Raw genomic sequence first — 226,184 nt, 5'->3', positions numbered from 1 at the left:
CGGCCACGCCGTCCCGGGCGACCACGCGCAGCGCGGCCTGCACCAGTGCGGTACGACGGTCTGCGACCGGGATGCGCGTCATCCGGACTCCTGACGGATCTGCCGCGCACCATCGCGCGGGAGAAAGTGGGACACCTGACCCAGATCACAGTATGCCGTAAATGCTACGGATGCGTTTGACAGGGACGGCCGCTACCCCCTGGAATGGGGTGGAATGCGGGGATTTACGAGCGATGTGTCACCACCAGTCCGGCCACGGGGGTCGATCGGACTGGTGTCTGTGGCGAGCGTCGCCGCCCTCGCCGCGCTGCTGCTCAGCGCCGTCGGACTGATCGCCACCGCCCCTCCCGCGTCCGCCTCTCCCGGCCCCGCCGTCTCCGCACCGCAGCCCGCGATCACCGCCTCCACAGCCACAGCATCCTCCCCGCCCCGGGAACTCCAGCGCCCGACCGCGCAGTCCACGCCGTCCGCCGTCGCACCGACGAGCACGTCGACCCCGACATCGACGCCGTCCTCTCCGCCGCCCACACCCCGGCCGCCCGTCCTGAACGCTCTGCCGAGCGGTCTGGTCCGCGCCTTCCCGCTCGTCGTCTCCGGCTCGGGGACCAGCGGGGATGTCATCCGCGTCTCGGGCGGCTCGTCGCCCGGCGCCGCGGAGAGCTGCCAGGCGACGGTCGGCAGCGACGGACGATTCAGCTGCGGCCTGCAGTCGCTGCCCGACGGGCCCGGCGTCCCGGTGCGCGCCGAGTCGGCGACGACGGGCGCCTCCGACACCGACCGCGTGGATGTCCTCCGGCCGCCGGTGATCGCCGCCCAGGGGGTCGTGGCGACCGGCGGCGGGGTCCGCGGGACCGCCTACCCGAACGCCCGCGTCACGGTCACCGCCGACACCGGCGCCACCTGCACCTTCCCGGCCGACTCGAGCGGGGCGTGGGGATGCGTCCTCAGCGGTACCCTGCCGGACGGCCCGCACAGCGTGACGGCGACCCAGGTCGCCGGCTTCTCGACGCAGCGTTCCGCGAGCAGCCCCCGCGTCCGGATCGACATCGACCGCACGGCGCCCGCTGCTCCCGTGATCACGACGCCCGCGTCGGACGGCTCCGCGACCGCCGGCCAGCCGGTCGGCTTCGGCGGAACCGGCGAGAGCGGCGCCCACGTGACCCTGTACGCGACCACCCCGCAGGGGGCGACGGTCGTCTGCACCGCGACCGTCGCCGGCGGCGCTTGGTCGTGCCAGGGCACGCTGCCGGACGGTGCGTACACGCTGTCGGCCCTGCAACGGGACGCCGCCGGGAACGTCAGCCCCGGGAGCAACTCCATCGCGCTCGCCGTGACCGGTGCTGGCGCATCCACCGACCCGTCGCCGAGCCGCACGCCGAGCCCCACCGCGGCTCCCGTGGCCCCTGCTCCCGCGGCACCGGTGGTCCCGCCCGCGCGCCTCCCACCTCCGGACACCGATGACTGGATCGCCACCCCGTTCTCCACCACGTCGGCGCCCGTCGTATCGTCGGAGGCGCTGCCGGGGTGGATGCGCTCCGTCGGCCTCGCGGTGGCCGCCATCCTGCTCCTGGTCCTGCCCGCCCGGCTGCTGACGGTCTCGCTCGCGCGCGGCCGCTCGGAGCGCGGGCAGCGTCGCCCGGTGTCCGTCTTCGGCCGCAACCGGCCGCGGTCGGATGTGTCGGACGCGTCGGCGTTGTTCGGCGGGGGGTTGTTCGGCGGAGCGAAGGCGTCCGTGTCGGGTCCGTTGGCGGCCGCGGCCGGTTCGGGTGCGTCCGCGTCGGCTGCCTCACCGGGGTCGCCGGGGTCGCCGGGATCGCCTGCCGGTCGCCCGCAGCCGCTCTGGCTCGCGCCGGCGGTCACGGGTGCGGCCGCGCTGCTGGTCACGCTGTCCACGCCCCTTCCCGATCCTGCCGCGTATCTGCGCGTGCTGCTCGCGGTCGTCGTGGCGGTCGGCGCGGTCAACGCCATCTGGGTGCTCGCGGGTCGCGGCCTTGCTCCGCACCTGGGACTGCCCGTCCCGCGCCTGATCGTGCGGCCGGGCATGCTCGTCGTCGTGGCGGTCGCGGCGATCGGCTCCCGCTTGCTGGGTCTCTCCCCTGCGCTCCTCTTCGCCCTGGTGCTCGGGCTGTCGATGGGACCCCACGCCGGTCGCGTGCGACGGGGCCGGATCGCCGCCGTCCAGGTGTCGGCCGTCGCCGCCCTCGGCGTGCTCGCGTGGCTGGCGGTGGGTCTGGTCGGCACGCCGACGGGCGTGTTCAGCGCCTTCCTGCTCGAACTCGCCAACGCGCTGGCGCTCGTCGGGATCGGCTCGGCGGCCGTGATGCTGCTGCCGCTCGGCGGCCTGGCCGGGCGCGCCATCGCCCGGTGGTCCCGGTGGCTCTGGGCGGGCCTGAGCCTCGTGGTCTACACGGTGCTGTTCGCGCTCCTCCTGCCGGTCGCCTCCCTCATGCAGCGCGGGGTGGGAGCCGTGGTCATCATCGGCGCCGTGCTCTGCTTCGCCGCCGCGAGCGTGGCCGTGTGGCTGTGGGAGCGGTACGTCGCGCCCGCGCTCGACCGCACTGTGCCGTAGCTGCGTCCGCGCCAGCGTCAGCGCCAGCGTCAGCGCCAGCGTCAGCGCCTCAGGACGGGGTCAGCGCCTCCACGTAGAACCAGTCCCGCTCCTCGCGGACGAAGCGCGACACCTCGTGCAGCGCGCCCCGGTCGGAGCCCTTGTAGTACGCGACGAACTCGACCACGCCGTCCCGATCGAACGGGCCACCGCGCTCGGTGCGCTGGATGTCGAGCCGGTACCACCGTAGGTCCGGGTCGAGAGTCAGCTCGGTCGGCCGGGTGGACGGATGCCAGCTGCGCAGCAGGTAGTCGGCGTCCCCGAGCGCGAAGGCGCTGAAGCGCGACCGCATGAGCCGCTCGGCGGTGGGCGCCGGCTCGCCGCGGTGCAGCGGACCGCAGCAGGCGTCGTACGTCTCGCCGCTGAGGCAGGGGCACCGGGTGGTCACCGTCCGAGCCTATCGGCGGCGCCGCGGGGCTTCGGCCCGTGCGAACGAGTGGAGGTCCGGCCAACGCCCGCGTCGGGGGATCCCGGGCGCCGGCCGGACCGGGGACACCTCACCAGAAAGGGTGTCGTGACTAGTCTGCGACGTCAGGATGGAGAGTCCCTTCGGGCGGCCTGAAGGTCTTCGCAGACGCCTACGCAGACGACTCCGCGCCCGCCGCGACGACGCAGAACCGGTTGCCGTCAGGATCGGCGAGGACGACGTAGTCGGCGCCCTCCTCGTAGTCCCACTCGACATGGGCGGCACCCAACGCGACCAGCCGCTCGACCTCGGCCGCCTGGTCGTCCGCGTACAGGTCGAGGTGGTGGCGCGGGCTCGGGTTCGCCTCGCTGCCGACCAGCTTCAGGGCGAGCTGCACACCGTCCCCGTCGACCGGTTCGAGCAGCGCCCAGTCGACGTCGGGCTCGGAACGCGGCCGGTATCCCAGCGCAGCCGTCCAGAAGGTCACCGCACGCGGGAGGCTGCGCACACCCCAGACGATGGATCCGATGGAGATCATGCGACCACCATCCGCCCGGACGCGGGCCGAGGCAAGCACTCCGACGGTGTAGCGTTGGGCCCATGGAAGGTCTGCTCATCGGTTTCATCTGGCTCGTCATCATCGTCGGCGGCGGCATCGCCACCGCGGGCGTCATCCAGTTGATCAAGTCCCCGTACCGCGACCGCTAACCCGCCCGCACCCCCGACCGGCGCCGCCGGACCCGGCCCCCATAGCCCAATCGGTAGAGGCAGGCGACTTAAACTCGCCCGAGTGTGGGTTCGAGTCCCACTGGGGGTACTGCACTCTCGGCCGCGCACGATGCGTGCCACGACGACGAAGGCCCGGTCCCCTTTCGGGGCCGGGCCTTCGTGCGTGCGCTCGTGCGTTACTTCGCGGTGACTTCCGCCGGCTGCTTGGCCGGGTCGACCTTCTTGCGGGCCGGGGCCTTCTTCACCGGCTCGGCCGGAGCGGCCTCCACGGCCGGCTTCGGGCGGGCGGCGAACTCTTCGAAGTTGGCGCGCGGGTGCTGCACGGCCTCGAGCGAGACGATGTCGCGACCGAGCCAGACGTTGTTCCACCAGCCCCAGATGACGCGCCACTTGCGCTCCCACGACGGCATCGCCAGGCCGTGGTAGCCGCGGTGGGCGAGCCAGCCGATCGGGCCCTTGATGGCGATCTTGCCGGACTGCAGCACGCCGATGCCGACGCCCAGGCCGGCGACCGCGCCGAGGCTCTTGTGGTAGTACTGGCGCGGCAGTTCGCCGCGCAGCGACGCCACGATGTTCTTGGCGAGGAGCTTGCCCTGGCGCACCGCGTGCTGAGCGTTCGGCACGCAGTATCCGCCGACGCCCGCGCCGGTGAGGTCGGGAACGGCCGACACGTCGCCCGCGCCCCACGCGTCCTCGATGATCTCCTCATCGGTGCCGACGCGAAGGTCCGCACGGACGCGCAGACGACCGCGCTCCTCGATCGGGAGGTCGGTGTGACGGACGATCGTCGGGTTCGCCATCACGCCGGCGGTCCAGACGATGAGGTCGGTCTCGAAGGTCTCACCCGTCGACAGCTGGATGACGCCGTCCACCGCGCTGCTGAGCTGCGTGTCGAGGTGGATCTGCGCCCCGCGCTCGGCGAGGTTCTTGATCACCCAGTAGCTCGTCTTCAGCGACACCTCCGGCATGATCCGGCCCATAGCCTCGATCAGGTGGAAGTGCGTGTCCTCGAACGCGATCTCCGGGTAGTGCTTCAGGAGATTGCTGGCGAACGAGCGCAGCTCGGCGAAGATCTCGATGCCGGCGAAGCCGCCGCCGACGACCACGACGGTGAGCAGACGGTCGCGCTCCGGGCCGGCAGGAAGCCCGGCGGCCTTGTCGAAGTTGGTGAGGAGCTGGTCGCGGATGTACACGGCCTCCTCGATGTTCTTGAGGCCGACGGCCTGGTCGGCGACGCCCGGGATCGGGAACGTGCGCGACACGGCGCCCGCCGTCACCACGACGATGTCGTACGCGAACTCGTACGCCTCGCCGACGGGCGGCTGGATGGTCGCCACCTTGCGTGCGTGGTCGACGTACGTAACCTTCGCGGTGATGACGTTGGTGGTCTTCAGGTGGCGGCGGTGGGCGACGACCGCGTGGCGCGGCTCGATGGAACCCGCGGCGACCTCCGGGAGGAACGGCTGGTACGTCATATACGGCAGCGGGTCCACCATGGTGACCTCGGCCTCGCCCGGGCGGAGCTGTTTCTCGAGCTTCCACGCGGTGTAGAAGCCGGCGTATCCGCCGCCGACGATCAGGATTTTGGGCACAGTGATGCGTCTCCTCAACACGAAAGTTTGGGCCTACATTACTCCTTGCTGCGCATTCGCCTGAAATGGACCCACGCGCCGACGCCGCCGAGGGCGGCGAGAGCGAGGAAGCCGGCGATCAGACCGAATGGCAGCCAGAATGCTGTGAGGACGCTCCATTGCGGCCAGAAGAACTGCTTCCATGGTACCGCGCGTTCAGGGGTCAGCTTCGCCGGCGCGGGCGCAGCCTGGGGTTCGCCGGGCGAAATGGTCGACGGCGCTTCGGTCGACGGTGTCGCGGCGCGGCGGTGGATGCGGATCCACTCGCCCAGGTCACCCATCGGATTCGCCGTCACATGCGGGACGGGCGCGGTGACGGCCGCCGCCGCATCCAGCAGGCCGAAGCCGTAGATCGGGCTGGGCACGGCGCCGCCTGCGGGCTTCGCTGTGCGAATGATCCGCTCGATGACATCGGAAGCGCTGAGCTCGGGATGCGCGGCGCGAGCGAGCGCGACGGCCCCGGACACCAGCGGCGCGGCGCCGCTCGTGCCCGCCCACTGCACGTACCCGCCGCCCGGGTTCGCCCCGACCAACTGCTCGCTCGGCGCAGACACTCCGATGGTGATGCCCTGGGCGGACGCGTCGAAGCTCGCGGTTCCGCGGCGATCGACGCCCGCGACGGTCAGCACACCGGGGATCGTCGCCGGCGCACCGACCTCGCTCGTTCCGCTGCCGCGGTTGCCCGCGGCTGCAACGATGACGACGTCGTGCGCGAACGCGTACTGGAACGCCTCGTCCCAGCTCGCCGGCCAGTCCAGGGTGTTGCGGGTGAGCGACATGTTGATTACGGAGGCCCCGTTGTCGACGGCCCAGTGGATGCCCTCGGCGATCTGCTCGTCGCTGCCGACCGGTCCCATCGCCTTACCGAGGGCGACGGAGACGGCCAGTATCCCGGCCTCGGGGGCCGCACCGAGGACGCCGTTCGCTCCGCCCGTCCCCCGCCCTGCGAGCAGGGAGGCCACCCACGTCCCGTGGTTCGCGCTCTCGGCGTCGCCGAGCGGCTTCTCGCCGGAGGCCGCACCCACGCCCGACACGTCCGTCCCACCGGTGACCGCCCCCGCCAGGTCCGGAACGGACCCGTCGACGCCGGTGTCGATGATGGCGACCTTCACGCCCGCTCCGCGGGTCGTGTTCCAGGCCTGGGTGAACCCGTAGTCGTTCAGCCAGTACTCGAGGTCGCGCACCTGGTCGGCGTGCGCCGGAGCCGCCGGGAGGATCGTGGAGCCGAGAGTCGAGGCGAGTGCGACCGCCGCGGCGGCGGCGAGGGTGGCGAGACCGCGTCGCGGCGGGCGGGGATTCCGGCCACGTCGCGGACGGACCCGGTGGTTGCCGTCCGTGCGGTCCGGTGAGCGCTCGTGCGTGCGCCCGCGCATCCCCTCCCCCATTCGAGCGTTCCTACCCGGCGACGTCGATGCGGCACTCGCACACCGCGGGCGACCATCCGCCGCGGGCGAGGGCCAGGTCGCCGATCGGGTTGACGCCCGGGCCGGCCGCGAGGGCCTGCGCGGCGACCGCGTGCAGGCACTTCACCCGCGCGGGCATACCGCCGGCCGAGATCCCGGAGAGTTCGTCGACCACGGCGATGGACTCGCGGTCGGCCAGGTACTGCTCGTGCGCGGCGCGGTACTGCGCGGCGAGCTCGTCGTCGGACGTCAGCAGCTCGTTGTACTCGTTCATCACCTGCGTGGCCTCGAGCGCCGACATGGCGGCCGTGGCCGCGGGATGCGTGAGGTAGTAGAAGGTCGGGAACGGCGTCCCGTCGTCGAGGCGCGGCGCCGTGGAGACGACGGTCGGACGGCCGCACACGCAGCGCGCGGCGATGCCGACGACGTTGCGGGCCGGGCGGCCGAGCTGCTCGGAGACGACCGCGATGTCCTCGGCGGTGACGGGGTCGAACGGGGGTCTGGTCATGGAGGTCAGGGTTCTTACTTGTTCGGGGCGGGCGAGGCCGGCGCCGGGGTGGGCGCCGGCGTGCCGCTCAGCTGCTGGGGGGTCGCATCCGTCAGCCCGGCGCCCATGAGGGAGCCGAACAGCGAGCCCACCCAGTCGGTCTGCGTCTTCACCAGCTTGGAGCTGACGGGAGCGGACTCCTGCTTGGCCGCGGCCGGGCGGTCGTCGACGACGAGGTAGCTGACTTCGCCGGGGAGGACGTAGTAGAGCCGGTCGCGGGCCTGGGCGCGCAGGTAGCTCGGGTCGTTCCACCGGGCCCGCTGGTCCTTGAGCGTGTCCACCTGCGTGGCGAGCTGGTCGACCTGGTGCTGCTGGTCGGCGATCTGCTGGCGCTGCGAGAGGAACGCCTGGACGGTGGGAGCGAGGATGAGCACGGCCAGCACCAGCACGCCCATCATCACCAGCGAGAACGCCGAGAAGTGCAGCTGGCGCAGCCAACGGCCGGTCTCGGAGGGGCGGGACATGCGCACCGGGACGCGTCGCGCGCGCGGCTTCGGCATGGCCCCTCCGGGTGGTGCGGTGGCGGTGGAACGGGGCCGGGCGGCCCCCTCTCATCGTAAGCGATGAGGCTGTGCGTCCCGGAGCCGGGGCGGGGTGTCGGGATGCCGTCAGCCGCCGGTCAGGATGGCCGCGAGCCGGATGGACCCCAGCACGATGAACGCCCCCGCGCCGATGGTGAAGACCGCGCCGAGAGCCCGGGCGTCGCGCGCCCGGAACCGCCGCCGCGCATCCGCGTCGGCGAAGAAGGCGGCGGTGCGCCCGGGCCGCAGCAGCAGGAAGACGCCGAGCACGCCGAACAGCGCGGCCAGCGCGAGGAACAGCACGAGCGGGACGGCCTCCGACTCGGTGGTCATGGCAGCCTCCCTCCCCGCTCCCTGCACGATACCGGGGCATCGAGTGGTGAGTCGTTGCTCGAATCCGGGTCGAGTGGTGAGCACATGTCGCAACTCGGCGTGAGGTGCTGGTAGGTGCGGGCGACACGCGGCGCGGCGGCGCAACGTCGAGCACCTCAGCGCAGGCGGAGGGGGCGGCGACGGAGGCGCGGGCGCGGAGACGCGGACGGCCCCCGGGGGTTCCCCGGGGGCCGTCCGTGCGCGGTGCGTTACGCGATGAAGCGCGGGAAGGCGCTGCGGCCGGCGTAGACGGCGGCGTCGCCCAGCTCCTCCTCGATGCGGAGCAGCTGGTTGTACTTCGCGACGCGCTCGGAGCGGGCCGGGGCGCCGGTCTTGATCTGGCCGGCGTTCGTGGCGACGGCGAGGTCGGCGATCGTCGTGTCCTCGGTCTCGCCGGAGCGGTGCGAGAGCACGGCGGTCATGCCGCTGCGCTGCGCGAGCGACACCGCGTCGAGCGTCTCGGTGAGCGTGCCGATCTGGTTGACCTTGACGAGGATGCTGTTGGCGGCGTGCTTCGTGATGCCGTCGGCGAGGCGCTTCGGGTTGGTCACGAACAGGTCGTCCCCGACGAGCTGCAGCTTGCTGCCGAGCTCGGCGGTCAGGTGGGCCCAGCCCTCCCAGTCGTCCTCGGCCAGCGGGTCCTCGATCGAGACCAGCGGGTAGTTGGCCGCGAGCTCGGTGTAGTACGCGCTCATCTCGGCGGCCGTGCGGTCCTGGCCCTCGAAGCGGTACACGCCGTTCTCGAAGAACTCGGTGGAGGCGACGTCGAGCCCGAGCGCGATGTCGCGGCCGACGGTGAAGCCGGCCTTCTCGATCGCCTCGGAGATCAGGTCGAGCGCCGCGCGGTTGTTGTCGAGCTCGGGTGCGAAGCCGCCCTCGTCGCCGAGGCCGGTGTTGAGGCCCTTCGACTTCAGAAGCGCCTTCAGCGAGTGGTAGGTCTCGACGCCCCAGCGGAGGCCTTCGGAGTAGGTCTCGGCGCCGATCGGCAGGACCATGAACTCCTGGATGTCGACGCCGGTGTCGGCGTGCGCGCCACCGTTGATGATGTTCATCATGGGCACGGGCAGCACGTGCGCGTTCGGGCCGCCGACGTAGCGGAAGAGGGGCAGGTCGGCCGAGTCCGCCGCCGCCTTGGCGACGGCGAGGCTCACGCCGAGGATGGCGTTGGCGCCCAGGCGCTTCTTGTTGTCGGTGCCGTCGAGCGCGATCATCGCGTCGTCGACGAGGCGCTGGTCGGCGGCGTCGAAGCCCTCGATCTCGGGGCCGATCTCGTCGAGCACGGCGTCGACGGCCTTGAGCACGCCCTTGCCCTGGTACCGCTCCTTGTCGCCGTCGCGCAGCTCGTAGGCCTCGAAGGCGCCGGTGGAGGCGCCGGACGGGACGGCGGCACGGCTCACGGTGCCGTCTTCGAGGAGCACCTCGACCTCGACGGTCGGATTGCCGCGCGAGTCCAAGATCTCGCGAGCGCCTACAGCTTCGATTGCAGCCACAACTGTCTCCTTGCGTGGTTTTTGTGGGATTCCGCAGTCAGTCTAGTGACGACGGGTGCCGGGCTAACCCAGCGGCTTGAGCTCGAGTGCGGAGGCGTCTTGCGTGTCGGTGTTCACGAACGCGAAGGAGCGGAAGCCCGACGCGGCGGCGCGGTCGAGCACCGCCTTCATGTTCTTCGCCCGGCGGTCGAGCCGGACACGGCTGCCGCGGCCGATGAGCTCCGACTTGATGGCGAGCAGCCGGTCGAGCGGGACGAGGGGGTCGTAGACCAGCACGACGGACTCCTGCGCGGCGTCCTCCGGCAGCTCGATGAGGTCGACCACCCGCTCGAATCCGATGGAGAACCCGGCCGCCGGCACGTCGGATCCGAGGAAGCGCCCGATCATCCCGTCGTAGCGTCCGCCCCCGCCGACCGACGAGCCGGAGCCGGGGTGCGAGATCTCGAAGATCGTTCCGGTGTAGTAGCCCATCCCGCGCACCAGCGTCGGGTCGAAGCGCAGCTTCACTCCCGGCGGCAGCGTGTCGAGTGCGTGCGCGAGCGCCTCCAGATCGGCCACTGCATCGGTATCGATGCCCTCCGGGAGGATGCCGGTGATCGCCTCGACGGTGAGCTCGACTCCCCCCTCGGCGAGGTGGGGCTCGAGGTCGCCGAGGATGCCGCCGAGCACGGACGCGGAGTCGGCTCCGCCCTCGGCCAGTTCGGCCACGACGCCCGTCGCACCGATCTTGTCGAGCTTGTCGATGGAGATGAGCACCTGCGGCCAGCGCACCTCGTCGAAGCCGCAGTACTCCAGGATCCCGTTCAGGATGCGACGGTCGTTGATGCGGATCGTGCAGTCGTCGAGGCCGAGCGCCTCGAGAGCGGCCGCCGTGGCGGTGATCAACTCGACCTCGGCGAGCTGCGACGCCTCGCCGATGATGTCGATGTCGCACTGCACGAACTGCCGATACCGGCCCTTCTGCGGGCGCTCCGCCCGCCAGACGGGCGCGATCTGGATGCTGCGGAACACCGGAGGCAGCTCCGCGCGGTGCGACGCGTAGAAACGCGCGAGCGGAACCGTGAGGTCGAACCGCAGGCCGAGGTCGGCGAGGCCGAGCAGGTCGCCCGAGTCGATCGCCGCGGCGAGGTCGTCGCCGTCGAGTCCGCGCTTCAGGATGCTGAACGAGAGCTTCTCGTTGTCGCCCCCGAGGCCCGAGTGCAGCCGCTCGACGTCTTCGACGACGGGGGTCTCGATCTCATCGAACCCGTGGGCGGAGAAGCTGCGCCGGATCACCCCGAGGGCATGCTCGCGGCGGGCTTTCTCGCCAGGGAGGAAGTCGCGCATGCCGCGGGGCGGAGTGATCGGTGAGGCCATGCGTCGATTCTTCCACGAAGGTCCCCGGCACCTCCCCGGGCGATCGGCGACCTGGGGAAAGCGCACGGTCCCAGCAGCCTGTGGACACCTCCCCGGGGGATGGAGACCGCCACCCCGACGCGCGTACCATCGCACGCGTAGCCACCCTGATGCCGTGCCGACGCGTCCGGCTCGGTGGCGTCCTCCCCGGAGGACCTGGCATGAGTCGCATCCGCCCGACCGCGGCGCTTGCTCGCTGCCAGACACGATCGACAACGCGTCCGCCCAGAGTCCAGGAGCGCGCCGCCGCGAGGCGCCGCCTCACCCGAATGGCGAACGGAATCCAGGCGGACGCGCTGCCGGTCACCCGGCGGCTCCCCCGGGATGCTCGCGCGCGGCGACTGCCGTCGCCGTCGTCGACCGCACTGGCGCCACGGAGAGATTAGGTTAGGCTTGCCTAAGACGGCCACGATCGCCGTCGACGCCCATCGTCCCCCTCCCGAGGAGAACCATGCTGCCTGTCCCCCGCGCCGCCCGCCGGTCGCGTCTCGCCCTGATCGCCTCGACGGTCGCCGCCGCCGCCCTGGTCCTCACCGGCTGCAGCGCCGGCGGATCCGCCGGGCAGAGCACCGCCTCCGGGGAGTCCGGCGCCTTCCCGGTGACCGTGAAGAGCGCGCTCGGGCCGGCCGAGATCGAGCAGAAGCCGACCCGCGTCGCGACCTGGGGATGGGGTGCGCAGGACATCGTGCTGGCGCTCGGCATCGTCCCGGTCGCGATGCCGTCGTTCAGCTACGGCGGAAACGCCGACGGCGTGCTGCCGTGGGATGCGGACAAGATCAAGCAGCTGGGCGGGAAGACGCCGCAGCTGCTCAACGCCGACACGGGCGAGGTCCCGTTCGAGGAGTTCGTCACCGCGAAGCCGGATGTCATCCTCGCGCCATACTCCGGGATGACGCAGGCGGAGTTCGACACCCTCAGCAAGATCGCCCCGGTCGTCGCCTACCCGGAGAAGCCCTGGTCGACGAGCTGGCGCGACCAGACGGCGATCGTCGGCAAGGCGCTCGGCCTGACGAAGGAGGCCGACGCACTGGTGAAGAAGACCGAGGACGCGGTGACCACCCTCGCCGACAAATACCCGGTCATCAAGGACAAGACCTTCTTCTACGCCGCCGCGAACGAGCCCGGCAAGCTGAACGTCTACCGCGCGGACGACCCGCGGGTCCAGCTGCTCAACGATCTCGGGCTGAAGAACTCGCCCAGCATCGACGCGCTCGACCCCTCGAAGGGCGACGGCAGCTTCTACTACCAGCTCAGCAACGAGAACCTCTCCAAGATCGATACCGATCTGCTGGTCATGTACTTCGACAAGCAGTCCTCGGTGGATGCGTTCACCGCCGACCCGCTCGTCGCCGCCATGCCGACCATCAAAGACGGACGCTTCGCCCCGATCGTGGGCGAGTCGTTCGTCGCCGCGACCAGCGCGCCGAGCGTGCTCAGCATCCCGTGGATGCTCGACCGCTACGTGCCCGAGCTGGCCAAGGCCGCCGACAAGGTCGAGTAAGAGCCGATGCCCGCGAGCGTGACCGCCCCGGCGGCTCCGAAACCGGACGCCGGGCGTGTGGGGACCTCCCCCCGCGCGCGGCGCCGGCGCCTGCTCGCGGGCTTCGTCGTCGCCGGCGTGCTCCTGGTGCTCGTGACGGTCCTGAGCCTGCTGGTGGGAGCGCGCGGGATCCCTCCCGCCGATGTGCTGCACGCGCTCCTCCACTACGACCGGACGGATCCCGACGCGCTCGTCGTGGTCGACAGCCGTCTGCCGCGCACGCTTCTCGGCCTCGCCGCCGGGCTCGGGCTGGGACTCGCGGGAACCGTCATGCAGGGCCTGTCGCGCAACCCCCTGGCCGATCCGGGCATCCTCGGCGTCAACTTCGGCGCCTCCCTCGCGGTCGTCGTCGCGATCGCCCTGCTCGGGGTGACCGCCCCATCCGGCTACCTGTGGTTCGCCTTCGCGGGCGCGGCCCTCGCCTCGGCGCTGGTGTACGCCATCTCCTCGCTCGGCCGTGAGGGCGCGACGCCGGTGAAGCTGGCGATCACGGGCGCGGCCGTCTCGGCCGCCCTCGGGTCGCTCATCACCGCGGTGGAGCTGACGAGCCGCGTCTCCCTCGACGCCATGCGGTTCTGGCAGGTCGGCTCGCTCGCGGGACGCGGCTTCGGCATCCTCTGGCAGGTGCTGCCGACCCTGGCTCTCGGCGCTGTCCTGGCCCTCGGGCTCGGGCGACTGCTCAACGGCCTCGCGCTCGGCGACGATGTGGCTCGCGGCCTCGGCCAGCGCGTCGGCGTGACCCGTGCGCTGTGCGGGGTCGCCGTCGTGCTGCTGTGCGGGTCGGCCACCGCGGCGGTCGGTCCCATCGCCTTCGCCGGGCTCATCGTGCCTCACATCGCACGGCGGGTCGTGGGGGCCGACTACCGCTGGGTCCTCGCCTACTCGGCGGTCATCGCACCGACCCTGCTGCTGGGATGCGACATCCTCGGACGCGTCGTCGCGCCTCCCGGGGAGCTGCAGGTCGGGGTGGTGCTGGCGTTCGTCGGCGCGCCGCTGTTCATCGCGCTGGTGCGCCGCCGACGGCTGGCGAGCCTGTGAGCCGGGATGCGACGAGCGGCACGGCCATAGCAGCGCCGACGCCCTCCGCCGCCCTCGCCGCTGTCCGCCGCGACCGCCGGCAGGGACGCACGCGCACCATCCGCGTGTCCGTCCTGCTCGCGCTCGTCGTCCTCCTCGTCGCCGCCGTCTCGCTCACGCTCGGGGCGGCCGCCGTCGCTCCGGCCGACGTCCTCGCGGCGCTGATCGGCCGGGCCGACCGGCTGACGTCGTTCGTCATCCTGGACCTCCGTCTCCCGCGCCTCGTCGCCGGCGCCCTGGTCGGCGCCTGCCTGGGACTCTCGGGCGCGCTCATCCAGTCGGTCGCACGAAATCCGCTGGCCAGCCCCGACATCATCGGCATCACCGCCGCGGCGAGCGCCACCGGCTCGATCGCATTGATCTGGTTCGGGCTGACCGGCCTCGCGCTCTCCGGCATCGTGCTCGGCGGCACGCTCGCCGCCGCCGCGCTCATCTACCTGCTGGCCTGGCGGCGTGGGATCAGCGGGTACCGTTTCGTGCTGGTGGGGGTCGGCATCGCGGCGTTCTGCGGCGGCATCGTCTCGTACGTGCTCACCCGGGCGGACATCACGGATGTGCAGCAGGCGCTGGTCTGGATCACCGGCAGCCTCAACACGGTCGATCCGACAGCCCTCCTGGTCCTTGCGATCGGGACCGCCGTGCTCCTGCCCTGCGCGCTGGTGGTCGGCCGCCCGCTCGGCGCCCTCTCCCTCGGCGACGACCTGGCCTCCGGAATCGGCGTCCGGCCGGAGCGCACACGCCTGCTGGTCGTCGCGGTGGCGGTCGCTCTCGCGGCCATCGCGGTCGCGGTCGCCGGACCGGTGTCGTTCGTCGCGTTCCTCGCCGCGCCGATCGCGCGGGGGCTGATCGGGCGCGGGTCGCTGGCGTTGATCCCGTCCGCTCTGCTCGGGGCGCTCATCCTGATCGTCTCGGACATCGTGGCGCAGTTCGCGATCCCGGGTGTCGTCCTCCCCGTGGGAGTCGTCACCGGGATCGTGGGCGCGCCCTACCTGCTCTGGCTGCTGGCCAGGACCAACCGCGTGGGCCGTGGAGGCTGACATGACATACGAATCGCCGGCCGCCGTGCCGGAGCTCGCCGCCCGCGACCTGTCTCTCGCCTACGAGGGCCGCGTGGTGGTCGACGGGCTCGACCTCGACGTCCCCGCCGGGCGGGTGACCGCCATCGTCGGCCCGAACGCGTGCGGCAAGTCGACCCTGCTGCGCGGGCTGTCGCGGCTGCTCGCCCCCGCAGCGGGCACCGTGCTGCTCGACGGCGCGGACATCCACTCGTTGCCCACCAAGCGGGTGGCCCAGCGGCTCGGACTGCTGCCGCAGAGCCCGACCGCCCCGGACGGCATCACCGTCGCGGACCTGGTGTCGCGCGGCCGCTACCCGCACCAGGGCTGGTTCCGGCGCTGGACCGCGGACGACGACGCAGCGGTCGCGGAGGCGATGGTCGACACGGGGATCGCCGACCTCGCGGACCGCCCGGTCGACGAGCTCTCCGGCGGTCAGCGGCAGCGGGTGTGGATCGCGATGGCGCTCGCCCAGCGGACCGACATCCTGCTGCTGGACGAGCCGACCACCTTCCTCGACATCAGCCACCAGCTGGATGTGCTGGACCTGCTGCTCGACCTCAACGCCGCACGCGGCGCCACGGTCGTCATGGTCCTGCACGACCTGAACCTCGCGGCGCGGTACGCGGACCACCTGGTCGCGATGCGTGCCGGGTCGATCGTCGCGGCGGGCGAGCCGGCCTCGGTCGTCACCGCCGACCTGGTGCGCGAGGTCTTCGGCGTGGAATCGGTGATCGCCGACGACCCGGTGACCGGGACACCGCTCGTCGTGCCGCTCGGACGGCACCACCGCGCGTGATGCGGCGCGGCTAGCCCGCGGCGCCCGCCTCGCGGTCGGCCGCTTCCTGGTCGCGGATCTCGCCCTGCAGGTCGCGCAGCGTCGATCGCAGCGCGCGCTCCGCATCCAGCCCCTGCGCCTTCGCGGAGGCCACGATCGCGAGCAGCAGCGGGCCGAGCTCGTCCTCGCTGCCCACCTGCACGCCGCCCGATTCACGCAGGTCGAGCAGCCCGACCTTCTCGGCGCGACCGAGCAGCTTGTCCGCGAGGGCGAGCGACGGCATGCCTTGCGGGATGCCGTCGAGCACGCTGGTGCGACCCGGCTTCTCCTGCTTCTTGAGCTCGTCCCAGAAGCCGACGACATCGTCCGCCGTCTCGGCCGTGCGGGCATCGGCGGCGGCGCGGTCGCCGAACACGTGCGGGTGCCGGCCGACCATCTTGGCCGTCATGTGCGCGGCCACATCCTGGATGTCGAACTCCTCACCCGGGGTGTGCGCCGCGAGATCGGCGTGGAACAGCACCTGGTAGAGCACGTCGCCGAGCTCCTCCAGCAGCTCGTCCCTGTCGCCCGTCTCGATCGCCTCGATGAGCTCGTAGGTCTCCTCGATCAGGTACTGGACGAGCGACTCGTGCGTCTGGTCCGCATCCCACGGGCAGCCCCCGGGCGCGCGCAGCAGCGCCATCACGGCCACCAGCTGGTCCAGCTTCGTCGCCGCCTCGGGCACCACGGCCGTGCCGACTGTCTCGCCCATCCGGACCTCCTCGCTCTACGATGACCCCATCCTGCCACCGGCTAGACTCGTGGGCGGTGTGCCGGGAAGTCTGGTCGGCGTCGTTTCCGTGACCCCAGATTGGTGACCTGATGAGCCTCATCCGATCCGAGCGCACCGCCGCCGGCCTGCTGCTGGGTGCTGCCGCGCTCGGCCTGATCCTCGCCAACACGCCGGCCGGTCCGGCGCTGCTCGACCTGCAGCATTCCTACATCGGCGCGGGTCTGCTGAAGATCAGCGTCGGACACGTGATCAGCGACGGCCTGCTCGCCGTCTTCTTCTTCATCGTCGCGGTGGAGCTCAAGCACGAGCTCGTGGTCGGCGAGCTGAACAGCGTGCAGAAGGCGATCCATCCGGCCATCGCGGCGGTCGCCGGCGTGATCGTCCCCGCCGGCCTCTATCTCGTGCTGACCGCGGGCACCGGTGTCCAGAACGGCTGGCCGATCCCCACCGCCACCGACATCGCCTTCGCCCTCGGCGTTCTGGCGGTGTTCGGCCGCGGACTCCCCAACCGGCTGCGCGTCTTCCTCCTCGCCCTCGCGGTGCTCGACGACCTGATCGCGATCCTCATCATCGCGGTGTTCTTCACGGAAGACCCCAACCTCCTCGAGCTCCTCCTGGCGGCCGTGACCCTCACTCTCTTCGGACTGCTGAGCCGGATGCTGCGCGGGCGGATGCGCTGGCCGCTCGGTGTCCTCATGGTGCTGCTGGCGCTGCTGACCTGGTGGCTCGTCTACGACTCCGGGGTGCACGCCACGATCGCGGGTGTCGCACTCGGCCTGGTCATGGCGCGTCAGCCGGCAGGACGGGTCACGCACGTGCTGGAGCCCTGGTCGAACGGCCTGATCCTGCCGCTGTTCGCCTTCTCCGCGGCGCTGGTCCCCATCCCGAAGGTGTCGCCGTCGGAGCTCTCGCCGGCGTTCTGGGGCATCCTCATCGCCCTGCCCGTCGGCAAGCTGGTGGGGATCACTCTGGGCGGCTGGCTCGGCTCGTTCACGCGGCGCGGGCCGGATCGCAACCGCATCTCCCTCTTCGGGATCGTGACGGTCTCCGCGCTCGGCGGCATCGGCTTCACGGTGTCGCTGCTCATGAACGAGCTCGCGTTCGCCGGTTCGGAGACCGTGCGCGCGGAGGGCACGCTGGCGGTCCTGCTGGGGTCGGCTGTCGCGATCGTTGTCTCGGCCTTCCTGGTGGCGGCGCTGGCGCGGCGCAACCGACGGCTCCATCCGCACCCGGAACACGGCGGGGAGCCGGCCGCCGCGAAGCACGGCGGAGCACGCACGACCTAGCGTGCCCGCGCGACCCGGGCCGCGCCCCGCCGAGTTGCGACATCATGTCGCAACTCGGTGCGGATTGCCGCATCTACTCACCGCTCGATCGCGGTCGCGCCGGGGCGCGCACTCGCGACGGCCGCGCGCCCGGCTCAGCCGGCGCGCTCGGCGGCGGGCTCCTTCTCCGGGAACAGCGCCCCCAGCAGGTCCGCGACCCAGCCGATCAGCGCCGCATCGTCGACCGTCTCGCCGTTCACCCGCGGGAGCGGCACGGTCGCCACCTTCGGCGCGGCGTGGTACTTCGACCCGGGGTACATGCGCTGCAGGCGCACCTGCAGCGAGTCGGGCAGCAGGGCCGGCGCGAGGCGCAGGTTCGAACCCATGGCGACCACCTCGCCGAGTCCCGCCTTCTGCGCCGCCCGGCGGAGCCGCGACACGGCGATCAGGTTGGTGACCGGCTGCGGCGGCGCGCCGTAGCGGTCGGTCAGCTCCTCCAGCACAAGGTCGATCTGGCCGTCCTTCGCCGCGGGCGAGCTGGCCGTCGACAGCTTCTGGTACGCCTCCAGACGCAGCCGCTCGCTGTCCACGTAGTCCTCCGGGATGTGCGCATCGACGGGCAGTTCGAGTCGCAGCTCGGTCTGCCCCTCCGCCACCTCGCCGCGGAACGTCGAGACGGCCTCGCCGATCATCCGCAGGTAGAGGTCGAAGCCGACGCCCGCGATGTGGCCGGACTGCTCGCCGCCGAGCAGGTTTCCCGCTCCACGGATCTCGAGGTCTTTGAGCGCGACCTGCATGCCGCTTCCGAGGTCGTTGTTCGCCGCGATGGTCGACAGGCGGTCGTGCGCGGTCTCGCTGAGCGGCTTGTTCTCGTCCCAGAGGAAGTACGCGTACGCCCGCTCCCGGCCACGGCCGACGCGACCGCGCAGCTGGTGCAGCTGGCTCAGGCCGTATTTGTCGGCGCGGTCGATGATGATCGTGTTCGCGTTGGCGATGTCGAGGCCGGTCTCGATGATCGTGGTCGAGACGAGGACGTCGAAGCGACGCTCCCAGAAGTCGACGACCACCTGTTCGAGCGCGTGCTCGTTCATCTTGCCGTGGGCGACGCCGATGCGCGCCTCCGGCACCAGCTCGGCCAGCTTGGCGGCCATGCTGGTGATCGAGCCGACCCGGTTGTGCACGAAGAAGACCTGGCCCTCGCGCAGCAGTTCGCGGCGGATGGCGGCGGCGACCTGCTTGTCGGAGTACGGCCCGACGAAGGTGAGGATCGGGTGCCGGTCCTCCGGCGGGGTGGCGAGGGTCGACATCTCGCGGATGCCGGTCACCGCCATCTCCAGCGTGCGCGGGATGGGCGTCGCACTCATCGCGAGGATGTCGACGTTGGTCTTCAGCTTCTTGAGCGAATCCTTGTGCTCGACGCCGAAGCGCTGCTCCTCGTCGATGATGACGAGCCCGAGGTCTTTGAAGCTCACCCCGTCGGCGAGGATGCGGTGCGTGCCGATCACCACATCCACCGTGCCGTCGGCCATGCCGCGCAGCGTCTCGCGCGCCTCCTTGTCGGTCTGGAACCGGCTCAGCTGCCGCAGGTGGATGGGGAAGCCGGCGAAGCGCTCCTGGAACGTCTCCGCGTGCTGCTTCACAAGCAGCGTGGTGGGGACGAGCATCGCCACCTGCTTGCCGTCCTGCACCGCCTTGAACGCGGCGCGGACGGCGATCTCGGTCTTACCGAAGCCGACGTCGCCCGAGATGAGCCGGTCCATCGGGATGGGCCGCTCCATATCGGCCTTCACCTCGTCGATGGTCTGCAGCTGGTCGAGCGTCTCGGCGAACGGGAAGGCCTCTTCGAGCTCGCGCTGCCACGGGGTGTCCGGCGCGAAGGCGTGCCCCTTGCTCGCCATGCGCGCCGAGTACAGCTTCACGAGCTCGACCGCGATGTCGCGGACGGCCCGGCGTGCCCGGCCCTTGGCCGCCGACCAGTCGCTTCCGCCCATCTTGGACAGCTGCGGAGCCTCGCCGCCGACGTACCGCGTGAGCAGATCGAGCTGGTCCGTCGGCACGTAGAGCTTGTCGCCCGGGTACCCGCGCTTCGACGGCGCGTACTCGAGCACGAGGTACTCGCGCTTCGACTTGACCGCTTTGCGACCGCCGCTCGAAACCTCGCGCTGGGTCAGCTCGACGAACTTGCCGATGCCGTGCGTCTCGTGCACGACGTAGTCGCCGGGCTTGAGCGCCAGCGGGTCGACCACGTTCTTGCGGCGGGTCGCGAGCTTCTTGACCTGGCGCGAGTCGTAGCCGACCGAGCGCCCGTAGAACTCGGCCTCGCTGATCAGCGCCAGCTTCGTCTCGGGAACCTCGAACCCGTGCTCGGCGGTCGCCTTGATCAGGTAGGCGATGCCCGGCTCGGGATCGGTCGGGAACTCGTCCACCGGTCGTGCGGGCAGCTCGGACTCGGCGAGGACGTCGGCCGCGCGCTCGACGAGACCGTTGCCGGCGGCAACGATCGCCACGCGCCAGCCGTCGCGCAGGCGCGCGGCGACGTGCTCGACGGCGCCCGAGACGTTGCCCTGGAAGCTCGGCACGGCCTCCGCGTGGATGCGCACCTGCAGGTGCTCCTCGAGCTCGCGCTCCTCGGGCAGCACCTCGTCGGCCTGGAAACCGCTCATGGTCCACCAGGGGTGGTTCGGGGCCGTCGCGCCCGGCCGGCTGAACTTCACCGAGTCCTTGAGCTGCTGCAGGGTCAGGAAGTCGCCCGCGGCGAGGTCGATGGGGGCCGCCGCGCCGACGGTGGCGGCGCTCCAAGCGGCGGAGAGGAACTCGCGGTTGGTCTCGGCGAGGCTCACGGCGCGAGACGCCACGCGTTCCGGCGACAGCACCGCGACGGCTGCGCCGTCCGGCAGGTAATGGGTCAGCGGCACGAGACGGTCGACGAGCGCGGGAGCCAGCGACTCCATCCCCTCGACCGGGATGCCCTCGCCGATCTTCGCGAGCATGGCCGAGAGGCTCGGGAACTCGTGCTCCATCTCGCGTGCACGCTGGCGCACCGATTCGCTCAGCAGCAGCTCGCGGCTCGGCGGAAGGCTCACCTCGGCGATCGGCTCGGGGAGCGACCGCTGGTCGGCCACGGAGAACGCGCGGATCTGATCCACCTCGTCGCCGAAGAAGTCGATGCGGTACGGGTGGTCGGCCGTCGGAGGGAACACGTCGAGGATGCCGCCGCGCACGGCGAACTCGCCGCGCCGCGTCACCATGTCGACACGGCCATACGCCAGGTCGACCAGCTGGCTGGACAGACCGCCGAGGTCGAAGCCGCGCGCCGCGGCCCGCAGCTCGACCGTGGAGTAGTCGGTGAGATTGTCCGCGAGAGGCTGCAGCGCCGCACGCACGGAGGCGACGAGGACGAACGGCGTCGTCTGCTCCCCCGCGGCCCAGTCGGCGAGCCGGCGCAGCGCGAGCAGGCGCTTGCCGACGATCTCCGGGCTCGGGCTCAGCCGCTCGTGCGGCAGCGTCTCCCACGCGGGGAACTCGACGATCTCCGCTTCGGGCAGCAGGCACGGCAGCGCGCCGCGGATGGACTCCGACTCGCGCCCGGTCGCCGTGATCAGCAGGACCGCCCGCGACGCGCCCTGCTCGGCGCGACGGCGGAGGAGCCCAGCGAGGAGCGGGCCCCGCAGGCCGTCGGTCAGCGAGAAATCGGCGTCGCGCGCCGCGTGGGCGAGAGCGTCGCTGAAGGAGGACTCGCGCGCAAGCGCGTCGACAAGGCCCTGGAGTATCACTCGGACGATTCTACGTGGCACCACCGACAGATCGAGGGGTGCGGCGCATCCTGAACGGTCAGATCCAGCCCTCGAGCGCCCGCATGAATCCGTCGTGATCGTCGCGGTTGATGACGTGACCGGATCCGGGGACGATCCGGACCTCGTAGCCGTCCTCGCGCAGCCGCTCGGCCAGCTCCGGCTTCACCAGCTGCGAATTGTCGGCCAGCATCACCATCGACGGCACCGACATCACCTCCGGCGCGCGCATCGCGGACGGAGTGACCACCACCGGCAGCACCGCACGGTCGAACACCCGGAACGTCTCGACCTCGATCGCGACGTCGGCCGGATCCCAGCGCGGGTTGCGCTTGGCGATGGCCGCCGCCGACTGACGCGCGAGCGTCCGCAGGAAGGCCGGCGCCAGCATCCGCTGGAACCAGTTCGCCGCCGGGCACGAGAAGGCGGGGTCGACGTAGATGACGCGCTGCGGGTCGAGCCGCTCGATCGCCAGGCTCACCGTGAGGCCGCCCAGGGAGTGCCCGACCACCAGCTCGGGACGGACAGGCACGGTGTCGACGATGTCCTGCGCCATCAGATCGGCCGAGTACTCCTCGGTGCGCGGGCTGTGCCCGTGGCCCCGCAGGTCGACAGCGATGACGTGGTAGCCGCGCTCGGCGAGGACGGGTCCGACCCGTCGCCAGGTGCGCGAATCCGACATGACCCCGTGGACCAGGACTGCGTAGCGGTCGCCTTCGCCCCACTGACGCGTGTACAACTTCATGCCCGTGACGGTACGCGCGGCGGCTGGCCTGCGGCAGGGCGCGGGCCTGACTTCCGCTGAGCGTTCCCCGTGACTCCTCCGTGCTCGCGATCTGCGCCGACTCGCGGTGCCCATTCGTCACGAATGCTCGCCCTTCGTGACGAATGGCGCGCATTCGTGACGAATCGGCGGGGGAAATGGACGAATCGCGGGCCGGGTCAGCGGGCGTGGAAGCGGTTCTGCGCGGAGGTGAGGCCGCCCGCGGCGATCTCCTCGACCGCGTCCGCCGCATCCGAGACCAGGATGGGCAGGTTCTTGCGCTCGGCGGCGGAGAACGCCTTCAGCACGTGATCCGCCGCCCCGGAGGTGCCAGGCGGCCGGCCGACGCCGACCCGCACGCGGGTGAAGTCGCCGGTGCCGATCGCCGCGATCACGTCGCGGACGCCGTTGTGCCCGCCGTGGCCGCCACCGCTCTTGAGGCGGATGGTGTCGAACGGGATGTCGAGCTCGTCGTGCACCACGATCAAGTGCGACGGGTCGAGCGAGTAGAAGCGCATCAGCTGCGACACGGGCCCGCCGGACACGTTCATGAACGTGTTCGGCTTGGCGAGGACGAGACGCGGGCCGCCGGGGGCCAGCCGACCCTCGGCGACCGTCGCGTTCGTCTTGTGGCTCTTGAAGGTGAGACCCCCGCGCGAAGCGAGTTCGTCGAGCACCATCTGGCCCACGTTGTGGCGTGTGGAGGCGTAGCCGGGCCCGGGATTGCCGAGCCCGACCACGAGCCACGGCCCGTCGGACGGTCCCGTGGACGACGCCTGACGGGTGGGTTCCATCGGAAGGTGTTACTCGGCGCTGCTGTCGGACGCCTCGGCCTCGGCGCCGCCCTCGGCGGTCTCCTCGTCCTCGGCGCGCGCGGCGGCCGGGACGACGACGTTGAGGATGAGGAGGTCCTCGTCCTCGGCCAGCGTCGAGCCGGACGGCAGAGCGAAGTCCTTCGCGAGGTACTGCGTGCCCTCGGGGGCGTCGGTCACGTCGATGACGATGCGCTCCGGGATGTGCGTGGCCTCGGCCTCGAGACGGATCGTGTTGACCTCGAGCACGGCGATGGTACCCGAGTACGGCTCGCCCTCGACGTGCACCGGAACCTCGACGACGACCTTCTCACCGCGGCGGATGAGGATGAGGTCGAGGTGCTCGATGATCTGCGACACCGGGTCCTTCTGGACGTCCTTCACCAGGGCCAGCTCGCTCTTGCCGGCGATGTCGAGGTCGAGGACCGCGTTCGCCTTGCGCAGGAGGAGGGAGACCTGGTGGCCGGGGAGGGTGATGTGGACCGGGTCGCTGCCGTGACCGTAGATGACCGCGGGGATCTTGCCGACGGCGCGGATCTTGCGCGCCGCGCCCTTGCCGAAGCTTTCGCGCAGTTCGGCTGCGACCTTGTTGGACTCGTCTGCCATGGTGTCTCCTCGCCGACCAGAGGCCGGCTGTCGGGCGAGCCGCGAGGCCCGCAGTGTGGTGTTGTTCAACTCGAACGCATCGAAGTGCGCGAGGAAAGACTGCGTAGCCTGCTCCACCGCGTCGATCACGGATGCCGGACGCATCCCTCGCCGAAGTTCAGTTGCCCAGTGTAGCCGATCGATATATACTAAGCGCGCATACTACTTCGACGAGGAGACCATCATGTGGACGACCGAGCACACCGCGCGAACCGTGGCCCCCGCAGCCGCCGTCTGGGCGTCGCTGCGCGACCTGCACAGCGGCATCCCGCTGGGACCGGCGAGCGACCGGTTCGAGCTGCACGGCCCGTTCGCGGTCGGCACGGAGGTGACCGTCACACCCCAGGGCCAGGAACCGATGACGTCCACGATCGTCGAGCTCGAGCCCGAACGCGTCTACGCGGACCGCACGCTCTACGGCGAACTGGCGCTCACCTTCCGGCACACGCTCGCGCCCGACGCCGCCGGCGGAACCGTGGTGACGCACACGCTCGAGGTCGACGGCCCGGGCTCCGACCAGGTCGGCCCCGAGCTCGGACCGCAGATCGCCGCAGACTTCCCGGTGGCGATGAACGAACTGCTCCGGGCGGCCGAGGCCCGGGCCGCCGGCGATGCCTGAGTCCGGACTCGGGAGCCGCTTCCCGGCAGCGGCGCAGAGTCCCGGCCTGCTGCTCTGGCGTGTGACCAACCGGTGGCAGGCGGCGATGCGCGCCGCGCTGGCGCCGCACGACCTCACGCACGTGCAGTACGTCCTGCTCGCCTCCCTCACATGGCTCGGCGCCCGCGAACCCGACCGCCTGGTCACCCAGGCCGACCTCGCCGGCTTCGCCGCGACGGACCCGATGATGACGTCGCAGGTGCTGCGCGCCCTGGAGCGCGCCGGACTGGTGGAGCGGCTGCCGCATCCCACCGACCGGCGGGCCCGGGTCCTGCGGGTGACTCGCGAGGGCGCGGAAGCCGCCCGCCGGGCCACCGTGGACGTCGAGGCGGCGGACGCAGCGTTCTTCGCCGACGTGGATGCGGGCGGGTTCGTCGCCGCGCTCCAGGCGCTGTCCCCGGCGTCGGAGCCGCGATCGTCCTAGCGGGCGTCCTCGCGCAGGTGGGCTTCGATCAGGTCGACCAGCTGCGCGGGCGCGGGGCCGACATCCACCCGGACCCCCGGTTCGTCCTCCTGCAGCGGTTGCAGCGTCGCCAACTGGGAGTCGAGCAGCGTCACGGGCATGAAGTGCCCCGGCCGAGCGGTCATGCGCGCGGCGAGGACCTCGCGGGTGCCGTCCAGCTCCGCGAACACCGCGTCCGGAGCCTCCGACCGGATCAGGTCGCGGTACGCCCGCTTCAGCGCGGAGCAGGCGACGACCATCCCCTCCGCCGAGGCTCCCGCGAGTGTGCGACCGACGGCGTGCAGCCAGGGGATGCGGTCCTCGTCGGTGAGCGGGACGCCCGCGGCCATCTTGGCGACGTTGGCCGCGGGGTGCAGGGCGTCACCGTCCACGAACGGCACCCCGAGGTTCCGGGCGAGCAGCTCCCCCACGGTGCTCTTGCCCGAACCGGACACGCCCATCACCACCACCTGCGGTCGCCGCACGGCGCCTCCTCGTTCCTTCTCACCGGCGCTGATCACCAGTCGTGCATCGAGCCGTCGAGGAGCCGGTTCACCGGCAGGTACGCCGACTGGTACGGGAACGACTCCGCGAGTACCTCGTCGTACGATACGCCGAGCCCCGGCTCCTCGCCGGGCGCGAGCAGGCCGTCCGCGAATGTGTACGTCGGGCGGAACACCTCGTCGGTGGCCGAGCTGTGCCGCATGTACTCCTGGATGCCGAAGTTGGGGATCGCGACCCCCAGGTGCAGGGCCGCGGGCACGGCACGACATGTCGCGGCGCGTGGATGCGTCGTTCCTGGCCGAGCTGGTCGCCGGCCACCGGCTGATGGAGGAGGACGCGGTCGCCGTTGCCCGGCGGCTCGTGGACGACATCCCGCGTCACACCTTCCGGCTCGGCCGATGAGCACCGGCGGACGTCGCGCTACGCTGGGTGGACTGCTCGATTCTTGCCACCAGCGGGAGAGCTGACCCCGGACCACACCCGTCGCGGCGGACGGCCCCGTCCTGCCGCGGCACCACGAAGGAGCATGACGTGTCACAGGAAGCAACGGCCAACATCGGAGTCGTCGGGCTGGCGGTGATGGGATCGAACCTGGCCCGCAACCTCGCCTCGCGTGAGGGCAACACGGTCGCCGTGTTCAACCGCACCTACGCCCGGACCGAGGAGCTGGTGAAGGCGCACCCGGAGGCCGGGTTCGTCGACTCCGAGCAGATCGACGAGTTCGTCGCGTCGCTGTCGAAGCCGCGCACCGCGATCATCATGGTGCAGGCCGGCAAGGGCACCGATGCGGTCATCGACCAGCTCGTGGAGCGGTTCGAGCCGGGCGACATCATCGTCGACGGCGGCAACGCGAACTTCCACGACACGATCGAGCGCGAGAAGCGGATCGCGCCCACGGGCATCCACTTCGTCGGCGCCGGCATCTCCGGCGGCGAGGAGGGCGCGCTGAACGGCCCGTCGATCATGCCCGGAGGTTCCGCCGAATCGTACGAGACGCTGGGCCCGATCCTCGAGTCGATCGCCGCGGTCGCCGAGGGCGAGCCGTGCGTCACCCACATCGGCACCGACGGCGCCGGCCACTTCGTCAAGATGATCCACAACGGCATCGAGTACGCCGACATGCAGCTCATCGCCGAGGCGTACGACCTGCTGCGCACCATCGGCGGCCTCGAGCCCGCCGCGATCGCCGACGTGTTCGCCGAGTGGAACAAGGGCTACCTCGAGTCGTACCTGATCGAGATCACGGCCGAGGTGCTGCGCCAGGTGGATGCGGAGACCGGAAAGCCTTTCATCGACATCGTGCTCGACCAGGCCGGCTCCAAGGGCACCGGCGTCTGGACCGTGCAGAACGCGCTCGACCTGGGCGTTCCGGTCGGCGGCATCGCCGAGGCCGTGTTCGCCCGCGCCGTGTCGTCGAAGCCGAACCAGCGCGCCGCCGTGCAGGCGACCATCCAGTCGCGTCCCGACGTGCAGAAGGCCGACGACGTCGAATCGTTCGCCGATGACGTGTCCAAGGCGCTGTACGCCTCGAAGGTCGTCGCGTACGCGCAGGGCTTCGACGCGATCATCGCCGGCGCCGAGAAGTACGGCTGGGACATCCACAAGGACCGCATCGCGAAGATCTGGCGCGGCGGCTGCATCATCCGCGCGCAGTTCCTGAACCGCATCGCCGACGCCTACGACGAGAACCCGAACATCGCGACGCTGCTCGAGGCGCCGTACTTCGCGGACGCGGTCCGCGAGGGCGAGGCCGCGTGGCGACGGATCGTCGCGACGGCGGCGCTCTCGGGCGTGCCGGTCCCCGGCTTCGGGTCGGCACTGTCGTACTACGACTCGCTCGCGTCCAAGCGCCTCCCGGCCGCGCTCGTGCAGGGCCAGCGCGACTTCTTCGGCGCGCACACCTACAAGCGCGTCGACAAGGAGGGCGTCTTCCACACCCTCTGGTCCGGCGACCGCACCGAGATCCGCACCGAGGGCTCCTCGCACTAGGTCCCTCCCGCCGCCGAGCACAGGGAAAGTGCCGCGAATCCGAGCGATTCGCGGCACTTTTCCTGTACTCGCGGGCCGCGGCGGGGCAGACTCGGAAAGGTGACGTACGAGGACCATCCGGAGCTCGCCGAGTACGAGCCCCTCGGCGACCGCCCCCTGCGCGGCCGCACGATGACCGTCGCCAGCCGGGTCTTCGTCGTCGTCGCGCTCGGGGCGCTACTGTTGCCCGGCATCCTGCTGACGATCAGCATCCAGACGCAGACCGCCGACTACACGTGCTCGGTGTACGCGCAGCAGTACCAGCCAGAGGCTCTCGGGTCGTCCGCCCGCTTCGAGCTGTTCGGCCCGTTGGGGCCCGGCTGGCAGTGCTACGCGCTCAACACCGAGGGCGACGGCACCTGGGTGGCGCCGCTGGGCCTCATCCCGTCGGCGCCGCACCAGCTTCCGTGATGAGCGTGCGCACGGTCGCGTGCAGCCACTCCGCATAGCGCTCGAAACTCCACCCGCTCTCGCCGATGAGCTGCTGGTGACCTTCGGGCGACATGACGAAGGAGAGCGCGTCGGCGAGCTCACGGCGCCCGGCCGGCGACAGGGGCGCGATGGAGGCGATCCCGCGTTCGCCCAGGAGGCTCACCATGCTCAGGTAGTCAGCGTGGCGGCGCCCGAGCAGCTCCGTGTAGGCGATGCGCACCGCGTCGTCGTCCCGGGACGCGGCGGTGAACGTCGACCACAGGCCGCCCGTTCGCGCGTTGGCGGCGGCGATGAAGGCCACCAGCCGGGCGAGCAGCTCGTACGGATCGTCGAGGGCGGCGATCGCCGCGATCTCAGGACGTTCGGTGAGCGACGACTCCCCCGCCTCCCCGCCGAAGCTCAGCTCGAAGGCGGCGAGCAGCAGCGCCCGCTTCGGCCCGTGCACTTTGACGCTCTCCACCGACACCCCGGCCGCCGCCGCGATATCCGCCAGAGAGGCGCTCGCGTAGCCGCGAGCGGAGAACACGCCCGCGGCAGCCTCCAGAATGCGGCGCGTCGTCTGCTGCGCGTGCTCCTGACGGAGGGTCGAACGGTAGGGACGTGTGCCGGCCACTATTGACTACCTTTCACGTGTAGTGAATACTGTTGACGTTTATTCGACTCTACCCGAAACGAGGACCCGGACCATGAACGCCCGCCCGCTCGACATCCTGCTCTGCAGCACCCCCGTGCACGGACACGTCTCACCCCTTCTGGCCGTCAGCCGCGCCCTGGTCGACCGCGGCCACCGCGTCCACTTCCTCACCGGCGAGCGCTACCTCGAGCGCGCCGCCGCGACCGGCGCAGCGGCGCTCCGGCTGCCGGCCGCGGCCGACTACGACGACACCGACATCGACGCCGCCTTCCCCGGCCGTGTCGGGCTCACCGGTCCCGCCGGGATCCGGTGGGACATGACCGAGATCTTCCTCCGGCCCGCGCCCAGTCAACTCGCGGCGATGGATGCGGTGATCCGCGACCTGGGCATCGACGTCGTGCTGGCCGAGAGCCTGTTCCTCGGGGCGGCACTGTTGGCGTCGCGCCCGCGCACATCCCGCCCGCCGCTCCTGAACCTGGGGATCGTGCCGCTCGGCCTGAAGAGCCGGGACACAGCGCCGTTCGGACTCGGCATCCCGCCGCGCCCGGGCGCCCTGGGGCGCGCACGCAACGCCGCTCTGACGGTCGCTGCCGAGAAGGGCGTCTTCGCGCCGGTCCAGCGCGCTGCGCTCCGCACCGCCGCCGCGGCAGGTGTGAGCCTCCGCGGCTTCGTGCTCGACTGGCCCTCGCAGGGCGACGGGGTCGTGCAGTTCACGGTGCCGGAGTTCGAGTACCCGCGCAGCGATCTCCGGGTGCCCGTGCACTTCTTCGGCCCCGTCTCGCGCACGCAGCCCTCCGACAGCGCGCTGCCCGCGTGGTGGAGCGACCTGGACGACGGACGCCCGGTCCTCCACGTCACCCAGGGCACCGTCGCGAACCGCGACCTCGGCGACCTCGTGCTGCCGACCATCCGCGCCCTCGCCCAGGACGACGTGTGGGTGGTGGCCAGCACGGGAGGTCGACCCGTCGCCGATCTCGGGACCGGTCTCCCCGCCAATGCCCGCGTCGCCTCCTACCTGCCGTACGACCGGCTGCTGCCGCGCACGGCGGCCTACGTCACGAACGGCGGCTACGGCGGCATCCACTACGCCATGGAGCACGGGGTGCCGATCGTCGTGGCCGGCACCACCGAGGACAAGGCGGAGGTCTCGGCGCGGGTCGCCTGGTCGGGCGTCGGCATCCGGCTGGGGACCAACCGGCCCGAGCCGGGGGCCGTCGCGCAGGCGGTCCGGACGGTGCTGCGGGACCGGACCTACGCCGAGCGGAGCGCACGCATCGGCGCGGCGATCCGGGCCGCGTCCGGGCTCGACGGCCTCGAGCGGGCGGTCGTCGCCGCCGCCGAGGCGACGGCGGATGCGTCCGCGGGGCGGACGGCGGCCTGAGGCGACTGATCCCTCCGTCACTCCGGGTTCGAAAGGGAGGAGTTCGTGGGCGCCACGCCGCCGAAATGCGGAAAAGGGAGGACATCGGGCCGGGATGCGGCCGGGATGTCCTCCCTTTTCGACGACGGAAGGCGAGGGAGCGGAGCGGGACGGAGGCGGGTGCTACGCGGCCCCGTCGAACATCGACGTCACCGAACCGTCGGTGAAGACCTCGCGGATCGCGTTGGCGAGCAGCGGCGCGATCGGCAGGACCGTGAGGCCCTCCCAGCGCTTGTGCTCCGGCAGCGGCAGGGTGTCGGTCACCACGACCGAGTCGATCGCGTCGCTCTGCAGCAGCTCGACGGCCGGGTCGCTGAACACGGCGTGGGTCGCGGCGACGACGACGCCGGTGGCGCCGGCGGCCTTGAGCGCTTCCGCCGCCTTGACGATGGTGCGGCCGGTATCGATCAGGTCGTCGACGAGCAGGCAGACGCGCCCGCTGACATCGCCGACGATCTCGTGCACCGAGACCTGGTTCGGGACGAGCGGATCGCGGCGCTTGTGGATGATCGCCAGGGGCGCGCCGAGCTTGTCGCTCCAGATGTCGGCGACGCGGACGCGGCCCATGTCCGGCGAGACGACGGTCAGCGTCGCCGGGTCGAGCTCGCGACGCATGTGCTCGAGCAGCACCGGCATGGCGAACAGGTGGTCGACCGGTCCGTCGAAGAAGCCCTGGATCTGCGCGGCGTGCAGGTCGACCGACATGATGCGGTCGGCGCCGGCGGCCTTGAACAGGTCGGCGACGAGGCGGGCCGAGATCGGCTCGCGCCCGCGGCCCTTCTTGTCCTGCCGGGCGTACGGGTAGAACGGGGCGACGACGGTGATGCGCTTCGCCGACGCGCGCTTCAGCGCATCCACCATGATGAGCTGCTCCATGAGCCACTCGTTGATGGGCGACGTGTGCGACTGGATGACGAACGCATCCGACCCGCGGACGCTCTCGTCGAAGCGCGCATAGATCTCGCCGTTGGCGAAGGTGCGTGCATCGGTCGGGACGAGCTCGCTACCGAGGCACTCCGCGATCTCCCGGGCGAGCTGGGGATGCGCGCGACCGGAGATCAAGACGAGACGTTTCTGGCCGGTCGCGGTGATCCCTGACACTTACTCTCCGCTCTCTTCCGCAGCGTTGCTCTCTTGGGCAGCTCTGTCGGCGTCCGTGCCCGGCCGCTTCTGCGCGACCCAGCCTTCGATATTGCGTTGCGGGGCGACCGTGATGGCGAGGGCTCCGGCGGGGACATCCTTGCGGACGACCGTGCCCGCCCCCGTGTACGCTCCGTCACCTATCCTAACGGGCGCGACGAGCACGCTGTTCGTGCTGATGCGCACGTTCGACCCGATGACCGTGCGGTGCTTGTTCACGCCGTCGTAGTTGGCGGTGATGACGCCCGCACCCAGGTTGCCCTTCTCGCCCACCTCCGCGTCGCCGACGTAGTTGAAGTGCGCCAGCTTGGTGCCCTCGCCGATGACCGCGTTCTTCGTCTCGGTGAAGGTGCCGATCTTGCCCTTCGCGCCGAGGACCGTTCCCGGGCGCAGGTAGGCGAACGGCCCGACCGTGGCTCCGGCGCCGATGACGGCGAGGGTCGCGTCGGTGCGGGTGACGGTCGCGCCCTCCCCCACCTCGGTGTCCGTGAGGGTGGTGTCCGGGCCGACGGTCGCGCCGGTCTCGACGACCGTGGCTCCGCGCAGCTGCGTGCCCGGGAGGATGGTGACGTCCGGTGCGAGCTTCGCCTTGACGTCGATCCACGTCGTCGCCGGGTCCTGCACGGTCACGCCCGCGAGCTGCCAGGTGCGCACGAGCAGTGCGTTGAGCTTCGCCGCGGCGTCGCTCAGCTGGGCGCGGTCGTTGATGCCGTCGACCAGCCACGACTCGGCGACCGGGAGCGCATCCACGTCGAAGCCGGCCTCGCGCAGCAGGCCGATCACATCCGTCAGGTACTTCTCGCCCTGGGCGTTGTCGGTCGAGACGAGGGCGAGCCTGTCCCGCAGCGCCGCCAGGCCGAAGAGGTAGATGCCGGCGTTGATCTCGCCGATCTCGCGCTCGGCCGCGGTCGCATCCTTGTGCTCGACGATGCGGTCGAGGTGACCGGCCGGGGTGCGGACGATGCGGCCGTAGCCGGTGGGGTCGGCCGGGAAGGACGACAGGATGGTTGCCGCGGCCTCGCCCGCGCGGTGCGACGCGATCAGTTCGCGCAGCGTCCCGGCGTCGAGCAGGGGGACGTCGCCGTTGACGACGAGCACGTCTCCCGAGAAGTCGGCGGGGAGCGCCTCGATCGCCAGCTCGACGGCGCGGCCGGTGCCGGGCACCTCGTCCTGGTCGACGATGATCGCCTCGGGCATGTCCGCTGCGATCACCTCGGCGAGGCGGTCGCGCTCGTGACGCACCACGGCGATCACGTGCGCGGCATCCAGCTCGTGCGCGGTCGCGAGGACGTGCGAGACGATCGGGATGCCGCCGAGCGGATGCAGCAGCTTCGGGGTGGCGGATTTCATCCGCGTGCCCTGCCCCGCCGCGAGAACGACGATGGCGAGATTCTGGTCGGTCATGGTCCTCCAGGGGTCGGGCTGTCGGTCGCTCCGCCTCCAGGACTCGAACCTGGACCTAACAGCTCCAAAGGCTGTCGTGCTGCCATTACACCAAGGCGGAACGCGCGTTTCGCGCAGGTGACAGTCTGCCAGACCCCGGGAGGCCGGACCCCAATAGCATGGGGTCATGGCCGACGCACGCGATGAGGTGGACCGCATTGTGGACGCCTGGCTGCGCGAGCGTCCGGACCTCGACTTCTCCCCGCTCCAGGTGCTGTCGCGCGTCGACCGGCTGTCCCGTCACCTCGACCGCGCCCGCCGCGGCGCCTTCGAACGCTCCGACCTCGACTCGTGGGAGTTCGACGTGCTGGCGGCGCTCCGCCGCGCGGGTTCGCCGTACCAGTTGAGCCCCAAGTCGCTGCTGCAGCAGACGCTCGTCTCCTCCGGCACCATGACGAACCGCATCGACCGGCTCGTCGCCCGCGGCCTGGTCGAGCGGCGCACCGACCCGAACGACGGCCGGGGCATCCTGGTCCAGATGACCGCGCAGGGCCTGACCCGGGTGGATGCGGCCATCACCCGGCTCGTGGACGCGGAGGCCGACCTCCTCGACGGCCTCTCCACCGCGGACGCGGAGCGGCTCGCGGGCCTGCTGCGGAAGCTGAGCCTGGGGTTCGACGCGGAGGGATGACCCATACCGCGCTCCCAGGAGACCGTTATGCCACTCTCATAAACTCGGGCGCGATGAGACTCTCCCGACTGAAGCGCCTCCCCTCCCGGGTGAAGCGTGCCGCGCGCTACGAGATCCACGCGCACTGGCGCGCCCGACCGATCGTGCAGGGCTCGGTGCTCTACGAGTCCTTCTCGGGAAACGGGATGCTGGACAACCCGGAGGCGGTCTTCCGTGAGCTGCTGGCGAGCCCCGATCTCGGCCACCTCACCCACATCTGGGCGCTGTCCGATCTCACCCAGTACCGGGCCGCCGTGGAGGAGTTCGCCGACGACCCCCGCGTGAGCTTCGTCCGTTACGGCTCATCCGCGTACTACCGTGCCCTCGCCACGAGCCAGTACCTGGTCAACAACGCGACCTTCCCGCCCGACTTCTCGAAGCGCCCCGGACAGGTCTATCTCAACACGTGGCACGGCACGCCGTTGAAGCGGATGGGCTACGACATCGAGGACGGCGCGCTCGGCACCGCGAACATCATCCGCAACTTCGTCCAGGCGGACTACCTGCTCTCGGCGAACCCGTTCATGTCCGAGCAGATGTACGAGACCGGCTACAAGCTGACCGGCATCTACAGCGGCACGCTCGTCGAGGAGGGCTACCCGCGCATCGACCGGCAGTTCCTCGACGAGGCCGCCCGCGAGACCGTCCGCCGGCGCCTCGTCGATGCGGGCATCCCCGTCGGCGACCGGAAGATCATCCTGTACGCGCCGACCTGGAAGGGCCAGACGTTCGGGCGCCCCGAGGACGACCTGGATGCGCTGCTCGCGCACATCGGCCAGATCGAGGAGCGCATCGACACCAGCCGCTACCTCGTGCTGCTCAAGACGCACCAGAGCGTCCACGCGCTGGCGGCCCACCGCCCCGAGCTCAAGCGGATGCTCGTGCCCAACGAGATCCCCACCAACCTCGTGCTGGGCGCGACGGATCTGCTCATCTCCGACTACTCGAGCATCTTCTTCGACTTCCTGCAGACCGGCCGGCCGATCGTGTTCTTCACGCCCGACCTCGCCGACTACGCGGGAACGCGCGGACTCTACTTCGAGCCGGAGGAGTGGCCCGGCCCGGTGCTCATGTCCGCCCGCGAGGTGGGCGACACCCTGCACGCGATCGCCGAGGACGGCGAGGCGGTCCCCGCCGAATGGCAGGAGCGCTATCGCGACATGCAGCAGCGGTTCACTCCGTACGAGGACGGCTCGGCCGCGCGCCGCGTCGTCGACATCGTCTTCCGCGGCGTGCGCGACGGCTACCGCCTGCGCACCGACCTCGCCGACGACGGCCGGCAGAAGATCCTGCTCTACCTCGGCGGGATGCGCCCCAACGGCATCACGACCTCGGCACTCAACCTGCTCAACAACATCGACCACGAGCGTTTCGACGTCTCGGCGTTCTTCGCCCAGAGCCGGTCGCAGGTGATCATCGGGAAGCAGCGGCAGATCCATCCGGCTGTTCGCCAGTTCCCCCGCGTCGGCGGCATGAACGGCGCGAAGCTGCTGCACCTCGCCCGGCACCTCGACTTCCGCCGCGGGCGCATCGCGCAGCACGCCGACATCCCGGCGCAGAACCGGCTGTGGGACGACGAGTGGTACCGCTGCTTCGGGGCCAGCACCTTCGACTACGTGGTGGACTTCTCTGGCTACGGTCCGTTCTGGGCGGCCCTCCTGCTCCACTCGCCGAAGGCGCAGCGGGCGATCTGGCTGCACAACGACCTCGCCTCCGACGCGCACCGCGAGGTCAACGGCGAGAAGCGGATGCTGCACAGCCTCACGCAGATCTTCACGCTCTACGGGCAGTACGACCACCTGGTGTCCGTCTCGCCCACGCTGGCAGAGATCAACCGGGCGTCGCTCGCCGAGTACGCGGCTCCCGAGAAGTTCGTGTCGGCCCTCAATACGGTCGATGCCGAGCACATCCTGGAGAACGCGGCAGGCGACCTGCACGAGCTGACCTTCGACGAGGAGACCGGCAGCATCCCCGACTGGGCCGAGCTGCTGCTCGCCGACGACGACGTCACCACCTTCGTCAACGTCGGGCGACTGTCGCCGGAGAAGAACCAGGGCCGCCTCATCCGGGCGTTCGCGGCGGTGCACGCCGAGAACCCACGGACGAGGCTCGTGATCGTGGGGTCCGGGCCGCTGGCAGGCGAGTTGGAGGCGCTGGTCGCCGAACTCGGACTCCAGGGCTCGGTGTTCCTCACCGGGATGCAGCGCAACCCGCACGCGATCATGGCGAAGGCCGACTGCTTCGTGCTCTCCAGCGACTACGAGGGCCAGCCGATGGTGCTGCTGGAGGCGCTCGTGCTGCAGCTGCCGATCGTCACGGTCGAGTTCGCGTCGGCGAAGAACGCGCTGCCCGCGGGCAGCGGAATGGTCGTGCCGCAGACGGTCGACGGTGTCGCGGACGGGATGCGCGCGTTCCTCCGCGGAGACGTGCCCGACAGCCACTTCGACTACGTCGGCTACAACCGCAAGGCGGTCGCCGAGTTCTACCGCGCGATCGGGGCCTGACCCGTCCCTGCGGCCGCGGAGTCCTGACGTCGCGCGGTCCTCGCCCGCGAGATTTGGCGCAAATCGCGGGTATGGACGGGCGATTCCCGCGAATTGGCGCAAATTGTACGGGGGCGAGGGGGGAGCGCGGTCAGGCCCGGGCGACGAGGGCGGACAGGTCGAGGCCGGAGGGCAGCTCGCCGTAGAGGGAGCCGCGCTCGGGCCCGAGGCGCGCCGCGACGAACGCGTCGGCAACGGCCGCGGGGGCGTCCCGGACGAGCAGTGACGCCTGCAGGGCGATGGCGAGGGAGGCGACCAGCGGCCGGGCGGCCGCCTCCGCATCCCGTGCGTCGTCGGTAGCGCACACGGCAGCCACCCGGGCGCGCAGCCGGTCGTGGTGCGCGTCGAAGGTGCGGTAGACGCCCCGAGCGGCGGCCAGCTCGGCGTCGAACGCCTCCCACGCCGCCGGCTCCCGGCGCAGTGCGCGGAGGACGTCGAGAGCGATCACGTTGCCGGAGCCCTCCCAGATCGCCATCACCGGCTGCTCCCGATACCGCCGGGCCAGCGGGAACGCCTCCGTGTAGCCGTTGCCTCCGAGGCATTCCAGCGCCTCGTAGGCGTGCCCCGGTCCGCGCTTGCACACCCAGTACTTCGCGACGGCCGTGGCCAGGCGGCGGAAGGCGACGTCCGAGTCGGGTGCATCGACGTCGTGCGCCCGCGCCAGCCGCAGAGCGACCGTGGTCGCCGCCTCCGACTCCAGCGCCAGGTCGGCGAGCACGGCGGCCATCGCCGGCTGGTCGATGAGCCGCGCGCCGAACGCGGAGCGGTGGCGGACGTGCCAGGCCGCCTCGGCGACAGCCTGCCGCATCCCCGCCGCGCTCCCGTACACGCAGTCGAGGCGCGTGCGATTGACCATCTCGAGGATCGTGCGGACGCCGCGTCCCTCCTCCCCCAGCAGGTAGCCGACGGTGCCGTCGAATTCGACCTCGCTGGAGGCGTTGCTGCGGTTGCCGAGCTTGTCCTTCAGTCTTTGGATGAGGAACACGTTGCGGTCGCCGTCGTCCAGGACGCGCGGGACGAGGAAGCACGAGAGCCCGGCCGCGGTCTGCGCGAGCACGAGGAACGCGTCCGACATCGGCGCCGAGCAGAACCACTTGTGCCCGGTGATCAGCCAGCGGCCGTCCCCGTCGGCGAGCGCGCGCGTCGTGTTGGCCCGCAGATCCGAGCCGCCCTGCTTCTCGGTCATCGCCATCCCGAACAGCGCCGACGTCTTTCCCGCGGCGAGGCGTCCGTCGTAGTCGCGGCTGAGCAGGCGCGGCATCCACTCGTCGGCGAGCGCCTCGGAGGCGGCGAGCGCGGGAACCGCCGAATGGGTCATGGACACCGGGCAGGCGTGACCGGGCTCCACCTGCGCGAACAGCATGAAGGTCGCGGCCCGCGCGACGTTCGCTCCCGGCCCGGGTTCCGCCCACGCGGACGTGTGCGCACCGGCCGCCACCGCCGCCGCGATGATGCGGTGGTAGCCGTCGTCGTACTCGACCTCGTCGATGCGGTCGCCCCAGCGGTCGAAGGCCCGGAGCACGGGCTCGTGCAGATTGGCCAGCTCCGCATCCCGCTGGAATGCCGCCGACCCGACGAGCCGGCCGATGTCGCCGAGGGATGCGGTCGCCCAGTCGGCGTCGTACCGCTCCACCCCTTCGCGGAGCGGGAGGTTCGCCGCGAACTCGTCGAGGTCGACGCGCGGCGGGGCCTGGTTCACGACGGTGTGGGTGACCATGGCGGGAGTCTAGTGCTGGCCGCCCGGTAGGCTGGAGACCCTCATGGCTCACCTTCTCGGCGCGGAATCGCTTCACCTGGAGTACCCGACGCGTGTCGTCTTCGACTCCGTCACCCTGGGACTCGCCGAGGGCGACCGGATCGGCGTGGTCGGCCGCAACGGCGACGGCAAGTCGACGCTGCTGCAGCTGCTCGACGGCCGCCTGGAGCCGGACTCCGGACGCGTGACGCGCCGCCGCGGCGTGACGGTCGGGATGCTCGACCAGCGCGACGAGCTCCCCGACCAGCTGACCGTCGGGCACGCCATCGTCGGCGATCGCGAGGAGCATCTCTGGGCGGGCGATCCGCGGGTGCGCGACGTCCTCGCCGGACTCGTGTCGGACATCCGCTGGGATGCGACCATCGGCGAGCTCTCGGGCGGCCAGCGCCGCCGCGTCGCCCTGGCCGCCCTCCTCGTGCACGACCACGACATCCTCTTCCTCGACGAGCCCACGAACCACCTCGACCTGGAGGGCGTCTCCTGGCTCGCCCAGCACCTCAAGGGCCGCTGGGCCAGCGGGTCCGGTGCGCTCGTGGTCGTCACCCACGACCGCTGGTTCCTCGACGAGGTCTCCACCGCGACGTGGGAGGTGCACGACGGGATCGTGGAGCCGTTCGAGGGCGGATACGCCGCGTACGTGCTGCAGCGCGTCGAGCGCGACCGCATGTCGTCGGTCGCCGAGACGAAGCGTCAGAACCTCATGCGCAAAGAGCTGGCGTGGCTGCGCCGCGGCGCTCCGGCCCGCACCTCCAAGCCCAAGTTCCGGATGGATGCGGCCGCGGTCCTCATCGCCGACGAGCCGCCGCCGCGCGACACGGTCGAGCTGACGACGCTCGCGACCGCCCGGCTCGGGAAGGACGTCGTCGACCTCATCGACGTGTCCGTGTCCTATCCGCCGAAGACCGTGCTCCGGGACGTGGAGTGGCGCATCGCCCCGGGTGAGCGCACGGGCATCCTCGGCGTCAACGGAGCGGGCAAGTCCACCCTGCTGGGACTGGTCGCAGGCACGGTGAAAGCCGACTCGGGAACGGTCAAGCGCGGCAAGACCGTCCGGATCGCGACGCTCACCCAGCAGCTCTCCGAGCTCGACGACGTGCAGGAGCAGCGCGTGAGCGCCGTCGTCGCCGGCAAGAAGACGACCTACCTCGCGGGCGGCAAGGAGGTCACGCCGGGCCAGCTGCTGGAACGGCTCGGCTTCTCCAACGCGCAGCTCTCCACTCCGGTGAAAGACCTGTCGGGCGGCCAGAAGCGCCGCCTCCAGCTGCTGCTCATCCTCCTCGACGAGCCGAACGTGCTCATCCTCGACGAGCCCACCAACGACCTCGACACGGACATGCTGGCCGCGATGGAGGACCTGCTCGACTCCTGGCCCGGCACGCTGCTGGTCGTCTCGCACGACCGGTACCTGCTGGAGCGCGTCACCGACCAGCAGTACGCGGTGTTGGACGGGCGGCTGCGGCACCTGCCCGGCGGCGTCGAGGAGTACCTCCGGTTGCGCCAGGCCGAGAGCGCGGCGGGGTCGGGGACTGCTGCTGCCTCCGCGGTCGTCGGCGCGAGCGCATCCACTCCCTCTCTCTCCGGCGCCGCACTGCGCTCGGCCGAGAAGGAGCTGACGGCCCTCGACCGGCGACTCGCGAAAGTGAGCGACCAGGTCGCCGCCAAGCACGAGGAGCTGGCCCGGTTCGACCAGAGCGACTACGTCGGCCTCGGGCGGCTGACCGAGGAGTTGCGCACGCTCGAAGGGGAGGTCGCCGACCTGGAGACCCGCTGGCTGGAGCTGTCGGAGCAGCTGGAGGGCTGATCCCGCACCCCCGGACTGGGGAACGAAGCGGGGGCCGCGCTATGCGATGATCCGAAGATCGGTCGCGCAACCCGACCCGATGCGACCGATGGGGACGGAGCGCAGGTGACTGACCAGCCGCCGGCCGGCGAGGCCCGGCCGCTCTTCGGACGCGACCGCGCCCGCGAGACGATGCTGCTGGTGGCCCATCGGGCCCGGGACAACGGCGGAGCCGTGCTGGTCACGGGCGAGGCCGGGCTGGGCAAGACCGCGCTGCTCGCCGACGTCGCGGCCCGGCTCGAGGGATGGACCGTGCTGCGGGTCCACGCCGACTCGTTCGAGTCCGATCTGGCGTACGCGACGGTCGAGACGCTCGTGCGCCGACTGAACAGCACTTCGCGCCGTGGGGCCGACGGCATCCGGCCGCCCTCGCCGGGCGACGATCCGCTCACGGTGGGCCGTTCGCTCCTCGACGCCATCGACGCGGTCGGCGGACCGGTGTGCCTCCTCCTCGACGACGCGCAGTGGGTCGACGAGCCCTCCGCGCGGGCGCTGCGCTTCGTGGTCCGGCGCCTGGCCGAGCAGAGCTTCCTGTTCGCGGCCGCGACCCGTCCGCAGCAGAGCAGCGTCGCCGGACTCTTCGACGACCTTGCCGCGACCACGGTCAACCATGCCCGGATCGAGCTGGCGCCTCTGACCGTCGGCGACACCCAGGAACTCGCGCAGCACCTCCTGGGCCACCCGGTCTCCCGGCGGACCGCGACGCGGCTCACCGAGGCCACGCAGGGGTCGCCGCTGCTCCTCAGCGTGCTTCTGAGTCAGTTGCGCGACACGTTCGCGCAGGCGATCCATCCGGCCGGGTGGGATCTCCCGGCCACCGCGATCACCCCGCTCGCCACCGCGATCTCCGCTGCCCTCGACGGGGCCGACCCGTCGGTGCGCGCCGCGGCCGAGTTGGTCGCGGTGCTGCGCGATCCCCTCCCGCTTCCCGTCGTCGGCACGATCGCCGGGCGGCTGGGCATGGACGTGGATGTGCTGGGCGCGGCCGCGCGCGGGCTGGTGCTCGCCGAGACGCGCGACGGTGTCCTCCGCGTGGAGCCGGCGCACGCCATCCTCGCCGACTCCCTCGCCTCCGAGCTGGACCTCGAGCAGCGGGTCGCGATCCACCGCGTCGCCGCCGACGTGCTCTCCGGCCACCGCGCCCTGCGGCACCGGGTGGAGGCCGCGGACCGCACCGACCCCACGCTGGTCGCCGAACTCCTCGCGGCAGCCCTCGCGGTGTCCGACCTCGGCCAGGCCGAGCAGGCGCTCAGCTACGCCCGCTCGGCGTACGACCTCGCCGCCGGCGCGGATGCCCAGCGCGCGCTCCTCGAGCTCGGGCTGATCGCGATGCGCTTCCGGATGCACGAGCGCATCCTCGAGCTGCGTCCTGCGTTCGAGGCGCTGCCGGCGTCGCCCACCCGCGACGCGGTGCTCGTGGAGGTTCGGACACTCTCCGGGGACCTCCCGGGAGCGCTCGCGCTGGGCCTGTGGTTCGAGCGCCGCCGGGCGACCACGCCGGACGAGCGGGCGCTCCGGGCGCACGTGGCCGAGGCGCTGCCGAAGGTGCTCATGGCGACCGGGGACTTCGCGGGCGTCCTGGAGCACCTGGATCGGGCCCGTCGGCATATCGCCGAGAGCCCGGCTCCCGAGGAGGTCGTCGACCCTGCGCTCCGCTGGATGGCGGCGCCGCAGAACGACCTCACGCGGCTGCTCGGCTGGGCCATCAACTCGGCCGCACACGCGCGGCGTCCCGAACTGTTCGCGCCTCTCACCGGCGAACTGGACCGACTGCTCGACGGGCACGAGTCGCCCGCGGCGGTCGACGCATTGGTCAGTCGTTCCCGGGTGTTCATCCTGAAGGGCGACATCGCTCGGGCGCACGCCGACCTGTCCCGCGCCAGCGAGCTCGCGCGGCGCTTCCCGACGAGCTGGACCGCGGGCTTCGCGCGCACGATGTACGCGCACATGCTGTTCCTGACCGGCGAATGGGAGGAGTCCGTCACGCTGGCGGACACCGCCGTCGCCCTCGCGCTCGACGAGACGGACCTGTCGTGCTGGCCGATCGCGCTGTGGGTGTCTGCGCTCGTCCGGGCCGGCCGCGGCGAAGCGGAGGCGGTCGAGGAGCGACTGCAGGCGGCCGCGCAGGCGGATCCCCGGATCACCGGCTCGTACGACGGCGATCTTCCGCATCTCGCCCGTGCCGAACTCGGCCGCGCCCTGGGCCATCCCGAGGACCAGCTGCTGGCCACTGAACAGGCCGAGGCTGCAGGCGCGCGCGGATCGACCCTCGGCTGGCTGACCTACCGGGTCGATGCACTGGCGGCGCTCGGGCGACCCGACGAGGCGCGGGCGGCCTACGAGCGCTGCGCGCAGGCCGCCCTGTGGCGGCCGTACTACGGTTCCCTGCGCTGGCTGGAGGGACGGGTGCTGGAGGCGGAAGGTCGCCTCCCTGAAGCCCTCGCGGCATACGTCGCCGCGGCGGAGGAGCCGGGTGCGGAGCTGTTCGCCTTCGCGCAGGCCGTCGCGGCGCTCGACGCCGGGCGGGTGGCCGTGGCCCAGGGCGGGATCGAACAGGCCCGCGAACTCCTGGAGTCGGCGGCCTCCACCTTCCGCCGGCTCGGAGCCGCCGGATATCTCGCCCGCTGCGTCCGGCTCGTCGAGGAAACCGCGGTGGCGACATCGGCCGTGGACCCGCTTGCCGCGCTCACCACCCGGGAGCGGCAGGTGGCGCACGCCCTCGCTGCCGGCATGACCAACAAGGAGATCGCCGAGCGTCTCTACGTCTCGGTCACGACCGTGAACTTCCACGTCCGCAACATCCTCTCGAAGCTCGGGCTCCGGTCGCGCCGCGACCTCCGATCGCTCTCCCGGAGGCGACCCGTCAAATCTTGACGGTTTCACCCCCCGAACGGGGAGCCGACGCACGCGCCCGGCTAGTGTGAAGGGACCTGGGATGCCCGGCCCGGTCTGCGGATACGACTCACCATCCCGACGAATCGTCTCAACCCGACGTATGCCGTCGGCCGGGCATCCTCGGGCAGGCGTTTCCTCCGGAACAAGCCCGGAATGCAAACGTTTTTCTCGCGGCTTGCGCATGATATTTCTTATTCATGCACCTGCTCCATCTCGCTCCCGACGCCGTTCAGACCGCCTCCCGCGCCTTCGGCCGGCTGGCCCTCGATGCCCCGGCACAGGCACCGGCACCGGATCGACCGGTTCACCTCGCGGAGGCGATCCACCGGTTCCATCAACGGGCCCGACGGGTCGAGGCCTCCGTGGTCGAGGACGATCGACGGTTCGCCATCGGATTGGCGCGGGCAGTCGAGCGGTTCGAGGGGGTGGACCGGAACCTGGCGGCGGCCGGCAGCGGGGCGGCGGAAGCCGCGGTCGCGATCGCGGTCGGCGCCGAGGTCGGCTTCGGGGCCGGGCGATGAGCCGGGGTGCCGCCCTGTGCGGAGCGGGCTTGAGCGAAACGGACGATCCCCGCCGGCTCGTGCCCGGCGATCTGGAGGACATCGATGACTTGGCGAAGCGCTGGCGGCATCGCTCCACCGAGCTGCGCGACCACGCCTCCGGCTCCCGGAGCCTAGGGCTGGATGACGCGTGGCGCGGACGCACGGCAGACGCCTATCGCGCAGCGCTTGCGGGCCACACGCGGCAGTCCGAGCATCTCGGCGACGCCTATGCGGGCGCCGCCGACGCACTCATCGATGTCGCCGACGCCCTCCGGACGGCTCGGGGCCTCGCCGCGCACGCTGCCGGGCGCTGGCACGACGCCGAGGCGGCAGCTCGCGCCGCACGAGCGCTGGACGCGCGGCTGGACGTCCCCTTCGGCTCGCTCGTGGACGAACCGGGCGGAGAGGACCGGCTGGCTGCTGTGCGAGAACTCGATCGCGCGCGTGAGCACCTGCGGGAGACCGAACAGGCCGCTATTCGCGCTCTCGGCTCGGCTGGCCTGCCCCCTTCGTCCTCGGTGTATGCGAACGATCTTCCGGCGACCGCGGCCTTCGCAGCCCTGCTGCCGAATCCGCCGTTTCCCACAGCATTGCGGCAGCTAGCGGCAGCGGGCCCGGACGAGCTGCGCGGGCGCGCGGATGGCTCCGAGCGCCTGCTCGCGGAGCTCCTCGCCCTCGGACCCGAGACCATCGCAGCATGGTGGGCGACGCTGACGCCCCACCAGCGGGACGCCCTGGCCGCGGCGCTCCCCCGTGTCGTCGGGAACCTCGACGGGTTGCCCGCGGCCGACCGCTCGGCGGCGAACCATCGCGTTCTGCGGGACGACCTCGCGCGACGGGACGGTGACGTGGCGGCTGCGAAGGCCGCGCTGGCGGGGCTGGGCGACGACCGGTCCGCCGCGTTCCTGGCCGCGACGGAGCAGGTCCGACGCTGCGAGCGCGATCGGCGGGAACTGCGGGCCATCATCAGCGCGTACGGCGAGGGGCCGGCCGGAGACCCTCCGCACGAGTTGTACGCCTACCATTCCGGACCGCCCGCGCGGGCCGCCGTCGTGACGGGTCTCCTCGAGCGGGCCGCGAACGTGAGCGTCATCGTCCCGGGCATGGGGACGACGGCCGCGGACATCGTGGCCTACTCGGGTGCGGCCCAGCGCCTGCGTGAAGCGCAGCACCGGGTCGCGGGCGTGTCGCCGGGAGAGGTCGCCGTCATCGCATGGCTGGACTACGACGCGCCCGGACCGTCGGATGTTCAGGGCGTCCTGCAGGACACGCGCGCTGCAGCGGGTGGAGCGCGGCTGGGCGACTGCCTACGCGGGCTCCGCGCCTCGCTGCCCGAGGGCAGCGCCCTCTCGGTGGTCGCCCATTCCTACGGTACCGACGTAGCCGCTCACGCGGTATCGCTGCCACGCGTCGAGGCCGACCACCTCGTGATGCTCGGGTCGGCGGGCATCCCGCGCTCGCTCGGTCGCGCGTCCGACCTCCACGTCGCGCCGGGCGAGGTCTTCGCGTCGCAAGGCGAGCGGGACGGCTGGGCGCCGGTCGGACAGTCCCTGTCCGGGCGGACCGACCCGACCGGCCCCGCGTTCGGTGCCCACGTCTTCACCTCGGAGGACTCCGTACTGAATGGCGAGTCGCTGAAGGGTGTCGACCGCCACGGACCGTTCGGCGACCCCGGAGGCGGCATCACGTCCTACTTCGACGCCGGGAGCTCCGCACTTCACGGCGCCGCTCTGGCGACGATGGGCCTGGGCGAGGAGCTCGCCGTCGGAGGGACGCCCAGCGAACGCGCCGGGGCCGGCCGGTGATGCGCGGCGGAAGGCGAGCGGGGACGGCCGGAATCGTCCTCGTGCCGCTTCTGCTGCTCGGATGCGTCGAGAACCTCGACCGGGCGCCCGTCCCGGGCGCCGCGAACGTGAGACTCCATGAGCAGGTGCGGGCGGAGGTCGACCGGCTGTCCGACGCGGCGCGTCAGGCGATGGGCAGCACCTGGACGGTGGAAGAACGCGAATGGACGCTCTGCCGCGGTCGATTCGGCACGGTCGAGCGGGAGTCGCTCTCGGTCAGCACGCAATCCCGGGGCGTCACCGATCCACCCGCCACCGTCGCCGATCGGGTGGCCGCAGCATGGCTGGCGCTCGGCTACGCGACGAAGGTCGTCGACGAGCTGGGATATTCGCGACCGACCAAGGTCGTCTCGTTCCCCGCGTACCTCACGGGGACGGACCCCGACGGTTTCCTCGTGAGCTTCACGGTGAACGACGCCGTGGCGACGTTCAGCGGTGCCAGCCGCTGCGTGCAGACCGCTGCGGAGCGCCGCATCGGGGACGGGCTCGTCCCGTGAGCCGGTCAGTCGCCCAGGATGCGGGCGCCGTGCACGGGCCCGGTCGCCCGGACAGCGGTGACGCGCGCTGCGCTCAACGCGATCTGGAGGTCGATCGCCGAGTCGAGGTCGGCGGCGAGGAACGCCACGGTCGGGCCGGAGCCGGAGACGATGCCCGCGAGCGCACCGTTCGTCTCGCCCAGCTCGATCACGTCGGCGATCTCGGGGACGAGGTGGATGGCCGGTGCCTGCAGGTCGTTGGTCAGCGCCTCCGCGAGCATCGCGGGATCGCCCGCCCGCAGCGCCTGCAGCACCGCGGAATCGACGGTCGGGGTCAACTGGGCCGGCGCGATGTCGGCCGCGTGACGCTCCCGGTGCCGGTCGAGCTCGCTGTAGACGCGCGGGGTGTTCAGCTCCCCCTCGGGGAGGGCCAGAATCCAATGGAACTGGCCGGTCGCCAGAGCCGGGCTCAGGCGGTCGCCCCTGCCCGTCCCGATGGCGGTGCCGCCGACCAGTGCGAACGGGACGTCCGCGCCCAAACGGGCGGCGAGCGCGAGCAGCTCCTCCCGGCCGATGTCGGTCCCCCAGAGGGCGTCGCACGCCACGAGGGTCGCCGCAGCATCCGCGGATCCCCCGCCCATGCCGCCGGCGACCGGGACATGCTTGTCGATCTCGAGCCGGACGCCACCGGCGAAACCGGTGCGCTTGGCAAGAAGGCGCGCGGCCTTGATGGCGAGGTTGGACTCGTCGAGCGGGAGGCCGCTCGTGTCGATGCTGCCGCCGAAGCTCACCGAGAAGTCGTCGGCACGGTACGCGCGGACATCCTCGTACAGGGAGACCGCTTGATACGCGGTCGCGACATCGTGGTAACCGTCCTCCATGACGGCGCCCACGCGCATGAAGACGTTGATCTTGCCCGGCGCCCGCACATGCACGCCATCGACGTCCCACCCGTCCACCATGAGTCCAACCTACACACCCCGGATGCTCGCTGCTGGGCGACACCTGGGCGTACGCTCCCTGCGCGAACCGCGCCGGGCCGCCGGGCGTGCGTGAAGCCCGGAGTCGTCACACAAACGACGGGCGAGAGCGGCCGACGGCCGGCCACCCCGGGCTCAGGCGGCCGGGACCTCCGCCAGGCGCGCGAAGTCGGCGAGGGACAGCTGCTCGCCGCGGAGCGACGGATCCAGACCCGCAGCGCGCAGCGCGGCCTCGGCGGACGCCGGGTCGCCGAAGACCGGCGCGAGGGCCTGACGCAGGGTCTTCCGGCGCTGCTGGAACGCCGCATCCACCAGGGCGAACGTGCGCAGCCGCAGCTCCTCGCTACCGGTCGGCTCGTCGTGGCGTTCGAACCCGACGAGCACCGAGTCGACGTTCGGGACCGGCCAGAAGACCTGCCGGCTCACCGCGCCCGCCGTGCGCCACGCACCGTACCAGGCCGCCTTGACGCTCGGAGAGCCGTACACCTTCGACCCGGGCCGCGCGGCGATACGGTGGCCGACCTCGGCCTGCACCATGACGACCCCCGAGCGCAGGCTCGGGAAGCGCTCCAGGAAATGCAGCAGCACGGGGACGGAGATGTTGTACGGGAGGTTCGCGACCAGGCGCACCGGGTCCGCGGGCAGCTCGGTGACCGCGAGCGCGTCACGATGAACCACGGTGAGGTGCGCGGCCGCGTCCGGCGCCAGCTGCTCCACGGTCGTCGGCAGCTGCGCGGCGAGCCGCCCGTCGATCTCGACGGCGATGACGTCGGCTCCGGCCTCCAGGAGACCCAGGGTCAGCGATCCGAGGCCCGGGCCGATCTCCACCACCGTGTCGCCCGCCTGAACCTCGGCGACCCGGACGATCCGTCGCACCGTGTTGGCGTCGATCACGAAGTTCTGGCCGAGCTTCTTCGTCGGGGTGACGTCGAGCAGCTCCGCCAGGTCGCGGATCTCGGCAGGCCCGAGCAGGCGGACCTCGCTCACGCGATGATCCCGATGGGTCGGGTGGGCGGCGGCCCGACGGGCTCGCTGTCCCAGCGGCCGTACACGAGCTCGGTGTTGGAGTTGATCTGGGCGGCGAGCGTCGAGGCGTCGGTTCCCATCACCTCGGCCATCGCGCGAAGCGTGTGCGGGATCAGGTACGGCGCATTCGGCCGGCCGCGGAACGGCATCGGCGTGAGGAACGGCGCGTCCGTCTCCACCATGACCAGATGGCGAGGAGCCGCGGCGAGTGCTTCGCGCAGCTTCGGCGCGTTCTTGAACGTCACGTTGCCCGCGAACGACATGTACCAGCCGTTGTCGGCGCAGATCCGTGCGAGCTCGACGTCGCCGGAGAAGCAGTGGAAGACGGTCCGCTCGGGAGCGCCGACCCGCTTCAGCGTCGCCACGACGGCCGCGTGGGCATCCCGGTCGTGGATCTGCAGCGCGATGCCGTTCTGCTTGGCGATCTCGATGTGCGCCTCGAACGAGCGGAACTGCGCATCCCGGCGCGGCCCCTCCTCGGTGCGGAAGAAGTCGAGCCCGGTCTCGCCCACCGCGCGGACGCGCGGGCGCCCGGCCAGTTCGGCGATCACAGCGAGTGCGTCATCCAGCTCGCCGCGCTCGTCGTAGTCGGGAGCGTCGTTCGGGTGGAGCGCGACCGCCGCGAGCATCCGCGGCTCGATCGCCGCCATCTCCGCCGACCAGCGTGACGTCTCGACGTCGTTGCCCACCTGCACGACCCCGCGCACCCCCACGCTGGAGGCGCGGTCGAGCTGCTCGCGGTAGTCGAGCGGTTCCGCACCGTCGGCGATCTCGAGGTGCGTGTGGTTGTCGTACACCGGCACGACGAGCGGTTCGGGCAGCGGAGGGTATGCCAGGTCGCGACCGTCGGTGACGTGCCGCTGCCGGACGAACGACGGGTCCGTCATACCGCGGCGACCGCCTCCGCATCGATTCGCGGGAACAGCGCCTGCAGTCCGTTGACCTCGGTACCGGCGGGGAGCTGGCCCCACTCGCCCGCGGCCCGCAGCGGCTGAGCGGTGAGCGCACCGAGCTCGGCCTCGACGCCCAGGGCCTCCCAGAGCTTGGCCGTCGCCTCCGGGATGACCGGCGACAGCAGCACGGCCAGCGACCGCAGGCCCTCGGCCGCTGTGTACAGCACCGTGCCCAGGCGCTCGCGCTGAGCGTCGTCCTTCGCCAGCGTCCACGGCTCCTGCTCGGTGATGTACCCGTTCAGCTCGTCCACGATCCGCCAGACAGCGCCGATCGCATCGTGGATGGCGAGCCGGGAGATCGCCGCGTCGGCGTCGGCCGCCGCGGTGCACACGACCTCCTGCACGCGGAGGTCGACCTCCTCGTACGGACCGGCCGGCGGGACCACACCGGAGAAGTAGCGCGTGAGCATGGCGATGACCCGAGACGCGAGGTTGCCGAAGCCGTTGGCGAGTTCGGCCTGGTAGCGCGCCGCCAGGTCCTCCCAGCTGAACGAGCCGTCCTGCCCGAAGTTGATGGCGCGCATGAAGTAGTACCGGAACGCGTCCGAGCCGAAGGTGTCGGTGATCTGCGTCGGGGCGATGCCCGTCAGCTTCGACTTGGACATCTTCTCGCCGCCGACGAGCAGCCAGCCGTGGCCGAACACGCGGTGCGGCACCTCGAGGCCCGCGGCCATGAGCATGGCCGGCCAGATGACCGCGTGGAAGCGCAGGATGTCTTTGCCGACGAGATGGTTGGCGGGCCAGCGGCGTGCGAACTCCTCCTCGTCCTGCCCGTAGCCGACCGCGGTGATGTAGTTGAGCAGCGCGTCGAACCACACGTAGACGACGTGGGACTCGTCCCACGGCACCTTGATGCCCCAGTCGAAGCTCGATCGCGAGATGGAGAGGTCGCTCAGGCCCTGGCGGACGAAGCTGACGACCTCGTTGCGCGCCGACTCGGGCTGCACGAAGTCGGGCCGCTCCTCGTAGAGGGCGAGCAGCCGGTCGGCGAACTGGCTCATGCGGAAGAAGTAGTTCTTCTCCTGGAGCAGTTCGAGCGGCTTCGAGTGGATGGCGCAGACCTTCTGGCCCTCGTACTCGCCCGTGCCGTCGACGATCTCGCTCTGCGGCTTGAACTCCTCGCAGCCGACGCAGTAGAGCGCCTCGTACTCGCCGGCGTAGATGTAGCCGTCGTCGTACAGCTTCTGCAGGAACTTCTGGACGTTGCGCTCGTGGCGCTCGTCGGTGGTGCGGATGAAGTCGTCGTTCGAGATGTCGATCGTCTTCAGCAGCGGCAGCCACTCCTCGGTGACGAGCTTGTCGGCCCACGCCTTGGGCGTCGTGCCGTTCGCGGTCGCCGTACGCAGGATCTTCTGACCGTGCTCGTCGGTGCCGGTCAGCAGCCAGGTGTCGTCGCCGGACTGGCGGTGCCAGCGGGCGAGGACGTCGGCCGCGACCTCCGTGTAGGCATGCCCGATGTGCGGGACATCATTCACGTAGAAGATCGGCGTGGTGATGTAGAAGGAAGAGCCATCGGACATGCTGACCATCCTACGGGCGAGCGGCCGCGGGAATCGGTGTGTTACTCCGCCTGTGGAGAACGCTGCCGGAGCGCCGCCCGGGGTCAGCCGCGGCGGCCCAGCGCCGCCTGGTAGAGGTCGCGCTTGCCCAGGCCCGTTGCCTCGGCGACCTCCGCCGCCGCATCCTTGAGCCGCGTGCCTGCGGCGACGAGCGCGAGCACCTGCTCGAGCGCGGTCTCGGGGTCGGCGGCCCGCGCAGGCGCCCCCGCGACGACGATGACGATCTCGCCGCGCACGCCGTCGGCCGCCCAGGCCGCGAGCTCCGCTGCGGTGCCGCGGCGCACCTCCTCGAACAGCTTCGTCAGCTCGCGTGCGACGACCGCACGCCGGTCCTCCCCCAGCACCGTCGCGATGTCGGCGAGGGAGGCGGCGAGCCGGTTCGGCGACTCGAAGAACACCATGGTGCGCGGCTCGGCGGCGAGCGCGCGCAGCGCCGACTGGCGCTCCCCCTGCTTGCGCGGGAGGAAGCCCTCGAATGTGAAGCGGTCGGTCGGGAGCCCGGACACGGCGAGCGCCGTGAGCACCGCCGACGGTCCGGGCAGTGCGGTCACCCCGACACCCGCGGCGGCCGCGGCCTCGACGAGGTGGAAACCGGGGTCGGACACCGTCGGCATCCCGGCGTCGGACAGCACCACCACATCCTGATCGCGTGCCAGCTCCACCAGCTCGCCCGCGCGGTCGCGCTCGTTGTGATCGTGCAGCGCGATCAGCCGCGGCCGGTTCTCCACCCCCAGGCCCGCCAGGAGCCGCTGTGCGACGCGGGTGTCCTCCGCGGCGACCACCGTCGCCGAGCCGAGCACCTCCACCAGCCGCCTGGATGCGTCGCCGAGGTTGCCGATCGGGGTCGCGGCCAGGATGATCATGGTCTCTAGTCTGTCAGCCGGAAGGCGACGCCAAGCCTGCGCCTCTAGCATGGCTGGGTGACTTCCGCTCCCGCGACCGATGCTCCGGCCGCGCACCTCGCCGCAGTACGCACGGGCACCCGCCTGGACGACTGGTGGGCGCGCGTCCTGGGGACGCCCACGCGGATGCGGGTCTGGTTCTGGGGCGCGCCGATCGCGGTGACGCTGATCGCAGCGGTGCTGCGGCTCTGGAACCTCGGCGCTCCGCACTCGCTCGTCTTCGACGAGACCTTCTACGTGAAGGACTCCTGGAGCCTGTGGAACCTCGGTTACGAGGGCAGCTGGCCCGACAAGGCCGACCCGCGCTTCGCCGCCGGCCAGACCGGGATCTTCGAGTCGGATCCGTCGTTCGTCGCGCATCCGCCGCTCGGCAAGTGGCTGATCGGACTCGGGATGGCCGCCACCGGGCCCGGCAACTCGTTCGGGTGGCGCGTGTCCACCGCGATCGCCGGCACGATCGCGGTCCTGCTGGTGTTCCTGATCGCGCGCACCCTGTTCCGCTCCACGATGCTCGCCACGATCGCCGGCTTCCTGTTCGCCATCGACGGTCACGCCATCGTGATGAGCCGAGTCGCGCTGCTGGACAACTTCGTGATGTTCTTCGCGCTGCTGGCGTTCGGCTGCATCCTGCTCGACCGCCGCTGGGCCGCGGACCGGCTTGCGGCGAAGGTGGCCGCCGCGCGGTCCTCCGGCCAGGATCCGGCCTGGGGACCGGCCCTCTGGTGGCGCCCGTGGCTCGTCGCCGCCGGGCTGCTGTGCGGGCTCTGCGCGGGCGTGAAGTGGACGGGCTTCTACTTCCTCGCCTTCTTCGCCGTCTACACGGTGATCGTGGATGCGGTGGCCCGCCGCCGCGAGAAGCTGCCGTTCTATGTCAGCGGCGCCCTGCTTAAGCAGGCGCCGGCGACCTTCGTGCTGATGGTGCCGATCGCCTTCGTCGCGTACGTCGCGACCTGGGCCGGATGGATCTTCAGCAGCAACGGCTACTACCGGCACTGGGCCGAATCCGTGCACACGCAGTGGTCGGGTGCGCTCGGCTGGGTTCCCCTGTGGGTGCAGAACCTCTGGCACTACCAGACGGAGATGTACAACTACAGCATCAACCTGCACACGCCGCATCCCTACCAGTCGAACCCGCTGACATGGACGCTGATGCTGCGTCCGACCAGCATGTACTACGTCGGCACGACGCAGGGGCAGCACGGCTGCACGGCGAACGCGTGCTCCGCGGCGATCACGTCGCTGGGCAACCCGCTGATCTGGTGGGCCGGGACGGCGGCGCTGCTGTTCGTCGTGTACCTGCTGGTCCGCTACCGCGACTGGCGGCTCGGGCTCATCCTCACCGGCCTCGCCGCCGGGTACCTGCCGTGGTGGCTGTACATGGGCCGGACGATCTTCACCTTCTACGCGATCGCGTTCGAGCCGTACCTGATCCTGGCGCTCGTGGCGGTCATCGGGATGGTGCTCGGCCGGCGCACCGACCCAGAACCGCGCCGCCGCAGAGGGATCGTCTGGACGGGCGCGTTCCTGGTCGCCTGCACCCTGGTCAGCATCTTCTTCTGGCCGATCTGGACCGGGCAGCAGGTGCCGTTCTGGTTCTGGCAGATCCACATGTGGCTGCCCAGCTGGGTGTGAGCTCCCTCATGGCGTTCCCGCTGTTCGGTGTCGGAGGGCGGTGGTAGACCGAGGGGTATGACCGATCCGGAACAGCCCCTCGACCTCGTCCCCCTGCCCGGCAGCGAACGCCCCGACCGGCCCGGCTTCCAGTCGCACGGCGGCCTCGCGCGCGACTCTCGGGTGGAGGCCACGCTCGTGCTGCGTCGCCGGGCCGAGCTGCCCGAGAGCGCGTTCACGCAGCCCCTCACCCGCGACGAGCTGGCCGAGCGCTACGGAGCGTCGCCGGACGACCTCGAACTCGTCCGCACCACCCTCGAAAATGCAGGCCTGACCATCGACGAAGTGGATGCGGGCGCCCGCCGGGTGCGCGTCTCCGGCCCGGTCCAGACCGTGGCCCGGGTGTTCGGCACCGACCTGGCGACGTCCACCCCGGAGGACGCGGGCGACGACGCGCCGACCTACCGGCAGCGCACCGGCGGCCTGAGCATCCCGGCCGCATTGTCCGGCGTCGTCACCGCAGTGCTCGGGCTCGACGACCGGCCGCAGGCGCGAGCGCAGTTCCGTTACGTCCCGGCCGCAGCCGTCAACACGAGCTACACGCCTCCGCAGCTCGGGACGGTGTACTCCTTCCCGGAGGGGACGGACGGCGGCGGGCAGACGATCGCGATCATCGAACTCGGCGGCGGCTACGTTCAGTCCGACCTCGACACCTACTTCGCCGGCCTCGGCATCCCGACCCCCAGCGTGCGGGCGGTCGGCGTCGACGGCGGATCCAACGCTCCGGAAGGCAACCCGAACGGCGCCGACGGCGAGGTGATGCTCGACATCGAGGTGGCAGGCGCGCTGGCCCCGAAGGCGGAGATCGTCGTGTACTTCGCACCCAACACCGACGCCGGGTTCCTGGATGCGGTGAGCACGGCCGCGCACGCCGACCCGACGCCAGCCGCGATCAGCATCAGCTGGGGCCAGTCGGAGGACCAGTGGACCGCCCAGGCGCGCACCGCGTTCGACCAGGCCCTGCAGGATGCTGCAGCTCTCGGCGTCACCACGACCGCGGCGGCCGGTGACGACGGGAGCAGTGACCGGGTCGGCGACGGACGTCCGCACGTCGACTTCCCCGCATCCTCCCCGCACGCACTCGCGTGCGGCGGCACGCGGCTCGAAGCGGACACCTCGACCGGCGCCGTGCAGTCGGAGACGGTCTGGAACAACGGGACGGGTGGCGGAGCGACCGGCGGCGGAGTCAGCGCCGTGTTCCCCCTCCCGTCGTGGCAGGCCGGGGTCGGCGTCCCGTCGGGCGCAGGCGGAACGGACGCGGGCGGCGCGAGCAATGGTCCGGGCGGACGCGGGGTGCCGGACGTGTCGGCGGTCGCCGACCCACAGACCGGCTACCGCATCCGCGTGGACGGGCAGGACACCGTCATCGGCGGCACCAGCGCGGTCGCACCGCTCTGGGCGGCGCTGGTGGCGCGGCTCGTCCAGTCGACGGGTCGCCCGTTGGGGCTCGCGCAGCCGAAGCTCTACGACTCCGTTCCGGCCGGCACGGTCGCTGACGGGTTCCGCGACATCACCACCGGGGACAACGGGGCGTACCGCGCCACCGCCGGGTGGGATGCGTGCACCGGTCTCGGAGTGCCCGACGGATCCCGGCTGCTCTCGTCGCTCTAACGGCTACGGCGCGCCGGCGACGGCGGGCCGCGGGGGAAGGACCGCCCCTGTTGGGGGCCGTGCGTCAAGAACGTGCCGCCCGGTACGCTCACGCCGTGAATGACTTCAGACGGCGCCGCGTGCGCACAGTCCTCCTCGGCGCCGTCACGGCGGTCGCGGCCATCCTCGGGCTCGCTGTAGCCCCGCTCAGCGCCTCAGCGGCGACCACCTACTCGCTCAGCGGCACGATCACGTACGCCGGCGCCGCCACGACGACCTCGAACACGGAGACGGGCGTCCGGCTGTACCCGGTATCCGGCGACGGCAACATCGGTGGCCGCTATGTGACCGTCGCGAACGCGGCCGGCGGGACCACCTCGTGGAGCATCAGCGGCGTCGCGCCGGGCCGCTACCGCATCTTCGCCCAGCAGTTCCTCCAGGGCGACAACGTCGGCCCCGGCACGGCGGGCACCTGGTACGGCGGCTCGGCCACGGAAGACGGCGGGACGATCGTCACGGTCGACCACAACCTCACCGGACTCACGATCGACCGTCCCGCGGCGGGATCCATCAGCGGGACGATCACGGGGCCGGCCGGGAAGACGTCCCCGGACGTCGTCGAGGCGTGGCCCTACGACAAGACCACCGGCCTCTTCGAGCGCGCCGTCGGTTTCGGCGACGTGAACACCAGCGGTTCGGGCAACTACACGATCCGCAATCTCAACCCCGGGACGTACGTCGTCCGCTTCGGCGGCCCGTTCACGACCATGGATCCGCCGGCGTCGACGCAGTACTACCCGAGCGCCGACAACCTGTGGGACTCGCACCTCGTCACCGTCACCGCCGGGCAGAACGTGACCGGCATCGACGGCACGGTCGGGAACTGGAGCTGGTACAGCGGCCGCATCTCGGGCGGTGACCGCTTCGAGACCAGCTCGGCCATCTCGTCCAGCTTCTACAACGACGGTGCGTCGTTCGGTGCAGGTCCCGTCGTCTACGTCGCCAACGGAATGGTGTTCCCGGATGCGCTCGGCGCCAGCGCTGCCGCCGCCTGGTGGGGCGGCCCGCTGCTGCTCACCCGGCAGGACTTCGTCCCGGCCGCGATCGTGACCGAGCTCAAGCGGCTGAAGCCGTCGAAGATCGTCGTGGCCGGCGGCCTGAACGCCGTCGGCGCTTCCGCGTTCAGCCAGCTGAAGCCTCTCGCTCCCACGGTCACCCGTATCGCGGGCGACGACCGGTTCGCGACCTCCCGGGCTGTGGTCCAGGATGCCTTCGCGGGCGAGACCTCGGTGAACGCCCTGTTCATCGCCACCGGAACCAACTTCCCGGATGCCCTCGTCGCCGGGTCCGCGGCCGGGCACGACCACGGTCCGCTCGTGCTCGTCAACGGCTCCGCCGGCGCGCTCGACAGCGCCACCAAGTCGCTCATCACCTCGCTGTCGCCGAAGCGGATCTACCTCGTCGGAGGCGTGAACAGCGTCTCGGCGGGCATTCAGGCCGACCTCGGAAAGCTCGGCGCCCCCTCGGTGCTGCGCCTGTCCGGCGCCGACCGCTTCGCGACCGCGCAGGCCGTCAACCAGGAGGTCTTCCGGTTCGCCGACGAGGCGTACGTCGCCAGCGGGCTCGGCTTCCCGGACGCGCTCTCGATCTCGGCGATCGCCGGTGCGATCGGTTCGCCGCTGCTGCTGGCTCCGCCGCAGTGCATCCCGTACGGCGAGGTGGTCGATTCGACCACGCTCGGCGTCTCGACGTACTGGGCGGTCGGAGGCACGAACGCGCTGAGCTCGAACATCACCAGCCTCGCGGTCTGCCCGCAGGGCCTGTACGGCTCGTCCGCCCCGGTCACGGGCAAGTCCGCCGACACGACGGTCCTCCAGCCTGCCTCCCCGCAGCCGGCCGATCCGTCCACGCTGCGCGGCACGCTCTCGGGCGCGAAGGAGCTGCTGACGCGTCACTGATCGACGAAGCCGGGGGCCGCGCATGCGGCACCCCGGCTCCGACGGACGGAAACGGACGGGGTGCTCGCCAGAATGGGTTGGTGAGCACCCCGTCCTCGTCCGTCCGCGTCCCGGTCCCCTGGCTTCCCGGGCTCGCCATATGCGCGCTGGCCGCCGCGGTGGCCTGGGGAGTGCATTGGCTGATCCCCGCGGTCCCCCTGCTGACCGCTGCGGTGGTGCTCGGGATCGTGGTCGGCCAGCTCCCGGTCGCGCGACCCGCGGTCACCGGGCGGCTGGCGCCCGGACTCTCCCTCAGCGCGAAGCGGCTGATGCGGATCGGCGTGGTGCTGCTGGGGCTGAAGCTGAGCCTGGGCGACATCGCCGGGCTCGGCTGGGTCGCCATCGCCACGACCGTGGCCGTCGTCCTGATCAGCTTCGCGGGGACCTTCTGGATCGGACGGCTGCTGGGACTGCCCGGCCACCAGCCGCTCCTCATCGCGACCGGCTTCTCGATCTGCGGCGCCTCGGCGATCGGCGCGATGAGCGGCGTGGTGAAGCCGAAGGACGAGGAGGCCGCGACACCGGTCGCGCTCGTCACCCTGTGCGGGACGCTGGCCATCTTCGTCCTGCCGCTCCTGTGGCATCCGCTGGGTCTGGATGCGCAGCAGTTCGGTCACTGGGTGGGGGCCGGGGTGCACGATGTGGGACAGGTGGTGGCGACGGCGCAGATCGCCGGGGCGGGCGCTCTCGCGGTGGCGGTGGTCGTGAAGCTGACGCGCGTCCTGATGCTCGCCCCGATGGTCGCCGTCGCAGCCGTCGTCGAGCGACGACGGCAGGTGGAGGGCGACCCGGCGGCGAAGCGCCCGCCGATCGTCCCGCTGTTCGTCGCCGGCTTCATCCTGGCCGCGCTCGTCCGCACCTTCGTCCCGCTGCCGCCCGCTGTCACCGACGGCGCCGACGCGCTTCAGACGCTCCTGCTCGCGATGGCCCTGTTCGGCCTCGGCACGGCGGTCCGGTTGCGGACCCTCCTGGGCACCGGATGGCGCGCGCTCGTGACCGGACTCGTCTCGTGGGTGCTCATCGCGGGTCTGGCGCTGGCGGCCGTCTGGATCTCGACGCGCTGAACACCAGATGACCCCGTCGGTTGCGGCGTGTTACACCGCCGACGGCGAGGTCGGTGCCCTCCGGTAGCGTGGCGGCATGGCAGATCGTGAATATGGCTTCCGCACGCGCGCGATCCACGCGGGCAATATCCCCGATCCGGTGACCGGGGCGCGTGCCCTGCCGATCTACCAGACCAGCGCCTTCGTGTTCGACGACACGGCGGACGCGGCCGCCCGCTTCGCTCTGCAGAAGTACGGCAACATCTATTCGCGCCTCGCCAACCCGACGGTGGCCTCGTTCGAGGAGCGCGTCGCCAGCCTCGAAGGCGGCCTGGGCGCTGTCGCGACGGCCTCCGGACTGAGCGCGCAGTACATCACCTTCGCCTCCCTGGCCGGCGCGGGCGACCACATCGTCGCGTCCGCCAACCTGTACGGCGGATCGATCACCCAGCTCGATGTGACCCTCCGGCGCTTCGGGGTCGACACGACCTTCGTGCAGAGCTCCGACCCGGCCGACTACGCCGCGGCCATCACCGACCGCACCAAGCTCGTGTTCGCCGAGACGGTCGCCAACCCGTCCGGCGAGATCGCCGACATCGAAGGGCTCGCGGAGGTCGCGCACGCGGCCGGGCTCCCGCTCATCATCGACTCCACGATCGCGACCCCCTACCTCAACCGGCCGTTCGAGTGGGGAGCCGACATCGTCATCCACTCGGCCACCAAGTTCCTCGGCGGCCACGGCACCACCCTCGGCGGCGTGGTGGTCGAGAGCGGACGCTTCGACTGGCACACCTCGAAGTTCCCGCTCTTCGGCGAGCCGGTCCCCTCGTACGGCGGCCTGCAGTGGTCGGGCAACTTTGGCGAGTACGCCTTCCTCACCCGGCTGCGCGCCGAGCAGCTGCGCGACATCGGCCCGTCGCTCGCCCCGCACTCCGCCTTCCTGCTCGCGCAGGGCGTCGAGACCCTGCCGTACCGCATCCAGGCGCACGTCGACAATGCGCGCGCGGTGGCGGAGTGGCTCGACGCGGACCCCCGCATCGAGAAGGTGTTCTGGGCCGGGCTTCCCGAGCATCCGCACCACGACCGGGCGCTGAAGTACCTGCCGAAGGGCCCGGGCAGCGTCTTCAGCTTCGTGGTGAAGGGCGGCCGCGCGGTCGGCCAGACGTTCATCGAGTCGGTGAACCTCGCCAGCCATCTCGCCAACATCGGCGATGCGAAGACGCTGGTGATCCATCCCGCCTCCACCACCCATGCCCAGCTGAGCGAGCAGCAGCTCCTCGACGCGGGCGTGCTTCCCGGCGTCGTGCGCATCAGCGTCGGCATCGAGGACGTCGACGACATCATCTACGATCTGGATCAGGCACTCACGATCGCCGTCGAGGAGGCGAACGCAGCATGACCACCGCGACCACCGACGACACCACGCAGGTCCAGCTCGCGAACGGGCTGAGCTGCGCCCTGCCGTCGGACTCCCCGCTCGCGAAGCTGCTGAAGACGCAGCGCACGTGGGTGGGGCCGGATGCGAAGGAGCGCCTGAAGATCCTGCGCGGGGCGAAGTCGATCGCGATCGTGGGCGCGTCGGCGAACCCGGCACGATCGTCGTACTTCGTGGGCACCTACCTGCAGCAGTCCAGCGACTACCGCGTGTACTTCGTGAACCCGAACGCCGACACGATCCTGGGCGAGAAGGCCTACCCCGACCTGGCTTCGCTGCCGGAGGTCCCGGACATCGTCGACGTGTTCCGCAAGCCGAGCGACATCCCCGCCGTCATCGACGAGGCGCTGGCGGTCGGCGCGCCCACCGTGTGGGTGCAGCTGGGCATCTGGAACCAGGAGGCCGCCGAGTACGGCGAGTCGAAGGGTCTCACCGTCGTCATGGATCGCTGCGTCAAGATCGAGCACGCGCGGTTCCACGGCGGCCTGCACCTCCTCGGCTTCGACACCGGGCAGATCACGGCGCGCAAGACCCTCCGCTGACGCGGAGCCCGGCGGCCCCGGCCCGGCGCACCGCACCGCTACGCGCGGGCGACGATGTGGAACACGTGCCAGTGCTTCGGTCCCTCGAAAGACATCCCGCGCCGGTCGTCCTCGACCAGCTGGACGACCTCCATGCCGGTGAGCATCCCCTCCACCTGGGCGCGGCTGTGGAAGCTCATCCCCGGACGGCCGGCCCACTGGTCGTGCGGCCCGAACAGCTCCCCGGCGAAGAGGCCGCCCGGCGGAAGGGCTTCGCGGATGTCCGCCCACAGGTACGGGAAGTGCGACTCGTCGCAGAACGGCAGCGCGAATCCGGCATAGACGAGATCGGCCGCGGGCAGCTCCCCCAGCTTCTCGAACGACGAGCGCCGCACGGTGACGCGCTGCGAGGCGTCGGGCGACAGGCCGGCGCGCACCCGCTCCTCCACGCCGGCGTCGGAATCCACCGCCAGCACCCGCCAGCCGTTCTCGGCGAGGTTCCGCGTCTCCACCCCGTCGCCGCAGCCGAGGTCGATCGCCGCCCCGGGCGGCCCGTCCCACGCCTCCAGGGCGCTCTGGAAGGTCGGCCGCACGCCGCGTCCGCCTTGCTCCTCGTAGAACTGCGACCAGTCGAACGCCATGGGCTGAGCCTACGCGGCACGGAGTCGGCACGGGATGGGATACGGTCGCCCTCGTTCGCGCCGGTTCGCGCCGGTTCGCTGCTGTGAGCATCCTCCCGGCGTCAGCGGCACTGGCTAAGATCGGCCCGTGCAGTCCGCCCCTCCGCCACCCCGCGTCGCCGTGCTCGGCCCCGTGCTGGTGGAGGACCGCGCCGGCGCGCTGACCGAGCCGGCCGGTGCCCTGGGGAAGAGCCTGATCGTGGCGCTGGTGCTGGCCCGCGGGGTCGCGACGGTCCCCTCCCTCGTGGAGGACCTGTGGGACGACGCACCGCCCCGCCAGGAACGCGCGGCCCTGCAGACGCTCGTGTCGCGCGTGCGGACCACCAGCGCCGACGGGCTGCTGGAGTCGACGCCGAGCGGGTACACGCTGGCCGTCCCTCCCGAGCAGACCGACCTCGGTCTCGCCCGTCGGGCGCTCGAACGGGCCGCTGCCGCGCTCCGCTCGGGCGACGCCGTTGCCGCAGAAACCGAGGCGTCCGCCGGTCTTGCGCTGTGGCGCGGCGAACCGGGCGCCGAGCTGGGCGGCACGCCGCTCGCCGATGCGCTCAATCGCACCGCGGCCGCGCTCTACGACGATCTGCTCCTCGCGCGAGCCCGGGCCCGGCGGGCGGGCGGCCACCCCGCCGACGCGCTGAGCGACCTGCAGCCGCTGCTCGAGCGCCGCCCGCTCGACGAGACCGTCCGGCGGGAGCAGCTGCGCAGCCTCGCGGACGCCGGTCGCCGCAGCGATGCGCTGCTCGCCTTCGCCGAGTTCAAGGAAGCGCTGCTGGACCGGCTGGGCACGCGCCCGGGGCCGGAGCTGGTGGCGCTGAACGCCGAGCTGCTGGCCTCCGACGAGCAGGAGCGGCCCAGCGCGCCGCGGCGTGTCCGCGTCGGCCTGCGCTCGGCGCCCAACGCGCTGGTGGGCCGCGAGTACGACCTGCAGGCCGTGGAGGACCTCGTGGCCACCTCGCGGCTGACGACCATCCTCGGCGCAGGCGGCCTGGGCAAGACTCGGCTCGCCCAGGAGGTCGGCAACCGCGCGTTGCACACGCCCGCCGTCATCGTGGTCGAGCTGGCGAGCGTCCGCAGCGGCGAGGATGTGGAGCTCGCCTTCGCCTCCACGCTCGGCATCCGCGAGGCGCGGGCCGCGCGCCCGACCGATCCGGGTGCGCAGCTCGACCTGCGCTCGCGCATCCTGGGCCTGCTGTCCGAGCGGGAGACCCTGCTGATCGTCGACAACTGCGAGCACATCGTGGATGCTGCGGCCGCCTTCGTGCAGGACATCCTCGACTCCACCACGAACGTCCGCGTGCTGGCGACGAGCCGCGCGCCCCTGGCGATCGGCGCCGAGCGCGTCTACCCGCTCGACTCGCTGAAGAGCACCGACGGGGAGGCGGGGCGTCTGAGCGATGCGCAGTACGGGCCGGCGGTGGCACTGTTCGTCGAACGCGCCCGTGCCGCGCGTCCCGGCGCCGTGCTGCCCCTCGAGGTCGTCGCCCGCCTGTGCGACCGGCTGGACGGCGTCCCCCTCGCGATCGAGCTCGCCGCGGCGCGCACCCGCTCCCTCTCGGTGGACGAGATCGAGCGCCGGCTCGGCAACCGCTTCGTCCTGCTCACCGGCGGCGAGCGGACCGCACCCGAGCGCCACCGCACCCTGCTCGCGGTGATCGAGTGGAGCTGGAACCTCCTCGGCACCTCCGAGCAGGCGCTGCTGCGAAGGCTGTCGCACTTCCCGGACGGCTTCAGCGCAGACGCGGCCGAGGCGGTCGCCGGCAGCGGCGCACCCTCCGTGCTGGACGATCTGGATGCGCTGGTCGCGCAGTCGCTGGTGGCCGTGACAGAGGACCGCACCACCGGGCTGCTGCGCTACCGGATGCTGGAGACCGTTCGCGAGTTCGGCGACCGCGAGCTCGTGGCCGCCGGCGAGCAGGACGATGTCGTGGCCGGGATGGACGCCTGGGCGGTCTCGTTCAGCCGCGACGCCTTGACGACCATGCACGGGCGCGAGCAGGTGCCGACCTTCCAGCGGGTGACCGCCGAGCAGGACAACCTCGTGGCGGTGCTGCGCTCGGCCCTCGACGACGGGCGGACCGACACCGCGGCCGTCGTGTTCGCCGCCCTCTCCTACTACTGGTCGCTGCGCAGTGCCCACTCCGAGGTGCTCGGCTTCGGCGCTCCGATGATGGAGGCGCTGAAGGGCTGGGAGCCCACGGGCGAGCTGCGCGAGGCCGTCGCCGCCTGCTACACCGTCATCGGCGGCACCTTCCTCTTCGTCGACCTGCGCACCTCCGCCCGGGCGATCTCCCGCCTGCGCCGAATGCGCCGCACCGAGCCGTTCGCGGACCCGCGACTGGACGCGCTCGCCGCCCTCGTGCTGCACGCGGGACGCGCGGAGGAGGGCTTCGCACTGCTGGGCGAGTACGCGGCGTCGAGCGACCCGGAGCGTGCCGCGATGGGCAACCTGCTGACCGCGCAGATGCGCGAGAACGCGGGCGACCTGGACGCTGCGCTCGCGGCGGGCACGAAGGCATGGACCAACGCGCAGGCCGCAGGCGACGCATGGTCGCTGGCGTCGTCGGCGCAGTCGCTGGCCCAGTCGCACAGCCAGCTCGCGCATCCCGACGAGGCCCTGGAGTGGGCGCAGCGGGCCTACGACCAGATGGCCCTGCTGCAGGCGGACGGCGACCTCCGGCAGCTCGACTGGCTCATCGCCATCAATGCGATCTCGAGCGGCGACACCGCCCGCGGCCGACGGCTGCGGGAGCGGTACCTGTCGGTGGAGGTCGACCGGACCGGCTTCGACTACGCCGACTACTACGCGATCGGGTACGCCGGGATGGCGGAGATCGCCCTGGCCGAGGGCGACCACGCCGAGGCCGTCCGGCTCTACGGCCAGGCGCTCGCCGCTTTCCAGGACGCACCGATCTCTCGGGGCGCCGCGCTCAATCCGTGGCTGACGATGCTCGGTGCCGCGGCACTGGTCGCGCGGCTGCGGGTGCATGCCGAGAGTCCCGAGATCGTCGACTGGGCCGAGACGGATGCGGCAGCCGCTGCGCTGCGCATGCGCACGCTCGTGAACGCACGGATCAACCCGCCCTACGTCGACCGGCCCGTGATCGGTTCCGGCCTGGTGGGCTATGCGGCGTGGATGCTCGACCCGCGCACGGCCGCGGAGCGCCACCGCGACGGCTGGGTCGCATCCGGCTTGTCGCTGTTCGCTCTCGCCGGGCGCGCGAACGCCCGCCAGGACGTCGCGAGCCTGCACCGCGACGCGCTCGCGGCACGCATCGCCGAAGCCTGGGGCCGGGACCGGCTGGATGCCGCCCTCGCGGAGGTCGCGACGCTCGCCCCGGAGGACGCGGTGACCCGCGGGCTCGCGCTGCTCTCCGATGTGCGCGGTAGGGTGCCGACCACTTAGCAACTTCGGTTGACAAGTCTAATTAAGCAACTATAGTTGCTTGCATGAACCCCACACCGTTCCCGGACCCGGTCGGAGGCGTCGCCGACGGTCTCGCTGCCGTCGTCGCGCTCCGCGAACTCGCCGACCGGCTCGAAGACGCCGAGGTCGAGCGCGCGCTCCGCGAGGGGTGGACCTGGACGCAGATCGCCGACGCGCTCGGAATCACCCGGCAGGCGGTCCACAAGAAGCACCTGCGCCGCGTGGCCGCCGCCGGGATCGAACTGAGGAGACGCAATGTCTGACATCCACCACAACGGCACGGCGAACGTGCCCGGCCAGCCGCTGTCGCGCGCGCTGCGCGCACTCGTCGTCCGGTCCATCACCGAGGCCCAGCTCCGCAACTCGACTCTGGTCGAGGCCGAGCATGTGCTGCTCGCGCTGTCCCGGGAAGGCAGCGCACCCATCCGCTCGGCGCTCGCGGGCGCCGGACTCGACCCGGACGGACTCGGGGCCGCCCTCGACGGCGAACGCGCGGCCAGCCTGCGCGTCGCCGGCGTCACTCCCGCTCCCGCCGAGCGACTGACGGCCGCGACCCGCGTGGCGCGGCCGCGCTGGGGGGCGTCCTTCAAGGAGGCGCTCACGCGGGCGCACCGCGTCGGCACAGCCAACCACCGCCAGCGCACGACCGAGCTCGACCTGCTGACCGCGCTGATGGGACTCGAGCTCGGAACGCTCCCCCGCGCACTCACCATCGCCGGTGTCGACCGGCCGGCCGTGCTGGCGTCCGCCCGGCACGCGGCCTGACCGTACGGCCTGAGCGACCGCCGGGCCGCACCGCCGCATCCACCCGCTTACGCCCGCTCACATGCGCTTACACCGGCTCCCGGCCGCTGTAAGCGCGACGTAAGTGCGATGTAAGCGCGCCCCGGCACGCTCGGAACATCACCGTTTCCACCAGGAAAGGACCATCATGACTCGCAGCTCCGAATGGGCGGTCGAAGCCCACGGGCTCGTCAAGACCTTCGGCGACAACCGTGCGGTCGACGGCGTCGACCTCACCGTCCGCGCCGGCGCCGTCTACGGCGTCCTCGGCCCCAACGGGGCCGGCAAGACCACCACCATCTCCATGCTCGCCACCCTGCTCAAGCCGGACGCCGGCGAGGCCCTCATCTTCGGCCACGACGTGCGCAAGGAGCAGCAGGTCGTCCGCCAGCTGATCGGCGTCACAGCCCAATTCGCCTCCGTCGACGAGACGCTGTCCGCCAACGAGAACCTCATGATCTTCTCGCGCCTGCTCGGCCTCGGCGGCCGCGAGGCGAAGCGGAAGACCGCGGAGCTGCTCGAGGAGTTCGGGCTCACGGATGCGGCCAGGCGCCCGCTTAAAAAGTTCTCCGGCGGCATGCGCCGCCGCCTCGACCTGGCCGCCAGCCTCATCGCGCAGCCGCCGCTGATCTTCCTCGACGAGCCCACCACCGGCCTCGACCCGCGGACGCGTTCCCAGATGTGGGACACCATCCGCCGCCTGGTCGCCACCGGCTCCACGGTGCTGCTGACGACGCAATACCTCGACGAGGCCGACCAGCTCGCCGACCGCATCGCGGTCATCGACCGCGGTCGCGTCGTCGCCGAGGGCACCGCCGACGAGCTCAAGGCTTCGGTCGGCGAATCGTCGCTGCAGCTGCGACTGGCCGACCCGGCCGACATCGAGGACGCGCGCCGCGCCATCCAGACGGTGCTCGGCGTGGATGCGGTGGTCTCGCCGGAAGGCTCGCGCCTCACGGCCCCGATGCGCGACCCGGATGTCGTGACCGACCTGTTCATCACGTTCCGCGAAGCCGGCATCCACCTGCAGGAGATGTCCGTGCAGAAACCCACGCTCGACGAGGTGTTCCTCACCCTCACCGGCCACGGCGTCGAAGAGGAAACGGCGGACGAGAAGTCCACAGAAGAAGAGAAGGCCGAGACTGTGGAAGGAGTCCGGGCATGAGCGCCATCGCCACCATCACCCCGCCGTCCGAGCGACGGCTCAAGAACCACGTCAGCATCAGCCAGACGCTCGCGAACACGCTCACCATGGCGCGGCGCGGTCTGCTGAAGATCAAGCGGACGCCCGAGCAGCTGTTCGACGTGACGCTGCAGCCGATCATCTTCACCGTCATGTTCGCCTACCTGTTCGGCGGGGCTCTAGCAGGAAGCGTCGAGGCGTACCTTCCCCAACTCATTCCCGGAATCCTCGTACAGACGGTGATCACCACCTCGGTCGTCACAGGCGTCCAGCTGCGTGAGGACATGGACAAGGGCGTGTTCGACCGCTTCAAGTCCCTCCCGATCGCCCGAATCGCCCCGCTGTCCGGCGCTTTGCTCGCAGACACGCTGCGGTACACGATCGCCACGACGATCACCTTCGTCGTCGGCTTCTTCATGGGCTATCGGCCCGCGGCGGGACTGGGCTACGTGGTCTTGGCGGCCCTTCTCGTCATCGCGTGCGCCTGGGCTATCAGCTGGATCTTCGCCTTCTTCGGCGTGATCGCCCGCACCGCGGGCTCCGTGCAGGGCATCTCGTTCCTGGTGCTGTTCCCGTTGACGTTCTTCTCGAACGCGTTCGTCTCGCCCACCACCCTGCCGAGCTGGCTCGAATGGTTCGTCAATATCAACCCCGTATCGCACCTCGTCACCGCGGTCCGCGATCTCGCCAATAACGGCACCTTCGGCGTAGACGGATGGATCGCCCTGGCCGGCGCCGCCGTGATCGTCGCGGTGTTCGCCCCGCTCACCGTGCGGGCGTACATGCGGAAGGCCTGACCCGGTCCCGGGTCACGTGAGCGGCGGCCGCCGCATCCTGCGGAGGGATGCGGCGGCCGCTCTGTGCGCGCCGCCCGTCTTCCCCGCCCGCCTCCCGATCGAGTGGTGAGTGGATGCGCGAAAACGTGGCGAATTGCGACATGATGTCGCAACTCGGCGCGCGAGCGGGGGCATCCGAGCGCGATCCGTGCGCGGATGCGCGGACCGACGCCGAAATGCGGCGCCACCGGCGACATACACTGGAAGGGTGACAGCGTACGTCTCGGCCTTCGACCTGTTCTCGATCGGCATCGGTCCTTCGAGTTCGCACACTGTCGGACCCCTGCGGGCCGCCGCCGTGTTCGCCGCCCGCCTCGACGACCAGGGGATGCTCGACCGGGTCGACCAGGTCACCTGCACGCTCTACGGATCGCTCGGCTCCACGGGGATCGGGCACGGGACGCCGGATGCGGTCATCGCGGGCCTCCGCGGACTGCAGCCGGAGACCTGCCGCCCCGAGGACGTGCGCGGCGCCTGGTCGGAGCTCTTACCCGGGGCGACGCTGCTGCTCGCCGGCCGGCGCAGCATCCCGCTGTCGAAGGACGACATCGCCTTCGAGCCGCGGACGCGCCTTCCCGGCCACCCCAACGCGCTGACGCTGCGCGCGTGGGGACGGGATGCAGCAGGCGAGCGGTCGCCGCTGCCCCTCCTCGAGGAGACGTACTACTCGATCGGCGGCGGGTTCATCCGGCGCGACGGCGAGGAGGCCGACCTCGCGGCGCGGCACGCCCATCCGCTCCCCTACGACAGCGCGGCCGAACTCATCGCCCTCTGCGACCGCGACGGCATCCCGATCTGCGAGGTCGCGCGCCGCAACGAGGTCGCGCTGCACGGCGAGGACGCCACCCGGGAGCGCCTGGACCTGATCTGGGAGGCGATGGCCGAGTGCGTCGCGCGCGGCCTCTCCGGCGAGGGGACGCTGCCGGGCGGGCTGGGCGTGTGGCGCCGTGCCGCCCGCATGCGCGAACACCTCGAGTCCGTGCAGGACGACCCCGGACGCGCCACCGCGCTCGAGTGGCTGCACGCTTTCGCCCTCGCGGTGAACGAGGAGAACGCGTCCGGCGGCCGCGTGGTGACGGCCCCGACCAACGGCGCCGCGGGCATCGTCCCCGCGGTCGCGCACTACTACCTCCGCTTCGTCCCGGGAGCGTCGGCCGAGGGCATCCGCCAGTACCTGCTGACCGCGACCGCGATCGGCTCCCTGTTCAAGGCGAACGCCTCGATCTCCGGCGCCGAGGGCGGTTGCCAGGCGGAGGTCGGTTCGGCGTGCGCCATGGCGGCCGGCGCGCTGTGCGCGGTTCTCGGCGGCACGCCGCGACAGGTGGAGAACGCGGCCGAGATCGCGATGGAGCACCACCTCGGCCTCACCTGCGACCCCGTCGGCGGCCTGGTGCAGATCCCGTGCATCGAGCGCAACGCGATCGCCTCGTCCACCGCCGTCTCCGCCGCGCGCCTGGCACTGCACGGCGACGGATCGCACCTGGTGTCGCTCGACACCGTGATCGAGACGATGCGGCAGACCGGGATGGACATGTCCACCAAGTACAAGGAGACCAGCGAAGGCGGTCTGGCCGTCAACGTCATCGAGTGCTGACAGCGCGGATTCCGAGGCGCTTCGGAGAGAAGCGCAATACGCTGCGATCATGACCGTGATGGACATCCCCTTCCACACCATCGACGGCGAGCAGACCACCCTCTCCGCTTACGCGGACCAGGTCATCCTCGTCGTCAACGTCGCCTCTCGCTGCGGACTCGCTCCGCAGTACGAGAAGCTCGAGGAACTGCAGACGACGTACGGAGACCGTGGCTTCACCGTCGTCGGCTTCCCGAGCAACCAGTTCCTGCAGGAGCTGAGCTCGACCGACGCCATCAAGGAGTACTGCTCCACCACCTGGGGCGTGACGTTCCCGATGATGGAGAAGGTCAAGCTGAATGGCCGCAACGCGCATCCGCTCTACCAGGAGCTGACGAAGTCGCCGGATGCCGAAGGCAAGGCCGGGCGCGTGAAGTGGAACTTCGAGAAGTTCGTCATCACGCCCGACGGAGTGGTGCACCGCTTCCGCCCGCAGACCGAGCCGGACGACCCGGCGATCGTCGGCCTCATCGAGGAGTCGCTGCCCGCGGTGGCGTGACACGGCGCTCCGCGTTCCGCCGGCTCGTCAGGCCCGGCGGAACCAGCGCCCGCCGACGCGCTCGGTGAGCCGCCACGCGCCGGTCTCCGCGAGCGTGCGGATTCGGGCGACGGTGTGCTCGGCGACGCGCAGCGCGGTGCGGGGCGAGTCCGCTGTGAAGCGGACGGTGATGCGCGCCTCGCCGGAGACCACGTCGATGGTCGACGCTTCCACGACGGTGAGTTCGCGGGCCGCCGCGGCGGCTGCCGGCTCGACGGTCTGCGGGTCCACTCCGGGCTTCAGACGGCCGACGGCGACGATCACGCGGAAGGAGGGCACCCGCTGAGCCTACGCGAGTCGTTCGCCCGGATCGGGGCGGGGAGGCGTACCCTGACCGGGATCAGGCGCGGTCGGGGGATCGGAGAGGATGCACTGATGCACGAAGCACGGATGGACGAACGGATGCGGTCGTACGAGCCGGCGACGGAAGAGCTGACAGTGGTGAGAGACGTGGATGTCCTCACCGCCGACGAGCTCGACGAGCTGGAGGCGATGCTGCACGAACGGCGCCGCGGCGACGTGGCCGAGGCGCAACGGATGGCGGAGTCGCTGGGCGTGCTGCTCGCGTCGCGGTCGGAGTCGACCGCTGACGACGAGCACGACCCGGAGGGTCCGACGCTGTCGTCGGAGTGGAGCAGGCTGCAGGCGCTGCGGTCGGACTCGGCGCACGACATCGTGGCGGTGGATGCGGCACTCGGCCGGATCGCCGCGGGGACCTACGGCGTGTGCCTGCGCTGCGGCGAGGCGATCGGCGTCGACCGGCTCCGGGCGCGGCCGACCGCCGAGTTGTGCATCCGCTGCGCGGTCGCCGTCGAGAGCTGAACCGGGTCAGGGCACGGGACGCGACGCGCGGTAGACCGCTTCCGTGCGACTCGAGGCGCCCACTTTGCGCAGGATGCTAGACACGTGCACGCTGGCGGTCTTGGCGCTGATGTAGAGCCGTTCGCCGATCTGCTTGTTGCTCAGGCCCTGCTCGATGAGGGCGAGCACCTGCTCCTCGCGCTCGGTCAGCGGCTGTCCCTGCGCGGTCGCGGCCGACGCCGAGCGTCCCACGGGCTGGGCGGAGAGGGCATCCGCCGCCTCCACCAGCAGCAGGATGCCGCCCTCCTCCGCCAGCGTGCGCGCTTGTGCGGTCAGCACCTCGGCCCGGGTCCGGTCGCCGGCGGCGAGAGCGACCCGCGCGGCCCGCAGGAGGGCGTACGGCCGGACGTGGACCGGCGCGACCGCATCCACGGCGGCGACCGTGGCGCGCTCCCACGCGGCCACGGACTCGGCGTACCGTTCGGCTCGGTCGGCGGACGGCGAGGCGGCCGCCCGCGCGGTGGTCAGCTCCGCGTCGATGAGCGGCGCCCATACGGTCGCGGTCGGCCACGTGCGCAGCGGTTCGAGCACGTCCGCGAGCCGTCGGGCCTCCGCCTCCACGTCCAGAATGTCGGTCTCGGGGTCCACGCCGCGCATGGCCAGCTCGGCGAGAGCGCGGGATGCGGCCGCGAGAACCGGGAGGTCGTAGCCGGGCATCGACCGGAAGGGCGGGGCGCCGAGGCCCCGGGTCTCGGCCCAGGCGCGGTCGTAGTCGCCCAGCGCGATCGCCACCTCGGCGGCGACCCGGGCGAGCGTCAGCCGGGTCTGCTGTTCGAGTTCCGCCAGGGCCCGCAGCGGGGTGCGCAGGCGTCGCAGCAGAGCATCCGCCCGCTGCGGCTGGCCGTGCCAGACCCACAGGCGGGCGCGCTGCAACTGGGCGGTGACCCCGGTCCGGTCGTCGGAGCCCAGTGCGATGCGCAGCATCTCCTCCGCGCGCTCGAACCGGCCGAGGGCGATCAGGGGCTCCGCGGTGTTGGCGGCGAGCCAGACACCCGAGGTGCGCTCCACGCCGCGCTCCCGGGCGCGGTCCAGGCCGAACTCAGCGAGTCGGACCGCGGCCGCGTACTGCCCGACCGAGTTGAGCGCGTCGGAGGCGTTGACCGCGTAGCGCAGGGTCGCTCCCGCGTCGCCCGCCGCGAGGTCGCCCGCGATCTCGAACTCGGCGAACCCCTCGTCGATGTCGCCGTACTCGATGAGCGAGGCGGCCAGGATGTTGTGCGCGATCGAACGCATCGGCGGAGCCGCCTGCTCGGCCTCGGCGATCGCCGCACGTGCCGTCTCGATCGCCGCGCCGAAGGAGCCCGCGAGCATCCGCTGCGCAGCGAGTTCGGTCAGCAACTGCGGGCGCAACGGATCACCCGGACGCGCCGACTCCGGCGGAACCACCTCGAGCGCCTCCTCCAGCAGAGCCGCGCTCCCGGGGCGGTTCACGTTGGCGAGGTACTGCGCCTTGTCGCGGAGCAGCCGGGCACGGCGGGCCGGCGTGAGGTCGTCCGTCTCGGCCAGCGCCACCTCCACGAGGGCGAGGGCACGCTCGTTGTTGCCGGCATTGCGCAGGGCGGATGCCGTCCGCGCGATGACCGCGACGCGGTCGCGGCCGCTGAGCGTCTCGGCGTCGGGGACGCTGTCCCAGAGTTCGAGCACCCGGTCGCCCATCGCGGCGACGGTGGCGTAGGCGTAGGAGCGCTTGGCCTCCTCCATCGCCTCCAGCGAGGCGAGGAAGGCGCGGCGCACGTCGTGCGCGGCCAGCCAGTGCGCGGACAGCTGCACGGCGGAGCGCTGCGGACTCCCCTCGAGCGCCTCGGCGTACCGCGTGTGGAACCGCGTGCGCTCACCCGGCAGCAGGTCGGCGTGGACGGCTTCGCGCACGAGCGCGTGCCGGAACGAGTACTCGGTCGAGTCGGCTGCGAGCAGACTGGAGGTGATGGCCTCGCGCGCCGCCGCATCCAACTCGTCCGGTGAGCCTTCGAACACGGCCGCCAGCAGGTCGTGCGTCACGCAGACGCCACCGGCGGCGAGGACGCGCAGCAGGCGCTGCGCCGGGTCGCTCAGTCGTTCGTACCGGGTGAGCACCAGCTCCCGGAGCGTCTCGGGCAGGTCGTCGCCGGAACGCAGGCCGTCGATGCCCACCAGCTCCTCGACGAAGAACGGAACGCCCTCGCTGAGCGACGTCACCCGCTGCAAGGACTCCTCGTCAGGCGACCGGCCGAGCAGCTGCTCCACCAGCTCGGCGACCTGCGCCTGATCGAGCCGCGCCAGTTCCCAGCGGGTCACCCGCCGGGTGCGGTCGAGTTCGGGCAGCCACGAGCGGAGGACATGCCCGCGGGGCACCTCGTCGCTCCGGTAGGTCAGCACGACGAGCAACCGGCCGCCCTCGGCCATCCGCACGATGAAGCGCAGCAGCTCGAGCGTCGACCGGTCGGCCCACTGGAGGTCTTCGATCGCCAGGATCACCGGGCGATCGGACGACACCTTCTCGAGCAGCACCGTGACCAGCTCGTAGAGCCGCTCGGCGCCCGTGCGAGGCGGCACGGCGGACTCGTCCGCCAGCTCGGGCAGCAACGCCGACAGCACGCCGGCCCCCGACCCGGCCGCCTCCAGCACCCGGTCGAGTCCGACCGTCTGGATCAGACGGCGGAGCACCGCGGCGAACGGCGCGTAGGGCGCGCCGTCGTCTCCCAGGTCGACGCAGCGGCCGAGAAGCACCGTGGCGGACGATCCGTTCGCGGCGAGGAACTCCTCCAGCAGCCGGGACTTGCCGATTCCCGCTTCGCCGCCGATCACCACGGCCTGCGGATCGCCCGCAACGGCCGCGCGGAGCGCGTCGTTCAGCGCCTCCAGATCGGACGCCCGCCCGACCAGAGTGGTGCTCGCCCCCGCTGTTCGCATGACCTCATCGTGCCACCCGCCACCGACATCCGAACGCATCGTTTCCGCCGCTTCGCCGTCGACAGACGACGAAGCGGCGGAGAGGTCACCGCGCGGCGTGAGCGAGCTCCCGCTCCGGCGCCGGCGCGTCCGACGGTGTCCCGGCGGGACGGGCGCCGACCGGCTCCGGAACGGCGGCGGAGACCGCCTCCTGCCCATGCGATGCCGCCCCGCGGAACCAGTGGTGCCGCGACCCCGCTCGCTGCGTGCCCGCCCGCTCCGACTCCACCCGACGTGCCTGCTCGCGCTCGCGCTGCTCGCGCACCGCGTCACCGGCCCGTACCCGGAAGTCCACGAATTCCTCGATCATCATGATCTCGTTCCCCTTCTCCTGCGATGACTTCAGCCTTCTCGCTAAGGCACCCGCCAGGCATCGGGAAGATGCCCTATTCCGATCGGACGACGACGGATAAGGGGCTTCACTCCGCCGAGGGCTGGGGGCAGCATTGCAACCATGGCGACGATCAACGAACTCCAGCCCCCGTACACGGTCGGCTACTTCGTGGGCAGCCTCTCCACGCAGTCGGTCAACCGCACGCTCTCGAAGGCCCTGCTCCGGCTCGCGCCGTCGGACCTGCATTTCACCGAGATCCCGATCGGCGGCCTGCCGCTCTACAACCGGGACCTCGACGGCGCCTTCCCGCCGGAGGCACGCGACTTCAAGGCGATGGTCGCCGAGCAGGATGCGCTGCTCTTCATCACGCCGGAGTACAACCGCTCCATCCCGGGTGCGCTGAAGAACGCGATCGACTGGGCGAGCCGGCCCTACGGCGAGAACGTGATCGCGCGCAAGGCGACGGCGGTGATCGGCGCGTCGCCCGGCCAGATCGGGACGGCGGTCGGCCAGCAGCACCTGCGCAGCATCCTCAGCTTCCTGCAGGCCCCACAGATGAACGCACCCGAGGCGTACATCTGGATGCGGCCCGGACTCATCGAGCCGGACGGCACGGTGACCGACCCCGGCACGGAGGAGTTCCTCCGCGGCTTCATGAACTCCTTCTTCGAGTACATCGAGCGCGTGCTGACGGTGGTCCCGAGCCCATCGTGAGACTGCAGGACGAGCAAGGCGGCCGCAGCGTCGAGCTGCGGCCGTCCGGAAAGCTGGCGGACGGCGACCGGGTGGTCGTGGATGCCGTGGTCGACGACGGCGAGCGGCACTGGACCCTCACGGAGGCCTGCCTCACCGGAGCCGAGGCGCGTGATCTTGCCGCGTGGCTGGCCGGGATCGCCCAGGATGCGACGGCCGCCGCCGACGAGTGGACGTCGCTGACCTTCGCCTCCAACGTCGTGTCGATGAGCGGCCACCGCATCCCGGGCGGCACTGTGGAACTCCGCATAGCGCTGCTGCGGATGCTCGCCGCCGACGACCGCACGGCCGACGTCGTGGTCGGCCTCCGCACCACGCAGGAGGCCGTCACGTCCGCCGCCCGCACCTTCATCCGCGAACTCGACGCCCTCCCCTAGTCGCGCCGTACGCCTGGCCGCCGAGCACAGGGTTTCGGTCGCGTATTCGGGCCAGAGGGCGACGGTTTCCCTGTGCTCGGCGGCCAGGCGGCCACTGCGGGAACGGTCAGCGGCCGCCCTCGGGCTTGCGGTGGCGCTGCTGCACGGCCTGCTCGCCGTAGGGGTAGATGTCCGTGCGAGGCGCGCTCGCCTCCTCCAGCCGCTTCCGCTGATCGTCCGTGAGGTCGAGGTCGGCGGCGCCCAGGTTGTCCTCCAGCTGCTCGACCGTGCGGGCACCGAGGATGACGGACGTCACCGCCGGCTGGTCGCTCAGCCACGCCAGCGACACCTGCGATGGGGAGGCGCCGGTCTCCTTCGCCACCGCATCCACCGCGTCGATGATCTCCCACGTGCGCGGGTCGGCGTTGCGTGCCTCCCACGCCTCCATGCCGCGGGTGGGGTTCTCGCCGAGGCGCGTCGCACCGGTCGGCGCCTCGTCGCGCCGGTACTTGCCGCTCAGCCAGCCGCCCGCGAGCGGCGACCAGGGCAGCAGCCCGACGCCCGCATCCAGCGCCGCCGGCACCACTTCGTGCTCGATCCCGCGCACGATCAGGCTGTACTGCGGCTGCAGGGTGACGGGAGGCGCCCAGCCGTTCGCGCGCGCGACCTGCGCCGCCTTGGTCAGCTGCCAGCCGAGGTAGTTCGAGAAGCCGTAGTACGAGATCTTGCCCGCCCGCACGGCGTCGTCGAGGAACCGCAGGGTCTCCTCGATCGGTGTCAGCGCATCCCACGCGTGCATCTGGTAGAGGTCGATGTGGTCGACGCCGAGCCGGCGGAGGGACGCATCGAGCGCGGTGCGCAGGTGCGTCCGCGACAGGCCGAGGTCGTTCGGTCCGCCCCCCATCGGGAACCGTCCCTTCGTGGCGATGACGATCCCGTCGCGGCGTCCGGGGTTGCGGGCGAGCCAGCGGCCGATGATCGATTCCGAGGTGCCGGCCGAGTACACGTCGGCCGTGTCGACGAGGTTGCCGCCGCGCTCCAGGTAGCGCTCGAGGATGGCGTGGGAGGTCTGCTCGTCGGCCTCCGCACCGAAGGTCATGGTGCCGAGGGCGAACTCCGACACGATCGTTCCACTGTTTCCGAGGTTGCGTAGGTCCATAGCGCGAAAGTAGCCCCGTCCCGCGGGTTTGCGTACTGTGTGGCTTCGTGAAGCTGCTTCTGATCTCCGACACGCACGTCCCGAAGCGCGCCCGGTCGCTGCCGGCCCAGGTGCTGACGGCGATGGATGCGGCCGACGTCGTCATCCACGCCGGTGACTGGGTGGATGCGGCCACTCTCGACCTCCTGGAGGAGCGCTCGCGACGCCTGGTCGGCGTCTACGGGAACAACGACGGCCCCGAGCTGCGCCGGCGGCTGCCGGAGGTGGCGCGGGTCGAGCTCGACGGCGTCCGCTTCGCGGTGGTCCACGAGACGGGACCGGCGACCGGGCGCGAGCTGCGCTGCGATCGGGACTTCCCCGACACGGATGTGCTCGTGTTCGGGCACTCGCACATCCCGTGGGACACCGCCTCGCCGCACGGCCTCCGCTTGCTCAACCCCGGTTCGCCGACGGACAGACGGCGTCAGCCCGTGTGCACGTACCTGACGGCGGAGGTCGCGGAGGGCCGGCTGACGGACGTCGCGCTCGTCCCCGTCCCCCGCCCGTGACTCCGTGACTTTGTGACCCGGTGACCCGTCGGCGGTGGACGGTGACGATTGGCGCCAGATCGCGGTTCTCGCGGGCGCAGAGCCACGATTTGCGCCAAATCGCTGCCCCGCGGAGCGGCGGGCGGCCTCAGGCGCGGAGAAAGCCGTCCACCAGCAGCGCACGCACGGCGGGCAGGAGTTCGCGGGCGAGCGCCGCCTCGTCGACCTCCAGCAGCTGCGCCAGGGCGCCCACGATTGCGGCGACCGAGAGCTCGCCGTCGCACGCGCCGACGAGGGCCGCGAGGCCGGTGTCCGCCGAGATCACCCGTCCGAAGCCGCCGCCCTGCCGGAGAAGGATCGCCGTCGGGGCGTCCGCGCCGGGCCACAGGTGCCGTTCCTCGGTGACATCGCCGGAAACGACGGGCCGCAGGCGGCCGACTTCGCCGTCGGTGAGCGCCGCCTGCAGGTCGTGGGCGGCGAGCGCCTCCCCCAGGTGCACCCCGAGCCCCGCCTCGTTCGCCCCGAGCGAGCCGTGCAGCCGCTCGAACCGGCGCAGCGTCGGCACGTCGGCCGTCCGCCGGAGCAGCAGGTACCCGAAGCCGACGGAGCGGACGTCCCGCGTCTCGAAATCGGTGAGCCAGGCGTCGAGGAGCCGCTCGAACTGCGGCGAGCCGGGGCGCGTCCCGCCGTCGCGGATCCACGTCTCGGCGTAGCGCACGGCGTCCTCGGCGTCTCGCTCGATCACCCACGCGTCCAGCGGCGCGACGGAGGCGTCCGCCCAGTCGTGCACCCGGTCGAGTCCGTCGCCGGTGCCGCGGTACTCCCAGTTGCCGAGCAGCTGCGCGACGCCGCCGTCGGTGAGGTGCTCGCCGCATCCACTCACGAAGGAGGCGACGAGGCCGTCGCCGACCATCCCGCCGTCCCGGTACTCGTAGGAGGGGACGCCCTCCGCGCGCGGCGTGATCACGAACGGCGGGTTGGAGACGATGTGGTCGAACCGCTCCCCTGCGACGGGCTCGAACATGCTGCCGAGCCGCAGCTCCACGCCGTCGATCTCGTTGAGGGCGGAGTTGAGCGCCGCGAGCCGGAGAGCGCGCACCGAGATGTCGGTCGCGACGACGCGTCGCGCGTGCCGGGCGGCGTGCATCGCCTGGATGCCGCATCCGGTGCCGAGGTCGAGGGCGCTGTCGACGGGCGTCTGCAGCATGAGGCCGCTGAGGGTGAGGGAGGCGCCTCCGACGCCGAGCACGTGATCCTCCGGGAGAGCGTGGCCGAGCGCGACCTCGCCGAGGTCGGAGACGATCCACCACTCGGCCGGACCGGCCGCATCCACGAAGGCGTAGGGCCGGAGGTCGACGGCGGCGGTCACGGAGCCCGCGTCGTCGACGGTGAGCAGGCCGAGGGCCTGCGCGCCGTCCACCCCGAGGGACGGGAGCGCTGCGGCGGCCTCGGACGCGGGAACGGGCCGCGCCAGCACGAACAGCCGGGTCAGCGTCGCGAGGGGCGACGGCGCCCGCCGGGCCAGCGCCCGCTCGGCCGGGACACGCTGCCCGCGATGCAGCGCCTCCGCGGCGTCGGCACCCCACAGCGCCGTCAGCGCGTCGACCGTGAACCCGGCCGAGACCAGGTCCGACCGGAGGTCGGGGATGCGTTCGGCTGCGGGCACGGCGGGTTCGCTCATCCCTCCATTGAAGCAGGGGCAGAATGGGGCTGTGATCCGCAAGAGAGCGATCGTGACCGGTGACGTCCAGGGCGTCGGCTTCCGCTGGAGCGCGCGCGAGGCCGCGCACCGGCTCGGCGTGACCGGCTGGGCGCGCAACCGGGCCGACGGGAGTGTCGAGGCCGAGGTCGAAGGCGAGCCGGAGCAGGTGGACCGGATGCTGGACTGGCTGCGCACAGGGCCTCCCGGCGCGACTGTCGCGGGCATCCACGTGTCCGACACCCAGCCGCAGGGCGACGACGCGTTCCGGATCCGCGAGACCGCCTGACCGCTCGACGGCCGTTTCTGCCGACGGACCCCCGCGCTCGCACCCACGCGTGCAGAATGGTCGCATGACGCGCGCGACCCTCCTCACCCTGACCACGCCGACCGGCACCCCCGAGTCCGGCGACCCCGGCTTCACGGTCTCCGACTTCGACGCGCCCCAGGTGCGCGTCACCGACCTGTCGGTCACCCGAGGCGACGGCGTCTTCGAGACGATCGCCGTCATCCACGGGCATCCGCAGGCGCTCGAACCGCACCTCGCCCGGCTGGCCCACTCGGCCGAGCTGCTCGACCTCCCTGCGCCCGCGCTCGATGTCTGGCGCGAGGCCGTGCGCGCCGGGGTCGCCGACTACCTGAACCGCAACGGCGACGGGGATGCGGAGCTCTACGCGAAGCTCGTCTACAGCCGCGGCGTGGAGGGCTCCGGCCGCCCCAGCGGCTGGCTGTTCGTCGACCAGGGCGAGGACTTCTCGCAGGCGCGGCTCGGCATCCGCGTGGTCACGCTCGACCGCGGCCTGCGGCACGACGTCGCCGAGACCTCGCCGTGGCTGCTCGCCGGCGCCAAGACGCTGTCCTATGCGATCAACCGGGCGGCGCAGCGGGAGGCGGTCCGCCGCGGCGCCGACGACGTCCTCTTCGTGAGCACCGACGGGTACGCGCTGGAGGGCCCCACCTCGAACGTGGTGACGCTGAGCGACAGCGTGGTGCGCACGCCGAACACCGACCAGGGCATCCTCGCCGGGACCACCCAGGCGGCGGTCTTCGACTTCTTCCGGCAGCGCGGGCTGCAGACGGAGTTCGCGCCGCTCACCCTCGACGACGTCGTCGCCGCGGACGCACTCTGGCTGGTCTCCAGCGTCCGCCAGGCCGCGCCGATCACGCACCTCGACGGACGTGAATACCCGGTGGATGCTGCCCTCACCGCCGACCTCAACGCGTACCTGCTGGCCCGCACGGAGTGACCCGCGGGCGACGGGCGGGCGACGCGGGATCGGCGCGCGATCGACACCTAGACGAATCGTTGCACCCCGATTGGCGTGCTGTCGGCGGCACCGCCTAGGCTGAACGCACCGCGCGGGCGAGGGAGGCCGCGCGAACGGCACAGAGCCCGTCCACGACCCGGGGAAGGAGGGCGCGAGATGACCCATCAGGTGCCCCGCAGCATCGAGCTGCTGCGTCAGCAGGCGCGCGACGAGCTCTCCGCGATCATCGAGCACCGCTGCCGTGCGGGAGAAGACCCGTGGCAGTTCATCCCCGACCTCCCCAGCGTCGACGAGCAGGTGGTCATCGCCCTCCGCGCCGGAGCGATCGAGGCGTTCGACCTCGCCGAGGAACAGTCGCGAGCACACCATCCCTCCGCGGGCCGCGAGGTGTTCACGCGCTTCGAGTACGGCGTCCTGCGCCGCATCGCGCTCGAACATCCCGAACTCAGCGAAGCGGTCTGGGGGATGCTCGACAAGGTCGAGCGCGCCTGACTACCCTTCGGGCATGGGTATCGTCACTGCAGACATCGGCATCTCGCTCGACGGCTTCGCCGCCGGTCCCAACCAGTCGCTGGAGCAGCCGATGGGCGAGGGCGTCGACGGGCGCCTGCACACGTGGATGTTCGAGTACGCCGACGCGCACGCGGAGGAGATCGACGCCATCACGGCCGCTGGCGCTTATGTCATGGGCCGCAACATGTTCGGCCCGGTACGGCACGAGTGGCCGGCCCCCGGGGAGCCGCTCGGCGACTGGAGCGGCTGGTGGGGCGACGAGCCGCCGTACCACGCGCCCGTGTTCGTGCTCACCCACTACGAGCGGGAGCCGCTGGCGCTGACCGGCACCACCTTCACGTTCGTGACCGACGGCATCCATTCGGCGGTGGAGCAGGCACGCGCGATCGCGGGCGACGCCGACGTGTCGATCGCCGGCGGAGCGGAGACCCTCAACCAGGCGCTGTGGGCGGGAGTCGTCGACGAACTGAGGCTCCACATCGTCCCGATCACCCTGGGTGCGGGCGAGCGGGTCTTCGACCGCGTCCCGTCACTGGAACTGGAGCTGGTGCGCGAGCGGGTCACGCCGGAGGTCGCCCACCTCACGTACCGCGTGCTGCGCTGAGCTCCTGCGGGGTGGTCGCCGGGAGGCGGCAGACGAACTCGCGGCAGAGGTAGGCGGTGGGGAGGCCGTCCCGGGTCGTGCGGCCGTCGAACAGCTCGAAGCCGTCGGCGGCGAACGCGGCGGCCTCCGACTCGGTCGCCAGCGCGACCAGTGCGGCGCTGTGCCGGCGGGCAGCGGCCAGGAGAGCGGATGCGGTGGCGGGCTCGTCGTCGGGCGCGGCGTCCGGCAGCACCACGACCAGCTGCTCGGCCTCGCCTGCGAGCCCTGACATGAGCGCGAGCGACGTGCCGAACGCACTCGGCACCTGCAGCGCCTGGGCCGCGACCAGTCGCATCCCCTCGCGGGCCGCCCGCTCGTACCGGCGCTCGCCGGTCAGCAGGTAGAGCGTGTGCGCCGCCTGGGCCATCGAGCTGAGGCCCGACGGATACGCGCCCTCCGACGGGTCCACCCGGACGGCCAAGCCGGTCGCCTCCAGCACCGGGTCGCCGCCGCCGGGCGTCTCGAACGGGCAGGTTCCCTCCCCCGCCGCGTCCAGGCACAGGTCGACGAGGTCGCGGGCCGACGCCGCAGCGGAAGGATCGCCGGCGGCGAGCGCCAACTCCAGCAGGCCGGCCGCCAGTCCGCCGTAGTCTTCGAGCGTCGCACCGGCCTCGGAGCTCCGGTCGCCGAGGGAGGCGCGCAGCAGCGTCCCGTCGTCGCGGCGATGCCGGCTCAGGACCGCATCCGCCGCCTGCCGCGACGCGGTGATCCACGCCGGGCGGTTCAGGATGCGTCCCGCCTGCGCCAGCGCGCCGATGGCGAAGCCGTTCCAGCCGGTCAGCACCTTGGCGTCGATCGGTGGCGGGTCGAGCTGCGCGCGCTCGGCCGCCGTCACCGTGTAGTACGTGCCTTCGACCCGGGCGCCGTCGATCGTGCTCTCCGAGTCCTGCGCCGAGGCGAACCCGCCGGACGGCTGACGCAGCACGCCGAGCAGGAACGACGCGATCCCGTCCGCGGTCCGCTCCGCCCATTCCTCGCCGGTCTGCTGCCAGGCTCGCGCGTAGGCGTCGAGCAGCTGCGCGTTGTCGTACAGCATCCGCTCGTAGTGCGGCTCGCTCCAGTCGCGCCGGGTGGCGTAACGGAAGAAGCCGCCATCGACCGCATCCCGCAGCGGCGACTCGGCCATCCGCCGAAGGGTGCGGGCCGCGAGCTCGTGCCCGGCCGGGCGCGAGAGCAGGAAGTCGAGGATCGGCGCGACCGGGAACTTCGGGGCGCTCCCGAACCCGCCGAACTCCGGGTCCTCCGCCTCGGACAACTGTGCGACTGCGGCGTCCAATTGAGCATCGCCGGGCAGGTCGGAGACCGCCGTCGCGGCCTGCGCGGCGGCGGCGAGCGCTTGCTGCACCTTCCCCGCGTCCGACTCCACCTCGGTGCGCCGGACGCTCCACGCATCCCACACCGCATCGAGCACCTGGCGGAACGACGCGCGCCCGGCGACCGGCTGCGGCGGGAAGTAAGTGCCGGCGAAGAACGCCTTGCCGTCGGGAGTCGCGAACACCGTGAGCGGCCAGCCGAGGTTGCCGGTGAAGGCGCTCGCGGCGGAGAGGTAGGCGGCATCGACGTCGGGATGCTCCTCCCGGTCGACCTTGATCGCCACGAACCGATCGTTGAGCTCCTGAGCCGTGACCGGGTCGTCGAAGCTCTCGCGCGCCATGACGTGGCACCAGTGGCAGGTCGCGTAGCCGATCGACACCATCACGGGCGCATCGCGCCGCCGGGCCTCCGCGAACGCCTCGGCACCCCACGGGAACCAGTCGACCGGGTTGTCCGCGTGGGCGCGGAGGTAGGGACTGATCGCGTCCGCGAGCCGATTCGCCATGGGCTCACCCTACGACTGGGCCGGGGGAACGGAAGCCCCGAGGGACGCGGGCCGGGTCCGCGAGCCCGTGGTCGGGGTCCGGCACGGCGTCGTCAGCCGGCCCTGTCCATCCCGTGCAGCCGGATGGAGGAGTTCAGGTAGAAGGCCGCCAGCACGGCGTAGCTGATGCACGCGACCGCGGGGATGACGGCGTTCTCCGGATCGCTGGCCAGCGCTCCGACGCACGAGATGAACGCGGCGACCGCGAGGCCGGCGCCGATCCAGTAGCCCGCCGCCGGACGCGCCGTGGCGCGCCACCAGGGGCGGGGATCGGTGCGGTTCTCGTCGGCGCCGCGGAACGTCCGGACCCCGATGATCACGTACGCGATGTTCAGCAGCGCGACGATCATCACATCGAAGGTTGGGTTCACCAGCCGCGCGAACACGAAGACGTTGAGGATGAGGATGAGCGCGAACGCGCCGACGATATAGCTGATCTTGCCTGTGACCGTCGTGATCCTCACCCCACGAGCCTAGCCCGGGGGTGCGACACCGGCCGACTCCCGCGCATCCGACTCACCTGGTGGGCGCGCAGAGCGCGCAGGCGTCAGTTGACCTCGTCGGGGTGGGCGCTGACGCGGCCCTCGCGCTCGAGGGACGTGATCGCGGCGACCTCGTCGGCGGTGAGCTCGAAGTCGAAGACGGCGAAGTTCTCGGCCATCCGCTCCCGGCGGTTCGACTTGGGGAAGACGATGTTGCCGGTCTGCAGGTGCCAGCGGATGACGACCTGGGCCGGGGTCTTGCCGTGCGCCTCCGCCGCGCCCGACACCTCGGGCGTCTCGAACAGCGGGTACTTGCCCTGGCCGAGCGGTCCCCACGCCTCGATCTCGATGCCGTGCTCGCGCGCGAACGCGGTCACCTCGGGCTGCTGGTGCGCCGGGTGCAGCTCGATCTGGTTGACAGCGGGAACGATGTCCGTCTCCGCGAGCAGCTTCTGCAGGTGCGGCACCAGGAAGTTGGAGACGCCGATGGCCTTGGCGCGACCGGTCGCGTAGATCTTCTCCAGCGACTTCCAGGCCTGCACGAAGGTGTCCTTCTGCGGAGTCGGCCAGTGGATGAGGTACAGGTCGACGTAGTCGAGGCCCAGCTTGCCGAGCGACTCGTCGAACGCGGCCTCGGCGTCCGTCTGGCGGTCGTTCCACAGCTTGGTGGTGACGAACAGCTCCTCGCGCGGGAGGCCGGCCGAGGCGATCGCCTGGCCGACGCCTTCCTCGTTGCCGTAGATGGCGGCGGTGTCGATGTGGCGGTAGCCGACCTCGAGCGCGTCGGTGACGATGCGGGTCGTCTCGGCCGGGTCGACCTTGAAGACGCCGAAGCCGAGCTGCGGAATGGTGGTCCCGTTGTTCAGGGTCAGAAGAGGAGTATTTGCGTTTGCAACCATATTCCTCACGGTACCAGGATGCTCGCGATCAGCCGACCGCCTGCGCGTCCTCGCTCTCGAACCGCGCCACGAGCTCCCGCTTGAGCACCTTGCCGCTGGGTCCGAGCGGCAGCGCCTCCAGGATCTCCACGCGGCGCGGGTACTTGTACGCGGCCACCTTCTCCTGCGCGAACGTCACCAGCTCCTCGGGGTCGGCCTCGCCGCCCGGCATGAGGGTGACGGCGGCCATGATCTCCTGGCCGTGGGTCTCATGCGCCACGCCGAATACGGCCACCATGGCGACAGCCGGATGCGTCGACAGCACCTCCTCCACCTCGCGCGGGTAGACGTTGTAGCCGTTGCGCACGATCATGTCCTTCTTGCGGTCGACGATGGTGATGTAGTCGTCGTCGCTCTTCGTCCCCAGGTCGCCGGTGCGGAACCAGCCGTCGACGACCGCCTCCGCATTCGCCTCCGGCAGATTCAGGTACCCCTTCATCAGGTTGTGCCCGCGCACGACGATCTCGCCGAGCTCGCCACGCGGCAGGAGCTCGATACGGTCGTCCACCTCGGGGTCTGCGATCTCCACATCCACTCCCCAGATCGGCGTGCCGACCGTGCCGACCCGGGTGGGCCGGCCGCGGTGGTTGAACGACGCGACGGGCGAGGTCTCGGTCAAGCCGTACCCCTCGTGCACGTCGATGCCGTAGACCTCTTTCATCCGCTCGATGACGGCGACCGGGATGGCCGCGCCGCCGCTCATGCCGTAGCGCAGCGGCGGCCGCTCCGGGTTGGTCTTCGCGGCCTCCAGCAGCGCGATGTACATGGTCGGGACGCCGGTCATGATCGTGCAGTCGTGCGCGTTCAGCAGCTGCAGCGCGGTCGCGGGGTCGAACTTCGGCACCAGCACGATGGCGGCGCCCGCCCGGAAGCCCATGTTCATGACGCAGGTCTGGCCGAAGGTGTGGAAGAGCGGCAGGCAGCCCAGGATGCGGTCCTCGGGCGTCACGTCGAGTGTCCCGACGAGGAGGACGTTCACCTGCTCGACCAGAGAGAAGTGACAGCCCTCTGCACCCTTCGGCTTGCCGGTGGTGCCGCTGGTGTAGAGGATGGTCGCCGTGTCGAGCGGGTCGCGCGGCACGTAGGTGTCGATCGGCTCGGCGGCCGCCGCCAGCTCCTCGAGCCGCGGGAACGGCGCCTGCTCCCACAGCTCGTCGGGCACCATCACGGACAGCGTCGGGATGCCGGCGAGCCCCGCCCCGCGCGCGCCCTCGCCGAGGAGCGGCGCGGCGCAGATCAGCACGGAGGCGCCGGAGTCGCGGAGCACGTAGGCGATCTCCTCCGCCTTCAGCAGCGCGTGCACGGGGACGACCACCGCTCCGAGGGCGAGCGCTGCGTAGTAGGCGCGAGGGAAGTCGGGGACGTTCGGCAGCATGAGCGCCACCTTGTCGCCGGGCTCGACGCCCAGGTCGCGCAGGGCGCCGGCGTAGGCCCTGGTCTGATCCCACAGCTCGCCGTAGCGGATCTCCTGCCCGTTGAAGATCAGAGCGACGTTGTCGGGCATCCGATGCGCCGTCTCCGCCAGGATGCTCGCGACCGACATGGTGGCATAGCCGTGACTCATGGGTTCTCCTCGTCTTCGTCGACGCCGGAACCGATCCGGGTTGATGCGAACCTACGTCACGCGCGGGCGCAGGGCAACGGCGGGAGCGGCCGACCGGTCAGGGCGCGTCGGCGGGCGCGTTCCACAACGTCAGCTTGTCGGGGTTGCGGGCCATCCGGATGCGGCTGACGCGGCCGTCGTCGACCACGAACGTCATGACCCCGGTGACCCGGCCGGCCTGGCGTTCCACGAACGCCAGGCCGTCGGCGAGCGGGGTCGGCGTCAGCTCGACCTGCGGGAACTTCGCCGCCAGTCCCAGGAGGAAACGCGCCACGTTGTCCGCCCCGACGACCGGGCGCCGGGCGGCGCTCACGACACCGCCGCCATCGGCGGTGAGGACGACCCTCGGGTCGAGCACGCGGACCAGCGCCGCGAGGTCGCCGCCCGCGGCGGCCGCCGCGAACGCCTGCACCACGCGGTCGTGCTCGGCGCGCGGCACCTCCCGCTCGCGGTGCTCCCGCACCCGCCGACGGGCGGAGGCGGCGAGCTGGCGGCACGCGGCCGGGGAGCGGCCGACCGTCTCGGCGATCTCGTCGAACGGCATCCCGAACACGTCGTGCAGCACGAAGGCGACGCGCTCGGCCGGCGTCATCGCCTCCAGCACGAGCATCAGCGCCATGCTCACCGAGTCGTCGAGCGTCACCCGGTCGAGCGGGTCCTCCGGGGCCGAAGCCCCCGCGAACGCGTCCGACGGAACGGGCTCGGGCAACCACGGCCCCACGTAGCGCTCGCGGCGGGCCCGCGCCGAACCGAGGACATCCAGGCATACCCGGCTCGCCACACGGGTGAGCCAGGCGGCGGGAGAGAGGATCGCTTCGCGCTCGTCGGCCGGGAGGCGGTACCACCGTGCGTACGTCTCCTGAACGGCGTCCTCCGCCTCGGCCACCGTGCCCAGCATCCGGTAGGCGAGGGCGAGCAAGTGGCGGCGCTCGGCGACCACGGCGTCGTCGACGGGCCCGGGGGGACTGCTGGCGTTCTCATCCATCACACCCATTAAGACGGATCAGCGGGCGGGAGTGTGAGCATCCTCCTCACATCCGCCCCGGCTGCGTCGTCGGAGAGGTATGGACAACACACCGCTGCGCCGCGCGCTGCTCGGCCTCGGCGTCGCCCTCGGGGCGTACGTCGGAGGCTGGGCCTATTTCGCGCCGGACTCCTTCTACTCCGCGTTCCCCGGATTCGGCCTCCACTGGATCGACATCGATGGCGCGTTCGACGAGCACCTGATCCGGGATGTCGGCGCGCTCTACCTCGCACTCGGCGCAGCCAGCCTGGGTGCCGCGTTCGCCCGGGCGGCGCAACCGGGGCGGGTCGTCGGGCTCGCCTGGGCCGTGTTCGGCGTACTCCACTTCGGCTACCATGTGCTGCACCCGGAGGGCTCGGCCGGCGACGTCGTCAGCTCCCTGGTCTCGCTCGGACTGAGCGCGCTCCTCGGGGTCGCGCTGCTGCTCCCGTCACGGCGGCCGGCCCGGCCGTCCGTGGCCGGCACCGTCCCGACCCGGACGGAGGCGACCCGATGAGGATCGCAGTCGCCGGGGGGACGGGCGTCGTCGGCGGACACACCGTCGCAGCACTGCGCGCCGCGGGCCACGAACCGGTCGTCCTCAGCCGCGCGCGCGGCGTCGACCTGACGCAGGCCGGAAAGGGTCTCGCCGATGCGCTTACCGGGTGCGCAGCGGTCGTCGACGTGACGTCCGTGCAGACGACGCGGGCGTCCGTGTCCGAGCAGTTCTTCGGAACCGTCACCCGCTCGCTCCTCGATGCCGAGCGGGCCGCCGGAGTGCCGCACCACGTCGTCCTGTCGATCGTCGGCGCCGCGGAGGTGCCGGCGGCCTACTACGCGGGCAAGGCGCTGCAGGAGCGGATGGTGCAGGAGGCGCAGACCGGCTGGAGCATCCTCCGCGCCGCCCAGTTCCACGAGTTCGCCGCGCAGCTCGCCGCCCGGTCGAAGCCCGGACGGCTGCGGCTCGTTCCCGCGATGAAGTCCCAGCCGGTCGCCGCCGCCGAGGTCGGCGAAGCGCTCGCCGCGATCGCCGCGGGCGAGCCGCGCGGCCTCGATCGCGACCTCGCCGGACCGCGGGTCGAGGACATGCCGACGCTCGTCCGGCGCTACCTCGCCGCGACCGGCGACCGGGGCCGGGTCCTCACCGTCCCCCTCCCCGGACGCTGGGGCCGGTCGTTGCGCGACGGCACCCTCCTCGCCGGCCCGGGGGCGCGGCTCGGCGCTGCGACCTTCGACGACTTCCTGGCGGGGCTGCCCCGGCCCTGAAGCGCGGCGGCCGTGAAGCACGTGGGCCGCCGACCGCCGGTAGACTGGAGGGCTCATGTCTTCCACCGAGGCCCTCCCCCGCATCGTCTTCCCGCCCGAGCTGCCGGTCAGCCGTAAGCGGGACGACATCGCGCGCGCCATCCGCGACAACCAGGTCGTGATCGTGGCCGGCGCGACCGGGTCCGGCAAGACGACGCAGCTGCCGAAGATCGCGCTCGAGCTCGGCCGCACGAGCATCGGGCACACCCAGCCACGCCGTCTCGCCGCGCGGACGATCGCCGAGCGCATCGCCGAGGAGCTCGGGCAGTCCGTCGGCGAACTCGTCGGCTACCAGGTCCGGTTCACCGACAAGGTGTCGAAGGCGACGCGCATCAAGCTGATGACCGACGGCATCCTGCTCAACGAGCTGCGCCGCGACCGGATGCTGCGGGCGTACGACACGATCATCATCGACGAGGCGCACGAGCGCAGCCTCAACATCGACTTCCTGCTCGGCTACCTCAAGCAGCTGCTGCCGAAGCGTCCCGACCTCAAGCTCATCATCACCTCGGCGACCATCGACCCGCAGAGCTTCGCCGAGCACTTCGCCTCCGCCGACGGCACGCCGGCACCGATCGTGGAGGTGTCGGGCCGCACCTATCCCGTCGAGATCCGCTACCGGCCGCTGGTCGCCGAAGCGCTGGAGGACGACGAGGACGACCCGGATCCCATCCCGGCCGCCGACCGCGACTACCTGCAGGGCATCAACGACGCCCTCGACGAACTCGCGCGGGAGCCTGCGGGCGACGTGCTCGTCTTCCTCTCTGGCGAGAACGAGATCCGGGATGCCGCGGACGCCGTCCGTGGCCGCAATCTGCCCGGAACCGAGGTGCTCCCGCTGTACGGCCGGCTCTCCTCCGCCGAGCAGCATCGCGTCTTCCAGCCGTCCACCGTTCCCGGCATCCGCCGTCGCGTGGTGCTCGCGACCAACGTGGCGGAGACGAGCCTGACCGTGCCCGGCATCAAGTACGTGGTGGATGCCGGGACCGCCCGCATCAGCCGCTACAGCACGCGCGCCAAGGTGCAGCGCCTCCCGATCGAGGCGATCTCGCAGGCCAGCGCGAACCAGCGCTCGGGCCGCTCCGGCCGCACGAGCGACGGCATCGCCATCCGGCTCTACTCGGAGGAGGACTTCAGCAAGCGCCCGGAGTTCACCGAGCCCGAGATCCTGCGCACCAACCTCGCGGCGGTCATCCTGCAGATGATCTCGCTGGGGCTCGGCGACATCGCCGCGTTCCCGTTCCTCACCCCGCCGGACTCGCGCGGCATCAAGGACGGGCTCGATCTGCTCACTGAGCTCGGCGCGATCGCCGCCGCCAAGAACGGCACCGAGCTCACGAAGGTCGGCCGCCAGCTCGCCCAGCTGCCCATCGATCCCCGGTTCGCGCGCATGGTGGTCGAGTCCAAGCGCCACAACACCTCGCGCGAGGTGATGGCGATCGTCGCCGGCCTCACCATTCAGGATCCGCGCGAACGGCCCGTGGAGCGTCGCGGCAGCGCAGACGAGAAGCACGCGCGTTTCGCCGACCCGACCAGCGACTTCCTCACCCTGCTCAACCTCTGGAACTACCTCGAGGAGCAGCAGAAGGAGCTGTCCTCCAGCGCGTTCCGCCGCCTGTGCAAGGCCGAGTTCCTCAACTTCCTGCGCGTGCGCGAGTGGCAGGACGTCTACCGGCAACTGCGCCAGCTCGCCAAGCCGCTCGGGCTGACGATCGGCGAACCGTCGGTGAACCCGGACGGCATCCACCGCTCGCTGCTCGCCGGCCTGCTGTCGCACATCGGGCTGAAGGATGTGCGCGAGTCCGGCAACAAGGGCGGCGCCCGGGGCGCGCGCTCGTCCGAGTACCTCGGAGCGCGGCAGACCCGGTTCGTGATCTTCCCCGGCTCGACGCTCGCCAAGAAGCAGCCCAACGCGGTGATGAGCGCGGAGCTGGTGGAGACCTCCCGGCTGTTCGCGCGGATGAACGCCGCGATCGACCCGGCCTGGGCGGAGCCGATCGCCGGCGACCTCTGCAAGCGGCAGTACAGCGAGCCGCACTGGGAGAAGAGCCAGGGCGCCGTCGTCGCCTACGAGCGGGTCACCCTGTTCGGCGTGCCGATCATCCCGCGGCGGCGCGTGCAGTTCTCGCGGATCGACGCTGCGCTCGCGCGCGAGCTGTTCATCCGGCACGCACTCGTCGACGGCGAGTGGGACTCGCACCAGGCGTTCGATCGAGCGAACCGGGCGTTGCGGGCCGAGTTGCGCGAACTGGAGGAGCGGACCCGCCGCCGCGACATCCTCAACGACGACGAGGCCGTCTTCGAGTTCTACGACAAGCGCATCCCGGCCGATGTCGTGTCGACGCGCTCATTCGAGGGCTGGTGGAAGAAGGCCCGGCAGGAGACCCCCGACCTGCTGACGATGACGCAGGATGCGCTGCTCGACGAGGACGCGGCGGAGATCGACGAGGAGGCCTTCCCGCCCGTGTGGCGTCAGGGCGACCAGCGCCTCACGCTCCGGTACCGGTTCGAGCCGGGCGCGGACGACGACGGCGTGACGGTGCAGGTGCCGCTGCCGCTCCTGGCCGGTCTGCTGCCCGACGGCTTCGATTGGCAGGTGCCCGGACTCCGGCACGAACTGGTGACCGCTCTGATCAAGTCGCTGCCGAAGGCGATCCGCCGGCAGGTCGTGCCCGCCGCCGACTGGGCTCAGCGGCTGCTCGGCGAGCTGTCGAGCACAGCCGGGATGCGCGCGCACGAGGGCGAGCGTCCGGCGGCCTCCCTCGTGGACACCCTGGCGGCGACGATCTCGCGGCTGACCGGCTCACGGGTGAGCGGCACCGACTTCGACCTGGAGCGGCTGCCCGCGCACCTCCGTCCGACGTTCCAGGTGATCGGCGAACGGGGCCGTCCGATGGCGAGCGGAAAGGACCTGGGCGTGCTGCAGGACCGGCTGCGGTCCCGCGCGCGCGACTCCGTCGCCGCGGTCGCCGAGGCGCGCACGCCGAACGCCCTCGAACGCTCGGGGATCACGACGTGGGATCTGGACGAGCTCCCCCGGTTCCTCGACTCGACGCACACCGGCCCGGGTGGCACCACGAACGTGATCCGCGCCTACCCGGCGCTGGTGGACGATGGCGATTCGGTGAGCATCCGCCTCATGGGCACTCCCGCCGAGCAGGCGAGCGCGATACCCGGCGGCGTGCGCCGGCTGCTGCTGCTCAGCATCCCGTCGCCGGTCGCCTACGTGCAGCAGCACCTGACCTCGAACGAGAAGCTCACCCTCGCCGCGAGCCCGTACCCGAACACGAAGGCGCTGTTCGACGACAGCCTGCTCGCGGTGGTCGACTCGGTGCTCTACCGGATGAAGCCCGACGGCCAGGTGTTCATGCGCGCCGAGTTCGAGGCGGTCCGCGACCGGGTCTCCGGGATCGTGATGGATGCGATGTTCGAGACGGTGTCGCTGGTCACGCGCATCCTCGCCGCGGCCCGCGCTGCCGAGAAGGCGATCTCCGGGGTCACAGCGCTCACCTACCTCCCCGCGCTGAACGACGCGAAGGGACAGCTCGGCGGGCTCGTGTACAACGGGTTCGTGTCCGCGACCGGACTGGAGCAGCTGCGGCAGCTGCCGCGCTACCTCGCGGGGATCCCGCAGCGGATGCAGGCGCTGCCCACCAACCCGGGCCGCGACCGGGCCTGGCAGACGCAGGTCGAGACCGCCGTCGCGCTGTACCGGGATGCCGGCGGCCGCATCCCGCTCGCCCCGGGCTCGCCGCCGCCGATCGTGCACGCGCGCTGGATGCTCGAGGAGTTCCGGGTCTCCCTCTTCGCCCAGTCCCTCGGCACCGCCGAAACCGTCTCGCTGCAGCGGATCCGCAAAGTCCTGGGCGGCTGACCAGCCGCGGCGGCAGCCCGTCAGACGGGGAGGTGGAAGCCTCCGTTGGAGTGGAGGAGCTGGCCGTTGATCCAGCCGCCGGATGGGGAGAGCAGGAACGCGACCAGATCCGCCGTGTCCTGCGGGGTGCCGAGACGCCCCAGCGCCGTCTCGGCGGCCAGCGCCCCGGCGAGGTCGGGCGTCATCCAGCCGGTGTCGATCGGGCCCGGGTTGATCAGGTTCGCCGTGACGCCCAGGTGCGCCAGCTCGACGGCGGCGGCCATCACGATGCGGTCCAGCGCGCCTTTGCTCGCGCCGTACGGGAGGTTGTGCGCCGTGTGATCGCTCGTCAGCGCGACGATCCGCCCGGAGCCCGACAGGTCGGCGGGGAACTGCTCGGCGAACGCCTTGATGAGCAGCCAGGTCCCGCGCGTGTTGACGGCGAAGTGAGCATCGAACGCTTCGACGCTCGTGTCGAGCAGCCCGCTGTCGACCGAGTGCGCATGGCTGGCGACCAGGGCCTGGACAGGCCCGAGGGCGGCCCGGACGCGCTCCACGGCGAACCCGGGCGATTCCGGATGCGAGAGGTCGACCGCGACGGGAAGCGCGCGGGCGCCGAGCTCCCGAAGCTCGTCGGCGAACGCGTCGTGCGCGCGTTCGTGCGCACCCCACGGCATGGAGGCGTCGTAGTCGTCCCAGAACGCGAACGCGACATCCCAGCCGAGTGCGGCCTGGCGGCGCGCGATGGCGGCGCCGATCGACTCCGGCCGGCTGGCGCCGGTCACGAAGACGACGGGACGGGAGGAGTGGGCGTCGTTGTCCATCCGACGATTCTGTCAGACGGGCGACGCCCGCTCCCGTAGTCCTGTCGGCTACAGCACCTTCGAGAGGAAGGCCTGCGTCCGCTGGTGCTGCGGGTTGCCGAGCACCTCGCGCGGGTCGCCCGACTCGACGACGACGCCGCCGTCCATGAAGACCAGCTCGTCGGCGACCTCGCGGGCGAAGCCCATCTCGTGCGTCACCACGATCATGGTCATGCCGCTCGCGGCCAGCCCCTTCATGACGTCGAGCACCTCGCCGACGAGCTCGGGGTCGAGCGCCGAGGTGGGCTCGTCGAATAGCATCAGCTTCGGGTCCATCGCTAGCGCACGCGCGATCGCGACGCGCTGCTGCTGGCCGCCGGACAGTTGCGACGGGTAGTGGTCGCCCTTGTCGCTGAGTCCGACGCGGATGAGCAGCTCGTTGGCGCGCTCCACCGCCTTGGCCTTCGAGAGACCCTTCACACGGATGGGCGCCTCGATGATGTTCTCCAGCGCCGTCATGTGCGGGAACAGGTTGAACCGCTGGAAGACCATGCCGATCTCACGGCGCTGGCGGGCGGCCTCCTTGGGCTTCAGTTCGTACAGCTTGTCGCCGTGCTGGCGGTAGCCCACGACCTCGCCGTCGACCGAGAGCCGGCCGGCGTCGACCCGCTCCAGGTGGTTGATGCAGCGAAGGAAGGTGGACTTGCCGGAACCGCTCGGGCCGATGATGCACAGCACCTCGCCCTGGTTCACTTTGAGGTCGATGCTGCGGAGCACCTCGTTGGAGCCGAAGCTCTTCGAGACGCCCTCGGCCAGCACCATCGGTGTCGCCTTGATGTCGGTCATCCCTTGCCTCCGAGGTCGTTGCCGTCGGGCGCACCGGCGGCGGGAAGAGCGCCGGTCGCGAGCGCCGGCTCATTGCGGTCGGGGCGGCGTGCGTTGACGCCGCGCGAGAACCGCTTCTCCAGGAAGTACTGACCCACCATCAGCAGCGACGTGAACAGCAGGTACCAGAGCGACGCGACGATCAGCAGCGGGATGGGCGTGTACGTGACCGCGGAGATGTCGCGGGCGACACCGTACAGGTCGGTCGTCAGCGGGATCGCCGCCACCAGCGAGGTGGTCTTCAGCATCGAGATGACCTCGTTGCCGGTCGGCGGGATGATGACCCGCATCGCCTGCGGAATGACGATCCGCGTCATAGTCTGCCACCAGGACATGCCGAGCGCGGTCGCCGCCTCCTCCTGGCCCTCGTCCACCGAGAGCAGGCCGGCGCGCACGATCTCCGCCATGTAGGCCGCCTCGTTGAGGGCCAGACCGATGATCGCGATGATGAACGCGTTCTGCATGAAGCCGAGGTTCAGGTCGAACCCGATCTGCGTCCACGGCACGCCGAGGAAGATCTGCGGGTAGATCAGCGAGAACAGGCCCCAGAACACCAGCTGCACGTAGACCGGGGTGCCGCGGAAGATCCAGAGGTACAGCCAGGCGACTGACTTGACCACGGGGTTCGGCGAGAGCCGCATGACCGCGAGGACCAGGCCGAGCACGACGCCGATGATCATCGAGTAGATCGTCAGCTGGAGGGTGACGAGCGCAGCAGCGCTGATGCGCTTGTCGAAGACGTACTTGCCCACGTACTGCCAGCCGTAGGCCTCCCGCTGGGAGGCATCCACGATGAACCAGACGAGGAGCAGGATGAGGACCGCGGCGAAGACGATCCGCCACGGGTGCCGGAGCTTGATCGCTTTGATCGGCTCGGACCGGCTCCCGGCCGGCGACGGGACGGATCCCGTCGCCGGCCGGGCGGTGTTGCTTTGGGACATGGAGGTCAGCCCTTCGCGGCCGCGTTGACCTCGGCGGACTGGACGGCGCCGTCGGCGACGCCCCACTTGTCGAGGATCTTCTTGTAGGTGCCGTCGTCGATCAGGGCCTGGACGGCCTTCTGCAGCACGGGCGTGAGCTTCGAGTCCTTCTGGACGGGCAGGCCGTACGGAGCCTCGTCGAAGGTCTTGCCTGCGGCCTCGAGCTTGTCCTTCGACTTCGAGATGGCGTACAGGGTGACGGGCGAGTCGGCGCTGAGGGCGTCGGCCTTGCCCAGGATGACCGCGTTGGTCGCGTCGTCCTGGGTGTCGTAGCGGAGCGCCTGGATGGCGGGCTTGCCCGCATCCGTGCACTTCTTCGACTTGGCGGGGACCTCGTCGGTGTCCTCGTACGTGGTCGACTGGACGGCGACCTTCATACCGCAGGCGTTGTCCGGGTCGATGTTCTTCCCCTTCTGGGAAGCCCAGAGGATACCGGCCGAGTAGTAGTTGACGAAGTCGACCTGCTGCTCGCGCTCGGTCGTGTCGGTGAAGGACGACATTCCGAAGTCGTCCTTGCCGCCGGTGATGCTCGGGATGATGTTGTCGAACTTCGCGATGGCGAAGCTCGCCTTCACGCCGAGCTTGGCGGCGATGGCGTTGGTCAGGTCGACCTCCCAGCCGACGGGCTGGCCGTTGTCGTCCTTGAACTCGTTCGGCGGGTACGTGTTGTCCATGCCGACGACGAGCTTGCCGGCGTCCTTGATCTTCTGGGGCAGCTGGCCCGCGAGGGTGTCGTCCTTCTTCACGTCCGACCCGGCGCTCGACGATGAGCCCGAGGAGGGGGTGGAGTTGTCGACGCAACCGGTGAGCGCGAGCGCTGCAACGGCGGCGACGGCAAGGATGGGTGCCGCGGTACGAATGCGCATGATGGTGGTTGTCCTTCTTCCTGGTGCAGGAATGTCTCTTGTGTAATGCAAGGGTAAGGGGAGGATACCCCAGCGGCGTTGCCGTGCTTCAACACTAATTCGCGCGGGGAACAGCGTTTTTCACGGAGGTTTCCGGAAGGTTTCGGCGTGGACGGTGTCGGAATCCGCCGAATCCTGCGTTCGCCGGCCTCGAAACGGGCGTCGTGGCGCCCGGCGACGTCACTCCCCCGTGGCGACGGGACGCGTGGGGTCGTTGGACCACGCCGAATACGAACCCGCGTAGAGAGCGGGGATGGGGAGTCCGGCCACGACGAGCGCAAGCGCTTCGTGCGCGGCGGTGACGCCCGACCCGCAGGACACGCCGACCGGAGTGGTCGCGTCGATCCCGAGGGCGGCGAACCGCTGGGCGAGGACGTCCGGCGGCAGCATCCGCCCGTCGGCGTCGAGATTGTCCGTCGTCGGAGCGCTGACCGATCCGGGGATGTGACCGGGGCGCGGGTCGACCGGCTCCACCTCGCCACGGAAGCGTTCGGCGGCGCGGGCGTCGAGCAGGACGCCGTCGCGGGCCAGCGCCGCGGCGCCGTCCGTGTCGAGGGTCGGCAGGCTGCCGAAGCGCAGCCGGATGTTGCCGGGCTTCGGCGTCACCGTCTCGGTCTCGAGGGGGTGGCCCGCGGCGCGCCACGCGGCGAGGCCGCCGTCGAGCACACGGACCTCCCGCACCCCGGCGTGACTGAGCAGCCACCACGCGCGGGCGGCGGAGGTGCCGGAGTTGTCGTCGTAGACGACGACTGCGTCGTCGTCGTCGAGGCCCCAGCGCCGTGCGGCCTCCTGGAAGTCCTCCTCGCGGGGCAGCGGGTGGCGGCCGTCCGTCGGGGCGCCGTGGCCGGCGAGCTCGGTGTCGAGATCGACGTAGACCGCTCCGGGGATGTGGCCGCGGTCGAACTCTTCGCGACCGGACGGACCGCCCAGCTTCCAGCGGACGTCGAGGACGCGCCAGGACGAACGCCGCCGTCCGGCGCCGCTCCAGAGGGATTCAGCGCCGAGAGCGGCGTCCAGTGCGGAGGCGGTGATCAGCGGTGGGAGCATCCCGCTATTCTCGCATCGACGTCGGACGCCGAGACGCCGACGGCGCCAACGCCGACGGCCCCGGTCGCTTCGGGAAGCGTCCGGGGCCGTCGGGTCGTCGAGCGTCGGCTCTCAGCGTCCGGTCGAGGCCTTGGCGTTCGACTCGTACGAGGTGTTGGTGGCCTCGAAGAAGTTCACCAGCTCCAGCGTGTCGTTCGCGGTGGCCATCCACTTGGCGGGGTTCGAGACCTTGTACTCGGCCTCGAAGCCCAGCTCCTCCAGGCGGCGGTCGGCCAGGTACTTCACGTACTGGTTGATGTAGTTCGCGTTCAGGCCCAGGATGCCGCCGGGCAGGAGGTCGCGGTTGTACTGCTCCTCCATCTCGACGGCGTCGAGGATCATCTGGCGGATCTCGTTGGCGAACTCCGGCGTCTGCAGGTCGGGGTTCTCCTCGAGCACCGTGAGGATGAGGTTGATGCCGAACTTGAGGTGCAGCGACTCGTCGCGCACCACCCAGTCGATCAGCGAACCGAAGTTACGCAGCAGGTTCCGCTGACGGAACGAGAGCGCCACCATGAAGCCGGAGTAGAACCAGATCCCCTCGAGGATGACGTTGTACGCCACCAGGTTGCGGATGAAGTCCTGCTTGCCCTCGGTCGTGGTGATGTCGAGCGTCTGCTCGGTCATCCGCTTGATGAACGCGACCTCGAACTCCTCCTTCTTCGCCATCGACGGCACGTCGACGTGGGAGTTGTAGGCCTGCTCGCGGTCGATCGGGAACGTCTCGAGGACGTACTCGAACGACATGCAGTGGTTGGCCTCCTCCCACATCTGCTTGGCGAGGTAGAGGTGCGCCTCGGCCGCGTTGATGTACGGGTAGACGCCGAACGCGAGGGCCTTGTTGACCAGCAGCTCGTTCGGGTTGAAGTAGCTCATCAGGAAGGTGACCGCGTGACGCTCCTCGTCGGTCATCCGCTTGAAGTCGGCGATGTCCTCGCCGAGCTGGATCTCGTTCGGGAACCAGGTGTTCGCGACGGCCTGGTCGTAGAGGTCCATCGCCCACTGGTACTTCACGGGCTTGAGCAGCAGGCCCTCTTCGATTCCTGTTCCCAGAATCCCCATCGTCGTTCTCTCTCCTCGTTACTTACGGCCGGATGCCGTGCTGGCCGAAACTACTGGCAGGACTCGCACTGCAGGTCGTCCATCGGGTCGACCGGCACGTAGTATTCCTCGATCTTGGTGCTGTTCACTTGTTCTCACCACCCGACGTGAGTCCGCCGAAGCCGAAGCCGCGACGAGCGGGTGCCGGAGCCGGGGCGGTCTCCGTGATGGCCGGGGCCGCGGAGGGAGCGCCGGCGCCGACCGACGCGAAGCCCTTGCGGCCGCCCGAGATCTCCTCCGCCTTGTTCACCTTGACGGTGGACTGCTCGGCCTGGTGACGCGGCTTCATGTGGAGGTAGTAGGTCGTCTTGACGCCCTTCTCCCATGCGGCGTAGTAGATGTCCATCATGTCGCCGAGGTCGCGCGTCTCGAGGTACATGTTGCGGCTGATCGCCTGGTCGATCCACTTCTGGGCGCGGGCCGCGACCTCGATGAAGGAGTACGGCGAGAGCTGGAAGCTCGTCTTGAACGTGGCCTTCACCTCGTCCGGGATCTCCGCGATGTTCTGGATGTCGCCCTGCGACCGCAGGATGGCCTCGCGGACGTCCTGCCAGATGCCGCGCTCCTGCAGGGTCTCGACCAGGTTGCGGTTGACCTCGAGGAACTTGCCCGACGAGGTCGCCCGGCTGAAGATCTGCGAGAACTGCGGGTCGAAGCCCGGGGTGGTGCCGGCGACGAGGCCGATGGACGCGGTAGGCGCGATGGCCATGAGCGTCGCGTTGCGCATCCCGCCCTTGACCTTCTCGCGGAGGCGGTCCCAGTCGAGGCGGATGGTGCGGTCCACGTTGATCGGGACGCCGCGGTCGGCCTCGGTGAGGGCGATCGAGTCGTAGGGCACGAGACCCTTCGACCAGCGCGACCCCTCGAAGTTCGGGTATGCGCCGCGCTCCTGCGCCAGGTCGGCGCTCTCGTCGATCGCCGCGTACGAGACGTGCTCCATGATCTCGTCGATCAGGGCGTACGCCTCCTCGCTCTCGTAGCTGATGCCGAGGCGCTCGACGATATCGGTGAAGCCCATCACACCGAGGCCGATCGCGCGGTTCTGCTGGTTCGAGAAGTCGGCCTCGTCGACGCTCGACACCGTGATGTCGATCAGGTTGTCGAGCTGGCGGACCGCCTGACGGGCGCTCGCCTCGATGCGCTCCCAGTCCATCTTCCCGTCGATCAGGTGACGCGACAGGTTGATCGACGCCAGGTTGCAGACCGAGACGTTGTCGCGGTCCTGCGGCAGCGTGATCTCGGTGCACAGGTTCGAGAGGTGGATGGTGCCCGTGTTGTTGTTGAGGGCACGGTTGTTGATGGTGTCCTTCCAGGTCAGCCACGGGTGGCTGGTGGTCTGGAGGCTCATCAGGATGTCCTTGAACTGCGCGCGGGCGCTGATCTTCTTGAACATCCGCAGGTTGCCGGCCTCGGCCTCGGCGACGTAGTGCGCGTAGCGCTCGGAGAACGCCTTGCCGTACAGCTCGTTGAGGTCGCCGACCTCCAGCGGGTCGAAGAGGTACCAGTCCTCGTCGTTCTGGACGCGCTTCATGAACTCGTCGCTGATCCAGACGGCGGTGTTCGCCGTGCGGGTGCGGCGGTACGGGTCACCCGAGTTCTGGCGCAGGTCCAGGAACTCCGGGAAGTCCATGTGCCAGTTCTCCATGTAGAAGCAGAGGGCGCCGAACTTCTTGCCGCCGCGGCTGACCGCGCGCAGCACCGAGTCGATCGTGTGCATGAACGGGATCGGACCGGTCGAGGTGGTGTTGTTCGAGCGGATGGGCGAGCCCTGGGCGCGCAGCTTGGTGACGGCGAGGCCGATGCCGCCGGTGCCCTTGGTCAGCCACATGACGTCGCGCACGCTCTTCGCGATGTGCTCGATGTCGTCCTGCATCTCCATGACGAAGCAGTTGGACAGCTGCGGGTATGCGGTGCCGGCGTTGACCAGCGTGGAGCCGGCCGCCAGGTACTCGAGCTTCGACATCTTGTCGTAGAAGGCGATCGCGTGGCTGGTGGGGTCGGCCTCGTTGAGGGAGAGGCCCATCGCGATGCGCATCCAGAAGTACTGCGGCACCTCGAGCGAGTCGCCGTTGCGGGCCTTGATGCCGTAGCGGTTGTTGAGGGTGACGACGCCGATGTACTTGAGCAGCTCGTCGCGCGACGGGTCGAGGTAGCCGGCGAGGCGGTCGAGGTCGAAGGCGGTGGTGAAGCGGCCGTCGAGGAGCGTCTCGGCGACGCCGCGCTCGATGTAGCCGCGGAAGTGGGAGGTGTGCAGCTCGACCAGCTCGTCGTGGCTGGAGTAGTCGCCGAGCACGCGCTTGTAGATCGTCTTGAGGAGGAGGCGCGCGGCGACGGTGTCGAACGCCGGGTCGTCCTTGACGTTCTGGAGGGCGACCTGGATGACCGCCTCGTCGAGCTGCTGCGTCGTGATGCCGTCGAACAGCGTGAGCTCGAGCTCGCTCGCGATCTGCGTCACCCACGTGATGTTCTCGTCCAGACCCTGGGCCGCATTCTCGATGGCCAGGTTGATCTTGTTGGCGTCGTACGGCTCCCGCTCGCCGTTGCGCTTCACGACTGTGATACCCACTGTCTCTCCCTCTTCGATGTGCCGCTTGAGCGGCGGAAATCCCCGCGGAACCGGGCCTTCGGAATCCCCGAACGGCCAACCGGCTCTCTGTGCTCGACCACTATATAGCGGGGGTCCGACATTTCCACTCCCCCACATCTAGTGGGCGTGTCATCCACAGATGGGGAGAACTTATGCACAGTTTCCACACCCCGCGAAGTGGGGATGGCGTGGCGTGGAGACTCCCCCGGCGGCCCTCTCCGGACCGATAGTGTGGATGGCTGTGAGCAGCTATTCGAGCCTTCTGAAGACGCCGGGCGTCGCCCGCATCATCGCGGCTCAGCTCACGGCGCGCTTCCCGTTCGGGATGCTGTCGCTCGCGTTCCTGCTCCACATCGAGCGCGTCCACGACTCCTACGGAGCCGCCGGACTCGTGCTCGGGGCGATGAGCATCGGCCAGGCGATCGCCGGCCCCATGACGAGCCGACTCATGGGCGTGCTCGGGATGCGCGCGGTGCTGTGGACGACGCTCATCCTGTGCTCGGCGGCGGTCGCGGCGATCGGACTGTTCGTCATGCCCATCCCGCTCACCATGGGCGTCGCGTTCTTCGCCGGACTCTGCATGCCGCCCATCCAGCCCGCTGTGCGAACGATCTACCCGAAGATGGTGAACTCGCGGCAGCTGACCCCGCTGTTCTCGCTCGACGCTTCGGCGCAGGAGATCATCTGGATCGCCGGTCCGGTCGCGATCACCTTCGTCTCGACGCAGATCGGCACGGTCGAGGGCATCCTCATGTCGGTCGCGATCATGCTCGCGGGCGGCTGCTGGTTCATCCTGTCGCCCGAGGTCGGGCGGGTGCGCATCCCGCGCAGCAAGCGGCGGTTCGGGACCGTGCTGACGCGTCCCCCCGTGCTGCTCGCGACAGTCGTCGGCTTCCTGCTCATCGGCTCGTGCTCGGCAGTCGAGGCGGGCGTGGTCGCGACCTTCGGGGAAGGATCGCCGCTCGCGGGGATCGTGCTCGCCATCTGGTCGCTCGGTTCGCTGGTCGGCGGCCTCGCATTCGGCCACATCCCGATCGGGCCGTGGGCGACCGCGCGCCGAATGTTCATCGTGTTCGTAGGCGTCGCCATCTCGACCTTCATGCTGTGGTCGTGGTGGGGCCTCTCGCTCACCCTCCTGATCTCGGGAGTCGGCATCGCCCCGGCGCTCGCGGTGCTGTTCGCGATCGTCTCGGCGAGCGTGAAGTTCTCGGACACCGCCGAGGCCTACGGCTGGGTCGGCACCGGGCAGCTGATCGGAGCCGCCCTCGGCTCCGCCCTCGCGGGGTTCCTGATCGACGGCGTCGGCGCCGTCGGCGCCTTCTGGGTCGCCGGGGCCTTCGCCCTCGTCGGCTTCGTCGTGCCCGCCCTCGCGCACCGCATCCACCCCGACCTCCGCGGTCGCGACGCCTCCCCCATCCCGGACACCGAGCCCGTCCCCGTCCAGCCCTCCTGACGCGCCCCCTCCCTTCCGCCCTCCCGCCGAGTTGCGACATCATGTCGCGACTCGACGCCAATTCGAGCATCTACTCACCACTCGATGCCGGGCTGTGGAGAGATTTCGGCAGGGTGACGCGGCGGGCGGCAGGGTGGAGGAATGGGTCGTTATTCCGTTCCGCTCCCGGGTGGGTTGTCGTGGCGTCCGTTCCGCGTGAACGACGCCGTAGAACAAGGGGTCGGCCCGGGTCGACTGCGCGGCGCAGATCTGGCGCGGCCCGTCCGTGGTGTCCGGGTAGCGGTGGACTCGGGGCTGGTCGTACGCTGCCGAGCTTTACTCCTCCACCGTCCGACCGGGATGGCGTTCAGCCACACCACCGCGGCTCAGCTGTACGGCGCGCCACTGCCGGCGCACCTGCAGCGCGACGAGCGCATCCACCTGACCGTGCAGACCCCCGCTCGCGCACCTCAGATCGGGAGCGCAGTCGGTCATGTGACGCGGGAGCTGGTGGTGGCCGACTGCCGCGGATTGCCCGTCACGCGCCCGGAGAAGATCTGGGTCGATCTGGCCGAATCGCTGACCAGAGAAGAACTGATCGCCCTGGGGGACTACTTCCTGGCGCACGACCTCGCCTCGCCGGAATCACTCGCCGAGGCGCTCGGTTCTTCCCGCGGACGACGCGGGATCGCGACCGCTCGACTCGCGCTCCCGTTGGTGCGCGCCGGCTCCGAGTCGCCGATGGAGAGCGCTCTGCGCGTCCTGCTCCACGACCAAGGACTTGCACCGCCCGATCCGAACTACAGCATCCACGGCCCAGACGGGCGATTCCTGGCGCGGGTCGACTTGGCCTACGCCGACCATCGTGTCGCCGTCGAGTACGAGGGCGACCACCACCGGGTGGAGCGCACGCAATGGCATAAGGACATCCATCGCCAGGGTCGCCTGGAAGACCTGGGCTGGCGTGTCATCCGCGTCACGGCGGGGGATCTCGCCGACCCGTACGAGCTTCTCGCGCGCATTCGGCACGCCCTGGCGATCGAATGGTGACTCGTTGCTCCAATTCGCGTCGAGTTGCGACATCATGTCGCAACTCGACGGGGCGGCGCGGCTACCAGCGGGGGTGGACGGAGGCGCGGAAGTGGTCGTCGTAGATGCGGTGCACGGCGGCGTCGAAGCCGTCGGGCAGGCGGACGGACGCGGCCGCCGCGTTCGCGCGCGCCTGCTCGGGCGAGCGCGCGCCGGGAATGACGGTGGTCACTCCGTCCTGCGCGACGATCCAGGCGATCGCGGCCTGCGCAGGTGTCGCGCGCTCCGGCACGAGTGCCGCGAACTCGCGCGCCGCCTGCACGCCCTCGTCGTAGTCGACTCCCGAGAACGTCTCCCCGACGTCGAACGCCTCGCCGTGGCGGTTGTAGTTCCGGTGGTCGTCCGCGGCGAAGGTGGTCTGCTCGGTGTACCGACCGCTCAGGAGTCCCGAGGCGAGCGGCACGCGGGCAATGATCCCGACCCCGGCCTCGCGCGCCGCGGGAAGGACGCGATCCAGCGGCTTGAGACGGAACGCGTTGACGATGATCTGCACCGTCGCCGTACCGGGCCGTGCGATCGCGGCCAGGGCCTCGTCGGCGGTCTCGACGCTGACCCCGTAGTTCTCGACCACGCCCTCGTCCACGAGGGTGTCCAGCGCGTCGTACACCGCGTCGGTGGAGAAGACGGGCGTCGGCGGGCAGTGCAACTGCACCAGGTCGAGGCGGTCGACTCCGAGGTTGCGGCGCGAGCGGTCGGTCCACTCGCGGAACCGGGGCAACGTGAAGTTGGCCGGATCCTGCGCCTCCCGACGCCCCATCTTGGTGGCGACGGTCAGCGGCAGCTCGGGATGCTCGGTCACGAACCGTCCGATGATCTGCTCGCTCCGGCCGTCGCCGTAGACATCCGCCGTGTCGAAGAAGGTGACTCCGGACTCCGCCGCCGCTTCCAGGACGGCCAGCGCGTCCGCTTCGGAGACATCACCCCAGTCCGCTCCGAGCTGCCAGGTGCCGAGTCCGACGACCGACACCTCCCGACCGGTTCCACCGAGGATGCGTTGTTCCATGCGATCCACCCTATTCCGCCCGGGATGCGCCTCCCGGGCGCGCCGGCGCGTGGTGCGGCCGGCGCGTTCCCTCCGCGCGCACCCCCGCGTCGCCGCCGGGCCACCAGGCCGGAGTCAGCCGTCCGACCAGGGCGAGGAAGGCATCCACGTCGCGCGGACGCGGACTGGTGAGCCACACGTCGATCGCGCCGATCGTGCCGTCGGCGAGGTAGCGGGAGACGGCGCGCCGCTCGAGGTCGTCGGCGGCCGGCACGACGAGGCTGTGCTGCTCCAGCAGGAGGTCGATGGACCCTTGAAAGTGCTCGCTGAGCATGGCGTGGAGGCTGGCCGCGCCGCTCTCCGCGCCCAGGCCGCGCCGGTACACGGCGTCGTGCTCGTCGACGTGCCGGAGCACCGCACGCGTCACGCCGAGGACGGCTGCCCCGGCATCGGACGGCGTCACGTCGACGAGGTATTCGGCGCGCAGCGCGTCCAGCTCCGACCGCAGCACGCGCTCGAGCAGCTCCGGCGGCGAGGCGGCGTACTCGTACACGGTGGAGCGGTGCACCCCGGCCGCTTCGGCCAGCGCCGACACCGACACGTCGCTGACCGGCCCGCGCTCGGCGAGGGTCAGGATCGCGTCACTCAGCCGGGTGAGCGTCTTCTGCTGGCGTGCATCCACCGGACGATCGTACAATGGAGTTATCCGACACGTGTCGGATAACTGAAAGGAGATTTCCCATGGCTCAGTACGACGTCGCCGACCGGTCTGCGATCGTGACCGGAGGCGGCTCGGGTATCGGCCGCGCCATCGCCCTGACGCTCGCCGCGAGCGGTGCGTCCGTCCTGGTGACGGACCTGAACGAGGAAAACGCGAACGCCGTGGTCGGCGAGATCCAGGCCGCCGGTGGAACCGCCGCCGCCCTCGCCGGCGACGTCACCGACCCCGAATTCGCGCGGGCCAGCGTGGCCGCGGCGAATGACCTGGCACCGCTCCGCATCGCCGTGAACAACGCCGGAATCGGCGGCGCCTCTGCACCGGTCGGCGACTATCCGCTGGACTCCTGGCGCAAGGTCATCGAGGTGAACCTGAACGCCGTCTTCTACGGGATGCAGCCCCAGCTCGACGCGATCGCGGCCAACGGGGGCGGCGCGATCGTCAACATGGCGTCCATCCTGGGCAGTGTCGGTTTCGCCAATTCGTCGGCGTACGTGACGGCGAAGCACGCCCTGCTCGGCCTCACCCAGAACGCGGCTCTCGAGTACGCGGGCTCCGGCGTCCGCGTCGTCGCCGTGGGCCCGGGATTCATCCGCACTCCGCTCGTCGCCGCCAACCTCGACGCCGACGCCCTGAGCTTCCTGGAGGGCAAGCATGCGCTCGGCCGCCTCGGCGAGCCGGAGGAAGTGGCTTCTCTCGTCGCGTTCCTCGCCTCCGATGCAGCCAGCTTCATCACCGGCAGCTACCACCTGGTCGACGGCGGTTACACCGCCCAGTAATCCGTCCACAGACCGCGCTTGTCCACAGGTTCGGGCGCGGTCTGCCGCGCTCGGTCACGCTCGCCTAATCTGAGGAACGTGACCGAGCACAGCACCTCCCCCGCACCTCCCGACACCTCCGGCGACGACCTCCTAGGCGACGAACTCCTGGCCCGCATCCGCGATCGCGCAGCCGGGTACGACCGCGATAACCGGTTCTTCACCGAAGACTTCGCCGAGCTCGCGGACGGCGGCTATCTCAAGGCGCTGGTCCCGGTCGAGTTCGGCGGTCGCGGCCTCAGCTTGCAGCAGACCGCGCAGCTGCAGGCCCGGCTCGCGGGCGCCGCCCCGGCGACCGCCCTCGCCGTCAACATGCACCTGGTCTGGACAGGGATCGCAAAGACGCTTCGCGACCGCGGTGACGATTCGCTCGAGTTCGTGCTCCGAGAGGCCGGGGAGGGCGAAGTGTTCGCCTTCGGGCTGAGCGAGGCCGGCAATGACCTCGTCCTCTTCGGCTCCACGACAGAGGCACGCCCCGAGCCCGACGGCTCCTACCGTTTCCACGGGCGCAAGATCTTCACCTCGCTCTCTCCGGCCTGGACGCGGCTGGGCACCATGGGGCTCGACAGCACGAGTCCGGACGCGCCCAAGATCGTCTACGGCTTCATCGAGCGCACCGGCGGCGGCTTCGAGATCCGCGAGGACTGGGACACCCTCGGGATGCGCGCGACGCAGAGCAACACCACGGTGCTCGACGGCGCCCGATCGCCCGCCGACCGGATCGTCCGGCGGCTGGACCCGGGGCCGAACCCCGATCCGCTCGTGTTCGCGATCTTCGCCAACTTCGAGATCCTGCTAGCGGCCGTCTACACCGGCATCGGGGCGCGCGCCCTCGAACTGGCCGTCGAGTCCGCGCACCGCCGGACGAGCCTGAAGAACGAGGGGCGCAGCTACGCGAACGATCCGGACATCCGCTGGCGGGTGGCGGACGCGGCCATCGATCAGGATGCGCTGCTCCCGCAATTGGATGCGCTCGCCGGGGATGTGGATGCGCTCGCCGACCACGGTCGGCTGTGGTTCCCGAAGCTCGTCGGGCTGAAGGTCCGGGCGACCGAGACCGCACGCCGCGTAGTGGATCAGGCCATCCGGGTCTCGGGCGGTTCGACCTTCTTCGCGGGGAGTGAGCTCGGCCGGCTCTATCGCGACGTGCTCGCGGGGATGTTTCACCCGTCCGACGCCGAGTCGGCCCACAACACGGTCGCGAACGCCTGGCTCGGGCCGGTCGACGACTAGCCGCGGACGACCCACCGCGACCGCGAGCTCACCGCCTACAGACCACCGCACCGAGACAGACCGAGGAGAGGCCATGCAGGAGATCACCGCGCGCCATTTCGCCGAGCGCCTGGAGCGCGGCGCGCGCCAGGCGCAGGCCGCCGGTTTTGACGGCCTGGTCGTCGCGCCCGGCCCGGACCTGGCGTACTTCGCGGACTACCTCCCTGTCGCGACGACCGAGCGGATCACGCTGCTCGTCATCCCGGCCGACGGTGAACCGACGATGCTGGTGCCCGCGCTCGAACGCGGCGGTGCCGCCGAGACCCGCGCCGCGGGCGCCATCCGGCTGGCCGACTGGGCCGACGGCGACGACGAGTACGTGCCGGCCGCTGGGTTGCTCCGACCGGACGGACGCTACGCGATCTCCGACGCGACGTGGGCCATGCACCTGCTGGGCCTGCAGGAGAAACTGCCGTCCGCCCGCTTCGCCGCGATCTCGAACGCGCTCCCGCTGCTGCGCGCCGTCAAGACGGAGGACGAGGTCGACCGGCTGGCCGCGGCGGGCGCCGCCGCCGACGCGACGTTCGAGGACGTCCTTCGACTTCCGTTCGCCGGCCGCACGGAACTGCAGCTGGCGGCCGAACTCGACCGGCTGCTTCGCGAACACGGACACAGCCAGGTCGACTTCACGATCGTGGCCGCCGGGCCGAACGGGGCCGATCCGCACCACGAACCCGGCGACCGGATCATCGCGGAGGGCGACACCGTCGTGCTCGACTTCGGGGGCCTGCTCGACGGGTACGGCTCGGACACGACCCGCACGGTCCATGTCGGCGAGCCGACGGACGAGGAGCACGAGGTGTTCGAGGTGGTCAAGGCCGCACAGCAGACCGCCTTCGAGGCCGTCGCGGTCGGGGTGCCCTGCCAGGAGATCGACCGCGTGGCGCGCCGGGTTATCCGGGAGGCGGGCTATGGCGAGTTCTTCATCCACCGTGTCGGACACGGAATCGGCGTGACGACGCACGAGCCGCCGTACCTGGTGGAAGGAGAGGAGCGTCCGATCGAAGCCGGGATGTGCTTCTCGATCGAGCCGGGCATCTATCTTCCGGGCCGGTTCGGGGTGCGCATCGAGGACATCGTGGTCGCAGCGGAAGACGGCGGGCACCGGCTCAACAACTCAAGCCGCGAGCTTCACCTGGTGGGCTGACCGCACGAGGGAAGGCGGAGGGGCGTTACCTAGCGCCCGACGCGCTCGACCGCGACGCGAGCGGCGGCGACACTCCGCCGGCGACGTGCGAACGGCAGCGCGATCAGGCGCCACCCGACGAGGAACACCCCGAGGACGACGGCCGCGACGGCGATGAAGGACGGCTCGACGCCCTGCCCCGCCGAAGTGCGGATGAGCATCCCGAGCGCCACGGTCATCAGCCACACCGGGATGCCCGGCCAGACGATGGCGAGCGGACGGCGCCACGCCCAGGTGACGAGCCATCCGACGACGAGGCCGACGAGGAACGGCCACAGCGTCTCGACGATGCCGCCGGCGCTGTTCGCCTCGCCGTGACTGCGACGCCCGACCAGCACGAAAAGAGTAACGAGGGCCACGTCGATGACGAATGCGGCGAGCGCGGTCCTCCAGGGCTTCACGGGCTCCAGGCTACGCGGAGACCCCCGAAGGTTCGCTGGACGCTACCCGTGTTGATACCGAGGGTTATCCACAATCGGCGCCGTGTCCACAGCTTCGCAGCGCCATGGACACCGCGTCGGTAGTCCCTCATTAGACTGACCGCAGTCAGCCGCCGAGTCCTGGAGCCCCGTTGCCGAACTTCGACTTCCTCACCCAGCCCGGGCTCCCCCGCCCCGAGGTCACGCCCGACGACGCCGCGACCATCGCGGCCGCACGGTTCGGCCTCGAAGGCACCATCACCGAGCTGGCGAGCAACCAGGATCGCAACTTCCGCATCGACACCGGCGCCGACCGCTACGTCTTGAAGCTCGCGAACCCGGTCTTCTCGGCGGATGAGCTCCGGGCGCAGAACGCGGCCCTCTCCGTGCTCGCCGGCTCGGGCATCCGCATCCCCGAAGTGATCTTTGCGAGCGACGGCGCCGACCTCGTCCCGGTCGACGTGCGCGGTACCACCCTCCTCGCCCGGGTTCTCCGCTACCTCGACGGCGAGCCGCTGACCGACGTCGGCCGTCCCTCTCGCGAGCAGCTGCGCACCCTCGGGACCCTCGCCGGACGTGTCGCCAGCGGGCTCTCCGGCCTGCAGCACCCGGGACTCGACCGCACCACCCAATGGGATGCGCGGGTCAGCGGCGAGGTCGTCGAGTTGCTGCTCGACCATGTGGAGCAGCCCGCGAAACGCGCCGTGGTCCGGGAGGCGGCCGACGCGGCGCTCGCGCGTCTGGCGCCGCTTCGTGGCCGCCTGCGCGTGCAGGCGGTCCACGGCGACGTCACCGACGACAACATCGTCCTCGGCGAAGGCGGTCCGGGCGTCATCGACTTCGGAGACGTCTCCGACGGATGGCTGGTCGCCGAGCTCGCCGCCACCGTCGCCAGCGCGCTGCACCACGTCTCCGACGACCCGCTCTCCGTGCTGGAGGTCATCGACGCCTTCCACGCCGAGTCCCCGCTCGAGGACGCCGACCTGGCGGCGCTGTGGCCCCTCGTCGTGCTGCGCGGAGCAGTACTCGTCGTCAGCGGCGAGCAGCAGGTCACTCTGGATGCGGACAACACCTACGCCGACGAGAACCGCGCGCACGAGTGGGTCGCCTTCGACGTCGCGCGACGGCTGGACGCCGACGAGCTCGAGACCCTTATCCGAGCGCGACTGGCACGAGCGACCACGGAAACGCACGCACCCGCGCAGGCGCCCGCACCCACGCCCATCCCCCCGCTCGCTCGCCTGGTCCCCCTGGCAAGCGCTCCGCAGAACCTCGCCGACCTGTCCGTCGAGTCCCGCGACCTGGACGCCGGCGGCTGGCTGCGGCCGGGCGCCGAGGACGCCGTCCTCGCGCGGGTCTGCCGCGACCACGGCCACGCCCTCACCCGCTACGCCGAGGCGCGGCTGACGCGCGCGCGCACCGACCGCTCCCTGCCGTCGCCCACCGTTGCCCTGGCCGTCACCCTGGAGGCGCCCACCGGCGTCGAGGTGACCGCGCCGTTCGCGGGCGAGCTGGCGCTCGTCGGCGGATCCTGGCTGCTCCGCGGCGACGGCGTCGACCTCTGGCTGGACGGGCTCACACGCCCGCTGACCACGGCGACGGTCGAGCGCGGCGAGGCGATCGGCACCGCGATCCACCTCACGGTCCAACTGAGCACCCTGTCCGGGCACCGGCCGCCCGCGTTCGTCACGCCCACACTTCCCTTGGACGGCTGGACGGCCGTCTCGCCCGACCCCTCCACCCTGTTCGGTGTCGACCTCACCGTCCCCGTCCCCGACCCGGCCGAGTCGCTCGCGCGACGGGATGCGACGTTCGCCGAGGTGCAGGAGCACTACTTCGCGCATCCAACGCTCATCGAGCGCGGTTGGCGCCACCACCTCGTCGACACGGGCGCGCAGAGCTACATCGACATGGTCAACAACGTCACGCAGATCGGCCACGGGCACCCTCGTCTCGTCGACGCGGTGCGCGACCAGTGGGCGCGCCTCAACACCAACTCGCGCTTCCACTACGACGAGCTCTCGCGGTTCACGGAACGACTGGCGGAGATCGCGCCGGACGGCCTCGACACCGTCTTCCTCGTCAACAGCGGCAGCGAGGCGGTGGACCTCGCCCTCCGGCTCGCGCAGATCCACACCGGCCGGCGCACCATCCTGGCGGTCACCGAGGCCTACCACGGCTGGACCATGGCCTCGGATGCGGTCTCGTCGTCGCTCGGCGACAACCCGCGGGCGCTGGAGACCCGGCCCGACTGGGTGAAGCTCGTCGCGGCACCGAACTCCCTGCGCGGCATCCACCGCGGCCCGGATTCGGCCGCCGCCTACCTCCGGGACCTGGATGCGGATCTCGCCGAACTCGACGCGGCCGGAACCGAGGTCGCCGGGTACATCGCCGAGCCGGTGTTCGGCAACGCCGGCGGGTTGATGCTGCCCGAGGGCTACCTCGCCGGCGTCTACGAGCGGATCCGCGCCCGCGGCGGCGTGTGCATCGCCGACGAGGTGCAGGTCGGCTACGGCCGGCTCGGCCACTACTTCTGGGGGTCGGAGCAGCAGGGCGTCGTCCCGGACGTCATCACGGTCGCTAAGGCGATGGGCAACGGCCAGCCGCTCGGCGCCGTCATCACGCGCCGCGAGATCGCCGAGTCGTTCGCCGCGGAGGGCAGCTTCTTCTCCTCGGCCGGCGGCAGCCCGGTGTCCTCGGTCGTCGGGCTGACGGTGCTCGACGTGATGCGGGACGAGGGGCTGCAGCAGAACGCGGCGGTCGTCGGCGACCACCTCGCCGAGCGCCTGCGGCAGCTGGGCGACCGGCATCCGCTCGTCGGCGCGGTCCACGGCATGGGTCTGTACCTCGGGATGGAACTGGTGCTCGACCGCGAGACGCTGAAGCCGGCGACCGCGGAGGCCGCACTCGTGTGCGAGCGGATGCTCGCCGAGGGCTGCATCGTCCAGCCCACCGGTGACTACAAGAACGTGCTGAAGATCAAGCCGCCGCTCTGCATCACGCGCGAGAGCGCCGATCGCTTCGTGGACGCGCTGGACCTGGTGCTCGCGACCCTGTAGTCCGCAGCACTCGGCCCGCTTCGTCCGCGATCGCACCGGCAACGGCATCCAAGACTGTGGAGCGAAGTGACCACTGATGCCAGTAGAGCGGTACCTCCGCCACCGTCTGGTCATCGAGCACGACGAGCGCACCGGAATCGACAAGCGCATCGGCCTGCAGGTCGGGCAGCATCCCCCAGCCGAGTCCGAGCACCGCGGCATCCACGAACTGGGTGGATGCCGGGATGAAGTGGCGGGGCGGTCGCGCGCCGGGAGCGAACGCGTCGAGATAGCGGTCCTGCAGCGCGTCCTTGCGGTCGAACACCAGCATCGGCGCCGCGCCCGCGGTCTCGGTCGTCCAGCCGTCCGGGCACCAGCGCTCCACGAACGACGGGCTCGCGACCGCGCGGTAAATCATCGCTCCCAGCGGCGTGGACGTGCAGCCCTGCACGGGTTCCGGGTCCGATCCGACCGCGGCCATCGCGGTCCCGTCCCGCAGTCGATCGAGGGTGTGCTCCTGGTCGTCCAGCACGATCTCGAAGACGATGCCCTCGAGCCCGGCGAGAGCCGGCAGCACCCACGTCGCTAGGGAGTCGGCGTTGACTACGAGCGGCAGGGGCGTGCTCGCGGCTGCCTCGTCCCCCGCGAGCGCTGCGGCCGCCTCCGCTTCGAGCAAGGTCAGCTGCCGGGCCAGTCGCAGCAGCACGCTTCCGGCTTCGGTCGGCGCCACCGGCTTGCTCCGCCGCACAAGCACGCGCCCGCTCTGCTCCTCCAGGGCCTTGATCCGCTGACTGACGGCGGACGGCGTGACGTGGAGCGACGCGGCCGCTCCCTCGAACGTCCCACTGTCGACGACCGCGGCAAGCGTGCGCAATTGATCGGAATTTGCCGTCACCTTAGCCATGCTAATCCACGGTGAGAAACATGAACTGTACTTATCCTCGGGCGCATCGTAGCGTCGAAGCGTGCTCGCAACGTTCTTCACCGGCCTCGGCTCGGCGGCCTCCCTCATCATCGCCATCGGAGCGCAGAACGCCTTCGTCCTGCGCCAGGGCCTGCGCCGCCAGCACGTCCTCCCGATCGTGGTCATCTGCGTGCTGAGCGACGCCGTCCTCATTGCGGCCGGGGTCGCGGGTATCGGAGTCCTGGTCACGAAGGCGCCGCTGGCGCTGGAGATCGTCCGCTGGGCCGGCTTCGCGTTCCTCCTGGGGTACGCGGTCTTCGCCGCCCGCCGGGCATTGAAGCCCGAGTCGCTGAGCGCCTCCGGAGCCGTCGCCGGCTCCCTGGCCGCCGCGGTCGGCACCTGCCTCGCGATCACCTGGCTGAACCCGCACGTCTACCTGGACACGGTGCTGCTGCTCGGCTCGCTCTCCGCCTCCCACGGCGACCCCGGGCGCTGGGTCTTCGGCGCGGGAGCCGCGACCGCGAGCCTGATCTGGTTCGGGCTGCTCGGGTTCGGTGCCCGCTTCGCCGCCCCGGTGTTCGCCAAGCCGGTCGCGTGGCGCATCCTCGACGGCGGAATCGCCGTGCTCATGCTCGTCCTGGCGGTGCTGCTGATCGCCTGACCGGACACGCGCCGGGCAAACGAAAAGGCCGCCCGATTCGGGCGGCCTTTCCGGTGGTGGTGGAGCTAAGGAGATTCGAACTCCTGACCTCTTCGATGCGAACGAAGCGCGCTACCAACTGCGCCATAGCCCCGGGGAACTGCTTAGAAACAATAGCACCCTACGTGGTTCGAGTCGAAATCGGCGGGGCTCAGCTGGCGGCCCGGCGGCGGCGCAGCACGGCATCCAGATCGAGGCTCCCGGTCGCGGTTTCGTCCAGGATCCCCATGTTCGCGTACTGGCTCGGGACCGCTGGACCGGCGGCCTCGTGGGAGGCCTCAGCAGCCGCGCCGACCGGAACGACAGCGGGGGCCGGAACGACCGCGACCGGACGCAGCGGTACCGGCGCCGGCACCGCCTCTGCCGCGGCGGCGACCTCTGCGGCCTCCGCAGCCTTCCGCTCGAACTCCGCCCGGGCGGCGGCCCGGCGCAGCTCTGCGGCCGCGTCCACCGACGCCATCGCGGCGGCGGCGACCGTTCCGGGAGACAGGTGCAGCGGCTTCGGCAGCGGACGCGGCGTCCAGCTCTGGCGGAGACGCTCCTGAACCGGCAGATCGTGCTGGGCGTCGTCGTAGAGTTCCGGCGCGACGACCGAGGTGCGCACCATCGGCGCACCGGTCGAAAGGGCGCGCTGCGGGCGCGCGAGGCGGCCGAGCATCCACCCGGAGACGACGACGGCGCCCGCCGAGGCGAACGCGAGCATCCACGCGCCGGTCTGGAACAGCATCGCGGTCCCGGCGACGAGGCCGATCAGACCCGCGACGAGGAGGAACGTCGAGAGGGCGCGCGCACGGCGGAGCCGGCGGCGACGCTGGGGAGAGAGCACGGGCCGAGCGGATGCGGTGGCGAGCACGCGCGCACGCTGAGCGGCAGCGGCCCGTGCAGCCCGCTCCTGAGCGATCGCGGCGGCGGCCGCCTGTTCCGCCTCTTCGGCGGCGCGTCGGCGCTCCTCCGCGATGGCCTGCTCCCGGCGGGCGTGCGCGGCCGCCTCCGCGCGTGCCGCGGCGAGCGTCTTCTGCTCGGACCGGCGCAGGATGCGCTGCTGCTCCGCGACCGTGCGGGCCGTCGCCTCCATGCGTACTTCGTCGGGCAGCTCGCTGGTCTCGGCGAGGATGCGCAGCGTCTGCTGCAGGCGCACGGCGTTCCGCTCCGTCGCGAGGTATTCGCGGCGGCGCAGCCACACCGGGACAAGATAGGCCAGCCAGAGGGCGGCCGCTATGGCGACGACGACCCCACCGCCCATCACATCCCCGTTCATGACCTCTACGGTAGGGGCGGCGGGCGCTCGGCCTCGTGACGCCGGAGGGTGTGTCACGCGATCCAGCGCGCTCCCAGCGGATGTCCGGGGAGGTTTCTCAGCGGTGCCGGGCCACCGGGAGCGGCACGGCGGCGGCCGCGCGGTCCTCCGCGGGGATCGTCGCGGCGTCCGCCGGGACGTTCCCGTCGAGCCAGCGGCGCAGCACGCCCTGGGTCAGTTCCTCGGTCACCAGGCCGAAGCAGAAGTGGTCCCGCCAGTCGCCGTTGATGTGGATGTAGCGGCGCCGCAGACCCTCGTAGCGGAAGCCGAGCTTCTCGACCACGCGCAGGCTCGGACCGTTCTCCGGCCGGATGCAGATCTCCATCCGGTGCAAACCCAGCTGGTAGAAGCAGTAGTCGGTCGCGAGCGCGACAGCGGTCGGCGTGATGTTGTGGCCGGCGAACTCCTCGGCGATCCAATAACCGATGGTCGCGCTCGACAGCGAGCCGTACGCGATCGACGAGACGTTCAGCTGACCGGCGAGCCGGCCGTCCCACTCCACGATGAAGGGCAGCCCGTGACCGCCACGCGCGTTCGCGAGCAGCGACCGGATGCTCGCCCGGGTGTCGAACGAGCCGGGCGCGTAGGGGCTGGTCGCCTCCCACTGGCGCAGCCAGTTGCGGTTGTCGAGCAGCGAGCGCTCCAGCGGCCGCGCATCGCGCAGGCGGATGGGACGCAACCCCACACGACCCTCGGAGAGGGTGGGGACCACGAGCGCCACAGACTCCTCCTTCAGCCGGCCGTCAGCGGGACCGCTGGGAGAGCGTCTGGATGGGCCCGGTCGGGTCGGCGGGCATCTCCGACACGAACTCCACCGGCTCGTCGCCCAGGTCGGACGCGAACTCGCGCAGCCACGGGCGGAGCTCGGGCCCGAGGTCCTCGCGATCGACCGCGAGCCGGACGATCGCCTTGATGTAGTCGAGACGGTCGCCGGTGTCGTAGCGGCGGCCGCGGAACACGACGCCGTAGACCCCGCCAGTCCAGTCGGGAGCCTCCGCCATCGACTGGAGGGCGTCGGTCAGCTGGATCTCGCCGCCGCGCCCCGGCTCGGTGCGCTCGAGCACGTCGAACACCTCCGGCCGCAGGACGTACCGGCCGATCACGGCATAGTTCGACGGCGCGTGCTCCTTGTCCGGCTTCTCCACCAGTCCCGTGATGCGGACGACGTCGTCCTCGTCGGTGGCCTCCACGGCGGCGGCGCCGTAGAGGTGGATGGAGTCGGGGTCGACCTCGAGGAGGGCGACGACGCTCGTGTGGCGCTGCGCCTGCACGGTCAGCATCCGGCGGAGCAGGTCGTCGCGCGCGTCGATGATGTCGTCGCCGAGGAGCACCGCGAACGGCTCGCGGCCCACGTGCATCTTCGCGCGCAGCACGGCGTGGCCGAGGCCCTTCGGGTCGCCCTGGCGCACGTAGTGCATGTCGGCCAGCGCGGTCGAGTAGTTGACCTTCTCGAGACGGTCGGTGTCGCCCTTCTTGGTGAGGGTCTCCTCCAGCTCGGCGTTGCGGTCGAAGTGGTTCTCGAGGGCGTTCTTGTTGCGGCCGGTGATCATGAGCACGTCGTGCAGGCCCGCATCCACGGCCTCCTCGACGACGTACTGGATGGCGGGCTTGTCCACGACCGGAAGCATCTCTTTCGGCATCGCCTTGGTCGCCGGCAGGAACCGGGTTCCGAGGCCGGCTGCGGGGATCACTGCTTTCGTAACGCGGTCGTGATTTGCCATGCCGCCTACAGTATCCGCATTTCGGCGGAGCACAGGATGGCATCTCTTAGGATTGCCGTATGGACCCGGACACCGCCGCACATCGCAAGCGCGCCCTGCGCGCCGAGCTCCGGGAGCGGCGCCAGAACCTCACGACGACGGAGCGCCAGTCGGCCACCGCCGGTCTCACCCGCCACCTCGTCGACCTCGCGACGGACCTGTCGGCCCGCTCCGTCGCCGCGTACCTCTCCACTCCCATCGAGCCGGACACCCGACCATTCGTCAACTGGGCCCGCGCCCAGGGGATGCGCGTGCTCCTCCCCATCTCCCGCGAAGACGGCCTGCTCGACTGGACCACCGGCGACGGCGAGAGCGAGACCGAGGGGCTGTTCGGCCTGCCGGAAGCCATCGGCGAACTCCTCGGTCCGATCGCGATCAACGACGTCGACCTCATCCTGGTCCCGGCCGCGGCGGTGGACGCCAGCGGCATGCGGATGGGCTGGGGACGCGGCTACTTCGACAAGACGCTCGGGAGCATGGAAAAATGTCCCCCGGTGTACGCCGTGCTGTTCGACGGCGAACTCGTGGACGAGGTGCCGCGCGAGCGGCACGACCAGCCGGTGGATGGGGCGGTCACCCCCACCCGGATCGTCCAGTTCACCTGACCTCACCCCACCGGACCTCGCCCCACCTCTCACCGAAGCGCAGCGGAAGAAGAATGCCCACATACTCCTACTCGTGCCGCGACTGCGGCCACGCCTTCGACATCCAGCAGGCCTTCACCGACGACGCCCTCACGGTGTGCCCGAACTGCGGCGGCTCGCTGCGCAAGGTGTTCGGCACGGTCGGGGTGACGTTCAACGGCTCCGGGTTCTACCGGACGGACTCGCGCGGCGGAGCGAAGAGCGGCTCCTCGTCGGATTCCGGCACGTCGTCATCGGATTCGTCGAAGTCGAGCTCGAGCTCGTCATCCGGCTCCTCCTCGTCCGGCTCCTCGTCCTCCACCACGTCCTCGACCCCGTCGACTCCGTCGTCCGGGTCCGCTGCGTAGAAGGGCGTCTGAAGATCATGCTCAAGGGCTTCCGGGAGTTCATCCTCCGCGGCAATGTCATCGACCTCGCGGTCGCGGTCGTCATCGGCGCCGCGTTCACCGCGGTGGTCACGTCCATCGTCACGAACCTGTTCAACCCGCTCATCGGCGCGATCGCCATGAACGACAGCCTGAACAACGCACTGACGCTGACGATCGGCAAGGCGCAGCTGAAGTTCGGCGCCGTCCTGGTGTCGCTGATCAACTTCCTGATCATCGCCGTCGTGGTCTACTTCGTGTTCGTCTTCCCGATGAACCTCGCGAAGCAGCGCGCCGAGCGCCTCCGCAAGAAGGGCGTGGTGGAGCCCGACAAGCCCGTCACCGATCTCGACCTCCTCACCGAGATCCGCGACCTGCTGCGCGCCCAGCAGGCGCCGCCGCAGGCCTCCGGCAAGCACGCCGACCCGCTCCCCTAGGGGCGGTCACCAGTGCGGCGGGACGTCCCGTCGCAGCTGCTCGTCGTTCGACGACCACGAGGGCGTGCTGTCCGTGTCGGCGCCTTCGGGCTTGTCGCGCGGGTCGACGCGCGGCTCCGGGTCGGTTCCGGGCGCGCCGGGACGCTGCACGCGCCGATGGCGTCGCCTCCCCGGTGTCTCGCTCACCCCTCCAGCCTAGAGCGACGAGGAACGGGATGCGTCAGTCGAGCGACGGCAGGGTGATCGGCGCCGTCTCGGCGTCGGGCTCGCCCTTGCCGATGAGCTTGGCGATGCGACCCGCGACCGCGTCCGGGTCGGCGAAGAGCTCGAAGTTGTGCACCCGGAGGTAGTGCCAGCCGAGGCGGCGGAGCACGTCCGGCCGCAGGCGGAGCGTCTCGCGGAGGCTGCCCTTCGACACGTCCTGGTCGGTCTCGACCACGACCGCCCGGCCGCCGTGCGAGGCGACCAGCGTGAGCTTCCCGCGATAGCCGAGGTGGACATCCAGCCCCCGCCGCGCCAGACGCTTCGCGAGGTCCAGGACCATCGGGTCCGCATCCTGGCTGAGGTACTCCGGGGCCGCCGCCTGCAGCTGGTCGGCCTCGCCGAGAACCTGGGCCAGCGCGGCGATGCCGTGGCGCATCCGCGTCTCGTCGATGTCTTCCGGGCGGAAGCAGGAGACGATGTCCATGCCTCGACGACCGCGCGTCATCCCGACCGCGAGCAGGCGGTCGCCGCCCGGCTCGGCGAGGGCGCCGAAGTTCGAGAGCAGCCGGCCGTGCGGGGTGCGGCCGTAGCCGATCGAGAAGATGACGCGGTCGCGGCTCTGGCCGACGGACTGCTCCAGCGTCACCACGGTGAACGGCTCTGCGCGCTCTCCCAGGATGAAGTCGGCCAGCTCCGAGCGCTTCGAGAACGCGGCGAGGACGGCCTGGTTGACGCGGACGGCGTGACGCTCGCTCGCGGTGATGACCATGAGGGATTCGCGCGGACGCTCGGTGGCGTGCGCGAGCACCAGCTCGACCACCTTCGCGACCTCGGCGTCCGTCGACTCGACGGCTCCGGTGTCGGTGTCGGGCATGCCCTGACCGCCGGTCACGTAGTGGAGCGCGAGGCTGCCGTGGCCGAGGTACGTCCCGGCCCACGGGAGGGAGTCGATCGTCCCGCCGTAGAAGCGGCGGTTGACCAGCTCGGCCAGGTCTTCTCCCCCGGCGCGGTACGAGCGGCTGAGCGTGTAGACCGGCAGGAGATCGGAGAGGCGGGCGAGGGCCGAGTCGGCGTGGAGCGCATCCACGTCGATGTCCTCGACCGTCGTGCCGTACTCGTGCACGCCGATGTCGAAGCGCGACGGCGTCTGCGTCACCGGATCGCCGAACGCGACGATCTGGCGGGCGCGCTTGATGACCGGAACGTTCTCGGCCAGGCTCGAGGCTCCCGCATCCACCAGCAGCACCGCGTCGAAGCCGACCTCACGGCCGATCGACGGGATCTCGTACGGCGAGATCAGCCACACCGGAGCGAGCGGCCGTGCCAGGTGAGGGGCGGCCTCGGTGACCGAGCTCGCCGTGGGCACGCCGCCCTTCAGCAGCCGCTTGAGCGCGGCGGCCTCGTCCGGCCAGTCGACGATGCCGATCTTCCAGGTCTCGGCGAGCATCCACGCCAGCTGCTTGCCGGTGGCGGAGGCGTGCGCCTCGTCCACGAGCCGGAAGTCGGCCTCGAGCCGGTCGAGCACGCCGGTGTTGGCGTTGAGCAGGGCGCGGTCGGAGGCGAGGAGCGACTCGAGCACGGACTGCCACCAGGCGAGTTCGAGCTCTGCACTGACCTGCGTCTCGGGCACGTGGCGCACCGACAGGTCGGAGATCAGCGGGTCGAGCTCCAGGTCGCGCAGCTGGGTCAGCAGGGCGGTGCGCTCCTGCAGGTTGGCGAGCACCTCCGACTCGGCGGCGAGTCCGGCGAGCTGACGGGTCAGCTCCTCGACCGGAAGCACGGCGAGCGACTGCGGTGTACCGGTGCGGCTGAGCGGGATGTCGAGCCGGGCCAGGTCCTCCGCCACACGCTGGTAGGCGACCTGCACGTCGGCGATGCCGACCGGCACCTCGGGAACGACGCCGGCGACGGCGAAGCGGTTCCACAGGATGCGCTGCTGCTGGATGCGGCGCAGGCTCTCGTTGAGGTCGGTGACGTGCACGCCCGGGCGCACGTACTCGAGCGCGTGCTTGCGCAGGCGGCGGCGGTTCGCGCTCGACATCGACGGCGACTCGCGACGGGATGCGGTGGCCGCGATGAGCTCGGTGAGCGAGCGGTCGAAGACCGACGGCGTGAACTTGTCGAGGGTCTCGCGGATGTCGAGGAGCAGCCGCAGGTAGACGCCGAGCTCGGCGATGGATGCGAACGGCCGCATCCGGGTCTGCCCGATCAGCGCCTGCGCCCGGTCGAGGAGGCGCGGCAGCTCGGCGCGGTTCAGCTTCTTCGCGAGCTCGTGCGCGGCCTTCCCCTCCTCCGTCGTGGTGAAGGAGGCGCCGTACCAGGGCGAGTCGTTGGGGCCGTAGCGGAATTCGCCGAGCCGGGCCGCGCGGATCAGCGCGTCCGCAGAAGACGCCCGCTCGCCGGCGAGCAGCTCGATCGCGCGGCGGCCGAGCCGGGCGGTGGTCGACGGCGGGGACGGCAGCAGGGAGAGCCGGGAGAGCTCGCGCAGCGCATCCAGCACGGACACGCGGAGGACGGGGTCGCGCCGGGTGAGCGCGGCGCGGTAGTCGACGAGCACCTTGCGCAGGCGCACCAGCGCCTCGTCGACGTCGGTCACCCGCGGCTGGGTCGCCTTCTCGTTGCGTCCGATGGACTGTACGAGGTCGCGGCGGAGCGTGCGCGGGGTGACGGCGAGGCCCGGGAGGCCGGCCTGGGTGAGGCGCTGGGCGATGTCGTCCAGGCTGGAGCGGCGCGGGCTCACCACGAGCACGCGCTTGTGCTGGGCGACGAGCGCGCCGATCGCGTTCACGATCGTCTGCGTTCCGCCGGTGCCGGGGAGCGTCTTGACGACCAGGGAGTTGCCCGCGGCGATCTGCGCGACGACGTTCTCCTGCGCCTCGTCGGCGTCGAGCAGGAGGGTGTCGGTCGCGGGCGGACGCTCGTCCTGGCGGATCGGCTCCACCGGGTTGAACGCGCTCTCGACGGTGGTGCGCGCGGTCGGGTTGCCGGCCAACGCATCCAGCAGCACCGAGTCGAGGTCGCGGGCCTCCGCCGTCAGCGCGGGCGCGACGTCGGCGAACGACGACGCGACCAGCCGCGGCTGCACGTTGAACCACGGGAGGTGCGACGTGAGGCCGCGCAGACGGTCGATCACCGGCTGCGGCTTGAACACCCCGTTGCTGACGGCGAGCGCGACGAAGGCGTCCGCATCCAGGGTGATCTGGAACTGCTCGTTGAGGGCCCGCGCGAGCTCCGGGTTGAGGAACGTCTGCCCCTTCAGCTTCAGCTCGAAGTCGCGGCCGTACCGGCGGATGGCGAGCGGACGCAGCAGGATGGGCGCGAAGAACTCGTCGGTGCCGTGCCGCCACTGCGCCAGGCCGATAGCCAGGTGGATGGACTCGATGCCCCGCACGGAGCGCAGCTCGATGCCCTTGGTGGTGATCGCGTTCGCGGCCGCGCGCGCCGTGCGCAGCGCCAACTCGTCGCGGATGAGGCTGGAGAGGAGCGTGCTCTGCCCGGTGATGAACTGCGGCAGGCCGCCGGGATGCGTCGTGCTCAGCTCGATGCGCGTCCGCGGGCTGTCCTCGAAGTGCAGGAGCGGCGAATCGCCGCCGACGGCCGCGATCTCGTCCCGCCAGCGCTTCCAGACCGGCTCGGCGATGTTGCCCGCGACCAGTCCGGGATCGCCCAGGCTGAGCGCGTGCGGAGCCGTCGTCGTGCGCGGGTTCAGGGCGTCGTCGTCCCCGATGTCCGACGTCGCGTCGTCATCATCGGTCTTCCTGTCCAGTCGCCACACACGGACACCCTACGTTCACATCCGCGGAAACAACGGGAACCCGGGCGGGTTTCGCGCCAATATCACGCGTGGGATGTCGGTGCGCGAACGCGGAGCGCCGGATCGGGCGCGTCAGCCCCCGCTGGGCGAGGGCGTGAGCGTCCCGTACGGCGGGAGGGCGCCGGTGATCACCGGCACCTGCAGCCCGACCGAGGAGTCGCCGCTGGTCACGGTCACCGTGGTGAGCGAGCCGGGCTGGGCATCCAGGCTCGAGATGAACGTCTTCTCGCTCGGCGGGTTGCCGAGCCGTTCGGTGGCCCGCGGATCGAGGGACACGTGGATGGTCTGGCCGTTGCTGGTGGCCAGCTCGACCTGCTGCGCCTCGGACGACTGGTTCACCAGCGTGACGACGAGGTTCGCCGAGCCGCCGGCGCCGCTGACCAGGACGGCGTTGCCCACGAAGACCTGGCCGACCGTGGCGCTCACCCCGACACTCGCCTCTTCGATGTAGAGGGTGTCCTGCGGAGCGAACAGGTCGCAGGCGGTGAGGCCCGTGAGCGCCCCGACGGCGATGGCCGCAGCGCCGACGGTGCGACGGAACTGCGGGATGCGGAGCAGCGGCGTTCGACGCGTCATCATCCACCTCCGGGGGACCACGGTGGCAGCACCATAGCGCCCGCGGGTGTCTCTACGGAAGACGGCTCCTGTCCCGCAGGGCGATGATCCCGATCACGCCGCAGAGCAGGTACAACGAGGCCTGGACGTCGAGGATCGGCACGATGTCCCCGGAGTCGGCCAGCAGGCCGCCCACCAGCAGCCCGACCGCCTGCGCCGCACCGTCCACCGTCGTGATCGCGGCGATCACCCGGCCGAGCGCCTTCGGCGGCACGGCGGTCTGCACGAGCGTGATCTCCCCCGTCGCCGTCGTCACTCCGGGGATGCCCATCGCGATGAACAGTCCGGCGTAGACCCAGAGCGCCGTGGTGAAGGGCGCCAGGTTCCAGGTGAGCAGGGACAGCAGCCCGAACAACAGGTAGCCGCCGCCGATCATCGAGCGCGGACCGAACCGCCGCGCCAGGAGCCCGGCCACCAGTCCGCCGAGCACCCCGCCGATCGCCTGTACGCCGCGGATGATGCCCGCGCCGGTGTCGCCGGCGCCGAGGTTCTGCGTCACGTAGACGAGGAACAGCACGAGGAAGAGGCCCTGGGCGACCCCGCCGAGGGCGGAGAGGAGGGCGATGGTGCGAAGCGTCGCCGAGCGGGCGATCAGGGCGAGCCCGTCCATCCACTCGCGCAGGATGCGCCGCTCGGCGGCGGCGGCGGGCTCCCCGTCGTGGGCCGCTGGGTCGTCCGTGCCTGCTGCGGCGTCTGCCGGCCGATTCGGCCGGACGAACGACACCAGCAGCGCCGTCACCAGATAGGACACGGCGTCGGCGATCACCACGCCCGGCAGCCCCCAGAGCGCGAACGAGAGACCGCCGAGCGGCGAACCGACGAGGCGCGCCAGGTTGTCGCTGACAGCGACGAGAGCGTTGCCGCGTGCGAGCTGGTCGCGGCCGACGAGCCGCGGGATCATCGCCTGCCGCGCGGGGTTGATGATCGCGCCGAGCACCGCCTCCACCGCCGCGACCGCGTAGACGATGCCCATGCGGTCGGCGCTCGCGGCGAGGAGCGGGAGAAGCAGTACGCCCTGCAGCAGCGCCACCACGACGATCGTGCGGCGGTGGTCCCAGCGGTCGACCAGCACCCCGAGGAAGCTGCCGACCAGGAGCATCGGCACCAGCTCGACGAGGAACACCGTCGACGCCCCGAGCGCCGAGCCGGTCACCGACAGGGCGAACAGCGGCAGGGCGATCATGAGCAGCCAGTCGCCGGTGTCCGAAACGAGGCCGGCGGTCCAGATCAGCGCGAAGTCGCGGCGGAACAGCGGCGATCGCGAGCGCTGGGCCGACGCGGTGGCGGTCATGACTCGACCTCCCCGTCGGGACGAGCGACGGCCTGCGCTGCCGCGATCGCGTCGGGGTGCCGGAACGCGTTCAGGTGCAGGGCGACGACGTCGCTGCCGTCGGGGGCGTCTCCGCGCGTGAGGCCGATGTACGGGCGGATCAGGGCATCCAACCGCTCCCCCAGCTCGCGGAGCTCGGCGGGCGTGATCCTGAGGGCGTACCCGCTCAGGATGCTGGCCTCGCGCCACTCGACCGGCTGCTCGTCCCGCTGTGCGATGGCGCGGTGCACCAGGGCGGCCTCGTCGTCGACCTGCCGGTCGGCGAGCGCGCGCTCGACCGTGTCGTGGCCGATCGGGTACTCCGGGTCCTCGGTGCGGCCGAAGGCGAGCCCGGTGGAGGCGGACCGCCAGGGTCGCTCGCGGCCGTCCTCCGCATCCACCGCCTCGACCAGCCCGACGCGGGCGAGGGCGCGCAGATGGTAGCTGCAGTTCGAAGCAGTGGAGCCGACGACCGCGGCGCACTCGCTGGCCGTGCGCGGCCCGAACGACATCAGGTGGTCGAGCAGCGCGAGGCGGAGGGGATGCGCGAGCGCGCGGAGGGCGCGAGGGTCCGTGACGGTCGTCCGGCGCTCCGGCCGAGCGGCGTCGGCCGCCGTCTGCGGCTCCTCCGCATCCGATGTGAAAGACATGCTTCAGATTGTCGCCCGCGGGCTCTTTCACGTCAAGCGGGAATGCAGCCGCCCTCCCCACGTTGTTGATCTCTATGAACGAACCCACCCGAGCGAGCATCGGCTTCCGCTCCGAGCGCGGCCCCATCCTGATCGCCCTGATGCTGACGACGGGGCTCGTGGCCATCGACTCGACGATCCTGGCGACGGCCGTCCCCTCGATCGTGCAGGACCTCGGCGGGTTCGCGCAGTTCCCGTGGCTGTTCTCGGTCTACCTGCTCGCGCAGGCGGTGTCCGTCCCGGTCTACGCCAAGCTGTCCGACACCGTCGGCCGCAAGCCGATCGTCCTCATCGGGATCGCGCTGTTCCTCGTCGGGTCGGTGCTGTGCGGGTTCGCCTGGAGCATGCCCGCGCTCATCGCGTTCCGCGCCGTGCAGGGTCTCGGCGCCGGCGCCATCCAGCCGATGTCGATGACGATCGCCGGCGACATCTACACCGTGGCCGAGCGCGCCAAGACGCAGGGCTACCTGGCGAGCGTCTGGGCCATCTCGTCCGTCGTCGGGCCGACGCTGGGCGGCGTGTTCTCGCAGTTCCTGTCGTGGCGGTGGATCTTCTTCGTCAACGTGCCGCTCTGCATCCTGGCCGGGTGGATGCTCATCCGCGCGTTCCACGAGAGCATCGAGCGCCGCAAGCACCGCATCGACTACGCCGGCGCCGCGCTCCTCACCGGCGGGATGACGCTGCTGATCCTCGCCGTGCTCGAGGGCGGCCAGGCGTGGGCGTGGGACTCCGTGTGGAGCATCGGCTCGTTCGCCCTCGGCGCGGCCCTGCTCGTCGCGTTCGTGCTGGTGGAGCGCCGCGCCGCCGAGCCCGTGCTGCCGCTGTGGGTGTTCTCCCGGCGACTGCTGGTCACGACGACGCTGATCTCGCTCGGCGTCGGCGCGATCCTCATCGGCCTGACCTCGTACGTCCCGACCTACCTCGAGGGGACGATCGGCGTCGCGCCCATCGTGTCCGGCCTCGCGGTGGCCGCGCTCACGCTGGGATGGCCGATCGCCGCCAGCCTCTCCGGACGCTTCTACCTGCGCATCGGCTTCCGCAACACCGCCATCCTCGGGATGGGCATCGCGATCGTCGGTGCGGCGTCGCTCGCCGCGACCTCCGTCGCGCCGTCGGTGCTGTTCGTCGCGGTCAGCTGCTTCGTCGTCGGGCTCGGGATGGGCCTGATCGCCACGCCGACCCTCATCGCCGCGCAGTCCAGCGTGCCGTGGAACGAGCGCGGCGTCGTGACCGGCAGCAACATGTTCGCCCGCTCGATCGGCAGCGCGGTCGGTGTCGCCGTCTTCGGCGCGATCGCCAACGCGATCATCGGGGCGTCGGCGGGCGGCACCCACGCACCGGAGACCATCCAGCAGGCATCGACGGCCGTGTTCATCGCCGTCGCGATCGCCGCGGTGCTGACGATCGGCGCCGGCCTGGCGATGCCGCGCTCGCGTGTGGAGGACGTCGAGTTCCACCGCGCTCCCGCCACGGCGGAGTAGCGCGGAACGGGCGAGGTCAGCCCGGGATGCGCGCGAGCAGCACGAACTCGTTGTACGTGAACGCCTTCCCGGCGAACCGCGGCAGCGGGAACGAGTACTCGCGCTCCACGGTCAGCCCGAGGCGGTCGGCCAGCCGGTGCAGCCCGTCGAAGTCGGTGAACGTCACGTGCGTCGAGTCGCTGCCGTAGCCGCGCTCTTGCGGGGTAATGAAGAGGACATGGCCGCCCGGCTTCACGTACGGGAGGTACATCTTCACCAGCTCCACGGCGAAGTCCGGGTCGACGTGCTCGACCACGTGCGCGAGCAGCAGCGAGTCGAACGTTCCGGGCACCGCGTACTCGGTAGACGGGAACTCGTCGCTGGTGAACGCCGTCAGCCCGCGGGCCCGCGAGATCGCGACCGACTCCGGGTTGTGGTCCACCCCGACGCCGTTGTTGCCCAGGTGCGCGAGGTTGCGGCCGAGGCCGCTGCCCACATCCAGCACCCGCCCGAGATGGAGGCGGCGGATGTTCCACCGGTACGGCGCCTGCACGTTCAGGGTGCGCCGCCACCAGGAGCTGTCGAGACGGCGGAGGCGCTCCGCGTAGGCGGACCCGGCGGTGTCCCGGCCCTCGTTCTGCTCCGGAGAGTCCGGCGACATCAACTGGCTCGGTCCATTGAGTGCATGGGTCCACGGTAGGGCACTCGGTACAGCGGCTTCAAAGCAATCTCCCCCTACGATCATCTGAGAACTGTCCACTGTTCGATGGGATGAGCTGAATGTCAACTGGCCGGGGACCCGGGGGTCCGACCAAACGCGACCGACGCGAAGAGGCGCGGGAGACCGCCCGCAAGATGCGCGAGGAAGCCGCGAAGAAGGCCAAGCGACGCAAGGTCGTGGTGCAGAGCTCGGTCATCGTCGGGATCATCGCGGTGCTCGCGATCATCGGTGTCGTGGTGTTCACCAGCGTGGGTGCCGGCGGCAGCGCGGCCAACCCGAAGAACATGGCGAGCGGCGGCATCCTGCTCGAATCGCCGACCAAGGCGGTCACCACTCCGGCCATCGCCAGCGGGGCGAAGCCCACGCCGACCAAGATGGAGCTCGACGGCAAGACCGCGCACATCCAGATCTGGCTCGACTACCAGTGCCCCTACTGCGACCAGTTCGAGACCACTAACGACCCGCAGATCAAGCAGTGGCTCGAGGAAGGCTCCGCCACGATCGAGATCCACCCGGTCGCGATCCTCGACAGCAGCCAGAACAAGCAGTACTCGACCCGCGCAGGCGCTGCGGCCGCGTGCGTCGCGAACTCGCAGCCGAGCAAGTTCTGGGACGTGAACTCGGCGCTGTTCGCCAACCAGCCGGATGAGCAGACCGGCGGCGGGCTCAGCAACTCCGAGATCCTCAAGGTGTTCAAGGATGCGGGCGTCGAGTCCCAGGCGATCACCGACTGCGTGAACAAGCAGACCTTCGGCTCGTTCATCACCCAGATGACCCAGGATGCGACCACCAACTCGCAGCTGAAGAACCCGACCAGCGGCGGCTTCGGCACCCCGACGGTGTTCGTCAACGGCGAGCGCTACCAGGGCGGGTTCACCGACGCGGCCCAGTTCGCGGCGTTCAAGGACGCAGCGGTCAAGGACGCGGGCAGCGGCAAGACGATCACCTTCCCGACCGCCGGCTGACGCATCCACCGGTTCCGGAGTTCCTCGGCCGAATCCCCGTGATCGGCTCGAGGAACTCCGGAACTGTCTGCGTTAACGGCCGAGGTGTAGGTTGCGACGCATGGAACGCATTCCGGAGGACGGCGTCGACGACGTCGAGATCGGCGAGACGGATGCCGGCGAGACGCCCGGCTGGGCGGACCCGGCGGACGGCGACGTGGATTACGCGCTGAACGACCCCGAGGCCGAGGCCGACTTCGCCGACGAGCTCGTCACCAACGACGCGGTCGCGGGCGAGACGATCTGGCCGGGACCGGGCGACGGCAACGACGGACCGACGGGCGGCCAGTCGCGCGAGGCCGAGCCGGTGTACGACGAGCACAGCGGCGAAGACGTCGACGACGGCGTGCTCACCGAGGACGACGTCGAGGAGGAGGGCATCTAGCCCTCGTCGGCTGGAGGATGCGCGACCAGCGCATCCACCACCCCGTGCGCGCTCCGCTCGAGGAAGCCCGCGATCTCCTCCGACGGGAGCTCGGTGCCGATCGCGCTCTCGACGAGCGCCTCCTCGGCGAACGCGATCCACGAGCGCAGGGCGATCCGCAGCATCGGTGTGTCCGGGACGCCGAGTTCGAGGAACACCGCGATGACCCGGTCGGCCTGCTCTCCGCGCGCCTCCTCGACCACCTGGCGCACCTCCGTGTCACCGGAGGCGACGCCGCGCACCAGCGAGTAGAACGTGCCGCTGTGCTCGCGGACGAAGGCGACGATCCGGGTCAGGGTGTCGTGCAGGCGGTCGAGGGGTGCGAGTCCCGCGATCGGCTCCGTGGCGTGCAGCATGCTGTCGCGGGCGGTGCGGACGACGTCGCGGTGGAGCCCCTGCTTCGACCCGAAGTAGTGGAACAGGAGACCACGGGAGACCCCCGCGCGGGCCGACAGTTCTTCGATGGTCAGCTGGTCCAGCGGGTTGTCGGCGAGGAACGCGACCCCGAGCGCGACGAGCTGCGCCCGCCGCTCGTCCGGCGTGAGCCGGGTGCGCCGGTCCGTCTCCATCTGCCGAGCCTACCGGCCGGGCCGCCGGGCCGGAGGGGCGACCTCGACTATTGACAGGCGGTCAATAACGTCTAAGCTCGCTCCTGGACCTGGCCGCGCCGACGCTGTCAAGTCCCCCGAACAGGAGGATCGATGAAGTTCCGAAAGCTCGCCGGGTCGCACGCCGGACGGATCGTGCTCGCCGCCGTCCCCGTCGCGGTCGTCTCCACCGTGCTGATGACCGGAGTCGCGCAGGGCGCCGTCCCCGTGTCGTTCTCGGTGTCGGGCAGCCAGTTCCAGATCAGCGCGACGAAGCTCGACGGCACCGGATTCTCGCAGTACGCGGGCGTCGCACCGGACACCGCCGGCAAGGAGCACCAGGTCGCCATCGCGAACATCAAGTCGGCTACGCTCGCTGACCTCTGCCAGGCCGTGGTGGCCGACACCCCGCTGGGCAAGGTCGGAATGCTGATCACCGCGGGCGGCGGCGGCACGCCCGCGTCCGCCTCCGACCTGCAGATCGGGATGACGGACCTCAAGGGCGACTCCGAGTTCCACAACATCCGCATCGGCGTCGACGCCTCCACGGTGAACACCACCGCCAAGGGCGCGGCGGGCGACTTCGCGCAGGATGCGGACGCGGTGACCATCACGAACCTGCAGCAGACCGCGTGGAGCACGCAGGCCTCGGTCTTCACCCTCACCGGCATGCACGTGCAGCTCACCGACGGCTCGAAGGGATGCTTCTGATCGTGGCGGCCCACGCGACGAGCGCTCGGGCGCGCTTTCGGGCCTGGCGCCGCCGCCGCCCCTTCGTCGGAGGGCTGCTGACGGCGCTCGGCGGAGTGGAGCTGTTCTTCTCGGGCCAGCTCGACATCGGCAAGATCCACGTGCAGCTGGGGATCGAGGGACTGCAGGCGACGATCATCCCCATCCTGCTGGTGCTGCTCGGCACCCTGATCATCGCGATGCCCGCACACCGCATCTTCTACGGCGTGATCGCGCTCGCGGTCGCGGTCTACTCGCTCATCGGCGTCAACCTCGGCGGCTTCTTCATCGGGATGCTGCTGAGCACCGTCGGCGGAATCCTGACCGTGGCGTGGATGCCGAAGCAGGCGGGCGCGGACGGTGGCGCGGTGAGTGATGCGGACTCCGCCGCCACCGCCTCCGCCGAGGGCCGGACCGCATGAGGCGGCGCGGATCGGGCGTCGTCGCGGGCGCGTTGATCGCGTGCGTCGCGGCCGCACTGGCCGGGCTCGGTGCGGCCCGCGTGCCCACCGCGGCTCCCGCCGGCCTGTGCATCCCGCTCATCATGCCGTGCAGTTCGCCGACGCCCACGCCCACGCCGACCTCGGGCGCGGACCACCCCGGGCTGCCCGGGCTGCCGCCGCTCCCCGGCTCCTCCTCGACGCCCGGCGTCCCGGCGACACCGGGCGTGCCGACGCCCACGCCCACCCCTAGCGCCCCGGCTGCGCCCGCGAGCCCGGACACCGGCGCTCCCGTCTTCACCCAGCCGCCCGCCCAGCTCGGCAGCACATCCCTCTCGTTCTCCGGACTGAAGGGGATCACCGTGGTGACCGTGCCGCTCGCGGACGGCCGGCGCGTCCCCGTGCTCAAGCTCTCCGCCGAAAGCATCACCATCGACGGCTTCTCCCTGACCGTCCGCAAGGAGACCGGGCCGAAGCTCGTCACCACGGCCGACCAGATGGCGCTCCGCGGCAACGTGCAGGTCTACCTGGACTCGGTGACCGCGACGGGTCGGGACGGCACGCCCTACACGCTCGGCGCCGCGACCCCTCCCCCGGCGGACGGGCTCCCGCCACAGCTGCTGCGCGTGACGCTGGGACTCGTCGGGGTGACCGCGGACAGCATCCACTTCACCGCTCCGCACCAGCATCTTTCGGAGTAGCGCCGACGCGCGGCGGACGCCGCACCGCCACGGGGCTCAGCGGCCGGACTCGCGCCGCAGCCGCCGCCGCTCGCGCCGCGACAGCGCCGCGTACGCCTCCTGCTCGGCGCGCCGGTTCGCCTCCGCCTGGCGGAGCCGCTCCTCGCGCCGGGTGCGCCAGCGTTCGACTTCCGCATCCACGTCGCGGGTCGGCGTGATCACGGGCGGGCCACCCTGCAGCTGCCGCCGCGCCTCGATGATGCGCCGGTTGAAGGTGTCGAGGTGCTCGCGGACCGCCGTCTCCGACGCCAGACGGTCGAGCCGGTCGTCGAGTTCCTTGTCCTCCGTTCGTAGGAGGAGGGCGGGCGGCCCGAGCCCGGTCAGCTTCTCGCGCTCGATCTTGCGCCGGATCCACCAGTCGGGGTCGTGCGTCCCGGTCAGCCCGGGGAGCGGCTTTCCCGAACCAGGCAGGTTGTCGAAGTCGCCGCGCCGCATGGCCTGCTGGATGGTCATCTCGACGATGTGCGCCCGCTGCTCCATGCTGGGCTGGCCGGCGTTCGGCTCCTCGACCGGTTCGCCGCGCTCCTCCGCGTCTCGGCGCAGGCGGTACCGCGCGGCCTCCACGAGCGGGTCGGACTCGGGAGCCGCGCGACGGGATTCGTCACGGTTCCGGGCCATGTTTTCAGCCTACGCCCGCCCTCCGACATCCTGCTCGGCCGCCTTCTGCGATGTCGGCGGCGCCCGCTAACGTCGCTGCATGGAGTTCCGAATCGACGTCCCCCCAGCCGTGCTCGACGACCTGCAGCACCGCCTGGAGGGCGCCATCCTGCCCGAGCCGACGCCCGGCCCGGACTGGTCGAACGGCATCCCGCCCCGGGTGCTGGCCGACCTGGTCGAGCGATGGCGCACCGGGTACGACTGGCGCGGGTTCGAGCGACGGGTGAACGGCTACGAGCAGCGCATGGTCGACCTCGACGGGTGCGCCGTGCACGTCGTCCGCGTCGCGGCTCGCGAACCGCGAGGGCTCCCGATCGTGCTCACCCACGGCTGGCCGTACTCGTTCGCGTCGATGCTAGACCTCGCCGACCTTCTCAGCGCCGACCGCGACGTCGTCATCCCGTCGCTTCCCGGCTACGGGTATTCCGCCGTACTGCCCGAGCCGTTCTCCTCTCCGGGCGTCGCCCGCCGCTGGAACGCGCTGATGACCGGCGAATTCGGCTACGACCGCTACCTGACCTACGGCGAGGATGTGGGCGCCGGGGTCAGCGACTGGCTCGCGGGCGAGCATCCCGAGTCCGTCGCCGGCATCATCGCGACGCACGCGTCCTTCTCCGCGCGGTCGCGCCCCGGAGTCGAGCTGACCGACGAGGAGCAGGCCTTCCTCCGCTCGGTCGCGAACCCGGAGGAGTCCGGCTACGCGCACGAGCAGGGCACCCGCCCCGATACCCTGGCCGCCGCGCTCATCGACTCCCCGAGCGGTCTGCTCGCCTGGATCGCCGAGAAGGTGGCCGCCTGGAGCGACGGCGACGGCCTGGAGCGGTTCGACGTGGATGACGTGCTCACCAACGTCGCGCTGTACTGGGTGACCCGCTCGATCGGGACCAGCTTCCGGCCCTACCGGGAAGAGACGAGCGACGACGACCTGCACCCGATCGTCGCGGTGCCGGCGTCCATCCTGGTCCAGCGCCACGAAGCCGCGTACCCGCGGTCGCTCGCCGAGAAGAGCTACAGCGACATCCGCTCGTTCGGTCGACTGGAGAGGGGTGGCCACTACACCGCGTGGGAGGCACCCGCCGCTGTTGCGCAGGCCGTTCGTGAACTGGAGATGAACATCCGGGGCTGATCCGCTCCGACCGGGTTGACTTTCCTCCGGGGCGTTTTACTGTGTGCACTAAGCAACGGATGGCAGGCTGAACCGCAGGGGGCGGGCAGCTGTACTGCATTCCCGGTGCGCGGCGGTCGGCTTTTTCGGGTGAGCCGGCCGCCGCTACATTTTTCGGCCGACGCGGAGCGACACTCCGGGCACCGCAGGCGGGCGGCCGCCGCCCGCTACGCTGACCTCCGTGACCGATGACGAGCACCTGAGAGCGGTCCGCGAACGCTTCGACGAGCGCGCTGCGACCTACGACGAGAGTTCCATGCACCGCAGCCTGGCCGCCGCGGTCGCCGCCTTCGCCGATCTGCCCGGGGTGCGGTCGGTGCTCGACGTCGCCACCGGCACCGGCCTCGCCCTGCGGGCGCTGCGCGACCGCGGCTACGACGGGACGCTGGCCGGCATCGACCTGGCTTCACGCATGATCGACGAGTCCCGCCGTCACCTCCCGGACGCCGACCTGCGGGTCGGGGATGCGACCAGCCTCCCGTTCCCGGACGACGCGTTCGACCTGGTGACGTGCGTCACCGGGCTGCAGCTCTTCCCGCACCCGGATGCCGCCATCCTGGAGTGGGCCCGCGTGCTCCGCCCCGGCGGTCGCGCGATCACCGCGACGTTCCTGTCATTCGACCCGAGCCGCCACCGCGCGGCACCATCGTCGGCGTACCTCGACCACAGTCCGTTCGACTCAGCGGAGCACCTCGGTCAGACGGTCTCGCCCGCCGGATTCACCGTAGGTCGCACGGAGACCTGGACGGACGGCGCCGATGAACTGCTGATCGCCGAGTTGCCGCTGTCCCGGTGACGCGCGGCGTGGTTCACGCCTCGCCGAACCACCGCCTCAGGTGCCGGGTCAGCTCCTCCTGCTCGTCCCCGATCCACGCGACATGCCCGTCCGGTCGCAGCAGCACCGCGGGTGCGTCCAGCTCGGCGGCCGCGTCGGCGACCACGTCGACACGATCCGCCCAGGCGCCGACCGACAGGCTCCCGGTGCGGTCGAGCAGCATCCCGCGCCCGTCGCGCATCCGCTCGTAGAGACGCCCGCGGCCCAGCGGGATGTCGCGCATCCGGCGCCCGAGCAGCGCCGGCCCGTCGCCGAAGTCGTAGCGGATGCCGATGCCCGCGACCTTCTCCGCCAGGAAACGGCCCACGTCCTCGAAGCCCATCAGCTCGGTGAGCAGCCGTCGCACCGCTTGCGGACCCGGTTCCGGGGAGATCAGCTCGCTCTGCGCCCGCGTGATGGTGAGCACGTCCTCCGCGGCGGGGTGGCGCTCATCGAAGTACGTGTCGAGCAGCCCGGCCGGCGCCCAGCCCTCGACCGCCGCCGCCAGCTTCCAACCGAGGTTGAACGCATCCTGGATGCCGAGGTTCAGTCCCTGCCCGCCGAGCGGCGGATGGACGTGCGCGGCGTCGCCCGCGAGCAGCACCCGCCCCACCCGGTATTGGTCGGCGAGCCGCGTGGCGTCGGTGAAGCGCGTCAGCGAGCGCGGCGAGTGCACCCCGAAATCGGTGCCCGCGAACGCCCGCAGTTGGGAGCGGAAGTCATCCAGCGTCGGAGGCACCGTCCGGTCCTCCGCGACGGATGCCGCGGGCACCACGGCGCGGAACAGCCCGTCACCGGCGGGCCCGATGCCGAAGCCGCGGTGCGTCGTGCGCACCTTCTCCGAGATGGCCGCGATCTCGTCGGCGGCGGCCGTCACCTCCACCTCGCCGAGCAGCCACTCGGTGGTCGCGGCGTCCCCCGGGAACCCGACGCCGAGCATCCGCCGCACCAGGCTGCGGCCGCCGTCGCAGCCGACCAGCCACCGGGACCGCAGACGCGACCCGTCGGCGAGCGCGATCGTCACGCCGTCCTCATCCTGCTCGAACCCGGTCAGTTCGCTCCCCCGCCGGATCTCCGTCCCCAGCTCGGCCGCATGCTCGGCCAGGATGCGGTCGGTGACCGGCTGCGGGATGCCGAGGATGTAGTCGTGCGCCGTGTCGAGCGTCACCGGATGCGGGCTGACGATCCCGGCGAAGCGGCCGCCCATCCCCGGATACGGGGTGCCCTCAGCGAGGAACCGCTCCAGCAGCCCGCGCTGGTCCATGATCTCGAGGCTGCGCGGGTGCAGCCCGAGCGAGCGGACCAGCCGCGTCGGCTCCGCATCCCGGTCCAGCACGAGCACCTGCACCTCGTGCAGCCGCAGCTCGGCGGCCAGCATCATCCCCGTCGGGCCGCCGCCGCTGATCGCCACGTCGACGTCGAACTCACTCATCGATCCCCCATCTCCGACCGGATCGATTCCGGCCGCGACCAGCAATTCTGGTGCATCACCGGGGTCTTGCGGCAAGCCCCCGCCCCTCCAGTATCCTGGAAATGCGGGAGGGACAGGTCACGCCTGAGCGCGCCGGCGGTACTCGTCGGCGAGCAGGCCGAGGACCACCTCGTCGAGGAACTCCCCCATCACCCAGGCAGACGAACGCAGTGTCCCTTCACGCACGAAGCCGTTCCGCTCGGCGGCACCCAGCATCGCGTGGTTGTCTGCGAGCGTCTCGATCTGCAGACGCTGCAGCCCGCGCACCGTGAACCCGTACTCGCAGAGCACCGCGACGATGTCGGTCCCGTAGCCCTTCCCGCGGGCCGCCGGCAGCAATCCCAGTCCGAGGTGCGCGAAGCGGTTGTGCGTATCGATCCCCCACACGGTGGCGGCGCCTACGAGCGTCCCGCCCTCCAGCTCGATCACCGAAAAGGCCACGACATCCTCCTTGGAGGCGTCGGGCTTGAGCCGGGCGTCGTCCGTCCCCGGCATGACCGGGCGCCACGGTCCGCCCTCTGCGCGGGACGACCCTTCCACGTCGTCGTACAACTCGGTGCGGAGGATCGGGATGTCGTCCTCGTGCCGGGCGCGCAGCCCGACCACGGTTCCAGTCAGCATGGATCCTGTCTAGCGGACGCGCATCCCTGCGGTCTACGGCGCCCGCATCCCTGGCGCGTTCGTCTCCCGTTCACCATCCCGTCGCCCCCTGTATGGGCGACATCGCTAGCTTCCGGTTCATGAGAATTCACACATCCGGAGCCGTCGCTGTGCTCGCTGCGACCGCCGTCGCCGGCGCTCTCGCGGTCGCTATCCCCGCCGCAGCCAGCGCCGCGAGCGCGCCCTCGGTCGCGATCACCGAGTGGATGTACGGCCCGGTCGCCTCGTCGGGCGAATTCTTCGAGCTCACGAACGTCAGCGCTGCGCCGGTCAGCCTCGCCGGCTGGTCGTTCGACGACGACAGCCGCACGCCCGGCACCGTGCCGCTGGACACCCTCGGGACCTTGGCGGTCGGCCAGTCGGCCATCGTCACCGAGTCGGCCGATGCCACCTTCCGCAGCGAGTGGGGCCTCGGCGCCGACGCCAAGATCCTCGCCGGGAACACCACGAACCTCGGCCGCGCGGACGAGATCAACATCTTCAACGGTCCGGATGCGGTGACGAACCTCGTCGACCGGCTCACTTACAACGACCAGGGCACCGGGACGGCGAAGGGACCGCGCACGCAGGGCGTCTCGGGCGTCCCGGCGACGCAGGCGGCGCTCGGTGCGAACGACGCCTCGCAGTGGCAGCTCTCCGCCGTCGGCGACGCCGAAGGGTCGCGGGCGTCCAGTGCTGGCGACATCGGTTCGCCCGGCACGAGCCGCTTCGCGCCCGCCGACGGCGGCACGGGCGGCGACACCGGCTGGAAGAACGTCCGTATCAACGAGGTGTCCTCCGACAACGGCAGCACGCCGGTCGGCGACGCGATCGAGCTGTACAACAGCGGAGCGAGCGACGTCAGCATCGCGGGCTGGCTGCAGATCGACAGCGGTACGGCCGCCTCGGCGACGGCGTTCGCTGCGAAGCTCGCCGACGGCATGGCGACCACGGTCATCCCGGCCCACGGCTACGTCTACTTCTCGTCGACCAAGGGTCTCGGCAGCGGCGGCGACGGCGTGAAAGTGTACCTCCCCGACGGCGCCAACGGCACCGCCGGAACCCTGGTGGACTCGACCGAGTACACCGCGGGCGAGGCCGGGACGGACGAGACCAACGACTTCGGCGCGGGCGCCTTCGCCCGGTGCCCCGATGGCAGCGGCGCCTTCGCCTCCGTCAAGGACAAGAGCTTCGGCGCATCCAACGCCGGCGCCTGCGCGACCATCCTCACCAACCCGGCCGACGGAAACGGCGGCGGCCCGGCACTGAACTGCCAGCCCGAGGCTCCCTCCGGCACCGGCACCCTCCCGGCCACCGCGCTCACCCCGACCGCCTGGCCCGGCAGCTCCACCGTGACGGTCTCTGACACGCAGTGCGCGTGGAAGACCACGACCGGACCCGAGGGACGCGACGTCAGCGGCCTGGTCTTCGACCCGGCGAACGCGAACGTCCTGTACAGCGTCAAGAACAAGAGCTGGGTCTTCCGCATGGTCAAGCAGGGCGACACCTGGGTGCCCGACACCACCAACGGCTGGGGCGCCGGCAAGGAGATCTTCTTCCCCGGCGGCACGGACCCCGCGACCAACCAGCCCGACAGCGAGGGCCTGACCATCGGCCCGGACGGCGCGCTCTACGTCACCACCGAGCGCAACAACGCGGCGAACACCACCCCGCTCAACTCCATCCTTCGCTTCGACCCGACGCAGTCCGGCACGCAGCTCGTCGCGACCGACCAGTGGGACCTGACCGCCGAGTTCCCCGAGCTCCACGCCGGAAACAAGACGGAGGCGAACCTCGGCTTCGAGGGCGTCACCTTCGTGCCCGACAGCTACCTGACCGGCAACGGGTTCGTCGACCAGTCCACCGGAAAGACCTACAAGCCGGGCGACTATCCGCAGCACGGCACCGGGCTCTACTTCGCCGCCCTGGAGAACGACGGCAAGCTCTACGCGTACGCGCTGAACTCCGACCACAGCTTCCACCGCGTTGCCGTGGTCGACACCGGCATGGGGCACGTCATGGATGTGCAGTTCAACGCCGACACGCAGCGCATCTGGGCGCTGTGCGACAACACCTGCGGGGTGACGTCGACCGTGCTGAAGGTCAGCACGACGGGAGCGATCGTGCCCCAGGTCGTCTACGGCAAGCCGTCCGGCCTGCCCGTGAACAACCTGGAGGGCTTCGCCCTGGCCCCGAACTCGACCTGCGTCGACGGAACCAAGGAGGTGCTCTGGTCGGATGACGGCATCTACGGCGCCGGCCCGGGCAGCACGACCGAAGGCCACGCGCTCTACAGCGGACGCATCCCGTGCGACCTGAACCTCGGCGAGCAGGGTGTGCCGAAGGGACCGGACGCCTGGGACAAGAAGAAGGTCTACCTCGCCGGCGACCAGGTCAGCTACAACGGCTCGGTCTTCCAAGCCCTCTGGTACACCTCGGGTGAGGCGCCCGGAAGCAACAAGAACGGCGCCTGGTCGGAGATCGCGAAGACCGCCGACGGCACCGCACTCTGGACGGTGACGCGCCCCTTCACCGCGGGCGATGTGGTCAGCTACCAGGGCCGCACCTTCAAAGCCCTCTGGTACACGCGCGGCCAGGCTCCCGGCGGAGTGGGCGGCCCGTGGAGTGAGATCGTCGCTCCCGCGGTGCCCGGCGGCATCCCCGCGTGGAGCGCAGCCACGGTCTACTACGGCGGCGAGAAGGTGACCTACCAGGGCCACACGTATCAGGCCCAGTGGTACACCGCCGGGAGTGCGCCGGTCGCCACGGCGAAGAATGGGGCGTGGAAGCTCATCGGGTGATCCGGTGGGTGGCGCGTGCCGCCGGCCGTTCGCCACAATGACGGCATGACAAACGCGGGGCCGTCACGGGAGACGCGTCGCCAGCAGCGCACGTGGCGCCGGCACGCCGAGACCTACGACGCGAAGGTCGCGAAGGCGGAACGCTCGATGCTGGCGGGGAGCCGCGAGTGGATCGGCGCGCGCGCATCCGGCCGGGTGCTGGAGGTCGCGGTCGGCACCGGCAGGAGCCTCCCCCACTACCGGGATGACGTGACGCTGACCGGCGTCGACCTCAGCCCCGAGATGCTCGCCATCGCGCGACGGCGCGCCACCTCGCTCGGGATGGCGGCTGATTTCCAGCAAGGGGATGCGGAGGCCCTGCCGTTCGCCGACGGGTCGTTCGACACGGTGGTGTGCGCGCTCGCGCTGTGTTCGATCCCCCGGCCGGATGCGGCCCTGGCGGAGATGGCGCGGGTCGTCGTCCCCGGCGGCTCCGTGGTCCTCGTCGACCACATCCGCAGCGACGTCGCCGTGATCTACGCGGGCCAGTGGCTGCTCGAGCGGTTCACCATCCCGCTGCAGGGTGAGCACCTGACGCGGCGGCACCTGGGCGAGGTGCAGGCGGCAGGGCTGGTCGTCGTGGAGGACGAGCGGCTGCGGTCGGGGGCGGTGGAGCGGATTCGGGCGGAGCGGCCCGGCGCCACCCGCTTCGAGGCGACCTAGCCCGGTCCGATGTCCCCGGTCCCTGGGACCATTCCTCTGAGCGGACAATCGATCGGAGGACGGCATGCGGGACGAGGCGACCGTGCTGCACGCCGACCTCGACGCGTTCTACGCCTCCGTCGAACAGCGGGACGCGCCCGCGCTGCGCGGCCGGCCGGTCATCGTCGGCGGCGGTGTCGTGCTGGCTGCGAGCTACGAGGCGAAGGCGCGCGGGGTGCGCACTGCGATGGGCGGGCGGCAGGCGCGCGACCTGTGCCCGGAGGCCGTTGTCGTCCCGCCGCGGATGGATGCGTACTCTGCGGCCAGCAAGGACGTGTTCGCGATCTTCCGCGACACGACCCCGCTCGTGGAGGGGCTGTCGATCGACGAGGCCTTCCTCGAGGTCGGCGGACTCCGGCGCATCGCGGGCACGCCCGAGCAGATCGCGACGCGATTGCGGGAACGGGTCCGCGCCGAGGTCGGGCTCGCCATCTCGGTCGGGATCGCGCGCACCAAGTTCCTCGCCAAGGTCGCCAGCGCGGTCAGCAAGCCCGACGGGCTGCTCCTGGTCGAGCCCGAGCGCGAGCAGGAGTTCCTCCTCCCGCTCCCGGTGGAACGGCTGTGGGGGGTCGGCGCCGTCACCGCGGAGAAGCTCCACCGTCTCGGCATCCGCACCGTCGGTCAGCTCGCCGAGCTCGAAGCCGCCACGGCCGAGAGGCTGCTCGGTAGGGCCACCGGCGCGCACCTCCACGCGCTGGCCCGGCTGCGCGACCCGCGCCCGGTCAACTCCACAAAGCGCCGCGGCTCCATCGGCTCGCAACGAGCGCTCGGCAGCCGCCCACGCACGCCCGAAGAGCTCGACGTCATCCTCACTCAGATCGTCGACCGCCTCGCCCGACGGCTTCGGGACGGGGATCGCACCTGCCGCACGGTCGTGCTGCGCCTGCGCTTCGGCGACTTCGCCAAGGCCACGCGCTCCCGCACGCTCGGCTTCCCATCAGACCGCACCTCAGTGCTGCTGGGTGTGGCCCGAGGTCTGTTGGCTGCCGTTCAGCCGGAGCTCACGGAGCGCGGCATCACCCTCATCGGCATCTCGCTGTCGCAGCTGGGACGGTCGGACAGCTACCAACCCGAGCTGCCGATCGACTGGGACGACGGAGCGCGGCTCGACACAGTGCTCGACGCCGTCCGCGACCGTTTCGGCGCGACCTCGGTCGCCCGTGCGGCGCAGCTCGGCCGCGATCCCGGCTGGTCCACACCGCTCCTGCCCGAACACGAGTGACGGGATGCGCGGGCCGCGCCGATCGTGACGCTAGCGCCCCTGACGCTTTTTGAACGGTTTCGGCTGCCCCTTCACGGCCGGGGCGCGGCCCTTGCCCTTCGACGCTTTGGCCTTGCCGCCGGCCGGAACCACGGGCTTCTCCGCCGGCGCAGGCGCGGCAGCGATCTCATCCTTCGCGGTCTCCAGGAAGGCGGCCCCCGCAGGGGTCAGCCGGGTCGGAGTGGAGTCGCGGACGAAGAGCGGAGACCCGAGCTCGTCTTCGAGTTTCGAGATCGACGAGTAGAGGGAAGCGAGCGGAATGCCCAGCTTGCTCGCCGCGCGCGGGAAGTGCTGCTCTTCAGCCACGGCGACGAAGCGGACGAGCTGGGTGAGGTTCACTTCAGGCCTTTCGTGGACGGGGATGAGCGGATCGCGGCCCGCACGCGCCTCACGGCCGGCGGGCATCCCTCACGGGGAGACGCGAACCCTGCGTCCTTCGAACTCGACGATATCGCCGAGCTGCAGCTGCCGTCCGCGGCGGCGATCGACCTCGCCGTTGACCGTGACGTAGCCGTCGATGATGGCCTCTTTCACGTTTCCGCCGGAGTCGAGGAGACCGGCGAACTTCAGGAACTGCCCGAGCCGGATCATGTCACCGCCGATCGGGATGTCGTCGATCGGACCCGAGTTCGTCATCCCCGAATGCTAACCCACCGCGGACGGACGTCCGGCCGGCCGGGCGTCGCTCGCCCCCAAGCATGCCCAGCCGGCCGGTCCGCCTTTTCAGCACCCCGGAAAGGGGTGGTTCAGACGCGTCGGCTCCCTGTCAGCATCCGGACCAGGAACACGATCACGGCGAGGACGAGAAGCACGATCCCGACCCACAACAGGAAGTTCAGCGAGGAGACGAAGCCTCCCGTGAGCAGGAGGATGATGGCGATCACAGCGATGACGATCAGGAGAATGTTCATGAGCTGACCCTTTCTGGTAGATGAGGTGTTGGCTCTACGCAACCACCAGCGCGGGCAGGTCGCCTCACCCCTAGGGGTGTAATCTGGCGCGCATGCCGACGGGCCTCGCAGCACCGACCAAGCCGTTCACGATCGCACTCGTGGACGACTACGACGTCGTGCTCCTCGGTCTGTCACGCATGTTCGACGACTACAGCGACACCCTCGTCGTCGCGGAGATCGACGCGAACGCACCGCTGTCCGAGTCCATCGACGTCGTCCTGTACGACGCCTTCGCGCAGCCCGAGTCCAGCCACGCGCAGATCGGCGAACTCGTCAGGAACCCGCGCGCGCGTCACGTCGTCGTCTACACCTGGAACTTCCATCCCGAGCTCATCGACAGCGCCCGGGAGCAGGGTGTCCACGGCTACCTCTCGAAGACCCTCCAGGCCCCGGAGCTGGTGGCGGCGCTCCAGGCCGTTCACTCCGGTGAGATCGTGGTGAGCGACTCCCCCGCCCGCGCGCACAGCGCGGAGGGACTCGACTGGCCCGGTAAGAAGGAGGGGATCACCGACCGCGAGTCCGAGATCCTGGCGCTGATCACGCAGGGCAAGAGCAACGCGGAGGTCGCGGAGCTCACCTACCTCAGCCCCAACACGGTCAAGTCGCACATCCGGAGCATCTACCGGAAGATCGGGACCGACAGCCGCACCCAAGCGGTGCTGTGGGGAGTGGAGCACGGCTTCACCCCGGATCACCGGCGGATCGAGCGCTGGCTCGACACCCCCTGACGACGCCCCGGCGCCTCCTGGGCGGCTCAGAACGTCGAGGTCCCGCGGAGGCGGCGCGGGCGCGAATCCGGGTCCAGGATGAAACGGTTGAGCGGATCCGCCCAGAGCCGCTGGAAGCGCGACACCGGTTCGACGCGGTGGCGGCGCACCTGCCCCTGAGGTCGCGGCGAACGACGTCCGTTCGCATGCCAGTCGTCGAGCGCGCCGGCGGACGCTTTCCACAGCGCGAGCCCGCCATCGGTATCGAGCAGCCGACGGTCGTCCGGGTCGAGGCCGAGGTGCTCCGCCCAGAGTTGCATGCGCAGGTCGCGGGCGAATCCGCCCTGTGCATCCGGCTGGTCCGGCGTTGTGTCGAACACCGCGCAGGTGAGTTCGCTGTCCGTGGTCCAGGAGCGGCGGTTGAAGTTGTCCGACCCGCACGTGGCCCACGTGTCGTCGACGATGCAGACCTTCGCGTGGACGTAGATGGGAGTCCCGGCGCCGTTCTCCAGGTCGAACACGCCGAAGCGATCCGGAGCCGTCCGCCGCAGCAGCGCGATCGCGCGCTGCTGGCCGAGACGGCTGGGCGGCCCGGTGACCGGGCCGTCCGAATCCGGATACCGCGGGACGACCGCGATCACCCGAAGCCGGGGGTTGTCGACCAGCGCCTGGGCGATGCTCCCGGCGACCTCGGTCGACCACAGGTACTGGTCCTCGATGTAGATGAACGAGCGGGCGCGGGCGAACGCCTTCGCGTACGCGCGAGCGATGCTCCGCTCCCCCGCCGGCGCGAAGGGGAAGGGAGGCCGCTTCGGGCCGTACGTCCGCAAGAGCTGCACGGCGTGCGAGCCTGCGCGCGGGGGCGGCGGTGCGGTCTCCGGCAACGGTTTCGGATGCTGCGGCATATCGGCGAACCGCTGCAGCATCATCCGGTACGGGTTGCGGTGGTCCAGTGGATGCGGATCGTTCCAGCGCTCGGCGAACACCTCGAGCACATCCGCGACCACCGGGCCGCGCAGCTCGAGCGCGGCGTCGTGCCACGGCGGCCGTTCGCCGTACCGCGGATCCATGTCCACCGCTTGCGGATCCCCCGCGTGTTCGGCGTCGTCGCGGCGGCTGTGTGAGAGGTCGATCCCGCCGACGAAGGCGACGTCGCGCGACGGGTCGTCGCGGTGGCGGATCACGAAGAACTTCTGATGGTGCGACCCGAACGGCCGCACCCGCTGATCCAGCAGGACCTCCCCGCCCGCCTCGTTCACCTGACGCCCAAGCAGCTCGTTGGACATCCCGCTGATCGGCGCCTTCACGCGCTCCCCGTGCGACCGCCAGACCAGCCCGCGCACCTCGACCCCGGACCGGGCGAGCTCCGACAGCACCTCGCCGATGGAGGGACCGTCCGGCAGCAGCCGCTCGTCGGCATCCCCGCGCCAGTCGGTGAAGAACACCCGGTCCCCCGGCCGGAGTGCCGTCAGCTCCTCGTGCAACCGGGCGAAGTACGTCGCCCCGTGCACCAGCGGACGAACGTGGTTTCCCTCCGACCAGGACGACGACCCGTCGTCGCCCGCTTGAAGATCGCTCGCTGGGTTTCCCCGCTCCGATCGGCTGAGGAACCATTTACCGGCGTCATCGTCCACGCGTCGCACTCTACTCATCCACGTGGATGGACGGAGACGGGAGGGCGCGCCACCGTCCGAAGGGACGACGGCGTGCCCTCGCCGCTCACTCCCCCACGTTGATGCGGACCACCTGCCCGCTGGGCCCGTTGCTCCCGCTGGCCGGCATGATCGACCAGTTGGACACGTACGCGCTGCCGCCCCGGAAGGCGAAGCCCGACGGGAAGAACAGGTGCCCCGTCCCGTAGGTGGTGCGCTGCCCGCTCGGGCTGATCTTCACCAGCGCCCCGGCCGGATCGCCGCCCGGGCCCGGGTTGAGCCCGTTGACCTGGAACTCGGTCACATAGAAGTTGCCGCGTCCGTCGAAGCCGCATCCCTGGATCGTGCTGAAGCCCGTCCACTTGACCCGCGCGATCCCGTTCGGCCACACCTGCCAGACGCGCGCGCCGCCCGGCGCGTACGTCCCGCCCAGCAGCTCCGTCACGTAGAGCGAGCCATCGCGCGCCTGTGCGACGCACGTGCTCACGCTGTCCGTGACCGACCCTTTCGGGACGCCCATGAACGCCACCGTCGACACGGTACCGTTCCGATCCACCCTCGCGAGGATGTTGGCGCCGGCGTCCGCGACGTAGCGCGTGTTGCCGACCGTGATCACCGAGTTCGGGTTGGCGTCCGGGAACTGGTCCGGAACCAGGTACTTGTGCGCGGCGGTCCAGGCGTAGTCCGCGTCTCCCGTCGAGGCGATCGGCGACCACCGGCCTGCACGCGGGTCGAGCGCGATCGTGCGTCCGAGCTGCGCGCGCGCCGCATCCACGATCGGGTTCCCCGGTGGCAGCGGCGGGATGGGCGACGTGTTCAGCGCCATCTGCCCGGTCACCCACCTGCCCTGCGCATCCACCGAGACGAGTCCCTCAGCGCCCGCGCCGGACTGGTCGGCGACCGAGAACAGCCCGGTGATCGGATGCGTCAGCGTGCCGTTGGCCCACACTCCGAGACCTCCGGTGAGGCCGGCGAACTGCTCCCCGCCTTCGGGTCCGCCGCCGAGCGGCAGCGTCCCGCCGTGCCCGGCTTCGGCGATGAACAGCTGCCCGCCGGTTCCGAACGTCAAACCGCGCGGATTGTCCAACCCGGACACGACAACCTGCACCGTCCCGTCCGGCGGCTTCGGCGGCTTCGGCCACGCCTGCGCAGGCGTGGCCCCGGCGGCGACCAGCGCCGCGACGAGTAGCGCGGGCACGCCCGCGCGAATGGCGATGTTCAGTGTTCTCATCGACATGACTCCCTATATCTCCATCGATACGGCCACGTCCCCCCACAAACACCGGAGAAGGTAGCACTGCGGGGAGAGGCGGGGCTAGAGAGCGGCGACGATCGGACGCGGCTACTTGAGGAGTCCTTCCTTCGTCAGCCAGTCCCGTGCCGCCGTCGATGCCTGGGTCTTCGTCGAGCCCTCGACCTGGTCACGGAGAGCGATCAGCTCGTCGGTCGTGAGCTTTGCGGAGATCGCGTCGAGCACCGAGGCGAGCTTGGCGCTGTAGATGCTCTTGTTCAGGAACGGGATGACGTTCTGCGCTGCGATGAGATGCTTCGGGTCGTCGAGCACCTTCAGCTTCTTCGACACCAGGTCGGGCGACGTGGTGTAGATGTCTGCGACTTGCACCGCGTTGTCGACGAGCGCTTTGACGGTCGCCGGTCCGCCGTAGTCCTCGATCGACGTGAATGTGACCTTGGTCACGCCGTAGGTCCCTTTGAGTCCCGGGATGCCGTACGGGAGCTCCCCGAACTGAGGATTCGCGCCGAGTGCGAACGGCTCGATCTTGGACAGGTCGCCGATCGCGTTGAGCCCCTCTTTGTCGGCCATGGCCTGGGTGACCACGTAGGCATCCTTGTCTTCGGCGGACGACGGCTTCAGGATCTGGAAATCGCTCGGCACTGCCGTCTTGAGCGCAGCATCCACCTCTTCCGTGGTGCGTGCTGTCGCCTTCGTGTCGTAGAAGAACAGCAGATTGCCGTTGTATTCGGGCATCAGGTTGATCGAGCCGTCCTTGAGGGCGGGGATGGTGGTCTGGCGCGGTCCGAGATTGAACTTCGTGGTCACGTCGAACCCGGCGTTCTTCAACGCGAGCGCGTACATGTTGCCGAGGATCTCGCTCTCGGGGAAGTTGAAGGAGCCGACGACGATTTTCGCGCCGTTGGCGCCGCCGGTGGCCGGCGCCGCCTTCGTAGGGTCCGAGGTGGCGCACGCCGAGAGCGCGAGGAGCACGCCCATCCCGACGATGCCCGCGAGCACGCGGGTCTTCTTTCTGGGAGTGAACATCAGTGGTTCCTTTCTTCGGCGAACGGGCCGCGGGCGCGGGCCGGAAGGGTTGGCTCGGGAACAGTCGGCGCACGGCGTGGGGCTCGGAGGTGCGCGTCGCGTCGCGTCAGTCGCTGGACGAGCGCGAAGAGACCATCGACGACCAAGGCGAGCGCCGTCACCAGGAGGGCTCCCCCGAGGATGCGGTTGTTGTCGTTGAGGCTGATCCCCGATGCGATGATGGCGCCGAGCCCGCCCAGCGAGATGTAGGACGCGATCACCGCTGTCGCGATGACCTGCAGTACCGCCGCGCGGATCCCGCCGATGATCAGCGGAAGCGAGAGCGGGATCTCGACCCTGAACAGCACCTGCAGCTCGGTCATCCCCACGGACCGCGCGGCATCCACGACCTGCTGGTCGACCGACTCCACGCCCGCGTACGCTCCGGCGAGGATCGAAGGTATCGCGAGGACGACGAACGCGATCATGGAGGCGATGAACGCCGTCGCGGTGAAGGGAACGGTCAGTCCGATGACGACGAAGAGTGCACCCAGCAGTCCGAGGGTGGGCAGGGCCCGCATCGCGCCGCTGAACCCGATGACGAACTGGCGTCCGCGCCCCGTGTGGCCGATGTAGAAGCCCAGCGGCAGGGCGATCACCGCCGCGATTGCGACCGCCACGACGGTGTACAGCAAGTGCTCAAGAATCCTGTCCTGAATCGGCAGCGGGCTCTGGGACCCCGGCACGTAGTTGGCGGGATCCGTGAGCCACGCAAGAGCGTTGAGGAAGAACTGCATCGTCAGGCTCCCCGCTCGAGGACGACGAGGGATGGCTCTCGTCGCCGACGCTGCGTCGCGTGGGGCCAGCGCATCAGAAGGCGCCCGGTCTGGACCAGGATCGTGTCGAAGACGAGCGCGATCAGCAAACTCGCGACGACACCGACCATGATCTCTTCGAAGAACTGCCGTTGCAGCCCGTCGGTGAACAGGTAACCCAGATTCGCCGACCCGACGAGCGCGCCGACCGAGACGAGGGCGACCGTGCTCGCCGACACCACTCTGATGCCGGCCAAGAGGACTGGACCGGCCAGCGGCAGTTCGACCGCCCAGAAGAGCGACCACCGGGAGTGACCGACCGCCGTCGCGGCCTCGACGGTGTCCGCCGGAACGGAGACGAACGCATCCGACGCGGAGCGAACCATCACGGCGACCGCGTAGATCGTCAGCGCGACCACGATGTTGACCGGGTCTGTGATCCGGGTGCCCAGCAGATAAGGGAGGATCACGAACAGCGGAAGCGACGGAATCGTATAAAGCAGGCTCCCGCCGCCGACGATGATCGACCGCCAGGGCCTCCATCGACTGGCGAGCCATCCCAGCGGCACGGCGACGAAGAACCCGATCAGAATGGGCGGGACGCTCAGAAGGACATGGTTGAGAGTGAGCTCGCCGATGAGGCTGATGTTCGAAATGATCCAGCCCATGCAACCGATCCATTCGCCAACGAAGCCCCGCGCTCTGCCCCGATGTCCCTGGGACGGCCCGATTTATCTACCTTAGCTAGCAATTTCCCGATTGGAACAAGCTCGGCGCATTTCCTCGGAGAACTTCGACCGGCTCAGCTGCCCGACGCGAGAGGATGATGGACCCATGCCCGCTGTCCATCGTCCCGGCCTCCGGGTCAACTCGGGACTGACGATCCCCGAGTCCGAGTTGTCGTGGCGGTTCTCGCGATCATCGGGTCCCGGCGGGCAAGGGGTGAACACGGCCGACTCGCGGGTGGAACTGGTGTGGGATGTGGCGGGCTCCACCGTTCTCTCACCCCTCCAACGCGAGCGGCTCATCGAGCGTCTGGGCGGTCGCATCGTCGACGGGAAGCTGACGATCGCGGCATCCGAGCACCGCGAGCAACTGCGCAACAGGGACGCCGCGCGCGTCCGGATGGCAGATCTGGTCGCCGAGGCCCTCCTGCCGCCGGCAGCGCCGCGACGACCGACGAGGCCGAGTCGCGGCGCCCGGCAACGGCGTCTGGAGGCGAAGAAGCGGCGCACCGACATCAAGCGCCTGCGTCGCCCTCCGCAGGACTGACGACTCGTCCAAGATCCCGACGGCGCATGCACGGATGGCACCATGAGACGTACCCTCACAACGTGAAAACGAAGTGGCTGTTCCTCGTCATCGGCATCGTGCTCGTCCTCATCGGACTCCTGTGGACGCTTCAAGGGCTGAACGTGCTCGGCGGCTCCGTCATGAGCGGCTCCCCGCTGTGGGGCACGATCGGCCCCATCGTGCTTATCGTCGGAGTCGTGCTCATCGTCGTCGCGCTTGTGCGGCGGCGGCGAGGGTCGGGGGCGTGAGGACGGTGGGGTGATCGCCTGGTCGACGCCTGCAGCAGCCGGTGGAGCGCCGCAGTGCCGGCCCGTCTGGGTCTTCCGTCGCAGGCCCACGGTGACGGTTTAGAGATAGGCATGCCGCCTTGGCTACGATGTCCGCGCAGATTCGTTTGGCAATAGGGCCCACTGCTTGCTAAGACTGTTCCCATCCCAGCCCAAGTCATCGTCGATCCACACGGCAGCGATCTGTAGTGACGACAAGTACTCAGCATGCGCAGAACCAATCGGCTCCGAGAAAACCGCGAGCTTGCGTACGTGGTGCCCTTTGGCCGGGTAGAAGTAGTAGCTGTACTCAAGCAGCTGTGAGACGGCCTCTCGGACGGCCTTCGTCGAGTTGCCTTGTGCGATCTGCTTGACTTCCACCAGAACTCTAGCCGTTTCGCGCGCTAGCTCGAGGTCGCGCGGGTGTACATCGGTCGACGGTCGCCAACCCAACAGGCTGGCAGCCAGGCCGTACTCGCTCAGTACGCGCTCGTGCTCGCGGCGCTTATTGATTGTCCGCCCTTCGATCTGCGCCACATATTCGCCCGCATCCTTTGGCCGAAAGTTGGCTAACGGGTCGTCGCCTACTTGTGCGTCCAAGTCTCGCCTCGCCGTCGCGTCGACATCCATCCTGACGGCCGGGCTGAGTCGCCACACGTCACTTCTCGTCGAGGGCAGCATCTCGCCTCGGCGCTTCATCAGGTGATAGGCCGAGTCGACATTGTTCTGCCACGCAGGCTCGCCACCTCTTCCCCTTCGAGGCTTGCGGTCTTCTTGGGTGAAAGTAGCGCCATAGAGTTTCTCGATGGTGTCATGTACGTTTCGCCGGTATGCCTGATCACCGAGCAGAGAAACAGCGCTAATAATCCACTGGCGGACCGTAGCCCGCGCTGATTCGGTCATAGCCTGGAGCTCACCCGCCAAAACATCGCCTATACGTTCTTTCCAGTTCCGCCGAGATCAAAGTGCGAGTGCAGGGACTGAAGGAACCCGTGTTCGTCCTCAGTCACGCTTCCTCCATGCATGACCTTTTTCCGAACGTCATTCAGCTCGACGATCCAGCTCGACTTGTCTTTCCAGCTCGATGCCTTTCTATCGCTAGGAAGAGTGAAGTCCTTGTCATACAGCTTGTTCCACAGAGTCATGTTGCCGTGAAGGACGATGTCTCGGTAGTCGATGAGGAACAGGCAATCCCACCAATCGACCGTTTCTCCGGGTGGCGCCTCATACTGCTTTTCGGCCCGAAGGCTCTGTGCCGATTGGAAAACCTTTTTAGGGACGCCGTCTTTGTACCAACTGGCCCCGAATTCGTCTTCCAACTTCTGCCGAATTTCCTTCTTCAAGTGGGCTTCGATGTCGCTAACCATCGCGTAGGACTCGAGATTAAATTGTTTGTCCTGGTTAGCCAACCAATCGAGCAGACCCTCAGGCTCAAATCCATCTACCACCTCATGCAACGCTGCTTGGAACCGTCGCGTGTATTTGGTTGGACCACCGCTACCCAGCCAACTTCTGAACTCCGCAATGTCCTCAGTGCTCAGGCCGCCGATGTACTCCGTGAGTTGCGAAAGAATTGGGCGCACCTGGACAAACACGTCTTGCGGCCGATTCTCGCGGGGATCGACTTTATGTTCCGCCTGTAGATACTCGACTGCGTCGCCTATTACCCGGAGGAGCGCCTCCACGCCGGCATTCGTAAATACGAAACCACCCTCACCGCGACCCAGGTTCCACTGGGTAGGGAGCTCGTCTCTAAGGTGCGCAAAGCACAGCTCCAAGAAGTCGGTCAGCGGTTCATAAGTGTCTTCGTTGGAAGTCCGATAGAAGGAGCCGAATTTTTTCGGCCCTGACGGGGCGAAGTCGCCGATGAATCTACCTCGATCGATGCCCCGCTGGACGGCGTCCAAGCTGATGCAACGGCGCTCGGTGAGCTGTTCCTCACCGAGGACCACGCGACCACGCAGAGGCGAAGATTTGAGTTCCCCCAGAAGCTGGGCAACCTTCAACTTCAGTGCGTTTGCTTGCTTCTTCTTGTCAGGGCTCGCCCAAAGAAGGTCCGCGTTCAGAGTGTTTTGCAGGTTCTTCGGAACCGCTTGTTGGTTCTCATTGATTTGCATAAATAGCTCAAGCTGCTTTTCTCCGGGAAGATCCACGAAGGCGACAACCGGGACGAGTTCGCTCTTGGCACGATCCGAGTTAGCGAATCCATACAAGCGGTGTTGCCCATCGATCACATACGCAGAGCGATACTTTCGCGGAAGATGCAAGACACCGACTGACGTCGGGCCCACAGGCTTATCCGCGCGGTCGAAACGTAGCGGCCTGCCGTTGTTATCGATATTTAGAATCAACGAGTTAGGAAAGAAGCCGCCCTTATCGACGAAGTCTGCAACTTTCTTCAAGCGTGACTTCTTGATGATTCGCTGGTAAGTAGGCATCCATCGCCGGTTAGCGCTGTTCCGGTGAAGAACGTAAGCGATTTTAAGTAGACGCTCGGGCTCAATGGCGAAGGAGTAGTAGCGATAGCCCCCCATTTTTCCGCCGATGGCCGCTACTTTTCCGTCCATAGCGGAGATTTGCTGTCCTTGGAAAAGGTTTCCGAGCAGCTGGAACTTGGCAGCGCTTCCCAAGTGGGTAGAAAGCTCGAAGTAGTAGTCGATCGCCTCCTCGTCGAGATAGGCGATGTCTGCTCCGGCGATCCTCTCCTGCGTCTCCTTGGTTACGTTGATGTTGTTAGTTGCAAATACGAACTTCACCTTGTGATCAGGAAACTCCTGACGAATGGACCCGATTAAGCCCGCGCGATAGCCCTGAATGCTCTCAATCTCTGTCTTGAACGCTTGGGTGGGAGACTGCTCGCTTTCGGAAGACTTACATTCGATAACAAGCACCACTTCGTCGTCAGCTGCTAGTACGTCGACCTGCTTGGACTCATTCGCCCCCTTGCCGTACGGAATCCGAAGCGTGCGACCCTTGCTGAGGTGCTGGAAGCCTAGGCGGGCGCACACGGCCCAGACCTTATCTTCGAACGCAAGGTCGTGCGCCTTTAATTTGCGCATCCAGACGTCGTTCTTCAGAAACTTGTCGACGACCCAGCCGTCCGCCTCATACTCGGCGCGACGAATGATGGGGATCTTCTCTCGCAAGTATGGCGAGAGACGCCGAGTGGTCTCGCGCTTGACGCTTCGTTGCGGAATTAGCTCGAGCAATGCAGTCATTTCTTCTCGATATTTGTGAACAGATATTCCTCTGTCCGGCCACGCTTCGCCTTTGCGCCCCCAACCGCGTTTCGCCGGCTTACCGTGACTTTGCGGCCAAGCGGCCCAAAAAGCTCGTCAATGGAACCATGGGCCGCGTTCGTCAGGATGAATAGAGCCCCCCGACCTGCCACCTCAGATACGACCCGCGCCAACCGCTTCTGGTCGTCGTATGAGAACAGGTGCTGGTTGTACTTAACAAATCCGTTGTTATTGTGCGCGACCGTATAGGGCGGGTCCAAGAACACGACGTCGCCGGCTTCAACCTTGGACATCGCCGTTTCAAAGTCCGATGCTGTCAAATTGACGTTTTTTAGGCGATCACTTGCGGCTACTAGACGCTCCACGCCAGGAACATTGGCGCTCTTTCGGCGCCCGTAAGGGACGTTGTACTGGCCCTTGAGGTTCACTCGAAAGATCCCGTTATAGGAGGTGTGGTTCAAGAAAATGAATCTCGCAGCTCGCTCGGTTGCGTCCTCTGGAACCACCGCGCGTAGCGCATAGTACTCGGCCGCAGTATTGGAGAACCGCTGCAGCATCTCCGCGATTGCTCGAGGTCGATCGCGCACTTCGGAGTACACCTCGATCAGATCTGAGTTCAGGTCCGAGAGCTGTGCACTTTCGCAACGGAGGCCGAAGAAGATGGAGCCGCCCCCCAGGAATGGTTCGTGGTAACGCTTGATCTCCACGCTCTGAAGCAGCTCAAGAACCTGGGGCACTAGCCAGCGCTTGCCGCCGGCCCACCGGAGAAATGGGTCCAGCTTGGAGCCCTCGACCGCTGGTCCGATGCCGATCTGCGCAGGTTCGACGATCGGAGAAGCGGGCACAACGACCTCCTGTGGTCCGGGACGAGTATGAAAAGGCTAATGCATAACAAGAGGGACCTTTTAGACGACGCGCTAGCGCCTCGATGGAAAGGCTAGGAGGACCCCGCGTACTACCGTCGTGTTCGTATCAAGGCATCACAAGATCACCGAGGTGGCCATCTGGATCGACGATCCGGGTCGGGAATCTGGTCGCTTTCCAGACCTCAATGATCTCGGGTCGGTCGTCGACGGCGAGTTCGATTTGGTAACGACTCGTGACGTCTTCGGCAATTGATGCCTTTATGTCAACATCCGCTCTGAAGTCGTTTCTAGGCCTCATGAGCAGCTCGTCATATTCAACTCCGCGCTCTTTGAGCCACAACGATGTGAGGAAAGCCCACTTCTCCTCTCGACCGGTCGCAAGCAGAATGGCACGGCCGCGTCGCCTGGCCTCATCAAGAAGGCCAACGACTTCAGGAAACGCGGGGCAGTTGATGGACTGAGAGTGGAAAGCGTTGTAGTCACGGTTTCTTGTCGACCGATGGCTCGGTAGCTCGACCAAGTAGCGAATGGACCGTACGTCGCAGAGTGTCCCGTCGATGTCGCACACTATTGCGGCGGGCCGGGGAGCCTGGTGGGTGGTGTAGGGCATCAGTTCAACACTAGCCACTGCTACATGCCCATACCGAGGCTGGGTATCCCCCCTCGCTGCCCACTCGGGCGTTCGATAGGGGCCGCGCCTCATCGCCGCCGCCGGTGAGGCGAGCGGCAGTTCCATTAGAGCCGACATTGCGGTGGGTACACTCGCCGCGATCGCCAAGGTGCCCCTGAGGACTCGAAAACTTGACCGCCTTTGAAGCACCGTCACCGTGATGCAAATGCGCGGACTTCCGTGCTTCCGCCGGCCTAGAGAATGACTGCGATCACATCGAACTCACTCCATTGTGGCAATTGTCCGTCCTCGAGCGGGGCTCCAGCAGCTGCACAGAGCGGAACTCCGTTTCTAAACTGATGGAGAGCTTCGGCTCGCGCCTAGCCCGGCGCAAGCCAGCCGCCCACCCGTCGAGCCACGCTCCAAGCGCTTACGGACTGCGTTGAAGCTGCGAGTCTAGTCGCGCGAGCGAGCTCGCCACTCGATACGACGAACCCGCAGCGTTGTGATAGCGACAATGAAAGAATGTCAACGAGGTCGTGGCCGCTGCTGAAATGTCTCGGCGTACATTCCGCACATCTCGGAAGGCCGTGAGCTCGACAAGCCTTAAGCGCACCGCCCGTGACCTCGATAATTACCCCCGCAAGTTGATCGTCAGTCCACCCGAGGGCCCCCGCGGCTAGTGTCGCCAACTCTTCCCGATCAACGGGAACGAAGTTCTGGATCCAAGCGACCGAATCGTCAAAATCGAGAAGCTGGAGCCGTCGCCGGCTTCCTCGGTTTTCGTCGTACACCTTCGTGGGCGCTCCTGTATCTCGAGCAGCGTCGAGGACGACACCGAAATCTGCACTCAACGCTCGGGCATACGCGAGAAGTTCTTGTCCAACAGCAGCACATTCCTCCGCAGTTTGGCCAAATCCAGATAAATATTCGAGCGCCACCCGGTCAAAGGCATTCAGATCGAAAAGCAGATCTGCGTCGAGATCTCGGTTGTTGCTGATAACAAGTCCATGCCGTCCCAACCACTTGGACTCAGTACCACCATCGCAGTCGACAACGAAGAGACAGTCATTTACCCCTTCAAGAGTCAAAGTCTCAAACGCGAAGAGCACCATGTCTTTTCCCCGGGCGGGAACATAGTGGAGGTGAGGGTCAAGGAGGGGATGAAACGACTTCTTGTCTGAGACGCCTTCAACGACTAGGAACCGCGTCCCGGGCACTGAACCACTCCTCCGCATCCTCAGCGACTGGGTGAATGCTGCGGGGCTTGGGAAGCTCAACGAAGTCATCGGGACGAGAGAGCTCGCTCGAGCTCCGGGTGCTCCGCGAGAATCGTCGGAGAGTGCGTCGCCATCAGGAACTGAAGCCCCGCGATGTTGCCCATACTTGTGAGGTCGTCGATGAGGGAGTCCTGCCATAACACGTGGAGCGATAACTCTGGCTCGTCAACAATGACCAGCGTGTTGGGCTTCGCCCGAAACAATATTTCATATGCCAACACCATCATCTGCTGTTCGCCGGAAGACAACTGCGCCGGCCGGATCTCCTGATCGGTATCGGATACGAAACGCATGCCTTCGCCCCTGCTGAGTACCAAGCTTTTCGATGCGAACCGGTTGTCCAGGAACGCTTTCAGGCTTGTTAGCCGGCGTTCAAGGTCATTTAATACATCGAACTTCTGCAGGGTCGAGTGCAGGACCGCGTTCATCACCATGTTGAGGCTCTCGTCCTCAAAATAGTCAGGAACAATATTCGGTCCGAACGCGTCCGGCTCGAGCAGTCCCACCGCGCGGAGCGACTCGCGCTTCCGTTCGACGTGATCCACCAGCTCTCTCAGGCGCTCAGAGGAAACTGTCTGATGGCCCGACATTGCCTTAATTACCGTCTGCGGGAAGCTTCGATCCAATTGTTGTGAAGTCCTGCCGTATTGCGAAAAAGCCCGCTCGATCTCCTCTGAGATCTCGAAGGCAGCGGATTCGACCGCGAGACTACTTGTGCGCTGGCGAGCCGGTGCACCGCGCCTACGTTTGCCCGCACGCTCCGTCACGAGTCGCTGATCGCTGACGTACAGCACCGGGAAGACGGCCCCGAATTCGGGGAGCCAATCCGGGGTCTTCAGGACCGGACCGTTGCCCCGAGTGCCAACCAGACCCTCCCTAGCTGCCACGAACTCCGCGAATGGCAGGCCGCTCGTGCCGGCAAGCTCCGACATGCGCTCCAACGCCTCTTCAACGTCGAAGCGGGATTCTTCCAGCAGTTGTCGCGACCAGACTGGAAGATCGAGCACACGGCTGGATACCTCTAGGCGCCCCTTCCGCTCTCCCCATGACAAATCGAAGCCGTTGGAATCAGATTTCGTCATGACGAACGTCTCAAGTCCGTCCATCTGAAGAGTGAGCCGCTCGAGTGGTGCGCTTGCCAACGGTATAACATCCGAGTTCGCAAGTGCGTTTATGATGCGCAGAATCGTCGACTTTCCGGTGCCGTTGGCCCCGGTGAGGATCGTTGGCTGCTTGGGATCCAGATGGATAGCAAAAGTCGGTCTTCCGAAGAGACCGCTAATTTCGATGGATTTCAAGGAGATTCCCGCAGCTGCCATGAGAAGAATCTAGAGCAACGTAGCGGTCTGCTTTACCAATCACGCGCGCATCACCCGCCGGTGTCAGAACAGCCCCATTTCGGAGTCTTCCGAGCCCATGTTCGGTCTATGCAGCCTCGGCAGTTGCGTGACCCGTCTCAGCGCTGCGACGAGTTCGATGACATTCGTCCCGCTAAACACTCCGTCTGGGGCGGTCGGAGCAACGCCGACAAATGGCGCCGCTTAAATCAGGGTAGGGTCGACCCCGCCTCTCTGGGTGACTGGTCAACGAGCATGTTCACGAAGTCAGCTGGTCGGCGGTCAAAGTCGCGGCCGCGGTGAACGTCGACAATATATCCCTCGCGGACACGGTCTATGCCAATCATCGAGCGCACGAAGAGACGGAGACCGTGGGCTTCGGCTGCCGCATTGGAGAGTGCTCCACGACCGTTGACGGTGTTCAGACCAGACGACCGACCGCGCCCTCGTAGTAGCGGGAGTCGACGCGGCGGGCCCCTACGTGGCTCCGCTCGCGGGAAGCAGCACAACGCCTTCGTTCTGGTGGCTCCGACCGCCGACTCTCCCAAGACTCAGCTGATCGAAATGATGCAACGTCAACCGATGGAAGAGGTCCTGGGGAAGTCTCGAGCGACAGCGCAGGCCGACCTGAAGCAGGCTGCCCAAAATTGCGCCGGACCGATCGCCAACGCGCCCGAGGCCAACGCACCCCGGTTGGCCCCAGATGATCGGGCTGAACGCGCTACCTCGTCAGACCCGTCGCATACCACTCGCGGCCGACGGTGTTGACTCCATCGAGAGTCCCCCTTCAGAATCGAAGCCGAAGATTGCGATGCCAGGAGGTTCAGCTTCGTCGACCGCTTGCGGAAAGCTCCCGCTCGAACGAAGATCAGGCCGCGACGCCCATCTGCAGCGACAGTTGGCGCAGCTAGTTCTACGGCCTCCAGCCCGAGATTTTCCCGATTGTTCTCGACCCAACCGAGATAGCCAGTCGCATACAGGTCGCAAAGTCGGGCGCGGCTCACCGGTTGCGACGACGACGCCTTGGGCACCGAGGTAGCGTATCGAATGCCGATTCTTATGCGGTCAGCAGTCACTTTCCCAACGCCACCCGTGCCGCTCCATCGAGTCCGGTCGTCACCCCTGATCCCCGAGTTCGATACTGCGGAGTTCTTCTTCGGTGGGCGAATCTTCCTCCGACGTACGCCAGACAAATGTCGGCTCCGGATCCCAATCTTCATAGGTAGCACCACTCACTGGTCTTCGCTTCGCCTCCGACCATCGGCCAAAGCCGCGTGCCTCAAGCCGGTCATCGGCATCTTCCGTCTTGAGAGCCAAAGCTGTGTAGTGCATTTCAAGCAGCGCATCGAGGTCGACATCGAGCACGAATGTCTCGATTTGCTCGTCCAAACGTGCAAGCGTCTCGGCGTTGGTGATCGACGTTGCGCCACGAATCTCAACTAGACCGAGCCGATCAATAGACAAGAGATCTTCGATGTCTTGCAAGGCTGGGCAAGACTCGATCTGGAGATGCCGGAGACTCTGCGCCTTGACAAGATCCAAGGACGTTAGGTCATCAATGTCCCGCAGATGCAACGTGCTTGTCTGCCCCAGGTCAAGTGAGGCCAACGCCGCGGCCGGCACTTGCTTGAGGTATACCTGCGTTGCCGCCAATTGCAACTCCGGGGAAATCTCGATTTCGCCCGACAGGCTCAGTACTCGCGAGACGATCCGAGTAGACCTCGGGGCAATCATCCTCGTCGTCCCCAGGCTTGCTATAGCCACTAAATCCAGAGCTTTCGAGCCCGCCAGTATCGAAAGATCTATCTCGCCTCTCGTTATGCCTAAATCGATGGAATTTAGGAGGAAAAGATCGGCGTCCGCGAGGTTGAGATTCGAAACTCCTTGTACCCGAAGTGCCCGAAGGCCCGCGATTCCCGCCACAAACTCGCACGTGCGCGCGGACTCGTCGGCCAGCAGTTCCAGCCCAGCGATGTTCAATTTTACGATCGGCGCGTTGGCGCAGTCTGTGATGAGCGATTCGTCGGGTATTTCGATGACGGCCTCCCATTCGAACAGGTCGCTGAGGCCGCGCAAGCTTGGAAAGACTCGGCTGGAATTGACCACCACCCTCGTTGCGAAGGGGGGTTTGAGGTCCTGAAGAAGTAACTCAGCGAAACGCCCGGGATCGAACCAGGGCCAAATTGCGGCGAGGTCGTTAACTAATTGCAATCGGAGTCGGGACGGCATTTCGGCCAGGGCGCGCAGAGCGGATTCGCCGCCAAACTCACCAAGCGCACGCACTACTGCGCTGCAAACGTTAGGTTCGACCTCGTTGTTTGGGTCAGATATTGAGGCAACGACCTCGCCAAACACTGCCTCGCCCGCCGCGATTACCGTGCGCGCGTCATCACCGCTCCGTGGCGGCAAGTTCAGCCGGAGACGCTTCAACAGTTCACTGTCTACCGAGTCAACTCGCGTAGAGCGGGCCGCGAGAATGCCTCCCATCACACCAACGGCCCAGGGTGCCGACCTTACGCCGGGTGCCTCATCGGACTTCGCAAGAATTATGTCGCACATGGAGCGGTACTGAGTGTCGTTGGCAATCGAAGCCGCCAGGACAACTGTCTCTGACCAATTTGGGTCGTCCGCGTGATGTGCCAGTCCCTCAAGTGAGTCGCGGCGAGCTAGCTCGCGAGCAGCGAAGAACTCCAGGAACGTGCGGTGGACAAAATCGACAACGCCAGGGCTTGGCTCGCGGAGCACTCCAGAACGCCTCAGAAGCGCATCCAATGTCGTCTTGGCGTCGTGGCCTCCAGGGATGTCCGCTAGCGCACGTCTCACACACGCACCGGCGCGGTCCTTTGGTATCTCTGACAGCCGGTTCTCCAGCATAAACGAGGCCAACGCTTGCAATACGAGGAGCCGCTGAGGGCCACTCAATGAGTCTTGATCGACGAGGATCCCGCGCTGGCTGTCGCGGGCGCTAACCAGCACTGTGGCAAGCGTGTTGTAGAGCTCGATACGAGAAGACGGGAGATCGCCATGCTGAGCGTGAAATAGTGCACACAGCACAGCGCAAACTAGCGGAGAAGAGGCGAGCTTACGCAGCGCTGGGTCGCCGTTTAGGCGATCAGCCACCACCATGGCTTCGCTATTCAGCTCTCCGACACCACTTCGTCTCGCAACCGCGCGGTGCCAATGTGCGACGAATGCCTGTACCTCGGTGCGCCCAAGCGGCTGAATTTCGAACAAGTTCCAACGATTCCCAAACTCCTCCGCTAGCGCTCGCACGCTGGCTTCCGCTGTTGGCCTGCCAGAAACAACCACCGTGAGTCTGGGTATGGCGGAATCTAAGTCCTCAAACCATGTCGCGAGCTCCGGCGCCCGCTTCTCCGGGAACTCGTCCACGCCGTCGACAAGCAACAAGACGCCTTGCCCACCTCGCAGAATTCGCGACATCCACCCGAGCGGCTCCTCGCTCAAGGTGGAGGCCGTCGTCGCGCGGGCCAGATCCGCGACCCGTGGGAGTCGCTCCTCGCCGTAATTCCTAAGGCGAATGAGAACGGGAAGGCGCTCAGCAATCGCGCCGTACTCTTTGGGCAAAGTTCCCCGGGCAGCGTTTACAGCCAGCCATTGAAGCAGGGTCGTCTTGCCCGATCCGGCGGGGCCGCTGAGGTGGACCACCTGGGAACTCTTTTTCTCACCGGTGGTCGACGCTCCGGCCGACCGACTCAGAAAACGTGACAGACTGCCAGCGCTGGGCTCTGTTGACTTGTGACTCAATCTGAGAGTCACGTAGCTGGCAGTGAGTTCGTAATGGACGACCTCCCGCGATAGGTTCAGCCCGTATACGTCTAGGCGATCGTTCTCTTCGGCAACTGCCCTCAGGTACTCAGTCAGAAACTCCAGATCTTGCCTGTTCTCACGCTGACTTGCAGAGGCTTCAGCCGTCTCGGAGAACCGCATTGGAAGGTCGATGAGGGCCGTGCTCAGCTCGTCAAGCAGCGCCGCGAACTCGGCGTTCTTGTTGACGAGCGCGCTAAGCATGTCAATATTGAGGTCTGGTCGCTTGCGAAGAATTGCGGCAATCGCGTGCGACACATTTCGCAGGATTAGCTGAGTCAAATCCGCGACTGCTTCCCCGTGGAGCGCAACCCATGATGAGCGATCAACACCCCGCATTACCACCTTGTACAGGGCGTTTGCGGAGTATTCGGCCGCCACGATCGAAACCTGATCCTGTCGGTCGAGCGGAAGAGAATCCACCAGCGCGACGACGGCCGCTTCGGCAGCCGCCGTCACATCGCCTTCATCGAGGCTCCCGTACTCAATCTCGATCTCCCGGGCCAGATGCCGCGTTACCTCATTGGCGATATCGGCGGCCTGCCGATCAAGCTTGCGGCGATCTAACTCGTTCGAGACTCGTCCGTACAGATCAGAGAAATCCGCCAATGAATCCGCCCAGTCGCCTCCGGCCGGGTTACTCGCCAGGCGTAGTGCAACCTTCACGGCACACAGACCCACCGGGACAAGGACACCAAGAATGCTCATGCTCCTCCGGGTAGCCGCAGAAGTTCTGGCACCTGCCGCTATCGCAGGTGAGTGGGCCAGCTAGTAGGCGACATTACCCGAGCAGGGTGGGTGCGCGGAATATGAATCTGAGGCGTTGTAGCCCAGAGGCGGCGAATCTAGACGATATGTCAGCATTCAGAGCGGGCGCTCACTCTGCCTTTGCGGCGCTATGGAGAGAGCGTGTCTCAAAGCGTCGCTCTGCGAGCAGTCAAGCACCCTCGCGGCGGGAGGCAACCGGGCGGCACTTCATCCTCGCCGCGACTCTGCGGCGTTGGTGTGAGCAAATCGTGGGCAAACCGCGAACAGCGGCTGTTATCCATTCTTCTAATTCCGCAACCGACCAACTGTTCTCTTGCGACGCGGTTGTGCCCCTGGAGGGACTCGAACCCCCAACCGTTTCCTTAGGACGGAACTGCTCTTCCATTGAGCTACAGAGGCTGGCTCCCCGAGTCTACAGAAACGCCCGAAAAGAACCCCGCTATTCAGTCTTGCTATCTACCGGTACTCATGCTTACTATGTACCGGTAATCAGCAACACTGACTAGTGAGGAGGTTCCCGTGGGCAAGCAAGAGACCGAGATGCTCAAGGGGACGCTTGAGGGCATCGTCCTCGCCATCCTGTCGCGCCGTCCGGCGTACGGGTACGAGATCACCGCGTGGCTGCGCGAGCAGGGGTTCGCCGACATCGCGGAGGGCACGATCTACGCCCTCCTGGTGCGGGTGGAGCAGCGGGGGCTTGTCGATGTCGAGAAGGTTCCATCCGAGAAGGGGCCGCCGCGCAAGGTGTACTCCCTCAACGCCCGGGGTCGTGACTACCTCGACGAGTTCTGGAGGACGTGGAGCTTCCTCGCAGAACGCATCCAGCAGCTCCACGAAGGGGACAACTGATCATGGCCGCAAAATGGATCGAGACCATCACCGGGTCGCTCGAGCAGAAGAAGCAGTACCGGCAGTACAAGGCCCGCATCGAGGCGCTGCCGGAGCCGTACCGCGGGGCCGCGAAGGCGTTCGAGCGGTACTTCATGTACAACGGCGGAATCACCGACGGCGACACGCTCGTCACCATGCTCACCGACTTCGCCGACCTGTGGGAACGCGCCGCCGTCGACGGGACGCCCGTCAGCAGCCTGGTCGGCCACGACCCGGTCGAGTTCGCCGAGACGTTCACCGAGTCGTACGGCGGCACCAAGTGGATCGACAAGGAGCGCGCCCGCCTCGAGAAGGCGGTCCAGCAAGCCGAGAAGGAGCAGGAACGATGAGCGACACGGCCATCCGCGTCCGCGGGATCGAGAAGTCCTTCAAAGACGTCGAGGTCCTCCGCGGGGTCGACTTTGACGTGCAGGCGGGCACCATCTTCGCCCTGCTCGGCTCCAACGGGGCCGGCAAGACGACGCTGGTCCGCATCCTCACCACCCTGCTGCGGGCCGACGCCGGCACGGCAACCATCCGCGGGATCGACGTAGCGGCGAAGCCCGGCGACGTGCGCGCCGAGATCAGTCTCACCGGGCAGTTCGCGGCAGTGGATGAGGTGCTCACCGGACGCGAGAACCTCATCCTCGTCGCCAAGCTCCGCCACCTGAAGGATGCGGCCGCGATCGCCGACGAGCTGCTCGCCCGCTTCTCGCTGACGGACGCGGGCAACCGCAAGGCGTCCACCTACTCCGGCGGGATGCGGCGCCGGCTCGACATCGCGATGAGCCTGATCGGCAACCCGGCGATCATCTTCCTCGACGAGCCGACCACCGGCCTCGACCCGCAGGCGCGCATCGAGGTGTGGGACACGGTCAAGCGCCTCGCAGGACAGGGCACCACCGTCCTCCTCACCACGCAGTACCTCGACGAGGCCGAGCAGCTCGCCGACCGCATCGCCATCCTCCACAAGGGGACGATCATCCAGAACGGCACCCTCGCCGAACTCAAGCGGCTGCTCCCGGCAGCGAAGGTCGAGTACGTCGAGAAGCAGCCGACACTCGAGGAGGTGTTCCTCGCGCTGGTCGGCGAGGATGCAGACAACGACGCCGACGCCGACACCACAACCAACGCAGACAACGACGACCGCACCGCGGTCCGCACGGAAGGGAAAGGACGATGACCACCAACGTTCTCGCCGACACCGGTGTGCTCACCGGACGCTCGCTCCGACACATCCTGCGGAGCCCCGACACCATCATCACCACGGCGGTCACGCCGATCGCGCTGATGCTGCTGTTCGTGTACGTGCTCGGCGGCGCCATCAACACCGGCGCCAGCGGCTCGTACGTCAACTACCTGCTGCCGGGCATCCTGCTCATCACGATCGCCTCGGGCGTCGCCTACACGTCGTACCGGCTGTTCCTCGACCTGCAGGGCGGGATCTTCGAACGGTTCCAGTCGATGCCGATCGCGCGGTCCAGCGTCCTGTGGGGGCACGTGCTCACCTCGGTGATCGCGAACGTCGTCTCGATGGCGATCGTCATCGGCGTCGCGCTGATCATGGGCTTCCGCACGGGGGCGTCGGTCTGGGCGTGGCTCGCGGTCGCGGGCATCCTCATCCTGTTCACGCTCGCTCTCACCTGGCTGGCGGTCATCGCAGGGCTCTCGGCGAAGACAGTGGATGGGGCGAGCGCGTTCAGCTACCCGCTCATCTTCCTGCCGTTCATCAGCTCGGCGTTCGTCCCGACGGACTCCATGCCCGCACCGGTCGCCTGGTTCGCCGAGCACCAGCCGGTCACCTCCATCGTCAACACGATCCGGGCGCTGTTCGAGCAGCAGCCGGTCGGAGGAGACATCTGGATCGCCCTCGCCTGGCTGGTCGGCATCCTCGTGATCGCCTACGCCTTCGCCATGACGATCTACCGCCGCAAGGTCACCGCAGGCTGACCGGGCGTCACAGCGGCCGACGCCCGGCCGCCGAACGGGAGGCTCCCACGGGACCTCCCGCTTCGGCCGTTCCAGACCAAGCGCTCAGCCCGCGAGCTGCAGCTCGTGCCGCCTCCACGGCTCGGTGAACTCCTCCCAGGTGGGGTCGTTCCACCGCATGCTGATCAGCGAGGCCATGTTCAGGTGCGGCTCCTTCAGCTCGAAGGGGAGCTTCCAGCCGAGTTCCGCGAGCAGGCGGTCCGACTTGACGTTGTTGCAGCGGAAGCAGGCGATCACCACGTTGTCCCAGCTGTGCGTCCCGCCGCGGGCGCGCGGAATCACGTGGTCGAGGGTGTCGCCGAACTTGCCGCAGTAGGCGCAGATGTGGCCGTACCGTTCCAGCGCCGACTTGCGGGTGAGCGGGATGCGGCGGTGCGGCACCTTGATGTACTGGTTCAGCAGGACGACGCTCGGCGCATCCAGGACCAGGGAACGGCTGTGCAGCTGGGTCCCGCTGCCGGAGATCGTGGAGGCCTTCCCGGCCAGCACCAGCATGATGGCTCGCCGCGTCGCGATCACGCCGAGCGGCTCGTAGCTGGCGTTCAGAACCAGTGTCTTCATCTGCGGCCTTCCAGGACTGTGGTGCGGGGAGGGTTCGGGGAAACAAAAAGGGCACTGTCCGTGCGGACAGCGCCCAAGAAGGAAGCGGCATGGTGGCGGCACGCCACATGGTGGCGGTGGCAGGCCTCGACGTGGTGGCGGCAGGCGAGGAAGTCGCCCCAGCGGGAGAGCGTGATGCTCGATCCCGACGGAAGGCCGCACTCGTCCCACCCGGTCGCACTGAGCGGCCCGGCGGAACGTGTTCCGGCCATCGGATCCTCCGATTCTGCGGCTGCGCTACGCAGCGTCAGAACGCCAGGGTAACCCAGAAACGGCGCGCCACCTATTCGGGGCGCGCCGTTCCGGTGCTGTGGTGCGGAGTGTTCACCGGTCGGCAACCGACCGGAGAGCTGCCGGGCTCAGATGCCCAGGCGGACGATGTAGTAGTCGCTGGTCCAGATCGGGCGGATCGAGATCGAGCGGCCCGTGTCGGGAGCATCCATGATGTTGCCGTTGCCGGCGTAGAAGCCGTCGTGGCCGCTCATGATGACGAGGTCGCCCGGCTGCGCGTCGGCGATCGAGATGCGCTTGCCCATCGCGGCCTGACCGGACACCGAGTGCGGGAGGTTGATCCCGAACTGGGCGTACACGTACATGACGTAGCCGGAGCAGTCGAAGCCCGCGGGGCTGGCGCCGCCGTAGACGTACGGGGTGCCGATGTACTGCTGGGCCACCGAGAACACCTGCGAGAGGCTGAAGTTCGGGTACGGCGGGTTGGCCAGGAAGTCGGAGACCGACGGGCCGGTCGAGGACTGGGTGGCGTAGGTGGCCAGCTGGACGGCGGCCTGACGACGGGCTGCCTCGGCGGCAGCGGCAGCCGCGACGGCAGCCTTCTGCGCATCCAGCTGCTCCTGCGTCGTGGCGGATGCGGCGTCGCGGTTGACGGCCGACGCGGCGACACCGCCGACCTCGACGGTCTGCGACTGCGCCTTCTTCATCGAGTCGGCGGCGCTCGGACCGAATGCGGTGCCCTGGGCGTCGGCCGGGTTGAAGGCGAACGCGGGGAGCGACATCGTGGCGATGAGGCCCGTGGCGACGGTGATGACACCGGCGTTCAGGATCCACCCGCCCTTGCGCTTCTTCTTGGCCTGCGCGGCGACGGATCCGGTGGCCGGGCGCGACGACGTCGTCGTCTCAGGCACCGAACGCGTGACGCGACGGGAGACGGATGAAGAGCTCTGGACCGGGTTCGTACGGTCTGAGGTGAGACCGGGCGTGCTCGATTCTGCCAAAGTGTGACCTCCAACGCTCCGGCAGCACTAGGGAGCTGCCCCCGTCCGCACGAGTGGCTTCGGCTTCACGGATCGAGAGACGGGTTGCGGGGGGTGGAGCGTCTCGATCCGGGGTCCTGATGGGCCGGCTTCTGGCCCGTTCGGACTCGATAGAGACTACGGGACAGGATGACGTTTGTCACACTATTCGGCGACTTTTTTAACGAATCGGTAACGGGATTCAGGCGTCGACGAAGATGTGCGCGGCGAGCTCGTTGGGGAGTTCGAGGCCGGTCTCGAAGCCGTCGATCTGCACGGCGACGTACGAACCGGCCGGGGTGAAAGTCCCGGTCGAGCCCGGAAAGACGCCCGCCTGCTTGAGCTGCAGTAGCAGCTCGGGGTCGATCTGGGCCGGCTCGCCCAGACGGCGGATCTTGGCCGTGACCCCGGAATCGCTGCCGCGGACGACGTCAACGAGGTTGATCAGACTCTCAGTGGATACGGAGGACTCGACGGCGCCCAGCTCGCCCAGTCCGGGGATCGGGTTGCCGTACGGCGACTCCGTCGGGTGGCCGAGCATGGTCAGCAGCTTGCGCTCCACCTGCTCGCTCATCACGTGCTCCCAGCGGCAGGCCTCTTCGTGGACGTACTCCCACTCGAGCTCGATGACGTCGCTCAGCAGGCGCTCCGCGAGGCGGTGCTTGCGCATGACGTGAACGGCCTTGCGGCGCCCGTCGTCGGTGAGCTCGAGGTGGCGGTCGCCGGACACAACGACGAGGCCGTCGCGCTCCATACGGCCGACCGTCTGCGAGACGGTGGGGCCGGAGTGACCGAGACGCTCGGAGATGCGTGCGCGCAGGGGGACGATGTTGTCCTCCTCGAGCTCGAGGATGGTACGGAGATACATCTCTGTCGTGTCGATCAGGTCGGTCATGGGCCCCTCCATGTGACGGCGCGCGAATGCCGGATATCAGACTACTTGGTGCGGGTGACAGGCGTCGGCAGGCGCAAGACGGAGTGCGTCATGCGCACCGTCCCCTCCCCTAACAGCCAATACACTTCAGTTATGCCGGACGTGACGATCCCCTCTGACCTGCTGCCCGCCGACGGTCGATTCGGATGCGGACCCTCCAAGGTCCGCCCGGAGCAGCTCGCCTACCTCGCCGGTCCCGGCGCGGAGCTGCTCGGCACCTCCCACCGTCAGGCGCCGGTCAAGAACCTGGTGGGACGCGTGCGCGAGGGCCTGGGCGACCTGTTCCGCCTCCCCGAGGGCTACGAGGTCGTCATCGGGAACGGCGGCTCGACCGCGTTCTGGGATGCCGCCGCCTTCGGACTGATCGAGAAGCGCAGCGAGAACCTGGTCTTCGGTGAGTTCGGCGGCAAGTTCGCCAAGGCGGCGGCGACGCCGTGGCTGGATGCCCCGCACGTGATCGAGGCGCCCGGCGGGTCGCGCAGTGAGGTGGAGGTCGTCCAGGGCGTCGACGTCTACGCGTGGCCGCACAACGAGACCTCGACGGGCGTCATGGCGCCGGTCCGGCGCGTGCACGGCGACGACGGCGCCCTGACCGTGATCGACGCGACCAGCGCAGCGGGCGGCGTCGACCTCGAGGTCGGCGAGGCGGACGTCTACTACTTCGCCCCGCAGAAGAACTTCGCATCGGACGGCGGCCTCTGGCTCGCCCTGTTCTCCCCCGCGGCCCTCGAGCGCGTCGAGCGCATTGCGGCCACCGACCGGTACATCCCGGAGTTCCTCAGCCTGAAGAACGCGGTGGACAACTCGCGTCTCAACCAGACGCTCAACACCCCGGCCATCGCCACGCTCGTCCTGCTCGAGAACCAGCTCGAGTGGATGAACGGCAACGGCGGTCTCGCCTGGGCCGACGCCCGCACCCGCGAGTCGTCGCAGGCGCTGTACACGTGGGCCGAGAGCGTCGACTACGCGACGCCGTTCGTGGCGGACCCGGCGCACCGGTCGCAGGTCGTCGTCACGATCGACTTCGACGAGCGCGTGGATGCGGCGGCCGTCGCCAAGACGCTCCGCGCCAACGGCATCGTCGACACCGAGCCGTACCGGAAGCTCGGCCGCAACCAGCTCCGCGTCGCCACCTTCACGGCCATCGAGCCGGCGGATGTGCGCGCACTGACCGGCTGCATCGAATACGTGGTCGAGCGACTGGGCTGACCCGGCCATGCGCCTCTGGCTCCGCGACGACGAACGACGGCCCGACCCGATCCCCGTGAAAACGGATGACCGGCGGGCCGTCGTGGTCGGACTAGGCCTGTGGGTGGTCGCCCTGGTCGTCGTCCTCATCGTCGGCGGACCCGCGCTCGGCGGGGGCACCTGGCTCTGGACGATCATCGTCGGACTCGCCCTCGGCGTCCTCGGACTCGGCTACCTCACCATCGCCCGGCGCCGCTGAGGCGTCTTCGTCGTCTTCGTCGTCTTCGTCGTCTTCGTCGTCGTCATCCTCGTCGTCGGAGTCCGCGAGGGCCGCTGCCTCCTCGGCCTCGAGGTCGAGGTCGCTGTCGACGTCGGTCTCCTCGTCGAAGTCGACGTCGACGCTGTCGATGTCGACACCGTCCAGGTCGTCCTCGTCGTGCAGATCGTGGACATCGTGGTCGTCCTCGGCGTCGTCGAACGCGTCATCCGACTCGTCGTCATCCTCGTCGTCATCGGACTCGTCCGACTCGTCGCCGGACTCGGCCGCATGAGCGGCGAGCGCCTCCTGGGCGGCCTGGTAGTCGGCCAGACGCTCGGACCACGGCACCCAGTCGGGCGCGAGCAGCGAGCCCTCGCCGGGCATCAGCTCCGCCTCGAGCACCGTGGGCTGCTCGTCGTCGGCCGTCCGGCCGACGGTGACGGTCCAGTGCCAGTCCGGGTACCCGGGCACCCGGCTGGCGAACAGCAGGGACACGATGCCGGGCGCCTCGACGACATGGCCGAGCGGCTCGCCGATCGTGTTCTCGGGGGTGATCTCGCGCAGCGCCTGGAGGGCGAGCGGCTGCGCCGCCAGCAACTCGGGGTCCGCGACGAGCTCGACCTCGTCGGCCGGCTCGTCCGACTCCACGGCGAGCTCGGCCGCCGCCGACTCCTCGGCCGCCGCCGACTCCTCGGCCGCCGACTCCGCAGCCGTCGGCTCGACGTCGTCGCCGAGCTCAGGCATCCAGGTCGTCCGCGACCTTGCGCAGCACCGCGGCGATCTTCGCGCCGTGGGCCTTGTCCGGGTACTTGCCGCGGCGCAGGTTGGAGCCGATGCCGTCGAGCAGCTTCACGAGGTCTTCGACGATGATCGCCATGTCGTCGGCCGACTTGCGCTTCATCTTCGCCAGGCTCGGCGGAGCCTCGAGCACGCGCACCGAGAGCGCCTGCGCTCCGCGCTTGCCGTCGGCGATGCCGAACTCGAGACGCGATCCCGCTTTCACAACGGCACCAGCGGGGAGGGCCGAGGCGTGCAGGAAGACTTCCTGGCCGTCATCAGAGCTGATGAAGCCGAAGCCTTTCTCCTCGTCGTAGAACTTGACCTTGCCGGTTGGCATGGGAACCTCGCTTCGCATGGGGATCGGATGACCGTCCTCAATTATCCTTGATTTCGTGACTCAGCAGACCCCGCCGCCGGCATCGCGGCTCCAGCGCATCCTCGCCTACATCGTCGCCGCGCTCGTCATCGTGTCCTTGGTCTGCATCGCAGCCATCCTGATCGGTACCGCGGCGGGGCAATTCGCCGCCCAGGGCTCGGGTCAGGGGCTCTGGCCGACCGTGTTCTTCTTCCCGCTCGTGGCGCTCCCCGTCGCGTTCGTGCTGATCATCGCCCTCCTCATCGTGAGCGCCCGCCGCAACCGGGCCGCGAACCGCGCCGCGGGCGCTGCAAAGGGCCGGCGCTAGCCGCGACGGCCGGCACCCCGCGATGACGACCACGCTCGCTCTCGCAGCGCGACTGCGGGAGCTGGACGACGCCGCGCTCGTCGCCGCGCTCCACCGCCGCACCTACCGCCGCACCGGCACCGGCGACTTCTTCGACCTCGCAGACGCCCTCCTCGACGCCGACTCGCTCCAGCGCGCCCTGACCCCGCTCGACCGCACGCACCTGGGCGCTCTCGTCGTCCTCGGCCGGGCCGGTGCCCCACTCTCGGCCGCTGAGCTGGCCGCGCGTCTCGCGGCCGAACCCGCCACGTCGGGGGTCGACGGCGCCGCGGCGCCCGGCCTGCTGGACGATCTGGCACACCTGCTGCTCGTGCATCCCACCGAAGACGGGGCCGCCGTCTACGACGCCGTCACGGCGCAGTTCGGGTCGTGGCCCTCCGCCGGTCTCCCCTCGGCCGCCGAGCTACTGACGGCGCCCCCGCCGCCGGCGCTCGCGCCGGTTCCCGACACCGAGAGCCGCTTCACCGACCGGCTGGCAGCGGAGCGCGCGTTCGAGGCGGTCACCGCCGTGTCCGAGCTGCTCGCGGAACTGACCCGCGAGGGCGCACGGCGGCTGCAGAAGGGCGGCCTCGCGCTCCCTGCGGTGAAGCGACTCGCGGAGGCGCTGTCGGTGGAAGCCGACCTGGTCCCCGTGGCGCTCTCGGCCGCGGAGCGTGCCGTTTTGGTCGCGGTGGACGACGGGATGTGGCTCCCCACCGACGACGCCGCGGCGTGGACGCACTCCCCCACGCCGGACCGCTGGCGCGCGCTCGCCGCCGCGTGGCTGGATGCGCTTCCCGCCGACGTCCGCGCCCTCCTGGCCCTGCGCAGCCGCGCCGCGTGGGGCGAGAGCCTGCGCGAGCACGTCGCGTGGCTGTATCCCGCCGCCGTCGAGGAGGCGCAGCGGCGAGTGGATGCGCACACCCGCCTGGCCGAGTGGCTCGGGGTCACGGCGCACCAGGCGCCGTCCTCGGCGGGCACGGCGCTGGTCGAGGACGGCGCGGACGCCGCGACGGCCGTCATGACGGCTCTCTTCCCGGCCGAAGTCGACCGGGTGTACCTGCAGCACGATCTCACGATCGTCTCCCCCGGACCGCTGGCACCCGAGATCGAGTCGCGCCTGCGCGGGATCGCGGAGGTTGAGTCGCGAGCGCTCGCCAGCACCTTCCGGCTGTCGGCCGCGTCCGTGGACCGCGCGCTCACGGCCGGGGAGACCGCCGAGGGCATCCGCGAGTTCCTGACGGCGATCTCGCTGACCGGTCTGCCGCAGCCGCTCGACTACGTGATCGCCGACGCCGCCGAGCGGCACGGACGCGTGCGCGTGCACGACGCGGAGGGCGAAGGCGTCCGCTCGGCTGTGCGGTCGGCCGACCCCACGCTGCTGCGGTCCATCCAGGTCGACCAGGCGCTCGGGTCGCTGCGGCTGTCGCCGACGCGCGAGGGCGAGCTGGTGAGCCGGTACCCGCGGGATGTGGTGTTCTGGGCGCTGAGCGACGCGCGGTACCCGGTGGTCGCCGAGGACGCCGACGGCCGCGAGGTGACGCTGCAGCGGCAGCGCGTGGCGCATCCCCATGCCGCAGAGGCGGCCGACCGGGACGCCGAACTGGTGGCCCGCCTGCGCCAGGCGGAATCGGAGGCCGGCGAGGACACGGGTGAGCGGTGGCTGGCCCGGCAACTGGACACCGCGGTCAAGGCGCGCCAGACGGTGATCGTCGAGGTGGCCATGCCGGACGGGACCGTCGTCGACTACCTGCTCGAGCCGACCGGGGTGGGCGGCGGACGCCTGCGCGGCCGCGACCGCGCGGCGGACATCGAGCGGACGCTTCCGCTCTCCAGCATCCAGGGAGTCCGCCCCGCGCCCGCCTCCTGACCTCACGGCCGTCTCCCCACCGGCAGGGCGTAGGCTGGTGAGCTATGTCTGATGGCCCCCTGATCGTCCAGAGCGACCGCACCGTCCTGCTCGAGGTCGCGCACCCGGAGGCGGAGGACGCACGCCACGACCTCGCCGTCTTCGCCGAGCTGGAGCGGGCTCCTGAGCACATCCACACCTATCGCATCACGCGACTGGGACTGTGGAACGCCCGGGCCGCAGGGCACACGGCCGAGGACATGCTCGGGACGCTGGAGCGGTACTCCAAGTTCCCCATCCCGCAGACCGTCTCGGTCGATGTCTCGGAGACCGTGGCCCGCTACGGCCGGCTGGTCATCGAGCGCGATGACGAGGGGACGCTGCTGCTGCGCTCCACCGACCTGGCGGTGCTCACCGAGGTGGCGAGCGCCAAGCGCATCGCACCCCTGCTGCTGGAGCGCCGCGACGACGACACCTTCGTGGTGGAGGCGTGGGCGCGCGGCCAGCTCAAGCAGGAGCTGGTGAAGCTCGGCTGGCCGGCCGAGGACCTCGCCGGCTACACGCCCGGAACTCCGCACGAGATCGGCCTCAAGGAGGACAGCTGGGCGCTGCGGGACTACCAACGCAAGGCGGTCTCCAACTTCTTCGACGGCGGCTCCGGCGTCGTCGTGCTCCCCTGCGGCGCGGGCAAGACGCTCGTCGGCGCCGGCGCGATGGCGACGGCGAAGACGACCACGCTCATCCTCGTGACGAACACGGTGTCGGCGCGCCAGTGGCGCGACGAACTGCTGCGCCGCACGACGCTGACGGCGGAGGAGATCGGCGAGTACTCGGGGCAGGTGAAGGAGGTCAAGCCGGTCACCATCGCGACGTACCAGATCCTCACGGCGAAGCGGAAGGGCGAGTACGCCCACCTGGCGCTCTTGGACGCCCTCGACTGGGGTCTCGTGGTCTACGACGAGGTGCACCTGCTCCCGGCTCCCGTGTTCAAGCTGACGGCCGAGCTGCAGGCCCGCCGCCGACTGGGGCTGACGGCGACGCTGGTGCGCGAGGACGGTCGCGAGGGCGACGTGTTCAGCCTCATCGGCCCGAAGCGCTTCGACGCCCCGTGGAAGGAGATCGAGGCCCAGGGCTTCATCTCCCCGGCCGCCTGCTACGAGGTGCGCATCGACCTTCCGCCGTCGGAGCGGCTCAGCTACGCCGCCGCCCCCGACGACGAGCGCTACCGGCTGGCCGCGACGGCGCCGGCGAAGCTCGAGATCGTCCAGCAGCTGGTCGACCGGCACGAGGGCGAGCGCATCCTCGTCATCGGGCAGTACCTCGACCAGATCGACGAGCTCGCGGAGGCGCTGGACGCGCCGAAGCTGACCGGCGCGACCCCGGTGGATGAGCGGGAGCGCTTGTTCCAGGAGTTCCGGGACGGCCGCACCAAGGTCCTCGTGGTCAGCAAGGTGGCCAACTTCTCGGTCGACCTGCCCGAGGCGACCGTCGCGATCCAGGTGTCCGGCTCGTACGGCAGCCGTCAGGAGGAGGCCCAGCGCCTCGGCCGGCTGCTGCGGCCCAAGGAGTCGGGACTGTCGGCGAACTTCTACACGCTGGTCGCCCGCGACACCGTCGACCAGGACTTCGCGCAGAACCGCCAGCGGTTCCTCGCCGAGCAGGGCTATTCGTACACGATTCTCGACGCGCACGCGCTGCAGGCGGCGTAGGAGAGCGCGCTCCCTCATCCACCCGCTCGCCCACCCGCGATCCGTTTCGTGCCGAATGCCCGCTATTCGTGACGAATGACGCACATTCGTCACGAATCTCGGGTCAGCTGGTGCCCCTGCGCGAGGTGGCGAGGAGCACCACGCCGCTCAGCGCAGGATGCGCGCGAGCGTCGCGCGCGACTCGGCGTCGGCGGGGCGGTCGCGCACGGTGATCGCGGCCTTCCAGAGCGCCCAGCCGCGGGCGCGCGCCCAGGTCGCCTCGTCGAGGCCGACGCCGACGACGTCGACGAAGGCGTCGCGCGCCGCGCCCTCGAACATCGTCCACGCCGGAACGAGATCGCACGCGGGGTCGCCGACGCCGGAGATGCCGAAGTCGATCACGGCGGTCAGCACGCCCCGCGCATCCACCAGCAGGTTGCCGGGCGCGACGTCGCCGTGGAACCACACCGGCGGGCCCTCCCAGCGGGATGCGGTCGCCTCCGCCCACAGGTCCCGCGCGCGGTCCGCGTCGGCGCCCAGCACCGGGAACGCGGCGAGCGCCTCCTCGCCATACACGTCGGGCGGTGCGCCGCGGAAGAAGTTGTGCGTCCCCGGTCCGGGCGCGCCCTCGACCGGCGCGGAGCGCAACACAACGAGGAAGCGCCCGATCGCTTCGGCGAGCGCAACATCCCGGGACACGTCCCCGAGCAGCACCACCGGGGTGCCCGGCAGCCAGCGGTAGATCGACCACGGCAGCGGGTACTCGTCCACCGGCGCGCCCTCGGCCACGGGCTGCGGGATGGGCAGCGGCAGCAGCGGGGCGAGCCGCGGCAGCCAGTGCTGCTCCTTGGCGACCTGCTCGCGGTATCCCTCCGCGCTCGGCAGCCGCACGCTCAGCTCGTCGCCGAGGCGGAAGGTCCGGTTGTCCCATCCGTCGTGCGGCACCGGGTGGAGGGGCAGCCCGCGCCACTGCGGGAATTGCGCGTCGACCAGCCGGCGGACCAGGGCGGCGTCGATGTGCGGCCGGAGTTCACGCCCGGACATACCGCAGCAGCAGGGTGTCGTCTCCCGTCAGCGTGTGCGCCAGCCGCAGCCCGAGCGGCATGATGGGGGCTGCTCCCGTGGCGATGCGCGACGCGGTTCCGCCCTCGAGACGCGGGCTGATCGTCAGGCACAGTTCGTCCACGGCGCGCGCCGCGATGAGGTCGGCGAACAGGTGCGGACCGCCCTCGCAGTGGATACGCGTCAGCCCGCGCTCGTGCAGCACCGCCAGTCCTCGCTCCGCCTGCACCCGCTCGCGTCCGCAGACCACCACGTCGGCCACCTCGGACAGCGCCTCGCGCGCCTCCGGCCGCGCGAGCTCGGTGGTCAGCACGATCGGGCGCTCCGGCGCATCCTCGAAGATCGAGCTGCGCGGGTCGAGGTCGAGCCCCGCCGACACGATCGCGAAGACGGGATGCGCCGTCATGCCGGCCCCGCTGCGCACCCGCGCCGAGACGGGGTTCACGCGCATCGCGCCGTAGCCCTCCGCCCGGACCGTCCCGGCGCCGACCAGCACGACGTCGCACAGCCGCCGCAGCAGTTCGAACACCCGCCCGTCCACGTCGTTGGACAGTCCGCCGGAGAGCCCCTGGTGGGTCGCCGCGCCGTCGACGCTGCTGACGAAGTTCACCCGCAGCCACGGATCGCCCGCGCCCTCCTGGTACAGGCCCGCGATGTCGTCGTCGCTCAGCTCGGTCTGCGACGGCAGCGGGGACAACCGATGGATGGCGGGCTCAGTCATTCACGTCTCCCATGTTGTGCTTGAGGTAGGCGGGTTCACGAAGGCCCAGCACAGCCTCCGTCATCCTCATGGCGGCGACGGAGGCACGGACGTCGTGCATCCGCACGATGCGTGCGCCGTTCATCACGCTGATGACGGCGGCCGCGAGCGACCCCTCGAGGCGTTCGGCACGCGGAGCATCCAGGGTCTCGCCGATGAAGTCCTTGTTGGAGACGGCGGCGAGCACGGGGAACCCCAGGTCGGCGATCTCGGCGAAGCGGCGGGTCAGCTCCAGCGAGTGCAGGGTGTTCTTGTTGAGGTCGTGGCCGGGGTCGATGATGATCCGCTCCTCCGGCACCCCGGCGGCCATCGCACGCTCCACCCGGTCGAGGAGGAACGCGGACACCTCGGCCACCACATCGTCGTAGTGCGGGCGCGGGTAGGGTCGCCGCGGCTGCGCGAGGCTGTGCGTGATGACGAGCGTCGCCTCGCTGTCCGCGACCACCGGCGCGAGCTCCGGGTCGCTCAGGCCGGTCGTGTCGTTGATGACGGTCGCGCCCGCGGCGAGGGCGTGGCGGGCGACGCTGGAGTGGAAGGTGTCGACGGAGATCACCACATCCGACCCAGCGCGCAGCGCCTCTACAACGGGGACGACGCGCTCGATCTCGTCCTCCACCGGCAGCGGGTCGCCCGGCGCGAAGGGCGCACCGCCGATGTCCACCCAGTCGGCGCCCAGTGCGACGGCCTCGAAGCACGCATCCACCGCCCGGTCGAACGCGTAGGTGCGGCCCTGGTCGAAGAACGAGTCCGGCGTGCGGTTCACCACGGCCATGACGGCCACCTGCCGCGAGAAGTCGAAGGTGCGAGCTCCGATCGTCCGGACCGGGATGCGCAGCGGCGGCAGGTACGGCACGTGCGTCGCCGACCCGTCCGCGTCAGAGGGCGGCAAGGTCGACGCTCTCGTCGGCGAGACGCTCGGCATCCACGCGCTCGCCGGAGCGGATGAGGCGCTGGATGTCGTCCTGCACGTCCCACACGTTCACGTTCATCCCGGCGACCACCCGGTCGTTGCGCAGCCAGAACGCGATGAACTCGCGCGACTCCACGTCGCCGCGGTACACGACGCGAGCGCCCGCTGCGAGCGGCGCATAGCCCGAAAACTCCATGCCCAGATCGTATTGGTCGGTGTAGAAGTACGGGATGTCGTCGTACGACGCGCGCTCGCCGAGGATCGCGTGGGCGGCGACCTTCCCCGTCGTGATCGCGTTCGCCCAGTGCTCGCTGCGCAGGTGGCGGCCGATGGCGGGGAGGAACGGGTCGGCCGCATCGCCGACCGCATAGATGTCCTCGATGCTCGCGCGCATCCCCCGATCGGTGAGGATGCCGTCGGCGACCCGGGCACCGGACCGCTCCGCGACCAGCGTGTTCGGCACCGCTCCGACCCCGGCGACCACCACATCAGCCGGGATGCGCTCCCCCGACGCCAGCACGACCGCCTGCTCCGCGCCCGCGTCCACGCCCACCACCGATGCGCCGTTGTGGAACGTGACGCCCTGCTCTCGGTGCAGCCGCTCGAACAGGCCCCCGAGCTCGCGGCCGATGGAACGGCTCAACGGGACGGCCGAGTGCCCGAGGACGGTCACGTGGTTGCCGTAGCGGCGCGCCGCCGCGGCGACCTCCAGGCCGATCCAGCCGGACCCGACCACCACCACGCGCCGCCCGCCGGGCTTGATCGCCGACCGCAGCCGCGTCGAGTCCTCCCGGGTGCGCAGCGCGAAGACCGCGTCGTGCCCGCTTCCGGGGACGCCGAGCGGACGCGCGTGGGCGCCCGTGGCGAGAACCAGGCTGTCGTAGGTGATCCGGCCGCCCTCCGACACGAACAGCTCGTGGGCCACCGGCTCGAACGACCCGGCCTCGATCCCGGGCAGGAACTCGACCGCGTTGTCGGCGTACCAGGCGGCAGGATGCACGTCCGCCTGGTCGATGCCGCCCTCGCCCTTCAGGTACTCCTTCGACAGCGGCGGGCGGATGTACGGGTGATGCTCCTCCGCACCGAGAAGCAGGATGCGCCCGTCGAAACCGCGCTCCCGCAACTCTGTGGCGACGGTCGCGCCGGCGAGCCCGGCGCCCGCGATGACGACGGTGGGTTTCGACATGACCTCAGCATCCACCGTTCGTACTGCGCGCGCCAGACCTGCCCACTCACCGCACACCGACTGCTCACAGGTAAGACCCAGCCGACGCGCAGATACTAGTTCGCATGAACGCAGGACCCCGCATTCTCATCGTCGACGACGAGCCGAACATCCGCGACCTCCTCACCACCAGCCTCCGTTTCGCCGGGTTCGCCGTGCGCGCGGTCGGGAATGGCGCTCAGGCGATCTCCGCGGTCCTCGAAGAGGAGCCCGACCTCATCATCCTCGACGTCATGCTGCCGGACATGAACGGCTTCGGCGTCACCAAGCGACTCCGCGGCGCCGGCTACACGGCGCCGATCCTCTTCCTCACGGCGAAGGACGACACGGAGGACAAGATCACCGGCCTCACCGTCGGCGGCGACGACTACGTGACCAAGCCGTTCAGCCTCGACGAGATCGTCGCCCGCATCAAGGCCATCCTGCGCCGCACGATGCAGGCCGACGAGGATGCGGTCATCCGCGCCGGCGAGCTCACCATGGACCAGGACACCCACGAGGTCTTCGTCGGCGACACCCCGATCGAGCTCAGCCCGACCGAGTTCAAGCTGCTGCGCTACCTGATGCTCAACCCCAACCGCGTGCTGTCGAAGGCCCAGATCCTCGACCACGTCTGGGAGTACGACTTCAATGGCGACGCGGGCATCGTCGAGTCCTACATCTCCTACCTGCGCCGGAAGGTGGATGCACACTCGAGCGAGCCGCTCATCCAGACCAAGCGCGGATTCGGGTACATGCTCAAGGCCGCCAAGGCCTGAGATGCGCCGCCGGGCATGTGAGCGCACACCGCGCGCACATGCCCGGCACAGCATCCGCTGCATAGACTGACGGCCTGATGCACTCACGCCTGCTCGACCGCTGGAACGCGATCTCCCTGCGCACGAAGATCACGGGCGTGACGGTGCTCATGCTGACCCTCGGGCTCCTCGTCACCGGAATCGGCACGATGGCGATGCTCAAGCCGGTGCTGCTCGACCAGCTGGATGCGCAGCTCTCGGCCGCCTCCGGCGCGTCGTATCTGAACACCTACCTCTTCAAGTCGACCGCCGACGAGGACCAGATCGCCACCGACGCGAGCCCGTCGGACTACTTCGCCGCGCTGTACGACAGCAACGGCAAGCTGGTGAAGACGAACTGGACGAACATCCCGCACGCGCACCGTCCGGACATCCCGACCAGCCTCACGCTCTCGGCAGCCAAGGGCATGCCGCCCGGCGGGTTCACGCTGCACAGCAACGACGGCCGCACCACCTACCGCGCGCTGGCGACGACGCAGACGTTCGCGGGGACGGGCGAGCTCGCCACGGCGATCGTCGCGACCACGACCTCCCAGATCGACACGGTGCTGGCGAGCTTCCTCGCGATCTTCCTCGGCTTCGGCGTCATCGTCATCATCGTCGGCGCGGGCCTGACCCGGATGCTCGTCACCACGACGTTCGCGCCGCTGCGCGAAGTGGAGCAGACGGCCGCCGCGATCGCCGACGGCGACTTCAGCCAGCGCCTCGGCGGCGCCACTCCGAACACGGAGGTCGGGCGGCTGAACCGCTCCCTCAACACGATGCTGAACCGCATCGACCGGGCGTTCAGCGACCGCGCGCGCACCATCGACCAGATGCGCCGCTTCGTCGGGGACGCCTCCCACGAGCTCCGCACCCCGCTGGTGTCGCTGCGCGGCTACGCCGAGCTGTACCGGATGGGCGCCCTCCAGACCCCCGAAGACGTCGCGCAGGCGATGGACCGCATCGAGAAGGAAGCGATCCGCATGGGCATCCTCGTCGAGGACCTGCTCGAGCTCGCCCGCCTGGACGAGACCAAGCCGCTGGACGTGCGCCGCGTCGACCTGGTGAAGATCGCGCAGGATGCCGCCATGGATGCGATGGCCGGCTCCCCCGGCCGCGTGGTGAGCGTGCTCACGCCCGCGGCGGTCGCACCCGACGAGGACGACGAGCTCGAGCCGGGCGTCGACACCGTCCCGATGACGATCCCCGAGTCCGCCTCCCGTCCGTCGAACGCGACGGGCCCGATCGCCTTCGCGGGCGGCGCCCTGGCGCGCCTGCGCCGCGGGCGCGGCCGCCGAGGCGCGACGGAGTCGCTGCCGGTCACGACCGGCGAGAAGATCGTGCTCGCGCATCCCGAGCCGACCGAGCCCGCAATCGTCCTGGCCGAGGAGAACAAGCTGCGCCAGGTGGTGACCAACCTCGTCGGGAACGCTTTGCGCTACACGCCGGAGGGCAGCCCGATCGAGATCGCCGTGCAGGTCGACCACCGCACGGAGCGCGCCGTCCTGGAGGTGCGGGACCACGGTGAGGGCATCCCGCCGCAGATCCGGGAGAAGATCTTCCAGCGCTTCTGGCGCGCCGACACGTCGCGCGCCCGCGAGACCGGCGGCAGCGGCCTGGGCCTCGCGATCGTCTCGTCGATCGTCGCGGCGCACAACGGCACCGTCGACGTCGTCGACACGGACGGCGGGGGCGCGACCTTCCGCGTCTCCCTGCCGCTGGCGGACTCCCCCGCCGCCCCCAAGCCGCTCACCGCGTAGCGCGCCGCGCGCTTCGCGCGCCGCGGGCGCGCCGCGGCATCCACCCGCTCCCGCTGATCTAGTGGGCCCAACACGCCGTTATGGCCGGTGCCCATGGGGCGTGTTGCGACCACTCGATGTCCGCAGTCGGAATGCGAAGGGCGGAGACGCGAAGAGGGCGCCTCCCGATGGGAGACGCCCTCTTGTGGAGTGGTCGGACTTAGAAGTCCATGCCCGCACCCGGGTCGCCCACGGGCGCCGGGTTCTTCTCGGGCTTGTCGGCGACGACGGCCTCGGTGGTGAGGAACAGGCCGGCGATCGACGCAGCGTTCTGCAGCGCCGAGCGGGTGACCTTCACCGGGTCGTTGATGCCGGAGGCCAGCATGTCCACGTACTCGCCGGTCGCGGCGTTGAGGCCGTGTCCGACGGGGAGGTTGCGGACCTTCTCGACCACGACGCCGGCCTCGAGGCCTGCGTTGATGGCGATCTGCTTCAGCGGAGCCTCGATGGCGACCTTGACGATGTTGGCGCCGGTCGCCTCGTCACCGGTGAGCTGGAGCTTCTCGAACGCGGTCTTGCCAGCCTGGATGAGGGCCACGCCACCACCGGCGACGATGCCCTCCTCGACGGCGGCCTTCGCGTTGCGGACGGCGTCCTCAATGCGGTGCTTGCGCTCCTTGAGCTCGACCTCGGTGGCCGCGCCCGCCTTGATGACGGCGACGCCACCGGCGAGCTTGGCGAGGCGCTCCTGGAGCTTCTCGCGGTCGTAGTCCGAGTCGGTGTTCTCGATCTCGTTGCGGATCTGCTGCACGCGACCGGCGATGGTCTCCGGGTCACCGGAGCCCTCGACGATGGTGGTCTCGTCCTTGGTGATGACGACCTTGCGGGCCTGACCGAGCAGGTCGAGGGTGACGTTCTCGAGCTTGAGGCCGACCTCCTCGGAGATGACCTGGCCACCGGTGAGGATGGCGATGTCCTGCAGCATGGCCTTGCGGCGGTCGCCGAAGCCCGGAGCCTTGACGGCGACGGACTTGAAGATGCCGCGGATTTTGTTGACGATCAGCGTGGCCAGGGCCTCGCCGTCGACGTCCTCCGCGATGATGAGGAGCTGCTTGCCCGCCTGGATCACCTTGTCGACGACCGGCAGGAGGTCCTTGATGTTGGAGATCTTCTGGTTGGCGATGAGGATGTACGGGTCCTCGAACACCGCCTCCTGGCGGTCCTGGTCGGTGACGAAGTACTGCGACAGGAAGCCCTTGTCGAAGCGCATGCCCTCGGTCAGCTCGAGCTCGGTGCCGAAGGTGTTCGACTCCTCGACGGTGACGACGCCCTCCTTGCCGACCTTGTCGATCGCCTCGGCGATGATCTCGCCGATGGTGGTGTCGCCGGCGGAGATGGACGCGGTGGCCGCGATCTCCTCCTTGGTCTCGACCTCCTTGGCGGAGGCGACGAGCTCCTCGGTGACGGCCGCGACGGCCTTCTCGATGCCGCGCTTCAGGGTGATGGGGTCGGCGCCGGCTGCGACGTTGCGCAGGCCTTCCTTGACGAGGGCCTGGGCGAGGACGGTCGCGGTGGTCGTTCCGTCACCTGCGACGTCGTCGGTCTTCTTCGCGACCTCCTTGACGAGCTCCGCACCGATCTTCTCGTACGGGTCGTCGAGCTCGATCTCCTTCGCGATGGAGACGCCGTCGTTGGTGATGGTCGGGGCGCCCCACTTCTTCTCGAGGACGACGTTGCGACCGCGCGGGCCCAGCGTCACCTTGACCGTGTCGGCCAGGGTGTTGAGGCCGCGCTCGAGGCCGCGGCGCGCGTCCTCGTTGAAAGCAATGATCTTTGCCATGTGTTTCTCGTCCCTCCCGGACGTCTGCGAAGATTCCGTTTATTAGCACTCGATCAGATGGAGTGCTAAAGCGATTCTGGCACTCGCGGTGATCGAGTGCAAGGCGCGCGGTGGAGCTAGGGGCAGCGCGGAGCGATGCCGCGACCCCAGCGCCGAGGGAGCCTGCGACCGAGGTACGCGATACGGAGGAACAACGAAGCGCCGCCCCTGGCGAGGGACGGCGCTCCGTACTTGCTCTATCGCTGTCAGGCCAGCCGCACCGACTCGGCCTGCGGGCCCTTTTGCCCGGAGCCGACCTCGAACACGACCTGCTGGCCCTCTTCGAGAACCTTGTATCCCGCCATATCAATCGCGGAGTAATGAACGAAAACGTCCTGTCCCCCACCTTCGACGGTGATGAAGCCGTAGCCCTTCTCAGCGTTGAACCACTTCACGGTCCCGTTCGCCATGCATTACTCCCATTGCTGTGTCGCTCGCGCGATCCGACGCCGCGCGTTGAATCACGATCCTAATGCTTGGAATACCTGTCCACGCCAGCGATTTCGTGAATCGATTGCGAAATGAGGCGAAAGTTAAACACGCCTGAAACACAGGGGATGCGGCGGATGCGCGCGGGCTCAGCCCTGGTAGTTCGCGCCGACCACGACGGTGATGTCGGCGCCGGTGTCATCGAACGCGTTGCTCTGCTGGATGGTCGCGCCCGGAAGCGACTGCGCGACGCCCAGCGCAGCGGCCTGGTTGGCGGGGTTCCCGTAGTACACGATCGTCTCGGCGAGGTCGGTCTTGTCGGCGTTCGCCAGGGCGGCCACGGTCCATCCGGCCGCGGTCAGCTTGTCGCCGACCGTCTTCGCCAGTCCTTCCGTCGCAGTGCCGTTCAGCACATTCACCTTGAGCGCCGGGTTCACGGTCGGAACGATCGTCGGCGTCGGTGTGGCGGTCGGTGTCGGCGTCCCCGCCGTCGTGCTCGGAGTGGCCGACGGACCGTGGAACGAGATGTTGCCGTTCACGACAGAGAGTCCGAAGATACCGGCGCCCACGAGGACGATCGTGGCCAGCGCGGCCCAGCCCACAGCGATCCAGGCGCGGCCCCGCGGGCGGGGCGCCCTGTGCGCGCCGATGCGCTGGAGGTCGTCGGGGATCTCGTCGAACCGGTCGCGGGGGAACTTCTCTGCCATCGGGGGATGCGGTCCTTGGGGTCAGTCGCCGGACGGGAGGGTCCGTGCGTGTCGTGCGGCCAGCCTCGCCTCGCGCAGCCGCAGCAGCCTCTTGACGAGCATGGGGTCGTGGCGGAGCGCGGCCGGTCGGTCGATCAGCGCGCCGAGCAACTGATAGTACCGAGCCGCCGAGAGACCGAACTCCTCGCGGATGGCCTGCTCCTTGGCTCCGGCGTGCCGCCACCACTGGCGTTCGAACGCGAGGATCGCGGCATCCCGATCGCTCAGCTGGTCCGTGTCGGAGGACTCGCGGGCGGCGGAAGGCCGTCCGTCGGCTGACCGGGTCACGCGCACCGCCTTCCCTCGTCACGGATGCCGGACGATGGCCGGCATGCCGGTCGCGCCCCGCGCTCGCGGATCATCCTAGGGCGCTGGCCCTGTGTGTTGCCCGTTTCGCCGCGGCACGTCGCACGAGGAGACGGGGAACAGATGAGGGGACGCCCCCGTTTAGTCTGGAGAGGACGAAAGGGAGTGGCATGGCACAGAACGACACCACCCAGGACGGCTACACGGTCGCGAAGAGCGACGCCGAGTGGCGCCAGGAGCTCAGCCCCGAGCAGTACGCGGTGCTGCGGGAGGCAGGCACCGAGCGGCCGTGGACCGGCGAGCTGCTCGACGAGAGCCGCGCCGGCCTCTACACCTGTGCGGCGTGCGGTGCCGAGCTGTTCCAGGCCGGGACGAAGTTCGACTCGGGATGCGGCTGGCCGAGTTTCTACGAGTCGATCCGCCCCGAAGCGGTGAACCTGATTGAGGACAACAGCCTCGGGATGGTGCGCACCGAGGTCCGCTGCGCGAGCTGCGGATCGCACCTGGGCCACGTCTTCCCCGACGGCTTCGGCACCCCGACCGGCGACCGCTACTGCATGAACTCGATCTCGCTGAACTTCACGCCGGAGGCCTGATGGCCGACGGCGCGGGCAGCGCGGCCGCGATCGGGGATCTGCCCGGCCGGGTGGCGGCCCGGCGGTCGTACTCGCGGGTGACCCCGGCGGCGCCGACGCACGAGGAGCTGCTGCCGCTGGTCGCGGCGGCCGGCCGCGTCGCCGACCACAGCGCACTGCATCCCTGGCGGATCATCGAGCTCCGCGGCGATGCCCGCGTCCGGCTCGGGCACGCTTTCGTGAAGGATGCGAGGCTGAGCGGCCCGGACGCCGAGAAGCTGGCGTCGAAGCCGCTGCGCTCCTCTCTCCTGCTGGCCATCGTGTCGGTCCGCACGAAGAGCGAGAAAGTGCCCGGCTGGGAGCAGGACGCGGTCGCGTCGGGTGTGGCGCACATCCTGAGCCTGCTGCTGCACGACGCGGGCTGGGGTGTGATCTGGCGCACGGGCCACCACACGCGGTCGAAGGCGGTGCACACGATGCACGGCCTGGCGAAGAACGAGCGGCTGCTGGGCTGGCTGTACGTCGGCGGCATCCCCGCGGACAGCAAGGAAGGTCACCGGAAGGTGATCGACCCCGAGCGGTTCCTCACGACGCTCGACTGAGCGCCGGCGTGCTCAGGCCGGGACGCGTCGCCGGCCCCAGCGAATGCTGGCGATGCCGACGGCGACGATCGCGAGCAGCGTCCCTCCGATGGTGGAGAACGCGAGAGTGTGTCCCGCGGTCGGGAGCAGCAGGTCGAGCAGCAGCGCAGCCGCGAGCTGCCCGGCGACCGTGGCGAGGCCTAGCAGCAGCACCCCGGTGATGCGCACGAGGAGCGCGGTGACGCCGATGAAGACGCAGCCCAGCGACCCGCCGATGTAGAGCCACGGCTCGCTCGGCAGTGCGTTCGGGAGTCCGGCGACCGCCCAGCGTCCGAGCATCAGGACCACCAGCACGGTGCTTCCGACGGCGAAGTTGATGAACGTCGCCGTGAGGGCGCTCTCGGCGACGGAGCGCACCTGCCCGTTGACGGCCTGCTGCCAGCCCGTGCCGAGTCCGGCGATGAACGGCAGCAGCATGAGCCAGACCGGGGCGCTGCCGCCGAACTGCGCCGACACCGCCCAGGTCACCGCGACGAGGGCGAGCAGCGCACCGACCAGCCGGGCCGCTGTGAGGGGGCGGCGACCGCCCGGCCCGATGCCTACGCGGTCGAGGACGAGCCCGCTGATCGTCTGGCCCGCGACGACGGCCACGGTGAACAGCGCGACGCCGAGCGCGGCGGCGGTCAGCCCCTGCGAGAGCACCAGGAACGAGCCGGCCGCTCCGCCAAGGACGTACCACCAGCGCAGAGCGCGACTGCGGAGCGCCTCACGGATGCGCGCGAGGCCGCGACGGCCCGCGGGGGCGATCGCGAGCGCCACCGTCAGGATGATCAGACCGGATCCGAAGGAGATCGCGGCCGCGGTGAACCCGTCGCCCAGCCGGCTGCCGAGCTCGCCGTTGATCCGGGATTGCAGCGCCACCAGCGCGCCGCAGAACAGGGCGATGACGAGGGCGAGCCAGAGCGGGAACGAACGAGGTGTCACTCCTGCAAGCCTAGGGCCGCCCGGCGGCGGTCAGGGCGCAGGTGCGTCGCCGTCGGTGGGCTCCGGGTGAGGAAGCCAGTCGCTGTTCTCCTCGGGCGCGACCTCCTTCTCCACGCTCAGGTCGTAGTCGTCGTCGTTCTTCTTGTCGCTCATGCCGTCACCCTACGCTCGGGTCTCCGCGCCGCCAGGGAGGTCGGCGAGGTACCCGAGCGGCGACTCGATCGCGTCCGCGATCTCGCGCAGGAACCCGGCGGCCACTCCCCCGTCCGTCACCCGGTGGTCGAACACCAGCGACAGCTGCAGGATGCGGCGGGGCACGATCGCGCCGTCCACGACCCACGGCCGTTCGATGGCTCGGCCGAGGCCGAGGATGGCGACCTCGGGGTGGTTGATGATCGCCGCGCTGCCGTCGACGCCGAGGCTGCCGTAGTTGTTGATCGTGAAGGTGGAGCCGGCGAGGTCGGCGGGCGGGAGCGTCCCCTCCCGCGCGGCGCGGGCCAGGCGGTCGAGTTCGGCGTCGAGCTCGCGGACGGACAGCCGATCGGCTCGGCGGACCACCGGGACGAGCAGCCCGCGGTCGGTGTCGGCGGCGAAGCCGAGGTTGACGCCGTCGAAGGTGACGAGCCCGGTGCCGTCGGGCGCGACGCGTCCCGCGAGTTCGGGATGCCGCGCGAGCGCCGCGAGCGCGAACCGGGCGACGAACGCGAGGAACGACGGGGCGCGGCCGGAGCCGGCGAGGCGGCGGCGGCCGTCCCAGAGGTCGGTGGCGTCCACATCCACCCACACGGTCGCCTCGGGGATCTCGGAGCGGCTGCGCGTCATCGTCTCGGCCACCGTGCGGCGCAGGCGCGAGAACGGGACGCTGTCGCGGACGGCGAGGCCGGTGCGCTGGTCGGTGCCGGAGGGCGGAGCTTCCGCGGGAGCGGACGGAGATGCGGCGACGTGCGAGGTCGGTGCGGTCGCGAAGGCGGCCTCGACATCTTTGCGCGTGACCACGCCGTCCGGGCGGCTGGGCCGCAGCGTCGCGAGATCGATGCCGTGGCTGCGGGCGAGAGTGCGGACTACGGGTGAGACGACCGGCACCACCCGGGAGGACGCCACGGCCGGCGCAGCGGGCGCGGCCGCAGGCGACGCCGCAGGCGGGCGCTCAGCCGTGAGGGTCGATGCGCGGGACACGCGGGCGCGGCGGCCGGCGTGCGTCGTCGTGCCGTAGCCGACCAGCACCTGACCGGACCCACTCGACGCAGCGTTCGGCGCTTCGGCGGCGACCGCCGCCTCCACCGCCTCCGCAGCTTCCTCCTCGACCTCGATCAGCGGCGCCCCGACGAGGATGGCGTCGCCCTCCTCGCCGTGCAGCGCGGCCACGCGGCCGGCGTACGGGGACGGCACCTCGACCACCGACTTCGCGGTCTCGACCTCGGCGATCGGCTGGTCGGTCGTGACCGTGTCGCCGACGGCGACCAGCCAGTGGACCAGCTCCGCGTCGGTGAGACCCTCGCCGAGGTCCGGCAGGGTGAAGACCCGCGCGGTCATGCGTCCTCCCACTGCAGCGCATCCACCGCATCCAGCACCCGGTCGACATCGGGCAGGTAGAACCGCTCGAGCTTCGGCGGCGCGAACGGGGTGTCGAAGCCGGTCACCCGGCGCACCGGCGCGAGGAGGTGGTGGAAGCAGCGCTCCGAGACGCGGGCCGCGATCTCCGCGGCCATGCTGGCGAAGCCGGGAGCCTCCGCGATGACGACCGCGCGGCCGGTCCGGCGGACGGCGGCGCAGACGGTCTCGTCGTCGAACGGCACCAGCGAGCGCAGGTCGATCACGCCGATGCTGCGTCCCTCCTCGGCCGCGGCCTCCGCCGCGGCGAGCGCGACGGGTACCGAGGGTCCGTACGCGATCAGCGTGGCGTCGGTGCCCTCCCGCGCGACGCGCGCGCGACCGATCTCGGGCAGTGGGGCGGAGGTGTCCACGTCGCCGCTCGTCCAGTACAGCTTCTTGGGTTCGAGGAAGACGACCGGGTCGGGATGCGCGATCGCGGCGCGCAGCAGGCCGTACGCGTCCTGCGGCGTCGTCGGCGAGACCACCGTGAGGCCGGGAGTGTGCACGTAGTACGCCTCCGACGAGTCGGAGTGGTGCTCCACCCCGCCGATCCCGCCCGCGTAGGGGATGCGCACGACCATCGGCAGGCGCATCCGGCCGCGGGTGCGGTTGCCCATCTTGGCGACGTGATCCACGATCTGCTCGAAGGCGGGGTACGCGAACGCGTCGAACTGCATCTCGACGACCGGGCGCATCCCGTTCATGGCCATGCCGACCGCGGTGCCGACGATGCCGGCCTCGGCGAGCGGGGTGTCGAAGCAGCGGTCCTCGCCGAAGCGCGCGGTCAGTCCGTCGGTGATGCGGAAGACGCCGCCGAGGGTTCCGACATCCTCGCCGAAGACCAGCACGGACGGGTCGGCGGCGAGCGCATCGGCTAGGGCTCGGTTGAGCGCCTGCGCCATCGTCATGGTGACGGGGGCGGTGGATGCGGCGGGCGCGGCGGTGCGCGCAGCGGCGGAGTCGGCGTCCCGGTCGGCGGGTGCGTCGTGCATGAGGGTCATCGTGCGGCCTCCTCTGTGCTGGTCTCTGTGCTCGTGCGCGCCGCGGCACGTTCGGCGGCGAGCTGCTCCGCCTGCTCGCGCAGCTGCGGCGTGGGTGTGGCGTAGACGTGGGCGAACAGGTCCTCGGGATGCGGCTCCGCATCGGCGTTGATCGCCGTGCGGAGGTCGGCGGCCACCCGCTCGGCGTGGGCGTGGGCCTCCGCGTCGTCACCGTCGGTCAGCGCTCCCTGCGCGGTCAGCCAAGTGCGCAGCCGCAGCAGCGGGTCGCGGGCGAGCCACGGCTCCACCTCGTCCTGGGTGCGGTAGCGGGTCGCGTCGTCGGCGTTCGTGTGCGACTTGATCCGGTAGGTGACCGCTTCGACGAGGGTCGGACCGCCGCCCTCGCGCGCTTCGTCGACGGCCTCTCCGAGCACGGCGAGCAGGGCGGCGAGGTCGTTGCCGTCGACCAGCCGGCCGCGCATCCCGTACCCGACGCCTTTGTGCGCGATGCTCGGCGCGGCCGTCTGCCGGCTGAGCGGAACGGAGATCGCGAAACCGTTGTTCTGCACCAAGAAGACGACCGGGAGGTGGAAGACCGCCGCGAAGTTGAGCGCCTCGTGGAAGTCGCCCTCGCTGGTGGCGCCGTCGCCGCACATCGCGAGCACGACGGTGTCCTCTCCCCGCATCCGTGCCGCGTGCGCGAAGCCGACCGCGTGCAGCAGCTGGGTGGCGAGCGGGGTCGCCTGCGGCGCCACGTGGTACTCGGTCGGGTCGTAGCCGGAGTGCCAGTCGCCGCGCAGCAGCACGAACGCCTCGAACGGGTCGACGCCGCGGGCGATCACGGCCACGGTGTCGCGGTAGGTGGGGAACATCCAGTCCTGCTCGCCCAGCACCATGGCCGCGGCGATCTCGCACGCCTCCTGGCCGTGCGACGACGGGTACACCGCGAGCCGGCCCTGACGCACGAGCGCGTCGGCCTGGTCGTTGAGGCGGCGGGCGAGCACCAGCCGACGGTAGCCGTCGCGGAGGGTGTCCGCGTCCGGGCGGCGGGCGGGGTCGATCGCGGCGGATCCGGCGGGATCGTCCGTGCCGTCCTGGTCGATGAGCCGCAGCGGGGTCTCGCCCGGCAGCAGGTCGTCCGCGCGCAGCGGTGCGTCGGCGTGCATCCGTTCTCCTTTGAAAGACGTCGCTCATCATCAGGATGACTTCGACGGACGTCCCGCGCTACGGGTGCCGCGGAGTCGAGACGAATGGATGCGCGGCGGCTCGTTCGGTGCCAGACTGTCCAGCACCATGGACGACATCGACGTGCGCATCCTGGACGCTCTGCGCGCCGACGGCCGCGCCTCCATCACGGCGGTCGCGGAGGCCGCCCACGTCTCGCGGGCCAACGCCTACGCCCGTGTCGCGCGGATGGTCTCGGACGGCGTGATCACGGGCTTCACGGCGAAGGTCGACCCGCGGCTGTCGGGCCGCACGTCGTCCGCGTACGTGACCATGCGCGTGGAGCAGGCGGCCTGGCACGACCTGCGCGACCGGCTGCAGAGCATCCCCGAGGTCGAGCACTTCGCCCTCACCGGCGGCGACTTCGACGTCATCCTGCTGGTGCGAGCCCGTGACAACGAGGATCTCCGGCGCGTGGTGCTGGAAGAGCTGACGAGCATCCCGTCGGTGCGCGACACCAAGACGTCGCTGGTGTTCGAGGACCACGACCAGCGATGACCATCCGGCTCCCCGTCAGCGATCGCGACCCCTCGCGGGCCGACTGGATGGAGCTGTTCTTCGACCTGATCTTCGTCGCGCTCGTCGGCCAGCTCGCGCACGGTCTGCACGCGCATCCCGGATTCGCGGCCATCGGTGTGTTCCTGGCGCTCTTCGCCGCGGTCTGGTGGTCGTGGGCCAACCTGACGTTCGTCGTCGACGTCTCGCCCCAACTCACCCGTCGCGGACTGTCGCTGGTGATGCTCGCGGCGATGTTCGCGGTCGGGGCGATGGCGGTCGCCGCCCCCGAGGCGATCGGCGAGCGCGCATGGCTGTTCGCGGCCGGGAACGCCGCCATCCGGATCGTGCTGCTGGCGGTGTGGATGCGGCTCTCCTGGCGCGACGGCGTGGCGTCGCGCATCCGCATCTCGTCGTACAACGGGTTCACGGCGGTGCTGTGGCTGGTGTCGATCTGGGTGCCGGAGCCGGCCGGGTACGTGCTGTGGGCGGTCGCGATCGCGCTCGAGGTGATCCTACTGGTGACGACGGCGTCGCGCTGGTCGTCGGGGCGGTTCGAGACGCTCAACGTCGAGCACTTGTCGGAGCGCTTCGGCCTGCTCGTCATCATCGTGCTCGGCGAGTCGGTGCTCAGCATGGTCGCGGCGGTGTCGGAGGCGTGGACGGTCGCGGCGGGCGTCGTGGGGTTCCTCGGGCTCGTGACGGTCGCCCTCCTCGCGTGGTCCTTCTTCTTGTTCGGGGTTGATGCGATGCAGGCCGGGCTGGTGCGGCTGCGTGAGCGGCGGGACGTGCGCGGCATCCGGGACACGGTCGCCTTCCTGCCGTTCGTGCTGCTCGCCGGGGTGACCGCGGTGTCCGCTGCGCTCGCCGAGGCGATCGCGCATCCGTTCGAGCCGCTGCCGCCCGCGCTCGCCGTGTGCCTCGGCGGAGGGATCGCCCTCTACTACGCGACGAACGCGGCGATCTCGCGCCGGTACGGCGACCCGTGGCCGGTCGTGCTGCGGTGGGGCGTGCCTGCGGTGGTGCTGTCGCTGCTGCTGGTGCCGATCGGCGTGGTGGTCCCGGCGGCGGCGACGGTCGCGTGCGCGGTCGTCGCGCTGGGCTACGTGATCCCGCACGCCGAGGTGTCGGCGCGCCGGCGGGCGCGCGCGGCGCGCGCCTGACGGAAGCATCGCACCGTCCGCACCCCCGCGGTCGAAAACGGAGGAGATGCCCGCAGAATCCAGCCGCGACCTCCTCCCTTCCGCTCCGTTCTTCGGCGTTTCGGCACGGAACTCCTCCCTTTCGTCGCCGCCACCGCCAGGGTCGAAAACGGAGGAATGGCGTGCAACGCGTCGGGCGGCCCAGCCGAGACGGAGGAGTTCGCAGCGAATCGAGCCGCAAGCTCCTCCCTTCGCTGCATCCGCCGGCGCGCCGGCACGGAACTCCTCCCTTTCCGCCAGGGCCGCCGCCGTGTCGGAAATGGAGGAGATGGCGCGCGGCACGCCGACGGATGCAGCGAAGGGACGAGATGGCGCACGGGAGGGACGGGATGTCCTCCGTTCAGCACGCGCGAGGGCGCGACGGCGCGACGGCCGGAGCAGTTGCCCGAGCGCGGAGCGTCTGCAACGATGGGAGCTACTGAACGATCGTTCGGTAATTCGGTGTTTCGTCGGGTTCGAGGGAGAGCGCGATGGCGGAGGCCTACCTCGTCGGCGGCGTGCGCACGCCCGTCGGCCGTTACGGCGGCGCGCTGGCGGGCGTCCGCGCGGACGACCTCGCCGCACTCGTCGTCGCCGAGGCGGTCCGCCGCGCCGCCGCGCCGCCGGACGCGCTCGACGAGGTGATCCTGGGCGCCGCCAACCAGGCCGGCGAGGACAACCGGAACGTCGCCCGCATGGCGGTGCTGCTCGCCGGGCTGCCCGACGAGGTCCCGGCCATGACGGTGAACCGGCTGTGCGCCTCCGGCCTCACCGCCGTCATCCAGGCCGCGCAGGCGATCCGCGCAGGGGATGCGGACCTGATCGTTGCGGGCGGCGTCGAGTCGATGACGCGGGCGCCCTGGGTGCAGGCGAAGCCTGACAAGCCCTGGTCGCGTCCCGGCCCCCAGTTTGACACGTCCATCGGCTGGCGCTTCACCAACCCCCGTCTCCTCGCTCGCGACAAGGCGACCTACACGATGCCCGAAACGGCGGAGGAGGTCGCCCGTCTCGACGGGATCAGCCGGGAGGAGGCGGACGCGTTCGCACTGGAGAGCCACCGGCGAGCTGCGGCTGCGGCGGACGGCGGACGGTTCGACGCCGAGCTGATCGACGTCGAGACACCGAGCGGCCCGGTCAGTGCCGACGAGGGGATCCGCCGTGACACCGGTCCGGAGGCTCTCGCCCGATTGAAGCCGGTCGTCGCCGGCGGCAGCGTCGTCACCGCGGGCAACGCCTCCCCGCTCAACGACGGAGCCTCGGCCATCGTCGTCGCCAGCGCGGAGGCGGTGGAGCGGTACGGACTGCAGCCGCGCGCGCGGATCGTCGCCGCAGCGAGCGCGGGGGTCGCCCCGGAGGTGATGGGCCTCGGCCCGGTGCCGGCGACGCAGAAGGCGCTCGCCCGCGCCGGCCTCGGCGTCGAGGACCTCGACGCGGTCGAGCTCAACGAAGCGTTCGCCAGCCAGGCCATCGCGTGCATCCGGCGACTCGGGCTCGACCCCGCCCGCGTCAACGCCGACGGCGGAGCCATCGCGCTGGGTCATGCCCTCGGGTCGAGCGGGTCGCGCATCCTGGTCACCCTGCTCGGACGGATGGAGCGGGAGGGCGCGCGACGCGGGCTCGCGACCATGTGCGTGGGCGTCGGCCAAGGCACCTCGCTGATCGTGGAGGCGGTATGACCGACGACCGCAGCCTCCGGATCGAGGAGCACCCGGACCGGGTCGTGGTGACGCTCGACCGGCCCGAGCGCCGCAACGCGATCGACCAGGCCATGGTGAACGAGCTGCACGGGGTGTGCGCGGCGCTGGAGAGCGAGCCGCGCATCCTGCTTCTCACCGGGGCGCACGGCGTCTTCGCGTCGGGCGCCGACATCGCCGAGCTGCGGGAGCGGACGGCGGCGGATGCGCACCGCGGCATCAACGACACGATCTTCGACCGCATCGCGGCTCTGCCGATGCCGGTCATCGCCGCGCTCGACGGCTACGCCCTCGGCGGCGGGGCCGAGCTCGCGTACGCGGCCGACCTCCGCGTCGGCACGCCCCGGCTGCGGATCGGCAACCCCGAGACGGGGCTCGGGATCATCGCGGCCGCGGGCGCGCTGTGGCGGCTTCCGCAGCTGGTGGGGCTGCCGCTCGCGACCGAGCTGGTGCTGACCGGGCGCATCCTGAACGGGCAGGAGGCGCTCGCGGCGGGTCTGGTGTCGTCCCTGCACGAGCCGGAGGACCTGCTCGGCGCCGCGCACGCCCTCGCCGACCGGATCGCCGCGAACGACCCGCTCGCGACGCGGCTGACCAAGCGGGTGCTGCGGGCGCCGATCGCCGAGCATCCCGCAGCCGAGCGCGAAGCCCAGGCGGAGCTGTTCGAGTCGCCGGAGAAGAAGCGGCGCATGACCGAATTCCTGGAACGGAGGTCGCGATGAGCACGGACGGATCGGGAGGCGCTGAGCTGCAGGACGCCCTGCCGTCGCGCGTCGCCGTCATCGGCGGCGGACGGATGGGCGCCGGAATCGCGCACGCCTTCCTCATGGCCGGCGCCGAGGTCGCGGTGGTCGAGCGCGACGCGTCGGCGGCGTCGGAGGCGCGCGACCGCATCCTCTCGGCCGTGGAGGGCAGCGTGCTGCGCGGGGCGACCCCACCCGACCCGGCGCGCCTCCTCGTGACGGTGACGTGGGAGGCGCTCAGCGGAGCAGGACTGGCGATCGAGGCCGTCCCCGAGGTGCTCGACTTCAAGCGCGAGGCGTTGCGCCGCGCCGAAGACCTGCTCCCGGTGGATGCGGTGCTCGCCACCAACACGTCCTCCCTCTCGATCGACGCCCTCGCCGCCGGGCTCGAGCGGCCCGGGGCCTTCCTGGGGCTCCACTTCTTCAACCCGGTGCCCGCCTCCGCCCTCGTGGAGATCGTGCTCGGCACCGCGACCGCGACCACGGCGGCGGAGTCCGCCGAGCGCTGGATCCGCGCCCTCGGCAAGACCACCGTCACCGTGCGCGACTCCCCCGGCTTCGCCTCCTCGCGTCTCGGGGTGCTGCTGGGCCTGGAGGCCATCCGCATGGTCGAGGACGGTGTCGCCACCCCGGACGACATCGACACGGCGATGGAGCTCGGCTACAAGCATCCCGTCGGCCCGCTGCGGCTCACCGACATGGTGGGGCTGGATGTCCGGCTCGATATCGCCGAATACCTCGCGCGCGAACTCGGGCCGCGGTTCGAGCCGCCCGAGCTGCTGCGGCAGATGGTCGCCGAGGGGATGCTCGGACGGAAGACCGGCCAGGGGTTCTTCTTCTGGGGAGCCGACGGCTCGTCCATCCCTACCGCCGGGGAGCGTCCACGATGAGGTTGGTGATGCGCGCCGTGCACAGCCGGTTGCCGTCCTCGTCCGACACGACGACCTCGTGCGAGGTGATCGTGCGACCCAGCCGGATCGCGGTCGCGACGCCGGTGACGAGCCCCGACCGTGCCGCGCGGTGGTGCGTCGCGTTGATGTCGACGCCGACCGCGCTCCGCCCGGGCCCGGCGTGGATGACGGCCGCCCAGGAGCCGAGCGCCTCGGCGAAGGCGACCGACGCGCCGCCGTGCAGCAGCCCGAACGACTGGCGGTTGCCCTCCACCGGCATGGTCGCCACCACGCGTTCCGCGGACTGCTCCAGGATGCGCACGCCCATCTTCACATCGAGCTCGCCCAGTTCGATCGTCCAGTCGCCATCGGCCATGCCGTCAGCTTACGCATCCACCCACCCGCACCCCTCCGGAGGCCTTCGATGATCCTGCCCAGCTATCTGCGCGACGAATGGTGGACGCCGGACACCGAGGACGGCGCGGCCGACGTGCTCGACGCCTCCACCGGCGAGCTGCTCACCCGGGTCAGCACCGCCGGGCTCGACCTCGCCGGAGCGCTCGAACACGCCCGCACGGTCGGGCAGCGCTCCCTCGGCGAGCTGACCTTCCACCAGCGCGCCCTGCTGCTGAAGCAGCTGGCGCAGGCGCTGACCGAGCGGAAGGACGAGCTCTACGCACTGTCGGCCGCCTCGGGCGCGACGCGCGCCGACGCATGGATCGACGTCGACGGCGGCATCGGCGCGATGTTCACCTACGGGTCGAAGGGGCGCCGCGAGCTGCCCAACGCCCAGGTCGTGCTCGACGGACCGGCGGAGCAGCTGTCGAAGGACGGCAGCTTCCTCGGCCGGCACGTGTACACGCGCCTGCCGGGCGTCGCGGTGCAGATCAACGCGTTCAACTTCCCGGTCTGGGGGATGCTCGAGAAGTTCGCGCCGTCGTTCCTGGCGGGCATGCCGACGCTGGTGAAGCCGGCCACCCCCACGGCGTTCGTCGCCGAGGCGGCGGTGCGGATCATGGTCGAGTCCGGGCTGCTGCCCGCCGGCACGCTGCAGTTGGTGAGCGGCTCGGTCCCCGACCTGTTCGAGAACCTCCGGCTGGGCGACCTGGTCGCGTTCACCGGGTCCGCATCCACCGCCGAACGGCTCAAGGCGCACGACTCGGTGCAGACCGGCGGGGTGCGCTTCTCGAGCGAGACCGACTCGATCAACGCCTCCGTGCTCGGTCCCGACGCTGTCACCGGTACGCCCGAGTTCGACGCGTACGTGAAGGGGCTCGTCGTCGAGATGACCGCGAAGTCCGGGCAGAAGTGCACGGCGATCCGCCGCGCGATCGTGCCCGGCCCGCTCGTCGACGACGTGATCGGCGCCGTGCGCGAGCGCATCTCCTCCCGGGTCGTCATCGGCGACCCGCGGGCGGAGGGCGTCACCATGGGACCGCTCGCCTCACGCGCCCAGCGCGAGGAGGTGCTGCGCCAGGTGGCCCGCCTGGTCGGGGCCGGCGGCGAGCTCGCCATCGGCGGACTCGACCAGCCGACCGTGACGCATGCGGACGGCACGACCGGGGTCGCGCTCGAGGGCGCGTTCGTCGGACCGATGCTGCTGCGCTTCGCCGACGCGTGGACGCCGGAGGCGCACACGGTCGAGGCGTTCGGACCGGTCGCGAGCGTGCTCGCCTACGACACCGCCGAGGAGGCGGTCGCGCTGGTCGCCCGCGGCGGCGGATCGCTCGTGACGAGCGTGGCGACCCACGACCCGGACTTCGCCCGCAGCTTCGTGCTCGGCTCGGCGGCGTACAACGGCCGCATCCTCGTGCTCGACCGCGACGACGCGCGCACCTCCACCGGCCACGGCTCCCCCATGCCGCACCTCGTCCACGGCGGCCCGGGACGCGCCGGCGGCGGGGAAGAGCTGGGCGGCATCCGCGCGGTGATGAACCACATGCAGCGGACGGCGCTGCAGGGATCGCCCGACCTGCTCACCGCGATCACCGGGGTGTGGCATCCCGGTGCGGCCGCGTCGTCCGCGGCACCGCATCCCTTCCGCAAGTCGCTCGAGACGCTGCGGATCGGCGACCAGGTGCAGTCCGGCTCGCGGCGGGTGACCCTCGACGACATCGAGACGTTCGCGACCTTCACCGGCGACACGTTCTACGCGCACATGGACGAGGAGGCGGCGGCCGCGAACCCGTTCTTCCCCGGCCGGGTGGCGCACGGGTACCTGCTCGTCTCGTGGGCCGCGGGCCTGTTCGTCGACCCGGCGCCCGGTCCCGTGCTCGCCAACTACGGGCTGGAGGACCTGCGGTTCCTCACCCCCGTCGTCCCGGGCGACAGCATCCGCGTCGCGCTCACCGCGAAGCAGATCACGCCGCGCGAGACGGACCCGTACGGCGAGGTCCGGTGGGACGCGCGCATCCTGAACCAGCGCGACGAGCTCGTCGCCACCTACGACGTGCTCACCCTCGTCTCCAAGTAGCCCTCTCGGCCTTCGCCACGTGCGGGATTCGTCACGAATGCGCGGCATTCGTCACGAATCCCGCGCATTCGTCACGAATCGGCGCACCTCGTGGCGCTCCAGCAGCCGGCGGTCAGCGGAGGGCGAGGGCGAGGATCGTGTCCGCGAGGTCGTCAGGACTCAGCGGCCCGGCGGGGTCGTACCACTCGGTGAGCGAGTTGATCATGCCGAACAGGAGGCGCGCGACGACGGCGGGGTCGGCATCCGCCCGCAGCGATCCCTCCTCCCGGGCCTCGGCGACGAGCGCCGCGACGGCGTGGTCGAAGGCGCGGCGGCGTTCGAGGGCGGCGCGCTCCACGTCGGTGTTGCCCCGCACCCGCAGCAGCAGGGTCACGTACGGCAGTCGGTCGGCCAGCACCCGGACGGCCCCGCGCAGCACGAACGCGAGCCGGTCGCCGGCCGGTCCGCTGGTGGCCTCCGGCGCCCGCAGCAGACCCTCCAGCCCACCGAGCGCCTCGTCGAGCGCCAGCCCGAGCAGTTCGTCCTTGGAGGCGACGTGGTGGTAGATCGCCGACTTCGACAGTCCGAGCCGGTCGGCGAGCATCCCGATCGAGGTGGCGTCGTAGCCGTGCTCGTTGAACGCGGCGACCGCGACCTCGAGGATCCCGCGCTGGTCGTATCCGGGGCGACCGCGGCGAAGCGCTTCCGGAGTCCCGGCGTCGGAGGGCAGCGTCTCGGTCACCCGCTCAGTCTGGCACGCAGCCCTTTCATGCGGATATACTGACCGAACGATCAGTAAGTATTGATCCGCGACTGGAGGGTCGAAGATGACCACCACCCACGCCGACACCGACCTCGACCCGGATGCCGCCGGTCAGGCGCGCTTCGACGAGCTCATCGCCGCCGACTCCCGCGTCGAGCCGCGCGACTGGATGCCCGACGACTACCGGCGCACCCTGATCCGGCAGATGTCGCAGCATGCGCACTCGGAGATCATCGGGATGCAGCCCGAGGCCAACTGGATCTCCCGCGCGCCCAGCCTCAAGCGCAAGGCCATCCTCATGGCCAAGGTCCAGGACGAGGCCGGGCACGGCCTGTACCTCTACTCCGCCACCGAGACCCTCGGCATCACGCGCGACGAGTTGACCGAGCAGTTGATCTCCGGCCGTGCGAAGTACTCGTCGATCTTCAACTACCCGACGCTCAGCTGGGCCGACATCGGCGCCATCGGCTGGCTCGTCGACGGGGCCGCCATCTGCAACCAGGTGCCGCTGTGCCGCTGCTCCTACGCTCCCTACGGCCGCGCGATGGTCCGCATCTGCAAAGAGGAGTCGTTCCACCAGCGGCAGGGCTTCGAGATCCTGCTCTCCCTCATGCGCGGCACGCCCGAGCAGCAGAAGATGGCGCAGGATGCGGTGGACCGCTGGTACTGGCCGTCGCTGATGATGTTCGGGCCGCCGGACGCCGACTCCCCGAACTCCGCCCGCTCTATGGCGTGGCACATCAAGCGGTTCTCCAACGACGAACTGCGTCAGCGTTTCGTCGCGATGCTGGTCCCGCAGGCCGAGGCACTGGGGGTCACCCTGCCCGACCCCGAGCTGCGCTGGAACGAGGAGCGGCAGGCCTACGACCTCGGCCCGATCGACTGGAGCGAGCTGCAGGAGGTCATCGCCGGCCGTGGCCCGTGCAACGCGCAGCGGCTGCAGCGCCGCCGCGAGGCGCACGAGGAGGGCCGATGGGTCCGGGATGCCGCCGCAGCGTACGCGGAGAAGCAGGCCTCGCGCGCCGCAACGGTCCGCGACACCGCAGGAGCCGTCGCATGACCGCCGAGCAGTGGCCCCTGTGGGAGGTGTTCGTGCGTGCCTCCCGCGGGCTGAGCCACGTCCACGTCGGTTCGCTGCACGCGCCCGACGAGCAGCTGGCCGTCCGCAACGCCCGCGACCTGTACACGCGCCGGGGCGAGGGCGTCTCGATCTGGGTCGTCCGCTCCGACCAGATCACGACGAGCGACCCGGACGCCAAGGACGCCTGGTTCACCTCCCCGGAGGGCAAGAACTTCCGGCATGCCACCTACTACACCGCCGCCGAGGGGGTGAAGCACCTGTGACCGACCCGGATGTCGACCACGGTCACGTCGAGCTGAGCGCCGTCGTCCTCTCCGAGGAGTTCGTCTCCGGAGACGCGCCCGCCTCGCCCGAGATCGCCGAGTACGCCCTGTGGCTCGGCGACGACTCCCTCGTCCTGGCGCAGCGCCTCGGTGGATGGATCACCCGCGCCCCGGAGCTGGAGGAGGATGTCGCGCTCGCCAACATGGCTCTCGACCTGCTCGGCCACGCGCGTTCCCTGCTCCGCTACGCCGGATCGGCGACCGGACGCACCGAGGACGACCTGGCGTACTGGCGCGACGAGGGCGACTTCCGCTCCGCGCACCTGTTCGAGCAGCCGAACGGCGACTTCGCGCATACCATCGTGCGGCAGTTCGCGGCCGCGCACTACCTGTTCGCGCTGTACGAGCGGCTGCGCGCCTCCACCGATCCCGTGCTCGCGGGCGTCGCCGCCAAGGCGGTCAAAGAGGTCGACTATCACCGCGACCACGCCGACCAGTGGATGCTGCGCCTCGCGCTCGGCACCGACGAGTCGCGCCGCCGCACCGTGCGGGCGATGGAGGACGTCTGGCCGTACGTGGACGAACTGTTCGCCGACGAGCCCCTGCTCGACGGGCTGGACGGCGTCGCCGTCCGTCCGTCGTCGTTGCGGGAGCCGTTCGAGGCCGGTATCGCGCCCGTGCTCGCGGAGGCGGAACTGGAGCAGCCGCAGGCGTTCCACGCCGCCGGCGGGGGCCGACGCGGACGGCATTCCGAGTACCTCGCACCGCTACTCGCCGAGCTGCAGGTGCTGGCGCGTCAGCATCCGGGGGCATCATGGTGACGCATCACGCGGACGCCGTGCGCGCCTGGTCGGCCGCCGCGTCCGTCGTCGACCCCGAGGTGCCCGTCCTGAGCATCGACGATCTCGGGGTGCTGCGCGAGGTCAAGGTGACCGACGACGGCGTCGAGGTCGTCATCACGCCGACGTACTCCGGCTGCCCCGCGATGGATGCGATCCGCGAGGACGTCGTCCGGGCCTTGACCTCGGCGGGGTTCGACGACGTCCGGGTGCGCCTCTCGCTGTCGCCCGCGTGGACCACCGACTGGATCAGCGCGGCCGGCCGTTCGGCGCTGCGCGACTACGGCATCGCGCCGCCGTCGTCCACCGGCACGGTGCGCCTGCGCATGTCGGTGAAGTGCCCGCACTGCGACTCCCTCGACACCCGGGAGGTCGCCCATTTCGGCTCGACGTCGTGCAAGGCGCTGTTCGTCTGCAACGCGTGCCACGAGCCGTTCGACCACTTCAAAGCGCTGTGAGGGGCGACTGATGGCGCGGGCGCGTTTCCATTCGCTCGCGGTCGCCGAGGTGCGGCCGCTCACTTCGGCGAGCGTCGAGGTGACGTTCGCGGTCCCGGAGGAGCTGCACGGCGACTACGACTACCTGCCCGGTCAACACGTCGCGCTGCGCGCCCATGTCGCCGGGAAGGAGCTGCGCCGCAGCTACTCGCTGTGCCGTCCCCCGGTGCCGGGCCGCATCAGCATCGCGATCAAGCGCGATCTCGGCGGCGCCTTCTCGACGTGGGCCACCAGCGAGTTGCGCGCCGGCGACCGGATCGACGTGATGAGCCCGCAGGGCACCTTCACCCTGCCCGCGGAGCGGACCGCCGGCCGCCATATCGTCGGCATAGCCGCAGGCTCCGGAATCACCCCGCTGATGGCGCTCGCGGGCGGCATCCTCGCCGGTTCGCCGTCCTCCCGGTTCACGCTCGTCTACACGAACCGCACGGCCATCGACGTCATGTTCCTGGAGGAGCTCGCGGATCTGAAGGACCGCTACCCGGCGCGCCTGGCCCTCCACCATGTCCTGTCCCGCGAGCAGCGGTCTGCGCCGTTGCTGTCGGGCCGCATCGACGAGGACCGGCTGCGCAGGATGCTGGACACGCTCATCCCGCCGGATTCGGTCGACGAGTGGTTCCTGTGCGGGCCGTTCGAGCTGGTCCAGCTGTGCCGCGACGTGCTGGAGGAGTTCGGAGTGGAGCGCAGCCGCATCCACTTCGAGCTGTTCACGACCGGCGAGCCCACCGAGCCGCGCGGCGACATCGGCCGGCCGGTCGTCGTACACAAGGGCGAGCGCACGGCGCAGATCGACTTCACGCTGGACGGACTGTCGTCGACGGTGACGACTCCGGTGGATGCGAACGAGTCGGTCCTGAACGCGGCGCTCCGCGTGCGCCCGGACGTCCCCTTCGCCTGCACCGGCGGCGTCTGCGGCACCTGCCGCGCGCGCCTCGTGTCGGGCGACGTGCGGATGACCGAGAACTACGCGCTTGAGCCCGAGGAGCTGGAGCGCGGCTACGTGCTGACCTGCCAGTCCCATCCCCTGACCGACCGCGTCGTGGTCGACTACGACGTCTGACCCGCGGAGGCCCCGTGATCGACCTGGACATCGCCGACGGCATCGCCCGCGTGACGCTGAACGCCCCCGAACGCCTCAACGCCCTCGGCCCTGAGGACCTGCGCGACCTGACCGCCGCCTACGCCGACGCCGAGGCGGCCGGGGTGCGCGCCCTGGTGCTGCGCGGCGAGGGCCGCGCCTTCTGCGCCGGCCGCGACATCGCCGGAGTCGACCCGGCGACGGATGACGTCAGCGGTTACCTGGACGGCCTGGTCACGCCGCTGCTGGGCCGCATCGCCGCCTTCCCGGCACCCACCTTCGCCGCGGCGCAGGGCGCCTCCCTCGGCGTCGGCCTCGGCCTGCTCGTCGCCACCGACGTCGTGTACGTCGCCGACGACGCGAAGATCGGCTCCCCGTTCGCCGCGCTCGGCGCCGCCCTCGATTCGGGAGGCCACTGGCTGCTCGTCTCGCGCCTCGGCCCGCACCGCGCGCTCGATCTCATCTACTCGGGCCGGCTGCTGTCCGGCTCGGAAGCGGTGGCCGGTGGCCTGTTCTCGCGCGCGCTCCCCGCGTCCGAGTTGCGGGATGCGGTGGATGCAGCAGCGGCGGCTGCTGCGACCGGCGCGACGCAGGCGTTCCTCGCGAGCAAGCGGATCGTGGCAGGCCTCCGCGACGGCTCGCTCGACCTGTGGTCGTCCGTGGCCGCGGAGAACGCCGCGCAGGCGGTGCTGCGCGACACCGCCGACTACCGGGAGGGCTTCCGCGCCTTCCAGGAGAAGCGGAAGCCGGGCTTCACCGGGCGCTGAGCAGAGCCCGCCTCACCCCACCCGGGTCGCGAGCAGCCGCTGCACCGCGGCGAGGGGGATCGGGATCCACGCCGGCCGGTGGCGTGCCTCGTACGCGATCTCGTACACGGCCTTGTCCAGCTCGAACGCGTCGAGCAGCAGGCGGAAGTCCTCGACCTCCGACCCGGCGACCGACGCGTACCCCCCGAGGTACGCCCCGCGAGCGTCGCTCGCCCACGCCGTGGCGTCCACGGGCGGCTCCCTGCGCGCCAACGAACCGGCTACGTAGTCGAACGACCGCAGCATGCCCGCGACGTCCCGCATCGTCGCATCCGGCAGGGCGCGTTCGGCGAGCGGCCGCAGCGGCTCGCCCTCGAAGTCGATGAACTGCCACCCGCGCTCCGGCGAGTACAGCACCTGCCCGAGGTGCAGGTCGCCGTGGATGCGCTGCAGCACCGGGAGGGGCGCGGCAGCCGCCTCCTCGTAGACCGCGGCGATGCCGGCCCGCAACTCGTCGACCTCCGGCACCTCTGTGGTCGTGACGGTGAGCCGGCGGAACATCCCGTCCAGCGCGAGGGCGACATCCTCTTTCGAAGCGAGCGTGGTCGGCAGCACCTGCGCCATCGACCGGTGGAGCTCGGCGGTGCCCGCGCCGAGCAGGTACGCCCGCTCGGTGAAGTCCTCGCTCCGCTCCGCCGCGCTGACGGCCAGCTCCCAGCCGTCCTCCGAACCGGGCAGGAAGTCCTGCATCAGGGCGAGTTCGCCGGAGGCCGTTCCGCCATCCGCCGTCGGCCATCGGCCGGTCAGCCAGCCGAGCAGCGCGGGCGTCCGGCGCGAGCCGCCCGCCGTGAGCGCCGCGAGGGTGGACACGTCCGGGTTCTCGCCGTCCTGCACCACGCGGAAGACCTTGATCAGCGCCGGCCGGCCGTCCTCCAGCTCGCCCACGATGGACGTGTTCGACTGCTCGCCGGTCAGCCGCCGCGACGAGCGCACGACCAGCCGCTCACCGAGGGAGTGGCCCTGGGCGTGCGCATCCCGACCCTCGGCTCGATCCTCACCGGTCATGAGCTGCACGAGTGCGGCGACGTAGGCCTCCTCGGTGCAGCCGTCGTAGAGGTAACGGCCGCCGGCCTCGCCGATCAGTGCGGCTTCGTCGCCGTCGCGGTCGGCCCGGGCGACCACGGGCACCTGGTAGATCCGCGGGGTGCGGGGCGCGTCGTCGCAGAAGAAGTGGGTGAGGATGCGGACGTCGCCGTCCGCCGGTTCGGTCTCGAACGAGGCGAGCAGCCGCAGGCGGGGCTCGACATTCTTGGTCGAGTACCACCGCTGGCGCCGCATCCACGTCCCTACCAGCTCCGTGAGTTCGGTCATGCCTGAACCGTACGCCCGCGCAGCGATTTGGGGGCGGTGTCCAGCGAATCCAGAGGATCAGCGGGTTCCGAGCACCACACCGCGGGCAGCCATGAACGGCTGCGGGTCGATTTGGAGGCCGTTGACGTGCACCTCGAAGTGCAGGTGGCAGCCGGTGGAGAGTCCCGTCGACCCGACCTGCGCGATCGGCTGTCCGGCTGCCACCTGCTGTCCGACGGCCACCCCGATCCCCCCGTCGCGGATGTGTCCGTAGGCGGTCTCCACGCCGCCGCCGTGATCGATGAGGATGTAGTTGCCGTACCCGCTGAACGGGCCCGCCCGCTCCACGGTGCCGGCGGCTGCGGCGTAGATCGTCGTTCCGCAGGCCGCGCCGATGTCATCCCCGGGATGGAATGGGTCGGTACCCAGAGGACGTGACGGCCGGGGGCCGAACACGTCCGTCAGCGAACCGTGCACCGGCAGTGCCCAGCCGCTCGCGACGAGCGACGGGTCGGACGTGAGCACCTGCCAGCCGGAGCCTGCCTCGATGACGGTGGGCGCGGCGATAAGCGCCGCGGACGCCGCATCCACCTGTGCCTGCGCCTCGGCGACGGCCTGCTGGCTGCCTTCGACGTCGATGGCGGCCACCGCGTCGGCGGCGCCCTGGGCCTTCTCCGTCAGCGTCTTCGCCGTCTTCTTCTCGGCAGACGCCTCGCGGATGGCCGCGTCGCGCGACGCCGACAGCGTCGCCAGCCGGTCGGCCGCGCCCAGCTTCGTCAGCAGGTCCCCCGGCCCCCTGAGGGCTGCCGTGACCGGGTCCTGCGTCAGCAGGTGCGTTCCCGACGAGCGGATCAGCGCGGTCGCGAAGGCGGCCGCCGCGGCCGCGTGCGTGCTCGCCGCCTGCGCCTGGGCCTGGAGCGCATCCGCCGCGGCCTGGGCACGGTCGTGCTCTCGCTGGACGCTGTCCGACTGGGCGCTCGCCTCCGCGAGCTGCTCCTGGGCGGTGGCGAGGTCGCTGGCCAGCTGCGCCGCCTGCGCGAGCTCCGCCGGGTCGACGGTCGGGAACTCGGGAAGGTCGGGCGGGGTGAGGGTGATCTCGTCGGTCGGTGGCGGACCCGGGTTCTCCACCGGCGGCGGAGCGGATGGGGTCGGAGTGGGCGTCGGGGTCGGAGTGGGCGTCGGGGTCGGAGTGGGCGTCGGGGTCGGGGTCGGAGTGGGCGTCGGGGTCGGAGTGGGCGTGGGCTCGGGCGTCGGCGTGGGGTCCGGAGTCGGCGTCGGATTCGGAGTCGGCGTGGGATCCGGAGTCGGCGTCGGATCCGGCGTGGGCGTCGGGTCCGGAGCCTCCGTCCCGCTCTTCCCATCGCCGCCGCGGTCTCCCGACGCACCGACCGCAGGTGCGCACGCCACCGTGCATTCCTCGGCCGAAGCCGCCTGCGGCATCCCCAGCAGCCCTCCTGCGACGAGGATGAGCACCGCCCACGCGGGGACCAGGCGCGGCCCCGGGGACCGCGTCGCCGTTCTCTGCCGTCCGAACGCTCTCCGCATGGTGGGAACGAACCGACAGCAGACGCTGGACGGCTCGTAATGAGATGTTCTCACCGTGCCGGGCCGCCTACAAGCCACCAGAACGGGGTCGGATGCGGCTCACAGCATCGGCACGTTACGGTGAGAGATTGTGACCGACAGTACTGCCACCGCGCGCCCGCGCCGATCCGCCCGGCGCACGTCCAGCTGGAAGACCCTGCTGCGGGATGTGGTGGTCATCTTCGTGGTCGCGGTGCTGGTGTCGTTCCTCATCAAGACGTTCGTCGCCCGCTCCTTCTACATCCCGTCCGGGTCGATGGAGAACACCCTCCAGATCAACGACCGGATCATCGTCAACGAGCTCCAGCCGAAGGTGTTCGGGCTGCAGCGCGGCGACGTCGTCGTCTTCAAGGATCCGGGCGGCTGGCTGCCTCCTGCTCCTCCGGCCACCGGCAACGCGTTCCAGCAGAGCGTCGGCGCCGTCCTCGACTTCGTCGGGCTGGGCGCCTCCGACTCCGACCAGCACCTGGTCAAGCGCCTGATCGGCCTGCCCGGCGACCACATCAGCTGCTGCAACGCCCTCGGCCAGATGAGTGTGAACGGCGTCCCGCTGAAGGAGCCCTACGTGCTTCTTCCCGCCGGGGTGCAGGCGGTCTCCGAGAAGTCCTTCGACGTCACCGTGCCCGCGGGCTCCGTCTGGGTGATGGGCGACAACCGCTACAACTCGGCCGACTCGCGGTACCACATGGACGACCCGGGCAAGGGGTTCGTCCCGCTCTCCGACGTCGTGGGCAAGGCGTTCGTGGTCAGCTGGCCGGTGAGCCACTGGTCGTGGCTCGACGACTACCCGGATGTGTTCCGCGGCGTCGAGCGCGACGACAAGTAGGGCTCAGCTCTCCGAGCGCCCCAGGCGCCAGTAGCCCATGAACGCGACACGCGAGCGGTCGATTCCGTGCTCGCGCACGAGCAGCCGCCGCAGCGCCTTCACTGCCCCCGACTCCCCCGCGATCCAGGCGTAGAACCCGGCGTGCGCGTCCTCCGGGCTCTCCCAGAGGATGTCGTGGTCCACATCGACGTCGTCCAGCCTCTGCGATCCGCGGGCGGCAGCACCCGTGACGATACGCGGATTCTCGGCCAGCCAGCGCTGCACGGCCGGGAGCAGCGCGGTGCCGGGACCGTCGTCGCCTCGCGCCAGCCAGCGGACGGTCGCGTGCACGGGCGTCCGCAGCGGGAGCGCATCCCCGGCCGACGGCACCTCGATGAACGCCCGCGCGCGACGACCAGCGGGGAGTGCCTCCAGGATGGATGCGATGGCCGGCGCCGCAGTCTCGTCGCCGACGAGGAGCAGCTCGCGCGCATCCCCGGGGCGCCAGTCGATGCCGACGCCTCGGTGGGCGCTGCGCGCATCCGGGCCGATGACGACGACCGAGTCGCCGGGCGTCGCGCCGCTCAGCCAGCGGGATGCGGGGCCGCCGTCGCCGTGGACGACGAAGTCGACGTCGAGCCGGCAGCCGTCGGTGTCGATGGCGCGGACCGTGTAGGTCCGGAACGGATTGCGCCGGTGCTCGGGCAGCGAGCGCCAGCGCTGGTACCAGTCGCCCGCGAAGTGCGCTTCCTCGTCATCCATGCCGAGGTCGGAGAACGAGCCGTCCGCGAGCGGGAACAGCAGCTTGATGCGCTGATCCAGGCATTCGGTGCCGAAGTGCTCGAAGTCGTCGCACCGGAAGCTCACCCGCGTGAAGTGCGGGCTGAGCCTCTGCACCCTCTCTACCGTCGCGCGGTACGGCCGGTAGGCAGGCCGTGGGCGCTCGGTGCGGATGGGGGCGAGGATGGTCACGTCGGCCTTCCGGGGCGGGGTGCGGGACTAAGGTAAGGCTACACTAACCTCCTCGCGCGCCACCTGGCGATCCGCTGAATCCTTCACTCCTGCGGGCCTCCCGGGACAGAATGTCGAAGCGGGGTCGTCTCGTTCGACGTCCGGATGAAGCGTTCGCGATCGAGAGGACAGAACGATGAAGTACATGATGTTCGTGGTCACCAGCACCGAGCCCGACACCGAGTCGGACGAGTCGGATGTCGACCTGTGGGTCGATGAGCTCGACTCCTCGGGCAAGCGCGTGATCGGCGAGGTGCTGCAGGCGCCGTCCGAGTCGCGTGTGGTGCGCGTCCGCGACGGGAAGCGGTACATCACCGACGGCCCCTTCGCCGAGACGAAGGAATGGATCTGCGGGTTCGACATCCTCGAGGTGGACGACCTGGAGGAGGCGATCGAGATCGCCTCGCGCCACCCGATGGCACGCAACGGACAGCTGGAGCTGCGTCCGTTCATGCAGTGGGAGACCGCCGAAGCGTGAGCGGTCGGCCGGTCGCCGTCACGGCCGCGGGCGCTGTCCGCGGCCGTGACGACGGCCGCGTCTGCGCCTGGCGTGGCATCCGCTACGCCGAGCCGCCGATCGGTCGTCTGCGGTGGCGGGCGCCCGTGCCCGCGGCGCCGTGGAGCGGCGTTGCCGATGCGACGACGTTCGGTCCTGCGGCACCCCAGCGCCCGAATCCCGCCGTGCCCCTCGCCCCTCCGGGCGAGACCGCGATGGACGAGGACTGCCTGTTCCTCAACGTGGTCCGCCCTTCGGCCGAGCCCCCATCCCGACGGCCGCGGCCGGTGATGGTGTGGCTGCACGGGGGCGCGTACGCACTGGGCGCATCCAGTCAGCTGATCTACCGCGGAGACGAGCTGGCGACCAGCGGGGATGTGGTGCTCGTCACCCTCAACTACCGCCTGGGCGCGCTGGGCTTCCTCGACTTGCGCTCGGCCGGTGACGAGGAGGCCGATTCGAACGTCGCGCTGCGGGATGTGCTGCTCGCCCTGCACTGGGTGCGCGACAACATCCACGCCTTCGGCGGCGATCCCGGGGCCGTGACGATCTTCGGGCAGAGCGCCGGCGCTGGGCTGATCACCGCCCTGCTGGCCTCGCCGGCCGCCGCCGGGCTGTTCCAGCGGGCGATCGCGCAGAGCCCTCCCGCCGGCTCGATGTACGGACCGGAGCGGTCCGCGAACGTCGCCCGGCTGTTCCTCGACCGGCTCGGCGTGGGATCCGATGACGCGGCGGCGCTGCGCGAGGTGCCGGTGGAGCGGATCGTGGATGCCGCGGCCGCGGTGTACACCGAGATCCCGAGCGAGCATCCCGGCATGCTGGCGTTCGCCCCCGTCGTTGGAGACGACATTCTTCCCGAGGCGCCCATCCGCGTGCTCAGCGACGGCCGCGGACTGCCGGTCCCGCTGGTGATCGGCACGAACCGCGACGAGGCGACGCTGTTCCGGCTCATGCGGTCCCCGCTGCTGCCCATCCGCCGGGCCGCCCTGCAGCGCATGTTCCAGACGATGCAGACCGAGCAACGCGGCGGTGCGCTCCTCCCGCCGCCGCAGCGGGTGATGGCCGCTTACTCGCGGAAGCGCTCGTCGCTGGGCGTGCGGGTCGCGACCGACATCGCGTTCCGGATGCCGGCGCTCTGGGTCGCCGCCGGCCACAGCAGGGTGGCTCCGACGCACCTCTACCGGTTCGACTTCGCGCCTCCGCTGCTCCGGCTGACCGGAATCGGCGCCTCGCACGCGACCGACCTGCCGTACGTGTGGGGAGAGTTCGGCGCCCTCCCCCGCGACCCGTCGTTCCTGCTGGGGGGACGGCGGCCCGCTGCCGTCGTCTCCGCGCGGATGCGGGCGCGCTGGTCCGCCTACGCCCACGACGGCATCCCCGGCCCCGGCTGGCCCCGTTACGACGAGGACACGCGGGCCACTCTGGTGATCGACGCCGAGGATCGGGTCGTCCCCGACCTCGACGGCCCCCTGCGCGAGGGATGGGGCGAGCGGGTCCTCACGCTGGGCTGAGCGTTCCCCCTAGACTCGGCCGCATGCTGCTGGTCCCGCTGCTCGCCCTGACGCTGTTCGTCTTCGCGCTGGTCGACATCATCCTGCGGCCGAGCGATCAGGTGAAGCATCTGCCCAAGCCGGCGTGGGTCTTCATCGTGATCCTGCTGCCGTTGATCGGCAGCATCCTGTGGTTCGCACTCGGACGCGAACACACGGCGAGCGCTCCCCGCCGTCGCGTCCTGCGGATGCCCGCGCCGCCCACGCAGGCGCGCACCGCTGCCGAGCCGCTCCACGCCGATCCGTCGGGCACCGAGGCGCAGCTCGCCGCGCTCGAACGCGAGATCGAGGAGGCGGAACGCGACGAGCGCATCCGTCGCCTCGAAGCGGAGGTCCGTCGCCGAAGCGAAGCGGACGAGGGCGCGACCGAGACGGCCTAGCCGGCGACGGCCTCGAGCGTGCCCGACTGCGCGGCGATGAACCGCAACGCATCGTCAGCCATTGCGTCCGAGAGGTCGTGACCGGTGCCCGGGTAGACGCGCTCCTCGAGTGTCGAATGCGCCGGGAGGAACTCGCGCATCCGTGCGAGATCGTCCGCCGTGATCGCGGTGTCGTCGGCGCCCCTCCCCCAGAACACCGGGGGTCGACGCTCCTCCAGTTCGGCGTCGCCGCACTCGCCGTCGAGGGTGGTGAAGCCGCCGAGCGTGACGACGAACCGCAGCCGGCCCGGGGCTCGTCGCAGCGCCTGCAGGGCCGTTGCGCCGCCCTGCGACCATCCGACCGCACCGACCGGCGCGTCTCCGACCGTCTCCTCGATCCACGACAGCAGGCGATCGGCCGCCGGCGCCGCGTCGGCGGAGAGGGCACCCCGCCCGTTCTCGTCGGAGACCCGGAACCACTCGAAACGGTCGCCGAGGGGTACGGAACCTTGCAGCATCACGGTGCGCCACGGCGCGGGCGCGCGCTCTGCGATCCAGGAGAGATCGTCCCGGAGGCCGTAACGACCGTGCAGGAACAGGAGGACGGGCTGAGGTGACGACGCCATGCTCCCATTCAGCCTGACCTCCAGCCCTGCGTCCAGCGGTCTCGCGTCATGCGTCGGCATACGACTCCGTCCATTACAGGTGAAGCGTGTTCGCCGCACGCCTGAAAGGCCGCACGCCTGAAAGGCCGCACGTCTGAAAGGACAGGGATCGCAGTGATCGAGAGTTCGCCACCGGAGGACGTCTCCGAACCCAGCCAGGGCGGCGAGTCCGCCCTGACCCGCTTGCGCGTCGTCATCGCCGACGAATACGTCAGCAAGCTGCCCGCCGTCATGACGATCGGCGAGTTCGCCCGCTTCGTGGGGATGACGATCCGCCAGGTCAGGCACGCGACGAGTACCGGCGACCTGGTGGTGTGCATCCGCGATGGGATGCGCGGCATCGCGCCGGCGGACAATGTGGCGTTCCTGCTTCGGGAGCGACTCCTCGTCCTTCGTGCGCCGGGGCCGACGTCCGGCCGACGTGACACCCGCTCGCTCGCCGTCAGCGAAGCCGCGTACGAGCGGGTCTGGGACGAAGCGGTCCGCGCCGCCACGACGCCGACGGCCGCCCTCGATCGCCTCATCCTCGCGGCAACGGCGACCCGGTCTGCCCTGGGCGATAGGTAAGGCGCTAGGCGGAAGAGCCGGCTGCGGGACTCGAACCCGCGACCGCTCGCTTACAAGGCGAGTGCTCTACCAACTGAGCTAAGCCGGCGATGGCGGTCACCCGCCGCCTACATCCTAGGGCAGCGGCCGTGACCGGCGGATCAGGGCGCTGCGGTGGGAGTGGGGGTCGGCGTGGCGGTCGACGAGTACTCGTCGCCCTGCGCCTGAAGCACGAATGCCTTGAAGGCGTCCGCGTCGGTCAGCGAGCCCGTGTAGGGCTTGCCGTTGACCAGGACGAGCAGCGCGTTCGTCATCTTCTTGACGTCCGAGTTGGGGATCGGGCCGCTGAGGGCACGGTCGCTGGCCGTCATGACCCAGGTCTTGAAGCGGCCGTCGTCGATGCAGGAGTCGATCTCTCCGATGCTCTTCGCACCGGATGCGGCAGCCCGCTTCTTGAGGACGTCGTCGCTCAGTCCCGGGCCGCCCTCGGCCGGCTGCTTCTCGAACAGGGAGGAGTTGAACGTCCAGAACGCGTCCGGGTCGTAGTTCGCCACGCAGGCGGCGGCGTTCGCGGCCCGGAGGGAGTACTTGGTGCCGGCCGAGTGGCTGGTGTAGATCGCCACCGGGTGCATCTCGACGGTGACCGCGCCATCCTTCACCAGCGGCTCAAGCTGCTGCAGGTTCGTGCGCTGGAAGTCGCCGCAGAGCTTGCAGAGATAGTCGGCGTAGATGCGGATGTCGACGGTGCTGCCCGACGGGTCGGGCGTGCTGGCTACGGGCTTCGCGTCCGACGCGAGGGCGGTGGTCGTCTTCACCTTGAGGCCGGAGCCCACCACCACGCCGTCGCTCGCCATGTTCTTGGGACCGGGGACCGTGGGGCGGATCGCGCTCACGATCACGACGGCGACGATCGCGACGACGGCGAGCACGCCGAGGACGATGCCTCCGGAGAGCAGCCAACGGTTGCGGCGTTCGCGCTTCTGCTGGGTGGAGCGGAGCTGTCGCGCCTTCTCGCGGGCGGCCGCGCGGACACTGCTGTTGCGGCTCTTGTCGCTGCTGCGGCTCTCGTCGCCGCTGCGGCTGTCGTCGCTGGGAGTCTCTGGGCTCATATCTTCCGGATGCTGCTCTCGGGGTCGAACGGGCCGCGCGGGGGACGCGGCGGGCAGGCGCACCTCCGGCGCACACAACCGGGATAGCGTAAACCGGCTGTCTGGGAATGAACCAGACGATCGCTGGATGCGCCCGGTCCTCGGTTGGTGCGCCGATGCCATATTATGGCCACGTGGCATCGACGCCATCGGACGTCGACCACGTACATCCATTCACTACGGATCGTCCGGCACGTACCTGCCGGTGAAGGAGACAAGAAGAAAATGGCGACAGTCACCTACGACAAGGCGACCCGGCTCTACCCCGGTTCCACCCGCCCCGCCGTGGACGCACTGGACCTGGAGATCGCAGACGGGGAGTTCCTCGTTCTCGTCGGTCCCTCCGGCTGCGGCAAGTCCACCTCCCTCCGCATGCTCGCGGGCCTCGAAGAGGTCAACGACGGCAACATCTTCATCGGTGAGCGCAACGTCACCGATGTGCCGCCGAAGGACCGCGACATCGCGATGGTGTTCCAGAACTACGCGCTGTACCCGCACATGACCGTCGCGGAGAACATGGGCTTCGCGCTCAAGATCGCCGGCGTCGGCAAGGATGAGCGCGCCCAGCGCGTCCTCGAGGCCGCCAAGCTGCTCGACCTGGAGCCGTACCTCGGCCGCAAGCCGAAGGCCCTCTCCGGTGGTCAGCGTCAGCGCGTCGCCATGGGCCGCGCGATCGTGCGTTCGCCCCAGGTGTTCCTCATGGACGAGCCCCTGTCGAACCTCGACGCGAAGCTCCGTGTGCAGACCCGCACGCAGATCGCCTCGCTGACCCGCCGTCTCGGCGTCACCACCGTCTACGTCACGCACGACCAGACCGAGGCGCTGACCATGGGCGACCGGATCGCGGTGCTCAAGGACGGCGTGCTGCAGCAGGTCGGCACCCCGCGCGACCTGTACGCGCAGCCGAACAACGTGTTCGTCGCCGGCTTCATCGGCAGCCCGGCCATGAACCTGTTCTCGGCCGACGTCACCGACGGCGGCGTGAAGTTCGGCACCTCGGTCGTCCCGATCGAGCGCGAGATCATCGCGAACGCGGGCCCGTCGGTCACCATCGGCGTGCGTCCGGAGGACGTCGTCGTGTCGACCACCGAGGGCACCGGCCTCAAAGTCACCGTCGACCTCGTCGAGGAGCTCGGCGCCGACGGCTACCTGTACGGCCACTCCGAGATCGAGGGCAAGCGCACCGACATCGTCGGTCGCGTCGACGGCCGCATCCACCCGAACGCGGGCGACACGGTCTACATCACCCCGAAGCCGGGCCACGTCCACGCGTTCCACGCGGAGACCGGCGAGCGCCTCGGCGGTGCTGTCGTCGACTGAGTTCGATAAAACCTCACTCTGCCGCAGTCCCGGATCGGGCTGCGGCAGAGTGCTTTCTCCCCCTATACCGACCGGAGGACCATCGTGGCCGGATCCGTCAACATCACCGCAGCGACCGTAGACCCGGCGCTCCTCGACCTCCCGTGGAATCTGCCGCTCGAGAACTGGTCGAATGAGCACATCGCTCTGCTGCCCAAGGGCATCAGCAGGCACCTCGTTCGTTTTGCGAACCTCTCCGGTTACGTCATCGCCATCAAGGAGACGACGGCAGAGATGGCGCAGCGCGAGTACGACATGCTGCGGACGCTGCAGCGCTACGACGTGCCCTGCGTCGACCCGGTCGCGGTCATCAAGAACCGCACGGACGACGACGGGACGCCGCTCAACGCGGCACTGGTGACCCGGCACCTGAAGTTCTCCCTCCCCTACCGGGCCCTGTTCTCGCAGACCCTCCGGCCGGACACGGCGACGCGCCTCGTCGACGCCCTCGCCGTGCTGCTGGTGCGGCTGCACATCGTCGGATTCTTCTGGGGCGACGTCTCCCTGTCCAACACCCTGTTCCGCCGCGACGCGGGTGCGTTCGCCGCGTACCTGGTGGATGCGGAGACGGGTCAGCTCTACGAGGGCGGCCTCTCCAACGGGCAGCGTGAGAACGACCTCGAGATCGCGCGGGTCAACATCGCCGGCGAGCTGATGGATCTGGAGGCCGGCGGACGCGCGGACGAGGAGCTCGACCCGATCCGCCTCTCCGACGGCATCGTCGCGGCGTACCGATCGCTCTGGAAGGAGCTGACCGGGAGCGAGTCGTTCGCGTCCTCGGAGCGCTGGCGCATCAGCGAGCGCGTCGAACGGCTGAACGAGCTGGGCTTCGACATCGAGGAGCTGGCCATCAAGACCTCGGAGGAGGGCACGAAGGTGCGCATCCAGCCGAAGGTCGTCGATGCCGGCCACCACCAGCGGCGCCTGCTGCGGCTCACCGGTCTCGACACCGGCGAGAACCAGGCCCGCCGCCTGCTCAACGACCTGGACTCCTACTCCGCGACCGTCGGCAAGGAAGGCCTCGACGAGGAGGCGATGGCGCACGAGTGGCTGCTGCGCGTCTTCGAGCCGGTCATCCGCTCGATCCCCGCCGACCTCAAGGGCAAGCTGGAGCCGGCGGAGGTCTTCCACCAGTTGCTGGAGCACCGCTGGTTCATGTCGCAGAAGGAGGGACGCGATGTCCCTCTGGCCGAGGCTCTCACGTCGTACATCAACGACATCCTGCGCCACCGCCGCGACGAGGCGACCGTCATCGCACCGCCGACCGAGACGATCAGCATCCCGGTGCTGGGCGGAGCGGCGGCGGCGGACGACGAGGACGAGGACGACTGGCGCTCGAAGGTCTGACGAGCGCCGTCGTCCTGACCGCTACTCGGCGGCTTTCGCCTCGGCGCGCAGCTTGGAGATCTCGTAGAGCGTGACGCTCGCCGCGATGCCTGCGTTGAGCGACTCGGTCGAGGCCGTGATCGGGATGGACACCACTGCGTCGCAGGTCTCGGTCACGAGCCTCGACAGGCCCTTGCCCTCGCTGCCCACGACGATCACGACGGGTCGGTCGGCGAACGAGAGGCCCGGGAGCGCGGTGTCCCCGCCGCCGTCCAGCCCGAGCACGAACACTCCGGCCTTCTTGAACTCCTTGAGCGTCGCGGTGAGATTCGCCGCCATTGCGACGGGGGTGCGCGCAGCGGCGCCGGCGGACGTCTTCCACGCGGACGCCGTCATGCCGACCGACCGCCGCTGCGGGATGATGACGCCCTGGCCGCCGAAGGCCGCCGTTGACCGGATGATCGCCCCGAGGTTACGCGGGTCGGTGATGCCGTCGAGCGCGACGAACAACGGCGTCTGACCGGACCGCACGGTCCGGTCGAGCAGGTCGATCGGGTGCGCGTACTCGTACGCGGGCACCTTCAGGGCGACGCCCTGGTGGACGGCGTCGCGTCCGGCGAGCCGGTCGAGCTCGGGACGCATGACCTCGAGGATCGGGATGGCGCGGCCGGTCGCGATGGAGAGGATCTCCTTCATCCGGTCGTCGAACTCGACCCGCGCCGCCACATAGAGCGTCGAGGCGGGGATATCGGCGCGGAGCGCCTCCAGCACCGAGTTGCGGCCGGTGACGATCTCGCTCTCGTCGCCGCTCTTCGCCCGACGCGAGGCGCCGGACGCGCCTCGAGGCTGGGCGTCCCGTCCTCCGCGCTGTGCGGCCTTCGCGGCGGCGCGCTCGCGCAGGGCCTTCGCCTTGCCGGCGGGATGGTAGTCGCGGTCCTCCGCCTTGGGCGTCGGTCCTCGTCCCTCCAGCGCCTTGCGACCGTGGCCGCCGGTGCCGACCTGGGGGCCCTTCTTGCCTTTGCGCACCGCTCCGGCGCGGGGCTTTCCACCCGAGTTCTTCATGATCCGATGCTCCAATGCGACCCCGATGGGGTGTCTTCGATGGTGATTCCTGCCGCCGTCAGCTCGTCGCGGATGCGATCGGCTGCGGCGAAGTCGCGGGCGGCCCTGGCGTCCTGCCGGTCGGCGAGGAGCCGCTCGATGAGCTCCCCCAGTGCCGATTCGGCGGCGGACGAGCCGCCGTTCCGCCACTGAGGCGAAAGCGGGTTGATGCCGAGCACCTCCGTCATCGCGAGCACGTGCCCGCGGGCGGTGGCGGCCGCCTCCAAGTCTTCCGCATCCAGCGCCGCGTTGCCTGAGCGCACGGTGTCGTGCAGCACGGCGAGAGCCTGCGGCACGGCCAGGTCGTCATCCATGGCCTCGGCGAAGGCGTCCGGGACGATCTCCACCCCGTGACCGGCGAAACGGGTGCCGGAGAGCCGGCGCTCGACCCGCTCGAAGAAGCCGGCGATGCGGTCGAGCGCCGCTTCGGCCTCGCTGAGCGAGCCGTCGTGGTAGTCGATGGTCGAGCGGTAGTGGGCGGACCCGAGGTAGTAGCGCACGACGAGCGGACGCGCAGCGCCCAGCAGGTCGGCCGCGTAGACCGAGTTGCCGAGCGACTTGCTCATCTTCTGCCCGTTGACGTTGACGAGCCCGTTGTGCACCCAGTAGTTCGCGAACGCGTCGCCGGCCGCCGTCGACTGGGCCACCTCGTTCTCGTGGTGCGGGAACCGCAGGTCGAGGCCTCCACCGTGGATGTCGAACTGCGGCCCGAGGTAGCGCCGGGACATCGCCGAGCACTCGATGTGCCATCCGGGGCGCCCATCGCCCCAGGGCGACGGGAACGCGGCGGACTCGGGCTCGTCGGCCTTGCGGCCCTTCCACAGGGCGAAGTCGCGCGGGTCGCGCTTCGCGCGCGGGTCCGCGTCGCTCGCCGCCTCCATGTTGTCGATGCTCTGCCGGGTGAGCTCGCCGTACGACGGCCAGCTCTTCACGTCGAAGTAGACGTCTCCCGAACCGTCCGCCGCCGCGTACGCGTGTCCGGCCTGGATCAGCCTCTCGATCAGTTCCTGCATCTGCGGGATGCTCGCTGTCGCGCGCGGCTCGTAGGTCGGCGCCTGCACGCCGAGGGCGCGATACGCATCCGTGAACTCCAGCTCGAAACGGTAGGCCAGCGCCCACCACTGCTCGCTGCCGCCCTCGGCGAGGCCCGCGGCCGCGTTCACGAGGATCTTGTCGTCGATGTCGGTGACGTTCCGGACGAGCGTGACATCCAGTCCCCGGTAGGAGAGCCAGCGCCGCAGCTGGTCGTAGACCAGCGCAGAGCGCAGGTGGCCGATGTGCGGCGATGACTGCACCGTCGGGCCGCACACGTACATGCCGACTTCGCCGTCGCGCAGGGGGACGAAGTCGCGCAGCGCGCCCGCCTTGGTGTCGAAGAGCCGAAGAGTCACGCCCCATAGCCTAGACGGCGCATAGCCTGGACGGCGCGGCGGCCACGGGGCCGCCCGTCCGGCCGCTACTGCTTCGCGCGCTGGGCGAGCTCCTCGTTGACGGGCGCGAAAGCGGCCCGATCGAGCAGCAGTTCGATCTGGGTGATGCGCCCGTCGTGGACCGTCAGCAGTTCGACGCAGCGCACCGCACCGGCCGAGGTGTCTGTGACGAAGTCGTACACGACGCAGGCACGATCGCCATCGGTGAAGACCTCGCGCAGTTCGTTGCGGACGAGGGCGGGCATCAGCCGTTCGAGGGCCGCGATCCAGGCCGCCTTGTCGCTGGTCGTCCCAGCGAACTCCGCCCGGAGCGCGTCGTCGAACAGATCGCCCAGCGCGTCCGGGTCATGCGCCCCGACCGCCTGGATGTAGCCCCGCGCCACCGTCGCCGTGTCTGTGACCGTCATTGCCGTCCTCCTTCGCACCGCTCCCGCGTGTGCTCCTCGCGTCACAGTAGCCCCGGCCGCCGACTCCGGCTTCCCGCACGCGGGGAGCGGGGGCTCACCCGAGCAGCAGCGCCGTCGCGAGCGCGGTCACGCCCTCGCCGCGACCGGTGAACCCCAGACCGTCGGTCGTGGTCGCCCCGACCGAGACGGGGGCGCCCAGAAGAGCCGAGAGCCGCTCCTGCGCCTCGACCCGGCGCGGCGAGAACTTCGGACGGTTGCCGACGAGCTGGACGGACACGTTGCCGATCCGGAAGCCGGCCTCCTCCACCAGCCGCCGGGCCTCCGTCAGGAAGACGTCGCCGTGAGCACCCTCGAACCGCGGGTCGCCGGTGCCGAACACCCCACCGATGTCGCCGAGACCGGCCGCCGAGAGCAGTGCGTCGACGATGGCGTGCGCGACCGCATCCCCGTCGCTGTGACCGGCGAGTCCCGGCTCACCCGGCCAGTGCAGTCCCGCGAGCCACAGCTCCGCATCCGGGTCGAAGGCGTGCGTGTCGCTTCCGGTGCCGACCCGGGGCGCGGCGGAGCCGGTGAGCAGTTCCTCAGCGCGTCGCAGATCCCACGGCGTCGTCACCTTGAAGGCGTGCGCATCGCCGGGCACGACATCCACTCGGAAGCCGGCCGCTGCGACGAGGCCGGCGTCATCGGTCTCCTCACTCCGGGCGAGCGCATACGCGGTCAGCAGTTGCTCGCGCGGGAAGCCCTGCGGCGTCTGCACGGCGGAGAGCCGGGATCGGTCGACCGTCTCGTGCACCTGGCCGTCCTCCCCCACCCGCTTGACGGTGTCGCTCACCGGCAGCCCGGGGACGACGCCGTAGCCGCGTTCGAGGACCGCATCCACGACCGCGTCGAACAGTGCGGACGGAGCGAGCGCGCGAGCGGCGTCGTGCACAAGCACCACGTCGACGCCCGGGTCGACCGTGACCAGTCCCTCGGCGACCGAAGCCTGGCGAGTCGCTCCCCCCGCGACGACGGTGACCGCGCGGCCGACAGCGCGGAGCGAGAGCTCGGCCGCCTCGTCCAGATGTGATGCCGGTGCGACCACGATCGCCTCCGCCGCATGCCGCATGCCCCGGACGGCATGGAGGGAATGCTCCAGCAGCGTCCTGCCCTGCAGTGCGACGAAAGCCTTCGGGAGCTCGGCGCCCAGACGCGTGCCGGAGCCCGCGGCGACGATGACGACCGCGACCCGCGGTGTGCTGAAGCTGTCCACGCGTCGAGCGTACCGGGCGCGGGCGCGCCACCGGCCGCCCACTCCAGCCGCTGGTCTAACGACGAAGGCCCCGCTGCCGGAGCAGCGGGGCCTTCGAATTCGTCGGAAGCGGCCTAGGAGGCCAGCACCTCGTCGAGAAGGGTCGAAGCCTTCTCGTCGTCGGTCTTCTCGGCCAGAGCCAGTTCGGAGATCAGGATCTGGCGTGCCTTCGCGAGCATGCGCTTCTCACCGGCGGAGAGTCCACGGTCCTGATCGCGGCGCCAGAGGTCGCGGACGACCTCGGAGACCTTGATGACATCGCCGGAGGCGAGCTTCTCAAGGTTGGCCTTGTACCGGCGGGACCAGTTGGTCGGCTCCTCGGTGAAGGGGGCTCGCAGCACCTCGAACACGCGGTCGAGGCCCTCCTTGCCGATGACATCGCGGACGCCGACCAGGTCGACGTTCTCGGCAGGAACCTCGATGGTGAGGTCGCCCTGAGTCACATTGAGCTTGAGGTACAGCTTCTCTTCACCCTTGATGATTCTCTTCTTGACTTCGGTGATCGTTGCGGCACCGTGGTGCGGATAGACGACTGTCTCGCCAACCTCGAAAAGCATAGATTTGTTGTCCCTTCAGCAATGAATAGGATACCACACGAGGCACGTGCTAAGGTTCGCCCTCGCGCCTCCCAGCGGCCCCGGGACGCCCCTGCCGATGGGATAGAGTTGCAGGGAAAACTGCACCTGGAGGGTCATCAGTGAAAGCTCGAGTCGCGACGTCGGTCGCCCTCGCCCTGGCCGTCGCGTTCGGCACCGCGGGATGCGGATTCATCGCCCCGCAGGCCACCACCAAGCACTACGACGCGAGTGATGGCGTGAGCGGCAGCGTGGGCTCGGTCGACGTCCGCAACGCGATCATCGTCACGAACGCCAAGAACGGCACCGTCGGCAACCTGGTCGTGACTCTGGTCAACACCGACTCGAAGAGCCACCGGGTCGCGATCAGCGCCGGCTCCCAGAACTCGTCGGCAGCGCACGTCACCCTCGAGCCCGGCCAGGTGAAGCAGCTCGGTCAGAACCCCGAGAACGGCGGCCCGAGCAACGTGCTCATCCCCGAGTTCACGACGAAGCCGGGCGCGCTCTACTCCGTCTACTTCCAGTACGGCGACGAGACCGGCACGAAGTTGCAGGTCCCGGTGCTCGACGGCCAGCTCCCCGAGTACTCGAGCCTGGTGCCGCCGACCATCCTCCCGGCCGCGCAGTAGGCGCACCCGCGCCCTCAGCGCCGCTGCGCAGCGACCGCGACCGGAAGGCGCGGCCTCACGCGTTGAAGCGGTACCCGAGCCCGCGCACGGTGACCAGCATCCGCGGCTCCGACGGGCTCTCCTCGATCCGCGAGCGGATGCGCTTGATGTGCACATCCAGCGTCTTGGTGTCCCCGAAGTAGTCGCTCCCCCACACCCGGTCGATCAGCTGGCCGCGCGTCAGCACGCGCCCGGCGTTGCGCAGCAGCAGCTCCAGCAGCTCGAATTCCTTCAGCGGCATGGAGATCTCCTGGCCGTTGACGGCGACGGTGTGGCGGTCGACGTCCATCCGGACGGTGCCCGCCTCGAGGACGCCGTCCTCCAGCTCCTCCTCCTCGACCCGCCGACGGAGCACGGCACGGATGCGCGCCAGCAGTTCGCGCGATGAGTACGGCTTCGTCACGTAGTCGTCCGCGCCGAGCTCCAGCCCGACGACGATGTCCACTTCGGAGTCCTTCGCCGTCAGCATGATGATCGGCACGTTGGACCGCGTGCGGATCTCACGGCACACCTCTGTCCCCGGGATGCCGGGCAGCATGAGGTCGAGCAGGATGAGGTCGCCGCCGACCCGGTCGAAGGCGGCCAGAGCGGACGGACCGTCCTCGGCGACCTCCACCTCGTAGCCCTCGCGCTTGAGCAAGTAGGCGAGCGGCTCGCTGAGCGCGGCCTCATCCTCGACGAGCAGGATGGATGTCACTGGGTGTCTCCTAACGGGGGTCGGACGGTGGAGGCTTCGGGAAGCCGGATCGTGAACGTCGAGCCGCGACCCGGCTGCGACCAGACGCGGACCTCGCCGCCGTGGTTCTGCACGGCGTGCTTGACGATGGAGAGGCCGAGCCCGGTACCGCCGGTGTTGCGCGAGCGCGCCTGGTCGACGCGGAAGAACCGCTCGAAGACGCGGTCCAGGTCGTCCTCGGGGATGCCTTCGCCCTGGTCGGTCACGGCGATCTCCACGACGCCACCGGAGTTGCGCACACCGATGCCGACCCGGGAATCGTCCGGCGAGTACTGGATGGCGTTCGAGATCAGGTTGTGCACCGCGGTCACGAGCAGGGCCTCGTTGCCCAGCACGATCGCCTGCTTGTCGCCGCGCATGGCCAGCTCGATGTTGCGCGTCTCCGCGGCCACGCGGTTCTGGTCGATGGCGGCCTTGACGACTTTGCTCGCGGACAGCTCGGTCGCGTCGCCGAGCGCATCCGTCGCCTGAAGGCGGCTGAGCTCGATGATGTCCTGCGTGATGCGGGCGAGGCGCTGCGCCTCCTCCGAGAGCCTCAGGGCGAAGCGGCGGACCTGGTCCGGGTCGTCCGACGCATCGTCGAGCGCCTCGGCGAGCAGGCTCACCGCGCCGATCGGCGTCTTGAGCTCGTGGCTGATGTTCGCGACGAAGTCACGGCGCACGGCCTCCAGCCGGAAGGACTCGGTGCGGTCCTCCGCCAGCAGCAGGATGTACCGCGAGCCGAGACGCGCCACCCGCACGCTCAAGTGGATGCCGGCGTCGCCGAACGGGCCGCGGGAGAGTTCGCACTCCTCGGTGAGCGACTCCCCGGTGCGCCGGACGCGATCGACGAGGTCGACGAGGTGCGGATGCACGAGCGCGCCGTTCCACACGAGCCCGATCGAGTGCGCCCCCGGCGACGCCTTGATGACGTTGTTCGACGGGTCGAGGACGACGCCGGCCGACTCCAGCGCATCCAGCACCTGATCCACCCCGTCGGGCACCGCCGGATTGACCACTTGCGCGGCATTGTGGCCACGCCGAGCCGCGATGTGCAGGATCCACACGAAACCGGCGCCGACGGCGAGCCCCAGGCCCAGCGACAGCAGCACCAACCAGGTGGAGTCCATGGCCCCAAGCGTAGGTGATTCCGATGCGCGCGCATCGACGCATCCCGCCCACGGCCGCATGTTTTCGCGGGTACGTTAGACAGTGTTCAGCCGTGCGGCACCGTTTGTTAACCTGCCGCCACGAACATGAAAGACGGGATCAGAAGGTCCCGACATCCCGCGTGCGCTCGCACGCCAGGAAGGACCCAACCCCATGCGTGAAGTCTTCCAGCAGGAGCTGGCGGAAGTTCAGGACCGCCTCGTCGAGATCGCCGAGCTGGTCGTCCACTCCATCAAGAACGCGACGCTCGCGTTCAACGAGTCGGACGTGACGCTGGCCGAGGACGTCATCGCCAACGATCACCGGATCGACGAGCTCACGGTGCTGCTCGACGAGCTGTCCATCCAGATCCTCGCGCGGCAGCAGCCGGTCGCCCGCGACCTGCGCATCGTGGTCAGCGCCCTGCGGATCAGCGCGTCGCTGGAGCGCATGGGCGACATGGCCGAGCACATCGCGCAGCTGGCGCGCTACCGCTTCCCCGACAAGGTGGTCCCGAAGAGCCTGCGCTCGACCTTCGCGGAGATGGGCCGCCTCGACGTGCAGATCGCCGAGAAGCTGGCGGAGCTCCTCCGCACCCAGGACATCCGGCTCGCCGACGAGATCCGCAACGACGACGACGACATCGACGAGCTGCACATCAGCGTCTTCGACAAGGTGCTCGGCGAGACGTGGAAGGGGCAGGCGGTCGACACGGTCGACGCGACCCTCGCCTCCCGCTACCACGAGCGCTTCGCGGACCATGCGGTCTCGATCGCGAAGAAGGTGCAGTACCTGGCCACCGGCGACTGGGCTCCCGAGCTCGCCTCCTGACCTCCGCGCCCCGGCTACGGCAGTGGGGTGAGGGGGACGCGCGCGGCCACCACGCGGGTGGAGCGCGGGGCGCGGGCCACGACGGAGAGAGACGTCAGCAGGGCGTGCTCGCCGGGGTGGAGGCGCCCGGTCCGCTGGTCGGTGGCGTGGGGGCGGTAGCCGTCGCGCACGTGGTGCTGGTCGCGGATCGTCGCTCCCGCCTGCTCGAGCGCATCCACGAGGCCGGTGTGCAGCGCCTGCAGCGGCGCGGACGCCCGCAGCACGGTCACGGGCACCGTGGCGTGCGCGCCGAAACGCTCCCGGGCGGACGCGACGACGGGGATGGGCGGAACGCGCGGGATGAGAGCGGCCACCGCCTCGGCGTCGAGTCCGGTCTCGAACGGAGGGACGACGGTCACGTGCAGCGGCCAGTCAGCGGCCGGGAACTGCTCCGGAGACGCGTCGTCGCCGCGTCCCGGGAGGAACGCGACGACGACGAACGTACTGGTCGTGGCTACTTCTTGCCCTGAGCGGCGACGGCCGCGGCTCCGGCCGCAGCGGCCTCCGGGTCGAGGTAGTACGACGGCTCGAGCGGCGTGAAGTCGTCGCCGAGCTTGTAGACGAGCGGGATGCCGGTCGGGATGTTCAACCCGGCGATGTCCTCGTCCGAGATGCCGTCGAGGTGCTTCACCAGCGCGCGCAGCGAGTTGCCGTGCGCCGTGACCAGCACCGTCTTCCCGTCGCCCAGATCGCGCGTGATGTCCGACTCCCAGTAGGGCAGCATCCGGGCGATGACGTCCTTGAGGCACTCGGTGCGCGGCAGGTCGTCGCCGAGGCCGGCGTAGCGCGGGTCGCCCACCTGCGAGAACTCGCTGTCGTCGGGCAGCGGCGGCGGCGGGACGTCGAACGAGCGACGCCAGAGCTGGAACTGCTCAGGACCGTACTTCTCGAGGGTCTCTGCCTTGTCGAGCCCCTGCAGAGCGCCGTAGTGGCGCTCGTTGAGGCGCCAGGAGCGCTGCACCGGGATCCACAGCCGGTCGGAGACGTCGAGCGCGTAGTTGGCGGTCTGGATGGCGCGGGTGAGCACGGAGGTGTGCAGGACGTCGGCCTGCAGCCCGGAGTCGCGGAGCAGTTCGCCCGCCCGCTTCGCCTCCGCGACGCCGGTCTCACTGAGACGCACGTCGACCCAGCCGGTGAACAGGTTCTTCTCGTTCCACTCGCTGCTGCCGTGGCGCAGGAGGATGAGGGTGTAGGGAGCGGCCATGTCCCCAATCTATCGGACCTGAAAGGATGGAGGCATGGCTTCCGGCGCCGTCGGCACGGTCACTCGTGGCACGACGAACACCAACCGGCTGCGCCGTGTCGATCGCTGGATCGCGGCGCAGCGGGAGCTCCGTCGCGCCGCCGACCCGGTCGTCGTCGACCTCGGCTACGGCGCCAGCGGTGTCACCGCGCTGGAGTTGCACCAGCGGCTCGCGAAGATCCGTCCGGACGTGCACGTCATCGGGCTGGAGATCGAACCGGGCCGCGTCCGGACCGCGAACGAGCAGCTCGAAGCGGTGCGTGAGGGACGGACCGGCTTCGACCCGGAGGCGCGCATCCGCTTCGATCTCGGCGGGTTCGAGGTTCCGCTGCCCGAGGGCGGTCGGGCGACCGTGATCCGCGCCTTCAACGTCCTCCGGCAGTACCGCGAGCACGAGGTCGCGGATGCGTGGAGCCGGATGCGCTCACGCTTGCAGCCGCACGGTCTCCTGGTCGAGGGGACGTGCGACGAGATCGGCCGCATCTCCAGCTGGGTCGCGCTCGATCCCGCCGGCCCGCGCTCGCTCACGGTGTCGTTGCGGCTGCGCGAGCTCGACGCCCCGTCCGTCGTGGCGGAACGGCTGCCGAAGGCGCTCATCCACCGCAACGTCCCGGGCGAACGCGTGCACGCGTTCCTCTCCGAGCTCGACCAGCGGTGGCGCATCCATTCGCCGCTCGCCGCGTACGGGCCCAGCCAGCGCTGGATCGCGGTGGCTCAGGGGATGCGCGAGGCCGGCTGGCCCATCGTCGGACGCCGCTCCCGCTGGCGGCTCGGCGAGCTCACGGTCGCCTGGGCGGCCGTCGCGCCGAACGACTGACGGGCGACCGTTACTGGCGCGGCGTGCGCGTGACCGCGCCGAGCCGCGGGATGCGAGGGATGTGCGCCTCGGAACCGGCCTCGGGGGGAACGACGATCTCCTGCGCCGCGGCGACCTGCGTGCCATCGGCGTCGACGATGAGCGTCGCGGCCGGGTCGGTGGACCGCTTCACCACGGCCAGGGCGATGGGCCCCAGTTCGTAGTGCAGGCCGGCCGACGTCACGGCGCCGACCTCGCGCCCGTCGAGCGAGACGACCGCTCCCGGCACGGGATGCACGCCCTCGGAACCGTCGAGGTGCAGCATCACCAGGCGCCGCGGCGGGTGCCCCAGATTGTGGACCTTCGCGACCGTCTCCTGCCCGCGGTAGCAGCCCTTGCTGAGGTGGACCGCGGTGCGCAGCCAATCCAGTTCGTGCGGGATCGTGCGCTCGTCCACCTCGGTCGAGAACCGCGGCCGCCATGCGGCGATCCGCAGCGCGTCGGCGGCGAGGGTGCCCGCGACCGAGAGCTCGCCGGAGCGGACCCGGGCGACCACCGACGGCAGCGCGTCGCGCGGAACCAGGCGCTCGCTCCACGACCACCCCGCTCCGGGATGCTCGCCGCGTGCGTACTGATGGCCGCCGGCGGTCACCGCGCGCCACGGATCGTGCCAGATCAGCGGGACGTCGTTCGGCGCGGCGATCGGGAGCGGCGGGTCGCCGAGCGTCCCGATGGTCGCGAGGTCGGCCGTCCGGTCGGCCAGCTCGACGCGCAGCATGAAGCGCATCGAGTTCAGCCACCCCAGCAGCCCCTCCGCCTCGGGCCGATCGACCAGCATCCACAGCGTCTGGCCGTCATCGAGCAGCCGGGCGGCGTGCTCGACGCGACCGGTCACATCCAGCAGGAGCGTCTCGGACGACTCCCCCGGCTGCAGGCCGGTGAGCGCCTGGCTCGTCAGGGAGTTGAGCCAGCTCAGCCGATCCGGACCCGTGATGGTGAGCACGGCCCGGTCGGAGAGGTCGACGATGGCGTCGCCCTCGGCGAGCGCGCGCTGTTCCGCGAGGGGGCTGCCGTAGTGGGCGGGCACGCCGATGCCCTCGGTGTCGACCGCGGCGGGCAGGTCGAGGAACGGCGAGGGAGCTGACGCATCCACTCAGTCGACCTTGGCGAGTCGAGCGGACGCGTGGGTCCGCAGCTCCTGACCCAGGGCGGCGATGTCCCAGGCCCAGAGCAGGTGGTTCTCGACCAGTCCGTAGAGCCGCGTCGCCGCGGTGTACTCCTTGGCGCCGGCCGTGCGCAGCACGGCGTCGGTCGCGAGGTCGATGCGCGGCCCGGCGACCTGGCCGAGGTACAGCTCGCTGACGCCGTCCGGATGGATGATCGAGACATCGATGTCGAAGCCGCCGTTGGAGTTGCGCAGCGCCTCGACGGACTGGGCCGTGTTGAACGGCCGCACACCGCTGCCGGGGAGCATCGCCGGACCGGCGTCGCCCTCCACCAGCTTGCGGTGCAGTCGCCAGTAGCCGGTCTCGGCCGCGAGTGGGGAGTTCTGCTCATCGAGCACCCACGACGTGGCCGAATAGTTCAGGTAGCCGAGCCCGTCGTGGCTGAAGCTGACGCGCTGACCGAACTCCAGCTGCGTGTGCTCCTCGTCGACGGCGTAGTCGAGGACACCGGTGCCCTCCCAGACTCCGATGAGCCAGGAGAGAGGGACCAGCTCGGCCGGGAGGTCGGTGGGGATCTCGATCATGATCCGCCGGGACTCAGCGCTGACCGCGGAAGAGGTTGTACACCACCAGCCCCGAGACACCGAGGATGGCGAGCGTTGCCAGGCCCAGAAGGCCGACGAAGAAGAGTTCGAGAGCGACCAGCATGCGTCCAGTCTAACCAGGCGCCGCCGACATTCGGGGCCGGATCCCCGGCTGCGATCAGCCGCTGCGATCAGCCGACGACGAAGGTGAGGGCCAGGACGCCGCCGATGAGCCCCAGGATGACGAAGCTCCCGGCGAAGGTCACGGCGAGCCGATTGATGAAGCCGTCCTTCTGCTGGGTCGCCAGCTGCGCGACGAATCCCAGGAGGACGCACACGCCGAGCGCCAGGGACAGCCAGGACGCGTAGGCGGCAGGCCGGGCCAGAGCGCCGATCAGGATGCCGAGCACCACGGCCACCAGCCACACGGCTCCCACGCTCGTCACCGTCGCCCACCGGGGCAGCGGCGGCTGCGCCGGGCCCGCCGCCGCGGCCGGTCCCATGGCGTGCGGTGCGGGGATCTCCGGAGTGTCGTCGCTCACCCTCCCATTGTGCCCCGGCTCCGGCCTGCAGGGGCCTGCGGGAGAGGAAGCGGCCATTTCCGATAGCATTACGGCACGAGCGGGATGAGGAGGAATGGGTGGCGCAACTTCTGATCCTCACCTCTGCGCCCTCCTCGTCCGCGACCCGCCCCACGGGGTCCACCTCGTCCGCTGCCGATTCCGCGGGCCCCGGCGCTGAGGTGCTCCCGGCGCTGGCGCTGCTGAGCCACCGCGTGCGGCAGATCCCGGCCGAGCCGGCCTCGCTGGTCAACGCGCCGAGCTGCGACCTGATCTTCGTGGACGCGCGACGCGACCTCGCCAGCGCGAAGTCGCTGTGCAAGATCCTCACCACGACCGGTGTCACGGTCCCCCTCGTGCTCGTGCTGACCGAGGGCGGCCTGACCGCCGTCAGCGCGGACTGGGGCGTCAGTGACGTCGTGCTCGACAACGCAGGCCCGGCCGAAGTGGATGCGCGCATCCGCCTGGCGATCGGCCGGCAGACCCAGGAGCACTCGCAGTCGAAGATCCAGGCCTCGGGGATCACGATCGACGAGGCGAGCTACTCGGCGAAGGCGCATGGCCGTCAGCTCGACCTGACCTTCAAGGAGTTCGAACTGCTGCGCTTCTTCGCCACGCATCCCTCCCGCGTCTTCACCCGCGAGCAGCTGCTGAGCGAAGTGTGGGGCTACGACTACTTCGGCGGGACGCGCACCGTGGACGTGCACGTGCGGCGGCTGCGAGCGAAGCTGGGCGACCTGGAGTCCCTCATCGGCACCGTGCGCAACGTCGGCTACCGCTTCAACGTCTACGAGGACGAGAACGACCGCCTCCCCACGTCCGTCCGTCCCTGATCCACCGGTCGGCGAGTTTATCCACCGTTTACACGGCCCCGTCCCCGGTGTCTTCGCGCGGTGACATGATGGTGGGCATGGACGAGCGCACGACTCTGGAGAACGGCCTTCTCGACACGGGGCTGGGCGGAAGCCTGGGCAGCGACTTCGACGACGACTTCGCGCCCTTCATCTACGAGCCGGACCCGAACCTGCCGGACGACCGCTACCTCGACCGCGAGCTGAGCTGGCTGGCGTTCAACCAGCGGGTGCTCGAGCTGGCGGAGGATCCGCTGCTCCCGGTGCTCGAACGCGCGAACTTCCTCGCCATCTTCGCGAGCAACCTCGACGAGTTCTTCATGGTGCGGGTGGCCGGCCTGAAGCGTCGCATCGCCACCGGTCTCGCCGTTCCCACCAACGTCGGCCGCGCGCCGCAGGAGGTGCTCGCCGACATCTCCGAGAAGGCGCACGAGCTGCAGCTCCGGCATGCCCGTGCGTACCACGACCTGGTGCTCCCCGCGCTCAACGAAGCCGGCATCTCGGTGGTCACGTACGACGGCCTCGACGACGCCGACAAGGTCCAGCTGCGCGAGATCTTCTCGCAGCAGATCTTCCCCGTCCTGATGCCGCTCGCGGTCGACCCCGCGCATCCCTTCCCCTACATCTCCGGCCTCTCGCTCAACCTCTCCATCCGCGTCCGCAACTCGCGGACCGGCAAGGAGCAGTTCGCGCGTCTCAAGGTCCCGCAGATGCTGCCGCGCTTCGTGCGCATCGACCAGCGCGAGACCGTCGGCCAGGTGCGGTTCATCACCCTCGAGGAGCTCATCGCCAACCACCTCGGCGACCTCTTCCCGGGCATGGAGATCCTCGATCACCACGTCTTCCGCGTCACCCGCAACGAAGACGTCGAGATCGACGAGGACGAGACCGAGAACCTCATCCAGGCGCTCGAGCGGGAGCTGCTGCGCCGCCGGTTCGGTCCGCCCATCCGTCTCGAGGTCACCGACGACATGGATCCGGTGACGCTGGGCCTGCTGGTGCGCGAGCTGGATGTGACCGAGCAGGAGGTCTACCGGCTCCCGGCTCCGCTCGACCTCGGCGGACTGTTCGACCTGGCGAAGCTCGACCGCCCCGACCTCCACTACCCGAACCACGTTCCCACGACGCCCGCGCAGCTGATGCCGAGCGAGCCGAACGCCAAGCCCGACATCTTCGCCGCGATCTCGCGGCAGGACGTGCTGGTGCACCACCCGTACGAGTCGTTCGCGACAAGCGTCCAGGCGTTCCTCGAGCAGGCCGCCGCCGATCCGCACGTGCTCGCCATCAAGCAGACGCTGTACCGCACCTCGGGCGACAGCCCGATCGTCGAGGCGCTGATCGATGCGGCCGAGGCCGGCAAGCAGGTGCTGGCGCTGGTCGAGATCAAGGCGCGCTTCGACGAGCAGAACAACATCTCGTGGGCGCGCAAGCTCGAGAAGGCCGGCGTGCACGTCGTGTACGGGCTCGTGGGGCTGAAGACGCACTGCAAGCTCGCCCTCGTCATCCGCGAGGAGAAGGGCGTGCTCAAGCACTACAGCCACATCGGCACCGGCAACTACAACCCGAAGACCTCGCGCATCTACGAAGACCTCGGACTGCTGACCGCCGACGACCAGGTGGGCAAAGACCTCACCCGTCTGTTCAACGAGCTCTCCGGCTACGCGATCGAGAAGAAGTTCAAGCGGCTCCTGGTCGCGCCGCTGCACCTGCGCAAGGGACTCCTCAAGCGCATCGAGACCGAGCGGACGAACGCCGAGGCCGGACGTCCCTCCGGTATCCGGATCAAGCTCAACTCGATCGTGGACGAGGCGATCATCGACGCGCTCTACCGCGCGAGTCAGGCGGGCGTGCCGGTCGACCTCTGGGTGCGCGGCATCTGCGGGGTGGTCCCCGGTCGCGAGGGGCTGTCCGAGAACATCCGGGTGCGCTCGGTGCTCGGCCGCTACCTCGAGCACTCCCGGGTGTTCGCCTTCGTCAACGGCGGCGATCCGCAGGTCTTCATCGGCAGCGCCGACATGATGCACCGCAACCTCGACCGCCGCGTCGAGGCGCTGGTCCGGCTGTCCGATCCCGAACACCTGCGCGAACTGGACGACCTGTTCGACCTGGCCTTCGACGAGCGCACGGCGACGTGGCGACTCGATGAGGACGGCGTCTGGACCCGGCATCACCTCGACAAGGACGGCAAGCCGCTCGTCGACCTGCAGAGCAAGCTCATCCAGCAGTACAGTCACCGCCCGCGCAGCGCTCGTACGGGAACCAGGCGGTGAGCCCGGCCATCTACGCCGCGGGCGCCCTCTGCTGGCGGGTCGTGGACGACCGGATCGTCGTGCTGGTGGTACACCGGACCAAGTACGGCGACGTCACGATCCCCAAGGGCAAGGTCGACCCGGGCGAGACGCTCCCCCAGACGGCGGTGCGTGAGATCCTCGAAGAGACCGGCCTGCGCGTCGGTCTGGGGGTGCCGCTCGGCGTCTCGACGTACGGGCTCGGCAGCGGCCGCGACAAGATCGTCCACTTCTGGGCGGCCGAGGTGTCGGACAAGGCGATCGCCCGCTCCACCTTCGTGCCCAACAGCGAGATCGCAGCGATCGAGTGGGTGACGATCAAGAAGGCGCGCGGATACCTCACGTACGAACGGGACGTCGAGATCCTGGACGCGTTCGACGCCCTCGCCCGCCAGGGGATCACCTCGACGTTCGCCCTCATCGCCCT

The 226,184-nt window shown here is 70.1% G+C and carries 214 protein-coding genes, 5 tRNA genes and 3 pseudogenes (2 of these 222 cut by a window edge); 106 read left to right on the top strand and 116 right to left on the bottom strand.

The annotated features are described in order from the left end of the window. Positions 1-82, bottom strand: the start of a protein-coding gene (locus QRN40_RS13095; RefSeq protein ID WP_285116113.1) for a TetR/AcrR family transcriptional regulator. 554 nt of this gene lie to the left of the window's left edge; 82 of the gene's 636 nt are visible here — the first part of the coding sequence; the start codon lies at positions 80-82; its stop codon lies off the left edge, out of view. Between the two features lie 192 nt (positions 83-274). On the opposite strand from QRN40_RS13095, the gene QRN40_RS13090 reads away from it, so the two are divergent. Further along, entirely contained in the window at positions 275-2,569 is a 2,295-nt protein-coding gene (locus QRN40_RS13090) for an Ig-like domain-containing protein (RefSeq protein WP_285116112.1), read from the top strand. Positions 2,570-2,618: 49 nt separating this feature from the next. Here the strand turns inward: QRN40_RS13090 and QRN40_RS13085 are convergent, their stop codons facing one another. Continuing rightward, positions 2,619-2,996, bottom strand: a complete 378-nt coding sequence (locus QRN40_RS13085) for a YchJ family protein (RefSeq protein WP_285116111.1) — start codon at positions 2,994-2,996, stop codon at positions 2,619-2,621. Positions 2,997-3,186: 190 nt separating this feature from the next. Next, the gene (locus tag QRN40_RS13080) at positions 3,187-3,552 is read right to left on the bottom strand and encodes a VOC family protein (protein WP_285116110.1); all 366 of its coding nucleotides are present in this window, start codon (positions 3,550-3,552) and stop codon (positions 3,187-3,189) included. A gap of 205 nt (positions 3,553-3,757) precedes the next feature. On the opposite strand from QRN40_RS13080, the gene QRN40_RS13075 reads away from it, so the two are divergent. After that, positions 3,758-3,831: transfer RNA gene (locus QRN40_RS13075), tRNA-Leu, on the top strand. 88 nt (positions 3,832-3,919) lie between these two features. On the opposite strand, the gene QRN40_RS13070 is transcribed toward QRN40_RS13075, so the two are convergent. The 7 genes from QRN40_RS13070 to hisS form a co-directional block, all read right to left on the bottom strand. Then, on the bottom strand, positions 3,920-5,335 hold the full coding sequence (locus QRN40_RS13070) for an NAD(P)/FAD-dependent oxidoreductase (protein WP_285116109.1): 1,416 nt from the start codon (positions 5,333-5,335) through the stop codon (positions 3,920-3,922). A gap of 38 nt (positions 5,336-5,373) precedes the next feature. Further along, positions 5,374-6,747, bottom strand: coding sequence for a S8 family serine peptidase (locus tag QRN40_RS13065; protein ID WP_285116108.1), 1,374 nt, complete (start codon positions 6,745-6,747; stop codon positions 5,374-5,376). A gap of 22 nt (positions 6,748-6,769) precedes the next feature. Beyond that, positions 6,770-7,285 (bottom strand): DUF501 domain-containing protein, encoded by a 516-nt coding sequence (locus QRN40_RS13060; RefSeq protein ID WP_285116107.1) that lies wholly within the window; start codon positions 7,283-7,285, stop codon positions 6,770-6,772. A gap of 14 nt (positions 7,286-7,299) precedes the next feature. Continuing rightward, the gene (locus QRN40_RS13055) at positions 7,300-7,824 is read right to left on the bottom strand and encodes an FtsB family cell division protein (RefSeq protein ID WP_285116106.1); all 525 of its coding nucleotides are present in this window, start codon (positions 7,822-7,824) and stop codon (positions 7,300-7,302) included. Positions 7,825-7,932: 108 nt separating this feature from the next. After that, positions 7,933-8,178, bottom strand: coding sequence for a hypothetical protein (locus QRN40_RS13050; RefSeq protein WP_285116105.1), 246 nt, complete (start codon positions 8,176-8,178; stop codon positions 7,933-7,935). Between the two features lie 248 nt (positions 8,179-8,426). Then, complete coding sequence (eno, locus tag QRN40_RS13045) at positions 8,427-9,707, bottom strand: phosphopyruvate hydratase (protein WP_285116104.1); 1,281 nt, start codon at positions 9,705-9,707, stop codon at positions 8,427-8,429. A 63-nt stretch (positions 9,708-9,770) separates the two neighbouring features. After that, positions 9,771-11,063: a histidine--tRNA ligase gene (gene hisS / locus QRN40_RS13040; protein WP_285116103.1), complete on the bottom strand. Its 1,293-nt coding sequence runs from the start codon at positions 11,061-11,063 to the stop codon at positions 9,771-9,773. A gap of 490 nt (positions 11,064-11,553) precedes the next feature. Between hisS and QRN40_RS13035 the strand changes: the two genes are divergently transcribed. The 4 genes from QRN40_RS13035 to QRN40_RS13020 are packed head-to-tail and all read left to right on the top strand — an operon-like array spanning position 11,554 to position 15,573. Beyond that, positions 11,554-12,603 (top strand): iron-siderophore ABC transporter substrate-binding protein, encoded by a 1,050-nt coding sequence (locus tag QRN40_RS13035; protein WP_285116101.1) that lies wholly within the window; start codon positions 11,554-11,556, stop codon positions 12,601-12,603. Positions 12,604-12,609: 6 nt separating this feature from the next. Continuing rightward, positions 12,610-13,680, top strand: a complete 1,071-nt coding sequence (locus tag QRN40_RS13030; protein ID WP_285116100.1) for a FecCD family ABC transporter permease — start codon at positions 12,610-12,612, stop codon at positions 13,678-13,680. Further along, positions 13,677-14,756, top strand: coding sequence for a FecCD family ABC transporter permease (locus tag QRN40_RS13025; protein WP_285116099.1), 1,080 nt, complete (start codon positions 13,677-13,679; stop codon positions 14,754-14,756). The genes QRN40_RS13030 and QRN40_RS13025 overlap by 4 nt, the downstream gene beginning before the upstream one ends. Before the next feature lies 1 nt (position 14,757). Continuing rightward, the gene (locus tag QRN40_RS13020; protein ID WP_285116098.1) at positions 14,758-15,573 is read left to right on the top strand and encodes an ABC transporter ATP-binding protein; all 816 of its coding nucleotides are present in this window, start codon (positions 14,758-14,760) and stop codon (positions 15,571-15,573) included. Between the two features lie 10 nt (positions 15,574-15,583). On the opposite strand, the gene QRN40_RS13015 is transcribed toward QRN40_RS13020, so the two are convergent. After that, positions 15,584-16,303, bottom strand: coding sequence for a nucleoside triphosphate pyrophosphohydrolase (locus QRN40_RS13015; RefSeq protein ID WP_285116097.1), 720 nt, complete (start codon positions 16,301-16,303; stop codon positions 15,584-15,586). 110 nt (positions 16,304-16,413) lie between these two features. Here QRN40_RS13015 and QRN40_RS13010 point away from each other — a divergent pair, with 110 nt between their 5' ends. After that, the gene (locus QRN40_RS13010; protein ID WP_285116096.1) at positions 16,414-17,610 is read left to right on the top strand and encodes a Na+/H+ antiporter NhaA; all 1,197 of its coding nucleotides are present in this window, start codon (positions 16,414-16,416) and stop codon (positions 17,608-17,610) included. Between the two features lie 134 nt (positions 17,611-17,744). Here QRN40_RS13010 and mfd read toward each other — a convergent pair whose 3' ends face one another. The 4 genes from mfd to QRN40_RS12990 form a co-directional block, all read right to left on the bottom strand. Next, positions 17,745-21,362 carry a transcription-repair coupling factor gene (gene mfd, locus QRN40_RS13005; protein ID WP_285116094.1) on the bottom strand — a complete coding sequence of 1,206 codons (3,618 nt, stop codon included), beginning with the start codon at positions 21,360-21,362 and terminating at the stop codon, positions 17,745-17,747. Between the two features lie 58 nt (positions 21,363-21,420). Beyond that, positions 21,421-22,125: an alpha/beta fold hydrolase gene (locus QRN40_RS13000; protein WP_285116092.1), complete on the bottom strand. Its 705-nt coding sequence runs from the start codon at positions 22,123-22,125 to the stop codon at positions 21,421-21,423. Positions 22,126-22,322: 197 nt separating this feature from the next. After that, positions 22,323-22,937 (bottom strand): aminoacyl-tRNA hydrolase, encoded by a 615-nt coding sequence (gene pth, locus QRN40_RS12995; RefSeq protein WP_285116091.1) that lies wholly within the window; start codon positions 22,935-22,937, stop codon positions 22,323-22,325. A gap of 9 nt (positions 22,938-22,946) precedes the next feature. Then, positions 22,947-23,561, bottom strand: a complete 615-nt coding sequence (locus QRN40_RS12990) for a 50S ribosomal protein L25/general stress protein Ctc (protein ID WP_285116090.1) — start codon at positions 23,559-23,561, stop codon at positions 22,947-22,949. A 223-nt stretch (positions 23,562-23,784) separates the two neighbouring features. Here QRN40_RS12990 and QRN40_RS12985 point away from each other — a divergent pair, with 223 nt between their 5' ends. Both QRN40_RS12985 and QRN40_RS12980 read left to right on the top strand, forming a co-directional pair. Then, the gene (locus QRN40_RS12985) at positions 23,785-24,219 is read left to right on the top strand and encodes an SRPBCC family protein (RefSeq protein WP_285116088.1); all 435 of its coding nucleotides are present in this window, start codon (positions 23,785-23,787) and stop codon (positions 24,217-24,219) included. Further along, positions 24,212-24,682, top strand: a complete 471-nt coding sequence (locus QRN40_RS12980) for a MarR family winged helix-turn-helix transcriptional regulator (RefSeq protein ID WP_285116087.1) — start codon at positions 24,212-24,214, stop codon at positions 24,680-24,682. Before QRN40_RS12985 ends, QRN40_RS12980 begins: the two co-directional genes overlap by 8 nt. Here QRN40_RS12980 and QRN40_RS12975 read toward each other — a convergent pair. Continuing rightward, positions 24,679-25,185, bottom strand: a complete 507-nt coding sequence (locus QRN40_RS12975) for a gluconokinase (RefSeq protein WP_285116086.1) — start codon at positions 25,183-25,185, stop codon at positions 24,679-24,681. The two genes, QRN40_RS12980 and QRN40_RS12975, sit on opposite strands and share 4 nt — an antisense overlap. 32 nt (positions 25,186-25,217) lie before the next feature. Continuing rightward, positions 25,218-25,457 (bottom strand): annotated as a pseudogene (locus tag QRN40_RS12970) (enolase C-terminal domain-like protein); the annotation flags it as partial. 14 nt (positions 25,458-25,471) lie between these two features. Here QRN40_RS12970 and QRN40_RS12965 point away from each other — a divergent pair. From QRN40_RS12965 to QRN40_RS12955, 3 genes are all read left to right on the top strand, one after another. Beyond that, positions 25,472-25,606: a hypothetical protein gene (locus QRN40_RS12965; protein WP_285117527.1), complete on the top strand. Its 135-nt coding sequence runs from the start codon at positions 25,472-25,474 to the stop codon at positions 25,604-25,606. Between the two features lie 129 nt (positions 25,607-25,735). Further along, positions 25,736-27,193 (top strand): NADP-dependent phosphogluconate dehydrogenase, encoded by a 1,458-nt coding sequence (gene gnd / locus QRN40_RS12960; protein WP_285116085.1) that lies wholly within the window; start codon positions 25,736-25,738, stop codon positions 27,191-27,193. A gap of 99 nt (positions 27,194-27,292) precedes the next feature. Next, the gene (locus QRN40_RS12955; protein WP_285116084.1) at positions 27,293-27,643 is read left to right on the top strand and encodes a hypothetical protein; all 351 of its coding nucleotides are present in this window, start codon (positions 27,293-27,295) and stop codon (positions 27,641-27,643) included. Here the strand turns inward: QRN40_RS12955 and QRN40_RS12950 are convergent. Then, a complete protein-coding gene (locus tag QRN40_RS12950) occupies positions 27,612-28,277 on the bottom strand; it encodes a TetR family transcriptional regulator (RefSeq protein WP_285116083.1) in 666 nt (221 codons plus the stop codon). The two genes, QRN40_RS12955 and QRN40_RS12950, sit on opposite strands and share 32 nt — an antisense overlap. A 73-nt stretch (positions 28,278-28,350) precedes the next feature. On the opposite strand from QRN40_RS12950, the gene QRN40_RS12945 reads away from it, so the two are divergent. Further along, positions 28,351-29,679, top strand: coding sequence for a glycosyltransferase (locus QRN40_RS12945; RefSeq protein ID WP_285116082.1), 1,329 nt, complete (start codon positions 28,351-28,353; stop codon positions 29,677-29,679). Positions 29,680-29,841: 162 nt separating this feature from the next. Here the strand turns inward: QRN40_RS12945 and QRN40_RS12940 are convergent, their stop codons facing one another. From QRN40_RS12940 to QRN40_RS12930, 3 genes are all read right to left on the bottom strand, one after another. Continuing rightward, positions 29,842-30,819: a ribose-phosphate diphosphokinase gene (locus QRN40_RS12940; RefSeq protein ID WP_285116081.1), complete on the bottom strand. Its 978-nt coding sequence runs from the start codon at positions 30,817-30,819 to the stop codon at positions 29,842-29,844. Beyond that, positions 30,820-32,262 carry a bifunctional UDP-N-acetylglucosamine diphosphorylase/glucosamine-1-phosphate N-acetyltransferase GlmU gene (glmU, locus tag QRN40_RS12935; RefSeq protein WP_285116080.1) on the bottom strand — a complete coding sequence of 481 codons (1,443 nt, stop codon included), beginning with the start codon at positions 32,260-32,262 and terminating at the stop codon, positions 30,820-30,822. It lies immediately after the preceding gene. 28 nt (positions 32,263-32,290) lie between these two features. After that, positions 32,291-32,362: transfer RNA gene (locus QRN40_RS12930), tRNA-Gln, on the bottom strand. 66 nt (positions 32,363-32,428) lie between these two features. Between QRN40_RS12930 and QRN40_RS12925 the strand changes: the two genes are divergently transcribed. Both QRN40_RS12925 and QRN40_RS12920 read left to right on the top strand, forming a co-directional pair. Then, entirely contained in the window at positions 32,429-32,932 is a 504-nt protein-coding gene (locus tag QRN40_RS12925; protein ID WP_285116079.1) for a MarR family winged helix-turn-helix transcriptional regulator, read from the top strand. Positions 32,933-32,985: 53 nt separating this feature from the next. Further along, positions 32,986-35,475 (top strand): glycosyltransferase, encoded by a 2,490-nt coding sequence (locus tag QRN40_RS12920; RefSeq protein ID WP_285116078.1) that lies wholly within the window; start codon positions 32,986-32,988, stop codon positions 35,473-35,475. A gap of 130 nt (positions 35,476-35,605) precedes the next feature. Here QRN40_RS12920 and QRN40_RS12915 read toward each other — a convergent pair whose 3' ends face one another. After that, positions 35,606-37,231, bottom strand: a complete 1,626-nt coding sequence (locus QRN40_RS12915; RefSeq protein WP_285116077.1) for an acyl-CoA dehydrogenase family protein — start codon at positions 37,229-37,231, stop codon at positions 35,606-35,608. Positions 37,232-37,274: 43 nt separating this feature from the next. Here QRN40_RS12915 and QRN40_RS12910 point away from each other — a divergent pair, with 43 nt between their 5' ends. The 5 genes from QRN40_RS12910 to QRN40_RS12890 all read left to right on the top strand — a co-directional run bounded on the left by QRN40_RS12910 (position 37,275) and on the right by QRN40_RS12890 (position 44,888). Continuing rightward, on the top strand, positions 37,275-39,071 hold the full coding sequence (locus tag QRN40_RS12910) for an ABC-F family ATP-binding cassette domain-containing protein (protein WP_285116076.1): 1,797 nt from the start codon (positions 37,275-37,277) through the stop codon (positions 39,069-39,071). Between the two features lie 105 nt (positions 39,072-39,176). Next, entirely contained in the window at positions 39,177-41,984 is a 2,808-nt protein-coding gene (locus tag QRN40_RS12905) for a LuxR family transcriptional regulator (protein ID WP_285116075.1), read from the top strand. A 218-nt stretch (positions 41,985-42,202) separates the two neighbouring features. Continuing rightward, positions 42,203-42,526 (top strand): hypothetical protein, encoded by a 324-nt coding sequence (locus QRN40_RS12900; protein ID WP_285116074.1) that lies wholly within the window; start codon positions 42,203-42,205, stop codon positions 42,524-42,526. Next, positions 42,523-44,352, top strand: coding sequence for an alpha/beta hydrolase (locus QRN40_RS12895; RefSeq protein WP_350224760.1), 1,830 nt, complete (start codon positions 42,523-42,525; stop codon positions 44,350-44,352). Before QRN40_RS12900 ends, QRN40_RS12895 begins: the two co-directional genes overlap by 4 nt. Before the next feature lie 41 nt (positions 44,353-44,393). Further along, a complete protein-coding gene (locus QRN40_RS12890; RefSeq protein ID WP_285116072.1) occupies positions 44,394-44,888 on the top strand; it encodes a hypothetical protein in 495 nt (164 codons plus the stop codon). Between the two features lie 5 nt (positions 44,889-44,893). On the opposite strand, the gene QRN40_RS12885 is transcribed toward QRN40_RS12890, so the two are convergent. The 5 genes from QRN40_RS12885 to rsmI form a co-directional block, all read right to left on the bottom strand. Then, on the bottom strand, positions 44,894-45,829 hold the full coding sequence (locus QRN40_RS12885) for a 4-(cytidine 5'-diphospho)-2-C-methyl-D-erythritol kinase (RefSeq protein WP_285116071.1): 936 nt from the start codon (positions 45,827-45,829) through the stop codon (positions 44,894-44,896). Between the two features lie 153 nt (positions 45,830-45,982). After that, on the bottom strand, positions 45,983-46,834 hold the full coding sequence (gene rsmA, locus QRN40_RS12880; RefSeq protein WP_285116070.1) for a 16S rRNA (adenine(1518)-N(6)/adenine(1519)-N(6))-dimethyltransferase RsmA: 852 nt from the start codon (positions 46,832-46,834) through the stop codon (positions 45,983-45,985). Beyond that, positions 46,831-47,760, bottom strand: a complete 930-nt coding sequence (locus QRN40_RS12875; RefSeq protein ID WP_285116069.1) for a TatD family hydrolase — start codon at positions 47,758-47,760, stop codon at positions 46,831-46,833. The genes rsmA and QRN40_RS12875 overlap by 4 nt, the downstream gene beginning before the upstream one ends. Beyond that, the gene (metG, locus tag QRN40_RS12870; protein ID WP_285116066.1) at positions 47,757-49,346 is read right to left on the bottom strand and encodes a methionine--tRNA ligase; all 1,590 of its coding nucleotides are present in this window, start codon (positions 49,344-49,346) and stop codon (positions 47,757-47,759) included. Before metG ends, QRN40_RS12875 begins: the two co-directional genes overlap by 4 nt. Before the next feature lie 83 nt (positions 49,347-49,429). Beyond that, positions 49,430-50,248 (bottom strand): 16S rRNA (cytidine(1402)-2'-O)-methyltransferase, encoded by an 819-nt coding sequence (gene rsmI, locus QRN40_RS12865; protein WP_285116065.1) that lies wholly within the window; start codon positions 50,246-50,248, stop codon positions 49,430-49,432. A gap of 57 nt (positions 50,249-50,305) precedes the next feature. Here rsmI and QRN40_RS12860 point away from each other — a divergent pair, with 57 nt between their 5' ends. From QRN40_RS12860 to QRN40_RS12835, 6 genes are all read left to right on the top strand, one after another. Beyond that, a complete protein-coding gene (locus QRN40_RS12860; RefSeq protein WP_285116064.1) occupies positions 50,306-51,919 on the top strand; it encodes a dolichyl-phosphate-mannose--protein mannosyltransferase in 1,614 nt (537 codons plus the stop codon). 57 nt (positions 51,920-51,976) lie between these two features. After that, entirely contained in the window at positions 51,977-53,569 is a 1,593-nt protein-coding gene (locus tag QRN40_RS12855) for a S53 family peptidase (RefSeq protein WP_285116063.1), read from the top strand. A gap of 95 nt (positions 53,570-53,664) precedes the next feature. Further along, the gene (locus tag QRN40_RS12850; protein ID WP_285116062.1) at positions 53,665-55,506 is read left to right on the top strand and encodes a cell wall-binding repeat-containing protein; all 1,842 of its coding nucleotides are present in this window, start codon (positions 53,665-53,667) and stop codon (positions 55,504-55,506) included. 80 nt (positions 55,507-55,586) lie between these two features. After that, positions 55,587-56,609: a YeiH family protein gene (locus QRN40_RS12845; protein WP_285116061.1), complete on the top strand. Its 1,023-nt coding sequence runs from the start codon at positions 55,587-55,589 to the stop codon at positions 56,607-56,609. A 76-nt stretch (positions 56,610-56,685) separates the two neighbouring features. Beyond that, positions 56,686-57,987, top strand: coding sequence for an O-acetylhomoserine aminocarboxypropyltransferase/cysteine synthase family protein (locus QRN40_RS12840; protein WP_285116059.1), 1,302 nt, complete (start codon positions 56,686-56,688; stop codon positions 57,985-57,987). Continuing rightward, positions 57,984-58,565 carry a CoA-binding protein gene (locus tag QRN40_RS12835; RefSeq protein WP_285116058.1) on the top strand — a complete coding sequence of 194 codons (582 nt, stop codon included), beginning with the start codon at positions 57,984-57,986 and terminating at the stop codon, positions 58,563-58,565. Before QRN40_RS12840 ends, QRN40_RS12835 begins: the two co-directional genes overlap by 4 nt. 38 nt (positions 58,566-58,603) lie before the next feature. On the opposite strand, the gene QRN40_RS12830 is transcribed toward QRN40_RS12835, so the two are convergent. Then, entirely contained in the window at positions 58,604-59,185 is a 582-nt protein-coding gene (locus QRN40_RS12830) for a class I SAM-dependent methyltransferase (RefSeq protein ID WP_285116056.1), read from the bottom strand. 127 nt (positions 59,186-59,312) lie between these two features. Between QRN40_RS12830 and QRN40_RS12825 the strand changes: the two genes are divergently transcribed. The 7 genes from QRN40_RS12825 to QRN40_RS12795 all read left to right on the top strand — a co-directional run bounded on the left by QRN40_RS12825 (position 59,313) and on the right by QRN40_RS12795 (position 67,579). After that, positions 59,313-62,624, top strand: a complete 3,312-nt coding sequence (locus tag QRN40_RS12825) for an ATP-binding protein (protein WP_285116055.1) — start codon at positions 59,313-59,315, stop codon at positions 62,622-62,624. A 44-nt stretch (positions 62,625-62,668) separates the two neighbouring features. Then, complete coding sequence (locus QRN40_RS12820) at positions 62,669-62,908, top strand: helix-turn-helix domain-containing protein (RefSeq protein ID WP_285116054.1); 240 nt, start codon at positions 62,669-62,671, stop codon at positions 62,906-62,908. Next, complete coding sequence (locus QRN40_RS12815; RefSeq protein ID WP_285116053.1) at positions 62,901-63,410, top strand: Clp protease N-terminal domain-containing protein; 510 nt, start codon at positions 62,901-62,903, stop codon at positions 63,408-63,410. The genes QRN40_RS12820 and QRN40_RS12815 overlap by 8 nt, the downstream gene beginning before the upstream one ends. Positions 63,411-63,576: 166 nt before the next feature. Next, positions 63,577-64,593, top strand: coding sequence for an ATP-binding cassette domain-containing protein (locus QRN40_RS12810; RefSeq protein ID WP_285116052.1), 1,017 nt, complete (start codon positions 63,577-63,579; stop codon positions 64,591-64,593). After that, a complete protein-coding gene (locus QRN40_RS12805) occupies positions 64,590-65,408 on the top strand; it encodes an ABC transporter permease (protein ID WP_285116051.1) in 819 nt (272 codons plus the stop codon). The genes QRN40_RS12810 and QRN40_RS12805 overlap by 4 nt, the downstream gene beginning before the upstream one ends. A 247-nt stretch (positions 65,409-65,655) precedes the next feature. Further along, positions 65,656-67,041 (top strand): L-serine ammonia-lyase, encoded by a 1,386-nt coding sequence (locus tag QRN40_RS12800; protein WP_285116050.1) that lies wholly within the window; start codon positions 65,656-65,658, stop codon positions 67,039-67,041. 49 nt (positions 67,042-67,090) lie between these two features. After that, complete coding sequence (locus QRN40_RS12795) at positions 67,091-67,579, top strand: glutathione peroxidase (RefSeq protein WP_285116049.1); 489 nt, start codon at positions 67,091-67,093, stop codon at positions 67,577-67,579. A 27-nt stretch (positions 67,580-67,606) separates the two neighbouring features. On the opposite strand, the gene QRN40_RS12790 is transcribed toward QRN40_RS12795, so the two are convergent. Then, on the bottom strand, positions 67,607-67,897 hold the full coding sequence (locus tag QRN40_RS12790; RefSeq protein ID WP_285116048.1) for a hypothetical protein: 291 nt from the start codon (positions 67,895-67,897) through the stop codon (positions 67,607-67,609). A 96-nt stretch (positions 67,898-67,993) separates the two neighbouring features. Here QRN40_RS12790 and QRN40_RS12785 point away from each other — a divergent pair, with 96 nt between their 5' ends. Continuing rightward, positions 67,994-68,440, top strand: a complete 447-nt coding sequence (locus QRN40_RS12785) for a TraR/DksA family transcriptional regulator (protein WP_285116047.1) — start codon at positions 67,994-67,996, stop codon at positions 68,438-68,440. Positions 68,441-68,446: 6 nt separating this feature from the next. Here the strand turns inward: QRN40_RS12785 and QRN40_RS12780 are convergent, their stop codons facing one another. Next, entirely contained in the window at positions 68,447-71,368 is a 2,922-nt protein-coding gene (locus QRN40_RS12780; RefSeq protein ID WP_285116046.1) for a helix-turn-helix transcriptional regulator, read from the bottom strand. Between the two features lie 85 nt (positions 71,369-71,453). Beyond that, entirely contained in the window at positions 71,454-71,720 is a 267-nt protein-coding gene (locus QRN40_RS12775; protein ID WP_285116045.1) for a hypothetical protein, read from the bottom strand. 141 nt (positions 71,721-71,861) lie between these two features. On the opposite strand from QRN40_RS12775, the gene QRN40_RS12770 reads away from it, so the two are divergent. Together QRN40_RS12770 and QRN40_RS12765 are read left to right on the top strand one after the other, a co-directional pair. Further along, positions 71,862-72,455 (top strand): NADPH-dependent FMN reductase, encoded by a 594-nt coding sequence (locus QRN40_RS12770; RefSeq protein ID WP_285116044.1) that lies wholly within the window; start codon positions 71,862-71,864, stop codon positions 72,453-72,455. After that, positions 72,452-72,871, top strand: a complete 420-nt coding sequence (locus QRN40_RS12765; protein ID WP_285116043.1) for a WapI family immunity protein — start codon at positions 72,452-72,454, stop codon at positions 72,869-72,871. The genes QRN40_RS12770 and QRN40_RS12765 overlap by 4 nt, the downstream gene beginning before the upstream one ends. 106 nt (positions 72,872-72,977) lie before the next feature. On the opposite strand, the gene QRN40_RS12760 is transcribed toward QRN40_RS12765, so the two are convergent. Then, complete coding sequence (locus QRN40_RS12760; protein ID WP_285116042.1) at positions 72,978-74,009, bottom strand: aldo/keto reductase; 1,032 nt, start codon at positions 74,007-74,009, stop codon at positions 72,978-72,980. Between the two features lie 47 nt (positions 74,010-74,056). On the opposite strand from QRN40_RS12760, the gene QRN40_RS12755 reads away from it, so the two are divergent. Continuing rightward, positions 74,057-74,557: a metallophosphoesterase family protein gene (locus tag QRN40_RS12755; protein WP_285116041.1), complete on the top strand. Its 501-nt coding sequence runs from the start codon at positions 74,057-74,059 to the stop codon at positions 74,555-74,557. 127 nt (positions 74,558-74,684) lie between these two features. Here QRN40_RS12755 and QRN40_RS12750 read toward each other — a convergent pair whose 3' ends face one another. Continuing rightward, positions 74,685-76,217 (bottom strand): DUF7059 domain-containing protein, encoded by a 1,533-nt coding sequence (locus tag QRN40_RS12750; protein ID WP_285116040.1) that lies wholly within the window; start codon positions 76,215-76,217, stop codon positions 74,685-74,687. Positions 76,218-76,248: 31 nt separating this feature from the next. Between QRN40_RS12750 and QRN40_RS12745 the strand changes: the two genes are divergently transcribed. The 4 genes from QRN40_RS12745 to QRN40_RS12730 all read left to right on the top strand — a co-directional run bounded on the left by QRN40_RS12745 (position 76,249) and on the right by QRN40_RS12730 (position 78,620). Beyond that, complete coding sequence (locus tag QRN40_RS12745; RefSeq protein ID WP_285116039.1) at positions 76,249-76,524, top strand: acylphosphatase; 276 nt, start codon at positions 76,249-76,251, stop codon at positions 76,522-76,524. Between the two features lie 64 nt (positions 76,525-76,588). Beyond that, the gene (locus QRN40_RS12740) at positions 76,589-77,482 is read left to right on the top strand and encodes an aminodeoxychorismate lyase (protein ID WP_285116038.1); all 894 of its coding nucleotides are present in this window, start codon (positions 76,589-76,591) and stop codon (positions 77,480-77,482) included. Positions 77,483-77,659: 177 nt separating this feature from the next. Further along, positions 77,660-77,995, top strand: coding sequence for a hypothetical protein (locus tag QRN40_RS12735; protein WP_285116037.1), 336 nt, complete (start codon positions 77,660-77,662; stop codon positions 77,993-77,995). Between the two features lie 13 nt (positions 77,996-78,008). Further along, positions 78,009-78,620: a dihydrofolate reductase family protein gene (locus QRN40_RS12730; RefSeq protein WP_285116036.1), complete on the top strand. Its 612-nt coding sequence runs from the start codon at positions 78,009-78,011 to the stop codon at positions 78,618-78,620. Here QRN40_RS12730 and QRN40_RS12725 read toward each other — a convergent pair. From QRN40_RS12725 to sigJ, 5 genes are all read right to left on the bottom strand, one after another. Continuing rightward, entirely contained in the window at positions 78,598-80,478 is a 1,881-nt protein-coding gene (locus QRN40_RS12725; RefSeq protein ID WP_285116035.1) for a thioredoxin domain-containing protein, read from the bottom strand. The two genes, QRN40_RS12730 and QRN40_RS12725, sit on opposite strands and share 23 nt — an antisense overlap. 92 nt (positions 80,479-80,570) lie before the next feature. Beyond that, positions 80,571-80,981, bottom strand: a complete 411-nt coding sequence (locus QRN40_RS12720) for a hypothetical protein (protein WP_285116034.1) — start codon at positions 80,979-80,981, stop codon at positions 80,571-80,573. Between the two features lie 83 nt (positions 80,982-81,064). Next, positions 81,065-81,898 carry an aldo/keto reductase gene (locus QRN40_RS12715; protein ID WP_285116033.1) on the bottom strand — a complete coding sequence of 278 codons (834 nt, stop codon included), beginning with the start codon at positions 81,896-81,898 and terminating at the stop codon, positions 81,065-81,067. Between the two features lie 28 nt (positions 81,899-81,926). Next, positions 81,927-83,501 carry a long-chain-fatty-acid--CoA ligase gene (locus tag QRN40_RS12710; protein WP_285116030.1) on the bottom strand — a complete coding sequence of 525 codons (1,575 nt, stop codon included), beginning with the start codon at positions 83,499-83,501 and terminating at the stop codon, positions 81,927-81,929. Positions 83,502-83,598: 97 nt separating this feature from the next. Next, complete coding sequence (sigJ, locus tag QRN40_RS12705) at positions 83,599-84,525, bottom strand: RNA polymerase sigma factor SigJ (protein WP_285116029.1); 927 nt, start codon at positions 84,523-84,525, stop codon at positions 83,599-83,601. A 79-nt stretch (positions 84,526-84,604) separates the two neighbouring features. Here sigJ and QRN40_RS12700 point away from each other — a divergent pair, with 79 nt between their 5' ends. The 3 genes from QRN40_RS12700 to hrpA are packed head-to-tail and all read left to right on the top strand — an operon-like array spanning position 84,605 to position 89,722. Further along, positions 84,605-85,060, top strand: a complete 456-nt coding sequence (locus tag QRN40_RS12700) for a hypothetical protein (RefSeq protein WP_285116028.1) — start codon at positions 84,605-84,607, stop codon at positions 85,058-85,060. Continuing rightward, complete coding sequence (locus QRN40_RS12695) at positions 85,057-85,809, top strand: SDR family oxidoreductase (protein WP_285116027.1); 753 nt, start codon at positions 85,057-85,059, stop codon at positions 85,807-85,809. The genes QRN40_RS12700 and QRN40_RS12695 overlap by 4 nt, the downstream gene beginning before the upstream one ends. A 55-nt stretch (positions 85,810-85,864) precedes the next feature. Beyond that, positions 85,865-89,722, top strand: a complete 3,858-nt coding sequence (gene hrpA / locus QRN40_RS12690; protein ID WP_285116025.1) for an ATP-dependent RNA helicase HrpA — start codon at positions 85,865-85,867, stop codon at positions 89,720-89,722. A 20-nt stretch (positions 89,723-89,742) separates the two neighbouring features. Here the strand turns inward: hrpA and QRN40_RS12685 are convergent, their stop codons facing one another. From QRN40_RS12685 to QRN40_RS12655, 7 genes are all read right to left on the bottom strand, one after another. Next, complete coding sequence (locus tag QRN40_RS12685) at positions 89,743-90,525, bottom strand: SDR family oxidoreductase (RefSeq protein WP_285116024.1); 783 nt, start codon at positions 90,523-90,525, stop codon at positions 89,743-89,745. Between the two features lie 48 nt (positions 90,526-90,573). Further along, entirely contained in the window at positions 90,574-91,350 is a 777-nt protein-coding gene (locus QRN40_RS12680; RefSeq protein WP_285116023.1) for an amino acid ABC transporter ATP-binding protein, read from the bottom strand. Continuing rightward, complete coding sequence (locus QRN40_RS12675; protein WP_285116022.1) at positions 91,347-92,330, bottom strand: amino acid ABC transporter permease; 984 nt, start codon at positions 92,328-92,330, stop codon at positions 91,347-91,349. Before QRN40_RS12675 ends, QRN40_RS12680 begins: the two co-directional genes overlap by 4 nt. A 5-nt stretch (positions 92,331-92,335) precedes the next feature. After that, positions 92,336-93,235, bottom strand: coding sequence for an ABC transporter substrate-binding protein (locus QRN40_RS12670; RefSeq protein WP_285116021.1), 900 nt, complete (start codon positions 93,233-93,235; stop codon positions 92,336-92,338). 219 nt (positions 93,236-93,454) lie between these two features. Next, positions 93,455-94,321, bottom strand: a complete 867-nt coding sequence (locus QRN40_RS12665) for a sulfurtransferase (RefSeq protein ID WP_285116020.1) — start codon at positions 94,319-94,321, stop codon at positions 93,455-93,457. A 111-nt stretch (positions 94,322-94,432) separates the two neighbouring features. Further along, positions 94,433-95,422 carry a ribonucleotide-diphosphate reductase subunit beta gene (locus tag QRN40_RS12660; RefSeq protein ID WP_285116018.1) on the bottom strand — a complete coding sequence of 330 codons (990 nt, stop codon included), beginning with the start codon at positions 95,420-95,422 and terminating at the stop codon, positions 94,433-94,435. A gap of 124 nt (positions 95,423-95,546) precedes the next feature. Beyond that, complete coding sequence (locus tag QRN40_RS12655) at positions 95,547-98,027, bottom strand: ribonucleoside-diphosphate reductase subunit alpha (RefSeq protein WP_285116016.1); 2,481 nt, start codon at positions 98,025-98,027, stop codon at positions 95,547-95,549. Between the two features lie 262 nt (positions 98,028-98,289). Between QRN40_RS12655 and QRN40_RS12650 the strand changes: the two genes are divergently transcribed. Beyond that, positions 98,290-99,501, top strand: coding sequence for an MFS transporter (locus tag QRN40_RS12650; RefSeq protein ID WP_285116015.1), 1,212 nt, complete (start codon positions 98,290-98,292; stop codon positions 99,499-99,501). 339 nt (positions 99,502-99,840) lie between these two features. Next, positions 99,841-100,530 carry an endonuclease domain-containing protein gene (locus QRN40_RS12645; RefSeq protein ID WP_285116014.1) on the top strand — a complete coding sequence of 230 codons (690 nt, stop codon included), beginning with the start codon at positions 99,841-99,843 and terminating at the stop codon, positions 100,528-100,530. A 61-nt stretch (positions 100,531-100,591) separates the two neighbouring features. On the opposite strand, the gene QRN40_RS12640 is transcribed toward QRN40_RS12645, so the two are convergent. Further along, entirely contained in the window at positions 100,592-101,572 is a 981-nt protein-coding gene (locus tag QRN40_RS12640) for an aldo/keto reductase (RefSeq protein ID WP_285116013.1), read from the bottom strand. Positions 101,573-101,582: 10 nt separating this feature from the next. Continuing rightward, a complete protein-coding gene (locus QRN40_RS12635; RefSeq protein WP_285116012.1) occupies positions 101,583-102,233 on the bottom strand; it encodes a TetR/AcrR family transcriptional regulator in 651 nt (216 codons plus the stop codon). A 59-nt stretch (positions 102,234-102,292) separates the two neighbouring features. Between QRN40_RS12635 and QRN40_RS12630 the strand changes: the two genes are divergently transcribed. The 3 genes from QRN40_RS12630 to QRN40_RS12620 all read left to right on the top strand — a co-directional run bounded on the left by QRN40_RS12630 (position 102,293) and on the right by QRN40_RS12620 (position 105,506). Continuing rightward, the gene (locus tag QRN40_RS12630) at positions 102,293-103,048 is read left to right on the top strand and encodes an SDR family NAD(P)-dependent oxidoreductase (protein WP_285116011.1); all 756 of its coding nucleotides are present in this window, start codon (positions 102,293-102,295) and stop codon (positions 103,046-103,048) included. 78 nt (positions 103,049-103,126) lie between these two features. Beyond that, positions 103,127-104,320, top strand: a complete 1,194-nt coding sequence (locus QRN40_RS12625; RefSeq protein WP_285116010.1) for an acyl-CoA dehydrogenase family protein — start codon at positions 103,127-103,129, stop codon at positions 104,318-104,320. 73 nt (positions 104,321-104,393) lie between these two features. Beyond that, the gene (locus QRN40_RS12620; RefSeq protein WP_285116009.1) at positions 104,394-105,506 is read left to right on the top strand and encodes an aminopeptidase P family protein; all 1,113 of its coding nucleotides are present in this window, start codon (positions 104,394-104,396) and stop codon (positions 105,504-105,506) included. A gap of 29 nt (positions 105,507-105,535) precedes the next feature. Here the strand turns inward: QRN40_RS12620 and QRN40_RS12615 are convergent, their stop codons facing one another. Further along, positions 105,536-105,946, bottom strand: coding sequence for a DUF3054 domain-containing protein (locus QRN40_RS12615; protein ID WP_502878919.1), 411 nt, complete (start codon positions 105,944-105,946; stop codon positions 105,536-105,538). 170 nt (positions 105,947-106,116) lie between these two features. Between QRN40_RS12615 and QRN40_RS12610 the strand changes: the two genes are divergently transcribed. Then, complete coding sequence (locus tag QRN40_RS12610) at positions 106,117-109,023, top strand: aminotransferase (RefSeq protein WP_285116008.1); 2,907 nt, start codon at positions 106,117-106,119, stop codon at positions 109,021-109,023. Here the strand turns inward: QRN40_RS12610 and QRN40_RS12605 are convergent. Continuing rightward, complete coding sequence (locus tag QRN40_RS12605) at positions 108,962-109,906, bottom strand: LysR family transcriptional regulator ArgP (RefSeq protein WP_285116007.1); 945 nt, start codon at positions 109,904-109,906, stop codon at positions 108,962-108,964. The genes QRN40_RS12610 and QRN40_RS12605 overlap by 62 nt on opposite strands. 61 nt (positions 109,907-109,967) lie before the next feature. Between QRN40_RS12605 and QRN40_RS12600 the strand changes: the two genes are divergently transcribed. After that, positions 109,968-110,567 carry a LysE/ArgO family amino acid transporter gene (locus tag QRN40_RS12600; RefSeq protein WP_285116006.1) on the top strand — a complete coding sequence of 200 codons (600 nt, stop codon included), beginning with the start codon at positions 109,968-109,970 and terminating at the stop codon, positions 110,565-110,567. 57 nt (positions 110,568-110,624) lie between these two features. Here QRN40_RS12600 and QRN40_RS12595 read toward each other — a convergent pair. The 4 genes from QRN40_RS12595 to galU all read right to left on the bottom strand — a co-directional run bounded on the left by QRN40_RS12595 (position 110,625) and on the right by galU (position 113,624). Next, a tRNA-Ala gene (locus QRN40_RS12595) sits at positions 110,625-110,700 on the bottom strand. A gap of 57 nt (positions 110,701-110,757) precedes the next feature. Further along, positions 110,758-111,864, bottom strand: coding sequence for a hypothetical protein (locus QRN40_RS12590; RefSeq protein ID WP_285116005.1), 1,107 nt, complete (start codon positions 111,862-111,864; stop codon positions 110,758-110,760). A gap of 97 nt (positions 111,865-111,961) precedes the next feature. Then, positions 111,962-112,624, bottom strand: a complete 663-nt coding sequence (locus tag QRN40_RS12585) for a GNAT family N-acetyltransferase (protein WP_285116004.1) — start codon at positions 112,622-112,624, stop codon at positions 111,962-111,964. A 22-nt stretch (positions 112,625-112,646) separates the two neighbouring features. Then, on the bottom strand, positions 112,647-113,624 hold the full coding sequence (galU, locus tag QRN40_RS12580) for a UTP--glucose-1-phosphate uridylyltransferase GalU (RefSeq protein WP_285116003.1): 978 nt from the start codon (positions 113,622-113,624) through the stop codon (positions 112,647-112,649). A 59-nt stretch (positions 113,625-113,683) separates the two neighbouring features. Between galU and QRN40_RS12575 the strand changes: the two genes are divergently transcribed. Genes QRN40_RS12575 through mscL form a run of 3 tightly spaced genes read left to right on the top strand, consistent with a single transcriptional unit; the run spans position 113,684 to position 115,109 of the window. Continuing rightward, the gene (locus QRN40_RS12575) at positions 113,684-114,268 is read left to right on the top strand and encodes a 5-formyltetrahydrofolate cyclo-ligase (RefSeq protein WP_285116002.1); all 585 of its coding nucleotides are present in this window, start codon (positions 113,684-113,686) and stop codon (positions 114,266-114,268) included. Positions 114,269-114,321: 53 nt separating this feature from the next. Next, on the top strand, positions 114,322-114,654 hold the full coding sequence (locus QRN40_RS12570; RefSeq protein ID WP_285116000.1) for an FmdB family zinc ribbon protein: 333 nt from the start codon (positions 114,322-114,324) through the stop codon (positions 114,652-114,654). Between the two features lie 17 nt (positions 114,655-114,671). Then, complete coding sequence (gene mscL, locus QRN40_RS12565) at positions 114,672-115,109, top strand: large-conductance mechanosensitive channel protein MscL (RefSeq protein ID WP_285115999.1); 438 nt, start codon at positions 114,672-114,674, stop codon at positions 115,107-115,109. Between the two features lie 6 nt (positions 115,110-115,115). On the opposite strand, the gene QRN40_RS12560 is transcribed toward mscL, so the two are convergent. From QRN40_RS12560 to QRN40_RS12540, 5 genes are all read right to left on the bottom strand, one after another. After that, positions 115,116-115,295 (bottom strand): hypothetical protein, encoded by a 180-nt coding sequence (locus QRN40_RS12560; RefSeq protein WP_285115998.1) that lies wholly within the window; start codon positions 115,293-115,295, stop codon positions 115,116-115,118. A gap of 34 nt (positions 115,296-115,329) precedes the next feature. Further along, positions 115,330-119,088 (bottom strand): AAA family ATPase, encoded by a 3,759-nt coding sequence (locus QRN40_RS12555; RefSeq protein WP_285115997.1) that lies wholly within the window; start codon positions 119,086-119,088, stop codon positions 115,330-115,332. A 111-nt stretch (positions 119,089-119,199) separates the two neighbouring features. Next, complete coding sequence (locus QRN40_RS12550; protein WP_285115996.1) at positions 119,200-119,703, bottom strand: hypothetical protein; 504 nt, start codon at positions 119,701-119,703, stop codon at positions 119,200-119,202. 52 nt (positions 119,704-119,755) lie between these two features. Then, positions 119,756-121,033 (bottom strand): MFS transporter, encoded by a 1,278-nt coding sequence (locus QRN40_RS12545; RefSeq protein ID WP_285115995.1) that lies wholly within the window; start codon positions 121,031-121,033, stop codon positions 119,756-119,758. Next, positions 121,030-121,701, bottom strand: coding sequence for a helix-turn-helix domain-containing protein (locus QRN40_RS12540; protein WP_285115994.1), 672 nt, complete (start codon positions 121,699-121,701; stop codon positions 121,030-121,032). Before QRN40_RS12540 ends, QRN40_RS12545 begins: the two co-directional genes overlap by 4 nt. A gap of 74 nt (positions 121,702-121,775) precedes the next feature. Here QRN40_RS12540 and QRN40_RS12535 point away from each other — a divergent pair, with 74 nt between their 5' ends. Continuing rightward, entirely contained in the window at positions 121,776-123,221 is a 1,446-nt protein-coding gene (locus QRN40_RS12535) for an MDR family MFS transporter (protein WP_285115993.1), read from the top strand. A gap of 16 nt (positions 123,222-123,237) precedes the next feature. On the opposite strand, the gene QRN40_RS12530 is transcribed toward QRN40_RS12535, so the two are convergent. Beyond that, positions 123,238-123,861, bottom strand: coding sequence for a class I SAM-dependent methyltransferase (locus QRN40_RS12530; RefSeq protein ID WP_285115992.1), 624 nt, complete (start codon positions 123,859-123,861; stop codon positions 123,238-123,240). 119 nt (positions 123,862-123,980) lie between these two features. Between QRN40_RS12530 and QRN40_RS12525 the strand changes: the two genes are divergently transcribed. Beyond that, entirely contained in the window at positions 123,981-124,886 is a 906-nt protein-coding gene (locus tag QRN40_RS12525) for a DsbA family protein (protein WP_285115991.1), read from the top strand. A gap of 100 nt (positions 124,887-124,986) precedes the next feature. Beyond that, complete coding sequence (locus tag QRN40_RS12520; protein WP_285115990.1) at positions 124,987-125,310, top strand: hypothetical protein; 324 nt, start codon at positions 124,987-124,989, stop codon at positions 125,308-125,310. Here QRN40_RS12520 and QRN40_RS12515 read toward each other — a convergent pair. Beyond that, positions 125,307-125,918, bottom strand: coding sequence for a TetR/AcrR family transcriptional regulator (locus tag QRN40_RS12515; RefSeq protein WP_285115989.1), 612 nt, complete (start codon positions 125,916-125,918; stop codon positions 125,307-125,309). The two genes, QRN40_RS12520 and QRN40_RS12515, sit on opposite strands and share 4 nt — an antisense overlap. A gap of 132 nt (positions 125,919-126,050) precedes the next feature. On the opposite strand from QRN40_RS12515, the gene QRN40_RS12510 reads away from it, so the two are divergent. The 3 genes from QRN40_RS12510 to QRN40_RS12500 are packed head-to-tail and all read left to right on the top strand — an operon-like array spanning position 126,051 to position 127,806. Next, positions 126,051-126,647 carry a DUF6230 family protein gene (locus QRN40_RS12510; RefSeq protein ID WP_285115988.1) on the top strand — a complete coding sequence of 199 codons (597 nt, stop codon included), beginning with the start codon at positions 126,051-126,053 and terminating at the stop codon, positions 126,645-126,647. Further along, positions 126,638-127,087: a DUF6114 domain-containing protein gene (locus QRN40_RS12505; protein WP_285115987.1), complete on the top strand. Its 450-nt coding sequence runs from the start codon at positions 126,638-126,640 to the stop codon at positions 127,085-127,087. The genes QRN40_RS12510 and QRN40_RS12505 overlap by 10 nt, the downstream gene beginning before the upstream one ends. Beyond that, complete coding sequence (locus QRN40_RS12500; RefSeq protein WP_285115986.1) at positions 127,084-127,806, top strand: hypothetical protein; 723 nt, start codon at positions 127,084-127,086, stop codon at positions 127,804-127,806. Before QRN40_RS12505 ends, QRN40_RS12500 begins: the two co-directional genes overlap by 4 nt. A 36-nt stretch (positions 127,807-127,842) precedes the next feature. On the opposite strand, the gene QRN40_RS12495 is transcribed toward QRN40_RS12500, so the two are convergent. Further along, positions 127,843-128,463, bottom strand: a complete 621-nt coding sequence (locus QRN40_RS12495) for a DnaJ family domain-containing protein (protein ID WP_285115985.1) — start codon at positions 128,461-128,463, stop codon at positions 127,843-127,845. A 79-nt stretch (positions 128,464-128,542) separates the two neighbouring features. Between QRN40_RS12495 and QRN40_RS12490 the strand changes: the two genes are divergently transcribed. Continuing rightward, positions 128,543-129,628: an epoxide hydrolase family protein gene (locus QRN40_RS12490; protein WP_285115984.1), complete on the top strand. Its 1,086-nt coding sequence runs from the start codon at positions 128,543-128,545 to the stop codon at positions 129,626-129,628. Between the two features lie 220 nt (positions 129,629-129,848). Continuing rightward, positions 129,849-130,463, top strand: a complete 615-nt coding sequence (locus QRN40_RS12485) for a class I SAM-dependent methyltransferase (protein WP_285115983.1) — start codon at positions 129,849-129,851, stop codon at positions 130,461-130,463. A 13-nt stretch (positions 130,464-130,476) separates the two neighbouring features. On the opposite strand, the gene rox is transcribed toward QRN40_RS12485, so the two are convergent. Beyond that, positions 130,477-131,913 carry a rifampin monooxygenase gene (gene rox / locus QRN40_RS12480; RefSeq protein ID WP_285115981.1) on the bottom strand — a complete coding sequence of 479 codons (1,437 nt, stop codon included), beginning with the start codon at positions 131,911-131,913 and terminating at the stop codon, positions 130,477-130,479. Between the two features lie 117 nt (positions 131,914-132,030). Then, positions 132,031-132,573 carry a GNAT family N-acetyltransferase gene (locus QRN40_RS12475; protein WP_285115980.1) on the bottom strand — a complete coding sequence of 181 codons (543 nt, stop codon included), beginning with the start codon at positions 132,571-132,573 and terminating at the stop codon, positions 132,031-132,033. A 119-nt stretch (positions 132,574-132,692) separates the two neighbouring features. Here QRN40_RS12475 and QRN40_RS12470 point away from each other — a divergent pair, with 119 nt between their 5' ends. The 3 genes from QRN40_RS12470 (at position 132,693) to dinB (ending at position 137,355) form a co-directional block, all read left to right on the top strand. Further along, positions 132,693-135,392, top strand: a complete 2,700-nt coding sequence (locus QRN40_RS12470) for a lamin tail domain-containing protein (RefSeq protein WP_285115979.1) — start codon at positions 132,693-132,695, stop codon at positions 135,390-135,392. 45 nt (positions 135,393-135,437) lie between these two features. Beyond that, positions 135,438-136,094 (top strand): class I SAM-dependent methyltransferase, encoded by a 657-nt coding sequence (locus QRN40_RS12465; protein ID WP_285115978.1) that lies wholly within the window; start codon positions 135,438-135,440, stop codon positions 136,092-136,094. 64 nt (positions 136,095-136,158) lie between these two features. After that, the gene (gene dinB / locus QRN40_RS12460) at positions 136,159-137,355 is read left to right on the top strand and encodes a DNA polymerase IV (protein WP_285115976.1); all 1,197 of its coding nucleotides are present in this window, start codon (positions 136,159-136,161) and stop codon (positions 137,353-137,355) included. 30 nt (positions 137,356-137,385) lie between these two features. Here dinB and QRN40_RS12455 read toward each other — a convergent pair whose 3' ends face one another. The 3 genes from QRN40_RS12455 to QRN40_RS12445 form a co-directional block, all read right to left on the bottom strand. Beyond that, positions 137,386-137,733, bottom strand: a complete 348-nt coding sequence (locus QRN40_RS12455; protein ID WP_285115975.1) for a LysR family transcriptional regulator — start codon at positions 137,731-137,733, stop codon at positions 137,386-137,388. A 69-nt stretch (positions 137,734-137,802) separates the two neighbouring features. After that, entirely contained in the window at positions 137,803-138,030 is a 228-nt protein-coding gene (locus QRN40_RS12450) for an RNA-binding S4 domain-containing protein (protein WP_285115973.1), read from the bottom strand. Positions 138,031-138,140: 110 nt separating this feature from the next. Beyond that, on the bottom strand, positions 138,141-138,305 hold the full coding sequence (locus tag QRN40_RS12445) for a hypothetical protein (protein WP_285115972.1): 165 nt from the start codon (positions 138,303-138,305) through the stop codon (positions 138,141-138,143). A gap of 92 nt (positions 138,306-138,397) precedes the next feature. Here QRN40_RS12445 and QRN40_RS12440 point away from each other — a divergent pair, with 92 nt between their 5' ends. Next, positions 138,398-139,075 (top strand): response regulator transcription factor, encoded by a 678-nt coding sequence (locus QRN40_RS12440; protein WP_285115971.1) that lies wholly within the window; start codon positions 138,398-138,400, stop codon positions 139,073-139,075. Between the two features lie 26 nt (positions 139,076-139,101). Here QRN40_RS12440 and QRN40_RS12435 read toward each other — a convergent pair whose 3' ends face one another. The 5 genes from QRN40_RS12435 to QRN40_RS12415 form a co-directional block, all read right to left on the bottom strand. Then, the gene (locus QRN40_RS12435) at positions 139,102-140,688 is read right to left on the bottom strand and encodes a phospholipase D family protein (protein ID WP_285115970.1); all 1,587 of its coding nucleotides are present in this window, start codon (positions 140,686-140,688) and stop codon (positions 139,102-139,104) included. Positions 140,689-140,773: 85 nt separating this feature from the next. Further along, complete coding sequence (locus QRN40_RS12430; protein WP_285115968.1) at positions 140,774-141,937, bottom strand: ScyD/ScyE family protein; 1,164 nt, start codon at positions 141,935-141,937, stop codon at positions 140,774-140,776. Between the two features lie 111 nt (positions 141,938-142,048). Further along, the gene (locus tag QRN40_RS12425; protein ID WP_285115967.1) at positions 142,049-142,984 is read right to left on the bottom strand and encodes an ABC transporter substrate-binding protein; all 936 of its coding nucleotides are present in this window, start codon (positions 142,982-142,984) and stop codon (positions 142,049-142,051) included. Further along, positions 142,984-143,760, bottom strand: a complete 777-nt coding sequence (locus QRN40_RS12420; RefSeq protein WP_285115966.1) for an ABC transporter permease — start codon at positions 143,758-143,760, stop codon at positions 142,984-142,986. Before QRN40_RS12420 ends, QRN40_RS12425 begins: the two co-directional genes overlap by 1 nt. A 2-nt stretch (positions 143,761-143,762) precedes the next feature. Beyond that, entirely contained in the window at positions 143,763-144,446 is a 684-nt protein-coding gene (locus QRN40_RS12415; protein WP_285115964.1) for an ABC transporter permease, read from the bottom strand. Between the two features lie 166 nt (positions 144,447-144,612). Here QRN40_RS12415 and arfB point away from each other — a divergent pair, with 166 nt between their 5' ends. Together arfB and QRN40_RS12405 are read left to right on the top strand one after the other, a co-directional pair. Next, positions 144,613-145,050, top strand: coding sequence for an alternative ribosome rescue aminoacyl-tRNA hydrolase ArfB (arfB, locus tag QRN40_RS12410; protein ID WP_285115962.1), 438 nt, complete (start codon positions 144,613-144,615; stop codon positions 145,048-145,050). A 62-nt stretch (positions 145,051-145,112) separates the two neighbouring features. Beyond that, positions 145,113-145,319, top strand: coding sequence for a hypothetical protein (locus QRN40_RS12405; protein WP_285115960.1), 207 nt, complete (start codon positions 145,113-145,115; stop codon positions 145,317-145,319). 123 nt (positions 145,320-145,442) lie between these two features. Here QRN40_RS12405 and QRN40_RS12400 read toward each other — a convergent pair whose 3' ends face one another. From QRN40_RS12400 to QRN40_RS12370, 7 genes are all read right to left on the bottom strand, one after another. Then, positions 145,443-146,240, bottom strand: coding sequence for a hypothetical protein (locus tag QRN40_RS12400; RefSeq protein WP_285115959.1), 798 nt, complete (start codon positions 146,238-146,240; stop codon positions 145,443-145,445). Between the two features lie 29 nt (positions 146,241-146,269). After that, on the bottom strand, positions 146,270-148,555 hold the full coding sequence (locus tag QRN40_RS12395) for a DGQHR domain-containing protein (RefSeq protein WP_285115958.1): 2,286 nt from the start codon (positions 148,553-148,555) through the stop codon (positions 146,270-146,272). Further along, complete coding sequence (locus tag QRN40_RS12390; RefSeq protein WP_285115956.1) at positions 148,552-149,421, bottom strand: DNA adenine methylase; 870 nt, start codon at positions 149,419-149,421, stop codon at positions 148,552-148,554. The genes QRN40_RS12395 and QRN40_RS12390 overlap by 4 nt, the downstream gene beginning before the upstream one ends. A gap of 127 nt (positions 149,422-149,548) precedes the next feature. Then, positions 149,549-150,052 (bottom strand): phosphatase domain-containing protein, encoded by a 504-nt coding sequence (locus QRN40_RS12385; protein WP_285115954.1) that lies wholly within the window; start codon positions 150,050-150,052, stop codon positions 149,549-149,551. A gap of 1,285 nt (positions 150,053-151,337) precedes the next feature. Beyond that, positions 151,338-152,651 (bottom strand): AAA family ATPase, encoded by a 1,314-nt coding sequence (locus QRN40_RS12380; RefSeq protein ID WP_285115953.1) that lies wholly within the window; start codon positions 152,649-152,651, stop codon positions 151,338-151,340. Between the two features lie 1,134 nt (positions 152,652-153,785). Next, complete coding sequence (locus QRN40_RS12375; protein WP_285115952.1) at positions 153,786-157,202, bottom strand: NACHT domain-containing protein; 3,417 nt, start codon at positions 157,200-157,202, stop codon at positions 153,786-153,788. A gap of 387 nt (positions 157,203-157,589) precedes the next feature. After that, positions 157,590-157,661 (bottom strand) — tRNA-Arg (locus QRN40_RS12370). 120 nt (positions 157,662-157,781) lie between these two features. Here QRN40_RS12370 and QRN40_RS12365 point away from each other — a divergent pair. Genes QRN40_RS12365 through QRN40_RS12350 form a run of 4 tightly spaced genes read left to right on the top strand, consistent with a single transcriptional unit; the run spans position 157,782 to position 160,082 of the window. Then, on the top strand, positions 157,782-158,111 hold the full coding sequence (locus QRN40_RS12365; RefSeq protein WP_285115951.1) for a PadR family transcriptional regulator: 330 nt from the start codon (positions 157,782-157,784) through the stop codon (positions 158,109-158,111). Between the two features lie 2 nt (positions 158,112-158,113). Next, positions 158,114-158,482, top strand: coding sequence for a DUF1048 domain-containing protein (locus tag QRN40_RS12360; RefSeq protein ID WP_285115950.1), 369 nt, complete (start codon positions 158,114-158,116; stop codon positions 158,480-158,482). Beyond that, positions 158,479-159,315, top strand: a complete 837-nt coding sequence (locus QRN40_RS12355) for an ABC transporter ATP-binding protein (RefSeq protein ID WP_285115949.1) — start codon at positions 158,479-158,481, stop codon at positions 159,313-159,315. The genes QRN40_RS12360 and QRN40_RS12355 overlap by 4 nt, the downstream gene beginning before the upstream one ends. Then, entirely contained in the window at positions 159,312-160,082 is a 771-nt protein-coding gene (locus QRN40_RS12350) for an ABC transporter permease (protein ID WP_285115948.1), read from the top strand. Before QRN40_RS12355 ends, QRN40_RS12350 begins: the two co-directional genes overlap by 4 nt. 84 nt (positions 160,083-160,166) lie before the next feature. Here QRN40_RS12350 and QRN40_RS12345 read toward each other — a convergent pair whose 3' ends face one another. The 3 genes from QRN40_RS12345 to QRN40_RS12335 form a co-directional block, all read right to left on the bottom strand. Beyond that, complete coding sequence (locus QRN40_RS12345; protein WP_285115947.1) at positions 160,167-160,682, bottom strand: HNH endonuclease; 516 nt, start codon at positions 160,680-160,682, stop codon at positions 160,167-160,169. A 398-nt stretch (positions 160,683-161,080) separates the two neighbouring features. Then, positions 161,081-161,863: a C40 family peptidase gene (locus tag QRN40_RS12340; RefSeq protein WP_285115946.1), complete on the bottom strand. Its 783-nt coding sequence runs from the start codon at positions 161,861-161,863 to the stop codon at positions 161,081-161,083. A 310-nt stretch (positions 161,864-162,173) separates the two neighbouring features. Continuing rightward, positions 162,174-162,866 (bottom strand): iron-dependent transcriptional repressor DtxR, encoded by a 693-nt coding sequence (locus tag QRN40_RS12335; RefSeq protein ID WP_285115945.1) that lies wholly within the window; start codon positions 162,864-162,866, stop codon positions 162,174-162,176. 132 nt (positions 162,867-162,998) lie between these two features. Here QRN40_RS12335 and serC point away from each other — a divergent pair, with 132 nt between their 5' ends. Next, entirely contained in the window at positions 162,999-164,114 is a 1,116-nt protein-coding gene (gene serC, locus QRN40_RS12330; RefSeq protein ID WP_285115944.1) for a phosphoserine transaminase, read from the top strand. A gap of 7 nt (positions 164,115-164,121) precedes the next feature. Next, a pseudogene (locus QRN40_RS12325) lies at positions 164,122-164,286 on the top strand (DUF2530 domain-containing protein); the annotation flags it as partial. Here QRN40_RS12325 and QRN40_RS12320 read toward each other — a convergent pair. Both QRN40_RS12320 and QRN40_RS12315 read right to left on the bottom strand, forming a co-directional pair. Continuing rightward, positions 164,206-165,096, bottom strand: a complete 891-nt coding sequence (locus QRN40_RS12320; protein ID WP_285115943.1) for a DUF3027 domain-containing protein — start codon at positions 165,094-165,096, stop codon at positions 164,206-164,208. The pseudogene QRN40_RS12325 and the gene QRN40_RS12320 overlap by 81 nt on opposite strands. Beyond that, a complete protein-coding gene (locus QRN40_RS12315; protein WP_090040500.1) occupies positions 165,089-165,469 on the bottom strand; it encodes a cold-shock protein in 381 nt (126 codons plus the stop codon). The genes QRN40_RS12320 and QRN40_RS12315 overlap by 8 nt, the downstream gene beginning before the upstream one ends. Before the next feature lie 55 nt (positions 165,470-165,524). Here QRN40_RS12315 and QRN40_RS12310 point away from each other — a divergent pair, with 55 nt between their 5' ends. The 3 genes from QRN40_RS12310 to QRN40_RS12300 are packed head-to-tail and all read left to right on the top strand — an operon-like array spanning position 165,525 to position 169,391. Further along, positions 165,525-165,815: a hypothetical protein gene (locus tag QRN40_RS12310; RefSeq protein ID WP_285115941.1), complete on the top strand. Its 291-nt coding sequence runs from the start codon at positions 165,525-165,527 to the stop codon at positions 165,813-165,815. 22 nt (positions 165,816-165,837) lie between these two features. Further along, the gene (locus QRN40_RS12305) at positions 165,838-167,703 is read left to right on the top strand and encodes a helicase-associated domain-containing protein (RefSeq protein ID WP_285115940.1); all 1,866 of its coding nucleotides are present in this window, start codon (positions 165,838-165,840) and stop codon (positions 167,701-167,703) included. Positions 167,704-167,747: 44 nt separating this feature from the next. Then, entirely contained in the window at positions 167,748-169,391 is a 1,644-nt protein-coding gene (locus QRN40_RS12300; protein ID WP_285115939.1) for a DNA repair helicase XPB, read from the top strand. Between the two features lie 147 nt (positions 169,392-169,538). On the opposite strand, the gene QRN40_RS12295 is transcribed toward QRN40_RS12300, so the two are convergent. From QRN40_RS12295 to QRN40_RS12280, 4 genes are read right to left on the bottom strand one after another with little or no spacing between them, the layout of a single operon-like run. After that, complete coding sequence (locus QRN40_RS12295) at positions 169,539-170,414, bottom strand: aminoglycoside phosphotransferase family protein (protein ID WP_285115938.1); 876 nt, start codon at positions 170,412-170,414, stop codon at positions 169,539-169,541. Next, the gene (locus QRN40_RS12290) at positions 170,401-171,153 is read right to left on the bottom strand and encodes a pyrimidine reductase family protein (RefSeq protein ID WP_285115937.1); all 753 of its coding nucleotides are present in this window, start codon (positions 171,151-171,153) and stop codon (positions 170,401-170,403) included. The genes QRN40_RS12295 and QRN40_RS12290 overlap by 14 nt, the downstream gene beginning before the upstream one ends. Continuing rightward, on the bottom strand, positions 171,146-172,114 hold the full coding sequence (folP, locus tag QRN40_RS12285; protein ID WP_502878918.1) for a dihydropteroate synthase: 969 nt from the start codon (positions 172,112-172,114) through the stop codon (positions 171,146-171,148). Before folP ends, QRN40_RS12290 begins: the two co-directional genes overlap by 8 nt. Next, positions 172,068-173,288 carry an NAD(P)/FAD-dependent oxidoreductase gene (locus QRN40_RS12280; protein WP_285115935.1) on the bottom strand — a complete coding sequence of 407 codons (1,221 nt, stop codon included), beginning with the start codon at positions 173,286-173,288 and terminating at the stop codon, positions 172,068-172,070. Before QRN40_RS12280 ends, folP begins: the two co-directional genes overlap by 47 nt. A gap of 104 nt (positions 173,289-173,392) precedes the next feature. On the opposite strand from QRN40_RS12280, the gene QRN40_RS12275 reads away from it, so the two are divergent. Next, entirely contained in the window at positions 173,393-174,085 is a 693-nt protein-coding gene (locus tag QRN40_RS12275; RefSeq protein ID WP_018191755.1) for a response regulator transcription factor, read from the top strand. Between the two features lie 77 nt (positions 174,086-174,162). Further along, the gene (locus QRN40_RS12270; RefSeq protein WP_285115931.1) at positions 174,163-175,866 is read left to right on the top strand and encodes a sensor histidine kinase; all 1,704 of its coding nucleotides are present in this window, start codon (positions 174,163-174,165) and stop codon (positions 175,864-175,866) included. Positions 175,867-176,065: 199 nt separating this feature from the next. On the opposite strand, the gene groL is transcribed toward QRN40_RS12270, so the two are convergent. From groL to QRN40_RS12250, 4 genes are all read right to left on the bottom strand, one after another. After that, a complete protein-coding gene (groL, locus tag QRN40_RS12265) occupies positions 176,066-177,685 on the bottom strand; it encodes a chaperonin GroEL (RefSeq protein WP_285115930.1) in 1,620 nt (539 codons plus the stop codon). A gap of 245 nt (positions 177,686-177,930) precedes the next feature. Further along, complete coding sequence (locus tag QRN40_RS12260; RefSeq protein ID WP_115695343.1) at positions 177,931-178,134, bottom strand: cold-shock protein; 204 nt, start codon at positions 178,132-178,134, stop codon at positions 177,931-177,933. Between the two features lie 168 nt (positions 178,135-178,302). Next, entirely contained in the window at positions 178,303-178,860 is a 558-nt protein-coding gene (locus QRN40_RS12255; RefSeq protein WP_285115929.1) for a LytR C-terminal domain-containing protein, read from the bottom strand. 21 nt (positions 178,861-178,881) lie between these two features. Beyond that, complete coding sequence (locus tag QRN40_RS12250; protein WP_502878917.1) at positions 178,882-179,193, bottom strand: DUF3263 domain-containing protein; 312 nt, start codon at positions 179,191-179,193, stop codon at positions 178,882-178,884. A gap of 182 nt (positions 179,194-179,375) precedes the next feature. On the opposite strand from QRN40_RS12250, the gene msrB reads away from it, so the two are divergent. Both msrB and QRN40_RS12240 read left to right on the top strand, forming a co-directional pair. Continuing rightward, positions 179,376-179,801 (top strand): peptide-methionine (R)-S-oxide reductase MsrB, encoded by a 426-nt coding sequence (gene msrB, locus QRN40_RS12245; protein ID WP_285115926.1) that lies wholly within the window; start codon positions 179,376-179,378, stop codon positions 179,799-179,801. Next, the gene (locus QRN40_RS12240) at positions 179,801-180,382 is read left to right on the top strand and encodes a nitroreductase family protein (protein ID WP_285115925.1); all 582 of its coding nucleotides are present in this window, start codon (positions 179,801-179,803) and stop codon (positions 180,380-180,382) included. Before msrB ends, QRN40_RS12240 begins: the two co-directional genes overlap by 1 nt. A 12-nt stretch (positions 180,383-180,394) precedes the next feature. Here the strand turns inward: QRN40_RS12240 and QRN40_RS12235 are convergent, their stop codons facing one another. The 5 genes from QRN40_RS12235 to pdhA are packed head-to-tail and all read right to left on the bottom strand — an operon-like array spanning position 180,395 to position 185,084. Then, entirely contained in the window at positions 180,395-181,345 is a 951-nt protein-coding gene (locus QRN40_RS12235; RefSeq protein ID WP_285115924.1) for a DMT family transporter, read from the bottom strand. 30 nt (positions 181,346-181,375) lie between these two features. Further along, complete coding sequence (locus QRN40_RS12230) at positions 181,376-181,498, bottom strand: hypothetical protein (RefSeq protein ID WP_285115923.1); 123 nt, start codon at positions 181,496-181,498, stop codon at positions 181,376-181,378. Between the two features lie 9 nt (positions 181,499-181,507). Then, on the bottom strand, positions 181,508-182,878 hold the full coding sequence (locus tag QRN40_RS12225) for a dihydrolipoamide acetyltransferase family protein (protein ID WP_285115922.1): 1,371 nt from the start codon (positions 182,876-182,878) through the stop codon (positions 181,508-181,510). Further along, entirely contained in the window at positions 182,875-183,939 is a 1,065-nt protein-coding gene (locus QRN40_RS12220; RefSeq protein WP_285115921.1) for an alpha-ketoacid dehydrogenase subunit beta, read from the bottom strand. Before QRN40_RS12220 ends, QRN40_RS12225 begins: the two co-directional genes overlap by 4 nt. Next, positions 183,936-185,084, bottom strand: a complete 1,149-nt coding sequence (gene pdhA / locus QRN40_RS12215; RefSeq protein WP_285115920.1) for a pyruvate dehydrogenase (acetyl-transferring) E1 component subunit alpha — start codon at positions 185,082-185,084, stop codon at positions 183,936-183,938. Before pdhA ends, QRN40_RS12220 begins: the two co-directional genes overlap by 4 nt. 127 nt (positions 185,085-185,211) lie before the next feature. Between pdhA and QRN40_RS12210 the strand changes: the two genes are divergently transcribed. The 5 genes from QRN40_RS12210 (at position 185,212) to QRN40_RS12190 (ending at position 190,145) form a co-directional block, all read left to right on the top strand. Continuing rightward, the gene (locus QRN40_RS12210) at positions 185,212-185,640 is read left to right on the top strand and encodes an Lrp/AsnC family transcriptional regulator (protein WP_285115919.1); all 429 of its coding nucleotides are present in this window, start codon (positions 185,212-185,214) and stop codon (positions 185,638-185,640) included. Beyond that, positions 185,637-186,800, top strand: coding sequence for a low temperature requirement protein A (locus QRN40_RS12205; RefSeq protein ID WP_285115918.1), 1,164 nt, complete (start codon positions 185,637-185,639; stop codon positions 186,798-186,800). The genes QRN40_RS12210 and QRN40_RS12205 overlap by 4 nt, the downstream gene beginning before the upstream one ends. A 509-nt stretch (positions 186,801-187,309) precedes the next feature. Next, complete coding sequence (locus QRN40_RS12200) at positions 187,310-188,494, top strand: thiolase family protein (protein WP_285115917.1); 1,185 nt, start codon at positions 187,310-187,312, stop codon at positions 188,492-188,494. Further along, positions 188,491-189,234: an enoyl-CoA hydratase/isomerase family protein gene (locus tag QRN40_RS12195; protein WP_285115915.1), complete on the top strand. Its 744-nt coding sequence runs from the start codon at positions 188,491-188,493 to the stop codon at positions 189,232-189,234. Before QRN40_RS12200 ends, QRN40_RS12195 begins: the two co-directional genes overlap by 4 nt. Next, positions 189,231-190,145, top strand: coding sequence for a 3-hydroxyacyl-CoA dehydrogenase family protein (locus tag QRN40_RS12190; RefSeq protein ID WP_285115914.1), 915 nt, complete (start codon positions 189,231-189,233; stop codon positions 190,143-190,145). The genes QRN40_RS12195 and QRN40_RS12190 overlap by 4 nt, the downstream gene beginning before the upstream one ends. Here the strand turns inward: QRN40_RS12190 and QRN40_RS12185 are convergent. Beyond that, positions 190,120-190,521, bottom strand: coding sequence for a PaaI family thioesterase (locus tag QRN40_RS12185; protein ID WP_285115913.1), 402 nt, complete (start codon positions 190,519-190,521; stop codon positions 190,120-190,122). The two genes, QRN40_RS12190 and QRN40_RS12185, sit on opposite strands and share 26 nt — an antisense overlap. A 48-nt stretch (positions 190,522-190,569) precedes the next feature. On the opposite strand from QRN40_RS12185, the gene paaZ reads away from it, so the two are divergent. After that, entirely contained in the window at positions 190,570-192,618 is a 2,049-nt protein-coding gene (paaZ, locus tag QRN40_RS12180; RefSeq protein WP_285115912.1) for a phenylacetic acid degradation bifunctional protein PaaZ, read from the top strand. A 112-nt stretch (positions 192,619-192,730) separates the two neighbouring features. Here paaZ and QRN40_RS12175 read toward each other — a convergent pair whose 3' ends face one another. Then, on the bottom strand, positions 192,731-193,339 hold the full coding sequence (locus QRN40_RS12175) for a TetR/AcrR family transcriptional regulator (RefSeq protein ID WP_285115911.1): 609 nt from the start codon (positions 193,337-193,339) through the stop codon (positions 192,731-192,733). Positions 193,340-193,424: 85 nt separating this feature from the next. On the opposite strand from QRN40_RS12175, the gene paaA reads away from it, so the two are divergent. From paaA to QRN40_RS12145, 6 genes are read left to right on the top strand one after another with little or no spacing between them, the layout of a single operon-like run. Beyond that, positions 193,425-194,420 (top strand): 1,2-phenylacetyl-CoA epoxidase subunit PaaA, encoded by a 996-nt coding sequence (paaA, locus tag QRN40_RS12170; RefSeq protein WP_285115910.1) that lies wholly within the window; start codon positions 193,425-193,427, stop codon positions 194,418-194,420. Further along, a complete protein-coding gene (paaB, locus tag QRN40_RS12165) occupies positions 194,417-194,704 on the top strand; it encodes a 1,2-phenylacetyl-CoA epoxidase subunit PaaB (protein ID WP_285115909.1) in 288 nt (95 codons plus the stop codon). Before paaA ends, paaB begins: the two co-directional genes overlap by 4 nt. Further along, positions 194,701-195,525 (top strand): 1,2-phenylacetyl-CoA epoxidase subunit PaaC, encoded by an 825-nt coding sequence (gene paaC, locus QRN40_RS12160; RefSeq protein WP_502878916.1) that lies wholly within the window; start codon positions 194,701-194,703, stop codon positions 195,523-195,525. Before paaB ends, paaC begins: the two co-directional genes overlap by 4 nt. Next, positions 195,519-196,001, top strand: a complete 483-nt coding sequence (gene paaD / locus QRN40_RS12155) for a 1,2-phenylacetyl-CoA epoxidase subunit PaaD (RefSeq protein ID WP_285115908.1) — start codon at positions 195,519-195,521, stop codon at positions 195,999-196,001. Before paaC ends, paaD begins: the two co-directional genes overlap by 7 nt. A gap of 10 nt (positions 196,002-196,011) precedes the next feature. Further along, positions 196,012-197,100, top strand: a complete 1,089-nt coding sequence (gene paaE / locus QRN40_RS12150; protein ID WP_285115907.1) for a 1,2-phenylacetyl-CoA epoxidase subunit PaaE — start codon at positions 196,012-196,014, stop codon at positions 197,098-197,100. Positions 197,101-197,114: 14 nt separating this feature from the next. After that, entirely contained in the window at positions 197,115-197,885 is a 771-nt protein-coding gene (locus QRN40_RS12145; RefSeq protein WP_285115906.1) for an enoyl-CoA hydratase/isomerase family protein, read from the top strand. 12 nt (positions 197,886-197,897) lie between these two features. Here the strand turns inward: QRN40_RS12145 and QRN40_RS12140 are convergent, their stop codons facing one another. Beyond that, positions 197,898-199,235: a maltokinase N-terminal cap-like domain-containing protein gene (locus QRN40_RS12140; RefSeq protein ID WP_285115904.1), complete on the bottom strand. Its 1,338-nt coding sequence runs from the start codon at positions 199,233-199,235 to the stop codon at positions 197,898-197,900. 57 nt (positions 199,236-199,292) lie between these two features. Further along, positions 199,293-200,759: a M23 family metallopeptidase gene (locus QRN40_RS12135; RefSeq protein ID WP_285115903.1), complete on the bottom strand. Its 1,467-nt coding sequence runs from the start codon at positions 200,757-200,759 to the stop codon at positions 199,293-199,295. Positions 200,760-200,889: 130 nt separating this feature from the next. On the opposite strand from QRN40_RS12135, the gene lepB reads away from it, so the two are divergent. After that, positions 200,890-201,624: a signal peptidase I gene (gene lepB / locus QRN40_RS12130; protein WP_285115902.1), complete on the top strand. Its 735-nt coding sequence runs from the start codon at positions 200,890-200,892 to the stop codon at positions 201,622-201,624. 3 nt (positions 201,625-201,627) lie between these two features. Here lepB and QRN40_RS12125 read toward each other — a convergent pair whose 3' ends face one another. Next, entirely contained in the window at positions 201,628-202,575 is a 948-nt protein-coding gene (locus tag QRN40_RS12125) for a siderophore-interacting protein (protein WP_285115901.1), read from the bottom strand. A 175-nt stretch (positions 202,576-202,750) separates the two neighbouring features. Between QRN40_RS12125 and QRN40_RS12120 the strand changes: the two genes are divergently transcribed. From QRN40_RS12120 to QRN40_RS12110, 3 genes are read left to right on the top strand one after another with little or no spacing between them, the layout of a single operon-like run. Next, positions 202,751-203,092: a YciI family protein gene (locus QRN40_RS12120; protein WP_285115900.1), complete on the top strand. Its 342-nt coding sequence runs from the start codon at positions 202,751-202,753 to the stop codon at positions 203,090-203,092. Next, entirely contained in the window at positions 203,089-204,621 is a 1,533-nt protein-coding gene (locus QRN40_RS12115) for a carboxylesterase/lipase family protein (RefSeq protein ID WP_285115899.1), read from the top strand. Before QRN40_RS12120 ends, QRN40_RS12115 begins: the two co-directional genes overlap by 4 nt. 23 nt (positions 204,622-204,644) lie before the next feature. Then, positions 204,645-205,040 carry a PLD nuclease N-terminal domain-containing protein gene (locus QRN40_RS12110; protein WP_285115898.1) on the top strand — a complete coding sequence of 132 codons (396 nt, stop codon included), beginning with the start codon at positions 204,645-204,647 and terminating at the stop codon, positions 205,038-205,040. Here QRN40_RS12110 and QRN40_RS12105 read toward each other — a convergent pair. Then, positions 205,037-205,645: an alpha/beta hydrolase gene (locus tag QRN40_RS12105; RefSeq protein ID WP_285115897.1), complete on the bottom strand. Its 609-nt coding sequence runs from the start codon at positions 205,643-205,645 to the stop codon at positions 205,037-205,039. The two genes, QRN40_RS12110 and QRN40_RS12105, sit on opposite strands and share 4 nt — an antisense overlap. Before the next feature lie 153 nt (positions 205,646-205,798). On the opposite strand from QRN40_RS12105, the gene QRN40_RS12100 reads away from it, so the two are divergent. Then, positions 205,799-206,251, top strand: coding sequence for a MerR family transcriptional regulator (locus QRN40_RS12100; protein ID WP_285115896.1), 453 nt, complete (start codon positions 205,799-205,801; stop codon positions 206,249-206,251). Positions 206,252-206,266: 15 nt separating this feature from the next. Here QRN40_RS12100 and QRN40_RS12095 read toward each other — a convergent pair. After that, a tRNA-Thr gene (locus QRN40_RS12095) sits at positions 206,267-206,339 on the bottom strand. A 52-nt stretch (positions 206,340-206,391) separates the two neighbouring features. Then, positions 206,392-207,339, bottom strand: coding sequence for a DsbA family protein (locus tag QRN40_RS12090; RefSeq protein WP_285115894.1), 948 nt, complete (start codon positions 207,337-207,339; stop codon positions 206,392-206,394). A 264-nt stretch (positions 207,340-207,603) separates the two neighbouring features. Here QRN40_RS12090 and QRN40_RS12085 point away from each other — a divergent pair, with 264 nt between their 5' ends. Both QRN40_RS12085 and QRN40_RS12080 read left to right on the top strand, forming a co-directional pair. Next, positions 207,604-208,698 carry an ABC transporter ATP-binding protein gene (locus tag QRN40_RS12085; protein ID WP_285115892.1) on the top strand — a complete coding sequence of 365 codons (1,095 nt, stop codon included), beginning with the start codon at positions 207,604-207,606 and terminating at the stop codon, positions 208,696-208,698. A gap of 84 nt (positions 208,699-208,782) precedes the next feature. Continuing rightward, positions 208,783-210,084: a DUF4032 domain-containing protein gene (locus QRN40_RS12080; RefSeq protein WP_285115890.1), complete on the top strand. Its 1,302-nt coding sequence runs from the start codon at positions 208,783-208,785 to the stop codon at positions 210,082-210,084. Between the two features lie 21 nt (positions 210,085-210,105). Here QRN40_RS12080 and rlmB read toward each other — a convergent pair whose 3' ends face one another. From rlmB to QRN40_RS12055, 5 genes are all read right to left on the bottom strand, one after another. After that, positions 210,106-211,125, bottom strand: a complete 1,020-nt coding sequence (rlmB, locus tag QRN40_RS12075; RefSeq protein WP_285115888.1) for a 23S rRNA (guanosine(2251)-2'-O)-methyltransferase RlmB — start codon at positions 211,123-211,125, stop codon at positions 210,106-210,108. Next, entirely contained in the window at positions 211,122-212,555 is a 1,434-nt protein-coding gene (gene cysS, locus QRN40_RS12070; RefSeq protein WP_285115887.1) for a cysteine--tRNA ligase, read from the bottom strand. Before cysS ends, rlmB begins: the two co-directional genes overlap by 4 nt. A gap of 65 nt (positions 212,556-212,620) precedes the next feature. Further along, positions 212,621-213,001 (bottom strand): nuclear transport factor 2 family protein, encoded by a 381-nt coding sequence (locus QRN40_RS12065; protein WP_285115886.1) that lies wholly within the window; start codon positions 212,999-213,001, stop codon positions 212,621-212,623. 94 nt (positions 213,002-213,095) lie between these two features. Beyond that, positions 213,096-214,253, bottom strand: coding sequence for a 2-C-methyl-D-erythritol 4-phosphate cytidylyltransferase (gene ispD / locus QRN40_RS12060; RefSeq protein WP_285115885.1), 1,158 nt, complete (start codon positions 214,251-214,253; stop codon positions 213,096-213,098). A gap of 113 nt (positions 214,254-214,366) precedes the next feature. Beyond that, positions 214,367-214,849 (bottom strand): CarD family transcriptional regulator, encoded by a 483-nt coding sequence (locus tag QRN40_RS12055; RefSeq protein ID WP_090040831.1) that lies wholly within the window; start codon positions 214,847-214,849, stop codon positions 214,367-214,369. 140 nt (positions 214,850-214,989) lie between these two features. Between QRN40_RS12055 and QRN40_RS12050 the strand changes: the two genes are divergently transcribed. Then, entirely contained in the window at positions 214,990-215,496 is a 507-nt protein-coding gene (locus QRN40_RS12050) for a hypothetical protein (protein WP_285115884.1), read from the top strand. Between the two features lie 55 nt (positions 215,497-215,551). Here QRN40_RS12050 and QRN40_RS12045 read toward each other — a convergent pair whose 3' ends face one another. Continuing rightward, the gene (locus tag QRN40_RS12045; RefSeq protein WP_285115883.1) at positions 215,552-216,232 is read right to left on the bottom strand and encodes a response regulator; all 681 of its coding nucleotides are present in this window, start codon (positions 216,230-216,232) and stop codon (positions 215,552-215,554) included. After that, positions 216,229-217,380, bottom strand: a complete 1,152-nt coding sequence (locus QRN40_RS12040; protein WP_285115882.1) for a sensor histidine kinase — start codon at positions 217,378-217,380, stop codon at positions 216,229-216,231. Before QRN40_RS12040 ends, QRN40_RS12045 begins: the two co-directional genes overlap by 4 nt. A gap of 193 nt (positions 217,381-217,573) precedes the next feature. On the opposite strand from QRN40_RS12040, the gene phoU reads away from it, so the two are divergent. Beyond that, a complete protein-coding gene (gene phoU / locus QRN40_RS12035) occupies positions 217,574-218,230 on the top strand; it encodes a phosphate signaling complex protein PhoU (protein ID WP_285115881.1) in 657 nt (218 codons plus the stop codon). Between the two features lie 14 nt (positions 218,231-218,244). Here the strand turns inward: phoU and QRN40_RS12030 are convergent. After that, positions 218,245-218,637, bottom strand: a pseudogene (locus QRN40_RS12030) (2'-5' RNA ligase family protein); the annotation flags it as partial. An 86-nt stretch (positions 218,638-218,723) separates the two neighbouring features. After that, positions 218,724-219,473, bottom strand: coding sequence for a phosphoglyceromutase (locus QRN40_RS12025; protein WP_285115880.1), 750 nt, complete (start codon positions 219,471-219,473; stop codon positions 218,724-218,726). Between the two features lie 34 nt (positions 219,474-219,507). Here QRN40_RS12025 and QRN40_RS12020 point away from each other — a divergent pair, with 34 nt between their 5' ends. After that, positions 219,508-220,329 carry a class I SAM-dependent methyltransferase gene (locus QRN40_RS12020; RefSeq protein ID WP_285115879.1) on the top strand — a complete coding sequence of 274 codons (822 nt, stop codon included), beginning with the start codon at positions 219,508-219,510 and terminating at the stop codon, positions 220,327-220,329. A 10-nt stretch (positions 220,330-220,339) separates the two neighbouring features. Here the strand turns inward: QRN40_RS12020 and ygfZ are convergent, their stop codons facing one another. The 3 genes from ygfZ to QRN40_RS12005 form a co-directional block, all read right to left on the bottom strand. Beyond that, on the bottom strand, positions 220,340-221,461 hold the full coding sequence (gene ygfZ / locus QRN40_RS12015; protein ID WP_285115878.1) for a CAF17-like 4Fe-4S cluster assembly/insertion protein YgfZ: 1,122 nt from the start codon (positions 221,459-221,461) through the stop codon (positions 220,340-220,342). Beyond that, entirely contained in the window at positions 221,462-222,058 is a 597-nt protein-coding gene (locus QRN40_RS12010) for a nitrobindin family protein (protein ID WP_285115877.1), read from the bottom strand. It abuts the gene before it with no gap. Positions 222,059-222,249: 191 nt separating this feature from the next. Further along, on the bottom strand, positions 222,250-222,600 hold the full coding sequence (locus QRN40_RS12005; RefSeq protein ID WP_285115876.1) for a hypothetical protein: 351 nt from the start codon (positions 222,598-222,600) through the stop codon (positions 222,250-222,252). 98 nt (positions 222,601-222,698) lie between these two features. Between QRN40_RS12005 and QRN40_RS12000 the strand changes: the two genes are divergently transcribed. From QRN40_RS12000 to QRN40_RS11990, 3 genes are all read left to right on the top strand, one after another. Continuing rightward, positions 222,699-223,451: a response regulator transcription factor gene (locus QRN40_RS12000; protein WP_502878915.1), complete on the top strand. Its 753-nt coding sequence runs from the start codon at positions 222,699-222,701 to the stop codon at positions 223,449-223,451. Positions 223,452-223,528: 77 nt separating this feature from the next. Further along, positions 223,529-225,739: an RNA degradosome polyphosphate kinase gene (locus QRN40_RS11995; RefSeq protein ID WP_285115875.1), complete on the top strand. Its 2,211-nt coding sequence runs from the start codon at positions 223,529-223,531 to the stop codon at positions 225,737-225,739. After that, positions 225,736-226,184, top strand: the 5' portion of a protein-coding gene (locus QRN40_RS11990; RefSeq protein ID WP_285115873.1) for an NUDIX hydrolase. It continues 490 nt past the right edge of the window; only the first 449 of its 939 coding nucleotides appear in the window; the start codon lies at positions 225,736-225,738; its stop codon lies off the right edge, out of view. Before QRN40_RS11995 ends, QRN40_RS11990 begins: the two co-directional genes overlap by 4 nt.

This window comes from Leifsonia sp. fls2-241-R2A-40a (genome assembly GCF_030209575.1).
GTDB lineage: Bacteria > Actinomycetota > Actinomycetes > Actinomycetales > Microbacteriaceae > Leifsonia.
The sequence above is the reverse complement of the archived record's forward strand: the minus strand, read 5'-3'. Positions and strand labels throughout refer to the sequence as shown.

Bases quoted from the DNA above. Each gene is read 5' to 3' on its own strand.
- QRN40_RS13080 (WP_285116110.1), bottom strand. From the start codon at position 3,552: ATGATCTCCATCGGATCCATCGTCTGGGGTGTGCGCAGCCTCCCGCGT.
- QRN40_RS13065 (WP_285116108.1), bottom strand. From the start codon at position 6,747: ATGCGCGGGCGCACGCACGAGCGCTCACCGGACCGCACGGACGGCAAC.
- QRN40_RS13060 (WP_285116107.1), bottom strand. From the start codon at position 7,285: ATGACCAGACCCCCGTTCGACCCCGTCACCGCCGAGGACATCGCGGTC.
- QRN40_RS13055 (WP_285116106.1), bottom strand. From the start codon at position 7,824: ATGCCGAAGCCGCGCGCGCGACGCGTCCCGGTGCGCATGTCCCGCCCC.
- QRN40_RS13050 (WP_285116105.1), bottom strand. From the start codon at position 8,178: ATGACCACCGAGTCGGAGGCCGTCCCGCTCGTGCTGTTCCTCGCGCTG.
- hisS (WP_285116103.1), bottom strand. From the start codon at position 11,063: ATGGCCTCACCGATCACTCCGCCCCGCGGCATGCGCGACTTCCTCCCT.
- QRN40_RS13035 (WP_285116101.1), top strand. From the start codon at position 11,554: ATGCTGCCTGTCCCCCGCGCCGCCCGCCGGTCGCGTCTCGCCCTGATC.
- QRN40_RS13030 (WP_285116100.1), top strand. From the start codon at position 12,610: ATGCCCGCGAGCGTGACCGCCCCGGCGGCTCCGAAACCGGACGCCGGG.
- QRN40_RS13020 (WP_285116098.1), top strand. From the start codon at position 14,758: ATGACATACGAATCGCCGGCCGCCGTGCCGGAGCTCGCCGCCCGCGAC.
- QRN40_RS13015 (WP_285116097.1), bottom strand. From the start codon at position 16,303: ATGGGCGAGACAGTCGGCACGGCCGTGGTGCCCGAGGCGGCGACGAAG.
- QRN40_RS13010 (WP_285116096.1), top strand. From the start codon at position 16,414: ATGAGCCTCATCCGATCCGAGCGCACCGCCGCCGGCCTGCTGCTGGGT.
- QRN40_RS13000 (WP_285116092.1), bottom strand. From the start codon at position 22,125: ATGAAGTTGTACACGCGTCAGTGGGGCGAAGGCGACCGCTACGCAGTC.
- pth (WP_285116091.1), bottom strand. From the start codon at position 22,937: ATGGAACCCACCCGTCAGGCGTCGTCCACGGGACCGTCCGACGGGCCG.
- QRN40_RS12990 (WP_285116090.1), bottom strand. From the start codon at position 23,561: ATGGCAGACGAGTCCAACAAGGTCGCAGCCGAACTGCGCGAAAGCTTC.
- QRN40_RS12985 (WP_285116088.1), top strand. From the start codon at position 23,785: ATGTGGACGACCGAGCACACCGCGCGAACCGTGGCCCCCGCAGCCGCC.
- QRN40_RS12980 (WP_285116087.1), top strand. From the start codon at position 24,212: ATGCCTGAGTCCGGACTCGGGAGCCGCTTCCCGGCAGCGGCGCAGAGT.
- QRN40_RS12965 (WP_285117527.1), top strand. From the start codon at position 25,472: ATGTCGCGGCGCGTGGATGCGTCGTTCCTGGCCGAGCTGGTCGCCGGC.
- QRN40_RS12945 (WP_285116082.1), top strand. From the start codon at position 28,351: ATGAACGCCCGCCCGCTCGACATCCTGCTCTGCAGCACCCCCGTGCAC.
- glmU (WP_285116080.1), bottom strand. From the start codon at position 32,262: ATGACCGACCAGAATCTCGCCATCGTCGTTCTCGCGGCGGGGCAGGGC.
- QRN40_RS12925 (WP_285116079.1), top strand. From the start codon at position 32,429: ATGGCCGACGCACGCGATGAGGTGGACCGCATTGTGGACGCCTGGCTG.
- QRN40_RS12920 (WP_285116078.1), top strand. From the start codon at position 32,986: ATGAGACTCTCCCGACTGAAGCGCCTCCCCTCCCGGGTGAAGCGTGCC.
- QRN40_RS12915 (WP_285116077.1), bottom strand. From the start codon at position 37,231: ATGGTCACCCACACCGTCGTGAACCAGGCCCCGCCGCGCGTCGACCTC.
- QRN40_RS12910 (WP_285116076.1), top strand. From the start codon at position 37,275: ATGGCTCACCTTCTCGGCGCGGAATCGCTTCACCTGGAGTACCCGACG.
- QRN40_RS12900 (WP_285116074.1), top strand. From the start codon at position 42,203: ATGCACCTGCTCCATCTCGCTCCCGACGCCGTTCAGACCGCCTCCCGC.
- QRN40_RS12895 (WP_350224760.1), top strand. From the start codon at position 42,523: ATGAGCCGGGGTGCCGCCCTGTGCGGAGCGGGCTTGAGCGAAACGGAC.
- QRN40_RS12885 (WP_285116071.1), bottom strand. From the start codon at position 45,829: ATGGTGGACGGGTGGGACGTCGATGGCGTGCATGTGCGGGCGCCGGGC.
- QRN40_RS12875 (WP_285116069.1), bottom strand. From the start codon at position 47,760: ATGACGGACCCGTCGTTCGTCCGGCAGCGGCACGTCACCGACGGTCGC.
- metG (WP_285116066.1), bottom strand. From the start codon at position 49,346: ATGTCCGATGGCTCTTCCTTCTACATCACCACGCCGATCTTCTACGTG.
- rsmI (WP_285116065.1), bottom strand. From the start codon at position 50,248: ATGATCATCCTGGCCGCGACCCCGATCGGCAACCTCGGCGACGCATCC.
- QRN40_RS12855 (WP_285116063.1), top strand. From the start codon at position 51,977: ATGACCGATCCGGAACAGCCCCTCGACCTCGTCCCCCTGCCCGGCAGC.
- QRN40_RS12840 (WP_285116059.1), top strand. From the start codon at position 56,686: ATGGCAGATCGTGAATATGGCTTCCGCACGCGCGCGATCCACGCGGGC.
- QRN40_RS12835 (WP_285116058.1), top strand. From the start codon at position 57,984: ATGACCACCGCGACCACCGACGACACCACGCAGGTCCAGCTCGCGAAC.
- QRN40_RS12830 (WP_285116056.1), bottom strand. From the start codon at position 59,185: ATGGCGTTCGACTGGTCGCAGTTCTACGAGGAGCAAGGCGGACGCGGC.
- QRN40_RS12820 (WP_285116054.1), top strand. From the start codon at position 62,669: ATGAACCCCACACCGTTCCCGGACCCGGTCGGAGGCGTCGCCGACGGT.
- QRN40_RS12815 (WP_285116053.1), top strand. From the start codon at position 62,901: ATGTCTGACATCCACCACAACGGCACGGCGAACGTGCCCGGCCAGCCG.
- QRN40_RS12810 (WP_285116052.1), top strand. From the start codon at position 63,577: ATGACTCGCAGCTCCGAATGGGCGGTCGAAGCCCACGGGCTCGTCAAG.
- QRN40_RS12805 (WP_285116051.1), top strand. From the start codon at position 64,590: ATGAGCGCCATCGCCACCATCACCCCGCCGTCCGAGCGACGGCTCAAG.
- QRN40_RS12795 (WP_285116049.1), top strand. From the start codon at position 67,091: ATGACCGTGATGGACATCCCCTTCCACACCATCGACGGCGAGCAGACC.
- QRN40_RS12785 (WP_285116047.1), top strand. From the start codon at position 67,994: ATGCACGAAGCACGGATGGACGAACGGATGCGGTCGTACGAGCCGGCG.
- QRN40_RS12780 (WP_285116046.1), bottom strand. From the start codon at position 71,368: ATGCGAACAGCGGGGGCGAGCACCACTCTGGTCGGGCGGGCGTCCGAT.
- QRN40_RS12775 (WP_285116045.1), bottom strand. From the start codon at position 71,720: ATGATGATCGAGGAATTCGTGGACTTCCGGGTACGGGCCGGTGACGCG.
- QRN40_RS12770 (WP_285116044.1), top strand. From the start codon at position 71,862: ATGGCGACGATCAACGAACTCCAGCCCCCGTACACGGTCGGCTACTTC.
- QRN40_RS12760 (WP_285116042.1), bottom strand. From the start codon at position 74,009: ATGGACCTACGCAACCTCGGAAACAGTGGAACGATCGTGTCGGAGTTC.
- QRN40_RS12750 (WP_285116040.1), bottom strand. From the start codon at position 76,217: ATGAGCGAACCCGCCGTGCCCGCAGCCGAACGCATCCCCGACCTCCGG.
- QRN40_RS12740 (WP_285116038.1), top strand. From the start codon at position 76,589: ATGACGCGCGCGACCCTCCTCACCCTGACCACGCCGACCGGCACCCCC.
- QRN40_RS12735 (WP_285116037.1), top strand. From the start codon at position 77,660: ATGACCCATCAGGTGCCCCGCAGCATCGAGCTGCTGCGTCAGCAGGCG.
- QRN40_RS12730 (WP_285116036.1), top strand. From the start codon at position 78,009: ATGGGTATCGTCACTGCAGACATCGGCATCTCGCTCGACGGCTTCGCC.
- QRN40_RS12725 (WP_285116035.1), bottom strand. From the start codon at position 80,478: ATGGCGAATCGGCTCGCGGACGCGATCAGTCCCTACCTCCGCGCCCAC.
- QRN40_RS12715 (WP_285116033.1), bottom strand. From the start codon at position 81,898: ATGGTTGCAAACGCAAATACTCCTCTTCTGACCCTGAACAACGGGACC.
- QRN40_RS12710 (WP_285116030.1), bottom strand. From the start codon at position 83,501: ATGAGTCACGGCTATGCCACCATGTCGGTCGCGAGCATCCTGGCGGAG.
- sigJ (WP_285116029.1), bottom strand. From the start codon at position 84,525: ATGGATGAGAACGCCAGCAGTCCCCCCGGGCCCGTCGACGACGCCGTG.
- QRN40_RS12700 (WP_285116028.1), top strand. From the start codon at position 84,605: ATGGACAACACACCGCTGCGCCGCGCGCTGCTCGGCCTCGGCGTCGCC.
- QRN40_RS12695 (WP_285116027.1), top strand. From the start codon at position 85,057: ATGAGGATCGCAGTCGCCGGGGGGACGGGCGTCGTCGGCGGACACACC.
- hrpA (WP_285116025.1), top strand. From the start codon at position 85,865: ATGTCTTCCACCGAGGCCCTCCCCCGCATCGTCTTCCCGCCCGAGCTG.
- QRN40_RS12685 (WP_285116024.1), bottom strand. From the start codon at position 90,525: ATGGACAACGACGCCCACTCCTCCCGTCCCGTCGTCTTCGTGACCGGC.
- QRN40_RS12680 (WP_285116023.1), bottom strand. From the start codon at position 91,350: ATGACCGACATCAAGGCGACACCGATGGTGCTGGCCGAGGGCGTCTCG.
- QRN40_RS12675 (WP_285116022.1), bottom strand. From the start codon at position 92,330: ATGTCCCAAAGCAACACCGCCCGGCCGGCGACGGGATCCGTCCCGTCG.
- QRN40_RS12670 (WP_285116021.1), bottom strand. From the start codon at position 93,235: ATGCGCATTCGTACCGCGGCACCCATCCTTGCCGTCGCCGCCGTTGCA.
- QRN40_RS12665 (WP_285116020.1), bottom strand. From the start codon at position 94,321: ATGCTCCCACCGCTGATCACCGCCTCCGCACTGGACGCCGCTCTCGGC.
- QRN40_RS12660 (WP_285116018.1), bottom strand. From the start codon at position 95,422: ATGGGGATTCTGGGAACAGGAATCGAAGAGGGCCTGCTGCTCAAGCCC.
- QRN40_RS12645 (WP_285116014.1), top strand. From the start codon at position 99,841: ATGGCGTTCAGCCACACCACCGCGGCTCAGCTGTACGGCGCGCCACTG.
- QRN40_RS12640 (WP_285116013.1), bottom strand. From the start codon at position 101,572: ATGGAACAACGCATCCTCGGTGGAACCGGTCGGGAGGTGTCGGTCGTC.
- QRN40_RS12630 (WP_285116011.1), top strand. From the start codon at position 102,293: ATGGCTCAGTACGACGTCGCCGACCGGTCTGCGATCGTGACCGGAGGC.
- QRN40_RS12620 (WP_285116009.1), top strand. From the start codon at position 104,394: ATGCAGGAGATCACCGCGCGCCATTTCGCCGAGCGCCTGGAGCGCGGC.
- QRN40_RS12605 (WP_285116007.1), bottom strand. From the start codon at position 109,906: ATGGCTAAGGTGACGGCAAATTCCGATCAATTGCGCACGCTTGCCGCG.
- QRN40_RS12590 (WP_285116005.1), bottom strand. From the start codon at position 111,864: ATGAACGGGGATGTGATGGGCGGTGGGGTCGTCGTCGCCATAGCGGCC.
- galU (WP_285116003.1), bottom strand. From the start codon at position 113,624: ATGGCAAATCACGACCGCGTTACGAAAGCAGTGATCCCCGCAGCCGGC.
- QRN40_RS12575 (WP_285116002.1), top strand. From the start codon at position 113,684: ATGGACCCGGACACCGCCGCACATCGCAAGCGCGCCCTGCGCGCCGAG.
- QRN40_RS12570 (WP_285116000.1), top strand. From the start codon at position 114,322: ATGCCCACATACTCCTACTCGTGCCGCGACTGCGGCCACGCCTTCGAC.
- mscL (WP_285115999.1), top strand. From the start codon at position 114,672: ATGCTCAAGGGCTTCCGGGAGTTCATCCTCCGCGGCAATGTCATCGAC.
- QRN40_RS12550 (WP_285115996.1), bottom strand. From the start codon at position 119,703: ATGACGCGTCGAACGCCGCTGCTCCGCATCCCGCAGTTCCGTCGCACC.
- QRN40_RS12545 (WP_285115995.1), bottom strand. From the start codon at position 121,033: ATGACCGCCACCGCGTCGGCCCAGCGCTCGCGATCGCCGCTGTTCCGC.
- QRN40_RS12540 (WP_285115994.1), bottom strand. From the start codon at position 121,701: ATGTCTTTCACATCGGATGCGGAGGAGCCGCAGACGGCGGCCGACGCC.
- QRN40_RS12535 (WP_285115993.1), top strand. From the start codon at position 121,776: ATGAACGAACCCACCCGAGCGAGCATCGGCTTCCGCTCCGAGCGCGGC.
- QRN40_RS12530 (WP_285115992.1), bottom strand. From the start codon at position 123,861: ATGTCGCCGGACTCTCCGGAGCAGAACGAGGGCCGGGACACCGCCGGG.
- QRN40_RS12525 (WP_285115991.1), top strand. From the start codon at position 123,981: ATGTCAACTGGCCGGGGACCCGGGGGTCCGACCAAACGCGACCGACGC.
- QRN40_RS12520 (WP_285115990.1), top strand. From the start codon at position 124,987: ATGGAACGCATTCCGGAGGACGGCGTCGACGACGTCGAGATCGGCGAG.
- QRN40_RS12515 (WP_285115989.1), bottom strand. From the start codon at position 125,918: ATGGAGACGGACCGGCGCACCCGGCTCACGCCGGACGAGCGGCGGGCG.
- QRN40_RS12510 (WP_285115988.1), top strand. From the start codon at position 126,051: ATGAAGTTCCGAAAGCTCGCCGGGTCGCACGCCGGACGGATCGTGCTC.
- QRN40_RS12505 (WP_285115987.1), top strand. From the start codon at position 126,638: ATGCTTCTGATCGTGGCGGCCCACGCGACGAGCGCTCGGGCGCGCTTT.
- QRN40_RS12500 (WP_285115986.1), top strand. From the start codon at position 127,084: ATGAGGCGGCGCGGATCGGGCGTCGTCGCGGGCGCGTTGATCGCGTGC.
- QRN40_RS12495 (WP_285115985.1), bottom strand. From the start codon at position 128,463: ATGGCCCGGAACCGTGACGAATCCCGTCGCGCGGCTCCCGAGTCCGAC.
- QRN40_RS12490 (WP_285115984.1), top strand. From the start codon at position 128,543: ATGGAGTTCCGAATCGACGTCCCCCCAGCCGTGCTCGACGACCTGCAG.
- rox (WP_285115981.1), bottom strand. From the start codon at position 131,913: ATGAGTGAGTTCGACGTCGACGTGGCGATCAGCGGCGGCGGCCCGACG.
- QRN40_RS12475 (WP_285115980.1), bottom strand. From the start codon at position 132,573: ATGCTGACTGGAACCGTGGTCGGGCTGCGCGCCCGGCACGAGGACGAC.
- QRN40_RS12470 (WP_285115979.1), top strand. From the start codon at position 132,693: ATGAGAATTCACACATCCGGAGCCGTCGCTGTGCTCGCTGCGACCGCC.
- QRN40_RS12465 (WP_285115978.1), top strand. From the start codon at position 135,438: ATGACAAACGCGGGGCCGTCACGGGAGACGCGTCGCCAGCAGCGCACG.
- dinB (WP_285115976.1), top strand. From the start codon at position 136,159: ATGCGGGACGAGGCGACCGTGCTGCACGCCGACCTCGACGCGTTCTAC.
- QRN40_RS12450 (WP_285115973.1), bottom strand. From the start codon at position 138,030: ATGACGAACTCGGGTCCGATCGACGACATCCCGATCGGCGGTGACATG.
- QRN40_RS12445 (WP_285115972.1), bottom strand. From the start codon at position 138,305: ATGAACATTCTCCTGATCGTCATCGCTGTGATCGCCATCATCCTCCTG.
- QRN40_RS12440 (WP_285115971.1), top strand. From the start codon at position 138,398: ATGCCGACGGGCCTCGCAGCACCGACCAAGCCGTTCACGATCGCACTC.
- QRN40_RS12430 (WP_285115968.1), bottom strand. From the start codon at position 141,937: ATGAGAACACTGAACATCGCCATTCGCGCGGGCGTGCCCGCGCTACTC.
- QRN40_RS12425 (WP_285115967.1), bottom strand. From the start codon at position 142,984: ATGTTCACTCCCAGAAAGAAGACCCGCGTGCTCGCGGGCATCGTCGGG.
- QRN40_RS12420 (WP_285115966.1), bottom strand. From the start codon at position 143,760: ATGCAGTTCTTCCTCAACGCTCTTGCGTGGCTCACGGATCCCGCCAAC.
- QRN40_RS12415 (WP_285115964.1), bottom strand. From the start codon at position 144,446: ATGGGCTGGATCATTTCGAACATCAGCCTCATCGGCGAGCTCACTCTC.
- arfB (WP_285115962.1), top strand. From the start codon at position 144,613: ATGCCCGCTGTCCATCGTCCCGGCCTCCGGGTCAACTCGGGACTGACG.
- QRN40_RS12400 (WP_285115959.1), bottom strand. From the start codon at position 146,240: ATGACCGAATCAGCGCGGGCTACGGTCCGCCAGTGGATTATTAGCGCT.
- QRN40_RS12395 (WP_285115958.1), bottom strand. From the start codon at position 148,555: ATGACTGCATTGCTCGAGCTAATTCCGCAACGAAGCGTCAAGCGCGAG.
- QRN40_RS12385 (WP_285115954.1), bottom strand. From the start codon at position 150,052: ATGCCCTACACCACCCACCAGGCTCCCCGGCCCGCCGCAATAGTGTGC.
- QRN40_RS12380 (WP_285115953.1), bottom strand. From the start codon at position 152,651: ATGGCAGCTGCGGGAATCTCCTTGAAATCCATCGAAATTAGCGGTCTC.
- QRN40_RS12375 (WP_285115952.1), bottom strand. From the start codon at position 157,202: ATGAGCATTCTTGGTGTCCTTGTCCCGGTGGGTCTGTGTGCCGTGAAG.
- QRN40_RS12360 (WP_285115950.1), top strand. From the start codon at position 158,114: ATGGCCGCAAAATGGATCGAGACCATCACCGGGTCGCTCGAGCAGAAG.
- QRN40_RS12355 (WP_285115949.1), top strand. From the start codon at position 158,479: ATGAGCGACACGGCCATCCGCGTCCGCGGGATCGAGAAGTCCTTCAAA.
- QRN40_RS12350 (WP_285115948.1), top strand. From the start codon at position 159,312: ATGACCACCAACGTTCTCGCCGACACCGGTGTGCTCACCGGACGCTCG.
- QRN40_RS12345 (WP_285115947.1), bottom strand. From the start codon at position 160,682: ATGAAGACACTGGTTCTGAACGCCAGCTACGAGCCGCTCGGCGTGATC.
- QRN40_RS12335 (WP_285115945.1), bottom strand. From the start codon at position 162,866: ATGACCGACCTGATCGACACGACAGAGATGTATCTCCGTACCATCCTC.
- serC (WP_285115944.1), top strand. From the start codon at position 162,999: ATGCCGGACGTGACGATCCCCTCTGACCTGCTGCCCGCCGACGGTCGA.
- QRN40_RS12320 (WP_285115943.1), bottom strand. From the start codon at position 165,096: ATGCCTGAGCTCGGCGACGACGTCGAGCCGACGGCTGCGGAGTCGGCG.
- QRN40_RS12315 (WP_090040500.1), bottom strand. From the start codon at position 165,469: ATGCCAACCGGCAAGGTCAAGTTCTACGACGAGGAGAAAGGCTTCGGC.
- QRN40_RS12305 (WP_285115940.1), top strand. From the start codon at position 165,838: ATGACGACCACGCTCGCTCTCGCAGCGCGACTGCGGGAGCTGGACGAC.
- QRN40_RS12300 (WP_285115939.1), top strand. From the start codon at position 167,748: ATGTCTGATGGCCCCCTGATCGTCCAGAGCGACCGCACCGTCCTGCTC.
- QRN40_RS12295 (WP_285115938.1), bottom strand. From the start codon at position 170,414: ATGTCCGGGCGTGAACTCCGGCCGCACATCGACGCCGCCCTGGTCCGC.
- QRN40_RS12290 (WP_285115937.1), bottom strand. From the start codon at position 171,153: ATGACTGAGCCCGCCATCCATCGGTTGTCCCCGCTGCCGTCGCAGACC.
- folP (WP_502878918.1), bottom strand. From the start codon at position 172,114: ATGCCGAGCGTCTCGCCGACGAGAGCGTCGACCTTGCCGCCCTCTGAC.
- QRN40_RS12280 (WP_285115935.1), bottom strand. From the start codon at position 173,288: ATGTCGAAACCCACCGTCGTCATCGCGGGCGCCGGGCTCGCCGGCGCG.
- QRN40_RS12275 (WP_018191755.1), top strand. From the start codon at position 173,393: ATGAACGCAGGACCCCGCATTCTCATCGTCGACGACGAGCCGAACATC.
- QRN40_RS12270 (WP_285115931.1), top strand. From the start codon at position 174,163: ATGCACTCACGCCTGCTCGACCGCTGGAACGCGATCTCCCTGCGCACG.
- groL (WP_285115930.1), bottom strand. From the start codon at position 177,685: ATGGCAAAGATCATTGCTTTCAACGAGGACGCGCGCCGCGGCCTCGAG.
- QRN40_RS12260 (WP_115695343.1), bottom strand. From the start codon at position 178,134: ATGGCGAACGGGACCGTGAAGTGGTTCAACGCTGAGAAGGGCTACGGC.
- QRN40_RS12255 (WP_285115929.1), bottom strand. From the start codon at position 178,860: ATGGCAGAGAAGTTCCCCCGCGACCGGTTCGACGAGATCCCCGACGAC.
- msrB (WP_285115926.1), top strand. From the start codon at position 179,376: ATGGCACAGAACGACACCACCCAGGACGGCTACACGGTCGCGAAGAGC.
- QRN40_RS12240 (WP_285115925.1), top strand. From the start codon at position 179,801: ATGGCCGACGGCGCGGGCAGCGCGGCCGCGATCGGGGATCTGCCCGGC.
- QRN40_RS12230 (WP_285115923.1), bottom strand. From the start codon at position 181,498: ATGAGCGACAAGAAGAACGACGACGACTACGACCTGAGCGTGGAGAAG.
- QRN40_RS12225 (WP_285115922.1), bottom strand. From the start codon at position 182,878: ATGACCGCGCGGGTCTTCACCCTGCCGGACCTCGGCGAGGGTCTCACC.
- QRN40_RS12220 (WP_285115921.1), bottom strand. From the start codon at position 183,939: ATGACCCTCATGCACGACGCACCCGCCGACCGGGACGCCGACTCCGCC.
- pdhA (WP_285115920.1), bottom strand. From the start codon at position 185,084: ATGCACGCCGACGCACCGCTGCGCGCGGACGACCTGCTGCCGGGCGAG.
- QRN40_RS12210 (WP_285115919.1), top strand. From the start codon at position 185,212: ATGGACGACATCGACGTGCGCATCCTGGACGCTCTGCGCGCCGACGGC.
- QRN40_RS12205 (WP_285115918.1), top strand. From the start codon at position 185,637: ATGACCATCCGGCTCCCCGTCAGCGATCGCGACCCCTCGCGGGCCGAC.
- QRN40_RS12200 (WP_285115917.1), top strand. From the start codon at position 187,310: ATGGCGGAGGCCTACCTCGTCGGCGGCGTGCGCACGCCCGTCGGCCGT.
- QRN40_RS12195 (WP_285115915.1), top strand. From the start codon at position 188,491: ATGACCGACGACCGCAGCCTCCGGATCGAGGAGCACCCGGACCGGGTC.
- QRN40_RS12190 (WP_285115914.1), top strand. From the start codon at position 189,231: ATGAGCACGGACGGATCGGGAGGCGCTGAGCTGCAGGACGCCCTGCCG.
- QRN40_RS12185 (WP_285115913.1), bottom strand. From the start codon at position 190,521: ATGGCCGATGGCGACTGGACGATCGAACTGGGCGAGCTCGATGTGAAG.
- paaZ (WP_285115912.1), top strand. From the start codon at position 190,570: ATGATCCTGCCCAGCTATCTGCGCGACGAATGGTGGACGCCGGACACC.
- paaA (WP_285115910.1), top strand. From the start codon at position 193,425: ATGACCACCACCCACGCCGACACCGACCTCGACCCGGATGCCGCCGGT.
- paaB (WP_285115909.1), top strand. From the start codon at position 194,417: ATGACCGCCGAGCAGTGGCCCCTGTGGGAGGTGTTCGTGCGTGCCTCC.
- paaD (WP_285115908.1), top strand. From the start codon at position 195,519: ATGGTGACGCATCACGCGGACGCCGTGCGCGCCTGGTCGGCCGCCGCG.
- paaE (WP_285115907.1), top strand. From the start codon at position 196,012: ATGGCGCGGGCGCGTTTCCATTCGCTCGCGGTCGCCGAGGTGCGGCCG.
- QRN40_RS12140 (WP_285115904.1), bottom strand. From the start codon at position 199,235: ATGACCGAACTCACGGAGCTGGTAGGGACGTGGATGCGGCGCCAGCGG.
- QRN40_RS12135 (WP_285115903.1), bottom strand. From the start codon at position 200,759: ATGCGGAGAGCGTTCGGACGGCAGAGAACGGCGACGCGGTCCCCGGGG.
- QRN40_RS12120 (WP_285115900.1), top strand. From the start codon at position 202,751: ATGAAGTACATGATGTTCGTGGTCACCAGCACCGAGCCCGACACCGAG.
- QRN40_RS12110 (WP_285115898.1), top strand. From the start codon at position 204,645: ATGCTGCTGGTCCCGCTGCTCGCCCTGACGCTGTTCGTCTTCGCGCTG.
- QRN40_RS12105 (WP_285115897.1), bottom strand. From the start codon at position 205,645: ATGGCGTCGTCACCTCAGCCCGTCCTCCTGTTCCTGCACGGTCGTTAC.
- QRN40_RS12090 (WP_285115894.1), bottom strand. From the start codon at position 207,339: ATGAGCCCAGAGACTCCCAGCGACGACAGCCGCAGCGGCGACGAGAGC.
- QRN40_RS12085 (WP_285115892.1), top strand. From the start codon at position 207,604: ATGGCGACAGTCACCTACGACAAGGCGACCCGGCTCTACCCCGGTTCC.
- rlmB (WP_285115888.1), bottom strand. From the start codon at position 211,125: ATGAAGAACTCGGGTGGAAAGCCCCGCGCCGGAGCGGTGCGCAAAGGC.
- QRN40_RS12065 (WP_285115886.1), bottom strand. From the start codon at position 213,001: ATGACGGTCACAGACACGGCGACGGTGGCGCGGGGCTACATCCAGGCG.
- QRN40_RS12055 (WP_090040831.1), bottom strand. From the start codon at position 214,849: ATGCTTTTCGAGGTTGGCGAGACAGTCGTCTATCCGCACCACGGTGCC.
- QRN40_RS12040 (WP_285115882.1), bottom strand. From the start codon at position 217,380: ATGGACTCCACCTGGTTGGTGCTGCTGTCGCTGGGCCTGGGGCTCGCC.
- phoU (WP_285115881.1), top strand. From the start codon at position 217,574: ATGCGTGAAGTCTTCCAGCAGGAGCTGGCGGAAGTTCAGGACCGCCTC.
- QRN40_RS12025 (WP_285115880.1), bottom strand. From the start codon at position 219,473: ATGGCCGCTCCCTACACCCTCATCCTCCTGCGCCACGGCAGCAGCGAG.
- QRN40_RS12020 (WP_285115879.1), top strand. From the start codon at position 219,508: ATGGCTTCCGGCGCCGTCGGCACGGTCACTCGTGGCACGACGAACACC.
- QRN40_RS12010 (WP_285115877.1), bottom strand. From the start codon at position 222,058: ATGATCGAGATCCCCACCGACCTCCCGGCCGAGCTGGTCCCTCTCTCC.
- QRN40_RS11995 (WP_285115875.1), top strand. From the start codon at position 223,529: ATGGACGAGCGCACGACTCTGGAGAACGGCCTTCTCGACACGGGGCTG.